General features: G+C 64.9%; 228 protein-coding genes, 3 tRNA genes and 1 pseudogene (2 of these 232 cut by a window edge). 122 read left to right on the plus strand and 110 right to left on the minus strand.

The features are described from left to right. A protein-coding gene (locus ACPVPU_RS12160; protein WP_448660506.1) for a peptide MFS transporter crosses the window boundary here: on the minus strand, positions 1–1,544 show its 5' portion. Its footprint begins 73 nt before the window's first position; only the first 1,544 of its 1,617 coding nucleotides appear in the window; the start codon lies at positions 1,542–1,544; the stop codon falls past the left edge of the window. A gap of 150 nt (positions 1,545–1,694) precedes the next feature. Between ACPVPU_RS12160 and ACPVPU_RS12165 the strand changes: the two genes are divergently transcribed. The 3 genes from ACPVPU_RS12165 to ACPVPU_RS12175 all read left to right on the plus strand — a co-directional run bounded on the left by ACPVPU_RS12165 (position 1,695) and on the right by ACPVPU_RS12175 (position 3,036). Continuing rightward, complete coding sequence (locus ACPVPU_RS12165; protein WP_448658213.1) at positions 1,695–2,273, plus strand: nitroreductase family protein; 579 nt, start codon at positions 1,695–1,697, stop codon at positions 2,271–2,273. A gap of 50 nt (positions 2,274–2,323) precedes the next feature. Further along, complete coding sequence (locus ACPVPU_RS12170; RefSeq protein ID WP_448658214.1) at positions 2,324–2,680, plus strand: GntR family transcriptional regulator; 357 nt, start codon at positions 2,324–2,326, stop codon at positions 2,678–2,680. A 122-nt stretch (positions 2,681–2,802) separates the two neighbouring features. Then, positions 2,803–3,036, plus strand: coding sequence for a hypothetical protein (locus ACPVPU_RS12175; RefSeq protein ID WP_448658215.1), 234 nt, complete (start codon positions 2,803–2,805; stop codon positions 3,034–3,036). Positions 3,037–3,040: 4 nt separating this feature from the next. On the opposite strand, the gene ACPVPU_RS12180 is transcribed toward ACPVPU_RS12175, so the two are convergent. Further along, complete coding sequence (locus ACPVPU_RS12180; RefSeq protein ID WP_448658216.1) at positions 3,041–4,765, minus strand: acyl-CoA dehydrogenase; 1,725 nt, start codon at positions 4,763–4,765, stop codon at positions 3,041–3,043. A 46-nt stretch (positions 4,766–4,811) separates the two neighbouring features. Between ACPVPU_RS12180 and ACPVPU_RS12185 the strand changes: the two genes are divergently transcribed. Then, positions 4,812–5,762, plus strand: a complete 951-nt coding sequence (locus ACPVPU_RS12185; protein WP_448658218.1) for an L-threonylcarbamoyladenylate synthase — start codon at positions 4,812–4,814, stop codon at positions 5,760–5,762. Positions 5,763–5,811: 49 nt separating this feature from the next. Here ACPVPU_RS12185 and ACPVPU_RS12190 read toward each other — a convergent pair whose 3' ends face one another. After that, positions 5,812–6,006 carry a hypothetical protein gene (locus tag ACPVPU_RS12190; protein ID WP_448660507.1) on the minus strand — a complete coding sequence of 65 codons (195 nt, stop codon included), beginning with the start codon at positions 6,004–6,006 and terminating at the stop codon, positions 5,812–5,814. A 17-nt stretch (positions 6,007–6,023) separates the two neighbouring features. After that, positions 6,024–7,616 (minus strand): isocitrate lyase, encoded by a 1,593-nt coding sequence (locus ACPVPU_RS12195; protein WP_448660508.1) that lies wholly within the window; start codon positions 7,614–7,616, stop codon positions 6,024–6,026. 127 nt (positions 7,617–7,743) lie between these two features. Here ACPVPU_RS12195 and ACPVPU_RS12200 point away from each other — a divergent pair, with 127 nt between their 5' ends. Next, a complete protein-coding gene (locus tag ACPVPU_RS12200) occupies positions 7,744–9,153 on the plus strand; it encodes a helix-turn-helix domain-containing protein (protein ID WP_448658219.1) in 1,410 nt (469 codons plus the stop codon). A gap of 129 nt (positions 9,154–9,282) precedes the next feature. Here ACPVPU_RS12200 and wrbA read toward each other — a convergent pair whose 3' ends face one another. Together wrbA and ACPVPU_RS12210 are read right to left on the minus strand one after the other, a co-directional pair. Then, the gene (wrbA, locus tag ACPVPU_RS12205) at positions 9,283–9,885 is read right to left on the minus strand and encodes an NAD(P)H:quinone oxidoreductase (protein WP_448658221.1); all 603 of its coding nucleotides are present in this window, start codon (positions 9,883–9,885) and stop codon (positions 9,283–9,285) included. Positions 9,886–9,909: 24 nt separating this feature from the next. Next, positions 9,910–10,626 (minus strand): pirin family protein, encoded by a 717-nt coding sequence (locus tag ACPVPU_RS12210; protein ID WP_448658223.1) that lies wholly within the window; start codon positions 10,624–10,626, stop codon positions 9,910–9,912. A 105-nt stretch (positions 10,627–10,731) separates the two neighbouring features. Here ACPVPU_RS12210 and ACPVPU_RS12215 point away from each other — a divergent pair, with 105 nt between their 5' ends. From ACPVPU_RS12215 to ACPVPU_RS12225, 3 genes are all read left to right on the plus strand, one after another. Further along, positions 10,732–11,634, plus strand: a complete 903-nt coding sequence (locus tag ACPVPU_RS12215) for a LysR family transcriptional regulator (protein ID WP_448658224.1) — start codon at positions 10,732–10,734, stop codon at positions 11,632–11,634. A gap of 298 nt (positions 11,635–11,932) precedes the next feature. Then, entirely contained in the window at positions 11,933–12,643 is a 711-nt protein-coding gene (gene ctrA, locus ACPVPU_RS12220; RefSeq protein WP_448658225.1) for a response regulator transcription factor CtrA, read from the plus strand. Positions 12,644–12,811: 168 nt separating this feature from the next. Continuing rightward, entirely contained in the window at positions 12,812–14,173 is a 1,362-nt protein-coding gene (locus ACPVPU_RS12225) for a glycoside hydrolase family 27 protein (protein ID WP_448658226.1), read from the plus strand. A gap of 4 nt (positions 14,174–14,177) precedes the next feature. On the opposite strand, the gene ACPVPU_RS12230 is transcribed toward ACPVPU_RS12225, so the two are convergent. Next, positions 14,178–15,833 carry an amidohydrolase gene (locus ACPVPU_RS12230; protein ID WP_448658227.1) on the minus strand — a complete coding sequence of 552 codons (1,656 nt, stop codon included), beginning with the start codon at positions 15,831–15,833 and terminating at the stop codon, positions 14,178–14,180. Between the two features lie 169 nt (positions 15,834–16,002). Here ACPVPU_RS12230 and ACPVPU_RS12235 point away from each other — a divergent pair, with 169 nt between their 5' ends. Next, positions 16,003–17,244: a threonine ammonia-lyase gene (locus ACPVPU_RS12235; RefSeq protein WP_448658229.1), complete on the plus strand. Its 1,242-nt coding sequence runs from the start codon at positions 16,003–16,005 to the stop codon at positions 17,242–17,244. Between the two features lie 137 nt (positions 17,245–17,381). Here the strand turns inward: ACPVPU_RS12235 and ACPVPU_RS12240 are convergent, their stop codons facing one another. After that, positions 17,382–18,230, minus strand: a complete 849-nt coding sequence (locus tag ACPVPU_RS12240) for a kinase (RefSeq protein WP_448658230.1) — start codon at positions 18,228–18,230, stop codon at positions 17,382–17,384. A 266-nt stretch (positions 18,231–18,496) separates the two neighbouring features. Here ACPVPU_RS12240 and ACPVPU_RS12245 point away from each other — a divergent pair, with 266 nt between their 5' ends. Beyond that, complete coding sequence (locus ACPVPU_RS12245) at positions 18,497–19,276, plus strand: arginyltransferase (protein WP_448658231.1); 780 nt, start codon at positions 18,497–18,499, stop codon at positions 19,274–19,276. A gap of 310 nt (positions 19,277–19,586) precedes the next feature. Here ACPVPU_RS12245 and ACPVPU_RS12250 read toward each other — a convergent pair whose 3' ends face one another. After that, positions 19,587–19,988 (minus strand): MerR family transcriptional regulator, encoded by a 402-nt coding sequence (locus ACPVPU_RS12250; RefSeq protein ID WP_448658232.1) that lies wholly within the window; start codon positions 19,986–19,988, stop codon positions 19,587–19,589. A gap of 73 nt (positions 19,989–20,061) precedes the next feature. Here ACPVPU_RS12250 and ACPVPU_RS12255 point away from each other — a divergent pair, with 73 nt between their 5' ends. The 14 genes from ACPVPU_RS12255 to ACPVPU_RS12320 all read left to right on the plus strand — a co-directional run bounded on the left by ACPVPU_RS12255 (position 20,062) and on the right by ACPVPU_RS12320 (position 34,462). Then, the gene (locus ACPVPU_RS12255) at positions 20,062–20,712 is read left to right on the plus strand and encodes a cation transporter (protein WP_448658233.1); all 651 of its coding nucleotides are present in this window, start codon (positions 20,062–20,064) and stop codon (positions 20,710–20,712) included. Then, positions 20,709–21,071: a DUF3703 domain-containing protein gene (locus ACPVPU_RS12260; RefSeq protein ID WP_448658234.1), complete on the plus strand. Its 363-nt coding sequence runs from the start codon at positions 20,709–20,711 to the stop codon at positions 21,069–21,071. Before ACPVPU_RS12255 ends, ACPVPU_RS12260 begins: the two co-directional genes overlap by 4 nt. 38 nt (positions 21,072–21,109) lie before the next feature. Next, complete coding sequence (locus ACPVPU_RS12265; protein WP_448658235.1) at positions 21,110–21,442, plus strand: hypothetical protein; 333 nt, start codon at positions 21,110–21,112, stop codon at positions 21,440–21,442. Between the two features lie 62 nt (positions 21,443–21,504). Then, positions 21,505–22,776, plus strand: a complete 1,272-nt coding sequence (locus ACPVPU_RS12270; protein ID WP_448658236.1) for a TolC family protein — start codon at positions 21,505–21,507, stop codon at positions 22,774–22,776. Next, the gene (locus ACPVPU_RS12275; protein ID WP_448658237.1) at positions 22,773–23,921 is read left to right on the plus strand and encodes an efflux RND transporter periplasmic adaptor subunit; all 1,149 of its coding nucleotides are present in this window, start codon (positions 22,773–22,775) and stop codon (positions 23,919–23,921) included. The genes ACPVPU_RS12270 and ACPVPU_RS12275 overlap by 4 nt, the downstream gene beginning before the upstream one ends. 3 nt (positions 23,922–23,924) lie before the next feature. Beyond that, positions 23,925–27,155 (plus strand): efflux RND transporter permease subunit, encoded by a 3,231-nt coding sequence (locus ACPVPU_RS12280; RefSeq protein ID WP_448658238.1) that lies wholly within the window; start codon positions 23,925–23,927, stop codon positions 27,153–27,155. 38 nt (positions 27,156–27,193) lie between these two features. Next, positions 27,194–27,634 carry a hypothetical protein gene (locus ACPVPU_RS12285; RefSeq protein ID WP_448658239.1) on the plus strand — a complete coding sequence of 147 codons (441 nt, stop codon included), beginning with the start codon at positions 27,194–27,196 and terminating at the stop codon, positions 27,632–27,634. Positions 27,635–28,980: 1,346 nt separating this feature from the next. Further along, entirely contained in the window at positions 28,981–29,259 is a 279-nt protein-coding gene (locus tag ACPVPU_RS12290; protein WP_448658240.1) for a hypothetical protein, read from the plus strand. Then, positions 29,259–29,696: a Spy/CpxP family protein refolding chaperone gene (locus ACPVPU_RS12295; protein WP_448658241.1), complete on the plus strand. Its 438-nt coding sequence runs from the start codon at positions 29,259–29,261 to the stop codon at positions 29,694–29,696. The genes ACPVPU_RS12290 and ACPVPU_RS12295 overlap by 1 nt, the downstream gene beginning before the upstream one ends. Continuing rightward, positions 29,693–30,277, plus strand: coding sequence for an RNA polymerase sigma factor (locus tag ACPVPU_RS12300; RefSeq protein ID WP_448658242.1), 585 nt, complete (start codon positions 29,693–29,695; stop codon positions 30,275–30,277). The genes ACPVPU_RS12295 and ACPVPU_RS12300 overlap by 4 nt, the downstream gene beginning before the upstream one ends. Before the next feature lie 32 nt (positions 30,278–30,309). Next, positions 30,310–32,043 carry a copper resistance system multicopper oxidase gene (locus ACPVPU_RS12305; RefSeq protein ID WP_448658243.1) on the plus strand — a complete coding sequence of 578 codons (1,734 nt, stop codon included), beginning with the start codon at positions 30,310–30,312 and terminating at the stop codon, positions 32,041–32,043. Continuing rightward, positions 32,040–33,119: a copper resistance protein B gene (locus tag ACPVPU_RS12310; RefSeq protein WP_448658244.1), complete on the plus strand. Its 1,080-nt coding sequence runs from the start codon at positions 32,040–32,042 to the stop codon at positions 33,117–33,119. The genes ACPVPU_RS12305 and ACPVPU_RS12310 overlap by 4 nt, the downstream gene beginning before the upstream one ends. 22 nt (positions 33,120–33,141) lie before the next feature. Next, a complete protein-coding gene (gene copC / locus ACPVPU_RS12315; RefSeq protein ID WP_448658246.1) occupies positions 33,142–33,531 on the plus strand; it encodes a copper homeostasis periplasmic binding protein CopC in 390 nt (129 codons plus the stop codon). Positions 33,532–33,538: 7 nt separating this feature from the next. Beyond that, entirely contained in the window at positions 33,539–34,462 is a 924-nt protein-coding gene (locus ACPVPU_RS12320) for a CopD family protein (protein WP_448658247.1), read from the plus strand. Positions 34,463–34,507: 45 nt separating this feature from the next. Here ACPVPU_RS12320 and ACPVPU_RS12325 read toward each other — a convergent pair whose 3' ends face one another. Further along, positions 34,508–34,894 carry a MerR family transcriptional regulator gene (locus ACPVPU_RS12325; RefSeq protein ID WP_448658248.1) on the minus strand — a complete coding sequence of 129 codons (387 nt, stop codon included), beginning with the start codon at positions 34,892–34,894 and terminating at the stop codon, positions 34,508–34,510. A 74-nt stretch (positions 34,895–34,968) separates the two neighbouring features. Between ACPVPU_RS12325 and ACPVPU_RS12330 the strand changes: the two genes are divergently transcribed. The 6 genes from ACPVPU_RS12330 (at position 34,969) to ACPVPU_RS12355 (ending at position 39,134) form a co-directional block, all read left to right on the plus strand. After that, positions 34,969–35,718, plus strand: coding sequence for a MauE/DoxX family redox-associated membrane protein (locus ACPVPU_RS12330; RefSeq protein ID WP_448658249.1), 750 nt, complete (start codon positions 34,969–34,971; stop codon positions 35,716–35,718). A 36-nt stretch (positions 35,719–35,754) separates the two neighbouring features. Beyond that, a complete protein-coding gene (locus ACPVPU_RS12335; protein ID WP_448658250.1) occupies positions 35,755–36,447 on the plus strand; it encodes an RNA polymerase sigma factor in 693 nt (230 codons plus the stop codon). Positions 36,448–36,525: 78 nt separating this feature from the next. Then, a complete protein-coding gene (locus ACPVPU_RS12340; RefSeq protein WP_448660509.1) occupies positions 36,526–37,284 on the plus strand; it encodes a helix-turn-helix transcriptional regulator in 759 nt (252 codons plus the stop codon). A gap of 91 nt (positions 37,285–37,375) precedes the next feature. Beyond that, a complete protein-coding gene (locus ACPVPU_RS12345) occupies positions 37,376–37,882 on the plus strand; it encodes a hypothetical protein (protein ID WP_448658251.1) in 507 nt (168 codons plus the stop codon). After that, positions 37,869–38,795: a LysR substrate-binding domain-containing protein gene (locus ACPVPU_RS12350; protein WP_448658252.1), complete on the plus strand. Its 927-nt coding sequence runs from the start codon at positions 37,869–37,871 to the stop codon at positions 38,793–38,795. The genes ACPVPU_RS12345 and ACPVPU_RS12350 overlap by 14 nt, the downstream gene beginning before the upstream one ends. Positions 38,796–38,825: 30 nt before the next feature. Then, the gene (locus ACPVPU_RS12355; RefSeq protein WP_448658253.1) at positions 38,826–39,134 is read left to right on the plus strand and encodes a hypothetical protein; all 309 of its coding nucleotides are present in this window, start codon (positions 38,826–38,828) and stop codon (positions 39,132–39,134) included. A gap of 15 nt (positions 39,135–39,149) precedes the next feature. Here ACPVPU_RS12355 and ACPVPU_RS12360 read toward each other — a convergent pair whose 3' ends face one another. The 11 genes from ACPVPU_RS12360 to trbB form a co-directional block, all read right to left on the minus strand. Then, positions 39,150–39,374, minus strand: coding sequence for a DUF2274 domain-containing protein (locus ACPVPU_RS12360; RefSeq protein WP_448658254.1), 225 nt, complete (start codon positions 39,372–39,374; stop codon positions 39,150–39,152). Continuing rightward, positions 39,371–40,492, minus strand: a complete 1,122-nt coding sequence (locus tag ACPVPU_RS12365) for a TrbI/VirB10 family protein (protein ID WP_448660510.1) — start codon at positions 40,490–40,492, stop codon at positions 39,371–39,373. Before ACPVPU_RS12365 ends, ACPVPU_RS12360 begins: the two co-directional genes overlap by 4 nt. A gap of 98 nt (positions 40,493–40,590) precedes the next feature. Then, positions 40,591–41,607, minus strand: coding sequence for a P-type conjugative transfer protein TrbG (trbG, locus tag ACPVPU_RS12370; RefSeq protein ID WP_448658255.1), 1,017 nt, complete (start codon positions 41,605–41,607; stop codon positions 40,591–40,593). Then, positions 41,604–42,287, minus strand: coding sequence for a conjugal transfer protein TrbF (gene trbF / locus ACPVPU_RS12375; RefSeq protein WP_448658256.1), 684 nt, complete (start codon positions 42,285–42,287; stop codon positions 41,604–41,606). The genes trbG and trbF overlap by 4 nt, the downstream gene beginning before the upstream one ends. 3 nt (positions 42,288–42,290) lie before the next feature. Further along, a complete protein-coding gene (gene trbL / locus ACPVPU_RS12380) occupies positions 42,291–43,601 on the minus strand; it encodes a P-type conjugative transfer protein TrbL (RefSeq protein ID WP_448658257.1) in 1,311 nt (436 codons plus the stop codon). A gap of 1 nt (position 43,602) precedes the next feature. Next, the gene (gene trbK-alt, locus ACPVPU_RS12385; RefSeq protein ID WP_448658258.1) at positions 43,603–43,905 is read right to left on the minus strand and encodes a putative entry exclusion protein TrbK-alt; all 303 of its coding nucleotides are present in this window, start codon (positions 43,903–43,905) and stop codon (positions 43,603–43,605) included. Positions 43,906–43,910: 5 nt separating this feature from the next. Beyond that, a complete protein-coding gene (gene trbJ / locus ACPVPU_RS12390) occupies positions 43,911–44,669 on the minus strand; it encodes a P-type conjugative transfer protein TrbJ (protein WP_448658259.1) in 759 nt (252 codons plus the stop codon). Beyond that, a complete protein-coding gene (gene trbE, locus ACPVPU_RS12395) occupies positions 44,666–47,101 on the minus strand; it encodes a conjugal transfer protein TrbE (protein ID WP_448658260.1) in 2,436 nt (811 codons plus the stop codon). Before trbE ends, trbJ begins: the two co-directional genes overlap by 4 nt. Beyond that, positions 47,098–47,367, minus strand: a complete 270-nt coding sequence (locus tag ACPVPU_RS12400; protein ID WP_448658261.1) for a VirB3 family type IV secretion system protein — start codon at positions 47,365–47,367, stop codon at positions 47,098–47,100. Before ACPVPU_RS12400 ends, trbE begins: the two co-directional genes overlap by 4 nt. Then, positions 47,367–47,699: a TrbC/VirB2 family protein gene (locus ACPVPU_RS12405; protein WP_448658262.1), complete on the minus strand. Its 333-nt coding sequence runs from the start codon at positions 47,697–47,699 to the stop codon at positions 47,367–47,369. The genes ACPVPU_RS12400 and ACPVPU_RS12405 overlap by 1 nt, the downstream gene beginning before the upstream one ends. Beyond that, positions 47,696–48,634, minus strand: coding sequence for a P-type conjugative transfer ATPase TrbB (trbB, locus tag ACPVPU_RS12410; RefSeq protein ID WP_448660511.1), 939 nt, complete (start codon positions 48,632–48,634; stop codon positions 47,696–47,698). The genes ACPVPU_RS12405 and trbB overlap by 4 nt, the downstream gene beginning before the upstream one ends. A 267-nt stretch (positions 48,635–48,901) precedes the next feature. On the opposite strand from trbB, the gene ACPVPU_RS12415 reads away from it, so the two are divergent. Further along, entirely contained in the window at positions 48,902–49,537 is a 636-nt protein-coding gene (locus ACPVPU_RS12415) for a HEPN domain-containing protein (RefSeq protein WP_448658263.1), read from the plus strand. Positions 49,538–49,585: 48 nt separating this feature from the next. On the opposite strand, the gene ACPVPU_RS12420 is transcribed toward ACPVPU_RS12415, so the two are convergent. From ACPVPU_RS12420 to ACPVPU_RS12475, 12 genes are all read right to left on the minus strand, one after another. Continuing rightward, the gene (locus tag ACPVPU_RS12420) at positions 49,586–50,011 is read right to left on the minus strand and encodes a ribbon-helix-helix domain-containing protein (RefSeq protein WP_448658264.1); all 426 of its coding nucleotides are present in this window, start codon (positions 50,009–50,011) and stop codon (positions 49,586–49,588) included. A 9-nt stretch (positions 50,012–50,020) separates the two neighbouring features. Then, positions 50,021–51,994, minus strand: a complete 1,974-nt coding sequence (locus ACPVPU_RS12425) for a conjugal transfer protein TraG (RefSeq protein WP_448658265.1) — start codon at positions 51,992–51,994, stop codon at positions 50,021–50,023. 17 nt (positions 51,995–52,011) lie between these two features. Continuing rightward, positions 52,012–53,769: a relaxase/mobilization nuclease domain-containing protein gene (locus ACPVPU_RS12430; RefSeq protein ID WP_448658266.1), complete on the minus strand. Its 1,758-nt coding sequence runs from the start codon at positions 53,767–53,769 to the stop codon at positions 52,012–52,014. After that, positions 53,766–54,011: a hypothetical protein gene (locus ACPVPU_RS12435; protein ID WP_448658267.1), complete on the minus strand. Its 246-nt coding sequence runs from the start codon at positions 54,009–54,011 to the stop codon at positions 53,766–53,768. The genes ACPVPU_RS12430 and ACPVPU_RS12435 overlap by 4 nt, the downstream gene beginning before the upstream one ends. Then, positions 54,008–54,769: a lytic transglycosylase domain-containing protein gene (locus ACPVPU_RS12440; protein WP_448658268.1), complete on the minus strand. Its 762-nt coding sequence runs from the start codon at positions 54,767–54,769 to the stop codon at positions 54,008–54,010. Before ACPVPU_RS12440 ends, ACPVPU_RS12435 begins: the two co-directional genes overlap by 4 nt. Before the next feature lie 31 nt (positions 54,770–54,800). Then, positions 54,801–55,136: a DUF736 domain-containing protein gene (locus ACPVPU_RS12445; RefSeq protein ID WP_448658269.1), complete on the minus strand. Its 336-nt coding sequence runs from the start codon at positions 55,134–55,136 to the stop codon at positions 54,801–54,803. A gap of 37 nt (positions 55,137–55,173) precedes the next feature. Further along, a complete protein-coding gene (locus ACPVPU_RS12450; RefSeq protein ID WP_448658270.1) occupies positions 55,174–55,719 on the minus strand; it encodes a S26 family signal peptidase in 546 nt (181 codons plus the stop codon). Beyond that, complete coding sequence (locus ACPVPU_RS12455; protein ID WP_448658271.1) at positions 55,716–56,222, minus strand: DUF2840 domain-containing protein; 507 nt, start codon at positions 56,220–56,222, stop codon at positions 55,716–55,718. Before ACPVPU_RS12455 ends, ACPVPU_RS12450 begins: the two co-directional genes overlap by 4 nt. Then, a complete protein-coding gene (locus ACPVPU_RS12460) occupies positions 56,219–56,485 on the minus strand; it encodes a helix-turn-helix transcriptional regulator (RefSeq protein ID WP_023838477.1) in 267 nt (88 codons plus the stop codon). Before ACPVPU_RS12460 ends, ACPVPU_RS12455 begins: the two co-directional genes overlap by 4 nt. A gap of 127 nt (positions 56,486–56,612) precedes the next feature. Further along, positions 56,613–57,161 carry a DUF2285 domain-containing protein gene (locus tag ACPVPU_RS12465; protein WP_448658272.1) on the minus strand — a complete coding sequence of 183 codons (549 nt, stop codon included), beginning with the start codon at positions 57,159–57,161 and terminating at the stop codon, positions 56,613–56,615. A 13-nt stretch (positions 57,162–57,174) separates the two neighbouring features. Beyond that, positions 57,175–57,396, minus strand: a complete 222-nt coding sequence (locus tag ACPVPU_RS12470; protein WP_448658273.1) for a transcriptional regulator domain-containing protein — start codon at positions 57,394–57,396, stop codon at positions 57,175–57,177. A gap of 133 nt (positions 57,397–57,529) precedes the next feature. Continuing rightward, a complete protein-coding gene (locus tag ACPVPU_RS12475; protein ID WP_448658274.1) occupies positions 57,530–57,799 on the minus strand; it encodes a DNA -binding domain-containing protein in 270 nt (89 codons plus the stop codon). Between the two features lie 170 nt (positions 57,800–57,969). On the opposite strand from ACPVPU_RS12475, the gene ACPVPU_RS12480 reads away from it, so the two are divergent. Beyond that, positions 57,970–58,212 (plus strand): helix-turn-helix domain-containing protein, encoded by a 243-nt coding sequence (locus ACPVPU_RS12480; RefSeq protein ID WP_448658275.1) that lies wholly within the window; start codon positions 57,970–57,972, stop codon positions 58,210–58,212. 52 nt (positions 58,213–58,264) lie between these two features. Here the strand turns inward: ACPVPU_RS12480 and ACPVPU_RS12485 are convergent, their stop codons facing one another. Further along, a complete protein-coding gene (locus tag ACPVPU_RS12485) occupies positions 58,265–58,594 on the minus strand; it encodes a DUF736 domain-containing protein (RefSeq protein WP_448658276.1) in 330 nt (109 codons plus the stop codon). Positions 58,595–59,187: 593 nt separating this feature from the next. Here ACPVPU_RS12485 and ACPVPU_RS12490 point away from each other — a divergent pair. Genes ACPVPU_RS12490 through ACPVPU_RS12500 form a run of 3 tightly spaced genes read left to right on the plus strand, consistent with a single transcriptional unit; the run spans position 59,188 to position 63,277 of the window. Continuing rightward, on the plus strand, positions 59,188–59,478 hold the full coding sequence (locus tag ACPVPU_RS12490; RefSeq protein ID WP_448658277.1) for an XRE family transcriptional regulator: 291 nt from the start codon (positions 59,188–59,190) through the stop codon (positions 59,476–59,478). Next, positions 59,475–62,612 (plus strand): HsdM family class I SAM-dependent methyltransferase, encoded by a 3,138-nt coding sequence (locus ACPVPU_RS12495; protein WP_448658278.1) that lies wholly within the window; start codon positions 59,475–59,477, stop codon positions 62,610–62,612. Before ACPVPU_RS12490 ends, ACPVPU_RS12495 begins: the two co-directional genes overlap by 4 nt. Then, positions 62,609–63,277 carry a hypothetical protein gene (locus ACPVPU_RS12500; protein ID WP_448658279.1) on the plus strand — a complete coding sequence of 223 codons (669 nt, stop codon included), beginning with the start codon at positions 62,609–62,611 and terminating at the stop codon, positions 63,275–63,277. The genes ACPVPU_RS12495 and ACPVPU_RS12500 overlap by 4 nt, the downstream gene beginning before the upstream one ends. A 70-nt stretch (positions 63,278–63,347) precedes the next feature. Here the strand turns inward: ACPVPU_RS12500 and ACPVPU_RS12505 are convergent, their stop codons facing one another. Further along, positions 63,348–64,475 carry a DUF3800 domain-containing protein gene (locus ACPVPU_RS12505; protein ID WP_448658280.1) on the minus strand — a complete coding sequence of 376 codons (1,128 nt, stop codon included), beginning with the start codon at positions 64,473–64,475 and terminating at the stop codon, positions 63,348–63,350. A gap of 38 nt (positions 64,476–64,513) precedes the next feature. Between ACPVPU_RS12505 and ACPVPU_RS12510 the strand changes: the two genes are divergently transcribed. After that, the gene (locus ACPVPU_RS12510) at positions 64,514–66,094 is read left to right on the plus strand and encodes an endonuclease NucS domain-containing protein (RefSeq protein ID WP_448658281.1); all 1,581 of its coding nucleotides are present in this window, start codon (positions 64,514–64,516) and stop codon (positions 66,092–66,094) included. 43 nt (positions 66,095–66,137) lie between these two features. Here the strand turns inward: ACPVPU_RS12510 and ACPVPU_RS12515 are convergent, their stop codons facing one another. The 7 genes from ACPVPU_RS12515 to ACPVPU_RS12545 form a co-directional block, all read right to left on the minus strand. Beyond that, on the minus strand, positions 66,138–67,337 hold the full coding sequence (locus ACPVPU_RS12515; protein ID WP_448658282.1) for a hypothetical protein: 1,200 nt from the start codon (positions 67,335–67,337) through the stop codon (positions 66,138–66,140). 349 nt (positions 67,338–67,686) lie between these two features. Next, complete coding sequence (locus tag ACPVPU_RS12520) at positions 67,687–68,256, minus strand: hypothetical protein (protein WP_448658283.1); 570 nt, start codon at positions 68,254–68,256, stop codon at positions 67,687–67,689. A gap of 110 nt (positions 68,257–68,366) precedes the next feature. Next, positions 68,367–68,525, minus strand: a complete 159-nt coding sequence (locus tag ACPVPU_RS12525) for a hypothetical protein (RefSeq protein WP_448658284.1) — start codon at positions 68,523–68,525, stop codon at positions 68,367–68,369. 301 nt (positions 68,526–68,826) lie between these two features. Further along, entirely contained in the window at positions 68,827–69,753 is a 927-nt protein-coding gene (locus tag ACPVPU_RS12530) for a DUF2493 domain-containing protein (protein WP_448658285.1), read from the minus strand. Positions 69,754–70,047: 294 nt separating this feature from the next. Further along, complete coding sequence (locus tag ACPVPU_RS12535) at positions 70,048–71,079, minus strand: DUF7146 domain-containing protein (protein ID WP_448660513.1); 1,032 nt, start codon at positions 71,077–71,079, stop codon at positions 70,048–70,050. 120 nt (positions 71,080–71,199) lie between these two features. Continuing rightward, entirely contained in the window at positions 71,200–73,347 is a 2,148-nt protein-coding gene (locus ACPVPU_RS12540) for a ParB/RepB/Spo0J family partition protein (RefSeq protein WP_448658286.1), read from the minus strand. A 127-nt stretch (positions 73,348–73,474) separates the two neighbouring features. Beyond that, entirely contained in the window at positions 73,475–74,674 is a 1,200-nt protein-coding gene (locus ACPVPU_RS12545) for a DUF932 domain-containing protein (protein WP_448660515.1), read from the minus strand. Positions 74,675–74,813: 139 nt separating this feature from the next. Between ACPVPU_RS12545 and ACPVPU_RS12550 the strand changes: the two genes are divergently transcribed. From ACPVPU_RS12550 to ACPVPU_RS12565, 4 genes and pseudogenes are all read left to right on the plus strand, one after another. Then, the gene (locus ACPVPU_RS12550) at positions 74,814–75,140 is read left to right on the plus strand and encodes a type II toxin-antitoxin system PrlF family antitoxin (RefSeq protein ID WP_448658287.1); all 327 of its coding nucleotides are present in this window, start codon (positions 74,814–74,816) and stop codon (positions 75,138–75,140) included. After that, the gene (locus tag ACPVPU_RS12555; protein ID WP_448658288.1) at positions 75,140–75,631 is read left to right on the plus strand and encodes a type II toxin-antitoxin system YhaV family toxin; all 492 of its coding nucleotides are present in this window, start codon (positions 75,140–75,142) and stop codon (positions 75,629–75,631) included. Before ACPVPU_RS12550 ends, ACPVPU_RS12555 begins: the two co-directional genes overlap by 1 nt. 67 nt (positions 75,632–75,698) lie before the next feature. Continuing rightward, a complete protein-coding gene (locus ACPVPU_RS12560; protein WP_448658289.1) occupies positions 75,699–75,935 on the plus strand; it encodes a hypothetical protein in 237 nt (78 codons plus the stop codon). 18 nt (positions 75,936–75,953) lie between these two features. Beyond that, a pseudogene (locus ACPVPU_RS12565) lies at positions 75,954–77,033 on the plus strand (recombinase family protein); the annotation flags it as partial. Positions 77,034–77,102: 69 nt separating this feature from the next. On the opposite strand, the gene ACPVPU_RS12570 reads toward ACPVPU_RS12565, so the two are convergent. After that, positions 77,103–77,360: a hypothetical protein gene (locus tag ACPVPU_RS12570; RefSeq protein WP_448658290.1), complete on the minus strand. Its 258-nt coding sequence runs from the start codon at positions 77,358–77,360 to the stop codon at positions 77,103–77,105. Positions 77,361–77,609: 249 nt separating this feature from the next. Then, positions 77,610–77,692, minus strand: a tRNA-OTHER gene (locus ACPVPU_RS12575). A gap of 100 nt (positions 77,693–77,792) precedes the next feature. On the opposite strand from ACPVPU_RS12575, the gene ACPVPU_RS12580 reads away from it, so the two are divergent. The 12 genes from ACPVPU_RS12580 to ACPVPU_RS12635 all read left to right on the plus strand — a co-directional run bounded on the left by ACPVPU_RS12580 (position 77,793) and on the right by ACPVPU_RS12635 (position 86,471). Further along, complete coding sequence (locus ACPVPU_RS12580) at positions 77,793–78,941, plus strand: tyrosine-type recombinase/integrase (RefSeq protein ID WP_448658291.1); 1,149 nt, start codon at positions 77,793–77,795, stop codon at positions 78,939–78,941. A 101-nt stretch (positions 78,942–79,042) separates the two neighbouring features. Further along, a complete protein-coding gene (locus tag ACPVPU_RS12585; protein WP_448658292.1) occupies positions 79,043–79,639 on the plus strand; it encodes a hypothetical protein in 597 nt (198 codons plus the stop codon). A 74-nt stretch (positions 79,640–79,713) separates the two neighbouring features. Next, entirely contained in the window at positions 79,714–79,902 is a 189-nt protein-coding gene (locus ACPVPU_RS12590; protein ID WP_448658293.1) for a helix-turn-helix transcriptional regulator, read from the plus strand. Between the two features lie 107 nt (positions 79,903–80,009). Beyond that, a complete protein-coding gene (locus ACPVPU_RS12595) occupies positions 80,010–80,348 on the plus strand; it encodes a hypothetical protein (RefSeq protein ID WP_448658294.1) in 339 nt (112 codons plus the stop codon). Then, positions 80,345–80,599, plus strand: coding sequence for a hypothetical protein (locus ACPVPU_RS12600; RefSeq protein WP_448658295.1), 255 nt, complete (start codon positions 80,345–80,347; stop codon positions 80,597–80,599). Before ACPVPU_RS12595 ends, ACPVPU_RS12600 begins: the two co-directional genes overlap by 4 nt. Beyond that, a complete protein-coding gene (locus tag ACPVPU_RS12605; RefSeq protein WP_448658296.1) occupies positions 80,596–80,790 on the plus strand; it encodes a hypothetical protein in 195 nt (64 codons plus the stop codon). The genes ACPVPU_RS12600 and ACPVPU_RS12605 overlap by 4 nt, the downstream gene beginning before the upstream one ends. Beyond that, positions 80,790–81,605 (plus strand): helix-turn-helix domain-containing protein, encoded by an 816-nt coding sequence (locus tag ACPVPU_RS12610; protein ID WP_448658297.1) that lies wholly within the window; start codon positions 80,790–80,792, stop codon positions 81,603–81,605. The genes ACPVPU_RS12605 and ACPVPU_RS12610 overlap by 1 nt, the downstream gene beginning before the upstream one ends. Positions 81,606–81,713: 108 nt before the next feature. Continuing rightward, a complete protein-coding gene (locus tag ACPVPU_RS12615) occupies positions 81,714–82,073 on the plus strand; it encodes a P27 family phage terminase small subunit (protein WP_448658298.1) in 360 nt (119 codons plus the stop codon). Then, on the plus strand, positions 82,063–82,386 hold the full coding sequence (locus ACPVPU_RS12620; protein WP_448658299.1) for a hypothetical protein: 324 nt from the start codon (positions 82,063–82,065) through the stop codon (positions 82,384–82,386). Before ACPVPU_RS12615 ends, ACPVPU_RS12620 begins: the two co-directional genes overlap by 11 nt. 22 nt (positions 82,387–82,408) lie before the next feature. Continuing rightward, positions 82,409–82,615, plus strand: a complete 207-nt coding sequence (locus ACPVPU_RS12625) for a hypothetical protein (protein WP_448658300.1) — start codon at positions 82,409–82,411, stop codon at positions 82,613–82,615. A 190-nt stretch (positions 82,616–82,805) separates the two neighbouring features. Continuing rightward, on the plus strand, positions 82,806–84,161 hold the full coding sequence (locus ACPVPU_RS12630) for a phage major capsid protein (RefSeq protein ID WP_448658301.1): 1,356 nt from the start codon (positions 82,806–82,808) through the stop codon (positions 84,159–84,161). Positions 84,162–84,263: 102 nt separating this feature from the next. After that, positions 84,264–86,471, plus strand: a complete 2,208-nt coding sequence (locus ACPVPU_RS12635) for a hypothetical protein (protein WP_448658302.1) — start codon at positions 84,264–84,266, stop codon at positions 86,469–86,471. Here ACPVPU_RS12635 and ACPVPU_RS12640 read toward each other — a convergent pair. From ACPVPU_RS12640 to ACPVPU_RS12675, 8 genes are all read right to left on the minus strand, one after another. Continuing rightward, positions 86,468–86,989 (minus strand): DUF6680 family protein, encoded by a 522-nt coding sequence (locus tag ACPVPU_RS12640; RefSeq protein WP_448658303.1) that lies wholly within the window; start codon positions 86,987–86,989, stop codon positions 86,468–86,470. The genes ACPVPU_RS12635 and ACPVPU_RS12640 overlap by 4 nt on opposite strands. A gap of 82 nt (positions 86,990–87,071) precedes the next feature. After that, a tRNA-Arg gene (locus ACPVPU_RS12645) sits at positions 87,072–87,148 on the minus strand. 46 nt (positions 87,149–87,194) lie between these two features. Continuing rightward, on the minus strand, positions 87,195–87,596 hold the full coding sequence (locus ACPVPU_RS12650) for a hypothetical protein (protein WP_448658304.1): 402 nt from the start codon (positions 87,594–87,596) through the stop codon (positions 87,195–87,197). A gap of 3 nt (positions 87,597–87,599) precedes the next feature. Continuing rightward, a complete protein-coding gene (gene nth, locus ACPVPU_RS12655; protein WP_448658305.1) occupies positions 87,600–88,271 on the minus strand; it encodes an endonuclease III in 672 nt (223 codons plus the stop codon). Then, the gene (dapB, locus tag ACPVPU_RS12660; RefSeq protein WP_448658306.1) at positions 88,268–88,996 is read right to left on the minus strand and encodes a 4-hydroxy-tetrahydrodipicolinate reductase; all 729 of its coding nucleotides are present in this window, start codon (positions 88,994–88,996) and stop codon (positions 88,268–88,270) included. The genes nth and dapB overlap by 4 nt, the downstream gene beginning before the upstream one ends. A gap of 243 nt (positions 88,997–89,239) precedes the next feature. Further along, positions 89,240–90,004, minus strand: a complete 765-nt coding sequence (locus ACPVPU_RS12665; protein ID WP_448658307.1) for a sulfite exporter TauE/SafE family protein — start codon at positions 90,002–90,004, stop codon at positions 89,240–89,242. A gap of 4 nt (positions 90,005–90,008) precedes the next feature. Beyond that, positions 90,009–90,524 carry a rhodanese family protein gene (locus ACPVPU_RS12670; protein ID WP_448658309.1) on the minus strand — a complete coding sequence of 172 codons (516 nt, stop codon included), beginning with the start codon at positions 90,522–90,524 and terminating at the stop codon, positions 90,009–90,011. Next, positions 90,515–90,856 (minus strand): ArsR/SmtB family transcription factor, encoded by a 342-nt coding sequence (locus ACPVPU_RS12675; protein WP_448658310.1) that lies wholly within the window; start codon positions 90,854–90,856, stop codon positions 90,515–90,517. Before ACPVPU_RS12675 ends, ACPVPU_RS12670 begins: the two co-directional genes overlap by 10 nt. A 65-nt stretch (positions 90,857–90,921) precedes the next feature. Between ACPVPU_RS12675 and ACPVPU_RS12680 the strand changes: the two genes are divergently transcribed. The 3 genes from ACPVPU_RS12680 to ACPVPU_RS12690 are packed head-to-tail and all read left to right on the plus strand — an operon-like array spanning position 90,922 to position 92,662. Next, positions 90,922–91,782 (plus strand): MBL fold metallo-hydrolase, encoded by an 861-nt coding sequence (locus ACPVPU_RS12680; RefSeq protein WP_448658311.1) that lies wholly within the window; start codon positions 90,922–90,924, stop codon positions 91,780–91,782. Positions 91,783–91,808: 26 nt separating this feature from the next. Next, entirely contained in the window at positions 91,809–91,958 is a 150-nt protein-coding gene (locus ACPVPU_RS12685) for a hypothetical protein (protein ID WP_448658312.1), read from the plus strand. Then, a complete protein-coding gene (locus ACPVPU_RS12690; RefSeq protein ID WP_448658313.1) occupies positions 91,955–92,662 on the plus strand; it encodes an NAD-dependent deacylase in 708 nt (235 codons plus the stop codon). Before ACPVPU_RS12685 ends, ACPVPU_RS12690 begins: the two co-directional genes overlap by 4 nt. An 86-nt stretch (positions 92,663–92,748) precedes the next feature. Here ACPVPU_RS12690 and rpoN read toward each other — a convergent pair whose 3' ends face one another. The 6 genes from rpoN to ACPVPU_RS12720 all read right to left on the minus strand — a co-directional run bounded on the left by rpoN (position 92,749) and on the right by ACPVPU_RS12720 (position 97,917). Beyond that, positions 92,749–94,263 (minus strand): RNA polymerase factor sigma-54, encoded by a 1,515-nt coding sequence (gene rpoN, locus ACPVPU_RS12695; protein WP_448658314.1) that lies wholly within the window; start codon positions 94,261–94,263, stop codon positions 92,749–92,751. Between the two features lie 40 nt (positions 94,264–94,303). Next, the gene (gene lptB, locus ACPVPU_RS12700) at positions 94,304–95,089 is read right to left on the minus strand and encodes an LPS export ABC transporter ATP-binding protein (protein ID WP_448658315.1); all 786 of its coding nucleotides are present in this window, start codon (positions 95,087–95,089) and stop codon (positions 94,304–94,306) included. A gap of 148 nt (positions 95,090–95,237) precedes the next feature. Beyond that, complete coding sequence (locus ACPVPU_RS12705; RefSeq protein WP_448658316.1) at positions 95,238–95,786, minus strand: LptA/OstA family protein; 549 nt, start codon at positions 95,784–95,786, stop codon at positions 95,238–95,240. Between the two features lie 6 nt (positions 95,787–95,792). After that, positions 95,793–96,440: an LPS export ABC transporter periplasmic protein LptC gene (gene lptC, locus ACPVPU_RS12710; protein WP_448658317.1), complete on the minus strand. Its 648-nt coding sequence runs from the start codon at positions 96,438–96,440 to the stop codon at positions 95,793–95,795. Then, positions 96,433–97,050, minus strand: a complete 618-nt coding sequence (locus ACPVPU_RS12715) for a ribonuclease D (RefSeq protein WP_448658318.1) — start codon at positions 97,048–97,050, stop codon at positions 96,433–96,435. The genes lptC and ACPVPU_RS12715 overlap by 8 nt, the downstream gene beginning before the upstream one ends. Positions 97,051–97,113: 63 nt before the next feature. After that, entirely contained in the window at positions 97,114–97,917 is an 804-nt protein-coding gene (locus tag ACPVPU_RS12720; protein ID WP_448658319.1) for a TerC family protein, read from the minus strand. A 213-nt stretch (positions 97,918–98,130) separates the two neighbouring features. On the opposite strand from ACPVPU_RS12720, the gene ACPVPU_RS12725 reads away from it, so the two are divergent. Then, positions 98,131–98,937 (plus strand): cold-shock protein, encoded by an 807-nt coding sequence (locus ACPVPU_RS12725; protein ID WP_448658320.1) that lies wholly within the window; start codon positions 98,131–98,133, stop codon positions 98,935–98,937. Between the two features lie 276 nt (positions 98,938–99,213). Here ACPVPU_RS12725 and ACPVPU_RS12730 read toward each other — a convergent pair whose 3' ends face one another. The 4 genes from ACPVPU_RS12730 to ACPVPU_RS12745 are packed head-to-tail and all read right to left on the minus strand — an operon-like array spanning position 99,214 to position 102,986. Continuing rightward, a complete protein-coding gene (locus tag ACPVPU_RS12730) occupies positions 99,214–100,158 on the minus strand; it encodes an acetyl-CoA carboxylase carboxyltransferase subunit alpha (protein WP_448660516.1) in 945 nt (314 codons plus the stop codon). Between the two features lie 20 nt (positions 100,159–100,178). Then, entirely contained in the window at positions 100,179–101,084 is a 906-nt protein-coding gene (locus ACPVPU_RS12735; RefSeq protein WP_448658321.1) for a tyrosine-type recombinase/integrase, read from the minus strand. Further along, on the minus strand, positions 101,081–102,871 hold the full coding sequence (locus tag ACPVPU_RS12740; protein ID WP_448658322.1) for a hypothetical protein: 1,791 nt from the start codon (positions 102,869–102,871) through the stop codon (positions 101,081–101,083). The genes ACPVPU_RS12735 and ACPVPU_RS12740 overlap by 4 nt, the downstream gene beginning before the upstream one ends. After that, positions 102,852–102,986, minus strand: coding sequence for a hypothetical protein (locus ACPVPU_RS12745; protein ID WP_448658323.1), 135 nt, complete (start codon positions 102,984–102,986; stop codon positions 102,852–102,854). The genes ACPVPU_RS12740 and ACPVPU_RS12745 overlap by 20 nt, the downstream gene beginning before the upstream one ends. Before the next feature lie 136 nt (positions 102,987–103,122). Here ACPVPU_RS12745 and ACPVPU_RS12750 point away from each other — a divergent pair, with 136 nt between their 5' ends. From ACPVPU_RS12750 to ACPVPU_RS12760, 3 genes are read left to right on the plus strand one after another with little or no spacing between them, the layout of a single operon-like run. Continuing rightward, entirely contained in the window at positions 103,123–103,662 is a 540-nt protein-coding gene (locus ACPVPU_RS12750; RefSeq protein WP_448658324.1) for a shikimate kinase, read from the plus strand. Next, positions 103,659–104,789 carry a 3-dehydroquinate synthase gene (gene aroB / locus ACPVPU_RS12755; protein ID WP_448658325.1) on the plus strand — a complete coding sequence of 377 codons (1,131 nt, stop codon included), beginning with the start codon at positions 103,659–103,661 and terminating at the stop codon, positions 104,787–104,789. The genes ACPVPU_RS12750 and aroB overlap by 4 nt, the downstream gene beginning before the upstream one ends. Next, complete coding sequence (locus tag ACPVPU_RS12760; protein WP_448660517.1) at positions 104,774–104,923, plus strand: DUF2256 domain-containing protein; 150 nt, start codon at positions 104,774–104,776, stop codon at positions 104,921–104,923. The genes aroB and ACPVPU_RS12760 overlap by 16 nt, the downstream gene beginning before the upstream one ends. Here the strand turns inward: ACPVPU_RS12760 and ACPVPU_RS12765 are convergent, their stop codons facing one another. The 7 genes from ACPVPU_RS12765 to ACPVPU_RS12795 form a co-directional block, all read right to left on the minus strand. Then, positions 104,924–105,775 carry a hypothetical protein gene (locus tag ACPVPU_RS12765; protein ID WP_448658326.1) on the minus strand — a complete coding sequence of 284 codons (852 nt, stop codon included), beginning with the start codon at positions 105,773–105,775 and terminating at the stop codon, positions 104,924–104,926. A 25-nt stretch (positions 105,776–105,800) separates the two neighbouring features. Continuing rightward, on the minus strand, positions 105,801–106,094 hold the full coding sequence (locus tag ACPVPU_RS12770; RefSeq protein ID WP_448660518.1) for a DUF423 domain-containing protein: 294 nt from the start codon (positions 106,092–106,094) through the stop codon (positions 105,801–105,803). Between the two features lie 35 nt (positions 106,095–106,129). Then, on the minus strand, positions 106,130–107,923 hold the full coding sequence (locus tag ACPVPU_RS12775) for a cation:proton antiporter domain-containing protein (protein WP_448658327.1): 1,794 nt from the start codon (positions 107,921–107,923) through the stop codon (positions 106,130–106,132). Then, positions 107,923–108,360, minus strand: coding sequence for an iron-sulfur cluster assembly scaffold protein (locus ACPVPU_RS12780; RefSeq protein WP_448658329.1), 438 nt, complete (start codon positions 108,358–108,360; stop codon positions 107,923–107,925). The genes ACPVPU_RS12775 and ACPVPU_RS12780 overlap by 1 nt, the downstream gene beginning before the upstream one ends. Before the next feature lie 110 nt (positions 108,361–108,470). After that, the gene (locus ACPVPU_RS12785) at positions 108,471–109,010 is read right to left on the minus strand and encodes a CvpA family protein (RefSeq protein WP_448658330.1); all 540 of its coding nucleotides are present in this window, start codon (positions 109,008–109,010) and stop codon (positions 108,471–108,473) included. A 536-nt stretch (positions 109,011–109,546) separates the two neighbouring features. Continuing rightward, positions 109,547–110,923 carry a DNA repair protein RadA gene (gene radA, locus ACPVPU_RS12790; RefSeq protein ID WP_448658331.1) on the minus strand — a complete coding sequence of 459 codons (1,377 nt, stop codon included), beginning with the start codon at positions 110,921–110,923 and terminating at the stop codon, positions 109,547–109,549. Positions 110,924–111,116: 193 nt separating this feature from the next. Next, a complete protein-coding gene (locus ACPVPU_RS12795; protein ID WP_448658332.1) occupies positions 111,117–111,335 on the minus strand; it encodes a DUF2945 domain-containing protein in 219 nt (72 codons plus the stop codon). An 87-nt stretch (positions 111,336–111,422) separates the two neighbouring features. On the opposite strand from ACPVPU_RS12795, the gene ACPVPU_RS12800 reads away from it, so the two are divergent. The 3 genes from ACPVPU_RS12800 to ACPVPU_RS12810 all read left to right on the plus strand — a co-directional run bounded on the left by ACPVPU_RS12800 (position 111,423) and on the right by ACPVPU_RS12810 (position 114,888). Then, the gene (locus tag ACPVPU_RS12800; protein ID WP_448658333.1) at positions 111,423–112,568 is read left to right on the plus strand and encodes a glycosyltransferase family 4 protein; all 1,146 of its coding nucleotides are present in this window, start codon (positions 111,423–111,425) and stop codon (positions 112,566–112,568) included. A gap of 44 nt (positions 112,569–112,612) precedes the next feature. Further along, the gene (locus ACPVPU_RS12805) at positions 112,613–113,932 is read left to right on the plus strand and encodes a replication-associated recombination protein A (protein WP_448658334.1); all 1,320 of its coding nucleotides are present in this window, start codon (positions 112,613–112,615) and stop codon (positions 113,930–113,932) included. Between the two features lie 95 nt (positions 113,933–114,027). Beyond that, positions 114,028–114,888, plus strand: coding sequence for a hypothetical protein (locus ACPVPU_RS12810; protein ID WP_448658335.1), 861 nt, complete (start codon positions 114,028–114,030; stop codon positions 114,886–114,888). 103 nt (positions 114,889–114,991) lie between these two features. Here ACPVPU_RS12810 and ACPVPU_RS12815 read toward each other — a convergent pair whose 3' ends face one another. After that, positions 114,992–115,780, minus strand: a complete 789-nt coding sequence (locus tag ACPVPU_RS12815; RefSeq protein WP_448658336.1) for an SDR family oxidoreductase — start codon at positions 115,778–115,780, stop codon at positions 114,992–114,994. A gap of 127 nt (positions 115,781–115,907) precedes the next feature. On the opposite strand from ACPVPU_RS12815, the gene cobT reads away from it, so the two are divergent. Both cobT and ACPVPU_RS12825 read left to right on the plus strand, forming a co-directional pair. After that, positions 115,908–117,743, plus strand: a complete 1,836-nt coding sequence (cobT, locus tag ACPVPU_RS12820; RefSeq protein ID WP_448658337.1) for a cobaltochelatase subunit CobT — start codon at positions 115,908–115,910, stop codon at positions 117,741–117,743. Further along, complete coding sequence (locus ACPVPU_RS12825; protein WP_448658338.1) at positions 117,740–118,003, plus strand: ribbon-helix-helix domain-containing protein; 264 nt, start codon at positions 117,740–117,742, stop codon at positions 118,001–118,003. Before cobT ends, ACPVPU_RS12825 begins: the two co-directional genes overlap by 4 nt. Here the strand turns inward: ACPVPU_RS12825 and ACPVPU_RS12830 are convergent. The 3 genes from ACPVPU_RS12830 to ACPVPU_RS12840 are packed head-to-tail and all read right to left on the minus strand — an operon-like array spanning position 117,985 to position 119,076. Beyond that, positions 117,985–118,320 carry a hypothetical protein gene (locus ACPVPU_RS12830; protein WP_448658339.1) on the minus strand — a complete coding sequence of 112 codons (336 nt, stop codon included), beginning with the start codon at positions 118,318–118,320 and terminating at the stop codon, positions 117,985–117,987. The two genes, ACPVPU_RS12825 and ACPVPU_RS12830, sit on opposite strands and share 19 nt — an antisense overlap. Before the next feature lie 34 nt (positions 118,321–118,354). Further along, on the minus strand, positions 118,355–118,657 hold the full coding sequence (locus ACPVPU_RS12835; protein WP_448658340.1) for a polyhydroxyalkanoic acid system family protein: 303 nt from the start codon (positions 118,655–118,657) through the stop codon (positions 118,355–118,357). Then, entirely contained in the window at positions 118,654–119,076 is a 423-nt protein-coding gene (locus ACPVPU_RS12840) for a VOC family protein (RefSeq protein ID WP_448658341.1), read from the minus strand. The genes ACPVPU_RS12835 and ACPVPU_RS12840 overlap by 4 nt, the downstream gene beginning before the upstream one ends. 89 nt (positions 119,077–119,165) lie before the next feature. Between ACPVPU_RS12840 and lnt the strand changes: the two genes are divergently transcribed. The 5 genes from lnt to trmB all read left to right on the plus strand — a co-directional run bounded on the left by lnt (position 119,166) and on the right by trmB (position 125,248). After that, positions 119,166–120,728, plus strand: coding sequence for an apolipoprotein N-acyltransferase (gene lnt, locus ACPVPU_RS12845; RefSeq protein WP_448658342.1), 1,563 nt, complete (start codon positions 119,166–119,168; stop codon positions 120,726–120,728). A gap of 81 nt (positions 120,729–120,809) precedes the next feature. Then, positions 120,810–122,036 carry a methionine adenosyltransferase gene (metK, locus tag ACPVPU_RS12850; protein ID WP_448658343.1) on the plus strand — a complete coding sequence of 409 codons (1,227 nt, stop codon included), beginning with the start codon at positions 120,810–120,812 and terminating at the stop codon, positions 122,034–122,036. 233 nt (positions 122,037–122,269) lie between these two features. Then, entirely contained in the window at positions 122,270–123,250 is a 981-nt protein-coding gene (locus ACPVPU_RS12855) for a hypothetical protein (protein ID WP_448658345.1), read from the plus strand. An 81-nt stretch (positions 123,251–123,331) separates the two neighbouring features. Next, a complete protein-coding gene (locus tag ACPVPU_RS12860) occupies positions 123,332–124,510 on the plus strand; it encodes an FAD-dependent oxidoreductase (protein ID WP_448658347.1) in 1,179 nt (392 codons plus the stop codon). 57 nt (positions 124,511–124,567) lie between these two features. Further along, entirely contained in the window at positions 124,568–125,248 is a 681-nt protein-coding gene (gene trmB / locus ACPVPU_RS12865) for a tRNA (guanine(46)-N(7))-methyltransferase TrmB (RefSeq protein WP_448658348.1), read from the plus strand. Positions 125,249–125,260: 12 nt separating this feature from the next. Here trmB and ACPVPU_RS12870 read toward each other — a convergent pair whose 3' ends face one another. The 6 genes from ACPVPU_RS12870 to ACPVPU_RS12895 are packed head-to-tail and all read right to left on the minus strand — an operon-like array spanning position 125,261 to position 133,004. Further along, the gene (locus tag ACPVPU_RS12870; RefSeq protein ID WP_448658349.1) at positions 125,261–125,932 is read right to left on the minus strand and encodes a response regulator; all 672 of its coding nucleotides are present in this window, start codon (positions 125,930–125,932) and stop codon (positions 125,261–125,263) included. Next, positions 125,929–128,562, minus strand: a complete 2,634-nt coding sequence (locus ACPVPU_RS12875; RefSeq protein WP_448658350.1) for a DUF4118 domain-containing protein — start codon at positions 128,560–128,562, stop codon at positions 125,929–125,931. The genes ACPVPU_RS12870 and ACPVPU_RS12875 overlap by 4 nt, the downstream gene beginning before the upstream one ends. Continuing rightward, positions 128,559–129,182, minus strand: a complete 624-nt coding sequence (gene kdpC, locus ACPVPU_RS12880) for a potassium-transporting ATPase subunit KdpC (RefSeq protein ID WP_448658351.1) — start codon at positions 129,180–129,182, stop codon at positions 128,559–128,561. Before kdpC ends, ACPVPU_RS12875 begins: the two co-directional genes overlap by 4 nt. Positions 129,183–129,195: 13 nt before the next feature. Beyond that, positions 129,196–131,205 carry a potassium-transporting ATPase subunit KdpB gene (kdpB, locus tag ACPVPU_RS12885; protein WP_448658352.1) on the minus strand — a complete coding sequence of 670 codons (2,010 nt, stop codon included), beginning with the start codon at positions 131,203–131,205 and terminating at the stop codon, positions 129,196–129,198. Positions 131,206–131,218: 13 nt separating this feature from the next. After that, positions 131,219–132,901: a potassium-transporting ATPase subunit KdpA gene (gene kdpA / locus ACPVPU_RS12890; protein ID WP_448658353.1), complete on the minus strand. Its 1,683-nt coding sequence runs from the start codon at positions 132,899–132,901 to the stop codon at positions 131,219–131,221. A 13-nt stretch (positions 132,902–132,914) separates the two neighbouring features. After that, positions 132,915–133,004 carry a potassium-transporting ATPase subunit F gene (locus ACPVPU_RS12895; protein WP_448658354.1) on the minus strand — a complete coding sequence of 30 codons (90 nt, stop codon included), beginning with the start codon at positions 133,002–133,004 and terminating at the stop codon, positions 132,915–132,917. A 234-nt stretch (positions 133,005–133,238) separates the two neighbouring features. On the opposite strand from ACPVPU_RS12895, the gene bchI reads away from it, so the two are divergent. Genes bchI through ACPVPU_RS12915 form a run of 4 tightly spaced genes read left to right on the plus strand, consistent with a single transcriptional unit; the run spans position 133,239 to position 137,051 of the window. Beyond that, complete coding sequence (bchI, locus tag ACPVPU_RS12900; protein ID WP_448658355.1) at positions 133,239–134,240, plus strand: magnesium chelatase ATPase subunit I; 1,002 nt, start codon at positions 133,239–133,241, stop codon at positions 134,238–134,240. Next, positions 134,237–135,973, plus strand: coding sequence for a VWA domain-containing protein (locus tag ACPVPU_RS12905; protein ID WP_448658356.1), 1,737 nt, complete (start codon positions 134,237–134,239; stop codon positions 135,971–135,973). Before bchI ends, ACPVPU_RS12905 begins: the two co-directional genes overlap by 4 nt. Then, positions 135,970–136,854: an alpha/beta fold hydrolase BchO gene (bchO, locus tag ACPVPU_RS12910; protein ID WP_448658357.1), complete on the plus strand. Its 885-nt coding sequence runs from the start codon at positions 135,970–135,972 to the stop codon at positions 136,852–136,854. Before ACPVPU_RS12905 ends, bchO begins: the two co-directional genes overlap by 4 nt. Positions 136,855–136,901: 47 nt before the next feature. After that, positions 136,902–137,051, plus strand: coding sequence for a hypothetical protein (locus ACPVPU_RS12915; protein ID WP_448658358.1), 150 nt, complete (start codon positions 136,902–136,904; stop codon positions 137,049–137,051). Positions 137,052–137,069: 18 nt separating this feature from the next. On the opposite strand, the gene ACPVPU_RS12920 is transcribed toward ACPVPU_RS12915, so the two are convergent. Beyond that, positions 137,070–137,993 carry a hypothetical protein gene (locus ACPVPU_RS12920; protein WP_448658359.1) on the minus strand — a complete coding sequence of 308 codons (924 nt, stop codon included), beginning with the start codon at positions 137,991–137,993 and terminating at the stop codon, positions 137,070–137,072. Beyond that, positions 137,909–139,477, minus strand: coding sequence for a 1-hydroxycarotenoid 3,4-desaturase CrtD (crtD, locus tag ACPVPU_RS12925; RefSeq protein ID WP_448660519.1), 1,569 nt, complete (start codon positions 139,475–139,477; stop codon positions 137,909–137,911). Before crtD ends, ACPVPU_RS12920 begins: the two co-directional genes overlap by 85 nt. 77 nt (positions 139,478–139,554) lie before the next feature. On the opposite strand from crtD, the gene ACPVPU_RS12930 reads away from it, so the two are divergent. From ACPVPU_RS12930 to pufM, 9 genes are all read left to right on the plus strand, one after another. Next, positions 139,555–140,688 (plus strand): methyltransferase, encoded by a 1,134-nt coding sequence (locus tag ACPVPU_RS12930; protein ID WP_448658360.1) that lies wholly within the window; start codon positions 139,555–139,557, stop codon positions 140,686–140,688. A 124-nt stretch (positions 140,689–140,812) separates the two neighbouring features. Next, complete coding sequence (gene bchC / locus ACPVPU_RS12935) at positions 140,813–141,748, plus strand: chlorophyll synthesis pathway protein BchC (RefSeq protein WP_448658361.1); 936 nt, start codon at positions 140,813–140,815, stop codon at positions 141,746–141,748. Between the two features lie 2 nt (positions 141,749–141,750). Continuing rightward, the gene (locus ACPVPU_RS12940; RefSeq protein ID WP_448660520.1) at positions 141,751–142,728 is read left to right on the plus strand and encodes a chlorophyllide a reductase iron protein subunit X; all 978 of its coding nucleotides are present in this window, start codon (positions 141,751–141,753) and stop codon (positions 142,726–142,728) included. After that, complete coding sequence (gene bchY, locus ACPVPU_RS12945) at positions 142,715–144,232, plus strand: chlorophyllide a reductase subunit Y (protein WP_448658362.1); 1,518 nt, start codon at positions 142,715–142,717, stop codon at positions 144,230–144,232. The genes ACPVPU_RS12940 and bchY overlap by 14 nt, the downstream gene beginning before the upstream one ends. Before the next feature lie 64 nt (positions 144,233–144,296). Then, on the plus strand, positions 144,297–145,742 hold the full coding sequence (gene bchZ, locus ACPVPU_RS12950) for a chlorophyllide a reductase subunit Z (RefSeq protein ID WP_448658363.1): 1,446 nt from the start codon (positions 144,297–144,299) through the stop codon (positions 145,740–145,742). 127 nt (positions 145,743–145,869) lie between these two features. Continuing rightward, a complete protein-coding gene (gene pufB / locus ACPVPU_RS12955; protein ID WP_448658364.1) occupies positions 145,870–146,097 on the plus strand; it encodes a light-harvesting antenna LH1, beta subunit in 228 nt (75 codons plus the stop codon). A 12-nt stretch (positions 146,098–146,109) separates the two neighbouring features. Further along, complete coding sequence (gene pufA / locus ACPVPU_RS12960; protein WP_448658366.1) at positions 146,110–146,298, plus strand: light-harvesting antenna LH1, alpha subunit; 189 nt, start codon at positions 146,110–146,112, stop codon at positions 146,296–146,298. Positions 146,299–146,416: 118 nt separating this feature from the next. Continuing rightward, complete coding sequence (gene pufL / locus ACPVPU_RS12965; RefSeq protein WP_448658367.1) at positions 146,417–147,241, plus strand: photosynthetic reaction center subunit L; 825 nt, start codon at positions 146,417–146,419, stop codon at positions 147,239–147,241. Between the two features lie 15 nt (positions 147,242–147,256). Continuing rightward, entirely contained in the window at positions 147,257–148,183 is a 927-nt protein-coding gene (pufM, locus tag ACPVPU_RS12970) for a photosynthetic reaction center subunit M (protein WP_448658368.1), read from the plus strand. 245 nt (positions 148,184–148,428) lie between these two features. On the opposite strand, the gene ACPVPU_RS12975 is transcribed toward pufM, so the two are convergent. From ACPVPU_RS12975 to ACPVPU_RS13005, 7 genes are all read right to left on the minus strand, one after another. Beyond that, on the minus strand, positions 148,429–148,716 hold the full coding sequence (locus ACPVPU_RS12975; protein WP_448658369.1) for a hypothetical protein: 288 nt from the start codon (positions 148,714–148,716) through the stop codon (positions 148,429–148,431). A gap of 7 nt (positions 148,717–148,723) precedes the next feature. Then, on the minus strand, positions 148,724–149,206 hold the full coding sequence (locus ACPVPU_RS12980) for a TspO/MBR family protein (protein ID WP_448658370.1): 483 nt from the start codon (positions 149,204–149,206) through the stop codon (positions 148,724–148,726). Between the two features lie 6 nt (positions 149,207–149,212). Further along, complete coding sequence (locus ACPVPU_RS12985; RefSeq protein WP_448660521.1) at positions 149,213–150,409, minus strand: geranylgeranyl diphosphate reductase; 1,197 nt, start codon at positions 150,407–150,409, stop codon at positions 149,213–149,215. After that, complete coding sequence (locus tag ACPVPU_RS12990; RefSeq protein WP_448658371.1) at positions 150,409–151,740, minus strand: BCD family MFS transporter; 1,332 nt, start codon at positions 151,738–151,740, stop codon at positions 150,409–150,411. The genes ACPVPU_RS12985 and ACPVPU_RS12990 overlap by 1 nt, the downstream gene beginning before the upstream one ends. Continuing rightward, the gene (chlG, locus tag ACPVPU_RS12995; protein WP_448658373.1) at positions 151,737–152,639 is read right to left on the minus strand and encodes a chlorophyll synthase ChlG; all 903 of its coding nucleotides are present in this window, start codon (positions 152,637–152,639) and stop codon (positions 151,737–151,739) included. Before chlG ends, ACPVPU_RS12990 begins: the two co-directional genes overlap by 4 nt. A gap of 84 nt (positions 152,640–152,723) precedes the next feature. Then, a complete protein-coding gene (gene ppsR / locus ACPVPU_RS13000; protein ID WP_448658374.1) occupies positions 152,724–154,142 on the minus strand; it encodes a transcriptional regulator PpsR in 1,419 nt (472 codons plus the stop codon). A gap of 14 nt (positions 154,143–154,156) precedes the next feature. Further along, a complete protein-coding gene (locus ACPVPU_RS13005) occupies positions 154,157–155,122 on the minus strand; it encodes a cobalamin B12-binding domain-containing protein (RefSeq protein WP_448658375.1) in 966 nt (321 codons plus the stop codon). A gap of 207 nt (positions 155,123–155,329) precedes the next feature. Between ACPVPU_RS13005 and bchF the strand changes: the two genes are divergently transcribed. From bchF to hemA, 14 genes are read left to right on the plus strand one after another with little or no spacing between them, the layout of a single operon-like run. Next, positions 155,330–155,857, plus strand: coding sequence for a 2-vinyl bacteriochlorophyllide hydratase (gene bchF, locus ACPVPU_RS13010; protein WP_448658376.1), 528 nt, complete (start codon positions 155,330–155,332; stop codon positions 155,855–155,857). Next, positions 155,854–157,134, plus strand: coding sequence for a ferredoxin:protochlorophyllide reductase (ATP-dependent) subunit N (locus ACPVPU_RS13015; RefSeq protein WP_448658377.1), 1,281 nt, complete (start codon positions 155,854–155,856; stop codon positions 157,132–157,134). The genes bchF and ACPVPU_RS13015 overlap by 4 nt, the downstream gene beginning before the upstream one ends. A 4-nt stretch (positions 157,135–157,138) precedes the next feature. Next, entirely contained in the window at positions 157,139–158,683 is a 1,545-nt protein-coding gene (gene bchB, locus ACPVPU_RS13020; RefSeq protein ID WP_448658378.1) for a ferredoxin:protochlorophyllide reductase (ATP-dependent) subunit B, read from the plus strand. Then, entirely contained in the window at positions 158,673–162,260 is a 3,588-nt protein-coding gene (locus ACPVPU_RS13025; RefSeq protein ID WP_448658379.1) for a magnesium chelatase subunit H, read from the plus strand. Before bchB ends, ACPVPU_RS13025 begins: the two co-directional genes overlap by 11 nt. 13 nt (positions 162,261–162,273) lie before the next feature. Beyond that, entirely contained in the window at positions 162,274–163,170 is an 897-nt protein-coding gene (gene bchL, locus ACPVPU_RS13030) for a ferredoxin:protochlorophyllide reductase (ATP-dependent) iron-sulfur ATP-binding protein (RefSeq protein ID WP_448658381.1), read from the plus strand. Continuing rightward, positions 163,170–163,862: a magnesium protoporphyrin IX methyltransferase gene (bchM, locus tag ACPVPU_RS13035; RefSeq protein ID WP_448660523.1), complete on the plus strand. Its 693-nt coding sequence runs from the start codon at positions 163,170–163,172 to the stop codon at positions 163,860–163,862. Before bchL ends, bchM begins: the two co-directional genes overlap by 1 nt. Next, on the plus strand, positions 163,862–165,292 hold the full coding sequence (locus ACPVPU_RS13040; protein ID WP_448658382.1) for a BCD family MFS transporter: 1,431 nt from the start codon (positions 163,862–163,864) through the stop codon (positions 165,290–165,292). The genes bchM and ACPVPU_RS13040 overlap by 1 nt, the downstream gene beginning before the upstream one ends. 24 nt (positions 165,293–165,316) lie before the next feature. After that, a complete protein-coding gene (puhA, locus tag ACPVPU_RS13045) occupies positions 165,317–166,087 on the plus strand; it encodes a photosynthetic reaction center subunit H (protein ID WP_448658383.1) in 771 nt (256 codons plus the stop codon). Further along, on the plus strand, positions 166,084–166,701 hold the full coding sequence (puhB, locus tag ACPVPU_RS13050; RefSeq protein ID WP_448658384.1) for a photosynthetic complex putative assembly protein PuhB: 618 nt from the start codon (positions 166,084–166,086) through the stop codon (positions 166,699–166,701). Before puhA ends, puhB begins: the two co-directional genes overlap by 4 nt. Next, positions 166,698–167,174: a photosynthetic complex assembly protein PuhC gene (gene puhC, locus ACPVPU_RS13055; RefSeq protein ID WP_448658385.1), complete on the plus strand. Its 477-nt coding sequence runs from the start codon at positions 166,698–166,700 to the stop codon at positions 167,172–167,174. Before puhB ends, puhC begins: the two co-directional genes overlap by 4 nt. Then, on the plus strand, positions 167,171–167,470 hold the full coding sequence (locus ACPVPU_RS13060) for a hypothetical protein (RefSeq protein ID WP_448658386.1): 300 nt from the start codon (positions 167,171–167,173) through the stop codon (positions 167,468–167,470). Before puhC ends, ACPVPU_RS13060 begins: the two co-directional genes overlap by 4 nt. Beyond that, positions 167,467–168,543 (plus strand): magnesium-protoporphyrin IX monomethyl ester (oxidative) cyclase, encoded by a 1,077-nt coding sequence (acsF, locus tag ACPVPU_RS13065; RefSeq protein ID WP_448658387.1) that lies wholly within the window; start codon positions 167,467–167,469, stop codon positions 168,541–168,543. The genes ACPVPU_RS13060 and acsF overlap by 4 nt, the downstream gene beginning before the upstream one ends. After that, on the plus strand, positions 168,537–169,334 hold the full coding sequence (gene puhE, locus ACPVPU_RS13070; protein ID WP_448658388.1) for a putative photosynthetic complex assembly protein PuhE: 798 nt from the start codon (positions 168,537–168,539) through the stop codon (positions 169,332–169,334). Before acsF ends, puhE begins: the two co-directional genes overlap by 7 nt. A 4-nt stretch (positions 169,335–169,338) precedes the next feature. After that, positions 169,339–170,559 carry a 5-aminolevulinate synthase gene (hemA, locus tag ACPVPU_RS13075; RefSeq protein ID WP_448658389.1) on the plus strand — a complete coding sequence of 407 codons (1,221 nt, stop codon included), beginning with the start codon at positions 169,339–169,341 and terminating at the stop codon, positions 170,557–170,559. Positions 170,560–170,802: 243 nt separating this feature from the next. Here the strand turns inward: hemA and ACPVPU_RS13080 are convergent, their stop codons facing one another. Further along, entirely contained in the window at positions 170,803–171,339 is a 537-nt protein-coding gene (locus ACPVPU_RS13080; protein WP_448658390.1) for a c-type cytochrome, read from the minus strand. A gap of 292 nt (positions 171,340–171,631) precedes the next feature. On the opposite strand from ACPVPU_RS13080, the gene ACPVPU_RS13085 reads away from it, so the two are divergent. From ACPVPU_RS13085 to ACPVPU_RS13095, 3 genes are read left to right on the plus strand one after another with little or no spacing between them, the layout of a single operon-like run. Beyond that, a complete protein-coding gene (locus ACPVPU_RS13085) occupies positions 171,632–173,827 on the plus strand; it encodes a TonB-dependent receptor (protein ID WP_448658391.1) in 2,196 nt (731 codons plus the stop codon). A 10-nt stretch (positions 173,828–173,837) separates the two neighbouring features. Continuing rightward, on the plus strand, positions 173,838–174,521 hold the full coding sequence (locus ACPVPU_RS13090; protein ID WP_448658392.1) for a Fe2+-dependent dioxygenase: 684 nt from the start codon (positions 173,838–173,840) through the stop codon (positions 174,519–174,521). Positions 174,522–174,534: 13 nt separating this feature from the next. Next, positions 174,535–175,686 (plus strand): PepSY-associated TM helix domain-containing protein, encoded by a 1,152-nt coding sequence (locus ACPVPU_RS13095; RefSeq protein ID WP_448658393.1) that lies wholly within the window; start codon positions 174,535–174,537, stop codon positions 175,684–175,686. A 64-nt stretch (positions 175,687–175,750) separates the two neighbouring features. Here the strand turns inward: ACPVPU_RS13095 and ACPVPU_RS13100 are convergent, their stop codons facing one another. Both ACPVPU_RS13100 and ACPVPU_RS13105 read right to left on the minus strand, forming a co-directional pair. Beyond that, positions 175,751–180,385 (minus strand): NAD-glutamate dehydrogenase, encoded by a 4,635-nt coding sequence (locus tag ACPVPU_RS13100; protein ID WP_448658394.1) that lies wholly within the window; start codon positions 180,383–180,385, stop codon positions 175,751–175,753. Positions 180,386–180,472: 87 nt separating this feature from the next. After that, entirely contained in the window at positions 180,473–181,753 is a 1,281-nt protein-coding gene (locus ACPVPU_RS13105) for a PAS domain-containing protein (protein WP_448658395.1), read from the minus strand. Between the two features lie 221 nt (positions 181,754–181,974). Here ACPVPU_RS13105 and ACPVPU_RS13110 point away from each other — a divergent pair. Then, positions 181,975–182,050: transfer RNA gene (locus ACPVPU_RS13110), tRNA-Thr, on the plus strand. Between the two features lie 251 nt (positions 182,051–182,301). Here ACPVPU_RS13110 and ACPVPU_RS13115 read toward each other — a convergent pair. Both ACPVPU_RS13115 and ACPVPU_RS13120 read right to left on the minus strand, forming a co-directional pair. Then, positions 182,302–182,553: a hypothetical protein gene (locus ACPVPU_RS13115; RefSeq protein ID WP_448658396.1), complete on the minus strand. Its 252-nt coding sequence runs from the start codon at positions 182,551–182,553 to the stop codon at positions 182,302–182,304. Between the two features lie 23 nt (positions 182,554–182,576). Further along, positions 182,577–183,647 carry an extracellular catalytic domain type 1 short-chain-length polyhydroxyalkanoate depolymerase gene (locus tag ACPVPU_RS13120; RefSeq protein ID WP_448658397.1) on the minus strand — a complete coding sequence of 357 codons (1,071 nt, stop codon included), beginning with the start codon at positions 183,645–183,647 and terminating at the stop codon, positions 182,577–182,579. 743 nt (positions 183,648–184,390) lie between these two features. Here ACPVPU_RS13120 and ACPVPU_RS13125 point away from each other — a divergent pair. Beyond that, positions 184,391–184,696, plus strand: coding sequence for a hypothetical protein (locus ACPVPU_RS13125; RefSeq protein WP_448658398.1), 306 nt, complete (start codon positions 184,391–184,393; stop codon positions 184,694–184,696). 10 nt (positions 184,697–184,706) lie between these two features. On the opposite strand, the gene ACPVPU_RS13130 is transcribed toward ACPVPU_RS13125, so the two are convergent. Beyond that, the gene (locus ACPVPU_RS13130; protein ID WP_448658399.1) at positions 184,707–185,027 is read right to left on the minus strand and encodes a hypothetical protein; all 321 of its coding nucleotides are present in this window, start codon (positions 185,025–185,027) and stop codon (positions 184,707–184,709) included. Positions 185,028–185,071: 44 nt separating this feature from the next. Here ACPVPU_RS13130 and ACPVPU_RS13135 point away from each other — a divergent pair, with 44 nt between their 5' ends. Together ACPVPU_RS13135 and ACPVPU_RS13140 are read left to right on the plus strand one after the other, a co-directional pair. Next, entirely contained in the window at positions 185,072–185,986 is a 915-nt protein-coding gene (locus ACPVPU_RS13135) for a transglutaminase family protein (RefSeq protein ID WP_448658400.1), read from the plus strand. Continuing rightward, the gene (locus ACPVPU_RS13140) at positions 185,983–186,135 is read left to right on the plus strand and encodes a hypothetical protein (protein ID WP_448658401.1); all 153 of its coding nucleotides are present in this window, start codon (positions 185,983–185,985) and stop codon (positions 186,133–186,135) included. Before ACPVPU_RS13135 ends, ACPVPU_RS13140 begins: the two co-directional genes overlap by 4 nt. 191 nt (positions 186,136–186,326) lie before the next feature. On the opposite strand, the gene ACPVPU_RS13145 is transcribed toward ACPVPU_RS13140, so the two are convergent. The 9 genes from ACPVPU_RS13145 to ACPVPU_RS13185 form a co-directional block, all read right to left on the minus strand. Further along, the gene (locus ACPVPU_RS13145; RefSeq protein ID WP_448658403.1) at positions 186,327–186,581 is read right to left on the minus strand and encodes a hypothetical protein; all 255 of its coding nucleotides are present in this window, start codon (positions 186,579–186,581) and stop codon (positions 186,327–186,329) included. 535 nt (positions 186,582–187,116) lie between these two features. Further along, a complete protein-coding gene (gene arsH / locus ACPVPU_RS13150; RefSeq protein WP_448658404.1) occupies positions 187,117–187,860 on the minus strand; it encodes an arsenical resistance protein ArsH in 744 nt (247 codons plus the stop codon). Beyond that, positions 187,857–188,912: an ACR3 family arsenite efflux transporter gene (gene arsB / locus ACPVPU_RS13155; RefSeq protein ID WP_448658405.1), complete on the minus strand. Its 1,056-nt coding sequence runs from the start codon at positions 188,910–188,912 to the stop codon at positions 187,857–187,859. The genes arsH and arsB overlap by 4 nt, the downstream gene beginning before the upstream one ends. Beyond that, positions 188,909–189,415: an arsenate reductase ArsC gene (locus tag ACPVPU_RS13160; protein ID WP_448658406.1), complete on the minus strand. Its 507-nt coding sequence runs from the start codon at positions 189,413–189,415 to the stop codon at positions 188,909–188,911. The genes arsB and ACPVPU_RS13160 overlap by 4 nt, the downstream gene beginning before the upstream one ends. Beyond that, positions 189,405–189,773, minus strand: a complete 369-nt coding sequence (locus ACPVPU_RS13165) for an ArsR/SmtB family transcription factor (RefSeq protein ID WP_448658407.1) — start codon at positions 189,771–189,773, stop codon at positions 189,405–189,407. The genes ACPVPU_RS13160 and ACPVPU_RS13165 overlap by 11 nt, the downstream gene beginning before the upstream one ends. Positions 189,774–189,862: 89 nt before the next feature. Then, positions 189,863–192,379: a DNA ligase D gene (ligD, locus tag ACPVPU_RS13170; RefSeq protein ID WP_448658408.1), complete on the minus strand. Its 2,517-nt coding sequence runs from the start codon at positions 192,377–192,379 to the stop codon at positions 189,863–189,865. Beyond that, entirely contained in the window at positions 192,379–193,260 is an 882-nt protein-coding gene (gene ku / locus ACPVPU_RS13175; protein WP_448658409.1) for a non-homologous end joining protein Ku, read from the minus strand. Before ku ends, ligD begins: the two co-directional genes overlap by 1 nt. Before the next feature lie 58 nt (positions 193,261–193,318). Next, positions 193,319–194,410, minus strand: coding sequence for a DNA polymerase IV (gene dinB / locus ACPVPU_RS13180; RefSeq protein WP_448658410.1), 1,092 nt, complete (start codon positions 194,408–194,410; stop codon positions 193,319–193,321). 96 nt (positions 194,411–194,506) lie between these two features. Next, a complete protein-coding gene (locus tag ACPVPU_RS13185; RefSeq protein ID WP_448658411.1) occupies positions 194,507–195,241 on the minus strand; it encodes a Crp/Fnr family transcriptional regulator in 735 nt (244 codons plus the stop codon). Positions 195,242–195,422: 181 nt separating this feature from the next. On the opposite strand from ACPVPU_RS13185, the gene ACPVPU_RS13190 reads away from it, so the two are divergent. The 17 genes from ACPVPU_RS13190 to ACPVPU_RS13270 all read left to right on the plus strand — a co-directional run bounded on the left by ACPVPU_RS13190 (position 195,423) and on the right by ACPVPU_RS13270 (position 212,776). After that, positions 195,423–196,598, plus strand: a complete 1,176-nt coding sequence (locus ACPVPU_RS13190; protein WP_448658412.1) for a glycosyltransferase family 4 protein — start codon at positions 195,423–195,425, stop codon at positions 196,596–196,598. Beyond that, complete coding sequence (locus ACPVPU_RS13195; protein ID WP_448658413.1) at positions 196,595–197,506, plus strand: glycosyltransferase; 912 nt, start codon at positions 196,595–196,597, stop codon at positions 197,504–197,506. The genes ACPVPU_RS13190 and ACPVPU_RS13195 overlap by 4 nt, the downstream gene beginning before the upstream one ends. Next, positions 197,503–198,540 carry a glycosyltransferase gene (locus ACPVPU_RS13200; RefSeq protein ID WP_448658414.1) on the plus strand — a complete coding sequence of 346 codons (1,038 nt, stop codon included), beginning with the start codon at positions 197,503–197,505 and terminating at the stop codon, positions 198,538–198,540. Before ACPVPU_RS13195 ends, ACPVPU_RS13200 begins: the two co-directional genes overlap by 4 nt. After that, positions 198,537–199,673: an acyl-CoA dehydrogenase family protein gene (locus tag ACPVPU_RS13205; protein WP_448658415.1), complete on the plus strand. Its 1,137-nt coding sequence runs from the start codon at positions 198,537–198,539 to the stop codon at positions 199,671–199,673. Before ACPVPU_RS13200 ends, ACPVPU_RS13205 begins: the two co-directional genes overlap by 4 nt. Next, the gene (locus ACPVPU_RS13210; protein WP_448658416.1) at positions 199,664–200,353 is read left to right on the plus strand and encodes a PIG-L deacetylase family protein; all 690 of its coding nucleotides are present in this window, start codon (positions 199,664–199,666) and stop codon (positions 200,351–200,353) included. The genes ACPVPU_RS13205 and ACPVPU_RS13210 overlap by 10 nt, the downstream gene beginning before the upstream one ends. After that, positions 200,350–200,928: an SAM-dependent methyltransferase gene (locus ACPVPU_RS13215; protein ID WP_448658417.1), complete on the plus strand. Its 579-nt coding sequence runs from the start codon at positions 200,350–200,352 to the stop codon at positions 200,926–200,928. Before ACPVPU_RS13210 ends, ACPVPU_RS13215 begins: the two co-directional genes overlap by 4 nt. Further along, positions 200,925–201,776, plus strand: coding sequence for a glycosyltransferase family 2 protein (locus ACPVPU_RS13220; RefSeq protein WP_448658418.1), 852 nt, complete (start codon positions 200,925–200,927; stop codon positions 201,774–201,776). The genes ACPVPU_RS13215 and ACPVPU_RS13220 overlap by 4 nt, the downstream gene beginning before the upstream one ends. 59 nt (positions 201,777–201,835) lie before the next feature. Further along, complete coding sequence (locus ACPVPU_RS13225; RefSeq protein WP_448658419.1) at positions 201,836–202,162, plus strand: hypothetical protein; 327 nt, start codon at positions 201,836–201,838, stop codon at positions 202,160–202,162. Positions 202,163–202,371: 209 nt separating this feature from the next. Then, a complete protein-coding gene (locus ACPVPU_RS13230; RefSeq protein WP_448658420.1) occupies positions 202,372–202,941 on the plus strand; it encodes an NADPH-dependent FMN reductase in 570 nt (189 codons plus the stop codon). Positions 202,942–203,178: 237 nt separating this feature from the next. After that, positions 203,179–205,626, plus strand: a complete 2,448-nt coding sequence (locus ACPVPU_RS13235; protein WP_448658421.1) for a TonB-dependent receptor — start codon at positions 203,179–203,181, stop codon at positions 205,624–205,626. A gap of 179 nt (positions 205,627–205,805) precedes the next feature. Continuing rightward, complete coding sequence (locus tag ACPVPU_RS13240; protein ID WP_448658422.1) at positions 205,806–207,080, plus strand: MFS transporter; 1,275 nt, start codon at positions 205,806–205,808, stop codon at positions 207,078–207,080. Positions 207,081–207,108: 28 nt separating this feature from the next. Next, positions 207,109–208,311 carry an aromatic ring-hydroxylating oxygenase subunit alpha gene (locus tag ACPVPU_RS13245; protein ID WP_448658424.1) on the plus strand — a complete coding sequence of 401 codons (1,203 nt, stop codon included), beginning with the start codon at positions 207,109–207,111 and terminating at the stop codon, positions 208,309–208,311. Positions 208,312–208,398: 87 nt separating this feature from the next. Further along, positions 208,399–208,884, plus strand: a complete 486-nt coding sequence (locus ACPVPU_RS13250) for a VOC family protein (protein ID WP_448658425.1) — start codon at positions 208,399–208,401, stop codon at positions 208,882–208,884. A 151-nt stretch (positions 208,885–209,035) separates the two neighbouring features. Further along, the gene (gene ygiD / locus ACPVPU_RS13255) at positions 209,036–209,821 is read left to right on the plus strand and encodes a 4,5-DOPA-extradiol-dioxygenase (protein ID WP_448658426.1); all 786 of its coding nucleotides are present in this window, start codon (positions 209,036–209,038) and stop codon (positions 209,819–209,821) included. Between the two features lie 38 nt (positions 209,822–209,859). Continuing rightward, on the plus strand, positions 209,860–210,951 hold the full coding sequence (locus ACPVPU_RS13260) for an acetamidase/formamidase family protein (RefSeq protein WP_448660524.1): 1,092 nt from the start codon (positions 209,860–209,862) through the stop codon (positions 210,949–210,951). 30 nt (positions 210,952–210,981) lie between these two features. Continuing rightward, a complete protein-coding gene (locus tag ACPVPU_RS13265) occupies positions 210,982–211,983 on the plus strand; it encodes a bile acid:sodium symporter family protein (protein WP_448658427.1) in 1,002 nt (333 codons plus the stop codon). Continuing rightward, positions 211,964–212,776, plus strand: a complete 813-nt coding sequence (locus ACPVPU_RS13270; protein ID WP_448658428.1) for a TauD/TfdA dioxygenase family protein — start codon at positions 211,964–211,966, stop codon at positions 212,774–212,776. The genes ACPVPU_RS13265 and ACPVPU_RS13270 overlap by 20 nt, the downstream gene beginning before the upstream one ends. Before the next feature lie 9 nt (positions 212,777–212,785). Here the strand turns inward: ACPVPU_RS13270 and ACPVPU_RS13275 are convergent, their stop codons facing one another. The 7 genes from ACPVPU_RS13275 to ACPVPU_RS13305 all read right to left on the minus strand — a co-directional run bounded on the left by ACPVPU_RS13275 (position 212,786) and on the right by ACPVPU_RS13305 (position 222,082). After that, positions 212,786–215,143: an acetamidase/formamidase family protein gene (locus tag ACPVPU_RS13275; protein WP_448658429.1), complete on the minus strand. Its 2,358-nt coding sequence runs from the start codon at positions 215,141–215,143 to the stop codon at positions 212,786–212,788. Positions 215,144–215,218: 75 nt separating this feature from the next. Continuing rightward, the gene (locus ACPVPU_RS13280; protein ID WP_448658430.1) at positions 215,219–216,604 is read right to left on the minus strand and encodes a peptidase M20; all 1,386 of its coding nucleotides are present in this window, start codon (positions 216,602–216,604) and stop codon (positions 215,219–215,221) included. Continuing rightward, positions 216,601–217,845 carry an MFS transporter gene (locus tag ACPVPU_RS13285; RefSeq protein WP_448658431.1) on the minus strand — a complete coding sequence of 415 codons (1,245 nt, stop codon included), beginning with the start codon at positions 217,843–217,845 and terminating at the stop codon, positions 216,601–216,603. The genes ACPVPU_RS13280 and ACPVPU_RS13285 overlap by 4 nt, the downstream gene beginning before the upstream one ends. Next, positions 217,842–219,248 carry an amidohydrolase family protein gene (locus ACPVPU_RS13290; RefSeq protein WP_448658432.1) on the minus strand — a complete coding sequence of 469 codons (1,407 nt, stop codon included), beginning with the start codon at positions 219,246–219,248 and terminating at the stop codon, positions 217,842–217,844. The genes ACPVPU_RS13285 and ACPVPU_RS13290 overlap by 4 nt, the downstream gene beginning before the upstream one ends. 78 nt (positions 219,249–219,326) lie before the next feature. Continuing rightward, positions 219,327–219,977, minus strand: a complete 651-nt coding sequence (locus ACPVPU_RS13295; RefSeq protein WP_448658433.1) for a cysteine hydrolase family protein — start codon at positions 219,975–219,977, stop codon at positions 219,327–219,329. Then, positions 219,970–221,100 carry an LLM class flavin-dependent oxidoreductase gene (locus tag ACPVPU_RS13300; RefSeq protein ID WP_448658434.1) on the minus strand — a complete coding sequence of 377 codons (1,131 nt, stop codon included), beginning with the start codon at positions 221,098–221,100 and terminating at the stop codon, positions 219,970–219,972. Before ACPVPU_RS13300 ends, ACPVPU_RS13295 begins: the two co-directional genes overlap by 8 nt. 76 nt (positions 221,101–221,176) lie before the next feature. Continuing rightward, the gene (locus ACPVPU_RS13305) at positions 221,177–222,082 is read right to left on the minus strand and encodes a ribokinase (protein WP_448658435.1); all 906 of its coding nucleotides are present in this window, start codon (positions 222,080–222,082) and stop codon (positions 221,177–221,179) included. A gap of 158 nt (positions 222,083–222,240) precedes the next feature. Between ACPVPU_RS13305 and ACPVPU_RS13310 the strand changes: the two genes are divergently transcribed. Beyond that, positions 222,241–223,098, plus strand: a complete 858-nt coding sequence (locus tag ACPVPU_RS13310) for an oxidoreductase (RefSeq protein ID WP_448658436.1) — start codon at positions 222,241–222,243, stop codon at positions 223,096–223,098. Positions 223,099–223,106: 8 nt separating this feature from the next. Continuing rightward, positions 223,107–223,620 carry the 5' portion of a TauD/TfdA dioxygenase family protein gene (locus ACPVPU_RS13315; RefSeq protein ID WP_448658437.1) on the plus strand. 299 nt of this gene lie beyond the right edge of the window, so only the first 514 of its 813 coding nucleotides appear in the window; it begins with the start codon at positions 223,107–223,109; its stop codon lies beyond the right edge, outside the window.

Raw genomic sequence — 223,620 nt, forward strand, 5'->3', positions numbered from 1 at the left:
TCGCGCAGCGTGTCCAGGTGCATCCAGCGCCGAACCACCGGGCTGAACAACAGCACTGCAACACCGACGCCGATGGCGATCCAGCCGAACAGGCCATATACGTCCAGCAGGCCGGTCTTGGTCATCTGGCCGTCATGGCCGCCCGTCGCCTCGCCGATCTTGCCAGCGACGAAATTGCCGACCGCCGTCATATAGAACCAGGCGCCCATGATCAGCGATGCCAGGAACTTCGGCGCCAGCCGGTTCATTGCCGACAGGCCGACCGGTGACAGGCACAGCTCGGCCGTCGTCGCCAGCAGGTAATAGGCAAAGACCAGGAACACCGGCGTCATCGCCTCGATGCCCCATGCCCGCGCGCCGAACACCAGCACCAGGTTGGCGGCACCCATCTGAAGCAAGGCGATGCCGAACTTGGCCGGGGCCGATGGTTCCAGCCCGCGCTTGCCCAGCCATTGCCACAAGCCGGCGAAGATCGGCGCGAACAGGATGATGTAAATCGGGTTGATCGACTGGAAGATACCAGCGGGCACCCCGCCCCGATCGACATATTCGTTGGTGAACAGGTTCATCGATCCGCCCGCCTGTTCGAACAGACCCCAGAAGATCGGATTGAGCGAGATGAGGAACAGGATAGCGAACATCCGCTCGCGCGGTTCCTTCTCCAGCTTGAAGCTCTCGTACAGCACATAGCCGAGCAGCGCGACGCCGGACACGGCGAGCAGGCCCTGAATGACGTCCTGATACTGGACCAGGCCCCAGATCACCGCAACCGAGGCCAGGCCGACGCCGTAAAGCCCCAGTTCGGTCGACCGGGCAAGCGGTCGCGGCGCTTCGCCCGCGCCGTTCAGCACCTTTTTGCCCAGCACGAACACGATCAGGCCCGCCAGCATCCCGATCCCAGCCAGGCCAAAGCCGAAGCCCCAGCCAAGTGTCTGGCCCAGATAGGCGACCAGGATGGTGCCCAGCGCCGCACCGACATTGATGCCCATGTAGAAGATTGTATAGGCCGCATCGCGCCGGGTATCGGTCAGGTTGTAGAGCTGGCCCACCATCACCGAGATATTGGCCTTAAGGAACCCGGAACCCACGATGATAAAGGCGAGCGCCGCCCAGAAAATGTTGATCGTCGGATCATCCTGACCCCCGGTGCCCTCGACCGCCATCAGCGAATGGCCAGCCGCCAGCAACAGGCCGCCGAACATCACCGCCTTGCGCTGGCCCAGATACCGGTCGGCCAGATAGCCGCCCAGCACGGGCGTGATGTACACGAGGCTGGTATAGGCACCGTAGATCAGGTTCGACTTGCCGTCGGAAAACAGCCAGTGCTGCGTCAGGTAAAAGATCAGGATGGCGCGCATCCCGTAATAGGAAAACCGTTCCCACATCTCGGCGAAGAACAGCATGAACAGGCCCTTGGGATGGCCTGCGACTTCCGGCTTGCGGCTGGTGGCGATCAGCGCCCCGGCGGACAGGAACCCGAACAGGACGACGATCGCGATAGCGAAGATCCAGTCGGCCTCGGCCCAGGCGGCAATTGGTTTCAACGACGGCAAAGCGGTACCCTTTTATCGAATAAGGTCGGCTGATGCGGCAATGCCCGCCCACGACCCGGCATGGCGTCGCAGCCTAAACGGCAAAATCGGCTTGCCAAGCAATTATTGTGCGCGGGTGCGTACCGCCCTAGATCGCCGTTCATGACCTTCAACGATCGCACGAGCCCGCTGACCCTGCTTGCCACCCGCCGGTCGGGCCGCCCGCGCGAGATGGTGGCCCCTGGGCCGGATGAGGCTGAACTGCGCGGGATGATCGCGCTTGCCGCCCGCACGCCCGATCATGGCAAGCTCGCCCCCTGGCGCTTCGTCATCGTGCCGCCGGATGCGCGCGATGCGCTGTCCGACCTGTTGACCAGCGCCTATCGCGCCGAAAAGCCGGAGGCGGGGCGTCTGGAGATCGAGGCGATGGAGACGTTCGCGCACCACGCCCCGGCCCTGGTCGTCGTGCTCCATTCGCCGAAACACAGCCATATCCCGGCATGGGAACAGGAATTGTCCACCGGTGCCGCGACGATGAACCTGCTCCATGCCGTCCATGCGCACGGCTATGTCGGCGGCTGGCTGACCGGCTGGCCGACCTATTCCGACGCGGTGCGGGACGCTTTCGGTGCGGCAAACGAACGGATCGCCGGCTTTGTTTTCATCGGCTCACCCGCCAAACCACTGGAGGAGCGGCCCCGCCCGGCCATCGAGGATATCGTCTCGATCTGGCGCGGCTGACCACGTTCGTTCCTGCTGGACAGTTGCGTCATCTGGTGTATTACCATCCTATGGCGCTGATCGAACATGACGAAAGCCCGGTCTATCTGCGGCTCCGCGCGACCATCGTCGCCGCGATCCTGAAGGGTCAGTACCGCGCCGGCGATCAGCTTCCGTCCGTCCGCGCCCTTGCCGCCGAACATGGCGCCAATCCGCTGACCGTTGCCAAGGCCTATCAGCGGTTCCAGGACGATGGCTATGTCGAGGTGCGGCGCGGCGTCGGCATGTTCGTTTTGCCCGGTACCGCCGAGCGGCTGCGCGCCGTCGAGCGGGAACGCTTTCTGGCGGGCACCTGGCCCCGGGTTCAGGAACAGATCGCGCTGCTCGGCCTGACCGCCGACGACCTGCTGGATCGCGCCACGGCCTGATCCCCCTCCCCCCGGACAGGGGGGTGACATTTTTGACTCAATCCACAGGAAAAATCGCTCCGTCGATGGAACGGGGCGTCTCGTCGTCCGCTTTTGTGATACGTTGATGATGGAGGTGGCCAATGGCGTCGTACAAGCACCCGCTGATCCTGGAACAGGGCGGTTACCGGATCACCTATCACGCGGACGAGCCCAATCATTGCCCCGGATGCGGCAACAGCCACTGGCTGGTCGGGCGCATCACCGCCGAATGTGCGCATTGCGCGACGGCGATCCCGCTGGCTGGCGGCAGCCAGTCCGGTGCCGGGCTGTTCGTGTCGGTCCAGCCCGGCGACACCGCCCCGCTCGCCGCCTGACGGTTCAGGCGGCGAACGCCTCGGGCGGTACGGCGTAGAGCGGGTCCGCGCCCGCGCGCGCGGCATGGGCCAGCCCAAGCGCCTCCGGCAGGATCTGGTCCAGATAGAAGCGGATGGCCGCCCGCTTCATCGCCGCGAACTGCGGATCGCCCTGCCAGTCGTCCAGCGCCACCGACTGCCGCTCCATCAGCCAGCCACAGGTGGCGACCGACGCCATGGTCAGGAACGGATAGCTGGCCGCCAGCCGGTCGTCCGCCCCCATCCCCATCATGCCCCGCCCGATCGCATCGACCTCCGCAATCAACTGGCTCAGCACCGGATGCCGCGCATCCCCTGCCATCATAGCCACGAACCGGGTGAACACGCCGCCATTGTCCAGCCCCAGCTTGCGCCCGACCAGATCGGCCGCCTGGATGCCATTGGTGCCTTCATAGATCGGCGTGATGCGCGCATCGCGGAAATGCTGGGCCGCGCCGGTTTCCTCGATATAGCCCATGCCGCCATGCACCTGGATGCCGATGCTGGCGACTTCGTTGCCGATATCGGTGCCGTGCGCCTTGGCCAGCGGCGTCACCAGATCGACCCGGCCCCGCGCGTCTTCGTCGCCCAGCGTCGCCCGGTCCACCTGTCCCGCCGCATAATAGACCAGCGCACGGGCGGCCATGGTCTGCGCCTTCATCCGCATCAGCATCCGGCGAACGTCGGGATGCTCGATGATCGCGACAGGCGCCTTGTCCGCAGAACCCGCCCGCGCCGATTGCACCCGGTCGCGGGCATAGGCGACGGCGCGCTGCGTCGCCCGCTCGGCCACCTGCACCCCCTGCAGCCCGACGTTCAGCCGCGCATTGTTCATCATCGTGAACATCGCGCGCATGCCGCCATGCTCCGGCCCGATCAGCTCGCCCATGCAATCGCTGTTATCGCCGAACGACAGGACGCAGGTGGGCGATGCGTGCAGGCCCATCTTGTGCTCGATGGATACGACGCGAATGTCGTTGAATTCGCCCGGCGTCCCGTCCGCATTCAACCGGTATTTCGGCACCAGGAACAGGCTGAGGCCGCGCGTCCCCTCCGGCGCGCCGGGCGTGCGCGCCAGCACCAGGTGGACGATGTTGTCGGCCAGGTCATGGTCGCCGAAACTGATATAGATTTTCGTGCCCGAAATGCTGAACCGACCGTCGCCCAACGGCTCGGCCTTGGCCCGCAGCGCACCGACATCGCTGCCCGCCTGCGGCTCGGTCAGGTTCATGGTGCCGGTCCATTCGCCGGTCGCCAGTTTGGGCAGGTACAGCGCCTGCTGCTCCGGGCTGCCATGATGGGTCAGCGCCTCGATCGCGCCGACGGTCAGCGTCGGGCACAATGCAAAGCCCATATTCGCCCCGCCCAGCGTCTCCAGCACCGCGGTCGACAGGGCAAAGGGCATGCCCTGCCCGCCAAAGGCCTCGGGCGACCCGATCGTGCCCCAGCCCCCCTCGACATAGGCGCGGTACGCCGCCGGATACCCCTCCGGCAGCACCACGCCCGCCTCGGTCAGCCGCGCGCCCACCGTATCGCCGATCCGGTCGAGCGGCGCCCATTCGCCCTCCGCGAATTGCCCCGCCCCCTCAAGCACCGCATCGACCAGATCGGCGCTGGCAGCGGCAAAGCGGTCGCTGTCGGCGAGGTCTGACAGGCCGGCGACGACGTTCAGGACGAAACGCTGTTCGGTGACGGGCGCGGTGAAGCTCATGGATCCTCTCTTGTCGCGGTTTTCCGCAGGGTATAGCGCCTGAATCGTGAGCGTTCAAAGCACCCGCACCTTACCCTACGGCACGGCGGCGCTGGCAGAGGCGGCGGCGTTGATCGGTGCCGGCGGCTGCGTCGCGGTGCCCACCGAAACCGTTTACGGCCTGGCTGCGGACGCCACCGATTCGCAGGCGGTAGCCGGCATCTACGCGTCAAAGGGGCGGCCGAGTTTCAACCCGCTGATCGTCCATGTGCCGGATGCGGACGCAGCCCGGCGGCTGGCGATCTTCGACGATCGGGCGGATCGGCTGGCGGCTGCGTTCTGGCCCGGCCCCCTCACCCTGGTCCTGCCGCTTCGTGCCGACAGCGGCATCGCCTCGCTGGTGACGGCAGGGCTGGACAGCATCGCCGTTCGCGTCCCCGCCCACCGCGCGATGCAGGGGTTGCTGGCGGCGACGGGCAAACCCCTTGCCGCACCCTCCGCCAATGCGAGCGGCGGGATCAGCCCGACCCGCGCCGATCATGTGCTGACCAGCCTGAATGGCCGCATTCCCCTGATCCTGGATGACGGGCCGACGCGCGCGGGGCTTGAATCGACCATCATCGGGCTGGTGGGGGATCGGGCGCGACTGCTTCGGCCTGGCCCGATCACCGGCGACACCATCGCCGCGCTGCTGGATCGTCCGCTGGCCGGAGCCGCCGATACCGACATCCTCGCGCCGGGCATGATGACCAGCCATTACGCCCCGGCCAAGCCGCTGCGCCTGAACGCCGTCACGACAAGGCCCGGCGAATGGCTGATCGGCTATGGTGCCATCGCGGGCGATGACAGCCTGTCGCCCTGCGGCGACCCAGTGGAGGCTGCCGCCCGGCTGTTCGACTGCCTGCACCGCGCCGATGCCGGCCCGGCCTCCGCCATCGCCGTCGCCCCGGTGCCTCCGAACGGCATCGGCCAGGCGATCAATGACCGCCTGGCCCGTGCCGCAGCCGACAGGGACTGACGCGGGAGCAGCGCCAGTCCCCTGGGTTGGGACCACATTTGGGTCGTGCTCAAAGCCGCCCCAGCCGGTGATACAGATGGCTGTATTTCACCGATTCCGGCGTGCCCTGCACATCCTCGCGCTGCAGGTGGCTCAGCACCGCCGCCTTCAACAGGCGGAAATCCTCGCTGGAAAAGACCGGGCGAACTCGCATCGGTTCCGGGCTGGTCCGTTCACGCTTGGGCGTTTCCATCATCGTGATCATCATCGCATCCTCTCCTGTCAGGCGAACTGGTTCATGGTGTTGTGCGCGCCGCCGGCCTTCAGCGCGGCCTCTCCGGCGAAATATTCCTTGTGATCGTCGCCGATGTCCGATCCGGCCATGTTCTGGTGGCGGACGCATGCAATGCCATCGCGGATCTCCCGCCGCTGAACCCCGGCGACATAGCCGAGCATCCCCGCCTCGCCGAAATAGTCGCGCGCCAGCAGGTCGGTGGACAGGGCCGCCGTGTGATAGGTGGGCAGCGTGATCAGGTGGTGGAAAATCCCCGCCCGCGCGCTCGCCTCCCGCTGGAACCGCCGGATGCGCTCGTCTGCCTCCTGCGCCAGCTCGGTCCCGTCATAGATGACGCTCATCAGCGCATCCCGCTCATAGGCGCTGACATCCCGGCCCGATTTCGACCATGCATCAAACACTTGCTGGCGGAAATTCAGCGTCCAGTTGAACGATGGCGAATTATTATAGACCAGCTTGGCATCGGGCACGACCGCGCGGATACGGTCCACCATCGACGCGATCTGCTCGATATGCGGCTTCTCCGTCTCGATCCACAAGAGGTCCGCGCCATGTTCCAGCGCGGTGATGCAATCCAGCACCACCCGGTCAGCCCCCGTCCCCTCGCGAAACTGGAACAGGTTCGACGCCAGCCGCTTGGGCCGCACCAGCGCGCCGTCGCGTTCGATCAGCACATCGCCCGCAATCGCGCTCAGGTTCGTCACCGGCTCGCAATCCAGGAACCGGTTATACTGGTCGCCCAGGTCGCCCGGCTCGCGGCTGAACGCGATCTGCTTGGTCAGGCCCGCGCCGAGCGAATCCGTCCGCGCCACGATCACGCCGTCATCGACGCCCAGTTCCAGGAATGCGTGGCGGCACGCCCGGATCTTGGCCAGGAACTCGTCGTGCGGCACCGTCACCTTGCCGTCCTGATGCCCGCACTGCTTTTCGTCCGACACCTGGTTCTCGATCTGGAGGGCGCACGCTCCCGCCTCGATCATCTTGCGCGCCAACAGGTACGTCGCCTCGGCGTTGCCGAACCCGGCATCGATATCGGCGATGATCGGCACGACATGGCTCTGATACCCGTCGATCCGCGCCTCGATGGCGTTCGCCTCGGCCATGTCGCCCGCCGCCCGCGCGGTGTCGAGCGTCCGGAACATCATGCCCAGCTCGCGCGCATCCGCCTGCTTCAGAAAGGTATAGATTTCCTCGATCAGCGCGGGAACGGCGGTCTTTTCATGCATCGACTGATCGGGCAGCGGCCCGAAATCGGATCGCAGCGCCGCGACCATCCAGCCGGACAGGTACAGATAGCGCCGCCGGGTCGATCCGAAATGCTTGCGCATCGAAATCACCTGCTGCTGCGCGATGAACCCGTGCCATGCCCCCAGCGACTGGGTGTAGTCGGCCGGATTCCGGTCATAGGCGGCCATGTCCGCGCGCAGGATCGCGGCGGTGTGGCGGGCGATGTCCAGCCCGGTGCGGAACCGGTTCTGCAACCGCATCCGCGCAACCCCCTCCGCCCCGATGCCGTCCCAGCGGGTGCCATGGCTGCGGATCGTGTCCGCTGCCCGTTCGATTTCGACCTGATAGCCCATGCGCGTGTTCCTCATGTTCGTCTCTGGCCACGGCATGGCGCAAAGCCCATCGGCGCGTCAGGGCGATTAGTGGCAGCCTGTCATGTTACGACTTGCGCACATTGTCATGAATTGACAGTTTGTCCGAATGGCAACGCATCAGGACCGCAAGCTGTATCTGGGCCCGCGCCTTCGGGTGCTGCGCCGCGAACTCGGCCTCAATCAGGCGCAGATGGCGGAGGAGCTGGGCGTCTCGCCCTCCTATCTCAATCATCTTGAGCGCAATCAGCGTCCGCTGACCGCGCAGATGCTGCTGCGGCTCGCCAACACCTATGAAATAGATGTGCGCGACTTCGTGTCCGGCGCGGCGCAGGGCGAGGTCGCTGATCTGCAATCGGTGTTCGCCGACGGCCTGGTCAAGGACATCGGCATCGCCCGGCACGAGGTGATGGAGGTCGCCGAAAACTATCCGGCGGTCAGCGAGGCGATCCTGCGCCTGTACCGCGCGCTCACCGACCTGCGCGAAATGCCGGGCCGGGTCGAACAGATCGCGTCACGCCCGGTTTCCGCCTCCAACGCGGTGCAGTGGCTGCGCGACATGATGCAAACGCGCCGCTTTCACCTGCCCGAAATCGACGAGGCGGCGGAACGGCTGGCGGCGGAACTGGGCAACGGCCCGGAAACGGTGCGCCCGGCGATGCGCGCGCTGCTGGCGGATCGATACGGCATCCGGGTGCAACTGGTGGAGGACGGGGTCCTTGTCGATGCGGGCTGGCATTATGATTTCCACCGCCGCCGCATGATGCTGTCGGAACGGCTGGACGAACAGAGCCGTCAGTTCGCCGTCGCCGTCCGGCTAGCCGAAAGCGCGCTGGCCGATGGCATCGCGGCAGAGGTGACGCGGGCCGGGCCGCCAGACGACGAAACCCGCGCCTTGCTGCGCCGCGCCCTGGTCAATTATGCGGCGGCTGCGATCCTGATGCCCTATGGCCGGACGCTCGATCTGGCTAGCGCCAGCAATCACGACATGGACCTCATCAAGGCGCGGTTCGGTGTCAGCTACGAACAGGCCGCGCACCGGCTGGTCACGCTGACGCGGCCCAATGCGCGCGGCGTGCCGATGTTCATGATGAAGATCGACTGGGCGGGCGCCGTGTCGAAACGCTGCACGTCGGATGGGGCTTGGGTCGCCCATTCGGGGGGCGGCTGTGCCCGCTGGGGCATTCAGCGTGCCTTTCGCCAGCCCGGCGAACCAGTGACGGCGCTGGTGGAAAGTCCGAACGGGGAACGCTGGATCACGGTCGCGCGGGCCATTCCGCCGCGGCCCGGCCGTGCCCTGTCGATGATCATCCTGGGATGTGCCGAACGATATGCCCCGCAGATCGCGGGGCTGACCCGGCTGGCGTCCCCGCCGGTCGATGCCGTTCCAATCGGCGCGCGCTGCCATCTGTGCGAACGCGTCGCCTGTCCCGACCGCGCCTTGCCGCCGGTCACGCGCACGCTGGAGCTCAGCGACTATGCCCGGCCCAATTCCCCCTATCCCTTCCGCGCGATCTGACCGCAGCCGCCGACCCGGGAGGGACCGCGTGCCAGCGCATGGGGCAGGGCGGCGCGCGGTCCCGGGTCGTCCGTCCCGCCCCGGTTCAGGAGGGAGGGGACCGGGGGGAACGGACGAAGGGGGAAGCAATCAGCCGAACAGCTTGGTCGCAACCTCGGCGATGCGGCGGCCCTGATAGCGCGCGCCGTCCAGCTCGACCGCGCTCGGCATCCGGCTGCCATCGCCGTCCGCGATGGTCGTCGCGCCATAGGGCGATCCGCCCTTCACCTCGTCGACGCCCAGCTGGCCCTGAAAACCGTAGTCCAGTCCGACGATGGTCAACCCGAAATGCATCAGGTTGGTGATCATGCTGAACAGCGTGACTTCCTGGCCGCCATGCTGGCTGGCGGTGCTGGTAAACGCACCGCCGACCTTGCCGTTCAGCGCGCCACGGAACCACAGGCCGCCGGCCTGGTCCAGGAACGCCGCCATCTGACTGGGCAACCGCCCGAACCGGGTCGGCGCGCCCAGGATGATCGCGTCATATTCGGTCAGTTCCTCGACGCCGCTGATCACGGGATGCGCGCTGTCGGCCTTGAACCCGGCAGCGGCGACCACTTCGGCCGGGGCCGTTTCGGGCACCCGCTTGACCACGGCTTCCGCGCCCGCCGACCGCGCCCCTTCGGCAACGGCGTCCGCCATCTGCTCTAGGTGACCATAGGACGAATAATAAAGCACCAGTACCTTTGCCATGTCGTATCTCCCCGTCGGATGGGTTCAGTCTGCGTCCACCAGGACGATTTCGGCGTCCTCGATGGCGGTAATCGTCACGTTCGCCCCGCCCTTCAGCGCGGCACCGTCGCGGGCTTCGAACCGCTCGCCATCGATCTCGATGGCACCGGTCGCGGGCACCAGATAGGCGTGGCGGCCCTCGCCGACGCTGTGGGTCAGGCTCTCGCCCGCCTTCAACGTCGCGCCCAGCACGCGGGCATCGGCCCGGATCGGCAGCGCGTCGGCATCGTCGGCAAAACCGCTGGCCAGCGTGACGAACCTGCCCGACCGCTCGCCCTTCGGGAACGGCTTGGCACCCCAGCTGGGCGAACCGCCGCGCTCACGGGGCAGGATCCAGATCTGGAAGATGCGGGTGGTCTCGCCTTCCAGATTATATTCGGCGTGGCGGACGCCATTGCCCGCGCTCATCACCTGAACGTCGCCGGCTGCGGTGCGGCCCTTGTTGCCCATGCTGTCCTGGTGGGTGATCGCTCCGGAACGGACATAGGTGATGATTTCCATGTCCTGGTGCGGATGCGGCGGGAAACCGCTGTTCGCGGCAATCTCGTCGTCGTTCCAGACCCGGATCGCGCCCCAGCCCATGCGGGCGGGATCATAATAGTTGGCGAACGAAAAATGGTGCCGCGCCTTCAACCAGCCATGATCGGCATGGCCTAGGCTGTCGAACGACCGTTTTTCGACCTTGCTGAGTGTTTCAACCATCGGATGTCTCCTTGCTTGATGCACAGATAGTCCGGTCGATGCGCACGTAAATGGAAACGAATGAAACGGATTGTTTCGCCGTTTGGATTGCATTACGCTGGCGTCATGAACCTGCCCGATTTCGAAGCCTGGGCGATCTTTGCCCGCGTCGTTGACCTCCGCTCGTTCAGCGCGGCTGCCGACAGCCTGGGGGTATCCAAGGCGACCGTGTCGAAGGCGATTGCCCGGCTGGAACAGCGGCTGGGCACCACCCTGTTCCACCGGACCTCGCGCAAGCTGACGCTGACCGAAAGCGCGCGGCCGCTGGCCGAACGGGCCGCCTCCATCCTGGCCGAGGCAGAGGCAGCGGAGGAAGCCGCGCGGGATCAGGCAAGCGCCCCCACCGGGCTGATCCGGGTGGCTGCGCCGATGTCGTTCGGCGTTCACCACGTATCCAGCGCCATATCCGAGTTTCTGGCGCTTCACCCCGGCGTCGAAATCGACCTGACCCTGTCCGATGCCCGGATCGATATCGTGGCAGAGGGGATCGACATTGCGGTGCGCATCGCCGACCTGCCCGATTCCAGCCTGCGCGCCCGTCGGGTCGCGCCCATCGCCATCCACATCGTCGGCGCGCCGGCATTGTTCGACCGCATCGGGCGACCCAAACACCCGGCCGATCTGTCCCGCTTTCCCTGCATCGCCTACACGAACGTCGCCCAGCTCTGGCATTTTCGCGGTCCGGGTGCAGAGGAGGCGGCCGTGCGTCCGCAAGGGCCGCTGCGCGCGAACAATGGCGAAGCGATGCTGCCCGCCCTTCGCGCCGGGCTGGGCGTCGCTCGCCTGCCCGACTTCATCGTCGGCCGCGACCTGGCCGACGGGACGCTGGAGGCGGTGCTGACCGAATGGTCCAGCGCCAGCGTCGCCCTCCACCTGCTCACCCCGCCCAGCCCGCTGCGGCCCGCACGGGTAGAGGCGCTGCTGACCCATCTGGCCGACCGGCTGCGCGCCAGCTGCGCTGCGGCGTAAGGCACTCTCCCCGGTCCGCCAGCCCTCCACCGCTCATGCTGAGCCTGTCGAAGCATTGTCCTTCTGTGAGCATGGCCAGTGAGATAAGGGCAGCGCTTCGACATGCTCAGCGCGAACGGTCAATGGTTGATCTCAACCGGTCCCTTCACGTCCGCTTAACCGCTTCCTGCATGCGACTCGCGGAGTCAGGCCGGTTAGGAAGAAATTAACCTTTTGCGTTCAGTGATGCTTAGGTTAATGAATCGCTGCTGATGCGTCGGCCGACAGGGGGCCAGCGCCGCAAGACAGGGGACTGGCGATGCGGGTGTTGTTGATCGAGGACGAACCGACCACGGCCAAGGCGATCGAGCTGATGCTCACGACCGAGGGCTTCAACGTCTATACCACCGATCTGGGCGAGGAAGGCCTCGATCTGGGCAAGCTCTATGATTACGACATCATCTTGCTCGACCTGAACCTGCCGGACATGCACGGCTATGACGTGCTGAAAAAGCTGCGGGTGGCGCGGGTGCAGACCCCGGTGCTGATCCTGTCTGGCATCAACGAAATGGACAGCAAGGTCCGCTCCTTCGGCTTCGGTGCCGACGATTACGTGACCAAGCCGTTCCACCGCGACGAACTGGTCGCCCGCATCCATGCGGTCGTCCGCCGGTCAAAGGGGCATAGCCAGTCGGTCATCCGCACCGGCAAGCTGGCCGTGAACCTGGATGCCAAGACCGTCGAGGTCGATGGCGCCCGCGTCCACCTGACCGGCAAGGAATATGCGATGCTGGAGTTGCTCTCGCTGCGCAAGGGCACGACGCTGACCAAGGAAATGTTCCTGAACCACCTCTATGGCGGCATGGACGAACCGGAACTCAAGATCATCGACGTCTTCATCTGCAAGCTGCGCAAGAAGCTCAGCATGGCGTGCGAGGGCGAGAATTATATCGAAACGGTGTGGGGCCGCGGCTATGTGCTGCGCGATGCCGATGGTGCGGTCGCCAGCCCGGTTTCCGCCGTCGCCTGACCCTGTTTTCACGTGCGTGGGGCACGAAGGCCCGCGACTTCGGGGGAAGTCGCGGGCCTTTTTCTTGGCAAGCTCCCTACCGACGCTCCGCTTGTAATCATCAGACAATTACCCGAGACTTGTCCCATCCCGGCCTGGATGGACCGGGCAAGTGCAGGGGATGATCGGATGAGCGCTTCATGGTCCGTCAATCGGCGGTCGCTTCTGGCCGGGGGGGCCATCGGGGCGGTCTTTGCCCCCGCCCTGCCGGCGGCGGCGCGCACGGCCGCCGAACCGCCTGCCCTCGCCCCGCGCCCGCCCATGGGCTGGAACAGCTGGAACAGCTTCGCCACCACCATCAACGAGGCTCAGGCACTGGAAACGGCTGGCATCATGGCCGATCGCCTGCTGCCCTTCGGCTATGACGTCTTCACTATCGACATCCAGTGGTACGAGCCGGAGGCGCGCAGCTACACCTATAACGAAGCGCCGAAACCGGCGATGGACGGCCATGGCCGCCTGTTGCCCGCGCCCAACCGGTTCCCCTCCAGCAGCGGCGGTCGCGGCTTTCGCCCGATCGCTGACGAGGTCCATGCGCTCGGGCTGAAATTCGGCGTCCATCTGATGCGCGGCATCCCCCGGCTTGCGGTCGAACGCAATCTGCCGGTGAAGGGCACCGCCTATCGGGCACAGGACATTGCCGACCGCACCAGCACCTGCCCCTGGAATCCCGACATGTACGGCGTGAACATGCGCCGTCCGGGGGCTCAGGCCTATTATGACAGCGTGTTTGCGCTGTTTGCCGAATGGGGCGTCGATTTCGTCAAGATGGACGATATGAGCCGCCCCTATGACGTCCATGCCGCAGAGATCGAGGCGGCGCACCATGCCATCGCTCGCGCCGGTCGTCCGATGCTGCTCAGCCTGTCGCCCGGCGAAACCCCGGTGCCCCGCGCAGACCATGTTGCCCGCCATGCCCAGATGTGGCGGATTTCCGACGATTTCTGGGACGAATGGTCGCTATTGGACGCCCAGTTCACCCGGTTGGAAAACTGGTCACCCTATATCGGACGCGGCGGCTGGCCCGATGCCGACATGCTGCCGCTCGGTCGGCTTGCCCTGGGGGAGCGCGACAGCCGCTTTACCCCCGACGAACAGCGCATGGTGATGACCCTTTGGGCCATCGCCCGGTCGCCACTCATCATGGGCGGCGATCTGCGTCATCTCGACGCGTCGACGCTTGCTCTATTGACCAACCGGGCGGTCCTTGCGGTCAATCAGGCCAGCCATGGCAACCGCCCGCATTTCATCGCCGACGGGACGCGGGTGTGGTCGGCCATTCCCGACAATGGCCCCGGCGACCGCTATGTCGCCCTGTTCAACCTGACAGCCAAGGCAAGGGAAGTCGCCGTTCCGCTCGCCGAACTGGGCCTGGCCCGCGCCACATCCGTGCAAGACCTGTGGTCCGGCAACCGGGACGGGGCGGTCGATGATCGGTTCGCCCGTACCCTGCCCGCACATGGGGCGGGGCTTTACCGGCTGACCGGCTGAGGCGTCACCGCCGCCAGACCTGCTGCCCCCCGACCCAGGTCTCGATCACCTGCGTCTGGCGCAGCGCTTCCGGGTTCGCCTCGGTCGGGTCGCGGTCCACGATCAGGAAATCGGCGCGCTTGCCGGGTGCCAGCGTCCCGAAGCGGTCCTCGGCGAACCCGGCATAGGCGGCATCGGTGGTGAAGAACCGCCACGCCTGTTCCTTGGTCACCGCGTCCTGCACCCGCCAGCCGCCCATCGGCTGCCCCGCCGGGTCCGTGCGGGTATAGGCCGCGGCCCATCCGACGAACGGGTTGGGATTTTCGACCGGATAGTCGGAACCGAACGCCATGCGCCCGCCCGCCTTCAGGATGGTGTTCCACGCATAGGCCCCGTCCAGCCGCGCCGGGCCGAGCCGCGCCTCCGCCATTTCGCGGTCGCTGGTCTGGTGCACCGGCTGCATCGACGCGATGGTCGTATGCTGCGTGATCCGCGGCAGATCCTTCATCTCGATCACCTGCGCATGTTCGATCCGCCAGCGCCGGTCGCCGTCATAGGTGTCGGACAGTTCGTCGATCGCATCCAGCACCTGCTGGTTCGCGCGATCGCCGATCGCGTGGATGGCGATCTGAAACCCGTCCATCGCGCCCCGCGTCATCAGGTTCTTCAGCTGTGCGTCCGTCAGGAACCCCAGCCCCCGCTCCCCCGGCTTGTCGGCATAATCCGTCTTCAGCCATGCGCCCCGGCTGCCCAGTGCGCCATCGGTATAGAGCTTGATGCCGCCCATGCGCAGCTTGTCGTCGTACAGCCACGGCGTCGGCCCGGCACCGCCGACGGCCAGCGCCGGGCCGACATTCGCGGCATAGGCCATGATCCGCACCCGCAGATTGCCGGTATCCGCCATCTGGCGATAGGTCAGCCAGTCCTCGGTCGTGGTGCCCATGTCCGCCGTCGCGGTGACGCCCATCGACAACAGCGCCTCCTGCGCCTTCAGGAACGCCTGCGCCCGCTCGCGCGGGGTCGGCTGCGGCACCTTGTCCTGCACCAGCGCCATGGCGGCATCGACGAAGATGCCCGACGGACGGCCGCCCGCGCCCTTTTCGATCCGCCCGCCCGCCGGGCTCCTGGTCGCAGCCGTCACCCCGGCCTCGCGCATCGCCGCGCTGTTCGCCCATCCGGCATGGCCGTCGGTCCGTCCCAGCCACACCGGCCGGTCGCCGACCACCGCGTCCAGCTCGGCCGCCGTCGGAAACCGGCCCAGGCCCCAGCGTTCCTGGTTCCAGCCGCCACCGATGATCCAGCGCGCATTGGGGTTGGCGGCGGCATAGGCGCGCAGCTTGGCCAGCGCCTCCTCCAGCGAATTGGTGTCGAACAGGTCAAGCTGAAGTGCCCGAAAGCCCAGGTCCATGACATGGCCGTGTGCGTCGATCATGCCGGGCATGGCGGTGCGCCCCTTCATGTCCGCCCGCCAGTCGAGCCGCTCGGGCCGCTTTTCGCCGTCCTTCAGCAGGCGGACGACCTTGCCCTGCTTGTCGATCAGGATGCCGGTGAACCGCACCGTCCGCCCCTGTTCGTCCAGCGCCACGCCCTTCACATTGTCGACCAGCGCATCGGCGAGCGCGGGGGTTGCGGGGATCAGGGCGGCGGCCGCCAGTGCGGCGATGCGAAGGGTCAGGGTCATGGATGCCGGGCATAAGCCCTGTTCCCCGCCCGCGCCAGATGGTCTAGGGCCTCATATCGACCAACATATTGCCCGCTCAGGCTGAACTTGTCGAAGCCTTGCCCTTCTCCGCCGGAAAGTGCAGCGCTTCGACGGGTTGGGCGCAGGCGGTTCCAGGGACGACGATAACGTGGCGACACAGGCAAAGACCGATACCCCCCTTCCCGTCACCATCGACGATGTGCGCACCGCGCATGACCGGGTGATGGGATCGATCGTCCGCACGCCCACCCTGATCAGCCACACCCTGTCGAAACTGACCGGGGCGACCGTCTATCTGAAGTTCGAAAATCTTCAGTTCACTGCCGCCTACAAGGAACGCGGCGCGCTCAACACGCTGCTGCAACTCGACGATGCGGCGCGGGCAAAGGGCGTGATCGCCGCATCGGCCGGCAACCATGCCCAGGGTCTGGCCTATCACGGCGCGCGGCTGGGCGTGCCGGTCACCATCGTCATGCCCAAGCCCACCCCGACGGTGAAGATCACCCAGACCGAGGGGCACGGCGCGACCGTGGTGCTGGAGGGTGAGACGTTCGACGCCGCCTATGCCCATGCCCGCACGCTGGAGGCAGAGCGCGGCTTCACCTTCGTCCACCCGTTCGACGATCCCCGCATCATCGCCGGACAGGGTACCGTCGCGCTGGAAATGCTCGCCGATGCGCCCACCGTCGATACGCTGGTGGTGCCCATCGGCGGCGGCGGCCTCATTTCAGGCATGGCGACCGTCGCGGCGGCGGCCGGGCGGCCGATCGAAGTGGTCGGCGTCCAGGCCGAGCTTTTCCCCTCGATGTTCAATGCCATGAACGGCGCCGACCTGCCCTGTGGTGGCGATACGCTGGCCGAGGGGATTGCGGTGAAGCAGCCCGGCGGCATCACGCGCGTGATGGTCGACGCGCTGGTCGACGATATCGTGCTGGTCGGCGAACGGCATCTGGAGGAGGCTGTCAGCCTGCTCGTCCAGATCGAAAAGACGGTGGTCGAGGGTGCGGGTGCTGCCGGGCTTGCCGCGCTGCTCGCCCATCCCGAACGCTTTGCCGGCAAGACGGTCGGCATCGTGCTGTGCGGCGGCAATATCGACACCCGCCTGCTCGCCAACGTCCTGCTGCGCGATCTGGCCCGTTCCGGCCGCCTCGCGCGCCTGCGCATCCGGCTTCAGGACCGGCCCGGCGCCTTGTTCCATGTGAGCAAGATCTTCCACGATCAGGGCGTGAACATCATCGAGGTGTATCACCAGCGCGTGTTCACCACCCTCCCCGCCAAAGGCCTGATCACCGACATCGAATGCGAAACCCGCGACCGCGCGCATCTCGACCGGCTGATGCAGGCACTGCGCGACGCCCATTACGAGGTCAGCCAGGTCGAACTGGCCTAGGTTTCAGGGCAGGAACACCCTCACCCTTCCGGGGCTGCGCCCCTTCCCTCTCCCGCTTGCGGGAGAGGGAAGGGGCCCGCCGCGCAGCGGTGGGAAGGGTGAGGGTCTTCTTTTGTGTTCCTTGACCCCCTTCACCCCTATCCCCGCCCAATCGGCCGCTGATCCCGGTCCAGCCGGATCACCGCATCCGCCCGTCCGGGCATCTCGGCAAACATCCACCGGGTCAGCCGCTCGTAATGCTGCATGAACCGGGCGAGCGCTGCATCCTCCATCCCCCGCCCCGTCGCCGCGCGCAGCCGATCCTCCTGCCGCCGCCGGTTGGCGATCACCGCATCCCAGTCCGGCGGCACCAGCATCACCAGCCGGTCGATCCGCGCGAACCATTCGGCATAATCCCCGGCCAGCCGCGCGTTCACCGCCCGCCGCCAGCGCCCGTCGGCGTCCTCCTCCGCCTCCAGCGCGTTGACCGCAGGCGCCAGGCGGTCGTCCGCCTCCGGCCGGGCACCGACGCACCATCCTTCGAACAGGATGACGTCCGGCGCTTGGCTCGTGGTCGTCCAGCCCGCCCGGTCGTCGCTTGCCTTGTCGAACCGCGGCGTCCGCACGCCCGCCGCCCCGGCCTGCCATGCGTCGAGCACCGCCATGCCCAGCGCCGCGTCGTGCGTTCCCGGCACCCCGCGCGTGGCGAACAGCGGATGCACCGTTGCAGCCATCGCCTGCCGCTCGCGCATCGGCAGATACAGGTCGTCCAGCGCCAGCACCTCCGCGCTGAAGCCCTTCTCCGGCAACAGCGCCTCTGCCAGGAACCGGCACAGGGTCGTCTTGCCGCTCCCCTGCGCGCCGTTGATCCCGACGACCAACGGTCTGTCCATCGCCCGTCGCCACGCCGCGATCCGCGCTGCCAGCGGACGCCAGTGCCAATCGACGATGTCGCGATAGGCGGCGGGCAGCCGTTCTTCGATCAGGATGCGCTCGATCGGGTCCATCGCGCCGGGGCATAGCGCCATCGGCCGAAACGACGAACCGAATCTGACGTAAGACGAGGCGAATCCATGGGTCATCGCCATCCGCGGCCAAACGCCCTATCGGTCAAATCGATCGCTCGCCGCGCGCTCGAGCGTCGCTCCACTTATCCACAGCCAATGGTGAAGCGTTAACCTTTTTTCATGGTAAAGCCGCTTTTCATCATCGAATCGAGCCTTCATAGTCACATCGCGGTCGCATTCGGCGACGTGTATGGAGAGCCTCGCCGGTGAGCGCACCCTTTCGGTTTCCGCGATTCTTCGTCACCAGTCCCAGCCCGTGCCCCTATCTTCCCGGCCGGCAGGAACGAAAGGTGTTTACCGAGCTGAACGGCCCGAACGCGGCGGAACTGAACGACGCGCTGGGCCAGATCGGCTTTCGCCGCAGCCAGTCGGTCGCCTATCGCCCGTCCTGCGCCAATTGCCAGGCCTGTGTGTCGGTGCGCGTCCGCACCCGCGAGTTCCAGCCCAATGCCAGCCAGCGCAAGCTGATCCGCCGCCATTCCGACCTTGAGGTCACCGCCTGCCGCCCCTGGGCGACGGAGGAGCAATATGCGCTGCTCCGCCGCTATCTGGCGCACCGCCATCCCGTCGGCGGCATGAGCCAGATGGACGAACAGGACTATGCCGACATGGTCGAGCAAAGCCCGGTCAATTCCTTCGTCATCGAATATCGGGAACCATCCAGCGACGATCGGCCCGGCCGCCTGGTCGGCGCCTGCATCACCGATCAACAGGCCGACGGCCTGTCGATGATCTACAGCTATTTCCTGGCAGACGATGCCGACCGGCCCGGCCTCGGCAACTTCATCATCCTCGACCATATCCTGCGCGCCCGCACGGTGGGCCTGCCCTATGTCTATCTCGGCTATTGGGTAAAGGGTTCGGCGCGGATGGCGTACAAGGCGCGCTATCGCCCGATCGAGGCCCTGGGGCCGAGCGGCTGGCGGCTGCTGCCCGCCGACGTCGAACCCGAAGTCGCCACCGCCCGCTTGCGCGAACCGGCCTGAGGGCCGACGCCCCGGATCGGTAGCCACCGCGCGTCGGCGGCCGCAATGCGGCCGAATTGTCCAACCGGACGCCGCGACGGATGTCCAACCTGACAAAAATGTCGCAACTTCATATGGTTAAGGAGGGTAATGGCGCCCCGCACCGGATAAACCTGACGAATATGAGTCGCCGTTCATGCTACGATAGAGCCGATTTTTGGCCCCGGCTATTACCGCTTGCGAATCTGTGCCGCCGACAAAACGATAAGCAGATAGAATGTGCTCAGGTTTAAGGTACTCAGATTAAGTCTTTAGGCTGAACTTTTGGCGCTTATTCACGCTCTCCGAAAGCCTCGAGAATGCGGCATTCCCCTATGGATCCGCCGGCGCAGCTGGCGATGATGGTGGACAGCTCACGCCTCAGGCCCTGCAGGTCTGCGATCTTTCGGTCGACCTCCTTTAGATGCTCCGCGGCGATGGTGTCGATTGTGGCGCAGGACCGGTCGCGCTGTACGGCCAGATCGAGCATGGCCCGTACTTCCTCCAGCGTGAAGCCCAAGTCCCGCGTGCGCCTGACGAAACGCAGCCGTGCGAGATCAGCTGCGCCGTATGCGCGATAGTTGCCGCTCGTCCTTGCGGGTGGAGCGATCAAGCCAGCGCGCTCGTAATAGCGGATCGTCTCTACCTTGACGCCAGTCGCTTGCGCCAGTCTGCCGATGCTCAGGTTCGCCATGCAGAAGGTCCTTGAGTCTGTAGTTGCTACAGGGTGCATATAGCTGGCCATATCGAGTCGTTCGAGGTGGAATATGGCCTGCACCAGCTGTGCGTCGGCGAAGCCCGACACCAAGATCTCTCCGGCGTGGCGGCGCGCGCTGTGGATCGCGCTTGGCGTGAACGCCGCGATGTTTGTCGCCGAAATGACGGCTGGCGTTGCGGGTGGCTCGCGGGCGCTCCAGGCGGATGCGCTCGATTTTCTGGGGGACGCCGCGAATTACGCGATCAGCCTTGCGGTCGCTGGCATGGCGCTCGCTTGGCGGGCGTGTGCGGCGCTGCTCAAGGGCGCGACGCTGGCCGTGCTCGGTGTCTATGTGCTAGCAGCGACGCTCTGGTCCGTTTGGCATGGGCAGACGCCCAACGCGGAGGTGATGGGCGTTGTCGGAGTGGTTGCACTGGTCGCCAATGCGGCAGTGGCGATGATCCTTTATCGCTTCCGCACCGGCGACGCGAATATGCGATCAGTGTGGATTTGCTCGCGCAACGATGCGATCGGCAATGTCGCCGTTGTGCTGGCCGCGGCGGGCGTGTTCGGCACCGGTACGTCATGGCCGGATTTGATCGTCGCGGCGATCATGGCCGTGCTTGGCATTTCGGGCGGCATCCAGATCATTCGCCAGGCCCTTGGTGAACTTGCCAATACCGGGCGCGGACGCCCTGGTCTGCCGGAGGCGGTATCATGAGACCGATAGAGCACGCCGAACTCGACCGGGTGATCCGTACAGAGGTGGCTCGATACCGCGCCGCAGCCCGGATTGGCGACGTCGGGGCAGCCTGGTGGGCACTGGAGCGAGCGCACATCCTGTCGCAGCCGAATCTGAGGTGGCATTCGCGCGTCCATTGGGCGATGTTCGTTTATGCGCTGCGATGTCTGGATCCGGTCGAAGCGACTGGACAATTGGCGCGGCTGCTGCTGGCACCGATCGGCGCGCTGACTGGCCGAATTCCCATGGGCAATAACGGGCGGGCACGGGTGAGCGCGTTCGCAGCAATGCCGATACCGGATGATCTGCGTGCACTCATCGAACGGTCAAGCCAATGACCGCGACAAGGTTCCGCATAAGTGCTAGCGCGTCGGCGATGAACCGCCTCTTCGGCATCCTGATCGGAGTCGTGCTCCTCTTCTCGCTCCCAATGGGCGCCGCCGCGCATGCGAGCGAGACGATCTGCCTTCCCGACGTCGAAGCCTCGGCCGCGTATTTGCATGCCGATGGCGATATGAACCAGTCTAAAGATAGTGAGAACGGCGTGCCGCATCACCATGGCGGCTGTCATGGTCATCATGTCGCTGCCCCGGTAGACGCCGGCGAGACGGTCGGCCTCATCGGTTCGTCCGATAGGCTATCGGGCATCGCCTCGGCTCTCGCAGCTCTTGCCGCGCCTGGCGCAGCCTTGAGACCGCCAATCGCCTGACCTGACCTCGTGTCCCTCGCTTCTTGCGCGCGGATAGCGTTCGTCATCGTCAGGAGCATTCCATGCATTACCTTTTTGCGGCCATGCTGGCCGCCACGGTCTACGCGTCAGGCGCCCAGGCACAGACCAGCACGTCACCTCCCATTCCAGTGGAGGGTGAGGCGCTGACCCTTACCCGCGCCCTCGAACTGGCCGGCGCAAACGCACCCGGTGTGGACGCGGCATCAGCGGGGATTCGCGCTGCCGAGGCGAACCGGCGTGCCGCGGCACTACGCCCCAATCCCACCGTCAATTTCGAAACCGAAAATATTCTGGGCACGGGTCCGTTTGCCGGTATCGATTCGGCCGAGACCACGGCGGGTCTGTCCTTGCCGCTGGAACGCGGCGGCAAACGGGGGGCACGGATCGGCCTGGCTGACGCCCAAGCAAACCAGGCAAGGCTGGCGGAAATCGTCGCCGCGGCCGACCTGCGGCTCAGGGTCACGCAGGCCTTTATTCAGGCGGCCGCCGCCGACCGGCGCGTTGCGGTGACACGGGAGCAGCGCGACATTGCCAATGAAAGCCTGCGGGCGGCGAGCGTCCGCGTGCGCGCCGGTCGTGCTTCGCCACTGGAGGCGCAGCGAGCCGATGTCCTGCGGATCAATGCCGATACCGTGCTGGAGCAAGCCGAGCGATCGGCCGCGTTGGCACGGGCCAATCTCGCGCGCTTGATCGGCCGTATACCAGGCTCCCTCGATCCCGTCTGGCTTGAGCAAATCCAGTCTTACGGTCCGCAACGCATGCAAAGCGCGGAGGGCACGCTGGCGCTGGCCTTGGCAGAGGCGGTCGTGACGACCGCCAATGCCCAGGTCCGGCTGGCGCGCAGCCAGCGGGTGCCGGACGTGACGCTGAGCGCGTCGGCCCGGCGTCTGGAAGTCTCGAACGATGTGGCCGCCGTGTTCGGTGTGAGCATCCCCCTGCAGGTGTTCAATGGCGGGCGCGCCAATCTGGATGCCGCCCGCGCTCAGCAGGACCAGGCGATGGCGCTCCGCCGCGCGGCCCTGCTCGACGCAGAGCAGGCGATCGCTTCGGCAGAAACCGATGTCGCCAATGCCGCCGCCAATGCGCGCGCTGCCACCGGGCCAGCGCTTGCCGCCGCCCAGGAAGCTGCGAGGATCGCTCGGATCGGCTATCGCGAGGGCAAATTCGGCCAGCTCGATCTATTGGAAGCCGAACGCACGCTTGCCCAGACCAGGTCCAGCGCCATCGACGCGCTGGCCGCCTATCGCGATGCACAGGCCCGTCTGGAGCGGCTCACCGCCCGCGCGCCGTCCAACCGGGAAGATCGCCCATGAACATGACCCTGTTGCGCGCCGTCGTACCCCTCACTCTCCTGCTGGCGCTGGCCGCGTGCGGTGCCGACGCGCCGCCAGCCAATGAAGCCGCCAGCGCGCATGCGGATAAGGCGGACCATGCCGATGAGGGCAGCATCACCCTGTCCCAGCAGCAGATTGCCGATGCCGGCATCGAGATCGTGCGGCCAACCGTTGGCGGCGTCGCCGGTGCGATCGAGGTCAGCGCGACGATCGAGGGCGATCCGCAGGCGGTGCAGGTGGCATCCGCAGCGATCGGCGGTCGGCTGGTGTCGCTGACCCGGAATATCGGGCAGCCAGTGGCGCGGGGCGACGTGCTCGCGGTCATCGAAAGCCGCGAGGCCGCGACGCTGGCAGGCGATATAGAGGCCGCCCGCGCTCGCCTTTCTCTCGCTCAGTCCAATCTTCGGCGCGAGGAGCGGCTATTTGCCGAACGGGTGTCGCCCGAACAGGATGTGATCGCCGCGCGCACTGCCGCGACCGAAGCGGGTATCGCCTTGCGCCAGGCTCAGCAGCAACTATCCGCCACGGGCGGCGGCGGCGGTGCGCTAAACCGCATCACGGTGCGCGCGCCAATCTCCGGCCAGGTGATCGCCCGGTCCGCGACATTGGGGCAGACGGTGGCGGCCGATACCGAGTTGTTCCGTATCGCCAACCTGGGCACGGTCGCGATCACCCTGTCGCTGCTGCCCGCCGACGCAGGCCGGGTTCAGCCCGGCGCGCGGGTGGAGGTCACCGCGCCTGGCCGTCGTCAGGAATCGCGCGTCACCTTCGTCTCGCCGGTGCTAGACGAGACGACGCGGCTCGTGCCGGTCATCGCTGCGCTCGACAATCGCGGCGGGAACTGGCGCGTCGGAGAGACCGTCAATGCCTCGGTCATCCTGCCCGCCAGCGGAGACCGCACAATCGCCGTGCCCTCGGCTGCGGTGCAGATGATCGACGATAAACCGCATGTGTTCGTGCGGACGGCGACCGGGTTCAACGCCGTTCCGGTCACGCTAGGGCGGCGCAATGGCGGCCAGGTCATCGTCGCTTCTGGCCTGACCGGAAGCGAGCGGATCGCCTCGACCAACAGTTTCATCCTGAAGGCCGAACTCGGCAAGGGTCAAGCAAGCCATGAGGATTGAGCCATGATCGCCCGGATCGTCACCTTCTCGGTCGAACGGCGCTGGCTTGTCCTGCTGTTCACCGCCATTGCTGCCATCGTCGGCGTGCTTGCACTTCAGCGCCTGCCGATCGACGCGGTGCCCGATATCACCAACAACCAAGTGCAGATCAACATGGTCGCGCCGGCACTGTCGCCCGACCAGATCGAAAAACAGGTCGCCTTCACCATCGAGACCGCGCTGGCTGGCACCCCCGGCCTTGAATACACCCGCTCGCTCAGCCGCAATGGCTTTGCCCAGGTGACCGCCGTGTTTGACGAGGGCACCGACATCTATTTCGCCAGAACGCAGGTCGCCGAACGCCTAAGGATGGCCGAGGAGGATTTGCCCGAGGGCGTGAACCCGGAAATGGGGCCGATCGCCACCGGGCTTGGCGACATCTTCATGTGGACGGTCGAGTATCGCGAGCTCGACAGCGTCAACCACAAGAGCGGCGAACCGGGCCTGCAACCCGATGGCAGCTATATCACGCCAGAGGGCGACCACCTGGTCAGCGCCGCCGACCGCGCGACTTATCTGCGGACGGTTCAGGACTGGATCGTCTCGCCGCAGCTCAAGGGCACCGCGGGGCTGGCGGGGATCGACTCGCTTGGCGGCTATGCCAAGGAATATCTGGTCATCCCCGACGTGCAGCGCATGGCGGCGATGCGGATCACGCTCAACGATCTTGCCCAGGCATTGGAGCGCAACAACACCAGTGCTGGTGCCGGGGTCGTTAACCGCAATGGCGAGGGTCTGTCGGTCCGCGCCGATGGCCGCGTCCGCAATGTCGATGAGTTGGCCCGCACCGTCATCGCCACGCGCGAGGGTGTGCCGATCGTCCTCAGCCAAGTGGCGAGCGTTCAGGCGGGTCAGGGCCAGCGCATGGGGTCGGCCTCCGAAAACGGCCGGGAGGTCGTGATCGGCACGGCGGTGATGCGGATCGGCGAAAACAGCCGCACCGTATCGACGGGCGTGGCCGATCGGCTCGACCAGATCGGACCATCGCTGCCGGTCGATGTCGTGGTCAAGCCGGTGCTTAACCGCACCGATCTCGTCAACGCGACCATCAGCACCGTTGCCATCAATCTGGCGGAGGGGGCGCTTCTGGTCATCGCCGTGCTGTTTGCTCTGCTCGGTAATTTCCGCGCCGCGCTGATCGCGGCGATGGTGATCCCCGTCACCATGCTGCTCACCAGCGTCGGCATGCTGCAGGCGGGCGTCTCCGCCAATCTGATGAGCCTGGGAGCGCTCGACTTCGGCCTGATCGTCGATGGCGCCGTCATCATCGTAGAGAATGCGCTGCGGCGGCTGGGTAAGGCGCAGCACGGTCGCGAGGATGTGCTGCCGCTGAAAGACCGGCTGGCCATCGTCGCGGCCTCGGCACGCGAGATGATCCGGCCTTCGGTCTATGGCCAGGCGATCATCATCCTCGTCTATGCGCCGCTGCTCACCTTCACCGGGGTGGAGGGCAAGATGTTCGAGCCGATGGCGCTTACCGTCATCATCGCGCTCGTGTTCGCCTTTGTCCTGTCGGTCACCTTCGTCCCTGCGGCGATCGCCATCTGGCTGTCCGGCCGGATCGAGGAAAAGGAAGGCTGGATCGTCTCGTGGCTGCGCCGCCGATACGAGCCCGGCCTCGACACCGCCATGCGGCGTCCGAGCACCACCATCGGCGTCGCTGTCGGTGCGCTGGCGCTGTCGGGCTTCGCGTTCACGACGCTGGGCCAGGAGTTCCTGCCGCAGCTCGACGAAGGCAATGTCATGGTCCAGGCGATCCGCATCCCCGGCATCTCGGTCGACCAAGCACAGGCGATGCATTTCCAGGTGGAAAAGGCGATCAGCAAGGAGCCGGAAGTCGCCTTCGCCTTTTCGCGGACCGGCACTTCTGAGATCGCATCCGACCCGATGCCGCCTAATGTCACCGACACTTTCGTCATCATGAAGCCGCGCAACCAGTGGCCCGATCCGGGGCTGGCCAAGGCCGAGTTCGTCGAACGGCTGGAGCGGCGGCTGGCAACCCTGCCCGGCAATAATTACGAGATCACCCAGCCGATCCAGATGCGCTTCAACGAGCTGATTGCAGGGGTGCGCGGCGATGTTGCGGTCAAGATATTCGGGGACGACTTCGCCCAGATGAATGCGACGGCCGAGGCCATTGCCGTCTTGCTGCGCCGGACCGAGGGTGCAACCGACATCCGGGTCGAGCAGACCGAGGGCTTGCCGATGCTCGACATCCGCCCCAACCGCACGGCCATGTCGCGCGTGGGGCTGACCGCAGGCGATGTTCAGGACACGGTCGCGGCGGCCATCGGCGGGCGCGAAGCGGGCATGATCTTCGAGGGCGACCGCCGATTTCCTGTGGTTATCCGTCTGCCCGAGGCCGCCCGATCGGACTTGACCAGCATTGCACAGGTGCCGGTGCCGACACCCGATGGGGGATTCGTACCGCTATCCACCGTCGCCGATGTTGCCGTGATCGACGGTCCCAACCAGATCAGCCGCGAGAACGGCAAGCGCCGCGTCGTCGTTCAGGCCAATGTCCGTGGGCGCGATGTCGCCAGCGTGGTCGCGGAGGCTCAGGCGGCGGTCACGTCCTCGGTCGATCTGCCGCCGGGAGCGTATCTAGAATGGGGCGGTCAGTTCGAGAATCTGGCCTCGGCCAAGGATCGCCTGATGGTCGTGGTGCCGATCTGCTTCGCCGTGATCATGCTGCTGCTCTACGGGGCACTCGGCTCAGTGCGCGATGCGCTGATCGTGTTCACCGGCGTTCCACTGGCGCTGGTCGGCGGTATTCTCGCCCTGGTGCTCCGCGATATGCCCTTTTCGATCTCGGCTGCGGTCGGCTTCATCGCGCTGTCGGGCGTTGCGGTCCTCAACGGGCTGGTGATGCTGTCAGCGATCCAGGACCTGATGCGGCGCGGTCTCGACCGGGCAGCGGCAGCCCGTGAGGGTGCGCTCGCGCGATTGCGTCCGGTGGCGATGACGGCGCTGGTTGCCTCGCTGGGCTTTGTGCCTATGGCGCTAGGGCATGGCGCGGGTGCCGAGGTGCAAAAGCCGTTGGCGACGGTGGTGATCGGCGGGCTGATGTCGGCAACGCTGCTGACGCTGTTCGTGCTGCCGACGCTCTATGCACTGTTCGGCCAAAGGAGGCGCGAAACGGATCCTTCGAGCGGAGCGGAGGGTGTAGCGCAAGCACAGCCGCGTGCTGTGTGAACGAAACACAAGCGCAAGAAAGAACGGGAAAGGCAGAAATGCGTGTGGAACTGAACTGTTGGCTTTCCCAATCGCCGGAGTGGGTTTGGGATCGTGTGCAGAAATCCGAGACGCTCGATTATGTCGCCGCGCCCTGGGTTCGCTTCAAGCCTAAGACAGGGCGGTTCCCGGAACGCTGGATAACTGGCAAGCACGAGGCGTCGCTTTGGCTGTTGGGCGTCCTGCCACTTGGTCCGCAGACGATCGGGATTGAATATCCCGATGATGCAGGCCCGATGGTCCTGAGGGACAATGGCCATGGATCGATGGCGAAGCGATGGGATCACTGGATTTTCGTCACCGCAGACGGTGACGGCACGCGATATACCGATCGAGTGGATGTATCGGCTGGTCCGCTGACCCCAACCGTCGCTCTGTTTGCTAGGCTATTTTATGCCCATCGGCAAAGACGCTGGAGGAGCTTGGCGGGATCACGTTAACCCGTTGCTTTTCAATCGTTTTATTGGATGTGTACTCAGCGCGCACACACTCGGATAAATGGCAGATGCTGGAGTTACAGCACGCAGATAAATACCGTAATTGTGACCGTTTGCTGATATCTCATTAAACAGGATTCGAACCATGCTACCGCCACTCGCCGTCGCACCTCCGACCACCAGCCTGCGGGCTTTTGAAGTAGCGTAGAGGGTGCGATATTAGGGTAGACAAAGGCGGATGTCGGCAAGATTTGGTGCCGAACGCTAGATAAACGTGACGAATATGAGTTGCCGTTCACGTTACGCTAGCGCCGCTATATCGCGTCAGCTATCGCCGCCTACCGATGGGCGACGCCAGCAACCGATAGGATGAGCTTCAAGGAGCCGAGACTTAGGTTATTTGGCACGGGACTTTTGGCGTTTGTTCACGCTCCCCGAAATCCTCAGGGAATGTGCCATTCGTATGGGACCGCCAGCGCGGTTTGCGAAACGGGGGTGAGCCAAGGCCGGTTGAATCACGGCGCAAAAGAAAGGGTGCCCGGTCTGTTGACCGGACACCCTCCATGTACTGGCTATTAGCTGTTACGGGCAGCAGTCCATTGCTTTCTCGCAGCATGCGAGCACGAGAGCGCAACAACTTGTGGCAAGCTTGGCCACCTGTTCCGGTTCGGCAGCGTAGGCAGCCGAACTGAAGCCAAGCAGCCCAACTGCGATAATGAGGTATTTCTTCATCTTATATCTCCGTTGAATGATTGAAAGTCGTGATCAATCTACCAATCGAGGTGGAGGCGGATCCGGCCCGCCTAATCCCAAAACGAGGAAAGACCCGGAGAGCGGAAAATGCAGCTTGCTCGATAAGCTGGGTTCGCTGAAATTCGGCGAGCGCAAGTCCAGAACTGATTGGCACATCGTTCCGCAAAACGAACGGCATGAGTCAACAACGTCCGTGCGGCAGTCCTCACACTCACTCGACGATGGCGGTGCCTCCATCTCCATCTGCATTGGAGCACAACTGACCGTAGCGTAGCTCGCCTGCGACGGCAGCAGCGCGATCATTGCAAAGGCGAGAAGGCGAAAGAGGCGGTAGAGCATGCTCATCAGATTACCTGCGTATTCGGGCAATCCCAAGCGATAGTTACTGGGAGCACGTTGAGATACACAGAGGAGCGGCAGGCGCTCGATTGTCGATCAAGTCCGAACAGATCGACAGGGCAAGGCGAGAAACCATCTGCACTCACCGGTGCGCACGGTGGAACACACCGCAATCCAACCGCTGCAGTCGTACCCATTTTTGGTGAGGGTTGGAGGCGTCGCTTGCGTATACATTAGGTGCAATGCGGAGATTGCCTGTGTCCGATATCGATTCAACCCTGCGACGACTCGCCAGCCTGCCCGTTCCTGTAGGCCTCGACCTGATTGACGATGCGGTTATCGCCGGGTTTGCAGCACAGCGCCGCGAAGCGTCGTTCGGCAGGCGCGCGACCGGCTTGGCCGGAGCTTTCGCGTTGTTGCTGGGGCTGACCTCCGGCGGGGTTGTAACAGGGCTGCCAGCACAGGCACAAGAGATCGCTCCGTTCGCCTCCGACAATCCGCTCGCTCCGTCAAGCCTGTTGGATATTCATCCGTGATGAGGCGTGCGTGGTTGGCTTTGGTAGTTTTGGTCACCTTCGTTGCCGCGTTTGCGGGAACCTGGCTAGGTCAGCAGTTGCTCAATAATGGCAGGCAAAGCGAAACTGAGCTGCATGCATTTCTGCACGGCGATCTCGACCTCGACGCTGCGCAGAAGGCGAAGATCGAGGCAATCGAGCAGCGTTTCGCGACGCGCCGCAAAGCGCTGGAGCTCGACATGAAGGCAGCCAATGCGCATCTGGCCAAAGCAATGGAGGCCGAGCACGGCTATGGCCGCGAAGTCACCGCCGCTGTTGATCATACCCACCACGTCATGGGCGAGATGCAGAAGGAAACGCTCGAACACCTCTTCGAAATGCGCTCCGTTTTGAGGCCCGATCAGGCCGCGGCATTTGACCGGGCCGTGACCAAGGCTCTCGCCCCCGATACGAAGTGAGCTTACCGCTTGCCGATGGGAGCGATGCCGAAGTGGTGGCACTCGCGCTCATTGGACACCAGGATGCCTACCGGGAGCTGCTGACCCGCTACCGCGAGACGATCTACCGCTTCATCCGCGCTTCGACCGGTGACGCGCAGGAAGCGCTCGACCTCACGCAGGACACCTTCATTTCCGCCTTCTCGGCACTGGATCGCTACGATCGTTCACGGCCGCTTCTGACGTGGCTCAGGCGTATTGCGCTGAACAAATGCCGCGACTGGGGGCGCAGGCGCCGACTACGCGCGATGCTGTGGCGCACAGCGCCGATCGATGCGGCCCATGAGGTGCCCGACGATGCTATCGCGCCAGATGTGCAGGCGGCCGACCGCACCGAGCTCGTGCGGGTCAATGCAGCAATAGCGCGGTTACCGGCGCGCTTGCGCGAAACCCTGATCCTGCGCACCATCGAGGGCCTTGGGCAGGCCGAGACAGCCGAAGCGCTTGGCATCAGTGAAAAGGCGGTCGAAACCCGGCTTTATCGGGCGCGCAGCAAGCTCAGCGTCCTACTGACAAGCGAAGGCGGCTTGAAGAAATTCTAAGGGCTGCGCCGTGCCTATGCGTAAAGCTTGGTATGGACCATCTGATACTCTCACGCCGGCACCTGCTTGCAGGGCTGGGGACCGCTTCAGCTTTCGCCGCTATGCCTGCCTGGGCGCAAGGTCACTCGATTCACCGCATGCGCGGCGGCACGCCGATCCGTGTAGGCTTCGATCAGGTGTCGGGCGCGGTGATCGACCTTGCCGTTGGACATGGCCCGCGCGTGGTGCAGGGCAGGAAAGGGCATGGGATCGCGGTCAACGGCAGCGTGCCGGGACCGCTCATCCGCCTGAAGCAAGGTCAGGACGTGCGCCTTAACGTCACCAACACGCTTGATACTGATACCTCGATCCACTGGCATGGGCTGCTCCTACCATTCCACATGGACGGTGTGCCGGGCATCAGTTTTCCGGGGATCAAGCCGGGGCAGACCTTCACCTATGAATTCCCGATCCGGCAGGCGGGCACATACTGGTATCATAGCCATTCCGGGCTTCAGGAGCAGCAGGGGCATTACGGCCCGCTTATCATCGACCCGGCAGGTAAAGAGCCTGCCGCCTATGATCGCGACTACATCCTTCTTCTGAGCGAATTCACCCCGCTCGATCCGCATTTCATCATGGATCGCCTTCGCAAGGGCGAGGGCTATTTCAACTTTCAGCAGACTAGCTGGGCCGATGATTACCCACTGACCGCCGCCGACCGCAGGATGTGGGCTGAGATGCGGATGCCGACGACCGATATCGCCGATGTGACGGGTTCCACCTACACATACCTCGCCAATGGACGCGGGCCGAAGGAAGGGTTGGAGTACCTTTTCAAGCCCGGCGAACGGGTGCGGCTTCGCGTCATTAACGGCGCGGCGCAAAGCTTCTTCAACCTTCGCATACCCGGCCTTGCCATGACGGTGATCGCGGCGGACGGCCAGAACGTTAAGCCGGTCGAAGTCGATGAGCTTCAGATCGGCACCGCCGAAATTTATGATGTGATCGTCACCCCGCGTGAGGCGGACGCCTATACCATTATCGCCGAGAGCATGGACCGCTCCGGCATGGCGCTCGCAACGCTGGCGAGCCGCCCCGGCGCGCGCGCGGCCATCCCTCCGCCACGAAAGCCGCCGCTGCTCGACATGGGTGACATGGGAATGAACCATGGCGATGGCGGGCACGGTTCTCACGGCGGCGGCGGCCATTCGATGGACGGCATGAAGATGCGCGACACGCTGCTGTTGCCGCCCGACGTGAAGGTAGGGCCTGGGATCGACATGGTCTCCATGGCTCCGGTGGATAAGATGGGCGATCCCGGTCTCGGCCTGCGCGATGTCGAACATCGTGTGCTCAATTATCGCATGTTGTCAGCCTTGGAGCCGAATGCCGACACGCGTGAGCCCTCGCGCCTGCTGGAGCTGCATCTCACTGGCAATATGGAACGCTACATGTGGTCATTCGACGGGCGGATGTACTCGGCCGTGAGCGATGTGCCGATCCGCTTTGCCTGGAACGAGCGGGTGCGAGTGAAGCTCGTCAATAACACCATGATGGCGCACCCCATCCACCTTCACGGGATGTTCTTCGAGCTCGTCAATGGCGAAGATGCCGCCCACCAGCCCCGCAAGAATGTTGTAATCGTCCAGCCTGGAGCGAGCGCACAGTTCGACCTGACCGCCAATGAACTGGGCGACTGGGCGTTTCACTGCCACCTGCTTTATCACATGCATGGCGGGATGATGCAGACCGTCACGGTCATGGGACCGGAGAGCAGGCAATGAAAGGCGCCCTCGCGGTCGTCCTGCTGCTGAGCGCCGCGCCGGCACTGGCGCAGCATCAGGGTCATGATTTGCCCAAGCCGGCCCCGGCAGAGGCCAAGGCTGACCCCCATACCGGTCACGATATGAGCGATCAGCCAGCCCCCGAGCCAAGCGACCCGCATGCTGGTCACGACATGGGCGGACAGGCCGCCGCCGATGCTGCTGATCCTCACGCAGGCCATGACATTGGCGCTCCTACCGACAACCAGGCCGAGCCGATGGGCGCCATGGACCACAGCACTATGGACCATAGCGCGGGCACGGATGCACCAACCGCCTCACCCGGCCCGGACATGGAAACCCCTCCGCCCCCGGAGGCCGGGAGTGGGCCGCCTCGCGCCGCCGATGCGATCTGGGGCGCTGACGCGATGGCTGCCTCGCGCAAAGACCTGCGCAGGACGCACGGGGACTTTCCGGTGTTCTGGCTCCAAGGAGACCGACTGGAGACTCAGGTGCGCCGCGGCGAGGACGCATATTTGTGGGACATCCAAGGTTACTACGGCGGCCCGACCGAACGGCTCTGGTTCAAGAGCGAGGGCGAAGGCGAATGGGGCTCCTCGCCTGACGATGCCGAAGTTCAAGCGCTCTTCTCGAGAGCTTTCAAGCCATTCTGGGATTTTCAAGCAGGCATTCGTCAGGATGTTGCCGGGCCGGCAACCACCCATGCCGTGATCGGCGTGCAGGGCCTGGCACCCTACATGTTCGAGGTCGATGCTGCGCTGTTCCTGTCGCACCGCGGCGATCTGACCGCGCGGATCGAGGCCGAGGTCGATCAGCGCATCACCCAGCGCCTGATCCTTCAGCCGCGGATCGAGGCCAACCTGTCGGCGCAGGACATTCCCCTGCTCGGCATTGGCGCAGGGCTTGACCAAATCGAGGTCGGCGCGCGGCTGCGGTATGAGATCCGGCGCGAATTTGCTCCCTATATCGGTATCGAGCAGTCCTGGCGGACCGGCCAAAGTGCCGACTTCGCGCGAGCACGCGGTGAAGACCCCTCCGCTACCAGCTTCATCGCCGGCATCCGTTTCTGGTTCTGATCAACACAAAGGATAAACTTACATGAAGATCGCATCACTAATTACCGCCCTCGCAATTGCTGCATCCCCGCTCGCTTTGCCCGCTACCGCGCTGGCGCATACCAAGGTGGTTGCCTCGACCCCGGCTGAGGGCGCGACTGTCGCGAGCGCGCGCATCGTCTCATTGACCTTCAGCGAGGCCCTGCTGCCGGCCACTGCTGCAGCCAGCATCGTCATGACTGCGATGCCGGGCATGGCAAACCACGGCGAGATGGCGATCCGCAACTTCAAGACCGCATGGTCGAATGACAACAAGACCATGACACTCAATCTGGCAAAGCCGCTGCCCAAGGGCACCTATGAGGTTCGCTGGCAGGCAGCCGGGGCCGATGGTCATCGCATGAAAGGAACCATCACGTTCACTATCGGCTGAGCAGGTCGTGGAGGACGTGGTCGAGCCGGTCCTGCGGTGTGCGCATTATACTCTTCTGCTGGGCCTGTTCGGGTGGTCGGCCTTCTGGTTGCTTGGCCTGCGAAGCGTCGACTGGCTAAGAGTTGGCCGCGCGCTAGGCTTTGCCGTTCTGGCGGCACTTGTCGCACCGGTGGTATCAGCGGCGCTAATGCTGATGTCGATCGCTGCGATGATGGGCGTGCCGGTCGTCGATCTCGACCGGCCAATGGTGGAAGCAATGATCTTCGGCACCGACATCGGGTTTGCCTTCATTGTCCGCACAGGGCTGCTCGTTGCTGGGCTGGTCGCTATTCTCGCGCTCGGGCGCTGCCGGGCAGCGCGGATATTTGCAGCAGGCTTTTACGGAAGCGCCCTTGTGACTCTAGGCTGGAGTGGTCATGCTGCTGTCACCGAAGGCGGACTGGGGCTCTTGCATCGCCTTAATAACGGCATCCATCTGATCAGCGCGGGCCTATGGCTTGGAGCAATCGGTTGGTTCCTGGTTCTGACATCCCGATGTTATAAGGGTCCTGACGAAACCAAGGCGCATGCGGTGCTCAAGGCCATGCACGCCTTTGCACCGATGGGGATCTCACTGGTTGCGCTTGTTGCGGTTACCGGGACAGTCAACTCTCATCTGATCTTCGGTTTACCGAACGTTGCGGCGACCCTTTCAACGCCATACGGCATCCTGCTGGCGATCAAACTCGCCCTGGTGGCAGCTATGGTAGCCGTTGGAGCGCATCATGCGCGCGTTAGCAGGGGCGCTGCAACAGCCGAGAGGCATGGGAATGCCTATCCCGCTCAAGCCTTGGGTGCGTTGCTGCGCACCCTTCTTGCCGAATTCCTGCTGGGGCTTTTGGTTATTGGCTTGGTCGCGGTCTTCGGATCGATGTCGCCTACGATGATGTAAGCGGCCTTCGATCAAGATGGGGAGCGTTCGTCAGGGATCCGACGCTTAGGTAGCGCCGGTCGGATTGAAGGCGGCGATGATGGGACACGGCCCGAAGTGTTCGGCCGCACATGCATCTGCCAGACGGACGAGGGCGCCGCGCATGGTCTGCAAGGTCGCGATCTTTTCATCAAGCGCAGCGATTCGACTGTTTGCAAGCGCCTGCGCCGCCGGGCGGTCTGCCATGTCCAGCGCCAGCAAGGTCGCTATCTCTTCGAGCGTGAAGCCTGCCGTCTGCGCGGCGCGAATTGACCGCAAGCGATCAAGGTCATCGATCCCGTAACGCCGCGACCCTTGTCCGCGCGGCGGCTCGATCAGGAGCCCGCGCCGCTGGTAATAACGGATTGTCTCAACGTTCACGCCGCCCGCGCGAGCGAGTTCGCCAATTTTCATAAAGGCACTTGATCCCGTATCATGGTACGGAGTTTATAGCGGCTGCATTGCACGCGAATCAAAGGAAATCGCCAATGCCCCAATCTGCCAAGACAGCCGTGCTTCATCGCATGGTCATGCCCGGCCATACCTGCCCATACGGTCTGAAATCGAGGCACCTCCTGACGTCGCGCGGTTACCGGGTGGAGGACCACCATCTGACGACGCGGGAAGAGACCGATGCTTTCAAAGCCGAACATGGCGTCACTACAACGCCGCAGACCTTCATTGATGGGCAGCGGATCGGCGGCCACGATGACCTCCGTCGCTTCTTCTGCCTCAAGGTCGCCGATCCCACTGCGACCACCTATCGCCCGGTTATGGCATTGTTCGCTATGACTGCATTGATGGCCGTGGCGGTTGGTATTGCCGCCGACGGCAACGCCATCAGTGTCCGCGTGGCCGAGTGGTTCATCGCTTTTTCGATGTGTGTCCTCGCGCTGCTCAAGCTGCAGGATGTCGAGAAGTTCGCGACAATGTTCCTCAATTATGACCTGCTGGCGCAGCGCTGGGTTCCCTATGCGCGCATCTACCCCTTCGCTGAGGGTCTTGCCGGCGTCCTGATGGTGGCAGGCGTGCTGCATTGGGTCTCGATCCCGGTAGCACTGTTCATTGGCACGATCGGCGCGGTTTCCGTGTTCAAGGCAGTCTACATCGACCGGCGCGAGCTCAAATGCGCATGCGTCGGGGGATCGAGCAACGTTCCGCTCGGTTTCGTGTCGCTGACCGAAAACCTCATGATGATCGCGATGGCGCTTTGGATGGCAGCGAAGATGATTGTCTGACGATCACAAAGAGGAAGATTTCGCAGAAGATGTGCTGTGGCGGCCATCTACCCGGTCGCAGTCGGGCTCGAGGCATTTCTGCTCGCCGATTGCGGCTGTTGGGCGAAGTCCAACATCCGTGTCGATGGTCAGATTTTTGTGCGGTCGGAGAAAATGATACCAATCCCCTGCCATTCGACGTCATCGCTCGGTGATGACCTGTACCCGTTATCTGGAGAGGAAGGGGCGACATTCCCGCCAATCGGGCTTGCAGAACTTCATCGCATTCATCGCAGACGATTACTTCGTTTCTTTGCGCGCCACGGGGCGCGGCAGGACGCTACCGATCTCGTCCAAGAAAGTTTCGTCCGACTCGTCGGCGCACAAGCAAAACGTGGAGCCGCGATCGAACGATCAGAAGCCTATCTCAGCACGATTGCCTCCAACCTGCTGCGGGACATGGCCAAGGTCGCGCTCTGCCGATCAATGGCCAAGCATACTCCGGCCGACGAAGTCCCGCTCGTCGGTCACGATCCCATCGCTTTGCTCGAGGCGCGCGATCACCTCGAACGGCTTCAGGCATCGCTGGCTCGCTTGTCACCGAAGACTAGGTCGATCTTTCTTGCCCATCGTCGCGACGGAGTGACTTACAAGGATATCGCCAACCAGACCGGCCTGAGTGTAAAAGCGGTCGAGCGGCATATGTCGAAAGCCATCGCCCACATTGGCCGCGCGCTGAGGTACGGCTGATGCGCAGCCGAGAGTCGGTTTGCATGACCAGACAGGCGCTGCAACTGAGGAACAACGCATTATCGTGTGAGATTGTCTATGATCAACGCTTTAGACACAGTACAGTTGCGAGACTTTGAGGAAGTCCACACGGCATGTGAAGCGGCTAAGAGTAGCGCGCAACTATCTGAAGTGATCGCTAGGGCAATCCAGCAATTTGGATTTCGTTGGTTTGCCCTCGTTGACGATGGCGACCTGTACAAGGACCGGCCGGGCTACATGATGTTGACCAACTATCCGTCATCTTGGGTAGAGGAGGTCATCAGCGCACGACTATATAGGGATGATCCGGTTCATGCCGCCAGCATCCGAAGCCCCACCGGCCTGTGCTGGGAACACATTCCCAAGGTGATCGCCCCTACGCGGGCGCAGCTGTCGGTTCTTGAGCGCGGCCGAGCTCACGGTCTAACCACGGGCTACACGGTACCCTTTCGCATTCCTGGGGAGCGCGGAGCTTTCTTCAGCATCGCTCGCTCAAAAGATCGGCCCTTTACCTACTCCGAAGCGATTGCTGCACAACTGATCGGCAGGATAGCTTTTGAGACGGGACGCGCGCTGGTCAAAGGCTGCGCGGTCAAAGCTCATGGCGCCCCCCTCACTCCGCGCCAGATTGACTGTCTTCGGCTGATTGCGGCCGGAAAGACCGAGTGGGAAATGGGTAAAATTCTCAGCCTGAGCCCTAGCACGATCCATGAATACGTCGAGGCCGCCCGTCGGCGTTATGGCGTGAAGACCCGAAGTCAGCTCGTGCTTGCTGCCGCTCGGGACGGTTATGTGAGCCTTAATTATCTGACTTGATCAGAACACCCCTCTGTTCAGCGGGATTGTCGAAGATCGACTTGCGCCTTTCAATGTCCGAGCATTGTGAACCGGAACTCGAGGTGCGCATATGGTCGGCCAGGACCAGTTTATCGAGGATGTCTATGCGCGCGAGGTGGTCATGGCCCGCGTCGGGCACCTCATCCGGAGAAAGCAACAGGAAATCGAACGTATCACGCGCATGCTACGTGCGTCCGCTTCGTTCGAGGGCGTAGCGGCTCCGGTCTCCGGCAAAATCCTGAAGATCCTGCTTATTGGACCCTATGCTCGGCGCACCTGGTACGAGGACAAAGCGTCGCTCTATTTTTCGGACTACGAGTTCTGGGTAATCGTCAATCATACGCTCTATGCTGACGAAACGCGGTGGTGTCGTGCGAAAGCGATTATCGCTCGTGAATTGGGAAACCGCTGCGCGGTGTCTCTGTCTGTGTTTTCCAAGGCGGACATCAAGTCTGCCCGAGCCAGCAAAGATCATTTCATTCTGGACCGGCTCGAAGCGGGCATCGTGCTGTTCAAGGCCTCGCGCGACGCGCCGCTGCCGCGATTCAAGATTAGCGAGCGGGATGATGTCGTTTGACATCCGCCAACTGCGCTATGCAATCGCCGCCGCCGATCACGGCAGCTTCTATCGAGCGGCGCGCATGCTTGATGTCGAGCAATCGACGTTCAGTCGGTCTATTCTGAAGCTGGAGCGCTCGATCGGAATGCCGATCTTTGCGCGCTCGCGCGCCGGCGTAACGACGACGCCGGCCGGAATTGCTTTCATTCGCGGCGCGAAACCAATGGTGGCGACGGCAGACAAGCTGGTGGCGATGATGCGGGCAGCGGGTCAAGGCCGCGCGGGCGGACTCGTGCTAGGGCATAACAGTTCGGTATCCGCCGGCAATCTACGGGCAACGATGATGAGTTGGTGCGACGTACATCCCGACGTCGAAGTGGGATGCGTAGAAGCTGACCGCAGCATCCTTCTCGCCGCCCTTGATACAGGTGAGATCGACATTGCGATCCTCATGGGTCCCGCCAGCCATAACGGGTTCCGCTGTGAGCCGCTTTGGAGTGAGCGGATGTTAGCCGCGCTGCCACTGTCGCATCCGCTCGCGGAGCGGGACGTGGTCCACTGGACGGATCTTCGCGGCGAGCGGTTTCTGCTTCCGGCCGCTGATCCCGGTCCGGAGATACGAGATATATTGCTAGGCCGTTTGGCGGCTTCGAGCGGAAAGCTCGACATCAGAATGCTCCAGGCAAGCCGCGAGACGGTGCTCAGCATTCTCGGTGGAAGCTCTGGCATCAGCATCGTATGCGAAGGCTCCACCGGCGCGCGCTATCCTGATGTCGTCTATCGAGCGATACACGGCGAACAGGGGCCGGCCTTAACGGGTCATTCCGGTTGCTGGCGCTCTGAAAACGACAATCCGGCGCTGCGGCGTTTCCTTGAATTCATCAAAGCGCGCTACGCGCTCTCTTTTGATTTCACGCAGACATTTCAGTAAACTAGACTGCCGGTTCGTGGAGTTACTGTCATGGCGGAAGGCAAAACAATCATTATTGTGCTCGTAACCTTGGTTTTAGGATTCTCGGGCGGATTTTTCTTGCGGCCAGTGATCGCGCCAGCGAAGCAAGCGGTGATTGCTGCCGCCGCCCTGCCTGCGGCCCCTGGATATAGCGATGCGCGTGGAACGCAGTACTTCATAGCGAACATCGATGAGGCGCGACATGTCGTTTCCGGATGCCGAGACGGGTCGGTGCGGGGCGGCGAATGCGCCACCGCCGAGGAAGCCATCATCACGGTCGATGCTCAGGAACGCCGCAAGCGGTTTTTGGGCAACTGACTGACAAGCATCAGCTCAACTCTTGGCGGCGGACCGCCGCCGAGAAAACCCGCGGTCGCTTGCCATGAACTTTGCTAACATGGGGGCGACGAGCTTGTCGGGAGGTACAGTATCACCGCCCGTTTCGGCCGCAAGCGCGGCAGCGTAGGCGACGAGATCACGATGGACAGCGGCAGGCAACTCCACAGTGAGCTTGACCGGACGGTCGTCGGCGAGCGGCCCGAGCTTCAGTTTCGTCATCGTGTTGCTCCGATCGGTTCGAGCACGAGATCGCGGGTAAGGATCACGCGCAGCGGATGGCCTGGCCGGATGGTAAGGGTCGGCTGCACATTGAGCTGCCGCCGCACGATCTGCTGGCCGGTCTGATTGATGGTGTCCTGCGAGCCGCGCCGCAGGGCACGGGTCAGGTCGTCTTCGCTGTCCGCACCGAGTTCGGCACCGACCCCTAGCAGTGTTGAGACGGCTGCCGCCTTGAGAAGGTTACCCCAGTGCTGGTTGACGCGGTCCTGTAGCCCTGCGAACCCGGCCCCGTCCGAGCCGGGCTGGCGCTCCAGAGCGATCGAGCGTCCGTCTGGCATGATGAGGCGATCCCAAGCGAGCAGCACGCGGGTCTGGCCGGCGGCGATCTCGCTGTCATATTCGCCGATCAGGCGCGCCCCCTGTGGAATCAGCAGGATGCGCCCGGTCGGGCTGTCATAGACGTTTGCGGTCACCTGAGCGGTAATCTGGCCGGGCAAATCAGAACGCACGCCTGTGATAAGGGCCGCCGGAATTATGCTGCCAGCCTGCACGATATTGGGAGACGCGGGAACCGCCAGCCGCTCGACGCTAACCGTACGCTGGGTGGACGTCTGCGCCAAAAACGCGCGCTTGGCGGCTTGGTCGCCTTCCGCTGCCGTGTTGGCCGTTGCCGGAACCGTCGGGCTCGTCGCCGCCAAACTGGGCAGCGCCGCCGCCGATGCCGCTGCGCCGCCGCCGCTGCCGAGGAAGACCGAGCTGGTCCGGGCTGCATCCCGTTCCTGTTGCGCCCGCTGCCGCGCAGCTTCAGCCGCCTGGACGCGCGGATCGGGCTGACCCGCCTGAGCGCCCACCGGCGGCACGGGCACATTATCACCGCGTTGCTGGGCGGACAGGATCGGGCCGCCGAGATCGCCGGGGAGCGGTGGACCGAGTTCCGGCACTTGGGCATAATCTCCCGGCCCGGACGTGATCGCTTCGGAGGTGGCGCGGCTGTCGGTATTGTAGAGTTCCTGCGCCGCCTTCTTGTCGGGAGACTGCAAAGCATAAATGAGCAAGGCGCCGATCCCGACACCAACAGCGGCGCCGATGCTCGCCATCGCTTTGCGCGACAGGCGCATCACCTGCGGCGGATTGCCCCTAAGCTGGAACGGCTTTGGATCGACAGGCGCAGACCGCGTTGTCGACGCCTCGTCCGCGGATGGGTTGTGGGTGCCTGTCACCGCCGCCGCTCCCGCCCATCGTCGCGCACGATCCGGACGCGCTGTTGGCTGCGCCGGTCGCCAAGGCGCAGCTCGGCGGCGGCGAACAGGCGATCGACGACCATGTAACGGCCTTGTACGCGATAGTTGACCAGCTCCGCGTCGCCCGCCGCGCCTACCACGAACAGCGGCGGCATTTCGCCCTGTGCGATTCCGGACGGAAACTCGATGAACACCTGCCGCCCGTCGTCGAACGCGCGGGCCGGACGCCACGGTGTGCGGTCGCCTTCAATCCGGTAGCGGAAGTTGAGCGCCGTGACGTCCACGCCCGTCGCCACCGGCGCGGCGGCTGCGGCTGAAGCATTGCGACCTCGCAGGGCAATCAGTGCGTCCTGCGGATAGGTCCAGCTCAACGACGCCATATAGGTCGCGGCCGTAGCGCGCAGCTCAAGGTGATAGGTGCGCCGGTCGGTGTTGATGACCAGATTGGTGGCTAGATCCGGCCGGGTCGGCTTGACGAGGATATGCACCCGCGCCGCCGGCCCGCTGCCACTGATGGTATCGCCGATGATCCAGCGGACGGTGTCGCCGGCAGCGACCGGCCCCGGCCCGACGAGCTGTTCGCCTTCCTGCAACGCGATGTCCGTCACCTGACCGGGCGCGGTATAGACCTGATAGAGCGCGCCATCGGTCCACGGATATTGCTGGATCGCGTTGAGGAAGCCGTCGCGCACCGGTTGAACGCGCGCGGCGGCGTTCGCCGCGCCGACGCGCTGGCGCGGATCGGACGGCTCCGGGGCGCGCGGTGTATCGGTCAGCGGCTTCAGCTGGCCCGGCAGCGGCAATGGCTCGGGGATCGCCACCACCTCGACCGCGCGGGGCGGTTCCGGCGCGGAGGTGGCAGCGATCTCCGCTGGTGGATCGTCGTAGGCGATAGCTGGCGGCTTCGCCGATGTGGTGGCGCATCCGGCGAGTGCTGAAGCGGAGACGAGCAGCGCCGCCGATGCGGCGCGGCGGAACGGAGTGGCAGTCATTGTGACAGCTCCTTCGACCAATTGAGGGCATTGACGAAGACGCCGAGCGGATTCTTGCGCAGGGCGTCGGGCGTGCGGGGAGGTTGGACGACGACGGTGAGGATCGCTGACCAGCGTTCGGTGGCGGCAAGGCTGCCGTCCTGATAGCGGCGCTCGGTCCAGGCGACGCGGAAGCTGTCGGGCGAAGCGCGGATGACGCTCGACACGTCAACCGCCACCTGCGCCCGGCCGACATTGGCAAAGGGGTCGTTGGCGCGCGCATAGTCGTTGAGGAACAGCGCGCCCTTGTCGGTCGTGAAATCATAGGCCCGAAGCCAGTTCTGGCGCACGATGACAGGATCAGCGGGGATGCTGCGCACCTGCTCGATGAAGCGCGCAAGGTGAAACGCGACTTGCGGATCGGTGGGGCGGTAACCGGCTTCGGCGGGCGCAACCGCCTGTACCTCGCCCAGCCGGTCGACCTGCACCACCCAGGGCACGATGTGTCCGCGCGTCGATTGCCAGACAAGACCACCAGCCAAGCCGCCTGAGAGTGCCAGCGCGCCGAAGAAAGCGAGCCGCCAGTTCTTCGCCTGCACGCGCGCCGAGCCGATGCGGTCATCCCAGACCTGCGCGGCGCGCTGGTATGGCGTGACGGGTTCAGGTGTCTGGCTATAGCGAATAGAGGGTCGTCGGAACATGGATCAATCCTTCTGGCTGACATCGACTGACGCGCCGCTGCCGCCGCCATCGCCCGAGCGAAGCGTGTGTGCGGCAACGGTCGCGCCGTGGGTCATGGTCTGGCGGTTCTTCATGGCTGCTGCCCAAGCGGGCTGGCCGCTGGGAGCATCCGCGGACGGTGCATCGCTCCCGCCAGAGATCGTTCCACCGGTGGCGGTAACGGCGGCGCGACCGCCTGAGCGATAGCTGTCCTTCAGAGATTCGGCAGCTTTGCGCAGCGGGGACATCGCGGCACCGGCTGCCGACTTCCCGACCGCAGCCGCGCCGCCAATGACCGCAGCACCGCCGCTCTTTCCGGCCGATCCGAGGGCATAGGCACTGCTTGCCGCACCGGAAGCAAAAGCTCCACCGCGCGCTGCACCACCAGCAGCACCAATAATCGCGCCCGCACCGAGCTTGGCGGCGGCCGCGCCGCCGACGAGCGCACCGCCCGCCGCCAGTACCGTTCCGGCCGCAGCCCCTGCACCAAGCGCCGGACCGCCTGAGACGATGCCGTTGGCGATGCTCGGCCCGAAGATGCCGAGGCCGAGCAGGCAGAGCGAAGCCAGCGCCACCGCCATCGCGTCCTCAATGGTCGGCTGCGCGCCACCGAAGCCTGTGCGGAACTCGTCGAAAAGCGTCGAGCCGATGCCTACGATGACGGCAAGCACCAGCACCTTGACGCCTGACGAGATGACCAGTCCCAACACGCGCTCGGCCATGAAGGCGGTCTTGCCGAACAGGCCGAATGGGATGAGCACGAACCCGGCGAGAGTCGCCAGTTTGAACTCTATCAGGGTGATGAAGAGTTGGATCGACAGAATGAAGAAGGCGAGAATGACCAGCACCCAAGCGAACAGCAGCACCGCGATCTGGATGAAGTTCTCGAAGAACGCGACCCACCCCATCAGGTCGGAAATGGATTCGAGGATGGGCTGACCGGCATCGAGCCCAACTTGCGCGACGCGGCCGGGCTGGAGCAGCTCGGCGGCGGTGAATCCAGTGCCGGAAGCTTTCAGGCCCAGACCGGCAAAGCTCTCGAAGACGATTCGCGCCAAGCTATTCCAGTTGCCGATTATGTAAGCGAAGATGCCGACGAACAGGGTCTTCTTGACGAGGCGCGCGATGATGTCGTCGCCTTCGCCCCAGGTCCAGAACAGCGCGGCTAGGGTCACGTCGATGACGATCAGGGTTGTGGCGATGAACGCCACCTCGCCGCCGAGCAGGCCGAATCCGCTGTCGATGTAGCGGGTGAAGACATCCAGAAAACGATCGACGACGCCAATGCCGCCCATGTCAGTTCTCCTGTGCCGAAGCGTTTTCGGCCATGCGGGCTGCGGGGCGCGCACCGGGCGAGAGGAACCGGCGACGGTTCTCGGCCCAAGCGCGCATGCAATCGGGGTCGCTTGCGCCTGCTTGGCCCATCGACTGGCAGCGGCGCAGTTCGATCAGCAGCGGGTCCGTCGACGATGTCTCGGCGATGGCCGCCGGTGAGTCGCGCGCGGATTCGGGCGAACGGCTCATCTCGATCGCCGTCATCGTGATGGCGATGGCGACAAAAATGACGGCGCCGACGCGCGCGAGGAGCTTGGTCTCCATGACGGTCAGTTGCGGAACATGCGCGCGTTGCCCGGCTGGTAGCCGTTCGGCCGCGCCAAAAAGCGACGGAGGCGTTCGCGGCTTTCGGCTTCGATCGCCGCCTTGCGCGCTGAATCCAGCGCCTGTGCCCGGCCCTGCGCGGCGAGCAGCGCTGTCAGGTCCGCGAGCTGTTGCGATTGCAGCGCGAGAAGCTGGTTGCCCGCCTGTGCGGCCTGTAGCGCGCCGGTCGCCGACTGGCTGGACGAGACCAGGCCGTCCATTGTCGTGCGGGCGCCGTCGATGTTGCCGACAACACCTGCCTGGACACGCAGTGCGTCCTCGAACGCGCCGACGCTATCCGCCCAGCGCGCATTGGCGTTAGCGACCATCTGCGCGTGGCTGCCGGTGAGCGCCGCGCCCTTGTAGCGGCCGTTGAACACCTGCTGCACGTTTTGAACGTCATAGGCGATGCGCTGCGCCTCGCTCAAAAGCTGCTGGGTCTGCCGAACCTGCTGCTGGAGTTGCTGGAGCGAACTGAACGGCAGCGAAGTCAGATTGCGCGCCTCGTTGATGAGCGAGGTCGCCTGATTCTGGATTTGCTGGATCTGGTTGTTGATCTGCTGCAGCGACCGTGCGGCCGTCAGCACGTTTTGAGCATAGTTGGTTGGGTCATAGACGATCCCGCCGAACTGCGCGTGTGCGGGCATCGCGGTCGAAATGCTGATAATGCCTGACGTGGCGAAGGCACAGGCCAGAATGGCCCGGTGCAGCATATGGGTATTCATAACGGTAACTCCTGCTGGCTGGGGGGAAGAAGTTCGGCTGCCCAGGCTAGCCCGCGATGGCACAGCCATTCGGCGGCGAAGCGCTCGCGCCCGTGGGTCTCGACCAGCTCGGCGATGCGGATCTGGTCGGTCTTGGAAGAAGAAGCGGCGAAAGCGAGCGCGACCTCGCCCAGACCGAGTTCGAAGAGCCGGTTGCCGCGCCGCGATTGGCAGTAATAGTCGCGCTTGGGCGTTGCCCGGCTGAGGATTTCGATCTGGCGGGCGTTGAGCCCGAACCGTTCGTAGATGGCAGCAATCTGCGGTTCTGCGGCGCGCTCGTTGGGCAGGAATATCCGCGTCGGGCAGGATTCGATGATGGCCGGCGCGATGGCGCTGGTCTCGATGTCAGCGAGGCTCTGCGTGGCGAACACGACGCTGGCGTTCTTCTTCCGCAGGGTTTTCAGCCATTCGCGGAGTTGCGCGGCGAAGTCGGGGCTATCGAGCACCAGCCACCCCTCGTCGATGATGATGAGGGTGGGCGAGCCGTCCAGTCGGCCTTCGATCCGGTGGAAGAGGTACGACAGGACGGCCGCTGCCGATCCGGCACCGACCAAGCCTTCGGTCTCGAACGCCTGGACCGACGCTTCACCGAGCCGTTCGGCTTCGGCGTCGAGCAGCCGACCCCACGATCCACCGATACAGTAAGGCGCAATCGCCTGCTTGAGCTGCTGGTTCTGGAGCAGCACGGCGAGCCCGGTCAGCGTGCGTTCCGGCACGGGCGCACTGGCGAGCGAGCCGAGCGCCGACCAGATATGCTCCTTGGCCTGCGGATCGATCGCGACGCCTTCAGAGGCGAGGATCGCGGCCAGCCATTCGGCCGCCCATGCGCGTTCGGCGGCATCATTGATGCGGGCGAGCGGCTGGAGCTGTACGCCGTCGCCCGCCTCGTCGGCGAGGATCCCGCCCAAGTCCTGCCAGTCGCCACCCATGCCGATCGCGGCGGCGCGAATGCTGCCGCCGAAGTCGAAGGCGAACATCTGCGCTCCCTCGTAGCGGCGGAACTGCATTGCCATCAGGGCGAGCAGGACGGACTTGCCCGCGCCGGTTGGGCCGACGATCAGCGTGTGGCCGACATCGCCGACGTGGAGGGAGAACCGGAACGGGGTTGAGCCTTCGGTTTTGCCGTAGAGCAAGGGGGGAGCGCCGAAATGCTCATCCCGTTCCGGCCCCGCCCATACTGCTGACAGGGGGATCAGGTGGGCGAGATTGATGGTGGAAATCGGGGGCTGGCGGACATTGGCATATGTGTGGCCGGGGAGACTCCCGAGCCACGCCTCGATCGCATTCATGCCTTCGGGCATCACGGTGAAGTCGCGGCCCTGAATGACCTTCTCGACCAGCCGCAGCTTCTCGGCGGCAACGGCAGGATTACGGTCCCATACTGTCACCGTCGCGGTGACATATGCTACACCGGCATAGTCGGCGCCAAGCTCTTGCAGGGCGATGTCCGCATCCGCGGCCTTGTTCGAGGCGTCGCTGTCAAGCAGTGTGCTTGCCTCGTTGGTCATTACCTCTTTGAGAATGGCTGCTACTGACTTGCGCTTGGCGAACCATTGACGGCGAATGCGGCTCAACAGCTTTGTCGCGTCGGTCTTGTCGAGCATGATTGCGCGGGTGGACCAGCGATACTCGAAGGCCAGCCGGTTCAGCTCGTCGAGCAGGCCGGGGAAAGTGACGCTCGGGAACCCGACGATGGTGAGCGTGCGGAGGTGTTGATCGCCAAGGCGCGGCTCCAGCCCGCCGGTCAGCGGCTCGTCGGCTAGCAGCGCGTCGAGGTGCATTGGGGTTTCCGGCAAGCGTACGCGTTGGCGGCGGGTCGAGATGGTGCTGTGCAGATAGGTCAGCGTCTCGGCGTCATCGAGCCAGCGGACTTCGGGCACAAACCCTTCGGCCAGGTTGAGCACCCGGTCGCTGCGATCGGTAAAGCCCTTGAGCAGCTCCCACGGATCGACGCCGGATCTGGACCGGCCCTCGTAGAGCCAGCCTTCGGCACGGGCCGCTTCCTCGGCGGGCGGCATCCACAGCAACGTCAGAAAATAGGCACTCTCGAAATGCGCGCCTTCCTCACGGAACTGTTCGCGGCGCTCCATATCGACCAGCGCCGAGACAGGATCGGGAAATTGGGTGTCGGGATAGTCGAGCGCGGGCGTGCGCTGCGCCTCGACGAAAATCGCCCAGCCCGAGCCGAGGCGGCGCAGCGCATTGTTGAGGCGCGCGGTGGTCGCCACCAGTTCGGCAGGGGTCGCGCTGTCGAGATCGGGACCGCGGAATTTCGCAGTGCGCTGGAACGACCCGTCCTTGTTCAGCACGACGCCCTCGCCGACCAGCGCGGCCCAGGGCAGGAAGTCGGCGAGGTGCGCCGCCTTGTTGCGGTATTCGCGCAGGCTCATCATGGTCGCATCCAGCTCGAGTAACGCAGGTGGCGGCGAGCCACGTCCACAAATTGCGGGTCACGGCGCGCGGCCCAGACGGACAGCGCATGGCCGATGGCCCAAATAACGAGGCCCGCGATCCAGAGGCGCAGACCAAGGCCGATCGCGCCCGCCAGCGTGCCGTTGACGATGGCGAGCGACCGGGGAGCGCCGCCAAGCAATATCTGCTCGGTCAGCGCCCGGTGGACCGGCGCGAAATAGCCGGGGATCGGCTCACTGCCTTCCATCAGACCAGCGCCCCGCCGCCGAAGCTAAAGAACGACAGGAAGAACGAGCTCGCGGCGAACGCGATCGAGAGACCAAAGACGATCTGGATCAGACGGCGAAATCCGCCGTTGGTATCGCCGAACGCCAGCGTCAGGCCGGTCACGATGATGATAATGACGGCGACGATCTTCGCCACCGGCCCCTCGATGCTTTCGAGAATTGACTGGAGCGGCGCTTCCCACGGCATCGACGATCCGCCCGCGCGAGCGGGAACGGCAAAGGTCAGCGCGATTACACTGGCGGTGGCGGCGAACACGGCGCGACGAGCGCCATGCCGGATGGAATGAATCATGACAGGTCTCCTGGCTGGGTGGTGGCAAGTGGAACGAGGCGGTAATCGCCGTTGGCGGGGTCGATTCCTTCGACGCGGGCCAGTTCGGCGAGGCGGCGACCGTGTCCGTCGCGGACGAGAACAGCGATCAGGTCGATGGTCTCGGCGAGCAGCGCGCGCGGGACCGTGACGACGGCCTCCTGGATGAGTTGCTCCATGCGGCGCAGCGCACCAACCGCGGTGCCGGCGTGGATCGTGCCGATGCCGCCGGGGTGGCCGGTGCCCCAGGCTTTCAGGAGGTCAAGCGCCTCCGCACCGCGCACCTCGCCTATGGGGATGCGATCCGGCCGCAGCCGCAGCGAGGACCGGACGAGATCGGACAGCGAGACGACGCCGTCCTTGGTCCGCATGGCGACGAGATTGGGCGCGGCGCATTGCAGCTCGCGCGTGTCTTCGATCAGGACGATGCGGTCGGTGGTCTTGGCGACTTCGGCCAGCAGCGCATTGACCAGTGTGGTCTTTCCGCTGCCAGTCCCGCCCGCGACGAGGATGTTGGCGCGGGTTTGGACGCCGTGGCGCAGCGCCTCGGCGTAAGCTGCCGACATGATTCCAGCCGCCGAATAGTCGTCGAGCGTGAACACTGAGACGGCGGGCTTGCGGATCGCAAACGCTGGAGCGGCGACAACGGGCGGTAGTAGTCCCTCGAACCGTTCGCCCCCTTCCGGAAGCTCGGCCGAGACGCGCGGAGACCGCACATGAACCTCGACGCCTACATGGTGCGCGACCAGACGCACGATCCGTTCGCCATCGGCTGCGGTGAGCGTCATTCCTGTGTCGCTGATCCCCTCCCCAAGCCGATCGACCCACAGCCGTCCGTCCGGGTTCAGCATCACCTCGATAACTGCCGGGTCGTCGAGCCAGACCGCGATCGACGGCCCGAGCGCCGTACGCAGCATTCGCGCGCCGCGTGATTCCGCTTCGGATCGGATCTGGTGGACGGTCAAGGATTGGCCCCTAGATCTTGCCGGGCGAACCGCCGCCTGGCCTTAGGAGCACATCAAGAGACGCAGAAATACCGAAGCTGCAACAGATACTTACCGGCGTAGTAGAAGCGGCGGCAAATACGCTATCGCCGACGAGCGCTCCTCGCTATTGTCTCGGCGCATAGCTCGACTGCCTCATCGATATATCGATTCACGCCGAATCAGGATTGGTTGTAATCTATGCCGTCAAATGCAAAGACCTCATTCGTCCGAGCACTTGAGGATGTAGATAACCTACTCTGGTTTCACGAGAACGAGGGCGGCGGGGGACAAGGGCGCCGAGGCAGTCATTTTCAGTCGCTGAACAAGTCGGCCATCGTATTACTGTGCGCGGCTTGGGAGACCTACGTCGAAACCGTGATTAGGGAGTGCGCCGATAAGAGTATCGATGCTGCGGAAGCGCCAAACGAGATGCTTCGGCCTTTGCAGAAGGTGACCCAAGTACATATTCGCGATGGCAAGGTCGAGAATGCGTGGCTTTCCGTCGCTGGCGAAGGGTGGAAGGACTTGACTAGGTCAGTTGTGCAGACGCGTGTCGCCGCGCTCAACACGCCCAAACCAGGGCCTATCAAAGAGTTGATGAAGGTGCTCCTCGGAGTTCCAGATGTCACCGCTAATTGGTTTTGGCATCGCAACCCGCTCGGCACGCCAGCGGATCGCCTGGTGGCATTCGTAGCGCTTCGGGGAAGCATCGCGCATGGCGAGCGGCTCCCTCAGACGGTGACCAAAGCCAAGGTAACTCAAGCTTACGATCTGGTGGAGCGCCTAGTTGATTGCGTCGAAGGGAAGCTGGCGGAAGAAGATCTGCTCGACTGACATTTTCAATGCAAATTCCTCGTTCCGCCCCCAAGCTGCGGCTTCATCTCAATCCTCCTGCTTGGAGCGCCTTGGCCAGACCTCTTCCGGAATATCGTCGAGCAAGGTCTTGCCACTGGCGAAGCGGCGGCCGAGTGTTTCGACGAAGCCGTCATAGCGCTTACGCCCCTTGATTTGCGCAGCCGCTTGATCCTCATCAGGCAGCGGCGGTGTAACCGACAGCCAGAACCGAACGAACAGGGTGAGCGCTTCGGTCGTCAGCCCGGTGTTGCGCTCAAGCTGCTGGACCTGACGTGACAAGCGGTCGAGCCGCCGCGCAAACGCCGCCTCCATGCGATCCGCACCGTCCGGCGAGAGGTATGACGCCACTGCTGCTTCCACGATCGCTGATCGCGAGATGCGACGCCTTATGGCCAGTTCATCAACCTGCTTGGCGAGCGAAGGCGGAAAATAGACGTTGAGCCGTATTCGCATGATGATCTCCTAAAGCTGGATGCCGTCGCCGGGGTCGAGCGACGCCTGCCGCGCTATGCCCTGCATCCGGCGCCGCACCGCCGCTTGCCGCGCTGCGTCGTCCTGCTCGTCATCGACGATCGCAAATTCCTGGGCGGGCGGCGCGGCAGTCTCGGGCGCCATGGCAACATGCTCGGGCAGTTCGGGTTCACGGCGCAGCCCGCCATTTGCGGCGTCCTCCTGCGCCCGCACGATCTTGGCGATGTCAGCCGGATTGGCGGTCACGACGTGCCCAGTCCAATCGTCGGGTCGCAGGGCGGAACCGGCAGGCGTCGGCGCGCCCATGATCCGCTCGGTGAGACGCCGGTCTTGGAAGTAGCGCGCCTTCTTCGCGCGGATCGGATGGACACCCGCCACCATCACGATCTCGTCGTCGGGCGAGAGCTGCATCACCTCACCCGGCGTGAGGAGCTGGCGGGCGGTCTCCGACCGCGACACCATCAGATGACCAAGCCATGGCGAGAGGCGATGTCCGGCATAGTTCTTCATCGCACGCATTTCGGTGGCGGTGCCGAGCGCATCCGATACGCGCTTGGCCGTGCGCTCGTCGTTGGTGGCGAAGCTCACGCGCACATGGCAGTTGTCGAGGATCGCGTTGTTCGGGCCGTACGCTTTCTCGATCTGGTTAAGGCTCTGCGCGATCAGAAACGCCTTGAGTCCGTAGCCCGCCATAAACGCCAAGGCGGACTCGAAGAAGTCGAGCCGACCCAGCGCGGGAAATTCGTCGAGCATCAACAGCACGCGATGGCGGTTGCCCTTGGGCTTCAGTTCCTCTGTCAGACGGCGCCCGATTTGATTGAGGATAAGGCGGATGAGTGGCTTGGTCCGCGAGATATCGCTGGGTGGCACGACCAGATAGAGCGTTGCCGGACGTTGGCCCTCGACCAGATCCCATATGCGCCACTGGCAGGCCCGCGTGACCTGAGCGACGACGGGATCACGATAAAGGCCAAGGAACGACATGGCCGTGCTGAGCACGCCCGAACGCTCGTTGTCGGATTTATTCAGCAGTTCGCGCGCGGCCGACGCAACGACAGGATGCACACCGGCTTCGCCAAGGTGCGGCGTCGCCATCATCGCCGCAAGCGTCTCCTCGATCGTGCGTGAGGGATCGGAAAGGAATGCGGCCACTCCCGCCAGTGTTTTGTCTGGCTCGGCATAAAGGACGTGGAGGATCGCGCCGACCAGCAGCGAATGCGATGTCTTTTCCCAGTGGTTTCGACGCTCGAGGCTGCCTTCGGGATCGACCAGTACGTCGGCGACATTCTGAACGTCGCGGACCTCCCACTGGCCGCGCCGCACCTCCAGCAACGGGTTGTAGGCGGCGGACGCGGCGTTGGTCGGATCGAACAATAGCACGCGGCCATGCTGGGCACGGAATCCAGCCGTCAGCGTCCAATTCTCGCCCTTGATGTCGTGCACGATCGCCGAACCCGGCCATGTGAGCAGCGACGGGATGACCAGCCCCACTCCTTTGCCGCTGCGCGTCGGCGCGAAGCAAAGCACGTGCTCCGGGCCATCATGGCGAAGATAGTCGCCTGCGAGCTTGCCAAGCACCACGCCGTTCGGCCCGAGCAGACCCGCTGATCGCACCTCCTTTTCGGTCGCCCAGCGCGCCGAGCCATAGGTTTCGGCATTCTTTAACTCTCGCGCGCGCCAAACCGACATGCCAATAGCAACCGCGATCGACACGAACCCGCCGGACGCGGCGATGAACGCACCGGTCTGAAAGATGTCGGGCGCATAGGCGTCGAACGAAAACCACCACCAAAAGAAGGCGGGCGGCGGATAGATCGGCCATCCAAAAGCCATGAACCACGGTGGCCCAAGCTCTGGCTGAAAGCCGAGCGCCGCTGCGGTCCACTGCGTCGCGCCCCATACGGCAGCGAGCACGATCAAAAACACGATGATAACCTGACCCCAGAGGATCCTGGTCGCGGACACGGCTATTCTCCTTCCGGTCAGAGGCTGAGGCCGCGCTTGCGGCCCGGCGTCCAGTCGATGCCGCCGCCAGCGCGCATGACGCCGGACACTTGACGACCAAGCTGCTGCTCGAGGGTGCTGGCCCAGGGCACAAGGCGGAACCCCAGCCCATCATCGATCATCGCAAAGCGGCCTGAGCTGAGCGAGAGGCGCTGGCGGAGGACGCCAGCCACTTTCTCGCCAGCTCGGGTCGGTTGGTAGGCCAGTCCCGTCTCGCCCGCTATCTTGGCGCCAACGAAGTCCAGTTCGCGCTTGCGCAGCGTATCAAGCATTCCTCGTTCGAACACCGTGCGCTCACCGAAGCGCCGCGCCAGCCCTTCCCGGACAAGATGGTCGGTGCGGGCGTCCATCGCCCGGCGCACTTCTACGCCAAACCCCCCGTCCGCGATGCCAACGCCGCGCTCGATGAGCCGGTGATCGAGCCAGGTGGCGCCGCGCGCTTTCATCTGGGCGGACAAGTCCAAATCCGATCGCGTGGCGAGGATCAGCGTCGGCTTCGGCTCGCCCTGTCTGCCGATTGCGCGGACCTCCACGATGCCGCCAAGCGGCGGGCTGGTGTCCAGCGCATCGATACCGGGAAACCGCACATGATGCGTGCGACCGTCGGTGCCGTCGATCACGGCATAGGCCGTGCCGGCCAGTTCGTCGTGCAAACCCTTGTCGATCAGCCGGCCGGCGATCGGCTTTTCAAATGTGCCGTTGACGACCGCGTAGCTGTCGAGCGGGCGCTTCTGCCCTAGATCCTTGAGCGCGTTGCCGATGGTCCGGATGATGTCGCTGCGGGCTCCGAGCTCGCGCAGTTTGTTTTGCGCGCCCTCTGCTACCGCCCATTGTCCGGGCTCGCCTTCGGCGGCGAGCCCCATCTTTTCCAGATGCTGCAGGCGGCCGACCATCAGCCGGCGAAGCTGTGGATCGTCAGGACCGGGCCGCTCGGGACGTAGGTCGATGACGCCCAACTCGTCAGCGGCGCGGCCGATCTCGGTATCCAGTCGGGTCCAGCGTTCCGCTGTCACGTCGCGGTCGAGGGCAAGCTGGATTTCGTGCTCGGGCTTTGGCCCTAACTCGGCGAACGCCAGGTCCTCGGCACGCGAGCGGATACCGTGGCTGATATAGTCGCGCGCCATTACGAGATCGGTGCCCTGATCGGTAACTCCCCGCACCAGCAAATGGACGTGCCGATTATCGGTGTTCCAGTGATCAACGCCGACCCATTCGAGCCGTGTGCCAAGGTCAGCCTCCATCTGCCGGACGAGGTCGCGAGTGTATTCGCGAAGATCGGTGAGCTCTGCCGCATCCTCGGGCGAGACGATGATGCGGAAATGGTGCCGGTCATCTCTGCAGCGCTCGGCGAAGCCGCGATCGTCGGCGCGGTCGGACCCGGCGTCGAACAGGTGCGTTGGCGCCCCGTCACGGGTCACGCCCTCGCGCTTCAAATAGGAGACGTGCGCAGATAGTGGCACAGCGCGGCGCCCGCCCATCCGATGGCGGACCGGCAACGCCTTTACCAGCACACGCCGTCCGGAACTGAACAGGCGGCTGCGCGCGAACGCGGTGCGGCCCTTCCCGAAGCTGGACTGGGCACGGCGGCGCGGTCCGCCCCAGCCTGCGCGCTTCGTCCCGCCATGGAGCGCGGCGACACGGAGAACCTCGGCGACCAAGCCGCGTGCATTGCGGCCCTGCGCCTTGCTGCGCTTGGCTTTGCCGGGCCGGATACGGAAGTTGCTGTCCTCGCTCATGGCTTGGCTGATTTCCGCTCAGAAAGCCGCATGGTGCCATCAGATATGTTGAAATTGCTGGCTTTTTCCTTCCGAGCGGCACGCTCGCCGACCGACGCCCCCGTGCTAAGCCAAGGAAAACCAGTGGTTTTCCGGCGAAACGGGGTGCGCCTTGTATCTTGCAATCGTCTTCTCAGGCACTTTCCTCCCTGATCCATCCTGATTTCCTTTTGAATGATCCCTTTGAACACTGCGGCGATCATTGCGGTCGACCCGCGCCAGCGCGGGGAACGAAGAGGCTGGCGATCGGCGTTGCGGCAGGCGGATTGGGTGAAGACGAATGACCGACTGCGGGCTGAGCGGTGGGTTTATCGGCGGCTGCGATCTCGTTCTTGGGTCGCGCCAAGTCAGCTTCGGTTGTGGCCGCGGATGTGCGGACGAACAGCGCCGAACGACGCCAGGCGAAGCGATCGGGCGGCGCGACGACGGTAACATTGTCGACTATGTCGGTGCCAGTGACTGACCCAAGCCGCGCCAGATATGCGACTGTTTCGGTGGGCAGCGGACGTCCTCGCGACAGGTAGTCGTCGTAGCGCCCCGGTCCGGCATTATAGGCCGCCAACATCGCGCTCGCATTGCCATATCGGTCGTACATTTCGCGCAGATAGGCCGCACCTGCCGTGATGTTGTCGCGCACATCGAACGGGTCAGTGCCGAGACCATGGCGCGTACGAAGCTGTGCCCAGGTTCCGGGCATGATCTGCATCAGGCCCATCGCCCCAGCGCTCGAAATGGCGCTGGCATTGCCTGAACTTTCGACACGCATGACCGCCCAGATCCAAGCCTCGGGAATGCCGAACCGCCGCGCCGCGTCAGCGACATGCGGCGCATAGGGATGAGCGACGGCGGACGGCGCAGGTGGCGTGTTCGCTTCCTGCGCCAATGCCGGTGCCTGGCCGATCGGCAACGCGGCCAGAAGTGCAGCGGCGGTGAGAGATGCGGCCCACAAACGCAGGTTCAAAGGCCGATTGATTGCGGCAGGACGCATCGACTCAGTCCTGCTCATGGGCCTTGCGAGGACGGCTCCAGCGCAGCGACCAGGACGCCGGATCGTTGGCATTCTGGAACAGTGCCGCGCGGATCGGCTGCGGAAAGCTGGGATCGTCGATGCGCAGCGAGACGTAATCCCCCGCCCGCTCGCCGCTCTCGTTCCAGCCCGCGCCCACTTCCGGGCCTTCGCCGTCATTGCCGCGATGAACGCGCCAATCTGGTGATTTGTCGGCACCGCCGGGTTCAACCGGGATGAGCGAGATACGGATGTCGAGCGTCGCCGTTTCGATGACGCCTTCGAAGCCTTTGTCAGTCCGTATGAAGCTGCCGATCTGCATGGGAATGGTCCTTTCGGTTGGAGATTGAAGCCGGAGGTCAGCGCCAAGTCAGCGGCGCGTCGGGCGTGGTTCGAGTGAGGATCGGGATGGTGCGGCCGAGCACGGTTGCTGTCGGCAGAGGGCCGAAGTAGCGGCCGTCGAGGCTGTCGGGATGCGAGGGGTTGAGAAGCAACAGTTCGTCGGCTTCAAGCGTCCGGCAGCCGCGCCAGACGGGCAGCGGACGTGAAAGCCGGTCGTGTGTCAGTGCGAGCGTGATCGCCTGGCCATCGATGGTCACTGTGCCGCCGATCCGGCAGACGCGTTGCCCAGCCTTGGCGGCGACGTGCTTCAACAGCGGCACGTTTTCGCCGAGGTATCCGCGCGCAGCCATCCAGCGGCCAAGGTGCGGCGGCGGTGCGATCGCGACCAGCGTACCCAGCGGCGGATCGCGGTCTGGCTGTATCCGATATAGCCCGATTGGTGCGCTCGCACTGGCGTTCCAGACGAGGCGTGGCAGCGGATCGGTCACCGCAATTGCTGCGAATGACAGTGCGAATGCTGACGCTGCTGCAACCGTCGCGCGGATATAGAAGCGGCGGCTCATCCTTCGATCTCCCGCCGCCTGAGCCACGCCCGGTGGCGCTCCATCGTGTAGGCACGCGGCTGATGTCCGGCGTCGATACGGTTGTGGACATGGCACCAATGATCGGGCGCGGCATCGCAGGGATCGACGCCGGCGGTGTCCACCGCGTCGATACTGCCGAGCACCTGAGAAACCTTCGGCCAGCCCTCTATGGTGAGCAGGATGTCGCCGCCGGGCTGCACGAATGGCAGCGTCGTGAACGGCTCGTCTGCGCCAACGGCACGCACGATGTCGATACGCGAGCTGACCGTGCCATAGTCATTGGCCGCCCAGCGAACGAATGCGAAGACGGCGCCGGGACGGAAGCTGACGATACGGCGGCGGCGGTCGACAATCTCGTCCTTGGCGATCCGACCGAAGCGGATCCAGTGCTCGATCCGCTTCTCGATCCACGTTAGTTGAACGTGGGTCATGTTGTCGGGCTGCGGGGCACCATGTCGCTGGTGTGTTGGCGAGACTGTCATTGCCGGCTCCGCGCGAATGGCGAATTGGCGCGCGGCAGCAGGTCGTTCTGGCCCGGCTCGCTGGTCGAATGCTTGGTGCCGAGATCGGCCCAAGCCTGAAGGTCGTCGACCGAATAGACCACCCGCCCGCCGATGCGGCGATAGACAGGCCCGGTCCCGAAATAGCGATGCTTCTCCAGCGTCCGTCCGGATAGCCCCAGGAAGCGGGCGGCTTCCGGCGTCCGCAGATAGCGGGGCGGCAGATTATGCGTCGTATCAGGCAAGGTCGGGCTCCTGCGGTCGGGGGTGGCAGGAGGCGAAAATGACGAAGCGCGCCCGGAGAGGTGGAGTATGAAGATTTGCGATCGCGAGGATGTGACCACCCCTGCCCGAGGGAGCGCGAAAGACAGTTCAGCGGATGCGCAGCAGCTTGCGATAGTCGCCGTTCATCAGCGCGGTAGCATCGCGGACGAGCCGGATTGCGAACGACCGCCCGGCCGAAGTTTTCCATTCGGTCGCTGGCAGTTCGGCATCATCTTCGCGGCCCATAGCGGCGGCAATTTGGCGATAGCTCGCCCCTGACATGCGCAAATCGAGCGCCTGAAGCATCATGGCGAGGCGTGCTTGCCGGTAGCGGCTAAGCGGCCATCCGCGTGCCGGTGGCCCCGACTGCTTACCGAACAATCGGCGATGGAAGCGCAACAGGCTCGTCACCCGCGTCGTGAAATCCTTGTCGAGTGGGATGATCGCCGCCAGCGGCTGACCGGGCGTCGGATCGCGTAGCCAGAGCGAGTGTTCGCCGTCCGGGTCGGCCACTACGACGTGCCGACCTTCGACCCCCGCCTGATCGGCCAGTAGCGCGCCGAGCTTCAGCGGATCGACGGCTTTGGCATTGCCAAATCCGTCCGGCGCAGCATCAAAAATGACGGTGACGGCGGTCAGCTCGGGCCGCCAGATCACCGTGTCGGCAAGGTCACCCGGCGCATAGGCGAAAGGACAACCCCCAGCGCCGCGCAAATTCAGCTTCCGCGGCTTGGCGTGCGATCGAACCGCGCGCTATTCGCTGCTCCATCTGCGCATGTTCGGCGCGGTAGTTGTGGTTACGCTTCAGAAATTCGGCGGCGAGTTCGGCGCGACCAAGCGTGTCGGCCGTCTTCTCACTGCCACTGGTACGCTTGTTCGCCGACCTGGGCATGACAGTCTCCCGGCCGCGACCATCGCGGCCCGCGGACCAGAGCGTGGCAATGCCAGCGCGTGTCGAAAAGCGTCAAAGCTGCATGCTGCCATGCACGTGATGCGCTGACGTTTCGCCTAAATGGATTGAAACGTTAGTGCTTTAGCTCGCCGTCGCGCGCCAGTAGATGGGCATAGCCGACCTCGGTCATCCACCGCGCGCGGGCCAGATGAGTGGCGTGCATCCGCTCGGCGCGTTCCGGTTCTCTGGCTGGATCGATGTCGAAAATCACCGACACCGCCTCTCGCCAATCAGCACCGTCGGCGTCAGCGTCGAGCAATCGCAGATAGTCGGTGAAGTGCGCCTCGTCATAAGGCGTGATCACCGGAAGCTCAGGCGCAACGTCGTCGAAGCGGCAGCTCATGGCAGCGAATCCCCCCTCTTGCCAGCGACTGCAATAACGAAACTCACGCCGGAAAATACTTGCAAGTCATGCATAGCTGAACGCACCTTTTGCAGCGCCGAAGCTCAAGCTGGCCCAATACACCTTATAAGAGATAAACCTCATCAGGTGTATCGTCCAGCGTGCCGTGCATGGACATGCGCCGCCTCGTGGGACTGAACTTCGCGCGTTTGCGGCGCGACAAGGGGCTGACGCAAGAGCAGTTCGCCGAGCTGTCAGGATTTACCCAGCAATATGTCAGCGATCTGGAACGCGGGCGTCGCAACCCGACCGTGGTGACACTGTTTCATCTGTCAGGGCCGCTCGGAGTAGAGCCTTCCGACCTTGTCGCGAAGATCGAAGGCGATGGCTCCGATCCGGCCGGAATGGCGTAGCTCAAATTGCAAAGAGCCCCGCCCGGAGTGCCGGGCGGGGCGTCTAGCCGGATCAGCTGTCGCTGCGGCGACCGTTCGGGCGCGACCAGATGAGGCTGAAGCTTTCACCGCCCTCGTCGTCGAAGAGGTTGGCGTAGATGGGCGCGTTGAAGCTGGGATCGTCGAGCTTGACTGCGAGATAGTCGCGGCCTTCGTTCGAGGTCTTGCTCCAGGCGGCACCGATTTCGGCGCGGTTGACCAGAACCCGGTGCGATGGTGCGTTGTCGTTGGTGCGGGTGTCCTGCGGGATGATGCGGACGCCCTTGGCCTGAACCGAGAGGGTAACGATTTCGCCGGTGTATTCGCCCGAAGCCGTCTTCTTAAAGGTGCCGATGGTTGCCATGATGAAGTTCCTTTCCTTGGATCGAACCGCCCGATTGCGGTCTCGATGGGTGATCCAAAGGCCGGGACGGACGCCGCCGCACCGCTTGCGGCCGCAGCGTCAGCGGAGGACGGAGGGCGGCGAGTTTCTTGTTTCGCGAGGAATGACCGAAGGTGAGGGGGAGAAAGTCGCAAGCCCGCCGTTGCGGCTAGGCGGACGAGGCGAAGCTGGTCCCAGCCAGATCAAACCCGTGAAGAGATCGTAGTCAGGCGGTTGGACACGGCAAAGAGGCATGCCGGCAACCATCAGCGCCGGGTTAGCGGCTCGGCATTACGACGCGCGCTAATTTCAACCGCCAATTCGGTGGCGCACATTGGCATAATCGCCGTGCTCATGCGATCGCGTTGCGACTTATTCGCGTGTTGGTCCGGCAAACTCCAGAAACTTGCGTCAACCGGGTGCTATTGGGCAGGGGTATGGCTCGACGGTGCTGAAAGGTCAACGGCAGAACAAGAGCGCGTCAATTCACCATTCTGCCACAGTCGCGGATGGGGTAGACGCTCATCTTTTTATGTGTCATTCTCATAAAAAAGTGAGGATTCAAATGGGATGCGATGTCGTACGATGATTTCATATTGGAGTTGGGGAAAGCGGGTCTGAGTGTCCGAGAGTTTGCCGCGCTGGTCGGTATGAGGGCAAATTCCGTTTCAAACTATTCGAAACGTGGAGAGGTATCGTCGCACCTCGGAATAATCGCTGCGCTCCTTGCTGAACTTCGTCTCAAAGGCATCGCGCACGAGCCGGTTTTCGATCGAGTTGACGTGAACAAGAAAAAGTCTCGCGGCAGCGCGGCAATTGGCAAGTTCGGCGGCGATCCGCAAACGCAATTGGAGCTGAGGTCATGACAGACGCTCCGGCTCTATCACTCGAACGGACGCATGACATTCTTGGCTGGCCTACGCCGGATGCCGTCACGCATCCGTCCGGAGCGGGCGCGTCGGTCTTCGCCTCGCTTGTTCGAAACAAGATCGGACGCGCGCTACAAAGGTTGTGCGACGGCGATGAGACCCGCGTCGGGGTTCTCATGGCCAACCCTGATGCACGCTCTTCTGAACCGCCGTTAGCCGTAGTCGCAGAGTTCCAAAACGGCCCCAGTGAGGACAGTCTTAGGGAGCTGCAACGTCTGTGCTGGAACTTCTCTCATGTCCCCATACTGGTAACGATTGAGCCATCCCTGTTGCGGGTCTGGAGTTGCTGTGAGGCGCCGGACGAGAATCGCGCGCTCGAAGACTACCTCGTTCGTAAATTGCGGGCAGACGAACTCCAAGCCGATCGCACGCAGGCGCTGGAGTTGCAGGCTGCACGGGCGCTGCACTGGATCAATTTGGTGTCCGGGGCATTCTTTTCGGAGCACTCGGCCCGCTTTGATCGCGATGGTCGTGCCGACCAAATGCTGCTCGGCAACCTTCGGTACATTCGTGACCAGCTCTCGCAGCTCGGGCTAACAAATGACGATATCTGCCATGACCTTCTTGCACGTATCATTTTCGTGCAGTTCCTATTCGATCGGAAGGACCAAGACGGAAACCCGGCGCTGACAGTCGCAAGCCTGCATCGGTTGCAAAAAGAGGGCGTCCTTTCCAACGTCCACGACTCGTTCCACGGACTGCTTTCCGACTATGGGGACACCTATCACCTGTTTGACTGGCTCAATGCCAAGTTCAACGGGGACTTGTTTCCCGGCAAGGGTGCAACTCCAGAGGAACGCGCAGTAGGCTGGGCGACGGAGAAGCAGGTCGTCAAGCCCAAGCATCTCGCACTCTTGGCGGATTTTATCCGCGGCGATCTGGACATGCCTGCCCGGCAGATGTGTCTCTGGCCACAATATGCTTTCGACGTCATCCCGCTCGAATTCATCAGTAGTATTTATGAGACGTTCGTTACGGAGCGTGCTGCGCGCGACGGCATTTTTTACACCCCACCATACCTTGTCGATTTCGTATTGGATGAAGTTCTGCCTTGGGATGGTGCTGAATGGGATCTCAAGATCATCGATCCCTCATGCGGATCGGGTGTCTTCTTGGTCAAAGCCTTCCAGCGGCTTGTTCATCGGTGGAGGAATGCGAACCCGGACAAGCCAATTCGAGCGGAGACTCTTCGGCGCTTGCTGGAGCGAAACATATTCGGTGTTGATATCGATCCGCACGCCGTTCGCGTGGCATGTTTCAGTCTCTACCTGGCGATGTGTGATGAGATAGAGCCGAGGCATTATTGGACTCAGGTGACATTTCCGACGATGCGCCAGCGCAGGCTGATTTGCGGGGACTTTTTTGATGAGAGCCATGAAGGCTTTCGGTCAAAGGACGATGACCAGTCCTATCATCTGGTCATCGGCAACGCCCCTTGGGGCGACGGCGTTATCACCGATACCGCCAAGGGCTGGGCGAGCGATCCATCGCACGAGTGGCCCGTTGCCAACAATGACATTGGCGGCCTGTTTCTGGCAAAGGCCGCAGTACTTTCGAAGCCCGAGGGCAGGATTGCCTTGATACAATCGGCAAACTCGCTCCTGTTTAACATTAGCGGTCCGGCAGTAAAGTTTCGGAAAGCGCTGTTCTCCCAGCACAGAGTGCGGAAGATATATAACCTGTCTGCGCTGCGGTTTAGCGTCTTCAAGCGAAAGACGCATACCACAGAGACATCGGTGTCGCCTTGTTGCGTCGCTATTCTTGAGCGAACCGCGCCATCGCGGGAAGACGTCATAAGCTACGTCAGCCCCAAGCACACCGTGCCCCTATTGGACGAGTTTACAATCGTCATCGAGCCGCAAGACCGCAAAACGCTGACGGTCGCCGAGGCGATCGAAGATCCCGCGATATGGTCAAAGCTGATGTGGGGAACGAGGCGCGACCTTCAACTCGTCAATAAGCTTCGGGCGTCTAGGACCGTGCAGGATATTGCCGGCTTAAAAAGCGTGCAGGGGGTCAAGTTTGGCAACCGGAAAAAGAGCGTGCCCGCCTTTGCAAAACTGCGCATCTTCAGCGCGGGCATGTTTCCTCAAGAGCAGGATTTTCCGTTCCTGGCTGTCGAGGATTTTCCCTTGTTCGGTGATGCAAAAGTGCATTCGCAAGCGTCCACCAGTGTCGCAGCGTTTGCGTGGCCACAGCTCATTGTGAAGCAAAGCTGGAGCAAGCCGACCGGTCGTTTTCATGCCCGGCTGACTCGTTCTGCGCGTCAAGCCGCACTTCTCTGCAACGAGAGCTACTATTCTCTGCATTCGGCCTGTCGCAGCGATCTTGAAGTGGCCTGCATGGTGTTCAATAGCCACCTGGCTGTATATTTTCTTCTGCTTACGAGCGGCAGATTCCTGTTCATACCCAAGCCATCAAAGTCGGAGCTTCTCGGCCTTCCGCTGCCGCCCCATGGTGTCGGCCAACTAGATGATGTAAGCTCCCACGCGGATATTGATCCGATTGTCTTCGATCTATTCAGTCTCAAGGACGCGGAGCGCGTGCTCATTGAGGACATGATGGGCTTTACGCTTAGCGACTTTCTTGAGGGTGAGCGGTCGATCGGGAGACAAAGCACCAACACGGATCACAATGGCGATGAATTGCACCTCCGATCCTATTGCAGCTTCTTTATAAGGGTGCTGAAGGCGGGCTTCGGTGCAGACAAGCCGATCGCTGCGACGATTTTTCAATCTGATAAAGAAGGCATGCCGTATAGATTAATCGCCTTCACGCTGGGTGGTGAATCCGCCGAGTCAATCGATGTGAAGAGGATTGGTTCGGCAGAACTGCTAAACGAGTTTCAGCAACTGAATCTTGCTTCAAAGGGCAAAGACGGCGGTATCTACAATCAACGTTTCGTTCGCATTTACGACGCGAGCAGCGGCATACCTACGGTGTTTATCATCAAGCCCGATCAGAAGCGGTTCTGGACCCGTAGCACCGGGCTGCAAGACGCAGACGAGGTTGCTCTCGATCTGTTTACATGGGGGCGGGAAGAGGACGAGAGGCCCGAGGCGGTTCAATGATGTCTGTCGCCGCAGCAGGGACTTTGCCACGCTCAGTCGATCCTGCCTTCGTCCAATTGGCACGATCATGGGTGAAAGATCCTGCACGGCAATTTCTCGCGTTTATTTGGCTAGCGTACGAAAATCTCGTCACGTCCGAACCGACCATTGACGGGCGGGACTTGGAGAGAAGCATCACCCAGCTTTTGGAACCGCGTGTGAGAGACGCGATGACGGGGGATGAACCCTTTTACGTCCAGCATGGCCCCTTCGAACGTGAAACGATGAGAGCCCCACCCGCTCAACCGCCCGAATACGACCTGGCCTTCGTACTTCGTGCCGACGAACGGATCATGTGGCCGCTTGAAGCCAAGGTGCTTGAGACGCCGGGCAGCGTGGCCGCTTACGTGCGTGACGTGACTGACGAATATCTGACATGCCGATACGCGCCGTTTTCGGAATCGGGGGCAATGCTGGCCTATCTCCTGACCGGGACGCCTGATGACGCGCTCAAAGCGATCGCCGGGAAGCTGGGAGTTGCGCTTGAGGAGGTCACCGATTTGCCCACGGAAACGAATAGGTCGTCGAAGCATGTGCGAACCGTACCGGCTGGAAAGCCATATCCTCCCGAATTTTGGTGCTATCACTTAATTTTGGAATTTCCGTCGCTGCATCGAAGTCATTGAAGCCGAGGTTCCTCGTTGGAAGGCTATACTCAGCGGAAATCGATTAAACCCTTGGGCGAACGACTCAATCTCATCTCTCAAAAGTGAGAGCTTCACCCTCAAGTATGAAGCTGGCGCGATGGCGATCCTTTGCGGAGATAACATATTGCGCGAACGCCGGGCATTCGTCTGTTGATGCATCGAGCAATCGAGCCAGAAGCCTGAGACTGCGCCGCTGTTGATTCGTCAAGTTGGCCATCTCCTCCTCGAGTTCGTCGAGCGGCGTGCGATTGAGGTGGCTGAACAGCTTGCCAAGTAGTCCCGCCACAGGGTCCGACAACTGCACGCCTGGCTCAGACTGGGAATTGGCAAACCGGAAGTGGCGGAGCGGAACGCCGTTGTCGCTCAAGGGGAGCGATTTGAGATATGCCTCGATCTGCTTTTCGTCGTCGAGGATGTGCTGCGCCTTCGTGAAGAGGCAAAGCCGATTCAAAAAGAACGAGCCAAAGCCGTCGATAAGGACGTTGGGCGTCTCGTCTTCTAGATAAGGCAGGGACTCCAGTCCCCTAGCCGCCTGCAACAAGCCCTTCAACATATAGAAGGGAAAATGCTCGAGCAGCGGCTCGCGATGCTCGACCAGGTCCCGCAGCTCGGCAATGAAGGCCGATCGGCGCTCGCGTCCGACATCTGGGTAGTTGTAGCGGCCGAGCAGCTCGGCGGTGCCGTCTACATCGTCGCGCAGCACGGTATAGAGGCTATCTTTAAGGAGCAAATGCGCCGCCATCAGCACCGGCTGTCCGACTCCTGTGACGATCGAGTCCACGATGTCGACGATCGACCAATAAAGCAAATCGATCACTTGATAGTGCAGCAGAAACTCTTGCGCCCTCAGCCACTCAAGTAACGTCTCGAGCTTCGATGAGGTGAGCAGATCGAGGAAACCACCGGCGCCTAGATGCTTCAGCTTGATCTCTTTCACCGATGGCTGGAGGCGCAGCGCCGCATGGAGCTCGGCGAGAGCAATCGGCCGCGGAGAACCTCGATGAACGATCCCGCCCAGCACGAAACAGTCCGGTCGGCGGATATTCATCCCGGTTGATGTGAGATGCAGCTTTCGGACGTTGTTTGTCTCATCGTAATAGAAGGTATAGCGCTCATCGACGTTTGGCAGGTCGCAGGCCGCCAGAATGGAATCTCTCATCTCGTTTACGTCTATCATTCTCCCTCGATACATCGATCTCGGCTATCAACCGAGTCATGAACAGCCCGCCGGATCAAAATGCACCGAAGCCGGTATTGAACCTCTTTTCCAATGAAGAAGAGTTTCGGGACCATCTGGCCGAGCGGCTGGAACTCGTTGAGCCTGGGCTTACGCTCCTCAAGACGGAGTATGGGCTCGACAACCCCGAGGGATCCGGCGGTCGCATCGATATCCTTGCTCGCGATGCGTTCGACCACATTGTTTGCATCGAGATCAAACGGAGCGACAACAGCGCACGCGGCACGCTCAATGAGCTGAGCAAATACGTTACTCTTCTCGTGGAGCGAGATCGGGTTCCGAGGGAGATGATCCGCTGCGTCGTCGACTCGACCCACTGGAGCGAACTGCTCCTGCCGCTGTCCTATTTTGCCTACTCGACGGGCGTCGATGTCACGGCGCTGCAGGCCGCGTCGAACGGTGGCACCGTCGTTCTGCGTCCGGTCACGCTCAAGACCCTGCGATTCCTCCCGCAGCTCAGTCCCGACATGGACTTGATCTGGTTTGACACACTCGAGCCACGGGAGCGCTACGTCGCCTTCATCAGGTCACGCGCGGCTCGTTTGCCGTTCATGCGGCTCGCCCTGCTGCTGTTCGAACCCAAGGAGCCGCTGAGAAAGGGACGATCGCCCTATCCCATGATAATTTGTGTCTGGCGCGTGCCGGACGGGCTCCACGATCGCATCGAGGCGGTAATCGGCAAACGGATCGGGGAGGACTTCCCCTATGCTGCCCCCGGCTGGGAGCCCGAAGCTGATGCGAAGGACTGGATTGGCGACGTCCCGCACGATCAGGTTCCGGAATTCGCGAACGGCTGGACCCACGGAACGCCGGAGAAGCTCCATGCGCTGCAGAAGCGCTACGCGCTAATTCGGGTTGAACGAGTCGGCGACTGGCCAAGGCTCGAATTCATCAATGATGACGCCAGGATCCTGAGAGCGGCTCTGGCAGCTTCACCGCTCGGAGGGAGCGAGCGACCGAACCGGCATAGCTACCGAGCGACTGTCACACCCGCCGTTGCAACGTCATGGAAGATGGCGGTCCACGCCTTCCTCGGGTTCATCGCCTTCGAGCCGGTCTGGCAGGAGGCGGCCCGCTCGTATTTGGAGGTGCTTTCGGACAACGAAGTCAGCGTAGAACTGCACGCCTTCGACAAGAAGCATCTGGCCTATGCAATCCACCAGGCTCAGTCTCACGAGGAAACGATGCTCAGCTATTTCGAGATCATCGTGCGCGCCGGCGACGTCGTGCTCACTGGTCTGCATGGATACTATGCGTGGGACGGCAAGACTTGTCCGACGGACGCGCAAGCAACGATAGGGCGGATCTACGGTGACGTCGTCTGGGCCAGGCTGAGCATGGAGAGTGCGGTCGATGACGCCCGCTACGAGCAGGCCAACGAACTCCACGGCTTCCTCCCTGTCGTCGATTGGCTGGACGAAACCGGATCGATCCAGGGCGGCCCGCCACCATTTAGGCATTCGCTCCAAGATTTCCTGGCCGCAAACCCCGAGTACTGCCGCCAGGTCTCCGACGTCCTTCAGCAGATCGGCCCGTTGCCGACGGATCCTTCGGCGTAGCCCGCTGTGCCAAGTCCGGCCACCGCGGAGACGGAGGCGGGGCTCACGATCGTGATCGCTCGAGCGGGGACTGGCTGGCCGGATCCCAATGGACGCCGTGATTGATCTTCGCCTCCGGGGTCAGAAGCATGTGATACGGCAGCGGCTCACGCGTCCGGTGACGCCCAACGCGATAGGAGGCCGAGGTCTCCTCGATCGCCCAGCTCTCGTCGGCCCGCGTTGTGACTTCTGGCGCGAAATACTCGCCGTAGACCCAGCGCAGGCGGGTATCGCCTGGATCGAAGTCGAGCATCTCGAGCTTATTGCGAAAATGTCGGACGCCGTCAGCTGTGCTGCCCGCCCAGGATTCAACGCCCACATGGACAACGCCGGGCCGATCCTTGGGAAGCTGTGCGGCCGCTTTCGCCACTGTCGATCGGAAATGCCGCGCCTTCAGGCGGATCGCCTCCCGCGATTGATTACGCCACGCAATAACACTCGCATGATAAACCATGTCCGCCCAGAATGGACGGCTTCTGCTAGGTCGCCATTTCCCTGCCATCGAATGGGCGAAGTCGTGATCATACTGACCGATCAGCAATTCTATCATTCGGCTCGAACCGTAGTAAACCTCGTCCTTGGCAAGAACGCGATGTGCCAGCGACCAGTCGATTTCGCGGATCGTGCCGATGCCGTGGCTATCGCGCCAATAACTTGGCCCAGCTCCATTCAGATAGTCCGATGCATGTCGGGCAAGGTAATCCTCAGGGATCGTACTTAGCTCCGCATCGTACGCGACCTGCATGTAGATTGACCGATAGGCTTCTAGCGCAAGCCGATGGACTGGCTGAGCGAGAACCTGGCCGCGAGCACGTTCCCGCGCATCGTAACTCGAACGGTCCATACGCTTGCATTCAACAGCCCAGCTCTGCCGCCCCTTGCTAACGTTGAGGTCGTGGGTCTTGGCGACGCCGGGCCGCTCAGGGACGAAGACTGTGTTCCAACCGTCCCGGCGGTATGCAAGCGCGACCAGCAGCTCGAACAGTCCTCCATCGGGCTGGCCGCGATCGGTGTTCATCAGCCGGGCGGCCCGGTCTTCGGCGCCGCCAATCGAAAGCAACGTGGTCAACTCCTCGCCAATCCGGGTAAAGGTCGGGGCTATGCGGACCGCCTCTTCTGGCACCCAGTTCAGGCGATCCGCTGCATAGGCATTGGCTTGGAAGACGTACCAAGCTGCGGTGTCGGCTGGATCATAGAACGGCACCGGTTCGCCCCTTGCCCAGCTGTCCTTTGCCCTTAGGAAACGGTCGCGGGTTGATTCGAGCCGACGTTGCCAAGCACGTCGGGGGACGAGCTCCGCGAACCACGCACTGGCGAGAAGCACTTTGTCGTCTCGCCAATCCCAACCCGTCTTGGGTGCCGTCCAGTCAGGGTCTTCAGGGCTTGTTCTCATGCTTGTTCTCGGAGAGCCAATTGAGCGCGTGCATCGAGACACAAATAGACGCCACGCTTGGACCATGTAAGGCTGAATGTTACCTGGACTGGCATCATCAGTCATAGTTTTTTCTAAGATCTCTGGAACCAGACGGGAAATTGTCTGGTAGTCGATCCGATCAGGTCGGCATGAAAATCCATAGTGAAAGCGCACCCTTGTTGCCTTGCCAGTCTCGACCGACGCGAGTGAAGCCCGACCTGGTTAGGTTCTTTCGCATAGTGTCGCTGTCGGTGGTGGCGAAAGCCGGTGCTGTGATTTCGTGTAGGATTAGGTCGATGAGACCACCCGAAAGTTGGTGTCCCCGCCAGTCAGCATGTGTTACAATATAGCCGAGCTCCAGAGCCTTTTCGAAACCCGTAATTGCAAACCCCGCGTCGGTAAACTTTTTTTGTCGGTAGTTGCGCGTGGGTGTCTTTAGAGCGGCAACACCGACAACACGACCATTCTCGCGTTCGCTCAGGACAGCGATTTTGCGAGTGCGCTGGAGCCTTAACAGAATTTCTTCCTTGGTGCCGTTGATCGCACCACCTTCTTGGATCAGCTGGGCGATTGCATTCTGGTGGCCAGAGTCAAGGTCTGCGAAACGCCCTGACCAATTGAAAAGTTTGGGCATAGGGTTCATTAAGTGCGTCTCGCTGTCTTGTGCTATCACGGGATGGCATAAAGTATGGCGATGGACATCTCCCATCCTTTCTCGATGACTATCGCCTAAACTGAGTTGGTGTTTAGTGCTGGACGGCGTTTCATGCGCTGACGAAAACCGTATTTCGGGTACCGCCTCTTTTTGGACTGAGTTGTTCAAAACGGGTCATACACCTGAACGATCAGCATCGGATCGCCATCATAATCGGCATCGGTCATCACGGCATAGCCGTCACTGGTCTGAATGAGAACCACACAGGTCATCAGCGTCTTGGCGAGGTTCCAGGCGAATTTCTGGGCGGTGGGAAGCGACATGATCATTGCTCCTGTTTCCGGAGCGGGGACCGTCCCCGCTCGACAGGCGCACAGGCGACCGACGCGCGGCCGCGATCACCGGAGGCGAAGCTGAAGGCCGCAAGCTGTGCTTAGCGGACCCCTTGCGGGTTGATCGTCACAAGGCAGCGCATAGGTCAGAGGTAAGTCAGAGAGAGCGGGGCGTTCCCGGTTCGGAACGGGATGCAGTGTCGGTTATCCGCCCGGAATTTTGCTGTCGTGCCCCTCACGCTGTTGACCATCGGAGCGGTGCTCCTGCCAGCGATCAGGCAATGCCCATTGATCAGGTCGGCGGCTGACCCTTACGGAAGTCGAACACGGGGATGCCGAGCTTGCGGGCCTTGTCGGCAAGGTTGTCCTGAATGCCGGTACCGGGGAACACCACGACGCCGATCGGCAGGACATCGAGCATGGCATCGTTGCGCTTGAACGGTGCCGCCTTGGCGTGCTTGGCCCAATCGGGCTTGAATGCCACCTGCGTGACCTTGCGATTGTCAGCCCAGCAGGCAGCAATCCGCTCGGCGCCTGATGGCGCGCCGCCATGCAACAGCACCATGTTCGGATGTTTGGCAACCACCCGGTCCAGTGCCGCCCAGATGGCGTCGGTATCATTGCAGTCCTTGCCGCCGGTAAAGGCAACCTTGGGGCCAGCAGGCAGCATGACCTCGGCTTCGGCACGGTGGCGGGCGGCGATGAAGTCGCGGCTATCGACCATCGCTGCAGTTATCGCGCGGCGGTTGACGAGGCTGCCATGGCGGGGATGCCAGGCCGAACCGGTATGGGTGCGATAGAGATCGCAGGCAGCATCACGCATTAGTTCATGGGCATTGCGCCGTTCGATCAATGTCAGGCCCTGGGCCAACAATCGTTCCAGTTCGACCGAGGCGACCTCGGAGCCGTCCTGCTCGCGCTGTGATCGACGCTGCGCCTGCTCATTGTCGTCGAGTTCGCGTTCGACCCGCTCGGCGGCACGGTGGAACAGGTTGACCGTCGACCAGAGCAGATCGTCGAGATCGGGTTCGAGCCGCGTGTCGGCAAGCGTGCCGATCAGGGCGTCGAAGATGTCAGCAACGGCCCCTGCGACGCGATCGCCTTCTGGCAGTGGTCGCGGGTCGGGTTCGTCCTCGAATGGACGGAAGCCGTAAAGCTGCAGTTCATCGAGAATATGGGCGGTGGGGGATTGCTCCTGCGGTTCGTCGGGATCGGTCATGGCGGTCGCTCCGTTGTTGGACCGCGCCTCTCGCGGCCTTCATGGGCGAGCAACGAGCGAGGGCAGACCGGGTCGGCACCCTTGTGGCCGAAGCGCAACGGAGGATGGCGAGCACGAGTTTCTTGGCGCGCGAGGAGCCCCGGCACGGGGCGGGGAAGAAAGTCGCGCGCAGCCATTGCCGGCCCGGTCGGCTTCCGCTTCTCTCGCCCCTCTCGAAGGCAGAGGCGCGGCTCTTTCAGGGGAGCGACGGATCATGGCGAACATAGCCCAGCACAGAGACGTCACCGCCTATGCTCAGCCCATGAACTGTTCGGCATTCTCCGGCGCAAGCTGCACTCGCACCGCTGCTCGCATCTCGTCCCGGCCAAGCCGCTGCAAATCGTCGTTGAAGTCGCCAAGGCTGGCAGTCAGCATCAATGGCTCGATACCAGCCCCGATCGCGCGCTCGGCCAACGTGTCAGCCGCATGTTGTCCAGCGGGATCGTTATCGCGCGCAATATAGAGGCGGCGCAGCGATGGCGCGATTTGCAACGCGGACAGGTGACCCGCTGAGAGACTGGCGATCATGGGTATGGTCGGCATGATCTGTCGGAGCGACAATATCGTTTCGATGCCCTCTCCGGCGACCAGGACTGATCCGGCCCGACCGAACCGCAAGCCGTTGCCGAGGAGATTACCCATGGCGCGGCGCGGAGTGACGACGGGCGCCTTTCCGCTGCCGTTCGGATCGAGCCAGGTACGATGGATGCCGGTCAAAAATCCGTCGTCACTGCGGACTGCTGCAATCAATGCTGGGAACGCGCTCGGCGTGCCAGGTGAATCGTCGTCATCGGCGCGATACCAGCAGTTGGGGTGGAACCGTAGCGAGCCGCACTCGCGCAGGTCGATGATACCACGCTGGCGCAGATAGGTCTCGGCAAGCGTGTCATGGATCGGCTGCGATATCGCCCACAGCCGTCGTGCAGCTTCCGGCGATCCGGTCGGTACGGGCGGCAGCGGTTCAAATGCCTTTGGCTCTGGCGGTGGCAGTGCCAGAAAGCGCCGCGCTTCCTCGAGCGTGTCGGCGAGCGAAGCCAATCGCTGGTTGGCAGTGATGAGGTCGAGCAGGTCGCCATGCTCGCCGGTGGCCGCATCGGTCCATTTACCCGCAGCGCCTTTGCCGGTGTCGGGTCCGGTCAGGCGGACGAACAGGCTGCGCCCCGGCGTGCCTTCGACATCGCCGATGAGCCAGTAGCGGCCCTGTCGGCGGCCTTGCGGAAGATAATGGCGACATACGCTCTCGGCAGTGCGAGCAAGCTGCCGGGCAAGGTCGGATGCATCTGGCATCTGATCCTCCTGAGACAAGAAAAGGGTCCGCCGCGCCCAAGCAATCCCCACGAAGCAGGCTTCGCGGGGACCCCGATGCACGGCGGACCCTCAGTTGCGAGCGGGTCTGGGGAGCGCGACCTACTCGGCGGCGACGGCGAAGGGGGTGTCGCCCTCGGCCTCGGCATTGTCGTCGATCGGCGCTTCGTCCGCCACGGACCGTGCGCCGTCATCTGCCGCCGACGGCGCTTCGCCATTGTCATCAGTATCGACAATGGCCTCATCGGCGGGCGACTCGCCCTCACTCTCGACCGGCGTTGGAATGGCGCGACCGGGCGTGCGGAGCGGTTCGGGCAACCAGCCGCTGCCTTCGAGCAGCACAGCGGCGCGCGCCGCCATGTCCGACTTCTTGAGATGCGCGATGCTTTCAGCCGTCCGTTCGCCCTTCGCCTCGGCCACCGCCTGCAAGATGCGCGCCTTGGTCACGCCGCCAAGGAACGTGTCTGCCGTAGGCGTCCAGCCCGCCGCCGCCATGTCGAGGTCGACCGCTCGGGCAAGCCGGTCGGCATGGGCGAGTGCACGCGGCCTGCGGTTGTAAGCCTCGAACATGGCGTTGACCGTGCAGGCGACGCAGTGGGCGAACAGCGCTTTCTGCTGCTCGCCGTCCATATCGCCAAGCGCATCCCACAGCGCCTCGGGTTGCGCGGGCAGCAGATCGGCAAGCGCCTGGTGCCGCGCATCGATCGACTGCGCGGGCGCCGTATCGCCGAGCCCCGGTGCCCGCTGCCCGAACCCGACATGCTTGGCGTCGAGTTCGAGGCAGCTGTCGAGTGAATAGCGATAGAACAGCCGCAGTACGAGCGCATGGAGGCAGGCGTGGAATGCCACCTCCGGCGACCGGGCCACTGCGTCCCGCAGCGCAAGCGTGCGGTGCGCGGTCAGTTCGGACATCAGCCGATCGGGAATTGGGCGCAGGCCTTCATCCTCCTCCGGCTCAGGCGCCACCTCGACATCGATGTCGATGCCGACCTGATCGCCGCCGCCGTCGGTGCCGTTGTCGGCATGGTCGTGGTCCCCATCCACAACAGCACCTTGCTCGGGCTCGATGGGCAGTTCGTCCTCGGGCCGAACGAAACCGCGCTCGATCCGCAAGCTGCCATCCGGCGCGATGCTGATGAAGGCACCGGCCTGCGTCACCTCATCGGCGTCATAGGCCAGCGGTCGCTGATCGAGCGCCTCGATTGCGGTTTCCAGTTCGCCCAGCCGTTCGTCGACTTCATCAGGCAGTTCGGGCAGGTCTTCGTGTTCAGCGACCAGTGCATCATATTCGGCCTGGAGCGCGTCGCGCGTGGCCTGTTCTTCGGCGGTGATCTCCACCGGCGTGCCGCGCAACTGGCGAAGCCCATAGGTGTGGCCATAGGGGAAGTCGGGCGCGGCATCGATCCAGCGCCAGCCTTCGGCCTGCACCTTCATCGCTTCATCGCGAAGCCGTTCCGAGACCATCAGATCGACCAGGCCGACATCCTGCAGCCAGCCGCCATCATCTCCCTGAAACAGGTCGCGCATGACGCCGCCGCCCGCCTCGATATAGGCATCGATGTTGATGAAACGGGCGCGCTTGTCGCATGCTCGCACCGCGCCTTCGGTCAGCATCCGGCGGATCGCGTAGGGCTGGCTGTCGTAGGAGCCGGCGAGCCGTTCGAAGATCTGCTCCTGACGCTCATGATCGCCGTTGACCGTGAACGCCATCAACTGGTCGAGCGTGATTTCATCCTCGGCATAGGCGTCGAGGATCTTCGGCGACACGCTGGCGAGCTTCAGGCGCTGCTTGACCACCGCCACCGATACGAACTGGTGCGCGGCGATCTCCTCCTCGGACTGACCCTTCTCGCGGAGCGCCAGAAATGCACGGAACTGGTCGAGCGGGTGCAGCGGTGCCCGCTGGATATTCTCGGCCAGGCTGTCTTCTTCAGCATCGCCCTCAGTGCGGATGATGCACGGCACCTGCGCATTGCGCGGGAGGCGCTTGCGCTTCACCAGCAATTCGAGCGCCCGGTAGCGACGACCGCCTGAGGGCACCTCGAACATGCCGGTCTCGTTGCCATCGGCATCGACGACGGCGCGCACGGTGAGCGACTGCAACAGCGTGCGCCGGGCGATATCCTCGGCAAGGTCTTCGATGCCGACGCCTGCCTTGATCCGGCGGACGTTGGATTGCGACAGCACCAGCTTGTCGAACGGGATATCGCGCGAAACGCTAAGCGCGAGCTTGGGATTGGACTTGGGCATGACACTTCTCCGGACGGCCCGGCCGGGAGCCTCTCTCCCGACACCTCGAACCGTCACGAAGCGAAGCGCCGCCCTTTTCCTCTGAAGAGAGCGACGCCGCAAACTGGGATGACGTTGAAAAGGAGAGCTATGCCGCCACCCGGTCGAACAGCTTCTTGGCCCGCCCCTCCAGATCAAGCCGGGCGTCCTGCTGCGCCTTGCCCCGCGCAAAGGCGGTGATGCCTTGAACGAAGTCGAACACAGACTCGGGCGGGCGGCCTTCCTCGGCCAGTACTGTGTCGATGATCTTGGCGGTCTCGGCTTTGCCGAACCCGCGCTTGCGCAAGAAATCGGTGCGGTCTTCGTCAGAGCGCGCGACAATGCGCTCGCGCGCCTGTCGGATGCCGTTGACGAACGGCAGTGGCGAGGAATCAGCGAACCGTGTCAGCGCCGGTGCCGCCTCATACGCAAAGCGGTTGGCGGCGTATTTGCTGTGCCGGATGCTGATCTCTTCGAAGTCCTCGACGCCCCAGAGATTGCGGTTCTGGCAGACCGCGCGAAGATAGAAGCTGGCGATGCCGAGAGTCTTGGCTCCCACCTCGCTGTTCCAGCAATAAAAGCCTCGGAAGTAGAGGTCGGGCGATCCGTCGGGCAGCTTGCCCGCCTCAATCGGGTTGAGGTCGTCGACCAGGAACAGGAACACGTCGCGGTCGGACGCATAAAGCGTGGTCGTGTCGGCGCTGATATCGACCATCGGGTTGTAAATGCCAGTCGACCAGTCGAGCACGCCGGGCACTTTCCAGCGCGTATCGCCTGTGCCGTTGCCAGCGATGCGCTGCACGGCGGCAACTAGCTCATGGTCGTAGATGCGGCCGTAATCCGGGCCGGTGACGGCGCGCAGTTCCAGCCGGCCATCGTCGGTTTCCAGCGTCTTGACCTGCTCGGCGCGGTGGTTGGTCAAGCCATATTGCAGGTTGATGCCGGCGAGGGGAGCCGGAAGTTGGCGCAGATATGCCGCTGGCGCGCCGACCAAAGCTGCCAGCTGGCCGAAGCTCCAATGCGTCGGTGCAATTGGCTGTTCCGCACCGGGCAGAATCAGATCGAGCCGTTCAGCATTGTCGCGGCTGGCTTCGACCCGCACTGCCGCACTTTCCACCGTGCGCGTTCGGCTGCGCTCGGCCCGGCTCTTCACCGACGCCATCAGCGCATCGAGCGACAAATAGCGCTCATCGGCGGGACGGCTGAACCATTCCGACGATACTCGCCCAATACGCTGGCCGCGGCCCACATCGACCTTGTAGCCACCGCTCCGGTCGGGGCTCGCGTCAAGAACTTGAACTTGTGTCATGAGATGTCTCCGCGACGGCCCGGCCGGGAGCCTCTCTCCCGACACTCGAACCGTCACGGCGACAGCCGCCGCCCTCTTCCTCTCTCCTTGACTTTGTAATGCGATCTCCTTACAAACAGCAGGCGTGTAGGAGACCGCCATGTCCGCAATGCTCGAAGAGATCAGCACCATCACCGCCAAGGGCCAGACCACGGTTCCGAAGTCGGTCCGGACCGCGCTTGGCGTCGATTATGGCGGCAAGATCGCGTTCCGGGTCGACGAGCGCGGCGTGTCGGTCCACCGCGCGGAGGTCGATAACGAAGACCCCGCCATCGACCGGTTTCTGGCATTCCTTGCCAATGACATCGCCCGGCGGCCCGAAGCGGTCACAGCGCTGTCGCCTGTATTGGCCGAGCGTATTAATATGCTGACCGATGGCATGAAGGTCGATCTCAATGCGCCAATCGACGGCGACGTCGATCTGTAATGCTCGAGGTGAACGGGTGGCAGCTGTTCGCCCACCCATTGTTTCTCGATCAGATCGAGAAGCTGGCGGGTGCGGTCGAAAAAGCGCGAGCGAAAGACCCGCGTGGCTGGCGCAAGTCGGCCAACGCGAAACTGCTCGCCGCCCTGCGGCAGTTGGTGTTCGAGACGATCCCGCAGGATCCCACCCGTCCCGAATACCGCCAGGGCGGAACGCTCGGCGATGCACGTAAGCACTGGTTCCGCGCCAAATTCGGCGGCGGGCGGTTCCGGTTGTTTTTCCGATACAGCAGCAGCGCCAAGGTGATCGTGTTCGCGTGGGTCAATGACGAGAACACCCTGCGGACCTATGGCTCGAAGTCCGATGCCTATGCCGTGTTCCGCAAGATGCTAGACGGCGGCAACCCGCCTGATGATTGGGCTGCACTGATTGCGGCGGCAAGCGATCCTGAAGTGCAGAAGCGTTTGGAGGCGGCCACGCCGGAAGCGCCGTGAGCACGTATCTGCGCTACGCTGGCAATCAGGGTTTGCTCGCAACGATGGAGGGCGACAGCATCGTCCGATGCCGTTGCCACGCAAACGCCGGATCCGCGCGCCGCGCAAATGGTCGCAAGACATTGGCGATCTGCATGACTACGTGCAGGCACCACCGCAGCGCGCATGCGTGGGTAAGGCAGGGACAGAGATCGCTGTCTTCGATGACTGGCCTGATCAGGTTCCGATTACCGACGCCGAACTGCGGGTCATCGAAGGCCATCTACGCAGCGAACTCGACAAGCTGTTCGGTCCGTTGCCGTGAGGTAAGGAGTAGCAAGCCATGACCAGCGCCGCCCGCCGAACGGATCAGGACAAGGCGTCGGTCTCCGCTACGGAACGCGCTGCGCTCTATCTGCGCGTCTCGACCAGCAAGCAGGCTGAAAGCGACCTCTCGATCCCCGACCAGCGTCGCCAGATCGAGAGCTACTGCCTGTCACGCGGCTGGGAGGTTGCGGATACATTCGTTGAACCGGGTAACACGGCCACCGATGATCGCCGACCTGCATTTCAGGCAATGATCGAAGCGGCAATGACCAAGCCGCCTGCGTTTACGGTCATTGTCGTTCACAGTTTCTCGCGCTTCTTCCGCGATCAGTTCCAATTCGAGTTCTATGTCCGCAAGCTGGCCAAGAACGGGGTGAGGCTTGTCTCGATCACCCAGGACCTTGGCGATGATCCGATGAGCGTCATGATGCGGCAGATCATGACCCTGTTCGACGAGTATCAGTCGAAAGAGAACGGCAAGCACACCCTGCGCGCCATGAACGAGAACGCCCGGCAGGGCTTCTGGAATGGCGCACGGGCACCGATCGGCTACCGGATCGTGGCAGTCGGGCAGCGCGGGGCGAAGATCAAGAAGGCGCTGGAAGTCGATCCGATTCAGGCTGAAACGGTGCGGCGCATTTACCGAATGGCATTGAACGGGGTCGAAGATCGAGGGCCGATGGGGCTCAAGGCGATCGCAAGCTGGCTCAACGAGAACAACATTCGCACCCGTGACGGCGGGCGCTGGGGTGTGGGTGCTGTCCACCAGATACTGACCCGGACAACTTACATCGGTCAGCACCGGTTCAATACGCGCGACCACAAGACCCGGCGTCCGAAGCCGGAGAGCGAGCACGCGATCATGCAGGTGCCTGCCATCGTCTCCGAGGCCGAGTTCGAGACCGTGCAGCGGTCATTGAAGGCCCGCAGCCCGAAGATGATGCCGCCGATGGCGGTGGGTGGTCCGACACTGCTTACCGGCATCTGTTTCTGCGCGTGCTGCGGCGGTGCGATGACGCTGCGCACCGGCACCAGCAACACCGGCAAGGAATATCGCTACTACACCTGCGCGACCAAGGCCCGACAGGGCGTGACGGGCTGCCCTGGCATCACCGTGCCGATGGACCGGCTGAATGACGCGGTAATCGCGCATATCGAGAAACGCTTACTTGAACCTGCACGGTTGGAAGCGCTGATGGACCAGATCCTCGAACGCAGGGACGACTGGGTGGCCCAGCGCCGACTTCATGTCGCTGATCTTGAGCGTCGGGCAACCGAGGCCGAAGCCAAACTCAAGCGGCTCTATGAAGCAATCGAGAACGGCGTGCTCGATATGAGCGATCCGTCGCTTAAGGATCGCATTGCCGAACTGGCGGCGACGCGCGATCAGGCCAGAGGAGACGCGGACCGGGCGGTCTCGCACATCGAGAAGATCGGGCCGACGATCACAGCGGAAAGCCTTCGGGCGTTCGCGAAGGCGTCCCGGAAGAAGCTGCGCAACAACGATGGGTCGTTCGCACGCGACCATATCCGCGCCGTCGCGCAGCGAGTCGAAGTGGTCAGCAAAACAGAGGTCCGCATTCGCGGTCAGCGCAGCGAACTGCTCCGAACCTTGACCGCCGCCTCTGGCGTAGAGGCGGCGGTGCTAGGCGTTCGTGGTTTTGAACCGAAATGGTGCACCCAAGAGGATTCGAACCTCTGGCCTCTGCCTTCGGAGGGCAGATTATCAGCACGTTGTCGGACCCTGCCGGATGCCAGAAACGGCTGAATAGCTTGACTTATTATCCCTAGGCGTCCACCTATTTCCCGCGATGTTTTCCGTATTTTTTCCGTATACGGAATGGGAGATAGCGGGATGGACTTAGGCAAGGTGAAGGATCGGGAGGCGCTCAAGCCGAGCCGGGAACCCTATTGGCAGCGGCTTCGCCCTGGCTGTTTCATCGGCTATCGCCCTTCGGCGCGCGGCGGGGCCGGGACATGGATCGCCCGCGCGTATGATGAACAGGCCCGCGCCTATAAGTTGAAGGCGCTGGGTGACTTTGGCAGCGAACCCAGCCGGGATCGCTTCGCGCTCGCAAAGGTGGAGGCCGAATCCTTTGCCACCCGGATTGAAGGCGGTGGCGAAAGCAAAATTGAGACTGTCGAACAGGCTTGCCGACGCTACGGCCAGAACAGGCCGGATGCCGAAGCCCGGTTCCGGCGCTACGTCTATAGCGACCCCATCGCCAAGCTGAAGCTGGCCAAGCTGCGAAGGCATCACCTGATCGACTGGCGCGAGCGGCTGGCGACTACCCCGGCGCAGGTAAGCCGCAGGAAGGAAGGCGAGCGCATCACCCGCCAGCGCGCCCCGTCATCGATCAATCGGGACATGACGCCCCTACGCGCGGCCTTGAACAAGGTGCTGGCCCCCGGCAACCCGGGCACGGAAGCGGCATGGCAAGAGGCGCTGAAGCCGATTGAGAACGCGGATCGGCAACGGACCCTTTATCTTGACCGAAAGCAGCGCCAGAACCTCCTAGCGGCGCTGACAGCGGAGGCCGCGCCTTTCTTTCGGGCCATGTGCCTGTTGCCCCTTCGCCCCGGCGCGGTGGCTGGGCTGACCGCAGGCGACTATGACAAGCGCACGTCCCTGTTGACCATCGGCAAGGACAAGAACGGCAAGCCCCGGCAAGTGGTGTTGCCAGCCGCCGCCGCGAAGCTGTTCGCGGAACAGGCGAAGGGGAAGCTCCCCGGCGCTCCCCTGTTCATGCGGGCGAACGGCACGGCATGGGACAAGAACAGTTGGAAGGTTCCGATTGCCGACGCGGTGACGGCGGCGAAGCTCCCCGCCGGGGTGACCGCCTACACCTTGCGCCATAGCGTCATCACCGACCTTGCGCGCGGCGGCTTGCCCCTGCTGACCATCGCACAGATCAGCGACACCAGTGTCGAGATGATCGAACGGCATTATGGCCAGTGGAGCAATTCAGCGGCGACTGAGGCGCTGGCGGGGCTGGCACTATGAATCCGCAAGCGGAACCAACCGAAGTGGCATTAGCCACCGCAATGAGGCGATTGCCATTGGCTGAGGGTAAGTTGGCTGAAGTCGAACGATATGCCCGCTGGATGAGCTTAGAGATCGGCTTTATTTTGATGAACGATTTGCCGATGGCGAAGTTAACGCGCGGCAAAGATGAGAAGCGCCGAGAGCTGGAAAAGCTCATGAAGCTGACAGCGCAATTGTATAACCATATCGAGACAATGCATCTCGACAGCCGGAGCGAAATCGATATCCGAGCCAACCCCCGCGGAGAAAGGCAGTGCCAACCTGCTTGGTCGATCACGTCGGTTCAGTTTGATGTGCGGCGTTTAGGCGAAGCGGCGGCAGCGGCCTTAGATGACTTGTCGCCTAGCGAACCGAGGCAAGGCCGCAAACCAAGCGTCGGGGCTAATCACGTCGCCCATGTCGCGATCCACAATTTTGAAAGTCTGACCAATCAGCGCGCGACCGTAAGAACCGATCACCAAAGTGCCAAGGCTTATGGACCGTTCGTCGAGTTTCTCGCAGATGTATTTGCTGCAACAGGATTGCGCGCTAGTGCTGAGAGTGCCGCCAAACTGGCGATTGATGAGCGCCGCAAGGGTATAGATCCTTTGGCGTCCGGGGCAGTCATTAAGATTATCCCTGCAAAATGCGATGGAAAAAATGGGGCGGTTGAATAGCCCGTTTTCTCCTTTGGAACGCGTCCCAGCGTCCAGATAAATAGAGCGCCGTTCAACAGAACGGAGCCATACCGATGCAGCTACTCAGACTCCCCGACGTGATGGGCCGCACGGCGCTTTCACGGTCGGCGCTCTATAACTTGATGGCAGAGGGCGACTTTCCGAAACCCGTAAAGATTGGCGGGCGCATCAACGCTTGGCCAGTTCAGGACATTGACGCCTGGATTCAGTCGCGGATTGAAGCGCGGGAGCGCGCCGCATGACCCAAAAAGATGACCCCCGCGCGGGAAGCGCAGGGGCCGGTGTCACTGTTGCGGGCGACACCATGGTCCCTACCCCAAAGTCTGACGAAACGCCAGACGATACCGTGATGGCCGAATTGGAAGCGAGCTTTGGCCCGCTGTTCGATAAGGCCGAGTTTCAACAGATCGCGGCGAAGTGGGACGATTGGCGCGACACGTTCCGCATCATCCTGTTTGCCGGAACCCATGACCGGGTGGCGTTGGCCGATATCATTCGAGAAATGGACCGGACAAACGAACCGCCCGTGCAAAGCCTGCTCGACGGCTTGGAGGGGCTGGGCGACTTCATCGACAACGCCCGCAACCTGATCCGCTTAATTCAATGCCGGGCCATGCTGGCGACCGCCGATGCGTCTGGCGTTACCATGGCCGAGCTGTTCGCCGGGGAACGGGAGGCCGGGCAATGACCGGCATCATCTATACTGAGGCAGCGGATATCGACGCGACGACCGGGCGGATGCTCGTGACCTTCACGTCCGGGGGGACGGAATATCGGTTTCATATCCCCGCCGATGTCGCGCTGCGGTTTCGTCACCAGATCATGACGGACGGCTGGCGAGTGTGTTGCGCGCCCGATGCGGACGTTGTGTCGCTGGCGGCGCGGCGAGCAAAGGCACGGCGCGACCGGAGCGCAAGGGCGCGGGAGGGCAGCAAGTGAAGCCCCCGCACCTGATCGCCGTCACCCCGGAGCCGTTCGGCTATGGCTTTGACGTTACCGTCAATCCGCCACCGCAAGGCATCGGGCACGACCGCGAGTTCCGCGCCTATGCCGACGCCCGCGCCTATGCCGACCAGCTCAGCAAGGCGATGGGCTGGCCCGTCATCGATCAGGCGGGCGACCATGGCTGATGGCAAAGAACGTCAACCATAAGGGACGGCGGCAAGAGCCTGCCCATGTCCGCCTGTATAATTCGATCACGCAATGCGAGGCATGGCGCGACTTGTCGGGCAACGCGGTCAAGGTGCTGATCGCCTTGGCGCGGATGGACAAGGGCGGGCACAATGGGGAGCTGTTCATGTCCGCCCGCAAGGCGGCACTGGAAACCGGCCTAAGCACAAACACGGCGCACAGGTGCCTTGCCGAGCTAGAGCAACATGGCTTCATCGCACCGACCGAGAAGGGCTATTTCAGGGGATCGGCCAGTAAAGCAACGCAATGGCGGCTGACATGGGTCGGCGCGCCCGGCTATCCCCCGACCCGCGACTTTGAAAAATGGGAGCCGATTGGAAAAGATTTTCCGTCGCAAAAATTGAGCGGTGCCGTCGCAAATATTGCGCGGAAACATGGAAACGAGAATGCCCCGGTCGCAAATATTGGGACGGGAGACACGGAAACGAGCGACGTTTCCAAAGCCGTTTCATGCTCAAATATTGCTACACAAGTAGTTAGCCAGGGGCAGGGGCCGAACGAGGGCAATTCCAGTCAACGGAAACAGGCCGATTATGCGAATGGCGCTTTCGCGGATTTTGCAAACGGCGTCGACTTGGACGCGTTGCGCGAGAGTTTGCGCCATCGCCTGAGCGCATCGCCAGCCGGAACGCAGACCAGCCTTGCCCGCCAAGCTGGCATCCCTGGCGGCACCCTGTCCAAGTTCATTGGCGGGCGCGGCTTGCCTGATCGCTACCGCCGTTCGCTCGCATCGATCCTGAGTGCAGCGGCATGACCGGGGGGCCATCCGAACCCTGGGGCCGTCATTCGGGAAACCGATGCGGGACTGACAAAACCATGCGCGTTGCCCCGGTTGGTTCCGCGCGAAGCATTGGAGGCAAACATGACTGACACAGATCGGCGCGAACCGCCCGAACACCTATCCCCCGACGCGGCGGCATGGTGGCGCGAGGTGCTGCGCGATTACACCTTGGAACCGCATCACCTTCGCCTGCTGCAATCGGCGGCTGAAGCATGGGACCGGATGCAACAGGCGCGGGCGACACTGGCCGACCATGGCGCGCTCACCTTCACCGACGAACGCGGCGTTATCCGGGCGCATCCATGCGTTGCCATGGAACGGGATGCGCGCGTCGCCTTTGCCCGCCTTGTGCGCGAGCTTGACCTGGACGCTGGCGCACCAGCCGAAAGCCCCCGACCCCCTGCCCTTCAATCGAACAGGAGAAAGACCCATGCCGGTTAAGCGACGCGCGGGCAAAGCCCGGAAGCAGCTCGACAGCGAAGAGCTGGACGACCACTTTCACGGCCCCGGATCGGCCCTGATTAACGGCTGCGGCTATTGCGGGCAGTTCGCCAGTAGCGACCATTGGAATCAGCTATCGCCAGAGGAACAAGCAACCGTTGTGGCGGCGATGCGCGCCGATTGGGAGCGGTGCCGGGCGCAGATCATGGACGCTTGGGACAACCGCACCGAACACGAACGGTGGTGCAGCGAGCATCACCACGGCAACCCGGATCGGCCATGGTCGCAGCGTGAGTTCGAACCAGCCGCATAAGCCCATTTTTGGAGACACAGACATGACCGACAAGCCGACATTGACCGTTCAAAATGCAACGGAGGCGTTCGCGCAAAGGCTGATCGACCTGGGCGCAAGCTCTAGCGAAGTGGTGCAAGCCCTGATCGCTGTAGCGGCTGGAATAACGCTGAAGGATATCGGGGCCGAGCGCACGAAACAGTATTTTGCAGACGTGGCACTGCACCTGTTCGATGATGACGGCGATTGACTTTTTCGCCATCTTGTGCTTTAGCTTTTGGCGATTGGCGCGCTTCCCGGCCCTTCCGGTTAAAGCGCGGTGACGCCTCCACCTTGGACCCCTGTTCATGGCCCTGGCGTCGGCACGAGTTGGGGCTTTTGCCTCAGGGATCAACGTGCCGACGCGACAGATGGGCGTCGGCGTTCAGGGACACAATCACATGACTACTCACACGACGCGCGGCCTTCAGGAATGCCGCGAGATCATGGCCCGGCACGGCGGCAAGCTGAAGGCGGTTGCGGGCGACACGTTCGATACGCTTCACGCCAAGCTGGAAAAAGCGAAGTCCAACGGCGCACACGTCGCTGACTTTCGCCGCATTCGGCAAGAGGCGGCGAGCTGGATCGCCAATCATACCGACAAGCCCGACTGGAACCCGGAGCGCGACCAGCCCGCCTATGACGCGGCACTGGCCTTCCTGGATATCTGCGACGGCACGATCAGCAATCAAGTCGCTGCACTGGAGGCGCTGAAGGGCGCGGGCCGCTTTGGCGAAGCCGGGACCGATTCGGGCTGGATCAACGCCCGCACGAAAGAACCCATCCGCCTGCTGAAGCCCGACGAAAAGTTGAGCGCCGATAAGCCGCGCCCCGATATCAGCGTTGGCGCGCTGCTGGAGGGAATGCTTGTCGGCCCCCGCAACCATCAAGTGCGCAACGCGCTGGAAAGCGGCACCGATACGGCGGGCGGCTATACCGTGCCAGAGATGCTGATGAGCGAGTTCATCGACAAGCTGCGGGCACGATCGGTCTTTGTCGAGGCTGGCGCGCGGACGATGACGCTGGACGAAGCCAACGTGAAGATCGTCCGGCTTGAAGGCGACCCGACCGCGACCTGGCGCACTGAGAATGCCAGCATCGGCGACAGCGATGCGCTATTCGGCGCAATCAGCATGAACGCCCGTTCGCTTTCGACGCTTGTTAAGGTGCCTTACGAGCTTTTGCAGGACGGCGTGAACATCGCTGAAATCCTGGAAACGGCCCTGATCGGCGCGCTTTCGACCGAGTTGGACCGGGCGGCTATGTTCGGCGCTGGCGGGCTTGAGCCGGCGGGCCTGTTCGGACGCTCGATCAATAGCGTTTCGATGGGCACCGATGGCGGGACGCCGGACAATTACGACGACCTGCTAGACATGGTTTACGAAATGGAGCTGGACAACGCGGGACCGGCCACGGCGGCAATCTGGCATCCCCGCACGGCCCGCACCTATCGCAAGCTGAAGGATACGACGAACCAGCCGCTTGTCGCGCCTGAGCCGGTGGCATCCATGCCCAAGCTGGCGACAACCGCCGTGCCCATCGATCAGACGCAGGGCACGGCGGCGGGCATCTGTTCAACCGTCCTGATGGGCAATTTTGCCGACGCGATTCTGGCCATCCGGGAACAGTTGACCATCATCCGCCTGGACCAGACTTTCGCGGCCAACGGACAGGTCGGCTTTTGGGCACGTATGCGCGCGGACGTGGCTTTCACGCGCGAAGCGAGCTTCTGCAAGCTGATCGGCGTGAAGGCGTAACGGGACCGCTTCTCCCTCATTACGCCGGGGGGCGGTTGGCTTGAACCGCCCCCTAACCTTTCCCGCCAGCGGAGCGGATCAAATGAACAAAGCGAACATGAAATGACCGGTTTGATCGGGGCGCTTAGAGTATCCCTTGGGCTGGATTCGGCACAGTTCGAGGCGGGCGCAAAGAAAGCGCGTGTTATCGCGCGCCGGGAAGCGCAGGGGATCCAGAAAGAGTTTACGACCGCGACGACCCAGTTGAGCAACACGCTCAAAGGGCTGGCGGTTGCCGGGTTGGCGTCGGGTTTCCTGACAGCCGCTAAAGCCGCTCTCGACTATAGCGACGCCATTGTCGATTTGGCCGACCGAACCGGCGCATCGACCAAGGCCATTCAAGAGTTCCGCTATGCCGCACAGATGAGCGGATCGGACGTTGCGACGGCGGACGACGCAGTCGGCAAGTTCGCCCGCACCCTTGGTTTGGCCGAGTCAGGCAGCAAGAAGCAGGCCGACTTGCTGGCCAGCCTTGGCGTCACGTCGCGCGATTTCGACACGGCGCTTCGGCAGACCATGGACGGACTGGCCAAGTTGCCCTCCGTTGCCCAGCGCAATGCCATTGCGCTTCAGGTGTTCGGCAAGTCGGCCGCTACGCTCACGGCCCTGATGGGCGAAGGGTCGCAAGGCTTCAGGTCGATAGCAGACGAGGCGAACCGTTATGGCATCGTCATTGACGAAGGCGTGTTGCGGAAGGCCGGGCCAGCGAACGACGCGCTAGACCGGATGCGGCTGATCCTTGACGCGAGTTTCGCCGCATCAATTGCCGACAATGCCGACGCCCTGACTTCGCTGGCCAACGGCTTCGGCCAGATCGCAGTGGGCATCGGCGGTGCGATCAGCAAATTGGATGAATGGGCATTCAAGTTCAAGCAAGCGGTGCGCGCCAGCATCGGCTGGACGCCTTGGGGAGGCGAGGCCAGCGGAGATGCGGCCAAGGGTGCCCGCGAAATGTATTATCGGGAGGCACAGGCACGGGCGGCGCAACCCGTCGCGCGCACGTTCGCATCCGCCCGCAAGGCAGAGGCAGCACGACAGGGCGCCGCGTTTCCGACGCCAGCTAGCACGACTGGGGGGCGAAGCGGCAGCAACGCGGCCCGCGAAGCCGAACGCCGCGCACAGGAAGCGCAGCGTAACCTAGAGCGGTTTCAGGACGACCTTGCCCGGCTTCAGGAACAGGAGCTTTCGCTGCGTCAGGAAATGTCAGTCGATTTGCGCGAACAGGCAATGTTCGAGCATCAAAGGCTGGCGATGGAACGCGACGGGTTTGAGACTACGCTTGCCCGCCGTGTCGCTGAAGGCGAATTGACCGCTGCGCAGGCAGAGGCGCTGCGGTTGCAATTCGATCAGAACGCAGAGATGCAGGCCGGTCTAGTCAACCGCCAGCTTGACGAACGGCTGATGCGCGAGGGCCTGGACCTGGCCAATGCAGCGTTCGATTTGCGCGCGGAGGTGTTACGGCACGAATTGGAGGGCGCGCGTTCTGCTGCGGAGCGGGCGCGGATTGAGGCGGCGCTAGTCGACCTAGGCTATCAGCGCGAGCGCGCCACCCTTCAAGCGATCCTAGACCTTGAACACGGCTCAAAGGTGGAAAGGGCTATCGCCAAGCAGCGCATGGACGCACTGGACGGGCTTCGCTCTGGCGATCAGGCACAGGTTCAGCGCCGCAATCTTGGCCCGCTCGGTCGTTACATTGATGAGTTGCCGCGCACGGCAGAGGAATTGAACGAGGCGTATCAGCGAGTTGCCGCCGATGGGCTGGGTTCTGTGACTGACGGCATTGCGGATGCTATCACTGGTGCGCGGTCACTGGCGGATGTGTTCAAGAATGTGGCCGATCAGATCATCCGGGATCTTCTGCGGATTGCCCTTCAAAGGAGCATTGTTAGCGCCTTGGGTAATTCGCTCGGGGGCATTCTGGGTGGCAGCACAAGCGGCATCCTGCCGGGCGATCAGCCGCTGCCAACGTCAACGCCTAAGTTGCCAGGCTTCGCAAACGGCGGTTCCTTCATGGTTGGCGGCGCACCGGGCGTTGACCGCAACGTGCTCTCTATCAATGATATTCCGCAGGCGATGGTTTCGTCTGGCGAGCGGGTGACGGTCGATCCTAAAGGCGGCGGCGCTGGCAACACCTACGTCATCAAGGGCAATCTGCTGACGCCGGAGTTCTGGGAGCAAATCCAAGCCGAGAGCCGCAGCGGCGCGGCGCAAGTCATTGTCGAGAGGGACCGCCGCGCGGCCTATGTGCAAGGGCGACAGGCTGGGCGCTAGCTTTGATCGACTTTGGCCTTAGCTGCTGCAACTGCGGCCAGTCGAGCTTCAGCGTCCGCCACAGCGGCCTGATCGAGTTTAGCCATGGCTTCAGGATAGTAACCCTGTCGGATATCAAAGCCATTGATCGCCGATCCAAGCCCTACCGCGCGCGCGACGGATTCAATTAATTGATGGTATCGCTCAACCATAACGTTAGGCTCAAATGGCTCTTTCAAAGATGCCTGAATGAAAAGGTTACGAGCGCTCCGGACTTCTAAATTATCGGAAAATACAACATCAACCAAATTGATAGCAGCACGTGCATCGACATTTAATATTTCGACACGAGACTTCATCAGCGCGTAAAACACGTTCAGCTGGATTTGACGTTTCGCGTCGGCCTCTGCGGTTTCCCTGCGATATTGCTCGGCCCATTGGGCCGCTAAGCGAGGCGTTTTAGCAGCAATGATTAAAGCGGCGATGGCGGCAAGCATTGTAGCAACGCCAGCAATCGCTTGAACCCATTCAGCCGACATCGCGGACAGCCCCTGCGGTGACTTAGCTTTTCCGTATCTTTTCCGTGCAGCGCTAAATTAGGCAGTCTAAGTCATTGAAAAATGGCGCACCCAAGAGGATTCGAACCTCTGGCCTCTGCCTTCGGAGGGCAGCGCTCTATCCAGCTGAGCTATGGGTGCGTGGTCAGGCCGGTTAGCAGAGCATTCCGCGCCGCGCCAGCCTGTTTTAGCGTCGCCGTCCTTCGATCTCCACCCGCTGGAAATTGCCCAGCCCGCACGCGCCCAGCGGTTGCAACCCCCCGCCCTGATTGGTCAGTACGCGGATGATGTCCACCGAACACAGCTGGTTGACCCGCGGTTCATAGGCAAAGCGCCGCTCGACCGCCAGTTGCGGACAGCGATTGGGCAGCGTGTTGCGATAGACCTCGCCGCCCAGCATCTCGAAATCCACCACCCGGTCGGACCGCACCTGCGTCTGGCGCAGGCGGATGGTGGAAATGCACGACACCGGCTCGCCCACCGGCGTCGCGCGCGGCGTCACCTCGGCCGCATCCTGCCCGGCCCGGTCGGGCGTCGCCACGCATCCGGCCACCAGGAACAGGCATGAAATCAACGCGGTGCGGCGCATGGTTCAATTCTCCTGCAAGGCGGCCTTGCGCTTCGGGGCGGGTGGCGGCGTCTTGGGCTTGAACGCGCAGAATGCCGCAACGTCGCATCGCCAGCATTCCGGCGTCCGCGCCTTGCAGACATAGCGGCCATGCAGGATCAGCCAGTGATGCGCGTGCAGCCGGAACGGCGCGGGCGTCGCCTTGTCCAGCTTCTTCTCGACCGCCAGCGGCGTCTTGCCCCGCGCCAGGCCAGTGCGGTTGCCGACGCGGAAGATATGCGTATCGACAGCAAAGGTCTCGGCCCCGAACGCACAGTTCATCACGACATTCGCCGTCTTGCGCCCCACGCCGGGCAGCGCCTCCAGCGCGTCGCGGTCGTTCGGCACCTGACTGCCATGATCGCGGATGAGCACCTCCGACAGGGCGATGACATTCTTCGCCTTGGCATTGAACAGGCCGATCGTCTTGATGTGCTGCTTCAGCCCCTCCTCACCCAGCGCAACCACCTGTTCGGGCGTATGCACCTCGGCGAACAGCCGCCTTGTCGCCTTGTTCACGCCCACATCGGTCGATTGCGCCGACAGGACGACCGCGACGAGCAGCTGGAAATGATTGCCAAAGGCAAGCTCGGTCTCCGGCGCGGGGTTCGCCGCCGCCAGCACCTCGTAAAAGGCGATGACGTCCGCCTTCTTCAAAGCGCCAGCACGTCCCGCATGGTGTACCGCCCCGCCGCCCTGCCGGTCAGCCACAGCGCGCCGCGCACGGCACCGCGCGCAAAGATGGTGCGGTCATAGGCGCGGTGGTTCAGCTCGATCACCTCGTCCGGCCCGGCGATGATGACGCTATGATCGCCCGGGATCGTCCCGCCGCGCACGCTGGCAAAACCGATCGTGCCCGCCACCCGCTCGCCGGTCAGGCCGGCCCGCCCGGTCACGCCCACTTCTGCCAGCGTCGTCCCCCGCCCCTCGGCCGCGGCATCGCCCAGCATCAGCGCGGTGCCCGATGGCGCATCACGCTTGGCGCTGTGATGCGCCTCGACGATCTCGATATCCCATCCCTCGCCCAGCCGCGCCGCCGCCTGGCGCACCAGGTCGGTCAGCAGCGTGACGCCAAGCGAGGTATTGCCCGTTTGCAGCACCGCAATCTCGCCCGCCGCCGCATCGATCATCGCGTGCTGCGCGTCCGTGAGCCCGGTGGTGCCGATCAGGATCGGCTTGCCCGCCCCCCGTGCCGCCGCCAGATTGGCCTCCAGCGCAGCGGGCACCGAAAAGTCGATGAGCACGTTGGCCGCTGCCGCCACCGCCGCCGGATCGCCGCCCGCATCGGCCTTGGCTGCCACTGTCACGCCCATGCGCGCCGCCACCGCCGCGATGGCCAGCCCCATGCGCCCGTCCGCGCCGAAAATGCCGATGCCGGTCATGCCGTTCCTTGTGTCCGCTGCAATCGACCAGGGGCATAGCAGCGCGGAAACAACGACCCAAGGGCGGATATTCCCATCCGTCACCCCGGCCTTGTGCCGGGGTCCAGCCTGGTCCTCGCCATTCCACCCGATGCCGCACGCTCGATGCCGGAACAGGTCCGGCATGACGGTCGGGAAGGCGCTGGCCGGTCGGCACCCCTTCCCCGCTCGTCCTGAGCCTGTCGAAGGACGCCGCCCGGCCCCTCACCCCAGCAGGATCGCGCTCGCCACGGCGACGATCATCAGCGCGAACAGACGCCGGGCCACGCCAGCGCGGCTCGCCAGCCACCGCACCATCGGCATTGCCGCCACCGTGCCCAGCGCCCCGCCCGCCACCAGCGCGCCGAACAGCGCCCAGTCGACCGACCCGGACAGGGCATAGCTGGCGCTGGTCGCTCCGCCGAACAGGGCGACGGACACCAGGCTGGATGCCGCCGCATTGGCGATCGTCATGCCCGTCGCCGCCATCAGGCCCGGCGCGATCAGGAACCCGCCGCCAATGCCGAAAAACCCGGCGGCCAGCCCCGCGCCCATCCCCGCCAGCGCCAGTTTCGGCACCATCGCGCTGGACAGATGCACCGCCGGGTCACCCTCGCTCTTGCGCGGGATCATCATCGACACGGCAATCGCGATCATCGCCAGCGCGAACCAGTTCAGCAGCGCCGCGCCGTCGGTGCGCTTGCCGATTTCCGCGCCGATCATCGCACCGGCCAGCCCGGCCGCTGCGAACACGCTGGCGCACGGCCATTTCACCGTCCCCGCCCGCGCCTGTGCGGTCAGGCCGACGGCGGCGTTCACCGCAACCGCCGCCGCCGACGTGCCGATGGCCAGATGCGTGTCGGCCACGCCAACGACATAGATCAGCCACGGCGTCGCCAACACTGATCCGCCCCCGCCGAACAGCGTCAGCAGCAGGCCGACCAGCGCCCCGCCCAGCGCCGCCAGCATCAGGCTTTCGGCCGCGCCCATCGCATCAGGCCGTGCGGCGGTTCCACGGGGCCAGCATCAGCACCCGCGCCATGCCGCAAAACCCGGTCGCCCCGGCAAAGGTCAGGCCAGCGCCGACGAACGCCGCCAGCCCGAACCAGCCCGGCGCGACGAACAGGCCCAGCAGGACGCCGATCAGGACCAGGGAACCCGCCGCGATCTGCACTTGCCGCATGATTTCCAGCGGTGCCTTCGCATCTGTGACGACCGGCAGCCCGGCCTGTGCCCATGCATCGACACCGCCCGCCAGGACATAGGCCGTGCCCGGCACGGCGGCGGCCAACCGGTCGCACGCCCCCGCCGTCCGCATCCCCGTGCGACAGGTAAAGATCGCCTCCGCCCCGGCGGGCGCAACGAACTGTCCGGCGGACAGCGGGCGCGACAGCGCACCCGACACATGGCGGCGGGCAAACTCGTCCGCCTCGCGGATGTCGATCAGCACGGCCTGCCCGGCATCGATGCGGGCACGCGCCTGTTCGGGGGTCAGGGAAATCAGCGACATTGAAGGGACTCCGGTTCGGGGGGACAATAGATCTCGGCCAGCGTGCCCATCACCTTCAGCGCGGCGGGATCGGCGATCCGGTAATGGATCGTCTGCCCCTCGCGCCGGGTGGCCAGCACCCCGTCCTCGCGCAGCATCGCCAGATGCTGGGACAGCGCCGACTGGCTGATGCCGACGCGCCGCTGCAATTCGCTCACCGGCAATTCGCCGCCATCGGCCAGCTGGCAAAGCACCATCAGCCGCCGCTCATTGGCGAGCAGGCGGAGCAGCGCCGCTGCACGCGAAGCGCTGGCTTCGAAAACGGTGCGGTCGAAACGGGTCAGGTCAAGCATGACGCGGAATATATAAGTTGATTCTAATTTAGCAAGTTCTAATATGATGGCCAAGGAGATTGACCATGCACCCCATCGTCCACGGCTTTTTCGATTCCGCCACCAACACGGTCAGCTATGTCGTCCATGATCCCGCGACCCGCATGGCCGCGATCATCGACCCGGTGCTCGACTTCACCCCCAACAACGGCCGCACCGGCACGGCCAGCGCCGATGCGCTGCTCGCTCATGTCCGCGACCACGGCCTGACCGTCCAGTGGCTGCTGGAAACGCACGCCCATGCCGATCATCTGTCGGCGGCGCACTGGCTGCGCGAACAGACCGGCGCGCCCATCGTCATCGGCGGCCATATCGCGGACGTGCAGCACATCTTCGCGCCGCTGTTCGAGGCGGACGACGTGACCCCGGACGGCAGCGTGTTCGACCGTCTGGTCGGCGACGGCGACACGCTACCGCTCGGTGATATGGCGATCCAGGTCATCCACACGCCGGGGCACACGCCCGCCTGTGTCAGCTATCATGTCGGCGATGCTCTATTCGTCGGCGATACCCTGTTCATGCCCGACTATGGCACCGCCCGCGCCGACTTTCCCGGCGGCGATGCGACGACCCTTTATCGCTCCATCCGGCGGCTTTTAGCCCTGCCCCCCGAAACCCGGATGTTCGTCGGCCATGACTATCTGCCGCCGTCGCGCACCGACTATGCATTTGAAACGACCGTCGGCGATCAGCGCGCGCGCAACATCCATGTCCATGACGGGGTGAGCGAGTCGGAGTTCGTCGCCATGCGCACCGCCCGCGACGCCCGGCTCGACGCCCCGCGCCTGATCCTGCCCTCCCTGCAAGTGAACATCCGCGCCGGTGCCATGCCACCGCCAAACCTGCAGGGTCAGGTCTATCTGCGCATTCCGGTCAACGCGATCTGACGGCGTTGATGCAGGGGGCACTCGCAATGTTGGATTTGGCCTGCTTAAGTGCCGCCATGCCCGCTCCTCGCCTTGCCCACTACCTCGCCAACGGCATCGTGAAGCCGGTTTGCCTGACAATCGCCGGGCAGGAAAAACCGATCCGTTTCGTCAAAACTGTCAACCGTCAGCCATGACCCGTTCGGTCCCCTCCATCGTCATCCTGACCGGCGCGGGCATCTCGGCCGAAAGCGGCATCGCCACTTTTCGGGGCCCCGGCGGACTGTGGGAGGGACACCGGGTAGAGGATGTCTGCACGCCGGAGGCGCTGGCGGCGGACCCCGATCTCGTCCACCGCTTCTACGACCTGCGCCGCGCCGCGCTGGCAACGGTACAGCCGAACGCTGCCCACCATGCCCTTGCCCGGCTCGACGCCGAATGGCCCGGCGACCTCCTGATCGTCACCCAGAATGTCGATGACCTGCACGAACGCGCCGGGGCGAAGCGGCTCATTCATATGCATGGCGAACTCAAATCCGCCCTCTGCGCTGCCTGCGACCATCGCCAGCCATGGCCCGATGCCCTGCCGCCCGGCAGCGTCTGCCCCGTCTGCACCGCGCCGGCGCTGCGCCCCGACATCGTGTTCTTCGGCGAAATCCCTTACCGGATGGACGAAATTGAAATCGCGATCCGCGACGCCGACCTGTTCGTCTCCATCGGCACCTCCGGCGCGGTCTATCCGGCGGCCGGCTTCGTCCAGACCGCCCGCCATATCGGCGCCCACACGCTGGAAATGAACCTCGATCCCTCGGCGGGCAGCATCTTCTTCCACGAAAGCCGCCTGGGCCGGGCGGGCGACCTGGTGCCCGAATGGGTGGAGGCGGTGCTGGCGGCCCGATAACCCCTCCGTGTTCCTGCGAAAGCAGGAACCCAGAGCCACAAGGGGCCACGCTCAACCACTCTGGGCTCCTGCTGTCGCAGGAGCACTTATCCTCCCAGCGCCTTTTGCCGCCGCCGCTGGACCGAGCTACCGATGCCCATCGCCTCGCGGTATTTCGCCACCGTCCGCCGGGCGATGTCGAACCCCTTGGCGTTCAGCATCTCGACCAGCGTGTCGTCGGACAGGATCTTCTTCGGATCCTCCGCCTGAATGAGCGACCGGATCGCTGCCTTCACCGCCTCCGCCGACACCGCATCGCCGCCATCCGCCGACTGAATCGCGCTCGTGAAGAAATATTTCAGCTCGAACAGCCCCCGGGCACAGCTCAGATATTTGTTGCTGGTCACACGACTGACGGTGGACTCGTGCATCTCGATCGCGTCCGCCACCCGCGCCAGCGTCAGTGGCCGCAGATGGGCAACACCATGCAGGAAAAACGCCTCCTGCTGCTTCACGATCTCGCTCGCCACCTTGATGATCGTCCGCTGCCTTTGGTCCAGCGCCTTGACCAGCCAGTTGGCGCTGGCCAGGCAATCGGACAGCCACGCCTTGCCCGCCTTGTCCTTGCCCGCGCTGCCGGACAGTTCGGCATAATAGCTGCGGTTGACCAGCACGCGGGGCAAGGTCGCCGAATTGACCTCTACGGCCCAGCCCGCGCCACGGCGCGACACGAACACGTCCGGCGTGACCGCCATCGTCGCGTCGCTGCTGAACCGGCAACCGGGCTTGGGATCATAGCCGCGCAGTTCGCGGATCATGTCGGCCATGTCCTCGTCATCGACGCCGCACATGCGCTTGAGCTGAGCGATTTGGCCTCGCGCCAGCAGGTCCAGATTGTCGATCAGCCGCGCCATGCACGGGTCGTACCGGTCCGCTTCCTTCGCCTGGATGGCCAGGCATTCGGCCAGGTTCCGCGCGCCGACGCCGCTGGGATCGAACGTCTGGATCGTCGCCAGCACCCCCTCGGCCTGCACCAGCGGCACGCCCAGCCGGTTGGCAACATCCAGCAGCGATACAGTCAGGTATCCGCACTCGTCGATTTGGTCGATCAGGTGCAGCGCGACGAACAGGTCCGCACCCGCCAGCGCCTGTCCCGCCTGTGCCGTCAGATGTTCGGCCAGCGACAGGTCGGCCCCGGCAAAGCTGTCGAAATCGGTGCCGTCCTCCGGCCCCGCCCCGCTGAGGCCGGATACGCCGAGCGCCCCGTCCATGCCGCCCACGGAATCCGATGCGCTGTCGTGATGAAAGGTCTCGGTGGTGAAATCGACGTCCAGCGCAGCTTCGTCACCGCCGCCCCCGCCGGTCAGCAATTCGCTGGCGTCCGCCGGGCCGTCGCGCGGCTCGACCAGATCGGCGGTCAACTCGCCCCCGTCTCCGTCACTGCCCGAACCGTCATCGTCGCCGCGCTGCGCATCGAGCAGCGGGTTCTTTTCCAGCTCCTCGGCGATGAACCCCTCTATCTCCAGGTTCGACAGCGCCAGCAGGCGGATGGCCTGCTGCAGCTGCGGCGTCATCACCAGCGATTGCGTCTGGCGCAGGTCGAGGCGCGGCGCGAGCGACATTATCCGCCCCCGCCCCCGGCCCGCCCTGCGATCAAGACCATTACAGCGAGAACCCCTCGCCCAGGTACAGGCGACGGACATTGGCATCCGCGACCAGCTCCGCCGGCGACCCGCTGAACAAAACGCGGCCACCATAAATGATATAGCCGCGATCGACGATTTCCAGTGTCTCGCGCACGTTGTGATCGGTGATCAACACCCCGATGCCGCGCGTCTTCAGGTCCTTGACCAGGTCGCGAATGTCGGAAATCGAAATGGGATCGATTCCGGCAAAGGGTTCGTCCAGCAGCATGATCGTCGGATTGGCGGCCAGCGCGCGGGCGATTTCGGCCCGTCGCCGCTCGCCGCCGGACAGCGCCATCGACGCCGAATCCCTCAGCCGGGTCAAGCCGAACTCGTCCAGCAACTGTTCCAGCCGTGCCTGGCGGCGATCCTTGTCCGGCTCCGCCAGCTCCAAGACCGCTAGGATGTTCTTCTCGACGCTCAGCCCGCGAAAGATCGACGTTTCCTGCGGCAGATAGCCCAGGCCCAGCACCGCCCGGCGATACATGGGCAACCCGGTGATGTCGGTCCCGTCCAACAGGATGCGGCCCGCATCCGGCTTGACCAGGCCCATGACGGAATAAAAGCACGTCGTCTTGCCGGCACCGTTCGGGCCGAGCAGGCCGATCACCTCGCCATTGCCGACGTTCAGCGACACGTCCGACAGGACGCTGCGCTTGTCATAGGATTTGGCGATCGAAACGACCGACAGCCCCTTGTCCAGGCTCGGCTCGGCGGGCTGGGCGGACACATCGGCCGCCAAGGGCGCGATCACTTCGGTCATTGCTTGTTCCGTCCCGCCTCTGGTCCATCCTGCGTCGCCGCTATCCGGTAGGAGCGCGGCCATCGGGTTGGCAGGAATCCTGCATGATTTGCAGGGCCCTGCCAAGGGGCACCCGGCAGCCTTGCGTCAAATATCTGGAATTACGGCGCTATTGCCGCCGCTCGGGAACGGAGAAGCGACCGGACACCCGGCCGCTACCGGTGGTGGTCGTCGCGCCGGCCGCGCCCGCGCCGGTCGCCCGCCCGTCGATCACCGCCCGCCCGGTATCCAGGTCGATGGTCAGCCGACCGCCGTTCAGCGTATTGGTCCCCTGGGTCAGCCGGACATTGCCGACCATGGTGATGCGCCGGGCATTCAGGTCATAGACCGCATATTGCGACCGCGCCGACTGGTCCGGGCGAACGACGGTGACGCCGCCAGCCGCGTCCAGCCGCGACACCTGCGGCGAACCGCCGATCACCTGTCCGGTATAGGCGACCGTCACCCGGTCGGCGTTCAGCCGCATCGTCGCCTGACGGATGCTGACCCCGCCGGACAGGACGGCGCGGTTCGCCCGGTCCTGCAGGTCGATCAGCTGCGCCTCGAAATCGATCGGTGCGTTCGAATCATGGCGCACCTGCCCCACTGCCGAACCGGAAAGGGCAACCGTCGCCCCGATCAGGGCAAGGGCCGCAGAATAGGCAAGTGCGCGCGTCATGGCCCGCTATTTCGTGCGGCCCGGGTAAATACGCAAGCGCGCATTGCCCCTGAGCGAAACGGTTCGCGCCTCCAGGTCGGCATCCAGCCGGTCGGCGCTGAAATTGCCCATATTCGTCGTGCCGGTCACCGCCGATCCGCTGCGCAGCCGCTTGGTGCGCAAGTCGACCAGCGCATCGCGTGTGTCCAGCGCATAGCCATTGGCGGCCCGGAACCGGATCGGACCGTCGATCGCCACCTGCTGACGGTCGATGTCATAGCGTCCCCGCTCGGCGGTCAGCGCCGCCGGGCCATCGTCCAGATTGATCCGCGCGGCCAGATCGTTCAGCTGCACGATCGGTTCGGCCGCACTTTTCTGAACCGCGGAACCGGCATTAATCTGGAACCCCCGCCCACCACTGTCGGCGCCGCGATACTGGGCGCGTTCGATCCGCAACCGCTCCGGCGCAACCTCGACCTTGTTCTTGTCCAGGATGAAACTGACGTCGCCGCCCATGGTCAGCGGCGCCATCACCAGAAACGCGGCCAGCACGCCGATGCCGATCGGCAGCACGGTCTGCAACAGCCCGACGATCCGGTCGTGCCGCCCGCCGGGCAATGCCCAGCGGGCGCCCGCCTGCCGCGCGGCGGCTGCGGGCACGATGGCATCAGACATGGGCAAAGATATCGACCTCCGGCCATCCCGCCAGGTCGAGCGCGGCGCGATGCGGCAGGAAATCGAAACAGGCCTGGGCCAGCGCCGTCCGCCCCTCGCGGGCCAGCCGCACGTCCAGTTCCGCCTTCAGCGCGTGCAGATACCGCACGTCCGATGCGGCATAGTCGCGCTGGGCATCGCTCAGCACCGGGCCGCCCCAGTCGGACGATTGCTGCACCTTGGACAGCTCGGCGCCCAGCAATTCGCGCACCAGCTCCTTCAGCCCGTGCCGGTCGGTATAGGTGCGGACCAGGCGGGACGCCGTCTTGGTGCAATAGACCGGAGCCGCCACCACGCCCAGATAATGCTGGACGGCGGCCAGGTCGAACCGAGCGAAATGATAGAGTTTCAGGCGGGCCGGATCCGCCAGCACCGCCTTCAGGTTCGGTGCCGCATAGTCGCTGCCGGGATTGAAGCGGACCAGATGCTCGTCGCCCCGTCCGTCGCTGATCTGCACCACGCACAGCCGGTCGCGCGGCGTGATCAGGCCCATGGTTTCGGTATCGACGGCCACCGGCCCGGGGCCAAGCGCGCCGTCGGGCAGGTCTTCTTCATGAAAATAAACGGTCATCCGGGCGGACTAGCGGCAAAGCCCGCCCGGCTCAATGCTTCTCGTCAGTGCCGTCGCGGCCGGTCAGTGGACGCTGCCGCCGCGCGCCGCTTCCTTGCGCGCCCGCGACCGGCGCGACAGGATGTTCAGCGTCTCGACCCCGGCGGAAAAGGCCATGGCGGCATAGATATACCCCTTGGGCACATGCACGCCGAACCCGTCGGCGATCAGCACCGCACCGATCATCAACAGGAACCCCAGCGCCAGCATGACGACCGTCGGATTGGCGTTGATGAACTTGGCCAGCGGATCGGCGGCGACCAGCATGACCGCGACGGTGATGATGACCGCGGTCATCATGATCGGGACATGTTCGGTCATGCCCACGGCGGTCAGGATCGAATCTATCGAAAACACCATGTCCAACGCGACGATCTGCGCAATGGCCGCACCGAACCCCAGCGACGCCGGCCCCTTCTTGTCCAGCGCCGCGCCCGACGGTTCGGGGTCCATGGTATGATGCACTTCCTTCGTCGCCTTCCACACCAGGAACAGGCCGCCCGCGATCAGGATCAGGTCGCGCCACGAAAACGCGGTTTCAAACGCCGGAGCGCCATGCTCGTCCAGCGGTCCGACCAGCCCCAGGTCGAATACCGGCGTGGTCAGCGAAACGATGAACGCGATCATCGACAGGAATGCCAGCCGCATCACCAGCGCCAGGCCGATGCCGATCCGGCGGGCGCGCTGCTGCTGATGGGCGGGCAGCTTGTTGGACAGGATCGAAATGAAGATCAGATTGTCGATGCCCAGCACGACTTCGAGCACGACCAGCGTCACCAGTGCGGCCCATGCAGCGGGATCGACGATCAACGTGGCGATTTCGGACATTGGAAACTCCCTGTTCGATGCATCCTGTCGCGCAACCGCCACGGCTAGGCAATAACCGAATGAGTTGCTTCGATTTCATTCGCCGCGCCGGGCTTTTTGCGTTATGCACAACATCAGGCGCAATGTGGTTTAGCGCCGGAACCCTTGCGTTTCTCGTCCGACGCCCTGGGTTGATGATGAAAATGAGGCCGAGCACGGAAGACGAACAGGGCAATGGGTTTTGATCGAGGGCGCCGGGGTGAACGCGGCGGGCGCGGCAGAGACAAGCGCGATTCTTTTGGTGACGAGGGCGGTTTCGGCGGCGGCGGCGACCGGTTCGGCGGCGGCGGCTTCGGCGGTGGTGACCGGTTCGGTGGCGGCGGCTTTGGCGGCGGCGATCGCTTCGGTGGCGGCGGTGGTGGCGGCTTTGGCGGCGGCGACCGATTCGGCGGCGGCGGCGGTGGCGGCGGCTTCCGCGGCGGTGGCGGCGGCGGTGGTCGCGGCATGCCCCCCCAGGTCGTTGGCGAGGGCACGGGCATCGTCAAGTTCTTCAACGGACAAAAGGGCTTCGGCTTCATCGTGCGCGATGACGGCGGCGAGGACGTGTTCGTTCACATCTCTGCGGTCGAACAGGCCGGCCTAACCGGGTTGGCCGAGGGTCAGCCGCTGGGCTTCACCCTGGTCGACCGGGGCGGCAAGATTTCGGCAACCGACCTCAAGATCGATGGCGAGCCGATGCCCGTCACCGATCGCGGCCCGCCGCGCGACCGCGATGCCGGTCCGCGCGCCGGTGGCTTCGGTGCCGCTCCGCAGCGCCAGCTGACCGGGGAAAAGGCGACGGGAACCGTCAAGTTCTTCAACGCGATGAAGGGCTTCGGCTTCATTCAGCGCGATGACGGACAGCCGGATGCGTTCGTGCACATCTCCGCCGTCGAGCGTGCCGGCATGAGCACGCTGAACGAAGGCGATCGTCTGGAATTCGAACTGGAAGTCGATCGTCGCGGCAAGATGGCTGCGGTCAATCTCCAGTCGTCGGGCTGATCCCCGCCGAATCGGTTTTGGAGAGGAGAACAGGCCGGGCGGCACGTACCGCCCGGCCTTTTTCGTGCGCTATCGGGATTGGACCGCCCGGTAACCGGACAAGCCAGGTTCGTCGGGCAGGAGAGCCACGGGCAGCCCTTCTGATCGGCGCAACCAATCCCCCGCAAGCCCGGGCATCGGCACCGGCGTCAGCGCCGATGGGCCGGCGCGGCTTTCATCATCGATAGTGCACCGGGCAATGCCTTGCACTGCCCGTCCGGCCGATGGCCCGTCGTTTCAGACGCGACCCATCGCCAGGAACTTCGCCCGGCGGGCCGAACGCAGCGATTCGGGCGAATCGCCCTCGATCGCGGTCAATTCCCGGTCGATCGCCTGGCCCAGCGCCGCGATGGCCGCCGCATGGTCGCGGTGCGCACCGCCCTGGGGTTCGCCGACGATGCGGTCGATGACGCCCAGCGCCTTCAGGTCCTGCGCCGTCACCTTCATGGCCTCTGCCGCATCCGCCGCGCGGTCGGCGGTGCGCCACAGGATGGATGCGCACCCCTCGGGCGAGATCACCGAATAGACCGCATGTTCCATCATCAGCACCCGGTTGCCCGCGGCCAGCGCAATCGCGCCGCCCGAACCGCCCTCGCCCAGGATCGATGCGATCACCGGCACGCCCAGGTTCAGCATCGCCTCGGTCGAACGGGCAATCGCCTCTGCCTGGCCCCGCTCCTCGGCCTGGATGCCGGGAAAGGCGCCCGATGTATCGACCAGCGTGATGACGGGCAGGCCGAACCGGCCGGCCAGTTCCATCAGGCGGATCGCCTTTCGGTATCCCTCCGGCTTGCCCATGCCAAAATTGTGGCGCAGCCGGCTGGCGGTATCGTCGCCCTTTTCATGGCCGATCACCATCACCCGCCGCCCCATGAACCGGGCAAAGCCGCCCAGGATCGCGGTGTCGTCCGCAAAGGCGCGGTCGCCGGCCAGCGGGACGAACTCCTCGAACAGTCCGGCGGCATAATGCTTGAAATGCGGCCGATCCTGGTGCCGCGCGACCTGCGTCTTCTGCCACGGGGTCAGCCGCGCATAGGTGTCCTTCAGCAGCCGGTCCGACTTGCCCTGCAGCTTGGCGATCTCTGCGCCGATATCCACCGACCCGTCGGCCGCCGTTTCGCGCAGTTCGTCGATCCGCGCCTGCAGCTCGGCGATTGGCTTTTCGAAATCTAGGAACATCATGGTCATGGTCGTCGGTCCGGTTAGGGCCGCGTGCGCGCGCCGTCAACGAGCGGATGGCGCGCATTGACCAGCGCCACCAGCCGACTGGCATCGACATGGGTATAGATTTCGGTGGTAGCGATGTCGGCATGGCCCAGCATCGATTGCAGGGCGCGCAGATCGGCGCCGCCCTCCAGCAGATGCGTGGCAAAGGCATGGCGCAGCACGTGCGGACTGATCCGGTCGGGCGGGATCCCCGCTTCGGACCCCAGCGCGCGGATCAGCTGGAACAGCCGGACGCGCGACAGATGCGCCTTGCCGCCGGGAAACAGCCACTGGCTGGCGGGCGGCACATGGTCGCGCCACGTCGCCACCGCGGCACGCGCGCGGTCGGAAATCGGCACCAGCCGTTCCCGCCCCCCCTTACCGCGCAAGATCAGGAACGGGCGGTCGGGCGCCACTGCATTGCGGGGCAAGGACACCAGCTCCGTGGCCCTCAGGCCCGATCCGTACAGCAGTTCGACCAGCGCCGACAGCCGCAGGTCCGCCGGTCGCACGACCGGATGCCCGGTCCGCTCCACCAGCACCGCGAACAGCCGGTCGACATCGGCCACCGACAGCGTGCGGGGCAGCGGTCGGCGCGTGCCGGGCCGGGGCAGCGCGTCCGCCGGATCGTCGGCCCGCATACCCTCGTCCAGCAGAAACCCGTAAAACCGCCGCAGCGCCGCCGCCTTGCGCGCCACCGTCGCCGACGACAGCGACTGCCAACCATCGGCCAGCGCGGTCAGCGCCGCGCGGTCGGCATCCGCCAATCGTCCGCCCAGCATGTCCGATGCCAGGCGCAGGTCGGTGGCATAGGCGATCAGCGTGTTGTGCGCCGCGCCCGATTGCGCTGCCATCATCTCAAGGAACCGGCCGATCAGCGCCACGTCCCCGCCCCCGGTCATGCTCGCGCGATGGCCTCTGCGGCGATCATCCGCGCCTCTGCGTCCAGCCCCACTGCCCGAAGCGCGGCCAGGATATGGAACAGGTGATGCGCGGGCACGCCCCGCCAGTCGCGGGTCTGCATGCCGAGCCCCGCCAGCACAACCACCGTGCCCGGCTGCCGGGCGCGTGCCGCAGCCTGGATGGCGCGCGACCAGCGATTCTCTGCGCCGATCGGGACATCCGCCGCCTCGGCCAGCGCCTCCGCATCCCCGGGCGAAACCCGGCCCAGCCCGGCCAGCGCCGCGACGAACAGCTGCCGCTTGCGCTCGTCGCCCTGATAGGCGTCGACATCGCCACGCGACAATCGCCCGCCCGCCGGGTCGGCCAGCGCCAGCATGGCCCACGCATCGCCGCCGCGCGGGGCAAGCCGGGTCCAGCGGACGGCACGCAGGTCATGGCCGGCGCTCAGCATGGCGGCGACCAGCCGGTCCGCATCCCCGACCGTCGCCTCGCCCGGCGCAATCGCGGACGCGGCCCCTGCGGTCAGGATCAACCGGGCATAGCGTCCCGCCCGCGTATCCGGCTCGTCCCACAATTGGCGGAGCGCATCCAGCCGCGCACCGATGGTGGGGGCAACATGGGCCGTGCGCACATCGGTCGCGATCGCCACGGCGGCCGGCGAATCGACGCCGCTTGCATCGATGGCCGCGAACAGGTCGACATAGGCGGCGGCCGACAGCACACCGGCGGCGGCCGCGCCCTCCGCCGCTGGCAGCCGGGATTCGGCCGGAACCATCGCTGCCTGTGCCTGCCAATGGCGCACCTGCGGCCCGACGCCGCCGAACAGCGGGTCCGGGATCGTTTCGCCCAGGGCAGTGGCAAGGCCATAGCGCCAGCTGGTCAGCCGTTCGACGCCGTCCCATTCGATCGTCACGTCGCGCCTGCCCTGAGCGCCCCGGCTCAGCATTTTTTCGGCCAGGCCCAGATCGATGCCCCCGGCCACGCGTCCCCGGCGCGCGGCATCGATCATCCGCCCGGCCTCGACCGCCTTGCCCTCCAGCGCGGTGCACCACGCCCTCGCCAGGGTCCAGCCCCGCTCCTGCGACCGCGCGGCCGCCGGCTCCACCAACGGACAGATGCCCGCCGGATCGGCGCTGGCCAGCATGGCCTGCATCGCCACCTGATCCAGCTTACGGGTATAATCCTCGCCATCGACCGACTGGACCAGCGCGCGCGCGGCATTGGCCTCGCCCATGCGCAGCAACAGCCAGGCACGCTCGGCGGCGAAATCCGCGCCATTCAAACCGCGCGGCGTGTCGCTTGGCGCCAGCAGCACCCGGCGCAGGGTGATGGACAGCCAGCGCGAGGCGATGGGCGCATCCATCCGGCGCATGAACTGCTGGATCAGTGACCCGTTGACGCCGCCATAGACCGGGCCGGACAGGCTGCCGGCATTCGCCACGCCCACCTGTGCGGTGCCGCGCCGCGCATATTCGGGCAGGGCATAGAGGGCCAAGGCCGGGCTCGGCGTTGGACTGGGGGTGGCACCGGGCGTGGGCGTGCCGCCAGGCGTCGGCGTGCCCGCGGCAAAGGGTGTCGGGGTCGGGCCGGGAACGGCGGTGGCCGAGCGCGGCGCGTCCGGGCGCGGCTGTGCCGGCCTGGGCGCCGGGGCTGGTGCCGGTGCCGGATCGTCGAATCCCGGCGGCAACAGGCTTTCGGGCGCGTCCTGACCCAGCGCCGGCAGGGTCAGCCCCGCCGCCGCCACGGTCACCAGCAGGATGGCAGGGCTATTGCGCCAGATTCTCAAGCGAGACTTCCTTTTCGACCCGGACCTGGGGCTGCTCCGTCGATCGTCCGGCCAGGAACAGGATACCGCCGACCAGCAGGACCAGGATGATGGCACCGATCACCAATGGGCGCATCGGCCCTGCGTTACGGCGAGGCGTACTGGAAAATGCATTGCGGCGGGCCATGATGGGGGTCGGGTTCCTGTCCAAAGGGGTCAATCCGGCGGGCCTTTTGCCCGACAGCCGCCCTCCATGTATAGCCCCCGCCGCAATGTTTGAGCCACGCCCCACCGATTCCCGCTGGACCGGCAAGCCGATCGTGCTGGTCGGGCTGATGGGTGCCGGCAAATCGACCATCGGCAAACGGCTCGCCGGCCGGTTGCGCCTGCCCTTTGTTGATGCGGATGACGAGATCGAGGCGGCGGCGGGCATGACCATCGCCGAAATCTTCGATCGCTATGGCGAGGCGCAGTTCCGCGACGGCGAACGGCGGGTGATCGCCCGGCTGATCGACGGTCGGCCGCGCGTCATCGCGACCGGCGGCGGCGCGTTCATGCAGGACGATACGCGCGCGCTGATCCTGGAACAGGCGCTGGCCATTTGGCTGGATGCGGACATCGACGTGCTGGTCGAACGGGTGCGCAAGCGGGACCACCGCCCGTTGCTGCGCGGACGCGATCCGGCACAGGTGCTGCGCGACCTCGCGGCGGTGCGCAATCCGGTCTATGCGCTGGCTCCGGTCCGCATCGCCAGCCAGCAGGCACCGCATGACGTGACCGTGGACAAGATCATGGAGGCCATCCGCCAATGACGACCATTCCCGTCGCACTGGGCGACCGCAGTTACGACGTGCGAATCGAACGCGGCCTGATCGACCGGGCGGGCGAGGCGCTGGCCCCGTTGTCGCGCGGGCGGCCCATGCCGATCGTCACTGACGCCAATGTCGCCATCCATGCCGAACGGCTGGGCGAATCGCTGGCGGCGGCGGGGATTGCCAGCGAACGCATCGTGCTGGCGCCGGGCGAGCGCACCAAGAGCTGGGATACGCTGGAGACGCTGACCGACCGGCTGCTCGACATGGGCGTGGAGCGGTCGGATCATGTCATCGCGCTGGGCGGCGGCGTGATCGGCGATCTGGTCGGCTTTGCCTGCGCGATCCTGAAACGCGGCTGCAACTTCGTCCAGGTGCCGACCACACTGCTCGCACAGGTGGACAGCAGCGTCGGCGGAAAGACCGCGATCAACACCGGCGCTGGCAAGAACCTGATCGGTGCCTTTCATCAGCCCGCGCTCGTGCTGATCGACCCGGACGTGCTCGACACCCTGCCCGCCCGCCAGCTTCGCGCGGGCTATGCAGAGGTCGTCAAATACGGGCTGATCGACGATCCCGATTTTTTCGCCTGGTGCGAGGAGCATGGCCCAGCGCTGCTGGATGGCGATCCGGTCGCGCGCCAATATGCCATCGCCCGCTCGGTGCGGGCCAAGGCGCGGATCGTCGGCGCGGACGAGCGCGAGACGACGGGCACCCGCGCGCTTCTGAACCTCGGCCACACTTTCGGCCATGCGCTGGAGGCGGAGACGGGCTTTTCCGACCGGCTGCTGCACGGCGAAGGCGTGGCGGCGGGCATGGCGCTGGCCTTTGCCTATTCCGCGTCAAAGGGCTTTTGCCCCCCCGAGGATGCCGGCCGCGTCGCGGCGCATCTGCGCGCCAGCGGCCTGCCCGACGGGCTGGCGGCGGCGCATGTCCATGCCGATGGCGAAACGCTGGTCGGCCACATGCTGCACGACAAGAAGATGGCGGGCGGCACCCTGCCCTTCCTGCTCGCACGCGGCATCGGCCAGACCTATCTCGACAAGTCGGTGGACCTGGGCGAAGTCGCCGCGTTCCTCGACGCGCAGCCTCGGACGCTGGAGGGCGTGTCATTCCCGGCGGGGTAAAGAAACAGCATCTGCCGGAAAAGATGTGCCCGGCCTGTAACCGCCCATTTGCCTGGCGCAAGAAATGGGAGCGGGACTGGGAAAACGTCGTCTATTGCTCCGACCGGTGCCGACGCGAGGGCAAGCGCAAATGATCAGGGCGCGGCGCGCTTGCGCTTCGCCTCGCACGCATCGGCGGCATCCAGCACCGGGGCGATCAGCGTCCGGATCGGCTGGCCGGACGATCGCACTTCCTTGCTGCGATCGGCATCCGGCATCCGCAGCACGGTTTCGACGCGGATGGCATGGGGCGGCGGCGGCGGGCCGGGATCGCCAGCTGCGATGGCGGCGGGATCGACGCGGCCCCGCCGGATCTGGCGCTCCAGCGACGCCAGCGTCTCTGCCATGGCGGGGCATTCCGCCGAATCCAGCGTCACGATGGTCGCATTGTCGCGCAGCACCCGGTCGGGCACCGGCTGGTTGGCGAAATTGTCGGACAGCGGTCGCGGCCAGGTCCGCGCCTTTTCCGGGCTGAAGCCAAGCGTCCGCATCTGCGCGACAAAGGCCTGCGGGTCGAACTGCTCCCGCGTCCACCGCGCGACGGGATTGTCGTCGTCGCCATAAACCGACGCGGCCAAGCCGACATAGGCACGGCGCAGCACCAAGCGGCACGCCCCGTCCGCACGCCGCTTCACGGCCCGCCCCGCCGGGCAATAGCGGCGGATCTCGCCCGTCAGAAAATGCCCGTAATCGTTGAACTTGCGAAACTCGACGACCGGCCTGGCCTGAGCGACCAGACCCTCGACCGGGGCAGCGTCGGCCATCAGCGCATCGATCGCCGGGCCCTTCTTCGCCTCGACATGCCAGACCCACTGACCAAAGGCATTGGCCAGATTATAGCCGTCCAGCGGTGCCTTCAACCGTTCCGGAACGATCGGCGGCGGCGGCAACTGCGCCAGCGCGGGCAGGGGCATCGCGGCAAGGACGGCAAGCAGAACTCTGAACATGGGAACGCATACTCCGCACTGCCCCCTATCCCCTGATACCGATCCACGCCCACCACAGCCAGCCCGCGATCATCACCACGCCACCGATCGGCGTCACCGCGCCCAGCCAGCGTGGCAGGCCGAGCGCCATCAGATACAGCGTCCCCGCAAACACCGCGCTGCCGATGACGAACGCCCATCCCGGCCCCCGCGCGCCCGCCTGCATCGCCGCCAGCGCGGCGACGGCGTGGATGAGCTGGTACATCCCGCCGGTTTTCAGCCATTCCTGAGCCTGGCCGCTCGCCCCGTGCGCCCCGAACGCGCCCGCCGCCACGGCCATGGCCCCGGACAGGGCAGCGACGATCAACAGCGCGTTCACGGCCGCACCGCCTCGTCGGAATGGACGGATACATTGCCGCCCTGGCTGTTCTGGCTGAACATCACCTCGCGTCCCGCATAAAGGTCGCCCGCTTCCTTCTGCCGCTTCAGCCGCTTGGTGTCGCGGTCCCGATATTCCTGTTCGGTGCGGTCGATCTCGCCCGGATCGACGCCCAGCGACTCCATCGCCTTGCGCGCCATCACTACGGCGCTTTCCATCACCTCGCGCACGATGCCCTGCACCTGGCCGCCATACATCTTCATCACCGACCGCCGGTCATAGGCGCGGACGAACACCATGGCGTTCGGAAACGCCTCGTGGATCTGGTTCAGCTTCTCCGCATCGATCTCGTCGCCGTCGGGGCACAGCATGATCAGTTCTGCATCCTCCGCCCCCGCGCGGCGCAGCAGGTCGGTGCGAAGCCCATCGCCATAATAAACCTTCATGCCGAACGTGCCCGCCACGTCGATCATCTCCACATCGCGGTCGATCAGCGTGACGGCAATCCCCTGACCGATCAGCATCTGCGCGACCGTCTGGCCGAACCGGCCATAGCCGACCACGATGGCGCTCGCCCCGTCATGCCGCGGCTCCTCGCGCGACCGGCCGTCGCCCGCCGCCGGCTCGGCGCGGAACCGGCGTGTGAACATCATCAGGAACGGCGTCGTCGCCATGCTGATCGTGATGATCGCCCCGAACACGCTCGCCGCCTCCGGCGCGATCAGCAGCGCGCTCTGCGCCTGGGCGAACAGCACGAAGCCGAATTCGCCGCCCTGGCTGAGCAGCAGCCCCAGCGCCAGCGCCTGCCGCCACCCCATCTTGAACAGCATCCCCAGCCCGGTGATAACCGCCGCCTTGGTGACGATCAGCAACGCCGCCATCGACAGGACGAACACCGGCCGCTCCGCGATCGCGCCCAGATCCAGCATCATGCCGACCGCCAGGAAGAACAGGCCGAGCAGGATCGATCGGAACGGCTCGACATCCGCCTCCAGCTCGTGCCGGAACGGACTGTCGGCCAGCATCACGCCAGCGATGAATGCACCCAGCGCCGTCGATAGCCCCAGCGATTCCATGATCGCCGCGCTCGCCATCACCGTGAACAGCCCGGCAAAGACGAACATCTCCCGCTCGCCCAGATTGCCGATCAGCTTGAACATCGGTCGCAGCACGAAGCGCCCGGCCAGCACCAGCCCCGAAATCGCCAGCACGGTATAAAGCGTCAGCTGCCATCCGGGCGGCCCGCCAGCATCCGCCGGATTGCGGGAAAGCGCGGCAATGATCGTGATCAGCGGCACGATCGACAGGTCCTGGAACAGCAGCACCGAAAATGCCCGCTCGCCGAACGGGGTGCGCAATCGCCCGGCGGATTGCAGCATCGGCAGCACCTGCGCGGTCGACGACAGGGCCAGCGGCAGGCCGAGCGCCAGCGCCGCCGCCCAGCTGAACCCGGCATAGGCCGCGATCAACCCGGTCAGCGCGACGCCGCACAGCGCGACCTGCGCCAGGCCAAGGCCGAAAATATCCTTGCGCAGCGCCCACAACCGCGCGGGGCTCAACTCCAGCCCGACCAGAAACAGGAGCAGCGTGATGCCAAGCTCGGCGATGACCAGCTTGTTCTCCGCATCGCCCACGATGCCCAGCACCTCCGGCCCGACAATCGCCCCCGCGACCAGATAGCCAAGCGTCGCACCCAGCCCCAGCTTGCGGAACAACAGCACGAATACCAGCGCAAAGCCCAGCAGCGGGGCAAACTCGGCGCTCATCGATGTCCCGTGATGCGCCTCCATCAGGCTGCCTTTCGCGCGGCGATCGCCTCAGCCATCGCCTCGGCCGTCGCCTCGAACGCCAGCCGGATCGATGCATGGCGCGCGCTATGCGGGCGCGCGGGATCGAAGATCGCCAGGCCCGGCCAGTCCGGCTCCGGCCCCTCGCCCGCCAGCCAGGCGGTCAGCGCATCGCGCGCCTCGGCCATCTCCGCCTGCGACTTGCCCGGCGCTTCGGCGGCCATCAGCGCAGCGGACGCCTGGCCCAGCGCGCAGGCCCGCACCACCATGCCCAGCTCGGCGAGCCTGCCCTCATCGTCCAGCGCCACATCGACGGTCACCCGGCTGCCGCACACCGGCGAACGCTTCTCGACCGTCGCCATCGGCCGCTCCAGCCGCGCGATCGCCGCGGTCGATGCCGCCAGCCTCAGAATCTCGGTATTGTAGAGCTGCCCCGCCATCCCCGACAGATAGGCGGGATTGCTGCCAAGCGCGAGGGGGAGCAGCGATGTTTTGCAGGACCGAAAGATCGCAGAGTCGATCCGCCCGTTCGCCGTTGCCCGCTGTCGCGCTAGCGACGGGGCGGCGCCTCGTCCGGAAACACCGGCTCCCCCCGCCGCCTTTTGTCGACGAACTCAGCGATCCCCGCGCTGGTTGCGTTCAGCAGCGAATAGCTGGTGCTGTCGGTCATCCATGGCGGGCGGCGCGTCGGCCCGCCGCTGACCGTATCGATGACAAGCACGATCAGCAGAAAACCCAGGCTGACAACGATCAGCCCCTTCACCCCGCCAAAGCCGAAACCCAGCGCCCGGTCGATCGGGCCAAGGATCGAATTGCGCGTCCGCGATCCGATGGCGTTGGCCACCAGCCGCCCCCCAAGATAAGTGACGCCCGCAATGATGGCAAAGGCGAGCACCGCCGCCCCCGCATCCGTCCCCACCGGCTCGGCCAGCGCGGCGGTCAGCGGCGTATGGCCAAAACGCAGCGCGACGATCACGAACAGGAACGCCATCAGCGACAGCACCTCGGTCACGAACCCGCGCCACAGCCCCATCACCGCCGACCCGCCCACGGTCAGCAGCACGACGATGTCCAGCGCGCTCAATTCCATCCAAAGTCCCTCGATCCCGCTCGGCGCGGCCCGCAACCCCTAGACGCTTGCCCCAAGCGAAGTCGAGACGCGGCTTCGATAGGCGAAATGAAGCACCGCTTGAGGCATAGAGCGATCCAACCACTTCACCCATCCGTGCTCCTGCGAAAGCAGGAGCCCAGAGCGGCGAAGGCTTCCCTCCGCAATCCTTGCCTCCCGCATTTGAGGGATCGCGGCAGGGAGCAAAGCCAGCCGTACCCGTCGCTTTTTTCGTGCCCGCTCAGGGGAAGCACAGCATGTGGGGCGCAGTCCTCGGCAACCCTGGGCTCCTGCTTTCGCAGGAGCACGGGAGAAATCATTCAACCGCCCCCTTTCAATATCCCCCCCTGCGAGGGGAGGTTGCAGGCCGAAGGCCTGACGGAGCGGTGTCGGCCCATCCATAGTGGGTCACCCCTCCGTCGCGCTTACGCGCGCCACCTCTCCTTACAGGGGAGGATCGGTTTGCTGACGGCCGGAGTCCGCGTCGAACGGCCCATCCTGGCGCGCTCGTCGGTCCGCTATCCCCGCGCCAGCAGGTGATCGACAAACGCCTTCAGCGTCGCAAAGCCTGACAGCCGCATTGGGCTCTTATCCGACGGTTGCGCGGCGGGGCCGAGGGCGCGGTTGAAGCCCAGCTTCGCCGCCTCCTTCATCCGCAGCCCCGCATGCGCCACCGGCCGCACTTCGCCCGACAGCGCGATCTCGCCGAACGCAATCCCGTCCGACGGCAATGGCCGCTCGGCAAGCGCGGAAATCAGCGCCGCCGCCACTGCCAGGTCCGCCGCCGGATCCTGCACCCGGTATCCGCCCGCAATGTTCAGATATACCTCGCAGGTCGAGAAACTCAGGCCGCAGCGCGCCTCCAGCACCGCCAGGATCATGGCCAGCCTGCCCGAGTCCCAGCCGACCACCGCCCGCCTCGGCGTCGCCCCGCTGGCCAGCCGCACGACCAGCGCCTGCACCTCGACCAGCACGGGCCGCGTCCCCTCCAGCGCAGGAAACACCACCGATCCCGTCACGCTTTCCGCACGGTCGGTCAGGAATAGGGTGGACGGGTTGGCCACTTCGGTCAGCCCCTCGCCCGCCATCGCGAACACGCCGATCTCGTCCGTGCCCCCGAACCGGTTCTTCACCGCGCGCAGGATACGGAACTGGTGGCTGCGCTCGCCCTCGAAGCTGAGTACGGTGTCGACCATATGCTCCAGCACGCGAGGGCCCGCAATCGATCCGTCCTTGGTGACATGGCCGACCAGCACCACGGCGGTGCCGCGTTCCTTGGCAAACCGGATCAGTTCCTGCGATGCGGCGCGCACCTGGCTCACCGTGCCCGGTGCGCCTTCGATCAGGTCGCTGTGCATCGTCTGGATGGAATCGATGACCAGCAGGTCGGGTGCCTCGCCCCGGTCGCCAAAGGTGGTCAGGATATCGCGCACGCTCGTCGCGCTGGCCAGCTGCACCGGTGCCTTGCCCAGCCCAAGCCGCCGCGCGCGCAGCCGCACCTGATCCGCCGCTTCCTCGCCCGAGACATAGGCGACGGCCTTCCCCGCCAGCGCCAGCTTCGCCGCCGCCTGCAACAACAGGGTGGATTTGCCGATGCCGGGATCCCCGCCGATCAGCGTCGCCGACCCCTCGACGAACCCGCCGCCCAGCGCCCGGTCCAGCTCGGCAATGCCCGTCGCCATCCGGTCGGGCAGCGCGATATCGCTGTCCAGCCCGGACAGCATGATCGCTTTTCCGCCGGATTGCAGGTTATGCTTGGCCTGAAACGGCGTGACGACCGCTCCAGCCTCTTCGACCAGGCTGTTCCATTCCCCGCAATCGCCGCACTGCCCCTGCCACTGCGAAGTGACGGAGCCGCATTGCTGACAGACATAGCGCTTCTTCGGCTTGGCCATTTACGTGCGCTAGCACTAATGGAACAAAAAGGGAATATCGAAGCGTCGGCGCTGTCCTACACGGCGATCGCCGGGCTAGTCTCGCCGGATGGGCAGTTCCGCCCCCGGCCTGACCCCGCTTCGCCGCCGGACGATTACGGGGGCTGATTTCAAAGGGGACGTGGCACCACTTTCGCCACCTTCCGATCCCGAATCAGGCAGCGCTCAACTCGCTGCCCTTCTTCAGCGCCTTGTCGCCGTCCTCCTGCTCGACCAGATAGGCGGGGTTGTCCGTGGTGCCGTTCTTGACGATCTTGCTGCCCTTGATCGTCCGCTGGACGCGGCGGTCGAACCGCTCCTCCACCTTGCCCTTCGCGGTGCCATTGCCCCACGACCATTTGACCGACTGACCCTTTTTGAAGCTGTTGGACATGGGGCTCTCCATCATAAACCGGGGCAAAGACGCCCGGCGGGGGCAAAGCGTTCCCTTGGGCGCGGCTTTGGGCTATCGCCCCGCGCCATGCAGCCCACCGACCTTCGAATTGCGATGTTCAGCGGCAATTACAATTATGTCCGCGACGGCGCCAACCAAGCGCTGAACCTGCTCGCCGGGCATCTGCTGGAACGCGGCGTCACGCTCCGCGTCTATTCGCCCACCGTGCCCGAACCGGCGTTCGAGCCGACGGGCGAAGTCGTGGACATTCCGGCGCTCGCCCTGCCCGGCGGACGCGACGAATATCGCCTGGGCCTCGGCCTGCCCATGTCGGTGCGCGCCGACCTCAAATCCTTTGCCCCGAACATCGTCCATGTCTCCGCCCCGGACGTCAGCGGGCACCGCGCCGTTACCTGGGCACGGCGGCGCAGGATTCCGACGCTCGCCTCGCTGCACACCCGGTTCGAAACCTATGCCCAATATTATGGCATCGGCTTTCTGGAGCCGCTGGCAATCAACCTGTCCACCCGCTTCTACAATCGCGTCGACCGGGTGATGGTGCCCAGCCCCAGCATGGGCGACGTGCTGCGCGACTGGGGCGTCCGCACGCCTATCGGCATCTGGTCGCGCGGCATCAATCACGACCGGTTCAATCCCGGTCGCCGCGATCTCGCCTGGCGGCGCTCGCTAGGGATCGGGGATCAGGACGTGGCGGTCAGCTTCCTTGGGCGACTGGTGCTGGAAAAGGGGCTGGGCATCTTCGCCGATGTCATCGCCGAACTGAAGACGCGCGGCGTGCCGCACAAGGTGCTCGTGATCGGTGACGGCCCCGCCCGCCCCTGGTTCGCCGAGCGCGTGCCGGAAGCAGTCTTTACCGGCTTTCAGTCGGGCGACGATCTGGGCCGGGCAGTCGCCGGCATGGACGTATTCTTCATGCCATCGGTCACCGAAACTTTCGGCAATGTGACGACAGAGGCGATGGCGGCGGGCGTGCCGGTGGTGGCGGCACGGGCCACGGGCGCGGTCGATCTGGTCGAGGAAGGCGTAACCGGCTTCCTGGTGCCGCCAACCGACGTCCGCGCCTATGCCGATGCCATCCAGACATTGGTGGAAAATCCCGCGCTTCGCCGCTCGGCGGGGGCGGCCGGCCACCGCGCCGCCCAGCGCTTCGTCTGGGATACGGCGAACCAGGCGGTGCTGGATGCCTATCTGGAGCTGCTGCCCCCCCGCTGACGCCGGGATGGGCAAGCGGCGGCATCGTCCCTATCTGTTCTCTCATGGCCGACCTTTTCGCCGATCCCGAACAACCCGCCACGGACGATCCCGCGCCCGATGCGCCGCTCGCCGATCGCCTGCGCCCCCGCGCGCTCGACGAAGTGGTAGGCCAGGATCACCTGACCGGAGCGGAGGGCGCCATCGGCCGCATGGTCGCGGCGGGCAAGCTGTCCAGCATGATCCTGTGGGGACCGCCCGGCACCGGCAAGACGACGATCGCCCGGCTGCTCGCCGGTGCCGTGGGCCTGCGCTACGCGGCGATCTCGGCGGTCTTCTCCGGGGTCGCCGATCTGAAGAAGGTGTTTGCCGAGGCCCGCGACCATGCCCGCATCGGCCAGCGCACCCTGCTCTTCGTTGACGAAATCCACCGCTTCAACCGCGCGCAGCAGGACGGCTTCCTGCCCTATGTCGAGGATGGCACAGTCACCCTGGTCGGCGCGACGACGGAGAATCCCTCGTTCGAGTTGAACGCAGCGCTGCTCTCCCGTGCCCAGGTGTTGATCCTTCACCGGCTGGATGCCGCCGCACTTGGGCAATTGCTCGACCGGGCAGAGGCGATCATGGAACGCCCCCTGCCGCTCGATGGCGATGCCCGCGCCGCGCTGATCGCCAGCGCCGACGGCGATGGCCGCTTCCTGCTCAATCAGGCGGAGACGCTGTTCTCGGTCCACTTCGACGCATCGCTCGATCCGGCCGGTCTCGGCCAGTTCCTGCAACGCCGCGTCGCCGTCTATGACAAGGATCGGGAGGGGCATTACAACCTCATCTCCGCCCTCCACAAATCGCTGCGTGGGTCGGACCCACAGGCCGCGCTCTACTATCTCGCCCGGCTGCTGACCGCCGGCGAGGAGCCGCTCTATGTCCTTCGCCGCCTGACGCGGTTCGCCAGCGAGGATATCGGCCTGGCCGACCCGCAGGCGCTCGTCCAGTGCCTGGCCGCCAAGGACGCCTATGACTTCCTGGGCTCGCCGGAGGGCGAACTGGCGATCGTCCAGGCGTGCCTCTACTGCGCCACCGCGCCCAAATCGAACGCCACCTATGTCGCGCAAAAGGCCGCCTGGCGCAGCGCAAAGGAAACCGGCAGCCTGATGCCGCCGCAGAACATTCTCAACGCGCCGACCAAGCTGATGACGGACATCGGCTATGGTAAGGGCTACGCCTATGATCACGATGCCGAAGGCGGCTTTTCCGGCGAGAATTACTGGCCATCGGAACTCTCCCCGCAGAGCTACTACACGCCCACCGATCGCGGCATGGAAAAGCGCATCGCCGAGCGCATGGCCTGGTGGGACGAACGCCGCCAGGCTTTGCGTGGCGACTGAAATGCATCCTCATTGCGAGCGTAAGCGAAGCAATCCAGCGACAGGACTGGATTGCTTCGCTGCGCTCGCAACGACGGGTTGCGGGCCGCAAAGTCTTGCCTGCTGATCGCTTCACCCGCTTTGCCGCGATCGACTGGTCGGGGGCCAAGGGGCACCGGCACCGGGGGATTGCCATCGCTGTTGCCGAACCGGGCGATGACGCACCGAAGCTGATCGACCCGCCCGGCGGCGCATGGTCGCGGACGGAGGTGCTGCACTGGGTTCGGGCGCAGCTGGACACCGATATGCTGATCGGTTTCGATTTCAGCTTCGCCCCGCCGTTGATCGATCGGGGGGCCTATCTGCCGGGACTGGACGCGCCGACCACGGCCCGGCCCTTTTGGGCGTGGCTGGACGAACAGTGCGGCGACGCGGATCTGGGCGCCGCGAGCTTTCTGGAAAGGCATCGCGGCAACCATTTCTACCTCGGCGCAGCAGACGGGATGAAGGCGCGCTTCATGCATTTCCGTCGGTGCGAGCAGCACTATCGGGCGAGCGGCGGCGGCAAGCCATCCACCGTCTATGACGCCATCGGCGCGGCTCAGGTGGCAAAGGCCAGCTTTGCCGGAATGCGCCTGCTCCACCATCTGGGCCGCGACGTGCCGGTCTGGCCCTTCGATCCGGTGACGGATCGGGGCGCGGTGGTCGTGGAAATCTATACCAGCATCGCGGCGCGGGCGGCGGGACTGCGCAAGGGATTGTCCAAGCTGCGCCATACCGAAGCATTGAATATGGCACTGGCGGCATTCGGATCGGCGCCCTGGAAGGGGCCGGATACGCTCAGCGACCACCAGACGGATGTGCTCATGACCGCCGCCTGGCTGCGCGCCAAGGTCGGCGACGCGGGGATCTGGCGACCCGAAGGGCTGACGCCGCGGGTGGCGCAGGCGGAAGGTTGGACGCTAGGCGTCGAATAATGACCTGACAATCCAGTGCTCCTGCGAGAGCAGGAGCCTAGAGCGGCAAGCGAAAGCCTCTCTACCCTGGGCTCCTGCTTTCGCAGGAGCGCGGTTGGCTTTGCTACCCGTCTTTACTCCCGCCAAGGCTCGCATTGACCAGCCCGCCATCGACAGCGATCGTTTCGCCCACCACATAATCCCCGGCGCGACTGGCAAGGTACAGTGCAGCGGCGGCCATGTCCTCGTCCGCCCCGATCCGGCCGGATGGAATCGCCTTCGCCACGGCATCGCCGTGATCGCGCGCCGCTTTGTTCATGTCGCTGGCAAACGCGCCGGGCGCGATCGAGGTGACGTTGATCCGATCCCGCACCAGACGCGCCGCCATCCGCTTGGTCAGATAGATCAGCGCGGATTTGGACGCATGATAGCTATAGGTTTCCCATGGATTGAGCCGCAGCCCGTCGATCGAGGTGATGTTGATGACCTTGGCCGGCCGATCCCTCGTGCCCGACGCCTTCAGCAAGGAATGAAGGGACTGGGTCAGGAAAAACGGCGACTTGACGTTCAGGTCCATCACCTTGTCCCACCCCTTTTCCGGGAATTGTTCGAACGGCTCGCCCCAGGCGGCACCGGCATTGTTGACCAGGATGTCGAGCCGCTCCTCGCGTTCGGCCATCATCGCCGCCAGTGCCTTGCACCCCGCAACGGTCGAGATGTCGGCGGGCAGCGCGATGCAGTTCTCACCCAGTGCCGCCGCCGTCTCCACGCACGCCTCTGCCTTGCGCGACGAGACATAGACCCGCGCACCCGATGCCACGAAGCCTGCAGCGATCATTCGCCCGATCCCGCGCGACCCGCCTGTGACCAGCGCAACGCGGCCATCCAGCCGGAACAGCGTGCTGACGTCCATCGGCGATGCTCTCCATACCTGTTTTTCTAAAACACGAATGTATCCCGCTATGGCCGGGGTGCCAACCCGGAACCTGCCCTGGTAGCACCCCCTTGCATCCCGGCGCATCAGTCCCGACAACGCAGCTATGGCCAGTGACTCCCCCATCGATCAGTTCAAATCCGTGCTGGGCGGCACGTGCCGGGCATTGTCGGGCGATGCAGAGGTCGAACTGGCCTTTACCCCCGATGCGCCGGCGCAGTCGGGCCGGCATCTGCGCGTTCCCCTTCCCTCGCGGACCCTTCCCGCCGATCAGGTGGCGGAGGCACGGGGCTTCGCGGACAGTTTTTCGTTGCGGCTTCGCCTGCACGACAGCGCGATGCATCGGCGCGCAGCACCGGCCGATCCGGTTGCGCGCGCCGTATATGACGCGGCGGAAACCGCTCGGATCGAGGCGCTTGGCGGCAAAGGCTATGCCGGCATCGCCGACAATCTCGATCATGCCTTGATGATGCGGCTGCGGTCCGATCCGATCACTCGGGCGCGCAACCGGGACGAGGTACCGCTGTCCACCGCCGTCCAGCTCATCATCCGCGAGCGACTGACGGGCAAGCCTGCGCCTGCCAGCCTGGCGGTTCAGATGGCGCTGGTGTCCGACTGGATCGAGGATCGCGCCGCCGCCGATCTGGATGCGCTGCCGATGGCGCTGGATGACCAGCAGGCGTTTCAGGCCCTGACCACCCGCCTGTTGGAGGATCTCGACCTGGTCGAGGGACAGGTCACGCCCGATGACGAGGAGGCCGGCGGCTCCGACGACGAAGGCACCGAGGACGGGGACGACGACACCGACGACGCCGAACAGGACAGCGACAGCTCTGCCGAGGGCCAGGGCGACATGGAGGCGCGGGGCGAACAGTCGCAGGACGAGACGCAGAGCGGCGAAACCAGCCAGCAGGAACAGGACGGCATCGACGATGCCGATGGCGAACCGGGCGAGGACGGACAGGACGGAATGCTGCCGGTCCGTCCCAATCGGCCGATTTCCGACTTGCCCCCGCAATTCGATTACCGCGCCTTTTCGACCGCGCATGACGAGATCGTGACCGCCACCGAATTGTGCGACGAGGAGGAACTGACCCGGCTGCGCGCCTATCTGGATCAGCAATTGGCCCATCTTCAGGGCGCGGTGACGAAACTGGCCAACCGCCTGCAACGTCGCCTGATGGCGCAGCAGGCGCGCAGCTGGGATTTCGATCAGGAAGAAGGATTGCTCGACGCGGCCCGCCTGGCCAGGGTCGTGGTCAATCCCATGCAATCGCTCAGTTACAAGATCGAACGGGATACCGATTTCAAGGATACGGTCGTCACGCTGTTGATCGACAATTCGGGATCGATGCGCGGCCGCCCGATCAGCATCGCCGCGATCAGTGCCGACATCATGGCCCGCACGCTGGAACGCGTCGGCGTCAAGGTCGAGATCCTGGGCTTCACCACCCGCGCCTGGAAAGGGGGGCAGAGCCGCGAGGCATGGCTGGCGGCCGGTCGTCCGGCTCAGCCGGGGCGTCTGAACGACCTGCGCCACATCATCTATAAACAGGCCGACGAGCCGTGGCGCCGCGCGAAGAAGTCGCTGGGCCTGATGATGCGCGAGGGGCTGCTTAAGGAGAATATCGACGGCGAGGCGCTGCTCTGGGCGCACAGCCGCCTGATTGCCCGGGCCGAGGATCGCAAGGTGCTGATGGTCATTTCCGACGGTGCGCCGGTCGACGATTCCACTCTTTCGGTGAACAGCGGCTCCTATCTAGACCGGCATCTGCGCCAGGTGATCGGCTGGATCGAGGCACGGTCTCCGGTGGAACTGGTTGCCATCGGCATCGGCCACGACGTGACCCGCTGGTACGCCCGTGCGGTCACGATCATGGATGCGGACCAGCTGGCCGGCACGATGGTGGAACAGCTGGCGGGGCTCTTCGACGCGCAATGAACCGGGTGGTCGTCGCACCGCCGGGCGGCTTTGTGGGGCCTGTCAAACGCAGCGTGACCATTGCCGGGCACGAAACCTCGATCAGTCTTGAACCCGTGTTCTGGGTGGCGCTGGAACGGGCCGCGGCGGACCATCACCTGCCGCTGTCCGCACTGATCGCGTCCATCGACGCCGCCCGCATCGCAGCGGACGATCCGCCCAATCTGGCCAGCGCGATCCGCAGCTGGCTACTGGACCAGGTTCAGCGGGCTACGGCCTGATAATCGGCAGGGGAAAAGGCGGGCTGCACGGCCGGATCGACGATTGCGGCATTGGTGCGCAGTCCGCCCCAATGGCTCGATCCGCGCCGTTCGACCAGCGTGCCATCGGCCCGTGCCTGTTCATATCCGTTCCGCGCCCGCTCCGCAGCACCCAGTTCCGCCAACGCCGGGGCCCGCCATTCATAAGGTTTCGGCAGGGTGGAGCGGACCGCCCCCGCCAGCATGCCGCCACCGATCACGCCGCCGGCCAGGGTCAGGCCGAGCGCAATCACAACGGGACGGATCGATCGTCTGGCCATCGAACTGCTGTCGCTCATCCTCTCCTATCGCAGTTTCAGGCCAAAGGTTCCGTCAGGTCAACAGCTTTGGCCCGTCACGCTCCAGCTTGTCGCGGATGCGCCCGGCCGCCAGCGCCAGCATCGGCGGCAGGTCCAGGATCAGGTGGACATGATCGTCCGCCACATCCACGCTCGCCTCCACCCGCTGCCCCAGCGCGATGACGGCAAAGGCAAGGCGGTCGCCATCCCATTGCGGGTCGTGGATGCTGCCGCCGGGGATCCATTCGGCCAGCTTGCCGATGCCCGCCCAGATCCGCTCGCGCGCTGCCTGCCGCCCCAGCCGATGGGGCAGATCGACCTCGATCGGTGCGCTCATCGGGCGAACAACATGGTGTCGTCGGCGAACGCCTTGAACTCGATGGCGTTGCCGCTGGGATCGCGAAAGAACATCGTCGCCTGTTCCCCCGGCTGCCCCTTGAACCGGATATGCGGGGCGATGCCGAACGGCACGTCAGCCGCCGAAACCCGGTCGGCCAGCACCTGCCACTGATCCATGGTCAGCACGACGCCGAAATGCGGCACAGGCACGTCGTGCCCATCGACCGGATTGCTCGCTTCGGCCGGGCGAGCGCTGGCGCTGACATGGGCGACAAGTTGATGGCCGAACAGGTCGAAATCGACCCAGTGGCTGTCCGACCGCCCTTCGGCACAGCCGAGCAATCCGCCGTAAAAGGCGCGCGCGGCGGCAAGGTCGTGAACGGGAATGGCAAGGTGAAAGGGACGCAGACTGGTCATGCCCTGCCCTCTAGCAAAAGGATCGATCGACCGCGAGGGTCGAGGATAGGCACTCCCAAGCGGGAAGCCGATCGGCTAAGCCCCGGACCATGACCCCTCCCCCCCGTTTCGCTCCTTGGATCGCGCTGGCGGCCGGCCTTGTATCGCCGGTCGGGTTCGCGCCGCTCGACCTGTGGCCGGTGCTGCTGGTCGCGCTGGCGGTATGGCTGTGGACGCTTCATGGCGCGACGACGCTGAAATCGGCCCTTTGGCGTTCCTGGCTGTTCGGCGTCGGGCATTTCACCGTCGGCAACAACTGGATCCAGCACGCCTTTGATTTTCAGGACAAGATGCCGCCGGTGCTCGGCTATTTCGCGGTGGTCGCGCTGGCGCTGTATCTGGCGGTCTATCCGATGCTGGCCGGGGGCCTGGCCTGGCGGTTCGGGCGGACGGGCGACCGGCCCGGCGCGGCGTTCGTGCTGATGGCGGCGGCGGCGTGGATCGTCACCGAATGGCTGCGCGCCAGCTTGTTCACTGGCTATAGCTGGAACCCGTTGTCGGTCGCATGGCTGCCGGTCGGCGGCGTGGCGCAGCTGGCAGCGGCTGTGGGCAGCTATGCGCTGTCCGGGCTGACGATACTGGCGGCGGGCGCGGCATTGATGATCGCCAATGGCCGATGGCGGCTGCCCGCCCTGCTGACTGGCGGAATTGCGCTGGCCGCCATCGCACCTGCACTGTCGCCGGAACATTGGATGACACGCCCGACCGGATCGGGGGGAGCCGTTCAGACCCGCGTCCGCGTGCTGCAGCCCAATATCGGTCAGGAGTCGGTGCGCGATCCGGGATATGAAGAACGCATCTTCCGCACCCTGCTCGACATGACGCCGGCACAGCATCCCGAACCCACGCTGGTCGTATGGCCGGAGGGGTCGGTCGAATATTATCTTGAGGATGGCTATCCCGACGGCTGGTATTACGAACTGCCCGCCGGGATCGCCCGCCGCCGGATCGCCGCCCGCCTGCGCCCGCAGGACAATGCCCTGGTCGGGGGCAATGCGCTGCTGTTCGGCGACGATCCGATCATCGACGATGCGACCAATTCGGTATTCCTGATCCGCCCGGACGGCACGCTTGGCGCGCGCTATGACAAGGCGCATCTGGTCCCCTACGGCGAATATCTGCCCATGCGGGCCATCCTGCAGCCGCTTGGCCTGTCCCGCCTGGTGATGGGCGATGTCGATTTCCGCCCCGGCCCCGGCCCGGCCAATATCGCGGTGCCGGGGTTCGGGCTGGTCGGCGTCCAGATCTGTTACGAGATCATTTTCTCGGGCCAGACTGTCGGCGCACAGCGGCCCCGGATGATCGTCAACCCTTCGCTGGACGGCTGGTTCGGCGCCTGGGGGCCGCCGCAGCATCTGGCGCAGGCGCGGATGCGCGCCATCGAAGAGGGGCTGCCCGTGCTCCGCTCCACGCCGAACGGCATTTCCGCCGTCATCGACGCGCACGGGCGCCTGATCGGTACGGTGCCGCACGGACAGCGCGGCGTGATCGACGTGCCGCTGCCCGATGCCCTTGCCCCCACCCTGTTTTCGCGGGTCGGCAACTGGATGGTGCTGATCGCTGCGGGACTGCTCGCCAGTCTTGCCCTTGCGGCCCGGCGTTTCCGCCGCTAGAGGCTCATATAAGGAAAGCTTTATATGGGCATGGCAACGGCCCGGCTTTCCGATGACATTCATCCCGATCAGAGGATTCCCATGCGTTCCAGCTATCTCTTCACGTCCGAATCGGTGTCCGAAGGCCATCCCGACAAGGTGTCCGACCAGATTTCCGACGCCATCGTCGACCTGTTCCTGTCCAAGGACCCCGAAGCGCGCATCGCCTGCGAAACGCTGACCACCACCCAGCTGGTGGTTCTTGCGGGCGAAATCCGCTGCAAGGGCGTCTATGAAAATGGCGAATGGGCACCGGGCGCCAAGGAAGAGATCGAGGCGACGGTCCGCAACACCGTCAAGGAAATCGGGTACGAGCAGGACGGTTTCCACTGGCAGACGCTGCGGTTCGAAAACAACCTGCACGGCCAGTCGGCGCATATCGCGCAGGGCGTGGACGCCAGCGGCAACAAGGACGAGGGCGCGGGCGACCAGGGCATCATGTTCGGCTATGCCGCCGACGATACCCCCGACCTGATGCCGGCCACGCTCTATTACAGCCACAAGATCCTGGAGCAGATGGCGGCCGACCGCCATTCGAAAAAGGCCCCGTTCCTGGAACCGGACGCCAAGAGCCAGGTGACGCTGCGCTACGAGGGGAGCAAGCCCGTCGCCTGCACCGCGATCGTCGTCTCCACCCAGCATGCGCCGGGCTATTGCCTGACCGGCGAAAACGCCGACCCGGCGAAATATGAAGAACTCAACGCTTATGTGAAGTCGGTGATCGCCGACATCATTCCGGCGGAGCTGCTGAGCGACGAGACGGTCTATCACATCAATCCGACCGGCGCGTTCGAGATCGGCGGGCCGGACGGTGACGCCGGGCTGACCGGCCGCAAGATCATCGTCGACACCTATGGCGGCGCCAGCCCCCATGGCGGCGGCGCGTTCAGCGGCAAGGACCCGACCAAGGTCGACCGTTCGGCGGCGTACATCACGCGCTATCTGGCGAAGAACGTCGTTGCGGCGGGCCTGGCCCAGCGCTGCACGATCCAGATCGCCTATGCCATCGGGGTCAGCAAGCCGCTGTCGCTCTATGTCGATACGCACGGCACCGGCACGGTCGGCGACGATAGGATCGAAGCGGCGATCGAGAGCATCGAAAAGCTGGGCGGCCTTACCCCGCGCGGCATCCGCACGCATCTCGGCCTCAACAAGCCGATCTACAAGAAGACCGCCGCCTATGGCCATTTCGGTCGCACGGCGGAAGGCGACTTCTTCCCGTGGGAGCGGCTTGACCTGGTCGACGACCTGAAGGCCGCGCTGGCCTGAACCCCCGCCGGGCAACGAACCAAGGAAAGGGCGGCGCCTCCACGGGGAGGCGCCGTCTTTTTCATTGGCGGGCACCAGATCGCCGGAAAATCCGGTTGCCGTGTACCGGCCTTGTCGTCACCCTCCTGCGACATGGTCGGGAGGGGCGTAGCATGATGATTCGATTGGCGTCTTCGCTGTTGCTGCTGACAGCGTCGCTGCCAGTGGCGGCTCAACAGGCGCGCGAGCTTAAGGTGAAGCCGGGCAATCCTTATCGCCACAAACCCAGCCGGATCGAGATACCGGGGACAGTCATGGGTGCGCGAATGCAAAGCGCGCGAGACCTGACGCAGACAGAAAGCGACATATCGTTCCAGTATGAGGCGGAGGACGGATCGGAACTTTACTCCATCTATGTCTATCGGCTGGCGGGCGGGTCCATTCCGATCTGGTTTGATCGGGCTCGCTGGTCGATCGAACATCGGTCGGAAGCATATGGCACGCCTGTGCCGAGCAATGACCCGTTGACCTTTCAGGGCAATGAGCCGAGCGCGAAAGCCGGGCTGGTCGCCGCATATCTGACCGAGAAGAATTATCGCTCAACGGCTGTTGCCATGACGGGCATTGAGGGATGGATCATTAAGGTCCGCTATTCCAGCAAGACGGGGACGCCAGCACAAGCCCGCGAACGCGCGATCCAGGCGATCCACTCACTGCGCTGGCCAAAACCTCGGAAGCGGGACATGCCGCCGTCTGTGCTTAAACCAGTGGACAATTGTGCGTCGGCGATCGCCACAGCGGAATCGACCAAGACGGTCAAGGACGATGGGGCGTCGGCAATACTGGGCAGTCTTCTGTCGATGGCGGCGGCGCAATTCCGAGTAGAAGATGAGGGGGAACCGGGACAGCCGGTGACGTGGTGCCGCGATCCGAAGCTGGGCGACGATGGCGTGTACCGCGCCGATGCCGCGAATGACGCCTATTTCCTGGCAACATCCGACAATGGACTTGGCCTCAGCGTCACCCCGCAGTTGAAGCTTGGGGACGATGAGGCAGACGGCTGGGTAGTGCGCTTCGTCGATCTGGAAACGACTTATGTTTTGCCGACACAGGATGCGCTCCCCTCACCTGCACGGGCACTGAGCCTGTTCAACGACGAAAAGCCGATCAGTTCGGTCAACACAGTCGGCAAGAAAAGGCAAATCAACATCGACGCTGGTGCGTTCACGGAATAGCCGGGCGACGCCCCCCCTTTCGCTTTCTGCCGGCGACGTTAAGCTGACCGGAAATCAGTCAAGACGACGGGGGGAACCAAGATGCTCGACAGGCGCAGCCTGATCCTGGGCGGCGGGGTTGCCGCCGTCGGACTTGGCGCCGGACCACGTGCGGCAGGCGCACAGGGGATGGCGTTCGCCCCGCCCCCGCCGATCATCCCCGTCATCGCCCGCCGCGACCGGATGTACCGCGTAACCGTCTGCCTGCGCCCGTTCCTCGCCACCGGGCCGCGGATCGAACTGGAACGGGTCGGCGGCAAGCAGGTCGTCCATCATTATGGCCATGGCGGCAGTGGCTGGTCGCTATCCTGGGGATCGGCGCAGGTCGCGGTGCCGCTGGCGCTGGCCCAGGGGCGGCGGATCGCGGTTATCGGCGCCGGGTGCATCGGCCTGACCAGCGCGATCACGGCGCAGCGCATGGGCGCTGACGTAACCATCTATACCAAGGACCGGTTTCCCGACACACGGTCCGCGTGGGCGACTGGCGCCTGGACGCCATCGTCGCGCATCGCCCATGCCGAACCCGCGGGGCCGAATTTCCCCGGGCTGTGGGAACGGATGGCGCGGGCCAGCTTTGCCATGCATCAAAGCTATCTGGGGATGCCCGGCGATCCGGTGGAATGGACCGACCGATACCTGTTGTCCGATACGCCCGCCGAGCCGAGGGCGGCGCGGCTGGCGGCGATGGAGGCGGCCCATCCCGGCCGCGCGCATTTTGCGGAACTGGACCCCCTGGTTGCCGACATGGTGCCCAAAAGCCAGCCGCTGACCCCCGATCAGCACCCCTTTCCCACCGCCTATGCCCGGCGGACCTCGACCATGACCTATAATGTCGCGGCCTATTGCCGCCAGCTGGAGGCGGAGTTCCTGGCCGCCGGGGGCCGGTTCGTGCGCGACGAGTTCAAGAGCGTGCGCGACCTGCGCCGCATTGCCGAACCTGTGGTGATGAACTGCACCGGCTATGCCGCCCGGGCATTGTTCGACGACAAACGACTGGTGCCGGTGCGCGGCCAGATCGCCTGGCTGCTGCCCCAGCCGGGCGTCACCTATGGCATCTATTACCGCAAGCTGTCGGTGCTGGCCCGGCGCGACGGGATCGTGGTGCAGCCGCTGGGCGAGGACGATTATTTCGGGTTCGGCGACGACAGCGAAGTGCCGGACATGGCGGCGGCCCATGCAGGGGTGGACGACGCGGCAGCGCTGTTCGCGGGGAAAGGGTAGCATCCCCGGGCATGGGCGACTTGCCCCGGCGGCGACATCCGGCCAAAGCGCACGCCCATGAACGATCCGACGACCATCCGCCGCCTCTATGGCCGCCGCCAGGGGCACAAGCTGCGTCAGGGCCAGTCCGCGCTGGTCGAAGAACTGCTGCCACAGGTCAGCGTGCCCGACAGCGGGCCGATCGATGCGCAGACGCTGTTCGGGGACGACCGCCCGCTGGAAGTGGAAATCGGCTTCGGCGCTGGCGAGCATCTGGCCGGACAGGCGGCGATGCGGCCTGATCACGGTTTCATCGGGTGCGAACCCTTTCTAAACGGCGTGGTCGGCGCGCTGGGCCATATCCGCGATGGCGATCTGACCAATGTCCGGCTGCACATGGGCGATGCGCTTGAGGTGATCGAGCGGCTGCCCGATGCCAGCCTGACCCGTGTGTATCTGCTCCACCCCGATCCGTGGCGAAAGGCGCGCCATGCCAAGCGCCGCATGGTCAATCACGGCCCGCTGGACCTGATCGCCGCCAAGCTAAAACCCGGATGCGAATTCCGGCTCGGCACCGACGATCCCACCTATTGCCGCTGGTCGATGATGGTGATGAACCAGCGCAGCGATTTCGAGTGGCAGGCCGGCAGCGCCGCCGATTTCCTGACCCGTCCCGACGACTGGCCGGAAACCCGCTATGAACGAAAGGCCCGGCGCCAGGGGCATGAGGTGTGGTACTTCCGCTATCTCCGCCGATAGCGCCGTTCGGGTTCAGGCGGCCAGCCGATAACCGACGCCCGGTTCGTTGACGATCAGCCTGGGTCGGGACGGGTCGCCCTCCAGCTTCTGGCGGAGCGACCGGATGGCGACGCGCAGATATTCGATATCGTCGACATGGGCATCGCCCCACACGGCGCGAAGCAGCGCGGCATGGGTCAGCACCCGCCCGGCATGGCGCGACAGTTCGACCAGCAGCGCGAATTCCTTCCGCGTCAGAGCGACAGGCTGGCCGTGACGCGTGACCAGGTGTCCGGCCAAGTCGATGGTCAGCTCGCCCGCCTCGATTCGCTCGCTCGACCGGCTGGTCCGGTGCCTGAGTGCTGCGCGGACGCGGGCCAGCAACTCCTGCGTATCGAACGGCTTGGTGACATAATCGTCTGCGCCGAGGTCCAGGGCGGTTACCTTTTCCGCGGTCGCATCGCGGGCAGTCAGCACGATGACGGCACGGTCCGCCGCCTTCAGCAACGGCACCAGCTCGATGCCGTCGCGGTCCGGCAGGCCCAGGTCCAGGATCACCAGCTGGCACCCCGGCCGCCGCGCCGATACCAGGCCGCTTTCGGCGTCCGCCGCTTCATCCACCCGCCAGCCGCCCCGTTCCAGCGCGCCGCGCAACAGGCGGCGGATGGCAGGTTCGTCGTCGATGATCAGGATCGGCGCAGTCATCCACGCCCCTTTCGCACCAGCGCTCCCGGCCATGCAATGCCGAACGCAGCCCCGCCCCCGGCGCGATTGCCGGCGCTGACCGTCAATCCCATCACTTCTGCAAATCCCTTGACGATGGCCAGGCCCAGGCCGGTGCCGCCGGCCCGGTCGGTGCCTTCGCCCCGGGCAAAGCGATCGAACAGCGCCGATGGATCGCCGGGCAGGCCGGGTCCTTCGTCCAGCAGCGACAGGGTGACGCCATCGGGCGTGCGTGCGCCGGCGATGGTGATGCGGCTGCCTTCCGGGGAAAACTTGGCGGCGTTGCCGATCAGGTTGATCAGGATGTGGTGCAGCAGCCGGGGGTCGGCATCGACCAGCGGCAGGCCGACCGGCACGTCCAGCTGCAGCGCCCGCCCGGCCAGCTCGCTCCGCAGATCATGCGTGGCCGCAGCAACCGCATCGACCAGGTCAATGGGCTCCATGCGCGGGGTCAGCGCGCCCGATTCCAGCCGCGTCATTTCGATCAGGTCGTCGAAAAACCGGCGAAGGCGGCTCGTTTCCTCGCGCAACAGGCGCAAGGTGGGCGAGGCCTCGTCCTGTTGCCCCAGCGTGTCGACCGCCGCGACGATCGCAGTCAGCGGGGTTTTCAGGTCGTGGCCGATCGACGACAGCAACGTCGCGCGCAGATCGTCCCGCTGGCGCAGCGCCGCCACTTCGCGCGCATCGCGTTCCAGCTTGATCCGCTCATAGGCGAGCGCCGCCTGACCCTTCAGCGTGGCGAACAGCAACTGCCGGTCCGGCGGGATCGGCGGCCCGGCATGGGGCGCAGATACGCCCAGCAGCGCCAGCGTGCCGAGCGACGTCGTCAGCGGATGAAACTGCCAGTCGCTGGCGGTCAGCGTCGCACTGTCCCGCCCGGCGATTTCGCCGCGATCGAACGCCCATTCCGCCGCGGCGAGATCGACCGGCCCCATCGTCATGCCCGGACTGTCACCGGCGATGATGCTCAGCGTGCCGTCATGCATGGCCAGCACGATGGCCGATACCTGCATCAACCGGGCGACCTCTTCGGCAACCGCAGCGGCGGTCGCCTGTTCATCGGCGATGGCGGCCAGCCGCTGGCCAAAGGCAGCGATGGCAGCGTTCTCGCTGGCCGTCCGCGCACCGACATTCGCCTGGCGACGCAATCGGCCTGCCAGTTGCGCCGCGACGATGCCGACTCCGATCAACACGGCAAAGGTGATCGCGTTCTGCGGCTCCTGAATCGTCATCGTATAGAGCGGCGGCAGGAAGAAGAAGTTGTAGGCAAGGCCCGATGCCACCGCCGTCGCGAGTGCGGGGCGCAGTCCGAACAATGTGCCCGCAGCGACGACCGGGACGATGTAGAGCAGGTCGATCGCAGCGACCCCGATCGATCCGTGCAGCGCCGCGCCCAGCAGCGTGGTTGCCGCGACCAGCAGCATGCCGATCACGATGCCGCGCCACGGCGTCGCCGTCCGGGGCGATGCGGGCGCATCGTCGGTTTCGGCCATCGGCACGACATGCACGGAAATGCCGCGCAGTTCCCGCACCAGCCGGTCCACCACCGCGCCGTGGCGCAATTCGAACCATCGGCTGCGCGGCGTCTTGCCGATCACCAGCATCGTCGCGCGCTGTTCGACCAGAAAGTCGAGCAGGCCCGAACGGACATCGGTCGCCGCAATGGTCATCACCTGGCCACCCAGGGTCGCGGCCAGCCGCAGGGCATCGCTCATCCGGCGCTGGACAGCGGCGTCCAGCGTCGCGCTGCGCGGCGTTTCGATGCTGACCGCGGTCCAGGCAGCGCCGTGGGCATCGGCCAGCCGCTTGGCCGTGCGGACCAGCACGTCGCTCCCCGGCTGATCGCCCACCGCCACCACGATGCGTTCGCCGCTTGCGAACAGGCCGGCATCGCCGCTGGCGCGCAGCTGATCCAGCATCTGCCGGTCGACGGTCTGGGCCGCGCGACGCAGCGCCAGTTCGCGCAGGGCCGACAGATTGGCCTTTGAAAAGAAATGGCCGAGCGCCCGCGACGCTTCTTCGGGGATATAGACCTTGCCATCGCGCAGCCGCGTGATCAGCTCGTCAGGGGGCAGGTCGACGACCTCGATTTCGGCATCGTCCAGTAAATGATCGGGAACGGTTTCACGCACCCGCACATGCGTGAACCCGGTCACCACATCGTTCAGGCTCTCGACGTGCTGGATGTTCAGCGTCGTGTAGACGTCGATGCCGGCGTTGCGCAGTTCCTCGACATCCTGCCACCGTTTCGGGTGGCGGCTGCCCGGCGCATTGCTGTGGGCGAATTCGTCGATCAGCGCGACATCGGGGCGTCGCAGCAGCATGGCGTCGATGTCGAATTCATGCAGGGTATGGGGACCATGGGCGATGGTCCGGCGCGGCAGGATCTCGAACGGCTGGGTCAACGCGCCCGTATCCGCGCGGCCATGGGTTTCGACGACGCCGATGACGACGTCCCTGCCCTGCCGCAACAGGTCAGCGCCCTCGCGCAGCATCTCGAACGTCTTGCCGACTCCGGGGGCTGCACCCAGGATAATCTTCAGCCGCCCCCGCGCCGCCCGGTTGGCCAGCGTGAGCAGCGTTTCAGGATCGGGTCGCCGGGCCGAGTTCACGGACGATCATTAGCGGCGGCCGGGGGTGGCTGTCGACCGGGCGCCCCGGCATCCAGCCGCCGGTTGAGCAGAAGCACATTGACCCGGCGCTCCCCCAGAAATCCCAGCATCGGCTCCTCGATCGACTGGGCGACCAACGCACGAACCGCCGCCTCGGTCATGCCGCGCGCCGCCGCCACCCGGCGGGCTTGGGCAAAAGCCGCCTCGGGGCTGACATGAGGGTCAAGCCCCGAGGCGCTAGTGGTGACCAGGTCAGGCGGAGCGAAATCCCCGGTCAATCCATCGGCCCGCGCATCGGCCACCCGTGCCGCCACGGCATCGCGCAGGTCGCGCGATCCGGGGGCAAGGTTGGTCGCCGCCGATGCGCTGGCGTCGTTCCCCTCGCCGGCCGCCGAAGGACGGCCATGGAAATAGCCTGCGCCGACAAAGCGCTGGCCGATCAGTTCGGAACCGATCACGCGCCCATCCTCTGCGCGGATCAGGCTGCCATTGGCCGGTGCGGGCATCAGCAGTTGGGCCAGGCCGGTCAAAGCCAGCGGATAGGCGATGCCGGTGACTGCGGTGAGCAGAAGCAACAGGATGATCGCTGGGCGCAGCGCGGTGCGAAGTTCGGTGAACATGACGAAGGGTTCCTCAGGCGAGGTTGAGGCCGGTGACGGCCAGGTCGATCAGCTTGATGCCGGCAAAGGGCGCGATCAGGCCGCCCAGGCCATAGACGGCAAGGTTGCGGGCAAGCATCGCGGCCGCCCCTGCCGGGCGATAGGCAACCCCTTTCAGCGCCAGCGGGACCAGCAGAGGAATGATGACCGCGTTGAAGATGATCGCCGACAGGATCGCGCTTTCCGGGCTGCCCAGTCGCATCACGTCCAGCGCGCCAAGGCCTGGATACAGCACCACGAAGATCGCGGGCAGGATCGCGAAATATTTGGCGACGTCGTTCGATATGGAAAAGGTGGTCAGCGCGCCCCGGGTCATCAGCAACTGCTTGCCGATGCCGACAATCTCGATCAGCTTGGTCGGGTCGCTGTCCAGATCGACCATGTTCCCCGCCTCTCGCGCGGCCTGGGTGCCGGTGTTCATCGCCACCCCGACGTCCGATTGTGCAAGTGCCGGCGCATCGTTGGTGCCGTCGCCGCACATTGCGACCAGCTTGCCATCGGCCTGTTCGCGCCGGATCAGCGCCAGCTTGTCCTCAGGCGTCGCCTCGGCCAGGAAATCGTCCACCCCGCTTTCGGCGGCGATGCTTGCGGCGGTCAGCGGATTGTCGCCGGTGATCATCACGGTGCGGATGCCCATGCGACGCAGTTCGCCGAAACGTTCCCGGATACCCGCCTTGACGATGTCCTTCAGGTGGACGACGCCGAGCAGCCGGTCATTGTCAGCCACCGCCAGCGGCGTGCCGCCCGCGCGGGCAATGTCGTCGGCGATGCGGCGCAGGGCATCGGCGCCCGCCGGACTGCCCAGCCGTTTCAGCACCGCATCCGACGCGCCCTTGATCAGCACGCGGTCGCCGATGGTCAGGCCCGATACCCTGGTCTGCGAGGTAAAGGCGACCGGCTCCGCCCCGGCCGGCATCGGTTCGCCCGGCCCCGCCAGGGCGACGATCGACCGTCCCTCCGGCGTTTCGTCGGCCAGGCTGGCCAGCCGGGCCGCGGCGACCAGATCGGCATGGGTGATGCCCGGCAGCGGCCGGAACTCGGTCGCTTGGCGATCGCCGACGGTGATCGTGCCGGTCTTGTCGAGCAACAACGTATCGATGTCGCCTGCCGCCTCGACCGCGCGGCCCGATTTGGCGAGCACGTTGAACCGGACCAGACGGTCCATGCCGGCAATGCCGATGGCGGACAACAGCCCGGAAATGGTCGTCGGGATCAGGGTCACGAACAGCGCCACCAGCACCGGCACCGCGATGCTGCCACCGGCATAGGTGGCAAAGGCGGGCAGCGTGCCGACAGCGATCAGGAAGATCAGGGTCAGCCCGGCCAACAGGATGGTCAGCGCCACCTCGTTCGGGGTCTTTTGCCGGGATGCGCCCTCGACCAGCGCGATCATCCTATCGAGGAACCCCTGGCCCGCAGCGGCGGTCACGCGCACCTTGATCCGGTCGGCAATCACGCGGGTGCCCGCCGTGACCGCCGAACGGTCCCCGCCCGCTTCACGGATGACGGGGGCGGATTCGCCGGTGATCGCCGATTCGTTGACGCTGGCCACGCCCTCGACCACCTCGCCATCGGCGGGGATCAGGTCGTCGGTTTCCACCAGCACCAGTTGCCCCACCTCCAGCCTGCTGGCCCCGACCATCTGCCAGGTTTCGCCGACGCCGGTCAGCAGCTTGGCCGTCAGTTCTGCCTTGGTCGCGCGCAGGCTGGCGGCCTGTGCCTTGCCCCGCCCTTCGGCCAGGCTTTCGGCGAAGTTGCTGAACAGCACGGTCAGCCACAGCCAGAACACCAGCTGACCCTCGAACAGCGCATTGCCGGTGCCCGTCGCCAGCCCGCGCACCAGCAACAGGCTGGACAGGGCCGCGACCAGCGCGGTGACGAACATCACCGGATTGCGGATCAGATGGCGCGGATCGAGCTTGATCAGGGCGTCGCGGATCGCCGGGCCGACCAGGGCCGCGGAAAAGATGGATGCTGGGGACATCGAAGTCGTTCCTTTAGAGCAGCTGGCCGCTGGCGACCTGGAACTGGTCGGCGACGGGGCCGAGAACGAGACTGGGGAGGAAGGTGAGGCCACCAACGATCAGGATGACGGCGACCAGCAGGCCGATCCACAACAGCCCGGTGGTCGGGAACGTGCCCGGACCGGCCGCAATCCGTTGCTTTGCGGCCAACCCGCCTGCGATGGCCAGTGCCGGCAGGATGACGCCGAACCGACCGACGACCATGCCGATCGCCAGGGTGATGTTGTAGAATGGCGTGTTGCCGGTCAGGCCGCCAAAGGCCGACCCGTTGTTCGCCACCGCGCTGGAATAGGCGTACAGGATCTCGCTGAACCCGTGCGGCCCACTGGCAAGCGGTCCCGCAAGCCCGGCCGCAGTGACGCTGGCCAGCGCGGTCAGGCCAAGGATGAACATCGGCAGGACGGCGATGGCCATGACGGCCAGCTTCATTTCGCGCGCTTCGATCTTCTTGCCGATATATTCCGGCGTCCGTCCGACCATCAGCCCGGCGATGAACACCGCCAGGATGCAATAGATCAGGATGCCATAGAATCCCGCGCCCACGCCGCCGACGATCACTTCGCCCAGTTGCATGTTGAGGAGCGTGACCAGCCCGCCCATCGGCATCAGGCTGTCGTGCATCCCGATCACCGCTCCGCAGGATGCAGCCGTGGTAACCGCCGCGAACAGGGCGGTGGCGGCGATGCCGAAGCGTACCTCCTTGCCCTCCATGTTCCCGCCGGCCACCCCCAGCGCCTGATGCACCGGATTGCCTGCCGCTTCCGCCCAGTAGAGCGCCGCCACGCCCGCCAGGAACAGCACCAGCATCGCGGCCAGGATCGCCCAGCCCTGGCGCATCCGCCCGACCGCCCGGCCAAAGGTAAGCGTCAGCCCCGCGCCCAACACGAAAATGCTGAGCATCTGGATCAGATTGGACAGTGCGGTCGGATTTTCGAACGGGTGCGCCGAATTGACATTGAAAAAGCCGCCGCCATTGGTGCCCAGCATCTTGATGGCCAGTTGCGATGCGACCGGGCCGATCGCGATCGTCTGGCGCGCGCCTTCGGGCGTGATGGCTTCCACCGACGCGGCCAGCGTCTGCGGCACGCCCATGCCCACATAGGCCAGGGTCAGCACCGCACAGGCGGGCAGCAGCAGGTAAATTGTCACCCGCGTCAGGTCGGTCCAGAAATTGCCGATCGTCGCCGCGCCCGACCGTGCAAAGCCGCGGATACAGGCAAAAGCCACGGCGATGCCGGTCGCGGCGGACAGGAAATTCTGGACCGTTAGGCCCGCCATCTGGCTGAAGTGCGACAGCGTGGTTTCGCCGCCGTAATTCTGCCAGTTGGTATTGGTGACGAAACTGACCGCGGTGTTGAACGCCAGCCAGCTTTCGACCCCGGCGAACCCCTGGGGGTTGAGCGGCAATCCCCCCTGCAGCTTCAGGATGGCGAACAACAGGGCGATACCGGCCAGGTTGAATGCCAGCACGGCGGCGGCATAGCCGGCCCATCCCTGCTCCCGCAGCGATTGGTCGCCGATCAGGCGGCGCAGCACCGCTTCGCCGGGCATTGATCGGTCGTCGTACAGGCGGAACAACCAAGCGCCGGCCGGGCGGGCCAGGGCCACGACAAGCGCGGTGAACACCAGGATGAGCGTCCAGCCGGACAGGGTCATCGCCGCGCCCCCCTCAATATCGCTCGGGCCGCGCCAGCACGGCGAGCAGATAGACAAGGATGACGGCCGCGACGAGCGCCCCCGCCCAGAGTTCAAATGACATGGCGTTCCTCCATATGAGACGCCGGACATAGGGCCGGGGGGCATGAAGCGGCGCGGGGGATGGCGACCGCCCCGCATAAAGGCAGCGTAAAGTCCGTCCCGCCCGACCGTCTATGGGATCGCCCGCGCGCGCATCCATCCGGCATCGAATGGCAAAGTCATTGCTTCCCTGACAGCAATGGGCGACAAGTCGGCTTGACGGTCGGGCGCGCGCGGGGCCGGGGACGGGGAGAATATGGGCGGATTTCCATTCAGCGCGATCGTCGGCCAGGACGAAATGAAACGGGCGCTGCTGATCGCGGCGGTCGATGCGCGCATCGGCGGCGTGATGATCTTCGGGGATCGCGGCACCGGCAAATCCACGGCTGCCCGTGCGCTGGCGGCTGCCCTGCCCCCGATCCGCATGGTCGAGGGCAGCCGGTATAATTGCGATCCCGACCATCCCCATGACTGCCCGGAGCCGTGCGCGGGCAAGCGCGCTCGCAAGATGCCGGTGCCGTTTGTCGATCTGCCGCTGGGATCGACCGAGGACCGGGTGGTCGGCACGCTCGATCTGGAACGCGCGCTGGCGCACGGCGAGCGCCGGTTCGAACCGGGGCTGCTCGCTCGGGCGCATCGCGGCTTCCTCTATATCGACGAGATCAACCTGCTGGAGGATCATGTCGTCGACCTGTTGCTCGACGTCGCCGCGTCCGGGGAAAACAGGGTCGAGCGCGACGGCATGAGCATCCGCCATCCCGCCCGGTTCGTCCTGGTCGGCAGCGGCAATCCCGAAGAAGGGGAATTGCGCCCGCAATTGCTGGACCGGTTCGGCCTGTCGGTCGAGGTGCGGACGCCGGAATCGGTTGCCGAACGCGTCGAGATCATGCGGCGCTGCGACGCGCAGGAACGCGATGCCGCCGCCTTTGGCGAAGCTTGGAAGGCCGCCGATGCCAAGGTGCTGCGCCGGATCGCCAGGGCAAAGACGGCGTTGCCCGCCGTCGAGACGCCCGATGCCGTGCTTGGCGATATCGCCGCGCTCTGCAAGGCGGTCGGCGCTGACGGGCTGCGCGGCGAATTGACCGTGATGCGCGCCAGCCGGGCGCTGGCGGCGCTGGACGGCGCACCATCGGTCACTCGGGCGCATATCCGGGATATCGCGCCGCTGGCGCTGCGGCACCGCTTGCGGCGCAACGTGCTGGATGAAACCGGATCGACCGTGCGCATCGAACGGGCATTGACCGAGTTGTTCGGATGATGCCCGCCCTGGCCGGCGAGGCGCCCGCGGGCGACGCGATGCTGGCCCTGCAGCTGTTGCTGTCCGATCTCGGCGCCCTGGGGGGCATCATGCTGACCGGGGGCGGGCCGGCGCGCGACGCGCTGATCGCCGGAATGCAGGATGCAATGGCGGATGCCGGGCCGGTGCGGCGCATCCCGGCCAGCATCGACATCGAACGGCTGACCGGCGGGCTGGATCTGGCCGCCACGCTGGCCACGGGCCGGGCCGTCACCCGACCGGGCATCCTGGCAGAGGCGGCGGGCGGCATCGTCATCCTGCCGATGGCCGAACGCATCGCGCCGGAGATCGCGGTGCCGGTCGCCAGCGCGGTCGACGCGGGCCAGTGCGCGGCGATCCTGCTGGACGACCGGGCCGACGAAGCAGAGGCGCCGCCGATCCTGCTGACCGAACGAATGGCGTTTCACTGCGACCTGTCGCTGCTGCGCGATGTGGACCCGGCCCCCGCCCGCCCGGATCGCCACGAACTGGCAAATGTTGCGCCGCTGGACGACGAACAGCGCGCCGCGCTGATCGACATTGCCGATGCGATGGACGTCGGATCGATGCGCGCGCTGTTGTTCGCTCAGCGTGCAGCGCTGGCTCATGCCGCCCTGCACGGCCGCGACCACGCGACCGACGACGATCTGGCCGCAGCCGTCCGACTGGTGCTTGCCCCCCGCGCCCGGCGCGCGCCGCCCCCGCCAGCCGAGCCGCCACAGCCCGATGCGGCAACGCCCCCCGCCGATCCACCGCCGCCGGAGCCGTCGGACGACGCGGGCGACCGCACGGCCGACGACCCGCCCCCGCAGCAACAGGGCACGCCCGATCTGGACGACATCCTGCTGGCGGCGGCGGCAGCGGCGCTCCCCAGGCGGCTGCTGGGCGAAATCGACGGCAATGCGGGCCGCACGGCCAGGGGCCGGACCGGAAGGGGCGGCGGCGGTCGCAAACCCGCGCTGCGCGGACGGCCCATGGGGGCGCGACCGGGCATTCCCGGCGATGGCCGGCGGCTGGCGCTGATGGACAGCCTGCGCGCGGCGATCCCGTGGCAGGGCATCCGCCGCCGCGATGCGGCACCCGGCGATGTGCGCCCGATCCAGCTGCGGAAATCGGACCTGAGGATCAGGGCGTTTCGCGAACGGCGCGAGGCCCTGACCGTCTTTGCGGTCGATGCGTCGGGGTCCTCGGCGATGAACCGTCTGGCCGAGGCCAAGGGCGCGGTCGAGCTGATGCTGGCCGAGGCTTATGTGAAGCGGGCGCAGGTCGCGCTGGTCGCGTTCCGGCACCAGGGCGCGGAGATCCTGTTGCCCGCCACCCGGTCGCTGACCCGCGCCCGGCGCGCGCTGGCGGCGCTTCCCGGCGGTGGCGGCACCCCGCTGGCGGCCGGGCTGATCGCAGCGCAGGCGCTGGCAGAGGCCGGGCACAAACGGGGCCAGTCCCCGGTGGTTGCGATCCTGACCGATGGCAAGGCGAACGTGACCCAGGACGGGCGCGCCGACCGGGTGATCGCGATGGCGGAGGCAATGGACGCCGCCCGCTCGATAGCGGCGGCGGGCATCGCCAGCATCGTCATCGACATATCAGCGCGCGCGCGGCCCGAAGCAGCCCAGCTGGCACATGCGCTTGGCGGGCGGTATCTGCCGCTGCCGATGGCGGGCAGCGCCGCCATGGTCGCCGCCATCGATCGGATCGGTGCGGAGCTGGCGGCATGAGCGGGCGACATCCGGATTGGGAAGTGGACGGGCAGGACTGGCCGAATCGCACAGCGAGCCGCTTCGTCGCATCGGGCGGCTATCGCTGGCATGTACAGCGGATGGGGCATGGCCCGGTCTGCCTGCTGCTGCACGGCACCGGCGCGGCGACGCACAGCTGGCGTGACCTGATGCCGATCCTGGCCGAACATCATGACGTCGTCGCCATCGACCTGCCCGGCCATGGCTTTACCCGGTCGCTCTCCAGCCATCGTCCGACCTTGGAGGGCATGGCACAGGCAGTGGGCGCGTTGCTGGACACGCTGGGGATCGTACCGGACCGGATCGTGGGCCATTCCGCGGGCGCAGCGATCGGCGCGCAGCTGGTGCTCGACCGGGGGTGGCGAATGCCGCTGATCGGGCTGGCCCCGGCGCTGATGCCCTTTCCCGGGCTGGCGGCAAAGCTGTTCCCGCAACTGGCGACTTTGTTGTTCACCAACCCTTTCGTCTCGATCATCTTTTCGCGCATGGCGGCCGCCCCGGGCGAGGCTGCGAAGTTCCTCAAGCGATCGACCGGATCGCGGATTGATGCCGATGGCGAGCGTTATTACCGACGGCTGTTCAGCAAATCGGGCCATTGCGATGGAGCGATCCGGATGATGGCCAATTGGCGGCTCGAGCCGCTGCGCGACCGGCTTGGGGAACTTACCGGGCCGGTCCTGTTGGTGCATCCGGCCAATGATGCGGCGATCCCGGCATCGGCGGTGACTGCGGCTGCCGCCCTGATCCCGGGGGCGCAGCAGACCGGCTTGCCGAAACTTGGCCATCTTGCCCATGAGGAGGATCCGCGAGGGGTGGCGGCGCTGATCACGGCATTTGCACCGACCGGCCAATCCGCCTAGCCTTTGCCGGACCGGCCCCGGGCCGTGCGAAGCAAGGCGATTGCGACATGCTCGAAAATTACGGCTTCATCGAACTGATCTTCGTCGCGGTCGTGGCGCTTGGCCTGGGCTTCTGGCAATTGCGGTCGATCAACCGGGAAATCGCGAAGGACCGGGAAAAGGCAGCGCAGAAGGCCGATCCGGGCGAACCGCGCTGAACGATCAGCCGGGCGGTTTCAGCCTGGCTCGCGCGGCATCTTGTACGGCAGCATGAACTGCACGACCGGGTTGACCAGCCGGTCGAGCGAAATGCTTTCCTGAACCGCCATCACCCGCTCGCCAAAGATGCGGGTGTCCAGCGTCGATCGGGCGTAGAAGGGGGCATCCTCCCATGTGCGGATCACCGACGCCAGGCCGCGATCGGCGCGCGTCTGGCGCTTGAGCAGCCAGCCGCTGGGCGGCAGCGGCGCGACCAGCGGCAGTTCGTCCTCGATCACGCTGCCGTCCGGGGCAAAGCGCAGCGCGCTGCCGAAATGGGTGCCGTCGCGCCGTTCGCCCTCATACAACACCGCCACGTCACGGCCCAGATGCGCGCGGGACCAGTGCCAACTGCTAAAGCCCGCCTCCAGCGGCTCGGCACCGTCATTGCCGTCCAGATAGCCGCTGCCCTGCCACCGGATGTCGGGATCGCGCATCCGCACCTCCACCCGTGCCCGCGGCGCAAAGGCGTGCCAGTGATGCACGCCCCAGGGGTCCAGCCGGAAACTGCGGCCGACCAGCACCTCGGGGTGCAGGATCACCTGCCCACTCACCCGCCGCCGCCACGGCACGCCCAGCCGGATGTCGCGCTCCTCGATATCGATGATCAGCCGGTCGCGGTCCCAGCGCATGGCGCTCGGCCCGATGGCCAGCATGTCGCGTTCCTGGATCGTCGCGCCCGCCCCCCGCTCCGTCATCACCCAGCGTGAGCGCGGGCCATAAAGCGCGAAATTCAGGCAGCTGTGGTCCAATGGAATCGCGCGGCCGGACCGTCGGTAATAGGGGGAAAAAACGCTGCCGATAAAACCGATGATGGTCAGCCCGAAACGCCCTCCATCGGGTCCGTCGGCATCGCTGGTCGCGTCGATATACCACCAACGATAGCCCTGTGGTGGAACCACCGCGTCGAACGACGGTCGGCCAGGATCGCCTCGCTCGCCAGCTGTCCCGACAAGGCGGCCATCGGGACGCCCGCGCCAGGATGCGTCGCCCCGCCCGCGCAATAAAGCCCATGGATCGCTGTCCGGCTGCCGGGCCGGAGGAAGCTTGCCGCCCACCCGTGCGAGGCCCGTCCATAAAGGGCTCCACCCGTCCCCGGAAACCGGTGCGCGAAATCCGTCGGCGTGATCAGCCGGTGCGCCAGCGGTTGTTCCAGCGTCAGGCCACAGGCGCGCAGCCGATCCAGCATGATCGAGGTGCATTGGTCTTTCTCCGCAATAGAATAAAGGTGGCGGTCGCCATTGGCGGGCGCGTTGACGATGACCTGGAACCGCTCCGGTCCCTCCGGCGTCGCGCCCCCGCCCCGGTCGAGCGCGCACAGATAGGCGGTGGGGCTGGCCGGCGGGCGCCCGGCGGCGATGTCCGCGAACTCGGCGCGGTAATCGCCGGAAAAAAAGACATTGTGGAACGCCAGGTCGAAACCCTGCGGCCGCCCCCGCGCCAGCCAGACGAGCGCGGAGAGCGAACGCGTCCGTTCCGGCATCGTGCGGGCGGCACGGGCGACCTGCGGCCCAAGCAGCCCCGCCGCCAGCGCCGCCGGGTCGCCGTTGAACACCACCCGGTCCGCCGCCATCCAGCGCCCGTCGGCCAAGGAAACCCCCGTCGCCCGTCCCCGGTCCACCGTGATCCGGTCGACCGTCTGGCCATAGCGGAACGCAACGCCGCGCGCTCTGGCCAGGCGCTCCAGCGCATTGGCCAACGCACTGATGCCGCCGTCGATGGCCCATACGCCCTGCGCCTCCACATCGGCGACCAGCATCAGCGTGGCAGGCGTCAGGAACGGCGAGGACCCGCAATAGGTGGTGTATCGGCCGAACAGCTGAATGAGGCGCGGGTCGTCGAAATGTTCGCCCAGCACCTTCCACAGGCTTTCATAGGGGCGGATGGCCAGCAGCGCCCCGACCCGCCACAGCCCCACCCGCCACATCAATGCGGGCGGCAATGGCTTGCTGGCGCGCAGGAACGGGCGATCGAGAATGTCGAAGATTCGCCGCGCCTCGGCCGAAAAGCTCCGAAAGCCCGCGGCCGCCCGCGCCCCTGCAAACTGGCCGATGGCATCGCAGCTCGCCTCGAAATCCGCATGCAGGTCCAGCCGCTCGCGGTCGTTCCAGGCATGGCGGGCCAGGATCGTCGCACGGGTCAGGCGCAGGTGATCGTCCACCCGCTCGTCCACAGCGTCGAAAATCGCGTCGAACACGCTACGGAGGGTAAAGACGGTCGGACCGGCGTCGACCGGCACGCCTTCCACGGCAAGCTGGCGCACCTTGCCCCCCGGCGCGTCGGCACGATCGATCACGGTCACCGCTTCGCCGCGCGCGGCGAGCAGCAGCGCCGTCACCAGGCCGCCGATCCCCGCTCCCACCACAATGATCCGTTCGCCTTCCATCGCCACCGTTGTTCCGTCGGAGGAAGTTTGGATTTGACCCGATGCTATCAGAAGTTCATCCTGATGGACATTCAATTATGTCAACCAAAACGGACACATTTGCATGGCGCACCCGCTGGGTGCTGTGGCGCAATGCCGTGCTCGGCAGCGCCGCATTCCAGCGTTGGGCGTGCAGCACTCCGGGAATGCGCGCCATCGGGCGGCGAAAGGCGGCGGCGCAGTTCGATCTGGTTGCGGGGTTCGTCTATTCGCAGATCCTGTTCGCCTGTGTCGAAACCGGCCTTGTCGAATGGCTGCGCAGCGGCCCGCGCACGGACGCGGAGGTCGCGACCTTCCTGTCGCTTGGCGATGCGGCAACCGCGCGCCTGCTCCACGCGGCGGCAGCGCTGAAGCTCGTCGAGTCGCCGGAGGCAACAATCTGGACGTTGGGCGAGGCCGGCGCGGCTCTATCCGCCAATATCGGGGCCATGGCGATGATCCGGCACCATGCGCTGCTGTACCGCGACCTGGCCGATCCGGTCGACCTGCTGGCACGCGACCGCCGTTCGGATACTGCGCTGTCGTCCTTTTGGTCCTATGCGGCAAAGGACGGGGATGGCGGCACGGATGCGGCAACGACTCGGCCCTATTCGGCGCTGATGGCCGCCACGCAACCGATGATCGCGGAACAGGCGATTGCCGCCTATCCCTTTGGCCGCCATCGCAGAATCCTGGATATCGGCGGCGGTTCGGGGGGCTTTGCGATGGCGGTCGCCGATGCAGCACCCAAAGCCGCCATCGGTATTTTCGACCTGCCCGGCGTCATCGGCCAGGCTGGCGAACGGATCGCTGAACGTCCCGATGCGGGACGGTTCACGCTGTTTCCGGGCAGCTTCCGTGACGATCCCGTACCGCCGGACCATGATCTGGTGACGCTGGTCCGCATCCTGCACGACCATGACGATGAGGTGGTCGCATCATTGCTGGCGGCAATCCACCGAGCACTGCCGACGGGCGGCAAATTGCTGATCATCGAGCCGATGGCCCGAGTCGGCGGGGCGGAGCGGATGGGCGACGCCTATTTCGGCCTGTATCTGTGGGCGATGGGGCAAGGCAGGCCGCGCAGCGCTGCGATGCTGCGCACCATGCTGAACCAGGCGGGCTTTTCGCGCAGCGAGGTGGTGCGCACGCATCTGCCCCTAATCACGAGCGCCTTGGCAGCCACGCGCTAAGAGCGAGCGATCGTTCCATACTGTCAATTAAAGTTGACAACCCTAGGCGTAAGCATATGGTGACATCACGCGGCACGTCCGGCTGGTCTGGCTGGATGGGCGGCGGGAAAGGACGAGGGGCAGCGTGCACGGTTCGGCCATCATTATCGACGCGCCCGGCAGCCTGACGGTCGGCAAAACCGAACTGACTGCCCTGACCGCTGGCGATGTCCTGGTCGAAACCGCGTTCAGCGGCATCAGCACAGGCACCGAAAAGCTGCTGTGGCAGGGCCGCATGCCCAGCTTTCCCGGCATGGGCTATCCGCTGATCCCCGGATACGAATCGGTGGGACGGATCATCGATGCAGGCACCGATCACCGCCAACGCATCGGCGAATGGGTGTTCGTGCCCGGTGCCAGTTGCTACCGGGATGCGCGCGGGCTGTTCGGCGGGGCGTGCAGCCGGTTGATCGTCCCGGGCGCTCGCGCCCATGCCGTTCCGGAATCGATGGGCGAGCAAGGGGTGCTGTTCGCGCTGGCCGCGACGGCGCTGCATGCCATGGGCCGGGCGGCGCTGCCCGAACTGATCATCGGGCACGGCGTGCTGGGTCGCTTGCTCGCCCGGCTGACCCTGGCCGCAGGCGGGCCGGCACCGATGGTCTGGGAAACCGATCCGCGGCGGCAGACGGGGGCCACCGGCTATCTTGTCGTGCATCCCGATGACGATGATCGCCGCGATTATCGTACCATTTACGACGTCAGCGGCGATGCGTCCGCCATTGACGGATTCATCGCGCGGCTTGCCCGTGGGGGCGAGCTCGTCCTGGCCGGATTCTACAGCCAGCCGATCCAGTTCGCCTTTGCCCCCGCATTCATGCGCGAAGCGCGGATCAGCATCGCTGCCGAGTGGCAGCCCGAGGATCTTTCCTCCGTGCGCGCCCTGGTGGCTAGCGGCGACCTCAACCTGGGCGGCCTCATTTCCCGCATTGAGCCGGTGGCGAGAGCGGACGCCGCCTATCCGCAGGCATTTGACGATGTGGAATGCCTGAAAATGCTGCTCGACTGGAGAGATTGCGCGTGACCATGCTCGACCTGAACGCCCTGCGCGAAGAAGCGTCCCATGAGCCCGATCCGGTCCACACCGGCGAGGTGAAGAAGGAAACGCAGATCATCGCCATTTACGGCAAGGGCGGCTCGGGCAAGTCCTTTGCCCTGGCCAACCTGTCCTACATGATGGCGCAGCAGGGCAAGCGCGTGCTGCTGATCGGCTGCGATCCCAAATCGGATACCACCAGCCTGCTCTTCGGCGGCAAATCGACGCCGACGATCATCGAGACCAGTTCCAAGAAGAAGCTGGCGGGCGAGGAGATCGGCATCGAGGATGTCTGTTTCCAGCGCGACGGCGTATTCGCCATGGAGCTGGGCGGGCCGGAGGTCGGCCGCGGCTGCGGTGGGCGCGGCATCATCCACGGGTTCGAAACGCTGGAAAAGCTGGGCTTCCACGAATGGGGCTTTGATTACGTCCTGCTGGATTTCCTCGGCGACGTCGTCTGCGGCGGCTTCGGCCTGCCGATCGCGCGGGACATGTGCCAGAAGGTGATCGTGGTCGCCTCCAACGACCTGCAATCGCTCTACGTCGCCAACAATGTCTGCAAGGCGGTCGAATATTTCCGCAAGATGGGCGGGAATGTCGGCGTTGCGGGCATGATCCTGAACAAGGATGACGGCACCGGAGAGGCCAATGCCTTTGCCGAAGCCGTCGGCATCCCGGTACTCTGCGCGATCCCGGCGAACGAGGATATCCGAAAGAAATCCGCCAATTATCAGATCATCGGCAAGCCCGGCGGCCAATGGGCGCCCTTGTTCGAGGAACTGGCGATCAACGTGGCGGAGGCGCCGCCGCTGCGCCCTGCCCCGCTCGACCAGGACGGGCTGCTCAACCTGTTCAGCGCGGACGTTACCGGCGCCGACTTCACGCTGAAGCCCGCGACCCAGGCCGATATGCGCGGCGTCGACTTCGTCGTGAAGCCCAGCCTGGAAGTGGTCTATGATGCGGTCTAAGGATCGCCTCGACCTTCCCGCACCGGGCGGCGCGACGGGCGAAGGGGCCTGCGCGTCGAAGGATACGCTGCGCGAAGCGGCGATCAGCGCCGGCAAATCCGACGTGCTCGACCGCTACGCCGCCGATTATCCGCAGGGTCCGCACGATCAGCCGCAGTCGATGTGCCCGGCATTCGGCAGCCTGCGCGTCGGCCTGCGGATGCGGCGCACCGCGACCGTGCTGTCCGGCTCGGCCTGCTGCGTCTATGGCCTCACCTTCACCGCGCATTTCTACGGCGCGAAGCGCAGCGTCGGCTATGTGCCGTTCAGCTCGGAAACGCTGGTCACCGGCAAGCTGTTCGAGGATATCCGCGACGCCGTCCACGATCTTGCCGATCCGGCGCTCTACGACACGATCGTCGTCACCAATCTGTGCGTGCCGACCGCAAGCGGCGTGCCGCTGCAATTGCTGCCCGATCAGATCAACGGCGTGCGCGTGATCGGCATCGACGTGCCGGGGTTCGGCGTGCCGACCCATGCCGAGGCAAAGGATATCCTGGCGGGCGCCATGCTCAGCTATGCGCGCAAGGAGGCCGAAACCGGCCCCGTCGCCGCGCCCAAGCAACGATCGGACCGGCCTACCGTGACGCTCCTGGGTGAGATGTTCCCGGCAGACCCGCCAGGCATCGGGCTCTTGCTCGAACCGCTGGGCCTTGCGGCCGGTCCGGTCGTGCCGACGCGCGAATGGCGCGAGCTGTATCAGGCGCTGGATTGTGCCGCCGTCGGCGCGATCCACCCCTTCTATACTGCCAGCATCCGCGAGTTCGAGGCGGCAGGCCGCACCGTGGTCGGCTCGGCGCCGGTCGGGCGCGACGGCACCGCCGCCTGGCTGGATGCGATCGGCAAGGCCTGCGGCATCGCTCAGGACAAGGTGGATGCGGCCAAGAACAAGTTCCTTCCTGCCATCGCCGCCGCGCTTGCCGCCAAGCCGGTCAAGGGCCGGATCACGGTTTCCGGCTATGAAGGGTCGGAACTGCTGGTCGCGCGGCTGCTGATCGAAAGCGGCGCGGACGTGCCCTATGTCGGCACCGCTTGCCCGCGCACCGTCTGGTCCGATCCTGACCGGGAATGGCTGGAAGCGCATGGCTGCCGCGTGCAGTACCGCGCCAGCCTGGAACAGGATATCGCCGCGATCGCCGAATATGGCCCCGATCTGGCCATCGGCACGACGCCGGTGGTGCAACATGCCAAGCAGCGCTCGATCCCGGCGCTCTATTTCACCAACCTGATCTCCGCCCGGCCCCTGATGGGTCCGGCGGGTGCGGGCAGCCTGGCCATGGTCGTCAACGCCGCGCTGGCCAACCAGCACCGCTTCGACCGGATGACTGCCTTTTTCCAGGGCGTCGGCAGCGGCCCGACGGCCGGCGTGTGGGAGGATACCCCCGTCGACCGCCCCGACTTCAAGGCGAAGTACGCCGCCAAGCGCATCGCCGCGGCCAAGGCCGAGGAGCATATCGGCACATGACCCTGATCATCGATCACGGCACCGACGATTTCGTCATGATCGCCATCGCGGCGGGAGACGCCGCATGACGCTCATCATCGATCATGACCGGGCGGGCGGTTATTGGGGCGCGGTATACGCGTTCACTGCGATCAAGGGGCTGCAGGTCATCATCGACGGCCCGGTGGGTTGCGAGAATCTGCCGGTAACGTCGGTCCTCCATTATACCGACGGGCTGCCGCCGCATGAGCTGCCCATCGTCGTCACCGGACTTGGCGAACAGGAACTGGGCCGCGACGGCACCGAGGGCGCAATGAAGCGCGCCTGGGCGACGCTCGACCCCGATCTGCCCGCCGTGGTGGTCACCGGATCCATCGCCGAGATGATCGGCGGCGGCGTGACGCCGGAGGGCACCAATATTCAGCGTTTCCTGCCGCGCACGATCGACGAGGATCAGTGGCAGTCGGGCGACCGCGCCCTCACCTGGCTCTGGACCCAGTTCGGCCCGAAAAAGGTGGCGCCGGCAAAGCCGCCGCTCATTGGCCAGAAGCCGAAGGTCAACATCATCGGGCCGATGTACGGCACGTTCAACATGCCGTCCGACCTGGCGGAAATCCGCCGCCTGATCGAGGGGATCGGCGCGGAGGTGAACCTCGTGTTCCCGCTGGGCAGCCATCTGGCCGAGATCAAGAAACTGGCGCTGGCCCAGGTCAATGTCTGCATGTACCGCGAATTCGGTCGCGGCCTGTGCGAGGCGCTGGAGCGTCCCTATCTGCAGGCACCGATCGGGCTGGAACAGACCACCCTGTTCCTGCGCAAGCTGGGCGAGCTGACGGGCCTGGACCCGGAAACGTTCATCGAACGCGAGAAGCACACGACGATCAAGCCGCTATGGGATCTGTGGCGCTCGGTCACCCAGGATTTCTTCGGCACCGCCAGTTTCGGCATCGTCGCCACCGACACTTATGCCCGCGGCATCCGCAAGTTCCTCGAGGACGATATGGGCCTGCCCTGCACCTTCGCGGTATCGCGCTGTGCCGGGGCCAAGTCCGACAACCAGTCGATCAAGGACCAGATCGCCACCAATCCGCCGCTCATCCTGTTCGGCAGCTTCAACGAACGGATGTACATGGCCGAGGCCGGGGGCCGGGGCGTCTATATCCCCGCCAGCTTCCCCGGCGCAGTCATCCGCCGTCACACCGGCACGCCGTTCATGGGCTATTCGGGCGCGACCTATCTGGTCCAGGAAGTGTGCAATGCGCTGTTCGACGCGCTGTTCCACATCCTGCCGCTGGCCGGACAGCTCGACAGGGCCGAGCCGACGCCTGCCCGCATGGAACGCGAAGTTCGTTGGGACGACGCCGCCAAGACCGAACTGGACGCGGTGGTCGAGCGCGCGCCGGTGCTGGTCCGCATTTCCATGGCCAAGCGCATCCGCGATGCCGCCGAGCGCAGCGCGCGCCGCGCCGGCGAGGACCGCGTGACTGCGGACCGGCTGGCTACCGCAATTTCGGAAGGGGCCGGCCAATGAGCCGTCCAAACATTTCACCCGGCCTTTTGCCGGATGTCAGGGGCCTTTGCAGCGATCGATGCTGCGGGAGGGCGCCCGGAAGAGCCGCGCGTTGCGGTTCGGACCGGGCATGGTTGGAGGATGAATCATGAGCGATACGGAACGCTTCGGACCGGGGGCCTATCTGACCCCCGAAGAGGCAAAAGAGTTTCACAAGATTTTTGTGTCGAGCTTTCTCGGCTTCACCGTGATCGCGATCATCGCGCACGTGCTGGTCTGGTCGTGGCGGTCGTGGCTGCCGGGCCCGAACGGCTACGCGATGCTGCACGACGCGACCCAGGTCGCCAGCACCGCCATCACGACCTTTCTGGCATAAGGAAACCGGACCATGTGGAGACTTTGGCTGATTTTTGATCCGCGTCGTACGCTGGTCGCCCTTGCGGCGTTCCTGTTCGTCCTGGCGCTGCTGATCCACTTCATCCTGTTGAGCACCGATCGCTTCAACTGGATCGAAGGACCGAAGGCCGCGCAGGCCGCGATGACCGCCCCGGCGGCTCCCGCTCCGGCGCTGACCTGATCGTCCCTTCCGGCTCTGAGGATCGCGGGGCGATTGTGCCGCGATCCTCAACGGCGCGGAAAACGGGACCGAATATTTCCTCAAGGAAAGCCATCATCATGGGTGGCGGGGGTGTGCTATGGCACTGCTAAGCTTCGAGAGAAAGTACCGCGTGCGTGGCGGTACGCTGATCGGCGGCGACTTGTTCGATTTCTGGATCGGACCCTTTTACGTCGGCTTTTTCGGCGTCATCACGGCAATTTCGGCGATCCTGGGAACGGCGCTGATCCTGTACGCGGCTTCGCAGGGCGACACCTGGAACCCGTGGCTGATTTCCATCGCGCCGCCGGCCATCGATTATGGCCTCAGCCTCGCGCCCCTGAAACAGGGTGGCTTCTGGCAGATCATCACGATGTGCGCGACCGTGGCCTTTGTGTCGTGGGCGCTGCGTGAGGTCGAAATCTGCCGCAAGCTTGGGATGGGCTATCATGTCCCAATCGCGTTCGGCGTCGCCATCCTGGCCTATGTCACGCTGGTGATCATTCGGCCGGTACTGATGGGCGCATGGGGATATGGCTTTCCCTACGGCATCTTCAGCCATCTGGATTGGGTGTCGAACACGGGCTACGCCTATGTGAACTTCCACTACAATCCGGCGCACATGATCGCCGTGACGTTCTTTTTCACCACCTGTCTGGCGCTGGCGCTGCACGGGTCGCTGATCCTGTCCGCGGTCAACCCGGCCAAGGGGACGCCGGTCAAGACGCCGGAATATGAAGACACGTTCTTTCGTGACTTCATCGGCTATTCCGTCGGCACCATCGGCATCCACCGGGTCGGCCTGTTCCTGGCGCTCAACGCCGGGTTCTGGAGCGCGGTCTGCATCGTCATCGCCGGTCCCCTGTATGCGGGCAGCTGGCCCGAATGGTGGGAATGGTGGCGCAACATTCCGATCTGGTCTTAACGGGAGGGTACGGACATGGCGCGTTATCAGAACATCTTTACCCAGGTTCAGCTGGCCGGCGCTCCCGAACTGGGCATGCCGTTGCCGCACGGGGACGAACCCCGCGTGGTGGCGACCGGTGCCAGCTACTGGATGGGCAAGTTCGGCCAGGCACAGATCGGGCCGATCTATCTGGGCTGGTTGGGCCTGGCCTCGCTGCTCTTCGGCTTCTTCGCGATCGAGATCATCGGGTTCAACATGGCCGCATCGGTCAACTGGGATCCGGTCGAGTTCGTTCGACAGTTCTTCTGGCTGGGCCTGGCCCCGCCATCGGCCGAATATGGCTTCACGCCCTTCGTACCTCTGAACGAGGGCGGCTGGTGGATCCTCGCCGGCTTCTTCCTGACGCTGTCGATCCTGCTCTGGTGGGCGCGCAGCTATCGCCGGGCCAAGGCGCTGGGCATGGGCACGCACGTCGCCTGGGCCTTTGCCGGCGCGATCTGGCTTTACCTGGTGCTGGGGTTCATTCGCCCCTTCTTCCTGGGCAGCTGGGCCGAAGCGGTTCCGTTCGGAATCTTTCCCCACCTGGAATGGACGAACAACTTCTCGCTGCAATACGGGAACCTGTTCTACAATCCGTTCCACGCGCTCTCGATCGCGTTCCTCTATGGCTCGGCCCTGCTGTTCGCCATGCACGGCGCGACCATCCTGGCCGTCGGCCGCTATGGCGGCGAGCGCGAGCTGGAACAGATCACCGATCGCGGTACGGCATCGGAACGGGCCGCGCTGTTCTGGCGCTGGACCATGGGCTTCAACGCCACGATGGAATCGATCCATCGCTGGGCGTGGTGGTTCGCGGTACTAACGACCGTGACGGGCGGTATCGGCATCCTGTTGACCGGCACCGTGGTGGACAACTGGTACCTCTGGGCAATCGAGCACGGCTACGCCCCCGAATACTGAACGCCGCGGCTCACCCCGCTGCTCGGTGACGGGCGGCGACCCCCGGAAAGCCCGGTCGGAAACGGCCGGGCTTTTTGGCGTCCGTCAGCCTTGATCGGCTGACTAACGGCCCGGACTCCAGTTGTTGAATAGGCAAAATAAGCGCCTGTAATCGATCGGGCGGGTAGCGTCAGGCCGCGCTGCTGCGGTGGAGGGCGGTCAGATCCAAGCGCTGCTCAGGGTTTTCGCCGACAATCGCTCCCCGATCAGGGGCGGGCGATCGCGTCGTCCCGCCGCTCCGCGTGCCGCCGGCGGCGCAGGGACAGATCGATCAGGTGGACGGGAAAGGACAGCGCTAGCGGCACCGCCAACCAGGGCCATGACCATCCGGTCAGCGCCGCGCGCAGGGTCAGCATCATCAGTACCGCGGGCAGCAGGGCCGCGATCAGGTCGCGCCATGCCCAGCCACGCCAGCGCAGCACCGCCGCCTCAACCGCCAGCACGGCCAGCACCAGATCGACGGCATGACCGCTGGCGAACAGGGCCTGCATCATCGCACGGTCAGCCGAAGGGTCCGTTCAGCTGGACGACCTGGTAATTGAGTGCGCCCGCCACCGTCACCCAAATCAGATAGGGCACCAGCAACACCGCCGCCGCGCGGCTGAACCGGCGACAGAACAGGATCAGTGCAAGAATCGAAAGCCACAGCAGGCAGAGCTCGGCCAGGGCCAGATCGGGGCGGTGCAGCCGGAAAAAGATGAAGCTCCACCCCAGATTGAGAAAGCCGTTGAGCGCGAACAGGCCGATGGCGATTTCCGCGTCGCGCCGCGTCGGCGCGGTCTGCCACACTCGCACGCCGGACAGGGCGATCAACGCAAAGATCAGGGTCCAGATGATGCCGAACGCATAATCGGGCGGCGCCCATGCCGGCTGGCGCAGCTGATAATACCATTCGTCCAGGACGGTCAGCGTCCCCCCGACCAGTGCCGTCACCAATGCCAGCGATCCGGCGATCAGGATCGGAAAAAACGCGGCTCTGTTCATGCGCGACTATCGTTCCTCGACCGTCCTCAATCCGACCAGATGGCCCAGATCCTTGAAGAAGACCCGTATATGCGCCAGCGGATCGCGGCGCACCAGTTCCTTGTTCATATACGCCTCCCAGGTCAGGCGCTGAACGTCCGGGTCGGCGCACATCTTGACGAAGCGTTCGCGGCGCTTGTCGTTGCGATACCAGAAATACTGCATCATCCCCAGAATCCAGAACACCCGGCCATGCGCCTTCATGAACGCGCGGCGGGCATCGCCCAGGGCACGGGCATTGCCGGTGGCCAGGAACCGGTCGACCGACCGCGCGCCCATCCGCCCGGCGGTCATCGCATAATAGATGCCCTCGCCCGACGACGGCGCCACCACCCCCGCCGCATCGCCGACGACCAGCGCGGTGCGCCCATTGTCCCATCGCTTCAGCGGCTTCATCGGAATGGGCGCGCCCTCTTCGCGCAGCGTCTTCCACCCGTCCATGCCGGTCTGTCGGCGCAGCACCGCAGTCGCGGCACGCAGCCCGAATCCCTTGTTCGCGCTGCCCAGGCCGATGCTGGCGGTGCCGCCATGGGGAAAGATCCAGGCATAGAAATCGGGCGACAAATGCCCCTGATAATAAACGTCGCAGCGCGACGGATCGTAATCGGGGCCGGTATCGGCCGGCACTTCGACGATTTCGTGATAGGCAAAGACGCAGCGGACGTTTTCGCCACCGGGGATGCATTGCCGGGCAACCAGCGACCGGGCGCCATCGGCCCCGATCACGGCACGCGCGGTCACCACCTGTTCGGGCGAACGGCGGTCGGTGCGATAGGTCAGGCGGGCGATGCCGCTGCTGTCGTCCACGCCCTCGCACTGTCCGGTCACCCGCACCGCACCGGCACCGGCCGCCCGCTCGCGAAGCCATTCGTCGAACACGTCGCGGTCCACCATGCCGACATAGCCTTCGCCGCCGCACGGCATGTCCACCGCCCGGCTGGACGGTGCGATGATCCGCGCCGATCGGGCATGGGCGACCAACAGGCTGTGGGGGATATCGAAATCGGCCAGCAGCCGCGGAGGGATCGCCCCGCCGCATGGCTTGATCCGGCCCGCCCGGTCGAGCAGCATCACCCGGTGCCCGGCCTGGGCCAGTTCATGTGCGGCGGTTGCACCCGATGGGCCGCCCCCGACCACGATGACGTCGAAATCCGTTTTGCGCATCATGTCCATGCCCCCGCCTGCAATGATTTGCGCGGCAGGCGGACGCCCACCGCAAGGCCGGCGGCGAGCAGGAACATCGCCCCTTCCACCGCAAATACCGTGGCAAAGGCCATGTCGTCTGTCCCCCTGCCCCGCATGACATCCAGCAGCAGCGCGCCGATCAGGCCGCCTGCGCCGAATGCCACCGCCTGAGTGGCACCCCATACACCCATCCGGGCGCCCTCGCCCGCCAGTCGGCCGTCACCGGCCATGGTCAGCATCGCGCCGACCGCCGCCACGGCGAACACCCCGTTGGCCAGCCCCAGGCAAAAGATGTTGGCGGTCAGCGGCCAATCCCCGCCCCGCACCGCCGCAAGCGCAAGCCCGACCAGCATCGCCGCCGATCCGGTGCAGCCGATAATGATCCACAATGCCGGATTGCGGCCATATCGCCGCGCATGCAGCGAACCGCCCAACCCGGCGACGGCCATGCCGACCAGGATGCCACCATGCTGCAGCCCGGCCAGCTGGGTCGATTGACCCGGCGTCATCTGGAACACCAGACCCGCAAAGGGTTCGAGCACCAGGTCCTGGATCGAATAGGCGATCATCGACATGAAGACGAAACCGGTGAAGCGAAGCGCACGGGCGTCTTGACCGATTTCGGCCAACGCCGCCGCGAACGACGCCGTCTGCGCATCGGCGGTGGGACTATCCACCGGCGGATACCGCGCCTCCACCCCGGGAATCGCCACCAGCGCCAGGGCAAAAGCGATCAGCACCACCATGCTGGTGACGATCGCCAGCCGGGTTTCGCCAAAGGGATCGAGGAACGCGCCAGACAGGATCGCGGCCAGCACGATGCCGGCGATCATCATGCTCCAGGTGATAGCAGCTGCGGCGGGCTTGCGGGCTGGCGCCACGCGGGATGCGATCAGCGCGAGCAGTGCCGTGCCCGCCATGCCGACGCCGACGCCGATCAGGGTAAATCCGGCAATCGCAAGGATCAGCGCCGCCGCGCCGCCGCCGCCCATCCAGATTGCTGCATCGACGGCCAGGATGGTGCCCAGCGCCTGAACGGCCAGTCCCGTCAGCACCCAGGGCGTACGCCGCGCCGACCGGTCGGATCGATGGCCCCACAGCGGTCGGCTCAACTGGACGAGATAATGCCAAGCGACCAGCCCGGCGGGAATCGCGGCGGCGATGCCGTATTCGACGACCATCACGCGGTTGAGCAGCGCAGTGGCCAGCATCACCATGGCGCCGATCGCTGCCTGCACCGCGCCCAGCCGGACGATGCCGAACCAGCCCAGCCCGGCCGAACCGGAGGCGGCGGGGGCAAGCGCGATCACCAATAGCCCCCAAGGCCGAGTGCCGCCGCAAGCATCCCCAGGACGAACAACGAAACGCCGGTTGCATTGTACCACGGGGCGAGCCGCGCAGGATCACCCGCGAGCCGGACCATCAATGCCCCCTGCACCAGCGTGAACAATGCGACGATCCCCGCCGACAACCACAGGCCGTCCCGGATCAGGAGGGCGATCACCGCCAGCTGAGCCGCGGCCATGACGATACAGGCGATCAGCGCGGCCGGACGAACGCCGAGCGTGACCGGCAAGGATCGGATGCCGGTTTCGCGGTCGCCCGCCACCGCCTTGAAATCGTTCAGCGTCATGATGCCGAACGCACCTGCGCTGTAGCACAGCAGCACCGCCAGCACGGTGGGCGCGGGCAGGCCGCCCTGCATCACGCTGACCCCGGTGAACCACGAAAGCCCCTCGTAACTGAGCGCGCAGACCGCCGGGCCGAGCCAACCGCTGCGCTTGAACCGGAACGGCCGGGCGCTGTAGCTCCAGCCGCACAGCAGCGCGACGACGGTGGCGGCCAGCACCCAACTGCCCAGAAGCGCGCCGACGGCCAGCGACACCGCCGACCCGGCGACGGCAATCAGCACCGGCCATTGTCCCGGCACCCGGCCGGACGGAATGGGGCGGCCAGGCTCGTTGATCGCGTCGACATGCCGGTCGCACCAGTCGTTGATCACCTGCGACGTGCCACAGACCAGCGGTCCAGTCAGCGCGATACCGGCAATCAGGAACGGCCAGTGATCGACGATCGGCACTCCGGCGGAAACCACGCCGCACATGAATGCCCACATCGGGGGAAACCAGGTGACGGGCTTGGCCAGTTCCACCACATCGCGCCAGGCAGGCGTGCCAGTCGTCGGATGGGGAAGCGCGGAGTCTGACATGGCCGAAGGCTATGCCCCGGCCGACCCAGTGTCAATTTAATTGGACATCACTTGCGTCAACCATGGACGACAGATGACACCGCGTCAGTCGCGTTCGGAAAGGTTGCCGATCCCGTGCCGGTGCAGCTTGGCATAGAGGCTTTGTCGGCTCAGTCCCAGGATTTCGGCAGCGGAAGCCCGGTTGTCGGCGGTGTGGACCAACGCCGCCTCGATGCACATGCGTTCGATCAGGTCGGTACTTTCGCGCACGATTGCCTTCAGCGTCTTTCGTCCGACCAGACCAGTCAACTGATCCACCGATCGCGGCGCATCGACCGATGCCGCCGGCAGGTCGCGTTCGCGGCGGCTGATGTTGCGCAGGGTATAGCCATAAATCGGCCGGTCGCGGTCGATGCGCACCGCCGAAATCTCCACCGCCTCTTCGCCGCCGTTCAGGTCGTGCACGATCGAGGGGAAATGCCGGACCAGCTGATTGCCGGCCATCTGCTTGCGGAGCAGCGTCAGATCGACATCGCCGCGACCCAGCCGACCGACCAGCGACATGCCGCGCAGCTGTTCCACCGAACCCGCCTGCACCAGGTCGGCAAAGGCCCGGTTCGCCAGAATGATCGCCTGTTTATCGTCCGCCAGCACAAAGGCGTCGGGCATCCGATCGACCATTTCCAGCACGTCGCGTTCCGACTGGCTGGCCACGGGTTGATGGCCGCCGTCGATCAGGCTGACCAGCCAGAATTGACGCCCCGCCTGGCGAAACGCGGTGGCCGTAAGCTTCATGTCACGATCCTGCCCGATCAGCTGGATCGCAACGGGATCGATCGCGGGATTGACCAGCGCCGCCCCCAGATAGGCGATGACGTCGTCCCGATACGGCTCGGCAATGCGCGTGATCAGCGACCGTCCGTCCAGCGCACCGGCCGATACCCCGGCCAGCGCGTGAAAGGCCAGGTTCGCCTGCTGGATCTGGTGCGTTTCGGCATCGGTGATGACCACGGGATCGGCGATGGTATCGAACAACAGGCGATAGCGGGTCTCCGCCTGACGCAGCTGCAGATAGTCGCGCTCCATCGCCTGCTGCGCCTTCAGCACGCGCTGCTGCAGCGCCGCCAGCGACGACAGGTCCCGACCGATCGCAAGGAACCAGCCGGAATCGCCACGCGGCTTCATCACGCGATAATTGACGGGCAGTTCCTCACCATCCAGCTCGTGATTGACCTGGCGCCAGACGGTGACCGCTCCGCCGGATACATCCAGCATCTGATCGATCTTGTCCCGGCTCTCGACGGTTACCGTTTCCTGCCATTTGCGCCCAACCCAGCGATGGGCAAATCCGTGATCGCTCGACTGGACGGCGATGTCCCGGATGACCCGGTGCTGGTCGATGGCAAGGACGATATCGCCGGCCGAACAGGCCAGATCGAACATGTCGCGGCTGTCGAATGCCGCGACCAGCCGTTCCGGGTCGGAAAACGGAATATGCTGGCCGCTGGCGGACGGTTTGTGCATGAACCGCGCCCGCCCTAAATCATGTCTGCGGCATGTGCATCCACGCCCGCCACGAGATGTTCGGCCAGCACAACTGCGCCCGCCGCATCGACGGCAGAACCGTCGGCTCCCACTTCTTCAACCAGAGCAGGGCGCTCGTTCACGTTGCGACCACCAATCAGAATTCGGAGTTCCGGGTTTCGGGATACCGCCCGGATTGTTGAAACCAGACTGCGGACGGTCGCGGTAGGACAGTCGCAGCTGAGCGTCAATCCAGTGACATCATAATGGGATTCGGCAATTTTCTCATGCAATTCGGACCGGGTCGGATCGATGAGCACGTCGACATACCAGCTGCTGCGCTGGAATTGTTCGGCCACCATCAGCGTGCCGAAACTATGCTGGTCGCCCGGCATGGTCGACATCAGGATGCGCCGCTGCATCTTGCCGCCGCGCCGGGGCGGCGGCACCAGTGCCGTCACCTGGCGCAGCACCTCCTGGATCCGCCATAGTCCCATCGTGACGTCGACGAAATCGCGGCTGTCATCCTCCCAATATCGGCCGAGCAGCCGGGCAGCCGGTGCCAGCAGGTCCACCAGCACCGAATCGATCGACAGGCCGGCGGCAATGCGCGCGTCGATGAAATCCATGAGCGCGCCCGTGTCAGCATCGACCGACAAGGCTGCGAACAGGACGACATCCTGATCAGTAATGGCAGGTGCCGGAGTCGTTGGGTCCCGGTCGGTCGCCCCTGCTGAGTCGAATTCGGCGACCGGCCTGGACGCCGCGGACGGAACGCCAACGGTCTGGGCGAGCAGCGGAATGACCTGATGCTTTATCATGAACGAGATTTCGGGATCATCGCCGGCAACTGAGCCGGGTGTCCGCAGCATATCGGCGAATGGCAGGTTCAACCGGCCCCGTTGACCCCCACCGCGACGCTCGGACCGCCATTCGCTGATCCGCGACCGCAATTCCGCCAAGCCAAAGACCAAGGCCATCTGCAGACTCCCCTAACAAGTCTGGTCGGCGTTCGACGACGTCGGCCTGGGCAGCGGAGAGAGTTCCGCTGCTATATTCCGAGTACACTACAGAACAATCTCGTTTCGGTCAAAAGCCTATCTGTCCATTTTTGTTGATGTCCATTTTTCTTGACACTCACTCCCTTTCGCCGTCTATTCCTGTGGCTGGGATAGGGAGAAGGTGCCGTGAACAGGCACGAACGTGACAAGGCGAGCAAGCACGGCACCACATATGCCGCATCCGCTGCGCCGCTCTATACCGCCGAACAGCGAAAGCGTCGTGACGACTCGGTCTGGACCCTGGTTCAGGCCATTCTGGCCCCGGCCCAGTTCCTCGTCTTTCTGATCAGCCTGGTGCTGGTCGCCCGGTTCATGCTGACCGACATGGGCAAGGATGCGGCCGAATGGTCGATCCTGGCCAAGACGGCGACGCTTTACGCCATTATGATCACCGGTTCCGTCTGGGAAAAGGCGGTGTTCGACGAATGGCTCTTCGCTCGGCCGTTCTTCTGGGAAGACGTGGTCAGCATGGGCGTGATCGCCCTGCATACCGCCTATGTCGTGATGCTGTTCGCGGGCATCGGTTCGCCGCAGCAGCAGATGGCGGTCGCGCTTGCCGGTTACGCAATCTATGTCGTCAACGCTGCCCAGTTCCTGTGGAAGCTGCGGATGGCCCGGCTGCACGGCCCCGCATTGCTGGCCAACGCGGCATGAACGCCCCCGCCCTGACCCCTTCGCAGCCCGCAGCTACGCCGCCGGTGCTGCGGGAACGCGGGCAGCGCGAGGTGTTTTGCGGCCTGACCGGCATCGTCTGGCTGCACCGAAAGATGCAGGATGCGTTTTTCCTGGTCGTCGGTTCGCGCACCTGTGCCCATCTGATCCAGTCGGCGGCGGGGGTGATGATCTTTGCCGAGCCGCGTTTCGCAACCGCCATCATGGAAGAGCGTGACCTGGCCGGGCTTGCCGACGCCAATGAGGAGCTGGACCGGATCGTCCGTCAGCTGCTGGAACGGCGGCCCGACATCCGCACCCTGTTCCTGGTCGGCAGTTGTCCGTCGGAAGTCATCAAGCTGGACCTGGCCAAGGCCGCCCAGCGGCTGGGCGCGGCCTATTCCCCGCAGGTCAGAGTCCTGAATTATTCGGGCAGCGGCATCGAGACGACCTTTACCGAGGGCGAGGATGCGTGCCTGGCCGCGTTGGTGCCGGAAATGCCCGCGCTGGGTGCCGATGCCGCGCCCAATCTGGTCATTGCCGGATCGCTGCCCGACATCGTCGAGGATCAGTTCCGTCGGATCCTGAACGAACTGGGCATTGCCGAGGTCGGTTGCCTGCCCGCCCGCACGCTGGCCGATCTACCCGGCATCGGGCCCAATACCCGCTTCGCACTGGCCCAGCCCTTTCTGGGGGAAACCGGTCAGATGCTGGAAAAGCGCGGAGCGACGCTGATCCCAGCGCTGTTCCCCTTCGGCATCGAAGGAACGACCCATTGGCTGACCGCCATGACCGATGCGTTCGGCATCGACCGGGATCATGTCGCGGCCGTCCTGCGCCCCTACCAGGCACGGGCGGAACAGGCGATCGCGCACCAGCGCCAGCGGCTGGCGGGCCGGTCGATCTTCTTCATGCCGGATTCACAGCTGGAAATCCCGCTTGCCCGGTTCCTGGCCAACGAACTGGGCATGGTGCTAACCGAAGTGGGCACGCCCTATCTGCACCGGCGTCATCTGGCGGCGGAACTGGCCGCCCTGCCCGCCGGGGTTCAGATCAGCGAGGGTCAGGATGTCGACCGGCAGCTTGACCGGGTGCGCGCCGCCCGCCCCGACCTGACGGTCTGCGGCCTGGGGCTGGCCAACCCGCTGGAGGCGGAGGGCCTGTCGACCAAATGGGCGATCGAACTGGTCTTCTCTCCCATCCACGGTTTCGACCAAGCGGGCGATCTTGCCGAATTGTTCGCACGGCCGCTCCGCCGCCGCGACGTGTTGAGGATATAGGACCATGCAGCTCGCCGTCTGGACCTATGAAGGGCCGCCGCACATTGGGGCGATGCGCGTGGCCACCGGGATGCACGGCGTTCACTACCTGCTGCATTCGCCACAGGGCGATACCTATGCCGACCTGTTGTTCACCATGATCGAACGGCGGGACCATCGCCCGCCTGTCACTTATACCACGTTCCAGGCACGCGACCTGGGGGCCGACACGTCCGAGCTGTTCCAGACCGCTGCCCATGACGTCATTGCCCGCCATGCGCCCGATGCGTTGCTGGTCGGCGCGTCGTGCACGGCGGAGTTGATCCAGGACGATCCCGCCGGGCTGGTCGAAAAAATGGGTCTGCCGGTCCCGGTCATCCCGCTGGAACTACCGAGCTATCAGCGCAAGGAACATTGGGGCGCGTCGGAGACCTTTTACCAGATCGTCCGCACGCTGACCGACAAGGCGGTCCGCGCCACCGACCGCGCCGGGCGGCGTCCGCTGGCCAATATCCTCGGCCCGACCGCGCTCGGCTTTCGCCACCGCGACGACCTGATCGAGGTGACGGCGCTGCTCGCCGAACTGGGCGTGGACATCAATGTGGTAGCGCCGCTGGGCGCCGGGGTGGCCGACATCGCCCGGCTGGGTGCGGCCGATTTCAACGTCGTGCTGTATCCCGAAACCGGCGAGGCAGCGGCTCAGTGGCTGCAGCGCGAGTTTCGCCAGCCCTATACCCGCACCACGCCGATCGGCGTCGGTGCGACGCTGGACTTCATCGCCGAGGCCTCGAAGCTGGCCGGGGTCGACGACAGCGCGATGCTGGACAAGGGGCGCTCGCGCCTGTCCTGGTGGAGCCGGTCGATCGATTCCACCTATCTGACGGGCAAGCGCGTCTTCATCTTTGCCGATGGCACCCATGCGGTTGCCGCGGCGCGCATCGCCAACGAGGAACTGGGCTTCAAGGTCGTCGGGCTGGGCTGTTACAACCGCGAATATGCCCGCGACGTCCGCGCCGCCGCCAAGGCGCTGGGGCTTGAGGCGCTGATCACCGACGACCACCTGATCGTCGAACAGGCAATCAAGGACGCGCAGCCCGAACTGGTGCTCGGCACCCAGATGGAACGGCATATCGCCAAGCGGTTCGCCATTCCCTGTGCCGTTATCTCGTCGCCCGTCCATGTTCAGGATTTCCCGGCACGGCATTCGCCGCAAATGGGGTTCGAGGGCGCGAACGTCATTTTCGACAGCTGGGTCCATCCGCTCGTGATGGGGCTGGAGGAACATCTGCTGACGATGTTCCGCGACGATTTCGAATTTCATGACGGCGCGGGCGCATCGCACCTGGGACCGGGTCATTCCGCCCCTGCCCCCGATCCGGTGCCGGCCACGGCGGCAGAAGCCGAAGCGGCTGCATCCTGGAGCGTAGATGCCGAAAAGGAGTTGAAGAAGATCCCCTTTTTCGTGCGGGGCAAGGCACGACGGAATACCGAGCTGTTCGCCAGCGAGCGCGGCCTTTCCACCATCGAACTGGCCACCCTCTATGAGGCAAAGGCCCATTATGCGCGCTGATCGCTCCCCCCCTGTGCGGATTGCCATCGTCACGTTGGACAACCATCTGGCCGGTGCGGTCGAGCGCGCCAATCGAGAGATGGCGGCCGACGGGATCAGCATCGGTCTGCACGCGGCTTCCGATTGGGATCACAATCCAGCGACGCTGGAGCGGGCCAAGGCGGACATCGCAGACGCGAACATCGTCATCGCCACGATGTTGTTCCTCGACGATCATGTTCGGGCGATCCACCCAGCCCTGGCGGCCAGGCGCGACGAATGCGACGCGATGGTCGGTCTGATGTCGGCGGCCGAGGTGGTCAAGCTGACCCGCCTGGGCAATTACCGGATGGACAAGCCGGCCAAGGGTCCGCTGGCGCTGCTGAAAAAACTGCGCGGATCAGGAAAGCCGGGGGGCAGTTCCGGCGCGGGGCAGATGAAGATGCTGCGTCGCCTGCCCAAAATCCTGCGCTTCATACCCGGCCCCGCCCAGGACGTGCGGCATTATTTCCTGACGATGCAATATTGGCTGGCGGGATCGGACGACAATCTGATCGACATGGTGCGCGGCCTGATCGACCGGTACGCAACCGGTGAGCGTGCCGCGCTGAAGGGCAGGATGCCGGCCAGTCCGCCGCGCGAATATCCGGAAGTCGGGCTCTATCATCCGCGCCTGCCGGAACGGATCACCGAGGATGCATCGCGCCTGCCCCAGATCTCCGGAGCCACCGGCACCGTCGGCGTCCTGATGCTGCGTTCCTATCTGCTGGGCAAGGATGCCGGGCATTATGACGGCATGATCGACGCGCTGGAAGCCGCAGGGTTGCGGGTCGTTCCAGCCTTTGCCAGCGGTCTCGACGCCCGTCCGGCGATCGACCGCTATTTTACCGGTCCCGACGGCACGCAGGTCGATGCCATCGTCAACCTGACCGGTTTCTCGCTGGTCGGCGGCCCGGCATATAACGACGTCGACGCAGCGGTGGCGACGCTGGGCGCGCTGGACGTGCCCTATGTCGCTGCGCATCCGATCGAGTTCCAGTCGCTTGAGCAATGGGGCGCCAGCCGCGCGGGCTTGTTGCCGCTGGAAACGACGATGATGATGGCAATTCCCGAACTGGACGGGGCAATCATGCCTTCGGTGTTCGGAGGTCGTGCCGACGGATCGGCAACCGGATGCACCGGCTGTGCGCGGAACTGCACCTTTTCGCTGGTCGAACATGTCCGCCCGATGCGGGCCTGTCCCGAACGCGCAGCGGCGTTGTCGGCGCGGATTGCGGCGATGATCCGCCTGCGCCAGAGCGAGCGGGCGGAGCGCAAGCTGGCGATCGTGCTGTTCAATTTCCCGCCAAATGCTGGCGCAATCGGCACGGCAGCGTTCCTGGCGGTGTTCGAATCGCTCCATGCAACGCTCACCCGGCTGGCTGTGGCTGGCTATGACGTGACCGTACCGGCAACGGTCGACGATCTGCGCGACGCCCTTATTGTAGGCAATGCCCCGCGCTATGGCGCGGAGGCAAACATCGCCGCCTGGATTTCCGCCGACGATCATGTCGCGCGCGAACCCTATCTCGATCAGATCGAGGCACAATGGGGGCCTGCGCCCGGTCGCCAGCAAAGCGATGGCCGCTCCATCCAGGTCCTGGGTGCACAGTTCGGCAATGTGTTCGTCGGCCTGCAGCCTGCCTTTGGATATGAAGGCGATCCGATGCGGCTTTTGTTCGAGGGCGGCTTTGCCCCGACCCATGCCTTCTCGGCCTTTTACCGGTATCTGCGAGAGGATTTCGGCGCGGATGCGGTGCTGCATTTCGGTACGCACGGCGCGCTGGAATTCATGCCCGGCAAACAGGCGGGGATGAGCGGCGATTGCTGGCCCGACCGCATGATCGGCGATCTGCCCAATTTCTACCTTTATGCGTCGAACAACCCGTCAGAGGGCATGATCGCCAAGCGCCGTTCGGGGGCGACGCTGATCAGCTACCTGACGCCGCCGCTGGCCGAAGCGGGCCTGTACAAGGGGCTGGGCGAATTGAAGGCCACGCTGGACCGGTATCGGTCGGTGATTGAGGATGGCGACGAACGGGACGATCTGGCGACGCTGATCCGCGACCAGTGCGATGCGCTGGATCTGGAGGCTGGCGACCTGAGCGACCTGCCCGGCCGGCTGTACGAAATCGAACGCGCGCTGATCCCCGAAGGATTGCACGTCCTGGGCAGCACACTGTCGCAGGAGCAGCGCACTTCGCTGCTGACAGCGGTCGCTGCTGCGTCGCCGGACGTTGACCAGGCCGAATTCGCCGCGCGGCTGGACAGCAACGACGAACTGGGCGCGGTCGTCCATGCCCTGGACGGCGGCTATGTCCGGCCTGCCCCCGGCGGCGATCTGGTGCGCAGTCCCGACGTGCTGCCCACCGGGCGCAACATCCACGGTTTCGACCCGTTCCGCATTCCCAGCGCCTTTGCCTGTGCCCAGGGCCGCGATCAGGCGGAACAGCTGATCGCCCGGCACCGGGCCGATGGCGGCCAACTGCCCGAAAGCATCGCCATGGTGCTGTGGGGCACCGACAATCTGAAAAGCGAAGGCACCCAGATTGCCCAGGCGATGGCGCTGATCGGGGCGCGCCCGCGCTTTGACGATTATGGTCGGCTGGCGGGTGCGTCGCTGATCCCGCTGGCCGAACTCGGTCGGCCGCGGATCGATGTCGTCATGACCCTGTCGGGCATTTTCCGCGATCTGTTGCCGCTGCAGACGCGAATGATCGCCGAGGCGACTTGGCTTGCTGCGACTGCCGACGAACCAGAAGATGAGAATTTCGTCCGCAAGCACAGCCTGGCGCATCAGGCCGCACTGGGCTGCGACGAGGAAACAGCCGCCCTGCGCGTCTTTTCCAACGCCCAGGGTGCTTACGGTGCCAACGTCAACCAGATGATCGACGGCGGCGCATGGACCGATCCGGCCGAACTGGCCGAGATGTTCGAGAGCAAGAAGGGCTATGCCTATGGCCGCCGCGGCGAGCCGGTGCAGCACCGCAAGCTCTTTGAAAGCGAGTTGGCGGGCGTCGATCTGACCTATCAGAATCTGGAATCGGTCGAACTGGGCGTGACGGACATCGACCAGTATGTCGATGGCCTGGGCGGCATGAGCCGCGCGGTTGAGCGCGCGCGGGGCAGCGCCGCGCCCGTCTATGTGGTCGATGCGACGCAAAGCGCCGCCAAGGTCCGCACGCTGGGCGAGCAGATCGACCTGGAAACTCGTACCCGGATGCTCAACCCCAAATGGTATGAGGGGATGCTTAAGCACGGGTTCGAGGGCGTGCGCGAGATCGAGGCCAAGGTGACGACCACCATGGGCTGGTCAGCGACCACCGGTCAGGTTTCCCCTTGGGTTTATCAAAAGATCAGCGAAACCTTCGTGCTCGATCCCGAAATGCGGGCGCGGCTCGCCGCACTCAATCCAAAGGCGTCGGCGCGCGTCGCCGACCGGCTGCTGGAGGCATGCGAGCGCCAGCTGTGGACCCCCGATGCAGCGACGCTGGCCGGACTGAAAGCGGCCAGCGACGACCTAGAAGATCGGCTCGAAGGGCTGATCGCGGCAGAATGACAGGAACAAATCAATGACCCTGAACCTTCTCGACACCGACCGCAGCCCGCCCGATGGCGAAGGCAGCGTCCAGGTTGCGCTCGACCCGCAGGACCAGATCCGCGGGGCAAAGGTGTTCGCCGTTTACGGCAAGGGCGGGATCGGCAAATCGACCACTTCGTCCAACCTGTCCGCCGCCTTTTCCAAGCTGGGTCACCGCGTGCTACAGATCGGATGCGATCCCAAGCATGACAGCACCTTTACCCTGACCGGCAAGATGGTGCCTACGGTCATCGACATCCTCGAGACGGTCGATTTCCATGCCGAGGAACTCCGCGTCGAGGACTTCATGTTCCCCGGCTATAACGGCGTGATGTGCGTCGAGGCGGGTGGCCCGCCTGCGGGCACGGGCTGTGGCGGCTATGTCGTCGGCCAGACGGTCAAGCTGCTGAAACAGCATCACCTGCTCGACGATACCGATGTCGTCATCTTTGACGTTCTGGGCGATGTGGTGTGCGGCGGCTTTGCAGCCCCGCTGCAGCATGCGGACCAGGCGATCGTCGTCGCCGCCAATGATTTCGACAGCATCTTTGCGATGAACCGGATCATGGCCGCAATCAATGCCAAGGCAAAGAACTACAAGGTTCGCCTGGCCGGGATGGTCGCCAACCGTTCGGCCGCCACGGACGAGATCGACCGGTTCGGCGCGGAAACGGGCATGCGCCGCCTCGCCCATTTCGGCGATGTCGACGCGATCCGCCGGTCGCGGCTCAAGAAATGCACGCTGTTCGAAATGCCGGACAGCCCCGACGTCATCGCCGCGCGCGAGGAATATCTGAACCTGGCCCGCACGCTGTGGGCCGGAGTGCCGGATGTCGATGCGCGGCCGATGAAGGACCGGGAGATCTTCGATTTCCTGGGGTTCGAATGATGGACGTTGGCGTCGCCTCCACCCGCTATCAGGAAAGCCGCGAGCGGTTGGAAACCTATTTCGACCGTACGGCACGAAAGGCATGGGAGGATCTGACGTCCGACGTGCCGGTCAGCGGCATCCGCGCGACGGTGCGTGCCGGACGCGATGCGATGCGCGACCTGCTGTTGGCCGCCCTGCCCGCCGACATGACGGGCCAGCGGCTGCTGGATGCGGGATGCGGCACCGGTGCGCTGGCGATCGAGGCCGCGCGGCGGGGAGCTCGGGTGACGGCGATCGATGTCTCGCGCGGTCTGATCGACGTGGCACAGGACCGCGCACCCGCCGGCCTGTCGATCGATTGGCGGGTCGGCGACATGCGCAGCAACACGCTGGGCCTGTTCGACCATGTCGTGGCGATGGATTCGCTCATCCATTATGACCGGGCCGATCTGGTCGGCGTGCTGAAGGCGTGGGCACAGCGCACGGGCCATATCGCCTATACGTTCGCGCCTGCGACCCCGCTGCTGCGCGCCATGCATATCGCAGGAAAGGCGTTCCCGCGCAGCGACCGTTCGCCCGCCATCCGCCCTGTGGGCAGCGGCCGGCTGAGCGCCGATATCGCGACCCAGCTGCCCGGCTGGCGCATCGATTTCTGTGACCGCGTGTCCAGCGGATTCTACAAGTCGCAAGCGATGGGGATCAGCAGCTGATGCAGCCGGCGGATCGCCCCTCGGCCGCCACGGCCTGGCAATCGGTTGCGGCGCGGTTCCTGCCGTTTGCGGATGCCGCCAGCGTCGATCTGCCGCTTGGCCGACTGCTCCGCCTGGCGTTGTTTCAGGTGAGCGTCGGGATTGCGACCGTCCTGTTGAACGGCACGCTGAACCGCGTGCTGATCGTCGAACTGGAAGCGCCGACCTGGATGGTGGCGCTGATGATCGCCATTCCGCTGGGCGTCGCGCCGTTCCGGGCGCTGATCGGGCACAAATCCGACACGCATCGTTCGGTGCTGGGCTGGCGGCGCGTTCCCTATATCTGGTTCGGGACGCTGGGGCAGTTCGGCGGGCTGGCGATCATGCCCTTTGCCCTGATCCTGCTGACCCGGGCCGATACGTTTGCGCTGGGCGTCGGCGCGTCCTGCCTTTCCTTTCTGCTGACCGGCGCGGGGATGCACGTCACCCAGACGGCGGGACTGGCGCTGGCAACCGACCTGGCACCGGCCGACAGCCGTCCGCGGGTGGTTGCCCTGCTCTATGTCATGCTGCTGGCCGGCATGATGCTGGCGGCCGTCACCATCGGCAGCCTGCTGGCCGATTTCGGCTATACCCGGTTGGTTCAGGTCATTCAGGGCGCAGCGGTGCTGACGGTCGTCCTGAACGTCGTTGCCCTGTGGAAACAGGAGGCGCGCCATCGCGGACCGGCCCCGGCGGCAGAGGCGTCGCCCGGTTTCGGCGAATTGTGGCGCGCGCTGACGAGCCAGCCCAATGCCCGCCGCCTGCTGACCGCGATCGGCCTGGGATCCATGGCCTTTTCGATGCAGGATGCCCTGCTGGAGCCATATGGCGGCGAAATCCTGGCGATGGGCGTCGGATCGACGACGGCGTTGACCGGTGCCTGGGCCGCAGGTGCGCTGATCGCCTTTGCCCATAGCGGCCGCCAGTTGTCGCGCGGCGCCGATCCGCTGCGCCTGGCCGGGCTGGGCGCGGTCATCGGCATCTGCGCATTCCTGATGACGCTGTTCGCGGCACCGCTGGCGGCGATCCCGCTGCTGTTCGCGGGCGCAGCGGCCATTGGCTTCGGCACAGGCCTGTTTTCGGTCGGTACGCTGATCGCGGCGATGGGCCTCTCCCGCGACGGATCGTCCGGGCTGGCGCTTGGCGCATGGGGCGCGGTGCAGGCCAGCGCTGCGGGACTGGGTGTGGCCATGGGCGGCGTGATCCGCGACGCCACCACGCTGATGGCGCTGAACGACGTGATGGGCCCGACCCTGGCCGGCCGGGCGACCGGGTTCGGCACCGTCTATCTGATCGAAATCGCCCTGTTGCTGGTGGCACTGGTGGTGCTGGGGCCGGTGGTCGGCATGGGTCGCAACGGACGAATGATGACGCGTGAACGCTTTGGATTGACTGAATTCCCGACCTGAAGGGGTGCGGGCAGGAGAACGACAATGGACGATTTCAAACTTGTAGGCACGCTGGACGTAACCGAACTGGTGTTCCTGACCTTTGTCCTCTTTTTCTTCGGGCTGATCGTCTATCTGCGGCGCGAGGACCGACGCGAGGGCTATCCGCTGGAGGATGAAGTCACCGGCCGGCTGGACACGCCGGGCGGCGTCCTGATCGATGGCGGCCCGAAAAGTTTTCTGATGCCCCATGGCCGCGGCACCGTGTTCACGCCGACCCAGGGCCGTGAACCGGTGGACCTGCCCGCCCGTCGCAGCTTCCGCTCGGTCGGCGCGCCCTATGTGCCCACCGGCAACCCGCTGGTCGACGGCATGGGCCCGGCCGCATGGGCCAACCGTGCCGACCATCCCGACCTGGATGCAGAGGGGCATAACCGCATCGTGCCGATCGGCCTGACCCCGCATATCGTCGTCAATTCGCGCGATCCCGACCCGCGCGGCATGCGCGTGATCGCAGCCGACGGCGTGGAAGTGGGCACGATCGGCGACATCTGGGTCGATCGGGCCGAACATGTCATCCGCTATCTGTCGATCGATACCGCCGCCGGGACCGTGCTGGCCCCGATGGGCACCGCCGCCGTGAAGGGCCGGGCGCGCACGGTCGAGATCGATGCGATCAACGCCGCCGATTTCGCCGCCGTCCCGCGCACCGCCAAGCCCGATGCGATCACCTTTTACGAGGAAGAGCGCATCATGGCCTATTATGGCGGCGGCTATCTCTACGCCAACGCAGCCCGGCAGGAGCCGCTGCTATGAGCGAATATGATCATGAACCGGTGCGCGGCCTGCCCGGGGTGCCGCCGGATGGCGAACGCATCGTGTGGCAGGGCGGACCGGATTTCAGGCAGATGGTACAAAGCGCCTGGCACATCCGGCTGATCGCAGTGTATTTCGCCGCGATCACCGGGTGGATGATCGTGCGCGGGGACTGGATCGCGGCGCTGGTCGTCGGGGCCTCTGGCCTGGTTGCCATCGGCATGTTCGTCGCCTTTGCCTGGGCCGTCGCGCGCACCAGCATCTATACGCTGACCAACCGGCGCCTGGTGCTGCGCATCGGCGTGGCGCTGAACAAATGCGTCAACCTGCCGCTGTCCGAAATCGACCGCGCCGACCTGAAGCTGGTCGGTGACGGTCACGGCCATATCGTGCTGTCGCTCAAGGGACTACCGCGTCTGGGCTATCCCATGCTGTGGCCGCATGCCCGGACGCTACGCATCGTCCGGCCGCAACCGATGCTGCGCGCCATTCCCGATGCCCAGGGCGTCGCCCGCGCCCTGTTACGCGCCACGCAGCAGATCCAACAGGTGGCCGTCGCCCATCCGAGCGACAGCCCGGTACCCGGCGGGACCCTGGTCGGAGCACGGGCATGAGCCACGCCCACAACCACGACCCGACGGTTCCGCGTGGCGCGCTGATCGGGGCGGCGGCGATGCTGGCCGTCACGCTGACCCTGACCGGCGCGACCAGTTTCGGCCTGATCCCGCAATCGGCCGACCCCGACGCGTTGCGTGCGGAACGCCATGTCCATGCCGCAGCGGAACGGGAACTGCGCTTTGCCGACCGGGCCGATGGTGCGGTGATCGTGACCGATGCCGCATCCGGCGTGCAGGTGGCGGTGGTTGAACCGGGCCAGGGCGGCTTCGTCCGCGCGACCGTGCGGCGGCTCGCCAAGGCGCGCACCGCCGCAGGGGCCGGCCCGCAGACCCCGTTCCGCCTGACCCGGTGGAGCAACGGCGCATTGTCCCTGTCCGATCCGGTGACCGGCAAGTCCGCCGAACTCTATGGCTTTGGTCCGGACCATGTCCGCAGCTTTGCGCAGATGCTGGAAGGACCATCGGCATGACCCGCCTGTTTTCCACCGAGCGGTTCGACACCGAATGCCGGATCGAGGTGGAGCAAAGCCCGGAACATTTTCACGCGCATGTCGAACTGGCGGGCAATGTCGACATCCAGCCGGGCGACCGGGTGCGGGTGCACGGCGCGCCGATCACGATCGGCTTTGGCGAACGGCGCGTGTTCGACCGCCGAGCAACCGTGCAGCGGGCCGGGCTGATCCGGCGGGCATGGACGCGCTTTGCCAGCAATTTCGAGATCACCGAGCTTTACGAAGTCAGTTTCACGCCGGGGAGGCTATCATGAACGCACCCGCCCGCATCCAGCCGCCGCTGGCCGCCACGCATGATACCATGCAGATCGCCCGGCAGGAAACGGTGCTGTCGCCCCGCTTCTATACCACCGACTATGCCGCGATGGATCGCATCGACGTGACGCCCGTCCGCGCCGAATGGGACGCGCTGCTGGACGAGATGGACGCCGATGCCAACAAGCGGCATTTCCGCAAGACCGATGCCTTTGACGGCGTGATCGAGGGGCTGGAGCCCGCGCTGCAGGCAGAGTTCATCGATTTCCTGGCCAGTTCGCTGACGTCCGAATTTTCCGGCTGCATCCTCTATGCCGAAATCGCCAAGCGGGCCACCAATCCGGACGTCAAGCGCATCTTCAAGCTGCTCGCGCGCGACGAGAGCCGCCATGCCGGCTTCATCAACGAAACGCTGAAGGGCGCCGGGATCGGCATCGACCTGAGCTTCCTGACCAAGACCAAGAAATATACGTTCTTCAAGCCGAAGTTCATCTTCTACGCGGTCTATCTGTCGGAAAAGATCGGCTATGCGCGGTACATCACCATCTATCGCCATCTGGCGCAGAACCCGCAGAACAAGTTCCACCCGATCTTCGACTGGTTCCACGACTGGTGCAACGACGAGTTTCGGCATGGCGAGGCGTTCGCCATGCTGCTGCGCGCCGATCCCAAGCTGCTGACGGGCATGAACAAGCTGTGGATCCGGTTCTTCCTGCTGTCCGTCTATGCGACCATGTATGTGCGCGACCACAACCGGCCCGTCTTTCACGCGGCGCTGGGCGTGCACCCGGCCGATTACGGATACCGCGTGTTTTCGATCACCACGGAAATCAGCCGCCAGGTCTTTCCGGTGGAACTGGATACCGACGATCCGCAGTTCCGCGCAGCGATGGAACGGCTGCGGGTCGCATCCGAAGCCATGGCCAGTGCCAAGGCGCGCGGGGGCATCGGCGGCTGGCTGGCGCACAAGGGGCACATGGCCCGTGCGGGGGCTGCATTCGCCGGCATGTATTTCATGCGGCCGCGTGCGAACGAACTGCCGCAGTCGATCCGGCTTCAGCCGGCATGGTGATTGCGGGCAGCCTTGCCCTGCCCTTTGCGGCGGTATTCCTGTTGTGGTTCGTCAGCACCGGCCTGGTCGCCATGCTGAACCACCGGCTGCGCGCGTCGCTGTCCCGCGCGCTGACGGCTGCCTGCCTGTGCGCCTTTGCCGGGCTGGCGCTGATCGTCGTCAGCACGCATTCAGCCGAAGTCTGGGCAGTCTATGCCTCTTTCCTGGGCGGGCTGCTGATCTGGAGCTGGCATGAAATCGCGTTCCTGACCGGCGCGGTCGCCGGGCCGAACACCCTGCCCTGCCCGCCGGGCGTTCGGGGATGGCGGCGGTTTTCGCTGGCGAGCATGGCATTGATCCATCACGAGGTCGCGCTGGCGATGACGGCGGGGCTGATGCTGACCCTGGCCGCGGCCACGGCCAATGCAACCGGTGCCTATGCCTTTGCCCTGTTGTTCGCCTATCGCCTGTCGTCGAAGCTGAACCTGTATTGGGGGGTGCCGCATCTGAGCGACGAATTGCTGCCGCGGCATCTGGATCATCTGAAAAGCTATTTCGGGCCGCGCCGCATGACGCTGATGCTGCCGCTGACCATCGCCGCCATCGCTGCCGTCGCCACGGCATTCGGATGGTCGGCACTGACCGCGTCGACGCCGGGCGCGGCGGCACAGGCAGCGCTGTTGTGTTGCCTCAGCCTGCTGGGCGCGATCGAGCATCTGTTCCTGGCCCTGCCCTTTCGGGACAGCGCCCTGTGGGGATGGGCCATGGAACGCCATCAACAAAACAAGACGGGTCTGACCGGAGGGGAATGAAGTCATGGATTACGCAAGCTATTTCAGCGAAGAGCTGACCTCCGTCCGCACCCAGGGCCGGTACCGCGTCTTTACCGACATCGAGCGGAAGGTCGGGCAGTTCCCGCAGGCGACCCGGTATGTCGACGGTGAGACGCGCGACGTGACCGTCTGGTGTTCCAACGACTATCTGGGCATGGGCCAGCATCCAAAGGTGCTGGACGCCATGCACCGCACTCTGGACAGCTGTGGCGCCGGTGCCGGCGGCACCCGCAATATTTCCGGCACCAATCACCAGCATGTGCTGCTCGAGGCCGAGCTGGCCGACCTGCATGCCAAGGAAGACGCGCTGCTCTTTACCTCCGGCTATGTCTCCAACTGGGCGGCGCTGGGCACGCTGGCCGGCAAGCTGCCCAATTGCGTCGTCCTGTCCGATGCACTGAATCATGCTTCGATGATCGAAGGGATTCGCCACAGCCGCGCGGACCGGATGATCTTCGAACATAACTCGCCAGAGGATCTGGACCGCAAGCTGTCCGACATCGATCCGTCCCGGGCAAAGCTGGTGGCGTTCGAAAGCGTCTATTCGATGGACGGCGATATCGCGCCGATCGCCGAGATCGTCGAGGTCTGCGAAAAGCACGGCGCGCTGAGCTATATCGACGAGGTCCATGCCGTCGGGCTGTACGGACCGCGCGGCGGCGGCGTTGCCGAGCGCGAAGGATTGATGGACCGGATCGACGTGATCGAAGGGACGCTGGGCAAGGCTTACGGCGTCATGGGCGGCTATATCGCCGCGTCTCGCGACCTGTGCGATTTCGTCCGCACCTTTGCCAGCGGCTTCATCTTCACAACCGCCCTGCCCCCCGCCGTGGCGGCGGGCGCAGCCGCCAGCATCCGTCACCTGAAGGAAAGCCAGGTCGAGCGCGATCAGCAGCGGGACCGGGTCGAACGGGTGCGCGGTGCACTCGATCGGATGGGCATTCCGCATTTGCCCAATCCCAGCCACATCATCCCGGTGATGGTCGGCGATGCGCGCAAGTGCAAGATGATCAGCGACTGGCTGATGGATCATCATGGCATCTACGTTCAGCCGATCAATTATCCCACGGTGCCGGTCGGAACCGAACGGTTGCGGCTGACCCCGTCGCCCGTGCACAGCGATGCGGATATCGACCGGCTGTTGACGGCGCTGAGCGATATCTGGTCGCATTGCGAACTGGCGCGGCGCGACATGGCGGCCTGACGGGATCGGTTTTCCGTTATTGCGAGCGGCACAGGATGATCCGACCCGGTGAGGGTCGGGTCATCGTGCCGTTCACTGCGATCAAGCCATTGAGCGTCGAAACCGCCGACGATCGACACCGCCTGCGCTCGCCTTAGCCAGTTCGGCAACACGGATCGGGACGATCAGCCCCCGACTGCACGAACCCATAAAAAAGGCCGGGCATCGCTGCCCGGCCTTTTCATGCCTGATGGTCGAAGCCGATCAGTTCGGATTTTCGAGATAGGCGATCAGGTCGGCGCGCTTCTGCGCATCCGGGATGCCGGCGAACGCCATCTTCGTGCCGGGCACGACGCGCTGCGGCTTTTCCAGATACTGGAACAGCTTTTCCTTGGTCCAGGTGATGCCGCTGGTCTTGTTGGCGTTCGAATAATTATAGCCCGTGACGGTGCCAGCGGCGCGGCCGATGATGTTGTGAAGCGACGGGCCGACCTTGTTCACGCCTTCCTGGACGGCATGGCAGGTCTGGCACTGTGCGAACACCGTTTTGCCGGCGGCAGCGGTGCCAGTGAAGCTGGCAAAGGTCGTGCCGTCGACGGTCGCCACATCGCTTGCCGGCGGAGCGCCAGCAGCGGCGGCGGGCGCAGGCGCCGGTGCCGGAGCGGCAGCCGGGGTTGCCGGGGCTTCAGCTGCGGGCGTGGCAGCCGTTTCGGTGCTCTTGGTTTCGGAACCGCCGCCGCCGCAGGCAGCGAGCAGGGTGGAAAGCACGATTACGCTAGCCAGTGTTCCAGTTGCCTTCATGTCCACTCCAATCATTTCTTCGTCCCGAGGACGGAAAGAGATGCGGTCCCCTCCACCTGCGTTCTAGCTTAGCTGAACGTGAAATGAAAGCGCGTCAGCCGCGAAATGGTTGCATAATTTCGGTCCGGTTTTGGCCGAATGAGGGGCGATGGTTCGTCCTGCGGACACCACGAAAATCGGGCAGCGGATGCCCTACCCGCACTCTTTTTGAAAATTGTTCGCAACAGCGTTGACTCTGCGAACGGCTCGCAATAGTGCCCTGCGAGTGAGTTTCAATATAAGGGGCGTTTCAGTGAACGAGCGATCGGGGCCATCGGCATTTCTGGCATTATCTGCGGTCGGGATGCTGCTGTCCGCTCCTGCATTGGCCAGCGAGCCGCTGAGCGAGGAAGATCAGCAGCGCGACGTCATTCTGGTCGACGGTGAACAGACAAAAAAGCCGACCAATCCCCTGTTGACCGAAAAGCCGCGCGATACGCCGCGCACCGTCACGGTGCTGGACAAGCAGTTTCTGGCGGATACCGGTGCGGTGACCTTTGCCGATGCCTTGCGCAACGTGCCGGGCATCACCCTGGGTCAGGGCGAGGGCGGCGCCGGATCGGGCGATTTCATCAACCTGCGCGGGTTCGACGCCAGCAACGATATCGCCATCGACGGCTTTGCCGATCGGCTGCAATATAGCCGCTCCGACGTGTTCAACGTCGAACAGATCGAGGTGTACAAGGGTCCGAACACGGCCCTGTCCGGTGCCGGCGGCGCGGCGGGCCAGATCAACCTGGCCAGCAAGGCACCGGGATTGACCGATTTCGTCAATGCCGACCTGAGCCTCGGCAATCGCGAGTGGAAACGGGCGACGCTCGACGCGAACATCGCCCAGGACGACATGGGCGGTTCGGCATTCCGCCTGAACCTGATGGCCCATGATCAGGACGTGGCCCGGCGCGACCAGATCACCCAGACCCGGTTCGGCGTCGCGCCCTCCTTTGCCATCGGCTTGAACGGGCCGACCCGGGCGACCGTCAGCCTGTTCTGGCAACAGGATGAAAACATCCCGGATTATGGCATCCCCCTGTTGACCACGGGCGTCCGCCCGGCGCCGATCCGCAACTATTATGGCTGGCGCAATATCGACCGGGAGGACCAGACGGTGCTGCTGGCCACCCTGAAACTGGAACATGATTTCAGCGAACAGGTGCAACTGGTCAACGCGACCCGCTGGGGCCGGGTGGACCGCACCGCCGTCTGGTCGACGCCCCGTCCGATCGATGCCGCATCGCTGAATGCCGCCGCCGCCGCCATCGCCGCCGGGCGTCCACAGGATGCGAACTACACCGTCGGCGGTCCTCAGGGACTTGGCCGGATTGCCAGCAACGACGTGCTGACCAACCGCACCACCCTGACCATCGACACGCCGCAAGGGACGGGCAGCATCGGCAACACGCTGGTCGTCGGTGCCGAAGCAAGCCGGGAAAGCTTTTCCCGCGATACCATCTCCACCACCGGCCTGGCCGGGACGGTGCGCAACCTGTTCGCGCCGACCCCCGACTTTACTGGCGCATTCAGCCAGACCCGCACCTTTGGCCAATATGATACCCAGGCCGAACGCCTGTCGGTCTTTGCCTTCGATACGCTGAAGCTGCTGGACGAACGACTGCAGTTCAATGTCGGCGGTCGGTACGAACGGTTCGATGTCGAGCTGGGCGGCACCGCCTATGCCGCGCTGACGGACAGGACCGTGCGGGACAATCTGTTCAGCTGGCAGGCGGGCGTGGTGGTGAAGCCGGTTGAGGCAGCCTCCATCTATTTCAGCTATTCCGACGCGAAACAGCCCCAGGCATTGTCGGCCACGTCGACAGGCACCGTCACCACCGCCAACCTGGCGCTGCCGGCGCTGAAGAACGAAAGTTACGAGGTCGGCGCGAAATGGGATGTGCTGGCCGAACGGCTGAGCCTGACCGCCGCGCTGTTCCGGACCGAACGGGTCAATCAGCCGATCGCAGTCGGCCCGGACGTTCTGCTGGCCGGGCGCCAGCGGGTGCAGGGCGTGGAGTTGAGCGCAACCGGCCAGCTGGCGCCGGGATGGCAGCTGTTCGCGGCCTATGCCTATCTGGACAGCGAAATCCTGCGCGCCGCGACGGGCAGCGAACTGACCGAGGGCGAGGTGCTGGCGCTGACCCCCAATCATTCGGGCACGGTGTGGACCAGCTATCAGGCGGGGCCGTTCCAGATCGGCGGCGGCGTCAATTATGTCAGCGAACGGGTGACCCGCAATTCGACGGCAGCTCAGGCTGCATGGGCGCTGGACGAATATGTACTGGCCAATGCCATGCTTGCCTATGAATTCAACCCGCGCCTGTCGGTGCAGGTGAACGTCAACAACATCTTCGACGCGGCCTATATCAACCGCATCCGCGCCAATGACAGCTATGTCATCGCGGTCCCCGGCGAAGGGCGGACGGCGATGGCCACCCTGCGCGTGCGGATGTAGGGGCGTCGGCATGATGATCGCCATTCCCGACGTGCTGGATGCCGATGGCGTGGCCCGGCTGCGCCAGACCATCGACGCCGGGCCATGGGTGGATGGCAATGCCACGTCGGGCGGCCAGTCAGCGCTGGCCAAGCGGAACGATCAGCTGGACGAGGGGAGCGAGGCGGCGCGGGCGGCGGGCGCACTGGTGCTGGAGGCGCTGGGCCGCACGCCGCTGTTCGTTGCCGCCGCCCTGCCCGCCCGCATCTATCCCCCGCTGTTCAACCGCTATGCCGGCGGGCAGGCGTTCGGCGCACATATCGACAATGCCATCCGCATCCGTCGCGGCACCGATTTCCGCATCCGCAGCGACCTGTCCTGCACCTTGTTCCTGGCCGACCCGGACAGTTACGACGGCGGCGAACTGGTGGTGGAGCATCCGACCGGGGAACAGCGGGTCAAGCTGCCGGCCGGGCACATGGCGCTGTATCCAGCAAGCAGCATTCACCGCGTCGAGCCGGTGACGCGCGGCGAGCGGGTCGCCAGCTTCTTCTGGCTGCAGTCCATGGTGCGCGACGATGGCGCACGGCGGATGCTGTTCGATCTGGACCGCACGGTGCAGCGGCTGGGCGGGGAGCTTGGCCAGGACGACCGGTCGGTCATCGAACTGACGGGCCTGTATCACAATCTGATCCGCCGCTGGGCGGAACTTTGAAAAAGGGCGGGAAATGACAAAGGGGCAATGGCGCAATTTGTGGCTGCAATTCCACAAATGGATCGGCCTGGCGCTGGCGGTGGCGATCATCCCGATTTCGATCACGGGCGCGGCGCTGGTCTGGCATGACGGGCTGGAGCGCTGGCTGCACCCGGATCGCTATTCGGTCACCGGGCTGGCGACACTCCCGGCCGCTGCCTATGCCCAGGCGGCTGCCGCTCGACTGGCCCCGGGCGAGCAGATCGCCCGTATCGTCCTGCCGTCCGAAAGCGGCGAGCCGGTGGAGGTCAGCGCCGCCCGCCCCGGCCCGGCCAAGGGCCGCCCGGTCCGCACCCTCGTTTTTATGGACCCCGCCGATGCGCGCGTGATCGAGGTGTCGGCCAGCAATGCCGGGGCCATCCGGTTCATGCACGTCCTGCACGGATCGCTGTTCATTCCGGAGGTGGGGCGTCCGATCGTCGGCTGGATCGGCGTGGCCATGCTGGTATCGGCGCTGACCGGCATCTGGTTGTGGTGGCCGACCGTCGGCGGCTTCCTGCGCGGCCTGCGCTGGCGGCGGCATCCGAAGAATACCGATTACAACCTGCACAACCTGCTGGGATTCTGGATCGCGGTGCCGCTGGCGGTGCTGTCGCTGACCGGTGTGTGGATCAGCTTTCCGGGCGTGTTCAGCCAGTTCGAGGCAAAGCCGGCCGAGCCGCGCCCCGCCCGCCCCGCCGGGCCGGACCGGGCCGCGCTGATGCGGGCCAAGCCCCTGCCCGCGCCCGCAACGCCGCTGGATCGCGCACTCGCCGCTGCGCAATCGGCGGCACCGGGCACGGTGCGTTCGGTGCAATGGCCGACCGACGTACAGCCCGAATGGAGCGTGCAGACCGCACCGGCACAGGGTCGCCCGGTCACTATCAAGATTGCCGACGCAACCGGCGAGGCCAAGCCGGAGACCGCACCCGCCGGGGGCCGCGATCAGCCGGTGACGACGGCACGGCTGATGCGCCAGATCCATGACGGATCGGGCATGCCGTTCTGGTGGCAGGTCATCGTGTTCCTGGGCGGCGTGCTGCCCGCGATCCTGTCGGTCACCGGCATCATCATGTGGGCCCGCGCGCGCAAATGGCGCAAGCAACTGGCCCAGCGGCAGCGGGCCAGGCTCGCCCCGGCGGAGTGAACGACCGCCAACCCATCGCACGCTCGCTAAGTACGAACGGCGGGGGGGCTGGCGCAAAGCCCCCCTACCGCCCGAGCAGCACCCGCGCCTGACCCGCAATCTGGGCGAGCATCGCCGCACTCGGCTGGGGTGCCAGCCGGGCGCGCGCGACCAGCGCATTGAACTGGTCCACCCGCGCCCGGTTGACGGCCAGCCAGGCATCGACCGCCGCCTGCGGATCGCCGCCATCGGCGCGGGCCAGGAAATCCAGCCGCAATTGCTGGAAATCCCGTGCCAGCCCGGCAATCAGCAACCGTTCCCAGGGATCGCCCGCCGTGATCCGCGCCGCATTGGCCTGAGCCCAATCCAGCCCCAGTTGCTGGCCGAGCGAGGTAAAGGCTCGGGTCAGCACCGCCTCGTCGATGCCGCGGCGCTGGCCGAGATCCGCCAGGCCAACCGCACCGTCCAGCTGGAACAGCCGGACAACCCGCTCGACCAGGGGCGCGGGCGCGCCGGCATCGGCCAGCCTGGCGCTGATCCGGTCGCTTTGTGCCTGTGCCTCCGCCAGCAGCAATGCCTTGGCCTGTTCATCCAGTGCGGCGATGCCCCCGCCCAGCCGGTCGACGATCGCGCCCGGCGTGTCGCCGGCACGCGCGACCCGCAGCAAGTCGGCGATCTGGGAACGCATGGCGACCGCCACCTCGTCGAGCAGCGCCAGCCGGGCTGCTTCCGGCATGGATTCGGTTTCGATGGCCCGCCAGAGGTCGGGCACGCCGAACAGGATTTCGGCAACGACGAACATCGCACCGATCTCGCCCAGCGACGCGCCCTCTTCCTCCGCCAGTTCGAACGGGTGCAGCACGCCCAGCCGATTGACGATCCGGTTGGCCAATTTGGTCGCCACGATTTCGCCGCGCAGGCGATGCCCCTCGATCGCTGCGGCAAAGCGGTCGCGCATCGCGGGGGGAAAGGCGGCGAACAGGTCGGCGGTCAGCGCCGGATCATGCCCCAGCCCGCGCGCTTCGATCGCGTCCTGCAACGCCAGCTTGGCCGTGGCCAGCAACACGGCGAGTTCGGGCCGGGTCAGCCCCCGGCCATCCTGCGCGCGGCGCAGCAGCTCATCGTTCGGGGCCAACCCCTCCACCGCCCGGTCCAATCGGCCCGACGCCTCCAGGATCTCGATGGCGCGCAGATAGCTGGGCAGCGCAACCGCGCCATCGGCCTCCATCAGGGACAAAGCGAGCGTCTGCAGCCGATTGTCCTCGAGCACCAGATGGGCGACATCCTCGGTCATATCGACCAGCAGGACGTTGCGGTCGGCCAAGGCAAGCTGGCCGCCGGTCATTTCGCCGTTCAACGCGATCTTGATGTTGACCTCGTTATCCGAACAGTCGACGCCGGCCGAATTGTCGATGAAATCGGTATTGATGCGTCCGCCGCGCGCGGCAAAGGCGATGCGTGCCGCCTGGGTCACGCCCAGATTGGCACCCTCGCCCACCACCTTTGCGCGCAGCTGTTCGGCATTCACCCGGTTACGGTCGTTCGCCGGATCGCCGACGTCCAGATTGCTTTCCGACGCCGCCTTCAGATAGGTGCCGATGCCCCCGAACCAGATCAGGTCGACCGGTGCCTTCAGGATCGCAGCGATCAGTTCGGACGGTTCCATCCGGTCCTCTGCCACATCCAGCGCGGCGCGCACCTCGGGCGATAGCGGGATCGACTTTTCAGTGCGGGCAAACACACCGCCCCCTGCCGAAATCAGCGCCTTGTCATAATCGTCCCAGCTCGACCGCGGCAGCTTGAACAGGCGGTCGCGCTCGGCCCAGCTGGTTGCCGGATCGGGCTCGGGATCAAGGAAGATGTGCCGGTGATCGAACGCGGCAACCAGCTTCAGCGACCTGGACAGCAGCATCCCGTTGCCGAACACGTCGCCGGACATGTCGCCACAGCCGACGACGCGGACCGGCTCTGATTGCACATCGACGCCCATTTCCAGGAAATGGCGCTGAACGGACACCCATCCGCCACGCGCGGTAATCCCCATCGCCTTGTGGTCATATCCGTTCGATCCGCCGCTGGCGAAGGCGTCGCCCAGCCAGAAACCGCGTTCCAGCGCGATGGCATTGGCGACATCGCTGAACGTCGCGGTCCCCTTGTCGGCGGCGACGACGAAATAGGGGTCCTCTCCGTCATGGATGACGACGCCTTCCGGATGGACGACCCGCCCGTCGACGATATTGTCGGTTACCGACAACAGTGTGCGGATGAAGATGCGATAGCTTTCCGTCCCCTCGGCCAGCCATGCCTCGCGGTTGGACGGGGCGGGCAACTGCTTGGGATAGAAACCGCCCTTTGCGCCCGTCGGCACGATGACCGCGTTCTTCACCCGCTGCGCCTTCATCAGGCCCAGGATTTCGGTGCGGAAATCGTCGCGCCGGTCGGACCAGCGCAGGCCGCCGCGCGCCACGGGTCCGGCACGCAGGTGAATACCCTCCACCCGCGGCGAATAGACGAAGATCTCGCGCCATGGCAACGGCTTGGGCAGGCCCGGCACCCGCGCGCTATCCAGCTTGAATGCCAGCGCCTCGTCGGCTGCCGGGGCAAAGGCGTTGGTGCGCACCGTTGCGTCGATCACGCCGCGAAAGGCCCGCAGGATCCGGTCGTCGTCGATGGCCGACACCTTGGCCAGCCCCGCATCGATCGCGTCTTGAGCGGCAGCCGCCGCCTGGTCCGCCGCCTCGGCGACGATCCGCCGCGACGGATCATGGAGTGCGGTGAACCGGTCGATCAGCGCGGTGCCGATCTGGGGCGCGCGGGTCAGTGCGTCGACCACCGTCGCCTTGGCATAATTCATGCCCGTCTGGTGCAGATAGGCGAACCAGGCGCGCAGCAGCACCACGGCGCTGGGCGCCAGCCCCACCTCCATGATCAGCCGGTTGAACCGGTCATTCTCTGCCCGTCCGTCCAGCACCGCTTCGATCGCCGCCTGGGCAACCGCCGGATCGAACGGCGCGGTATCCGGATGGCCGGTGTTCAGCGCCACCTGGAAATCATGGATGTACAGACGGCTTTCGTCGTCCAGTTCGGTCGGCCGTTCCTCGATCACCGTCAGGCCGAAATTTTCCAGGACCGGCACCACTTCCGACAAAGGCAGCGGCCCGCCCAGATGATAGACCTTCAGCTGCAACAGCCCATCGCCGTCGGGATCGCCGGGAACGATCCGCACCGCCCGGTCGCGCTCGCTTTCCAGCGCGGCGATGGCGACGATGTCGTCGGCTGCATCTTCGGGCTGATGGACGCTGCGGTAACTGGCGGGAAAGGCATTGGCCCAGCGCAGCGCCAGCCGGGTGGAACGCGCGCCGACCCGGTCGTGCAGCGCCGCCGCCACCGCCGGCCGCCACCCGCGCACCATGCGGCGAACCCGGTCGTTCAGTTCCTCCTGGTCCGGCATCCGCCCATCGGCGCGCAGGTCCAGGGTAAAGCGGATCAGTGCCGCTGCCCCGTCCTCCAGCTCGATCGACCAATTGAGGACCGTAGCGTTGGCGGCATCCGCCAGCATCGTGCCGATCGCGGTGCGGCGCAGCGTCGACACCTCGTCGCGGGGCAGCCAGACGAACGCGAACAGATGCCGACCCAGCGGGCTTTTAACCAGGATCAGCCGCGATCGCGGCCGATCGGCGATCGACATTGCGGTCAGCGATACGGTTTCCAGATCGGCGGGTAAGAATGCGATGGTCAGGTCATGGGGCAACTGGGTCAGCGCATGGGTCAACGCCTTGCCCGTATGCCCCTTCGGATCGAAGCCGAATTTCTCCTGCAGCCCCGCCATCGCCCGGCGCAGCACCGGCACGGCGTCGGGCGCGGCGGACAATGCGGCGCTGGTCCACAGCCCGGCATGGATCGACAGTCCGCTGACCCGGCCGCCATCCATGACCGGCACCAGCACCAGGTCCAGCGGCACGCGGCGATGAACGGGCGAGATGCAATTGGATTTCAGCAGCAGCGGCGGCTTCCCGCCCGCCTCGAACCACTCGACCGCCCGCCTGCGCGACGCATCGGCCAGCAACGGTACGTCCAGAACGCCGCGGGCAATGCCAAGCTGCGATTCGGTGCCCCGCTCCTGGTCCCACCATTCATGCGCCAGCAGCGTCAGGTTGCGGTCGACGAACCAGCGCAGCAGGGCCGCGCCCTCCGGATCGGCGATCCGTTTGGCATCGTCCAGCATCGCGGCCTGCAATGGCGCCCAGTCGGAAACGGCATGGCGGACCTGATCCAGCACGCGCGCCAGTTCGCCCTCCAACGTCCGGCGAACCCGCGCATCCACCCGCTCGGTTTCCAGATAGATCATCGATTCCGGCGATCCGCCGGTTCGAACCGCCGCCATGGTGCCGTCCGCATTGCGGACCACCGGCAGCACCGGATGGATGATCCGGTCGATCGCCACATCCTGTGCGGCCAGCGTTCCCGCTATCGAATCGACCAGGAACGGCATATCGGCATTGATCACCGCGATCCGGGTACCCGCCTGCCCCTCGCTGCCAATGCTTTCGATGCGGATTGCCGCGCTGCCATCGGCTCGGTGGCTGGCGACGTCGGCGACGAACCGGGCCGCGCGCAACCGGGCCTCCTCGTCAAATCCTTCAGTCTCTCCCGGAAGCGCGCCATCGGTCAGGCGGCTGGCAAGTTCCTCGATCAGCGAGGGGTCGATCTGTGTCGTCATGGTCCCGGCTATGCGCCCGCCAAGAGCCGGGCTCAAGGCCCGAACACCGCCAATTTTGCCTTTCCGGCCCCGCCCGGGCCGCCGATTTCAGATGGTAGCGCGCACAATTGCCTGCCGCACCAGCGCGGGGGCATTGGATACGCGACCGACCACGTCGATCCCGTCGCTGCCGTTCGCGCGGGCGATCAACAGCACGAATTCCGCATCCGCCGCATCGATGTTCAGCCGCGCCATAGCCGGCGCCGACCGCAGCGACCGCGTGGCCTGGTCGAACCGGTCGGTCGTCGGCGCGGGACGGCGGGCATCGCGTTCGGCGCGGACCAGCGCCTTGACCCCGCCCTCGCTCGCCTCCAGCAACCCGGCAAGACCGCCCGCCGCGACGTCGGTGCGCCGGGCATAGGACAGGGCGGCAGCGAACTCCGTCACCCGCGCCTTGTCATAGTCGCTTCCGAAAACCAGTTTGACGACAGGCGTCATCGGCGCCCGTGCCTGTTCGCGGATACCGGTTTCCGCCAGCACCCGGCGATAGCCGTCCGCATCGGTTTCAGCCGCCAGCGCGACGTCGTAAGCCCGGCCGAGCGCGCGGTACAGGGCAGCGCGGCTGCGGGTATCGGCGGCACGAACGGCAGCGGCGCTTTCACGCGCCAGCATCAGCCGGTCGGCCAGCGTGGCGGGCTGCCCATTCAGATCATCTTCCTCGATCGCGGAATCCGCAGTGGGATCCGGTTCGCGCGACAGGCCGCCGCTTGGACCATCGGCCCAGATCGGCTCGGTCGGGGGCGGCGGCGGGGCCACACGCCGGGCCGCGTCGATTTCGGCGGTCAGCTGTGCCTGCGTCTCGGCGTCGACCATCTCTTTCCAGTTGATGACGCCGTAGATGAAATCGATCGTGTCGCCGCGCGAGGAAAAGGGCATCAGGATGCCGCGATACAGGGTGTTGTGGCCGCGCTGACCGACGAACTCCGCCTCGAATCCGATGGGGGCGCGATTGGCAATGATCTGAAGGTAATGGTCGGTCAGCCGGGACAGCAATGACCGGCCGGGCACCTCGGAAATCTTGCCGATGCTGGCCGACACGCCGCATTCATCGCGCAGCCGCCCGCCCAGAAACCGGATCGCCGGATCTTCGATGCCACCAGTGAAATCAAGGAGGACGCTGTGCGGACCGAAATCGGCCAGGCTTTCCGGGTTCAGGTCGTCGATGGACGGATAAGGCCGCCCATCCAGCAGCGACACCCAGTAATTATAGGCGCGGACATGCATCCGGCGCTCGTCGGTGCCGATGCCATTGGAGCGATCCGACGCCACGCCGTCATCCAGCCCGTCATGCTCGTCAATCCGGTCATCGATGCCGCGAACGGTGTCCATGGAATCATCCTTACGCTCGGGCGCACCGCACCCTCTCCGCCCTGTTGTGCGACGGGCGTGGTAAACAGGGGGTAAAGGACCGGACCCGGGCTCACCCGCGTCCGGCCGAATGCGGTTTCGGGAAAGCTGGACGCAAAGGCGCCGGCAACGCTTCGTCAATGCTTGCCAGCTAAACCGAAGGCTGATAAGCGCCCCCGCCTTGGCAGCGGACACGCGCCCTTGCCGCCTTAGCTCAGTTGGTAGAGCATCGCATTCGTAATGCGGGGGTCACAGGTTCGAGTCCTGTAGGCGGCACCATTCACATCGACGAAAATTAGCGGGTTAGAGTGGTGCGTACTGCGCTACCGATTGCCCGATCGTAGATGGTGGTATCGCAACGGTATCGCAGATGACAATCGGTGTGCTTCCCGACATCAGCCCAGAAGGCTTCGACCCCCTCGATGAACTCTTTGAGATAGCCGGGTCGGAGATGGCGGTAATGGCGCTTGTTGGTTGAATCGCCGCTGTGACCGGCCGCCGCATCGATCTGCGCTTCTGGAACTCCGCGCCTATGCAACTCGGTGCTGATGGTATGAAGCAGAGTGTTCGCTGATCCGTTCGACAAGGATCGGATATTTCAGCGGGTGGACCGCAAAGGGCCTGAGCGGGGGCAGCGCGAACAAAATCGCGCCCGCACCAACGCACAGGATCGGCAGCGATAACGGTGCCTTGCGCAGTAGCAACGGCAACCAGGCCGTAAGCAGGATCAGCGCACCTGCTCCGCACAGCACAAGCAGGTAGACAACATGCGAAATGGCCAAAAAGATTCCTCTCGTCGATGCGATCAGCGCATCAGACCGGCCGCACGCAAGGCATCTTCGATCACCTGCCCGACACCATGCGACACTGGCCTGGATGCACGCGGCGCTTCGTTTGGTGCTGTAGATGGGCGCGAGCTAAGATGCCGACCTGCAGTCACCAGGCCAGTCGGCATTGGGCCCGGCTCTTCCATGGCCGGCGATGTCAGAAGGCCCCAGAATGCAGCGATGCGATGGGTCGAGGAAATCCCGGCCTCAAGCATGAATGGTCCAGCCGCACCATATGCGTCCATTCCTGCCGTGCTCAGCGGCGTTCCATGACCCAAGCCGTCGATCCGATATTCCTCGATCACCTCGCGTCCATGCGCATCAAGCCATGCCCGGCGAATATGACCATTGACGACTTCGCTCACGGGCTCGCGTTCGACGCCGTGAATCCCGCGCCATTGTTCGACGATCATCGCCGAATTGGCATGATCCACGGTCGCGTCGCTGTCGCCATGCCATATGGATATCGTCGGCCAGGGACCGGTGTGCTGGGAGGCGTTCCTGACCAGTTGCCCAAGGGCCGTTGCCGGGGGACCGCCATGCGCACGCATCCGGTCAAATGCCTGGGGGATCGAAGTCGCGGTTCCGTAGGGAAGACCCGCGATGATTGCTCCCCCGGCAAACACTTCAGGATAGGCGGCCAGCATCACCGATGCCATTGCGCCACCAGCCGAAAGCCCCGTTACGAAGATTCGGGCCGGATCGATCGGATACTCGGCTACCATCGCAGCTACCATTTGGCGGATGGACAGTGCCTCACCAGCGCCGCGCCGCGTATCGCCCGTCTGAAACCAGTTGAAGCAGCGATTGGCGTTGTTCGCAGGCTGTTGCTCTGGATAGAGCAGGGCGAACCCATGTTCATCGGCCAGTCGCGACCAGCCAGCCCCATGGTCATACCCGGCGGCGTTTTGCGTGCACCCGTGGAGAACGACAACCAGCGCCGAAGATGGCCCGATGGATTGGGGAACATAGACGCGGCCCCGCAAAGCGCCGGGATTTGAGCCGAATGGACCGAGATCCGACAACCGGTCTTCGCCGACAAGGCCCATGGGATGATGGCCAACGCTTTGCCGCACAGCAGACAGACGGCGAATGGTATCGTTGAGACGTGACATGTGAGGTTCTCCCGGGCACGACTACCGCCATGTCACCAAACTCGATCCGCTGCGATTGCTGCAGCGCACAATCAACACGATCGTTCGAATTTTGTTCCACCTCGTGAAGGGCAGAGCCATCGGCCGAGGCTTGAAACTTGCCCCTCATCAACACCGGTTATGATGGTCCCCAGCACGCAAGCGCGCCGTCTTCATTCAATTTTTCAGTTAGATGGCGGGTGGTCAGTTCCCATCTGCACCGGTCGCCAGAGCCGGAAGTGGTTGCCATGTCGGCAAGTCCCGGAATCGCCTTTGTCGAACACGGGAGCGCTGGCGCATAAATGAAGCGCCAGCACCATCGGCATTCGCGGGATCCCTGATTGGAGGGCTGGGTATTCCAGGGCAATGCCAAACCGTTGACAGGCGGCGCGTCGCGATCGTCCATAAACATCGGCGGTCATCCTCTCGCCGCTCCACGCGGCACGAAAGCCGAGGCATCGGCTTCAGGATCGTGAGCAGGATGTCGTGGGTGAGCCGCGGGATCACAACCACCTGGTTTGTTTAATCGCCGTCCGAGCAGCCTGGGGGGTAGTGCCGCGGCACCATCGTTCCTACATATCTGTAATCGCGCCGTTCCATTTCGAGCCTGGTCGCGACTGAGAGTAGTTCATGCTCCCGCTCTGATGCGGAGCTTACCGATGCTCTCCATTCCTCACGCCCGTTTCAAATCGGACATCCGGCCTATCGGCACGGGCTTCCGTCCAGCCAATCGCTCGGAAGGTTTGACGCACGCGCAGCGTTCGGTCGGCCACCCCTCTGCTCTCCTGCACAGGGGCGTGGAGCATTCCATCAACGCTGATCCAGCCGATCCGGCGTTCAGCATTCCCCCGCACGCAATCAAGGAAATTCCACCATGGCAAAAGGCCAACAACGCGGAAATCGCGAAGCGCGAAAATCTAAAAAGCCGGAACCGCCAAAACAGAATGCGTCAAATCCATCGCTAAAGGGAACGCCTCAGCCGAACAGGCCCGAAAAGGGCTGATCCATCCACTGTTTCGAAAGGCCCGTTTCATGCAGCCATCGTCCACCCTTTGCCGGGATCAGGCAGCCCGCCATCATGCCCATGCCAATGCTGCCACCCTCGAAAATGTCAGGCAGATCGCCAATGTGGCCGCCCTGGCCTGGGACAAGGAAGGGGTCGCCGCCGATGTTCGCGAAGCCAGAAAGCTTCGCACGCTTGCGCTGGCAAATGCGCTGGCGATCGGTGTTGAACCGCCGCCCGCCGATGTCCGCGCGCTCAGCGAAAACCCAGACCGCGGACATTTCGAGGGCCACTGACACCCTGCGCGGTTGGCGCAGTTCATGCGGGAGGTGACGGAATGCGGCTACGGATCGACCATGTCAGCACCTACGCCTATCGAGTGCCAGTCGAGCTGCTTGCGCATCGCATGATGCTCAGTCCGCGAAGCTCCAACGCGCTTCGCCCGATCGCAGCGGACCTGACCTGCGATCCAGGGGCGGAGATGTCGTGGACGCAGGATGTTTTCGGCAACCTGATCGCTACCGCGTCGTTTCGTGAGCCTGCCGATCGATTGACGATCACCAATCGGGTGATCGTTGAACAGAATGCGGACCCATGGCCGATCCTGGCCATAGCGCCGCACGCGCACAGTTTTCCGTTCGATTATTCCAGCGATGAACGAACCGACCTCGGCGCGTTGCTCGTCCCGGAATATCCCGATCCCTATGCCCGGCTCGCTCGCTGGGCCCGTGCCCAGGTGCTCGGGGAACGAACCGACACGCTGTCGCTGCTGAAGGACGTCAATGCAGCGGCCCTTATCGGCATGACCTATGTCACGCGGGAAGAGGTCGGGACACAATCTCCGCATCAGACGCTTGATCTTGGTTCGGGGTCGTGCCGCGATCTGGCGACGTTGTTCATCGACGCCGTTCGGCACCTCGGTTTCGGTGCGCGCGCCGTATCCGGCTATCTGTATGATCCTCCCATACCGGGGGACGACGCCAATCCCGATGGCCAGCACGGTTCGACCCACGCTTGGGCCGAAGTTTATCTACCCTGCGCCGGCTGGGTGGCATTCGATCCGACCAATGGCCGCATGGGCGAGGCGCATCTGGTGCCCGTCGCGGTCGGCCGCGACATTGCAAAGCTAAGCCCTGTGGATGGCCGATATGTCGGCGACGCAGACGCCTTTATCGGCATGACAGTGGAAGTCACGGTCTCGACTGACCGCGCCGTTCTCAACTTGAAGGACGGACCATGGAATCCCGATTGATCATCGCCTACAGCCTGATGCTGATCGTGACGCTGCTGGTGGCGTGCATCGCCGCATACCAGATCTATTACTCGCGCAAACGCACCTACCGCCGCCGCTTGCGCCGGGAGCAGCGCACCCACGACGCAAGCCGGCCGCCGCCGCAATAAGCTTGCGGCAGGCAGCTATGTCGGGCGCTACAAGGCATTCGTGACACCTTACGACTGCGCAATGATCTCACTCAGTCTGAAATAGCGGGATTCCTGTTGATGCATCATTCGCGCGGATGCGCGTGTCATCCGACGGCTCGTCATTTCGAAACCCCCGTCCGGCGTGGCTATCCAGGCCTTGAAACGTGCGTTCAAGACGGCGCCCCCGCGTCTAGCGCTCGCAACGCCACGAGCCTTTCGGTCATCTGACGCAGGATACGCGAGCGGTGCCCGTAGGTGTTGTGCCGAGCACCAATCCGCCCGTTGACAAAATCGCCGGAAAAGGTGGCGATCATGTCCGCAAGCGCAATTTCGAGTGCGTCCGCCTCCGATCCGGCAAACCCCAACGCCGTAACCGGCACGGATTGCCCCCCATTTGCCGGTGCATTGATTTGCTGGATACCCATAGTGTGTCTCCTCGATCGAGCCGGGAGCACAAAGCATCTCTCAGTCGCAGCGGCGCTCGTAGCAGGTGCTGCGATAAATCCTATATGGTAGCGTGGGTGCCAGTTGATAGAGGCAGCGCGGCAGTCGTGCATGAGCTGGAACGTCAGCCAATGGTTTTGGGGGTGGCATAGCCGAAATAGGCCTTGTCACCGGCTCCGGCGACATTCCCGTTCCATTCGACGCCGATGTGTTTGCTCAAACCGGTTGAATTGGACCTCAGGCGAAACACGCTTGATTTGGCGGCCGCAAACCCAGGTCCGGTGCTTGTTCTGCTGGTTAGCCTATCGATCGCTTGTTTCAATGCTCGGCCAAAAGCCGCCATTCCGTTATCGGCCCACGAGCCGCTGGGCTTTTTTTGGCATCAGCGGCCGGTCGGCTTCGCGCCCCAATATCAGTCATTCAGTCGCGTTGCCCGATTTTAAGAAAGCTGCTGTTCGATTCGGTAGACTGGAATGGCGGTAACTAGGTTGGAATTTGGATGTCGCCTTCTCAGCCTTACACAATACTCGCCTCGTCCGCAGGCGTATCTACCGGTTGGTCTCGCTCGACGCGTTCGGAATAACGATCGACCAACAGGTCAGCGTGTCGGCGCAGCAGCACGGTGAAGCGCACCAGCTCCTCCATTACGTCGACGATGCGATCGTAATAGCTTGACGGCTTCATCCGCCCGGCTTCGTCGAACTCCTGATATGCCTTGGCGACCGAGGACTGGTTGGGGATGGTGAACATCCGCATCCAGCGCCCAAGGATGCGCAGGGTGTTGACCGTGTTGAAGCTCTGCGACCCTGCATTGACCTGCATCACGGCAAGGGTCCGGCCCTGCGTCGGGCGCATCCCCTTATAGGCGAGCGGCAGGTGATCGATCTGCGCCTTCATGATGCCGGTGATCGTGCCGTGCCGTTCCGGGCTGCACCAAACCTGCGCTTCGGACCACAGCGCATGGTCGCGCAACTCTTGCACCGCCGGATGATCGTCGCCCGCGACCTGATCGGGCAGCGGAAGGTCGCTTGGATCGAAGATGCGCGTCTCGCAGCCAAAGAATTGCAGCAGCCGCGCCGCCTCCTCCACCGCAAGGCGGGAGAAGGCGCGTTCGCGCAGCGAGCCGTAGAGCAGCAGCACGCGCGGCGGCGGGTCGAGCGGGCCCAGGCCGAGCGCCGGGCGGGCGTGCGCGTATTCCGGCCTGAGCGCTGGCAGGTGCGCCGGATCGGGCAGGTTGCGCAGGCGTGGATGGTCGGTCATGTCGGCTCTCCGGGAAATCGAGCGCGAGTGCGATTCGCCAGGGCGACCAGCGACAGCATCACCGGCACCTCGACCAGCACGCCGACCACCGTCGCCAGCGCAGCACCACTGGACAGGCCGAACAGCCCGATGGCGACCGCCACCGCGAGTTCGAAGAAGTTCGATGTGCCGATCAGTGCACAGGGGGCGGCGATGCTGTGCGGCACTCGCCACGCCCAGGCCCAGGCATAGGCGGCAGCGAAGATGCCATAGGATTGGATGATGATGGGGATGGCGATCAGCACGATCAGCACGGGATTGGCCAGGATCGTTCCGGCCTGAAAGGCAAAGAGCAGCACCACCGTCGCCAGCAGGCCGATGATCGACCATGGTTTCAGTCGCGCGGTGAACGCATCGACCGCCGCCCCATCGCCGCCGCGCGCCGCGATCACCCGCGCCCGCGTCCAGGCGCCCGCTGCCAGCGGGATCACGACGTACAGCACCACCGACAGCAGCAGCGTCTCCCACGGTACGACGATGTCGGTCACGCCCAGCAGCAGGGCCACGATGGGCGCAAAGGCGACGATCATCACCAGATCGTTCGCCGCGACCTGCACCAGCGTATAGGCCGGGTCGCCGCGGGTCATCTGCGACCAGACGAACACCATCGCGGTGCATGGCGCCGCGCCGAGCAGGATCAGTCCGCCGATGTATTGCTGCGCGTCCGCCCGAGGCAGCAGGTCCGCATAGAGATAATCGAAGAACAGCACGCCGAGCGCCCCCATCGTGAAGGGCTTGACCAGCCAGTTGATGACAAGGGTGATGACCAGCCCCTTGGGCTTGCGGCCGATGTCCCGGATGCTGCCGAAATCGACCCCGACCATCATCGGAAAGATCATCGCCCAGATCAGCACCGCGACGACCAGGTTGACCGAGGCATATTCGAGTTCCGCCAGCATGCCCACCGTCCCGGGCGCGGCGAGCCCCAGCCCCAGCCCTGCCAGGATGGCGAGCAGCACCCAGACCGACAGATAGCGCTCGAACAGGCCAAGCGGGGAAGCGGCGTCGCTCATGCCGCGCCTTCCATGGCGCCGATTTCGGCAAGCGCGGCCTCGAGCGCGGGCATGTCCATCGTCGCCCGGTCGAGCGCAAGGAAGGCCCGCACTCGCATGTCGAGCAGCCGCCAGGTCTCCTCAAAGGCTGCATCCACTTCGGCCTCGCTGCCGGTTGCATCGGCAGGATCGGGCAGGCCCCAATGCGCCTTTAGCGGACTGCCCGTGAACACCGGGCATGCCTCGCCTGCGGCATTGCCGCAGACGGTGATCGCAAGGTCGATGGGCGGCGCGCCGGGGGCGGTAAACTCGTCCCAGCTCTTGGAGCGGAAAGCCGCCGTGTCGATCCCCCGTCGTGCGAGCAGGCGAAGTGCGCCGGGATGGGGCACTCCCTTTGGCTTGCTCCCCGCACTGAACGCGCGCACCCGGCCCTGTCCCAATTGGTTGAACAGCGCTTCGCCCAGGATCGAGCGCGCGGAATTGCCGGTGCACAGCACCAGCACGGTAAACGCCTTATCGTTCATGCGCGGCCTCGATACGGGGTTCGCAGCCGATGCCGGTCATCAGGTCGCTACACAGTTCGGGCGCACCCTGGCAGCAATCCTGCATCAGGAAGGTCAGCAGGCGACGCATCGCGGGATAGTCCGCGCGGTAATGGATCAGGCGGCTCTCCCGTTCCGACCGCACCAGCCCAGCCCGCTCCAGCGTCGCGAGATGGTGCGACATGGTGGACGGCGGAACACCGCATTGTTCAGCGATTGCACCGGCGATCATGCCATCCGGGCCAGCCCTGACCAACATTCGGAACGCGGACAGCCGCGTCTCATGCGCCAGTGCGCCGAGCGCATCCACCGCCCAAACCTGTGTGCTGAGTCCATCCATCGCCGTTACCTTTCGAGAAATATCGAAATAACCCAATACGGAACACGCTCAAGCGATATTTCGAAAACGATCGAAGGCTGATGGGCGGTTTACACCTTCGGCAATTTCTGGACGGCATGACCCCAGCCCCGCAGCGACGGGGCCGCTGACCGTTCGATCAGGTGATCGGCATCGCCAATCGACCAGCGTCCGGCACGATCGATGCCTGCCAGTTCCTCCCATGCGATTGGCGCTGCAACCGGAGCGCCGCGCCGGGCGCGCGCCGAATAGGGAAGCACGGCCGTGGCACCGCGCTGGTTGCGCAGCCAGTCGATGAAGATCTTGTCCCTGCGTTTGGCCTTGCTCATCGTTGCGACGAACCGTTCCGGCTCGGCCATGGCCAGCGCGGTCGAGAACCGCTTCGCAAAGTCCGTATGATCCTGCCAGTCGTGACCGGGGCTAAGCGGTACGATGATATGGATGCCCTTACCCCCCGAAAGCATGGCGAAGCTGGCAAGGCCCAGGTCGGCCAGATGGTCGCGCAGATCGCCGGCAGCCCGCTTCACATCCTCGAAATCCAGCCCCTCATCGGGGTCCAGGTCGAAAATCATGCGATCCGGTCGTTCGACTTGATCGGTGTGTGCGCCCCAGGCGTGAAACTCGATCGTGCCCATCTGGACGCATTGCAACAGACCCGTGGCGTCCTCGACAAAGAGGTAATCCTCGCATCCGCCGTCCTTTTCGCGGATCGGAATCGGGTGGACATGGTCGCCCATGCTCCCGCTGTCATGCTTCTGGAAAAAGCATTGCCGCGCGCGCCCTTGCGGACATCGAACCAGGCTGATCGGCCGCCGGGCGAGATGTGCGAGCATCAGCGGGGCGACGGCCGCGTAACAGTCGGCAAGGTCGCCCTTGGTCTGGCCGCTGTCGGGGAAGATCACCCGGTCCCGGCTGGAGATCGCAACGACCGGTGTGGCGGCCGGTGGCGATGAGGCACGCTCGGGTCGCACGTCCCGCGCGGGCTTGTCGCTGCGCAGCCCCAGAAAGCTTGCGTGGCGGACGCGGCCGTCGGCGGTGAATTCCGCAAATGCGATTTCCGCGACCAGTTCCGGGCGGGTCCAGTGCGCACCCTTTGCCTCTGCCCGTGGAACGGCAACCGGCGGTGTCTTGCGAGCCAGGCGGGAAAGGCGCCGCGCCAGATCCGCCATCGTGTCGGCGTCGAACCCGGTCCCCACCTTGCCCTTGTACACCAGCTCCTCCCCCACCCGCTGCGCCAGCAACAGCGAGGCAAAGGGCCGGCCCTTTGCACTGGATTCGACCCAGCCGACGATCACGAATTCCTGGCGGCGGGTGCATTTCACCTTCACCCAGCTGGTCGTCCGGCCTGCGCGATAGGGCGCATCGATCCGCTTGGCGATGATCCCTTCCTGGCCGGCGCCGCACATCGCATCGAACAGCCGCTCTCCGGCGCCGATGACATGGTCGCTCAAGCGGATGGGCGGCCTGGCCGCGCCGAGCAACGCAGCCAGCCGTTCCTTGCGCTCGATGGCGGGCAGCGGCGTCAGGTCGGCGCCATCGAGCGAGAGCAGATCGAAGGCATGAAGATCGAGGGACTGTTCCCTGCCCTGCGCGCCCTTCCCCCGCTTCAGGACGGATTGAAGCGCGGAAAAGCTTGGGTTGCCGTCCGGCCCCGGGGCGGTGATCTCACCGTCGATCAGGCAGGATGCCAGGTCCAGCGATGCAATCGCCTCCACCAGCGCCCCGAACTTGTCGGTCCAGTCATGGCCGTTGCGGGTGTGGATGCGGACCTCCCTGCCCTTTGCCGCGACGAGCGCGCGATACCCGTCGAACTTGATCTCGTGCATCCAGTCGTTGCCGGTCGGCACATGGTCGACAAGGGTCGCCAACTGAACCGGACGAAAGGCGGGCAGAGGCGCGCGATGCCTCCGGCTGGCGGGCGCGGGCTTTGCCTCGTCCTTCTCCAGCTGCGCCATTGTCGCGGCGATCGGTTTCTCTTCTGCGCCGGGTTTGGTTCCCTCCCTGGGCGGTTCGTCTGCGGCGATCTCCGCCATCGAGCGGCCCGTCAAAACGCTGGTCAGGCACCGTTCGATCAGGTCGCCGCGCGCGCCCGCATGATCGTCGGCAATCTTGCGCAGCAGCCAGTTTTCCCGCTTCTCGCCCGGCTTGCCCCGCATCCTGACCAGCAGCCATTCGCCCTTCATTCGCTCGCCGGACAGGTGAAAATGCAGATGGCCCTGTTCGATATCCGACGCGGACTTCCCCTCGATCGGTGTCCAGGTTCCCCGATCCCACAGCATCACGGTGCCGCCGCCATATTCGCGCCTGGGGATCACGCCTTCGAATTCGGCATAGCTGAGCGGATGATCCTCGGTGCAGACGGCCAGCCTTTTGTCCGCCGGATCGAGCGAGGGACCGGCGGTGACCGCCCAGCTTTTCAGTACGCCGTCCAGTTCCAGCCGCAAATCCCAATGCAGGCGGGTGGCGTCGTGCTTCTGAACGATGAACCGGTTGCCGCGCGTCGTTTCGCGCTTGCCAGCCGGCTCCGGCGTCGCCGCGAAATCGCGGCGGCGATTATATTCCGCCAGCGGGTCGGCGCGCCGCGGCATCAGGCCCGCTTCCGACTGGACGCCTTTGGCTTCGCGTCCGCCTTCGCCGGGGCCTTCTTGGCAGCCGCAGTCTTTCGCCCACTGCCCTTCTTGTCGTCCACCGATGCTTTCAGGGCGGCCATCAGGTCGATGACATTGGATTTGCCGCCGGCCCCAGCCGGCTCATCGACCTCTTCCAGCACCCGCTTGCCCTTGGACTTGGCCTTTTTCTCGATCAGCCTGTGCAGGGCATCGACATAGCGGTTGTGAAAGTCTGCGGGATTGAAGTCGCCCGCCTTCTTGTCGATCAGCGAGGTAGCCAGATCGAGCAGCTCGGCATCGGGTTTGGCATCGCCGATGTCGCGGAAAAACCCGCTCGCGCGGTTAACCTCGTCGGCATATCGCAGCGTTTCGAGGATCAGGCCGCGACCGCATGGCTTCAGGCTGACGAGCAATTCCTGGCCCCGCACCGCCAGCTGGCCCAGCCCGACCTTGCGGCTTTTGCGCAGCGCCTCGCGCAGCACGATATACGCTTCCTCGGCCAGTTCGTCGGCGGGCACGACGAAGTACGGCTTTTCGTAATAAAGGACATCGATCGCATCGGCATCGACGAACTGGACGAGTTCCAGCGTCCGCTTCGATTCCAGCTTTACCGCCTCGATTTCCTCTTCATCGAGCAGGACGTAACTGCCCTTGGCCAGTTCATACCCCTTGATGATGTCGTCCCGGTCGATCGGACCGATGCCGGGCACCACCTTTTCATATTTGATGGGCTTGCCCGACGGTTCGTGGATCTGGCGAAAGCTGATCGCCGCGCCGGATTTGGTGGCCGAATAGATTTCCACCGGGATGGAAACCAGCGCCAGCCGGATCTGTCCCCGCCAATATGCCCGTGCCGCCATGGCCATGCCCCTTGTTCCAGAGAGTCGGAATCGCAGGGCGAACGGGATTGTTCCGGGGTCATTCGCCGACAGCGGCAAAGATGGGCAGACCGACCGCGTCGGGCGGCGATGGGTCGGCGAAATTGGATATCGTCACGCCCACCAGCCTTATCCCCTTGGGGGTCGGCAGAACCGATTGCGTCAGCTCGGTCGCAGCGTGCCGAAGCGCGTCCTGCGTTGCGACGGCAACGGGATGGCTGCGACTGCGCGTGATCTGCTGGAAATCGGCAAATTTGATCTTCACCGTCACCGTGCGGCCGAACGACTGGCGGGATTGACACCAGCCCCACACATCATCGGCCATGCGGCAGACGCCTGCCTTGATCTCGTCGGGATCGAACAGGTCGCGGTCAAAGGTCGTCTCCGATCCCGAAGACTTGCGGACCCGGTCCGGGTTCACCGGGCGATCGTCCTGGCCGCGCGAGATGCCGTAATACCATTCGGCCGAACTGCCGAAGTGGCGCCGAAGGAACTCCAAAGGCTTGGCGCGCAGGTCGGCACCGGTTTCGATGCCCAGCGCCTTCATCTTGGCGGCAGTCACCGGGCCGACGCCGTGGAAACGGGCGACCGGCAGCGTCTCGACCCAGGCAGCGCCCATGTCGGGCGTCACCGCGAACTGGCCATCGGGCTTGCGATGGTCGGATGCCAGCTTTGCCAGGAACTTGTTGTAGGAAATGCCAGCCGATGCGGTCAGGCCCGTTTCCGCAAGGATCGCCGCGCGGATTTCCTTGGCCGTCAGCCATGCGGTCGCAATGCCCCGCTTGTTGTCGGTCACGTCCAGATAGGCTTCGTCCAGCGACAGGGGCTGGATCAGGTCGGTATAGCGCGCAAAGATTGTGTGGATCTGGCGCGAGACGTCTCGGTACACATCGAAGCGCGGCGGCACGAACACCAGCTCCGGGCAGCGCCGCAGTGCGGTGACCGATGGCAAGGCCGACCTTACCCCGAACTTGCGTGCCTCATAGCTTGCCGCCGCCACCACTCCGCGCGCCGCAGCATGGCCGACCGCCACCGGGCGCCCGCGCAGAGACGGATCGTCGCGCTGTTCGACAGAGGCAAAGAACGCGTCCATGTCGACGTGAATGATCTTGCGGATGCCCGGACCGGCCATCGCGCCGACCTAGCAGTTCAGGAACGGAATGGGAACGCCCGGCCGACGCCTAATCCCGCAATGCGATCATGCCCCCTCCACCGACCCGCCGTTAGATCAGTCCGTCCAACGCGCCTTCGGAGCGGTTTTCAGATACAGGTAATGCGGATCGAAATGGCCGCGGCGGGCCAGCGCTGCGGGATTGATCAGGGTTACGCTGCCCGACTTGAACTGGCAAAGCTCGCCCTCGCGCAACTGCCGCAGCACGCGGTTGACATGTTCCGGGGTCAGGCCGCACACCTCGGCGATATCGGTCTGGGTCATCGGCAGCTGAAAGGTCTCGCCATCGCTCAGCCCCGCGCTTTCCAGCCGCGCGTTCATTTCGCAGAACAGGTGGGCGACGCGGCCGACCGCATCCAGCCTGCCGACGCGGAACAGCCACGCACGGTGCAGGGCCGCATCCAGCAGCGTCGAAAACCACAGCTTGCGCGACAGGTCTTCATGCCCCTCCAACACGGCTTTCAGCGCGTCATGCGGGACGATCGCCACCTCGCACCGGGTCAGGGTGCCGATGCTGTGGTCGAGTTCGCGCATCGGATAGGCGTGAAGGTCGACGAATTCGCCCGCGACATGCACCGCAACCAATTGCCTGAGCCCCGCCGGATCGTCGATGTAGCGCGACATGAACCCCCGGACGAGCAGCGTGCTGCTGGTCACGCGCTCGCCCGCTTCGATCACCGTCGTGCGCGCATCGACGATCCGCACCTCGCTGACCGCGCCGTCCAGCAGGCGCAACTCTTCGGCCGTCAGTTCGAATCCGCGTCGGTTCGTCAGAAATCGGTCAAAAATCATGCCATGCTCCGGCCGCTGCATCGCCCAGCGTAGCGATGCCTTTCACGGCGATGGACCTAAATCTCATTGATAATAATCAAGTTCCGTATCGGTAGCGCAACTTTCGGTGCCGCGGGGGATTGGTGCGGAGTGATGGCCGCTGCACCGTGCGGCGCCCGCACGCTCGACGGAAAGGATGTGGATGTCGATCCCCTACCCTGCGTGCGGGGCTGGCCTGCCATCCGCTGCGCCGCTGAAGATCGGCGTCATCGCTCACCTGAAATATCCGATCGCCGAACCCTTTGCCGGCGGGCTGGAAATGCATACCGATCTGCTGGTGCGCCAGCTTCGGGCCAATGGTCATGCCGTGACCCTGTTCGCGGCCGATGGCTCGGACCATCGGCTGAATGTCGAGCCCATCTGCCGCCGGACCGCAATCGACGGCGTCGGCACGGCAGAGGCCAACGACATCGCCTTTTTCCGCGAGCATCACGCCTATCTGCAATTGATGACGATGCTGCGTGGGCGCGATTTCGACATCATCCACAACAATTCGCTCCATTATCTGCCGATCGCGATGGCCGACACGCTGCCCGTGCCGATGGTCACCGTGCTGCACACGCCGCCCTTTTGCTGGCTGGAAAGCGGCGTTCGATCGTCCAGCGCCGCGAACCTCAGCTTTGTCGGCGTGTCGCATGCCGTTGCCCGGATGTGGAACCATGTCGTCGCTGCCGACCGCGTCATCCATAACGGCATCGACCTGAACCAGTTCGGCTTTGCGCCCGATGCCGATTTCGACCCATATCTGATCTGGTATGGCCGGATCGTTCCCGAAAAGGGCACGCATCTGGCGATCCAGGCGGCGCTTTCGACCCCCTATCGGCTGCGCATCGCCGGGCCGATCACCGACCGGCACTATTTCGATACCGAAGTCGCACCTCTGCTGGGCGATCAGATCCGGTATGAAGGGCATCTCAACCATGATCGCCTCGCGCAGTTGATCGGTGGTGCGCGGGCCGCGCTGGTGACGCCGCGCTGGGATGAACCTTATGGCCTTGTCGTGGCCGAGGCGCTGGCCTGCGGCGTGCCCATTGCCGCATTCGATCGGGGTGCCATTGCCGAAATCGTCACGGCTGAAACCGGCGTGCTCGCTCCGCCGGACGATGCCCATGCGCTTGGGCAGGCCGCGATGCAGGCCGCAACGCTCGATCGCGCCGCTTGCCGGAAGCGCGCCGAGACTTTTTGCGACGCTACCGTCATGACGGCCGCTTATGAAGCGCTTTACCGCGATTGCATTCGACAGGCCGGACAATCCCTGCATCACCAACTCCCCATCCCGGCGCATCGGCAGCAGGCCGCCGGTCAGGCCTACGCATGACGCGCCCGGTTTGCGTCTGCATCCCCGCCCGAAACGAGGCGCCGCGCCTGCCGCTCCTGATCCAGGCGTTGGCCGATCAGACGGGCGAGGACCCGCTTTTCGTAAGCGTTGCGCTGAACAACTGCGACGACGGATCGGCGATGCTGCTCGACCGGCTCGCCCGCACCCATGCAGGCCAGCTGACATTGAGCGTCGTCGACATCCGGTTCGACGATCCGCAGCCCAATGCAGGCGCTGCGCGGGCACTGGCGATGGATGCGGGTGCGACCCTGCTGCGCGATCAGCCGGGTGCGGTTCTGATTTCGACCGATGCCGATACTCGCCCGCCCCGGGACTGGGTGTCGGCAAATCGCGCAGCGATCGATGGCGGCCTTGATCTGGTCGGTGGCCGGCTGGTGATCGACGATCGGGAACCGATGCCGCCGATGCTGGCCGAACGTCGGCTTCGCTGGGATGCCTATTGGGCCGAAGTGCGCTCAATCGAAGATGCGATCGATCCCGTCGCCTGGGATGCGCCGCCCCGCCATGGGGACCATAGCGGTGCCAGCCTGGCGATCACGGTCGAATGGTACCGGCGCTGCGGCGGCGTGCCGAAGGTGCGGACCGGTGAGGACCGTGCGCTGGTTGCGACGGCACTGGGTCTGGGTGCGCGGCTCGGCCATCCATTGACTGTCTGGACGCGGGTATCGCCGCGCACCGTGGGACGCGCGGAGGCGGGCATGGCGGCCGCGATGCAGGCGCTCGCAAGTGACGAGGGCCTGTATGCGCCGGCGCTCGACCATTGGCGCAATCGCGCCCGGTGGCGACGCGCGCTGCGCGATCGTGGCCGGGCGGCAGACATACCTGCGCTCGAACATGCGCTTGCGCCGATGCCGCATGACTGGTTGTTGCCAGCGGAGGCGGCATGACCCGCCTGATCGGCTATTATGTCCATCACCACGGCGCTGGCCACCAGCACCGCGCCCGATCGATTGCAACAGCGATGCAGGGCCCGATTACGCTGATCGGCACCGGGGTGTCGCCGATAGATGCGATCGACACGCTCGACCTGCCGGATGATCGGCAACCCGACGGTCCCGCGTTCGATGGCCGTGACGGCCAGGCGCATCGGCCCGACGCGCTGCATTATGCCCCCCATGACCATCCCGGCATCCGCGCGCGGGTGGCAGCCATTGCCGGCTGGATCGCCGAGGCCCGCCCGGCGTTGATGGTGGTCGATGTGTCGGTGGAGATCGCCATGCTCGCCCGGCTGTGTTCGGTGCCGACAGTGTATGTCCGGTTGAGCGGCGATCGTAGCGATCCGGCGCATCTTGACGCTTTTCGCGGGGCGACGGCTCTGCTGGCACCGTTCGACCGGCACCTCGACCAGCCCGGGTTGCCGGATTGGGTTATCGACAAGACCCAGTATTTCGCCGGGCTGGGCCAGGATCGTCCGGCTCCCCCGGCCGATCGATCCGGGTTGCTGTTCGTCCTGGGACGGGGTGGTGGCCCGCTAGATGGGGGCCGCTTTGTCGCAATCGCCCGCGCCAATCCCGACCTGGAAATCGCTGTTGCAGGGGACGTGCCCGAATTGCCCGATTGCCCGCCAAACCTCCGCCTGCTTGGCTGGATCGACGATGTTCCCGCTGCGATCGCGGCGTCGAGCTGCGTCGCCGGGGGGGCAGGCGACGGGCTGGTCGGTCAGGTCCTGGCGACGGCCACGCCGTTCATCTGCCTGCCCGAACCGCGCCCTTATGGCGAACAGACCGCCAAGGCGGCTGCGCTCTCCGCATTGAATGCCGCGCTGGTGCTGGATGCATGGCCGCTGCCCGAACAATGGAACGCGCTGGTCATGCAGGCGGTGGATCGCGCCGCCCGTCGCCCCGCCGATCTGCATGACCCCCGGGGTGCTGCAAAGGCAGCTGCCTGGATCGAGGCCCTGGCCGATCGCGTCGCCGCATGACCCTGCCCTCTCGCCTCGACCCGCCAGCCGGCGACCCACTCGCCGACCTGATCGTCCGCACCGACGCGATCCTGCCGGCACTCATCGAGCTGGGCATGGGGTATGACGCTGCGCCAGCCTATCCCCACGATAGCGTGGCCATGCTGCACGATGCGGGCTTGCTGTTCGCCTTTGCCCCCCCGGAATCCGGCGGGATCGCATGGTTGGACGAGGCCGGCCGCCACCGCGCCATGTTCGAGGTTCTGCGCCGGATCGGCCGCGCCGATCTGAGCATCGGTCGCCTGTATGAAGGGCATGTCAACGCCCTGTTGCTCTACGACTGGTTCGGCGACGCCGCCCAGCGCGCCTGGCTGGGGTCGCAATTGGCAGCGGGCAGCATCTTCGGCGTGTGGGCGAGCGAACCCAGCCCCGGCGTCCGCCTGATCGGGGATCCTCAACCGTCCGTCCTGTCGGGGGCAAAGCATTTTGCCAGCGGGGCGGGCGGCAATGCCTATGCAATCGTGACCGCAGAATGTGTCGGCATGCACCGTCGCCTTGTCACCGTGCGCGCCGATGACCAGGCGCGGACCGACAATAGCCGCTGGCGCGTGCGCGGTATGCGAGCGACGATGAGCGGCAGCTATACGCTCGACGGGATCGAGCCGGATGCCGTCGCCATGCTGGGGCAACCGGGCGACTATGATCTGGAGCCGCGCTTCACCGCCGGTGCCTGGCGGTTCTGCGCGGTGCAACTGGGCGGTGTCGAGGCGCTGGTTCAGGCGATCCGGTCCGATCTTTCTGCGGCGGCGATCGACAGCCCTGTGGCACGCGCCCGGTTCGCCGATGCCGTGGTCGCGGCTCGCACGGCCTGTCTGTGGGTAGGACAGGCGATGGAGCGCGCCTCCCGCGACGACGACGACGCCATCCCCTTCGTGCTGATGACCCGCGGCGTGGTCGAGCGGGCGGCGCTGGACCTGATCGAGATTGCCAGCCGCCTGTTGGGGACACGCAGCGCGATGGAGGGCAACCGCGCGGACAAGATCATCCGCGACCTCAGCCTGTATCTGCGTCAGGCCGGGCCGGATCACGCCCGCGACCGCGCTGCAACCGCGTGGCTCGATCACGACGCATGGGGCGAGGACGCATGGTGGTGATGCGTGCTGCCCGCCTGCTGACCCGAGGGTACGGCTCGCGCAACCGCCTGCTGGTGCTCGCCCCCCACCCGGATGACGAGACGCTGGGCGCGGCTGCGCTGATCCATCAGGCGATTGCCGAGGGCTGGTACGGCACGACCGTCTATCTGACCGATGGCGGTGCCTCTCACCCCACCTCGGACCCTTCGGCTCGCGCTCGGCTGGTGCGGGCGCGGCGGCGGGAGGCGCGGCTGGCGCTCGCCCGGCTTGGCGACAAGCGGGCCATGCTGCCGCCGACGCTCGGCTGGCGCGATGCTGAGCCGTTTGCCGACGGATCATCCGAACATCGTCGCACCGTCCGCCGGCTGACCGCCTGGTGCACACGATACCGCATCGGCAGGATCGCAGTGACGTCGCCGCGCGACCCCCACTGCGATCATGGTGCCGCCGCCACGCTGGCCCATGCGGTCCGCACAGCCGCACGCTCGCCGATTCGCATCCTGGAATATGGCATATGGTCGGGCGGCGGCGGTGACGCGGGCCGCTATTGGCGAAGCCGACCGCTCACGCCCGGCATCCGCCGTACCGCGCTCGCCGCGCACCGCAGCCAGCGTTCGGCCGCGTACGGCCCCGGCTTTCGCCTGCCGATGCAGGCCGGCTGGTCCCCCGCCCATGACAGGTTCCACGAGGCGCGCCGATGACGCGCGACAGCCTTGGCCCAGACTATTTCGAAGGCATCTTTCGGGGGGACAGCGATCCTTGGGGCCTTGAATCGAGCGCCTATGAACATGCCAAGTTCGACGCGACGGTCGCTGCACTCGTCGAAAGGCGCTATCGGTTGGGGCTGGAAGTCGGCTGCGCGAACGGCGCGCTGACCGAACGGATCGCGCCGCAGTGCGACCGATTGGCTGCCATCGACATCAGCAAGACCGCCGTCACCGCTGCCCGCGAACGGATGCGCCGCGAACCCTCGGTTGACGTCCGATGCATGCGCTTTCCCGACGAACAGCCCGACGGATGCTTCGATCTGATCCTCCTGTCCGAAGTCGCCTATTACTGGAGCGATGCCGATCTTGCCGCCGCAGGCGAATTCATCGCGCGCGCGCTGGCGGATGACGGCGATGTCCTGCTCGTCCACTATACCGGCGAAACCGACTATCCCCAGACGGCGGACGATGCGGTCGATAAGCTGCGCGCCGCGATCCGCCGCGACCTGATCATTGCCCGGCACGACCGGGCCGAACGCTACCGGCTTGACCTGTGGCGCGCCGGATGACCGGCGTCAGCGTTCTCACCCTGGTCAAGAACCGCGCCGCGCACCTTCAGCGGCTGGTGGAGGGCCTTGCGCGCAGCACGCGCCCGCCGGACGAGCTGATCGTCGTCGACATGGCCAGCAATCCGCCGATCACGCTGCCGCCCCAGCCCTTTCCGGTTCGCACCGCGCTCCTGGATCGCCCGGGCCTGCCCCTGGCAGAGGCACGGAACCTTGCCGCCAGCCTCGCCAGCGCGCCGCTCCTGGTCTTTCTGGACGTGGACTGCATTCCCGCCGCAGGGCTGATCGAAACGATGGAAGCGGCGAATGCGAACCACGCCGCCCTGCTGAGCGCAGAGGTTCGGTACCTGCCGCCCGGTCCCGTCGCGGACGGGTGGACGGAAACGCACCTTCTTGCGCGCGCAATCCCCCATCCGGCCCGCCGATTTCCCGAACCCGGCCAATCGGTCGCCGCCGATCATGCACTGTTCTGGTCGCTCGCCTTCGGGATCACCGCCGATCGGTTCGCCGCCATCGCTGGCTTCGATGCCGATTTCACCGGCTATGGGGCAGAGGACACCGATTTCGCCTTTCGTCTTCGCCGTGCCGGTGTTGACCACCAGCTGATCGGCGGAGTCGGTGCGTTCCATCAGCATCACGCCGCGCACGATCCACCGCTGCAGCATTTCGCGGATATCATCGGCAACGCCCGCCGTTTCCACCATCGCTGGCAGCTTTGGCCGATGGAAGGATGGCTGGACGCATTTCAGGCGATGGGCCTGATCGAGCGCAGCGGCGATGCCATCGACATCATGCGGATGCCCACCCCGGACGAGTTGGCCGACAGCCGGGTGGATCGCCCCTTCTCATAGCCGCCGGAGAGAACAATTAATGATCCGCCTAAACAATTCAGATATGAAATGAACGAATATTGTTCCAAAATATTCAATGTGGTTTATTTGATAACTTGATAATTATCAATTGTTACGCAAGCGTGGATATCTTAGATATATTTTGGCCATCCGATCAAAATATTGCCTGGAGACAGGACATGACGTCTGAGGATCAATCCTATTACCGCAAGCGCGCACAGCAGGAGCGGGAACGTGCTGCCGCCTGCGAAGACAGCAGCGTTGCGATGGCTCATCTGAAAATGGCTGACGAATATGAACGGCGGCTCCTGGCCAAGCCGACGGAATATGGTCCGGATGGTCGGGTGAAAAGGGCAAGCCATACGGCACGCCAATTGCCGGCGTGACCAACTCCACGATCGACCTTACCCGAACGGCTATCCGCCCCCGGTGGTCCTCCGGTACACACTGGCCTGATTTTGTCGCGATCCACCCAAAAGGATGAACCCCCGCGCACGGGTGCCGGCCCGGGTTGACGCGAAGCGCCCAGTGCCCAATCCGCCAGGACTGTATCGAATCGGCCGATGCACGGACGGGCGAGGGGGACTGAGCGGGAATGAAGATCGTTGGCATTGGCGGCACCGCCCGCGCTGAATCCTCGACCGAACGGGCGCTCCGTCTTGCGCTGGCGGCTGCCGAAGCTGCTGGTGCGGAAACCACCCTGTTCGGTGGTCAAGAGCTCGCCGCCCTGCCCCATTATCTGACGCCTGCGTCCGCTGCGGACGGCACGGGGGCTGCGCTGGTCGAAGCGGTTCGATCCGCCGACGGTGTGATTATCGCCAGCCCCGGCTATCACGGATCCGTGTCGGGCATCGTCAAGAATGCGCTGGATTATCTCGAGGAAACGTCCCGCGACGCGCGGCCCTATCTGGACGGGATGCCGGTCGGCCTGATCGTTACCGCCTATGGCTGGCAGGCGACGGGCAGCACGCTGGCCGCGCTGCGCTCGATCGCGCACGCACTGCGCGGATGGCCGACGCCGCTGGGCGTCACGATCAATTCGTCGCTGTGCCAGTTCGATGATGTGCAGTGCAGCGATGACGGCGTTGCAGCGCAGCTGCAAACGCTCGGCCATCAGGTCCTTGCCTTTGCCGATCTTAAGCGCCGGGCGCTGATCGACGGCTGACCCCCGCCGCTGCGATACGGGCAGCGGCGGTTTTCCGACGAATGTCGCCTGGAACCGTGGCACGCTGGGCCGTGCCGCGCATGGATATCGGCGCGGGGCAAAGCCGGCTACTTTGTCAAGTTGTTATTCGCTTGTGCACAAGACCCGGATCGCTGCGGCTGGCTCACTCCACCCAACTTCAGGAGCATTCCGGTCCAACGGAAGCCCCTTACCGGGAGGATCAGGGAATTGTGGGGGATGGCGATGACGAGCGGATTGAGCGGACGCCGGCTGCTGATGGCAGCCCTGGTTTCTTCGACGGCGATGTTTTCGGTGGCAGCGCACGCGCGCGAACCGGAAGTGCGCACTGGCGACACCATTCCGGCGGCCGAGGGGATGGCGGCTGACGAGGACGAAACCCAGGACATCGTGGTCACGGCGTCCAAGCGCGATACCAGCCTTCAGGAAGCCACCCTGTCCGTCACTGCCGTGACGGCGGAAACGCTGAAGGAAGCGAACATCACCGAAGTCACCGGCCTGAACGGCATCGTGCCCGGCCTGGTCGTCGCGCGCAGCGGCGGTGGCGAACGGCTGATCTCGATCCGCGGCGTGGGTTCGGAAACGCCCGAAAACGCCAATACCCAGCCCGGCGTCTCCTTTCACGTCGACGGCGTCTATATCTTCAATTCGATCGCGGCGAACGCGGCGTTCATCGACGTGGCGCAGGTCGAGGTGCTGCGCGGACCGCAGGGGACGACCTTCGGTCAGGGTTCGACGGGCGGCACGATCAACGTCGTCACCAACCAGCCCTCCACCCGGGCGTTCACTGGCGAAGTGAGTGCGAGCGTCGGCAATTACGGGCTGACCCAGGGCAATGTCGCCGTCAACGTGCCGATCGGCCAGTTCGCCATCCGCGGTGCCGTTCAGCACCTCAAGCGCAATGGCTATGCTATCGCCACCGGGACGCCGGGCAACGACGAATATGATCTGGACGACCAGAATGAAATCGGCTGGAAACTGGCGGGCATCTGGGAGCCGACGGACAATTTCTCGATCCTGCTCAGCACGATCCAGTATGAAAGCGACATCAACGGCCCGGCGCAGAAGAATGTGCTCGATCCCGAGCCCGACCCGCGCATCCTGACCCAGGATTATCCCGCCCGGTCGATCATCGATACCGAACTTTACTACGGCGTCATCCGCTATGATGCCGGGCCGGTCATCGCCAAATCGATCACCAGCTATCAGAAACTGTTCAGCCGCCAGTCCTGGGACGGCGACGGGCTGACCGGCGACCTGTTCGAACGCAACATCCTGGGCGGCTATCGCCCGCCGCTGAACGGCAATCCCGAGCGGCTGGGCGCGCGGTACGACCACATCCCCCTGTGGCAGCAGACGACGGAAAGCTGGACGCAGGAAATCAACCTGGCATCGAATGGCGACGGACCGTTCAACTGGATCGTCGGCGGCGTCTATCTATGGTCGAAAAACTCGCAGTATATCGTCGAATATCGCGCCAATACCGGCGACCCCTATGCCGACGCGCTGCCGGTCACCACGCCGTTCAACAGCCCGCTGGTGCCGCTGGTCACCTATGCCGAGCTGTCCGACATCAAGCGCAAGGCCTATGCCGGTTATGTCGAGGGGACGTTCGACGTCACCGACGCGCTGACGCTGACGGCGGGGGTCCGCTACAATTACGACGAATATTCGGGCAATGCCGACACCAACGGCAGCGGACCGACGCTGACATCTGGCGCCTATCTGCAACAGCGTCCCATCCCCGGGTTGAACACCACCGAATGGACCGGCAAGGCAGCGATCGATTACAAGCTGACGCCCGACAACATGGTCTATTTCAGCTATACGCGCGGGTTCAAACCGGGCGGGCTGAACGGTTCGGCCGCCGGGGCGGCACCGCAGGTCCTGGGTTTCGACAACGGCATCCGGCCCACCTATCAGCCCGAAACGGTCAGTTCGTTCGAACTGGGGTCCAAGAACAGCTTTGCCAACGGTGCCGGCACGCTGAACGCCTCGGCATTCTATTACGACTATAACAACCTGCAATTCCTGGACGAGGACGCGATCCTGTTCGGCGAGGGCGTTGCCAACGCGCCGAGCGCCGAAATCTATGGTGTCGAGATCGAAGCCAATTTCCGCCCCGACGACCATTGGAGCTTCACCGGCACGGTGTCGTTCACGCAAGGCAAGTTCAACGCCGATTTCCTGGCGCTGGACCCGGCGGCTGCGGTTCTGGCCCAGAACGCGGCGGGCTATTACGGGACCGGCGAGTTTTTCGCCAATTTCTTCCCCGCCGCCCTCGCTCGCGATAGCGCCCGCGCCAACATCAACGGCAACAGCGTGCCCAAGATTCCCGATGTGCAGGGCAGCGCCACCATCGGCTACACCGACACGCTGGGCGACGGCATCCTGACCACCAAGGCGACGGTGATCTATCGCGGCGAATATCAGTATCGCCTGTTCAACAACTCGGCGTTCGACACCACGCCAAGCTATGCGCAGGTCAATCTGTTCGCCCAATATGAACCGAACGGCACCAACCTGTCGTTCAGCCTGACTGCGACGAACCTGTTCAATCGTGCCGGGATCAATTCGCGCTTTTCCGATCCCTATGGCAGCGCGCAGACCTATGACACGTTCATCCCGCCGCGCCAGGTTCTGGGGACCATTGCCTATCGCTTCTGATACTCGAGGCGCATCGAGGCACCTGAAAGGCGGCGTGATCCCACGCCGCCTTTTTTTTGCGACGTACGCGCAGGCGGCGCTCCCCGCCCGATCAACTGTTCGGGCGCAGCCGATCAAGTCAGCCGCGCAGTTATCCCTAGTCTCTCACCATGGCTGGGCCGGACCGAGGGAGATCGCCGATGGCACGCAAGCACTGGGTTCTGATCGCAGTCTGCATCGGGTTTTCCCTGGTGACGGCAACCACCTTCACCTCGCTTGGCTATGTCCTCTATTCCATGGTCGCCGAACTTGGCTGGTCCCAGGCGGCGGCGGGGACCAGCTTTGCCCTGCTCGGCCTGGCGTGCGGGCTGGGCAGTCCCCTGCCTGCGGTACTGATCCGGCTGCTGGGGTCCAGGATGACGCTGTTCACCGGTGCGCTGGTGCTTGCGTCCGGCTTTTTCCTCGCCTCGGTGGTCCAGGGGATCGGGCTGTTCTTTCTGGCGACGGCATTGATGGGCGCAGGTTTTTCGCTGATCGCGCCGTCGCCCGGTGTCTTCCTGATCGCGACATGGTTCCCCGACCGACCCGGCCGACTGATGGGTTATTATTTCATGGCTGGTTCGATCGGCGGCGTTGTCGGCCCGCTGATCGTTGGCGGCATCGTTACCCTGACCGGCAGCTGGCGGGTCCACTGGTCGGTGATGGGCGTGTCGGCGTTGCTGCTGGGCGTCCTGTTCCTGGTCGCCGTCCGGGATGCCGTGACGGTCGAGAGCACGGATCAGGTGCGCAACGCAGCCGCCGGTCCCGCCATCGACGACCAGCCGGTCGGCTGGACGGTGCGGCGCGCGATGATGACGCCCAGTTTCGTGGTCATCGCGCTGGCGATGATCGTGGTTCAGACCGTCGTGACAACGCTTCATTCCGTGCTGGTGACCCATGTCGCGGCACTTGGCGAAAGCGGGGTCGGCACGGCGGGTGCGGTGGCGATGAGCATGCTGGCGCTGACCGGTACGCTGGCCAAGGGCGCCACCGGCGCGCTGGCCGAGAAATACGAACCAAAGGGTCTGCTGGTGCTGGGGCTGGCGATGCAGTGCGGCGCGCTGCTGCTGCTGGCGGCAACGCCGCTCGCCCTGCTGGCCATCGCGGCGGCGCTGTTGTTCGGCATTGGCTGGGGCCTGGCATGGCTGAGCGCGCACATCCTGCTGATGCGCTATTTCGGCCGGGCGCTTGCCGGTGACCTGACGGCTGCGGCCACCATGGCGACCACCTTCGCGGTGCTCGGCCCGCTCAGCGCCGGACGGGTTGCCGATGTAACCGGCAGTTTCGTGCCCGTGTTCGTGGTGTTTGCCGCGTTGCTGGCCGTCGTCGTCCTGACAACCGCAGTTCTGCTGCGCAAACCCCGCGCCATCGACATCGACCAGCATCCGCAACCGGCTGCCGCACCGCTAATCGACGCGCTGGTGCCCGCCGAATGATTTCCCGATTCACGTACCGGAACCGATCATGACGATTTTGACCGACCCCTTTTTCGACAGCCTGATCAGCTCGACGCTGCCCACGGTCGATGCGGAAACGCTGCCGCCCGCCTGCTATACCGACCAGGCGTTCTTTCAGTTCGAAAAGGACGCGCTGTTCTACCGCGAATGGCTGTGCGCCGGGCGACAGGAATGGGTGGAAAAGCCGGGCGACTATTTCACGCTGACCCATGCCAACGAACCGCTGATCGTTGCCCGCGATCGTGAGGGCACCATCCGCGCCATGTCGGCGGTATGCCAGCACCGCGCGATGCTGGTTGCCGAGGGCAAGGGCAATACGCGCGGGTTCACCTGTCCCTATCACCACTGGTCCTATGATCTGGACGGCGCGCTGGTCGGTGCCCCGGCAATGGGCCGCACCTGCAATTTCGACAAGAGCGAGCATCGCCTGCCCCAGTTGAAGGTCGAGCTGTGGCATGGATTCATCTTCGTCAATTTCGATCCCGATGCGCCGTCGCTGGCGTCCCGGCTGACGGGAATCGAACCGGTGGTCGCCAATTACGAGCTTGAGCGCCTGCGCGGCCCGGAACCGGCCAGCCACGAATTCGCCTGGAACTGGAAGGTCCAGTTCGAAAACAACAATGACGGCTATCACGCCAATCGCCTGCACAAGGGGCTGCACGATTACATCCCCAGTTCGCTGGCAAGCTTTCCCGAAGTGCCGGAGGGAACGGCGGGCTATTACCGGCTGAATGGATCCACCCATCCCAATGCCAGTTTCAATCCCACCGGCAAGGCGCTGTTCCCGGTCTTTCCCAAACTGACGGAGGCGGAGCAGAGCCGCCTGTTGTTCGTCAACCTGCCGCCCACGCTGTCGCTGGTCATCCTGAACGACGTCGTCATCTATATCATCATGGACGCGCGGTCGGCGGACAGCCACGGCCTGACCTTCGGCAGCCTGTATCTGCCCGAGGCGTTCGACGACCCGGCGTTCGAGGAAAAGCGCCGGCTGAACGACGAATATACCGCGCACATCGTCGAACAGGACCTGCACGTCGATCTGTTGATCCAGCAGGGGCTGAACTCGCGCTTCGCCCCGCGCGGGCGGTATAGCTGGCAGGAAGATGCCCAGCGCCAGTTCAACGTCTGGCTGGTGGAGCGTTACCGCGCCGAATGGGATCGGCGCCGCGGCCCCGCCGCCCCCGTCAGTCACCTTCGCCAGGCGCGCTGAGCCACCCATCGACCCAAATCCCGACCACCGGTTCGACAGCCGGGCGCAGAGCCGCGTCCCGCCGTCGCCATCACAGGACAGACCATCATGACCAACACGCTGATCTTCGTCGATCTGGCCAGCACCGACCCGGATGCAGCCGGCAATTTCTATGCCGAGGTGTTCGGGTGGGAAAACGATGCCCGGCCAAAGGGCGTGTATCATCGCATGGTCCCCGGCGGCTTCTTCAAGCACAAGGACGGCAGCGACAGCCAGATCGGCAATCTGCATCTGGGCATCTTCGACGCGGCCAATGCGCGGCCCCATCCAGAGGCCGCAGGCGTGGAGCCGCGCACGATTGCGCCGCCCGGCCGAAAGCCCCGCATCTGGGTGCTGATCAGCGATGACGACAGCGCCGACCGCATCCTCGGGACGGCAGAACGGCTGGGCGCGACCATCCTGTGGCGGGACCATTACTGGTCCGAATTCAACGGCTACAACCACGCCTTTGCCGACCCGTGGGGCAATGAAATCGTGCTGTGGGGCAAGGCAGGCGAAAACCCGGAGATTCCGGCCGATTTCACCCGCGAATGACCGGCCATTCTCCCCGCCTGGACAAGGACTTGTGCGCTCCGGTTCAAGACCCGGGCTCGGCCGGTGACATAGCCTTTGCGCATCAAGGGGAAAACGGCGCGGCCCGCGAGTTGCCCCAGAGTTGGTTTTTGTCGTTCGCAGCAGGTGTCCAATGACCCGAATGCCCGTCATCTTTTTCGGCCATGGCAGTCCGACCAATGCGATCGACGACAACGACGTTACCCGTCGCTGGCGCGTGATCGCCGACGGGATCGAACGCCCCCGTGCCATCCTGTGCATATCCGCACACTGGTTCACCAACGGCACGGCAGTGACCGGCATGGCGGCACCGCCAACCATCCACGATTTCGGCCGGTCGCTGCCTGCCGCGCTGTTCGACATTTCCTATCCCGCACCGGGCGATCCCGAATTGGCCTTTCAAATCCAGTCGCTGCTCGCGCCGACCCCGGTAAAGGTCGACATGGATTGGGGCCTGGATCACGGCACCTGGTCGGTACTGACCCATGCCTATCCCGATGCCGACATTCCGGTAGTGCAGCTCAGCATCGATGCCAATCTGACACCTGCGGAACACTGGGCGATCGGGCGCAGGCTTCAGCCGCTGCGCGACGAGGGCGTGCTGATCATCGGCACCGGCAACATCGTCCACAACTTAAGGGAAATGGACTGGACCAGCGCGTCCGGCGAGCCGCACGGCTGGGCCGGTCGGTTCAATACCGCCATGGTCGACGCGATCGTCGCGGATGAGGCGGAGACGGTCATCAACTATCAACTGCTCGGTCAGGATGCGCTTCTGTCAGTGCCGCATCCCGATCATTTCCTGCCGCTGCTCTATGTCCTTGGCGCCCGGATGCCGGGCGAGCCGGCCGCAGTGGGGCCGGACGTCATCCACTACAAATCGATCGGCATGACCAGCATCGTGTTCGGCGCGCACTGAACGCGGCCGTCCAACAGCTTGCAATGAAGGGGGAATCTATGGGCCTGCATATCCCGCACGGTGCGATCCGCGACGCCATCCAGCCAACGGCGCTCCACCGGCTGCGCGCCACGCCCGAAACGATCCACTGGGGCTATTTCTCACCCGACATTCCCCCTGCGCTTACCGTGCGCAGCGGCGACCTGATCCAGGCCCAGGCTGTCACCCACCATGCCGGCGACGATCCCGCGCTGATGTTCGACGAATCGATCCGGCGAATTTTCGAAGAGGTCGATCCCGCAACGCGCGCGCCCGGATGCCACATCATGACCGGCCCGATCTTTGTCGAGGGCGCCGAGCCCGGCGACATGCTGGAGGTCCGCTATTTCGACATGGTCCCCCGGTTCAACTATGGATCGAACCTGCAGGCCAATTGGGGCCATCTGTATCAGGAATTCGGGGAGACCGAACGCGTCACCATCTATCGCATCGATGCCAATGCCAACACGGCGAGCGCGCTCTATGCCTATGACGTGGCCGAAAAATATGTGGTGCCGGGCCGGATCACCAACTGCCCGGAATGCGATCGCCAGCCCGCCCTGCCGGGCATCACCATCCCTGCGCGCCCCCATCTGGGCACGGCGGGCGTGGCGCCTGCCGTCAACGAGCCGGTCAGCACCATCCCGCCCGGCCTGCACGGCGGCAACATCGACAATTGGCGCATCGGGGCGGGTGCGCGCATGTATTATCCCGTCCAGGTTGCCGGCGGCCTGTTTTCCATCGGCGATCCCCATATCAGCCAGGGCGACGGTGAAATCAGCGGGACGGCGATCGAGGCTTCGCTGGACGTGCTGTTCCAGATCGTGTTGCGCAAGGATTTCAGCTTCCCCTCGCCGCTGCTCGAAACCGGCGATTGCTGGATCGTCCACGGCTTTGGTGCCGACCTGGATCAGGCGATGAAGAGCGCGTCGATGGACATGCTGCATTTGCTGACCGAACATCAGGGGCTGTCGCGCAACGACGCCTATTCGCTGATGAGCGTGGCGAGCGATTTCGGCGTCACGCAGGTGGTCGACGGCACCCAGGGCATTCATTGCCGAATCGACCGTCGCATTTTCGGGGCAAAGGGGTCGGTTCGTGATCCAGGCTGATCCCGCCTGGCGCATCGGCGGGCACGGCTGATGCTGGCACGGCTGAAGATCGACCCGTTTCTGATCGTGCTGGTGGCCGTGCTGGCGCTCGCAAGCATCGTCCCCGTCCGCGGCGACGCCGCGCGCGCGTTCGACAGGATCCAGGACGTCGCGATTGCCCTGCTGTTTTTCCTGCACGGGGCCAAGCTGTCGCGCGGCGCCATCCTGGCGGGGATCGGCGCGTGGCAACTGCATCTGGCGGTGCTGTTCACCACCTTTGGCCTATTTCCGCTGCTTGGCCTGGCCGCGCTGGCCGTGGTCGGCACTGCCATCGATCCGCTGATCGGGACGGGCATCCTGTTCCTGGCCATCCTGCCCTCCACCGTCCAGTCGTCCATCGCCTTTACCGCGATCGCGCGGGGCAACGTGCCGGCCGCGGTGTGCAGCGCGTCGCTGTCGAACTTGATCGGCATCGTCCTGACGCCGCTACTGGCGGCATTACTGATCGGTGGCCGAATGGCGGATGGCTCGTTTTTCCTGAGCGCGGTCGTAACCATCGCGTCGCAACTGCTCGGCCCATTCATTCTGGGTCATGTGTCGCGGCCCTGGCTGGGCGCTTGGATCGACCGGCACCGCCCATGGGTGATGCGGTTCGATCGCGGCGTGATCCTGCTGGTCGTCTATACCGCTTTCAGCGCCGCTGTGGTCGAGGGACTGTGGACCCGCCTGTCCGCCGGCGATCTGGGGATGGTCATGCTGGTCAGTTCAGCATTGCTGGCCGCTGTGCTCGGCCTGACCGGGCTGATCGGGCGCTGGATGCGGCTGGAGCGGCCGGATGCGGCAGTCCTTACCTTCTGCGGGTCGAAGAAAAGCCTGGCCAGCGGGGTGCCGATGGCCAGCGCACTGTTCCCCAGCGCAGAAGTGGGCATGATCATCCTGCCGCTGATGCTGTTCCACCAATTGCAACTGATCGTCTGCTCGATCATCGCCGGGCGCCATGCGCGGCGGGACGACCAGGCCGGAGAGATGAACCATGTCGCACACGGCGCTTGAAGTCCGTCCGCTCACCCGCCGCATCGGGGCCGAGATCTTCGGCATCGACCTGGGTCAGCCGCTCGACCAGGCCACGGTCAAGGCGGTGCATGATGCGCTGATGACGCATCAGGTGATCTTTTTCCGCGACCAGCAACTGACGCATGACGCGCACAAGCGGTTCGGCCGCTATTTCGGCGAGCTGGTGATGCACAGCGGCGTTGCCGGGTTGCCGGACCATCCGGAAATCGTGTCGATCCACGCCGATGCCAACAGCACCTTCGTCGCGGGTGAAAACTGGCATTCGGACCTGAGCGAACATGCCGAACCGCCGATGGGCAGCATCCTGTACATGCACACGCTGCCCGACACCGGTGGGGACACGCTGTTTTCCAGCATGTATGAGGCCTATGACGCGCTGTCACCGGCGATGCAGGCGTTTCTGGAGCCGCTGACGGCGGTGCATGATTCCAACCACATCTACCGGGAGCTGTTTCCGGAGGTCGAAAAAACCTATCCGCGCAACGTGCATCCGGTGGTGCGCACCCATCCGGTGACCAAGCGCAAATGCCTGTTCATTTCGGAATCCAAGACGACGCGGATCAACGAGCTGTCGAAGAACGAAAGCGCGGCACTGCTGCGGTTTCTGGCCGAACATGTGAAGGACCCGAATTTCCAGGTGCGGTTCCGCTGGCAGCGGCATTCCGTGGCCTTCTGGGACAATCGCTGCACCCAGCATTTTGCGGTGTGGGATTATTTTCCCGATACGCGGACGGGAACGCGGGTAACGATTGCCGGAGACCGGCCCTATTGAGGTCGCATGTCAGGCGGTGAACAGCGCCTTTCGGATGATGGCGTGCACGCCCCAATTGCCGTTGACCACCTGCGACACCCCGAAATCAACCCCGACGGACAACAGCGAAATCGCCTCGTCCTCCGACAATCCGCGCGTGGTCATCAGGAAGCGGCGCGCCTTGCGGAACGCGTCGCGCATCGCGGCATCCAGCGTGCTTTTCTTGTACACCTCGCTTTGCGGATCGTCGCTCAGCTCCTTCAGATAATCCGCATGGCTGAACCCCAGGATGACCCATTCGGTCGCGGTTTCGATGAGCGGATAGTCCAGATCGCGGATCTGTTCGCGCAGTTCGCTGGCCGGATGCAGCACCACCTGGATCAACGCGTCCATAGAACATTCGATCGCGGTGCCGCACAGCTCGGAATCGCCCTGCGACGCATGGGGATCGCCCAGCGACAGCAATCCACCCGCCACCTGCACCGGTAGGAAGACGCTTGATCCGGGCCCGGTCCGCCAATTGTCCAGATTGCCGCCAAAGGCGCTGGGCGGCACCGAATCGACCAGGGCGGAATGGGCGGGCGCGACGGCGATCACGCCGAAATGCGGGCGGATCGGGATTTCGACGTTCCGCAGGATTTCGTAATTCCGCTCGATCGTCGCCGGGTTCACCGGCACGCCGGGATAATCGTAGCGCAGATGGACGCGGCCCGACGGATCGGTCTGCGGGGTCCAGCGATAGCTGTAGACCGCATGAGCGGTGGGCGGCCGGCCCCGCCCGTCCTCGACCTCATAGATGGTGATGACTTCGCGCTGTTTCGGCTCGGTCAGCAGGTCGGAGAAATGAAAGCCCCAAAAGGTTGCGGCGTTGCTGCCGAACGCCTTGCCCGCGAACCGGGGATTGCCGCTTTGCCGCGCCTTGAGATCGAGGATGCGGACCTCGATCACGTCGCCGGGGCGCGCACCCTCTATGGCGATGGGGCCGGTGCAGATATGGACGCCGAACCCTTCGCCGGGGCCGCGGCCGAAGGCGCTGGCATCCATCGGTCCCGCCCCGCGCCGGTCGACGGCCTTGTGCTCGGCGGTCCAATGGAACACGCTTTCGGCCGCTGGGTCGCCCTGCACCATGCGTTCGGGATCGTCATTGGCGTGGTGGGTCAAGGTTTCGATGGTGACGAAATCGCCTGACCGGATCGTCAGTGCGGGCTTCAGAGTCCGGCTGAAATACCCCCAATGCACCGTCTGCGGATTGGCAGGCAGGTGATGATGGCGCACCGGCATGGACACCGGCAGCACTTCATCCGTGGCAAGGGACGCGCCATCGCCGCCATCCTCTTCCTCCACCAGGAACGCCGGATCGGGCGCGGTCCGGTCCCGCCGGGCGGGTCGGCCCCGGCGGGGCATATCCTCCTGCATGTCGGCGCCGATGCCCTTGCGATATTCGCGGGGAGAGACGCCATATTGTTCGCGGAACGCCCGGCTGAACGACGCGCTGTCGTTGAACCCCCATTGGAACAGGATGTCCGAAATGGATTTCTGCGCGTGCAGCGGACTGCGCAGGTCGAGCCGGCATCGCTCCAGCCGCCGCACCTTCACATAATGACCGAAGCTGTCGTCGATCGATTCAAACAGTTTCTGCAGATATCGGGGCGAGATGCCGTGTTCGGTCGCGATCTGCTGATAATTCAGATTGGGGTCGCTCAGCCGCATCTCGATCGTCTGGAAAATGCGCTCAAGCAGTCCCGCGCGCATCCCGGCAGCACCGCCCATCGCCTTTGTCGGGGCATTGTCGAGCAGGCTGGACAGCAGGAATTCGGGCAGTGCGAGTTCGACCGGCCGGGCGTGATCGGACGAGATTTCCATGATCGTGTCCGCCAGGTAGCGCAGCATTCCCGAAAAGACCCGACCCGACCCGCCCTCCGTGCTGATCTGGCGCGGCTGATCGGGTAATGGCGCCTTCAGCCGGGCGGTAATGGCGGCGGGTGGCAACCGCACCAACATGGCGCGGTGGTCGCCGGAAAAGGAAATCCGGGCGACCTGTTCGCTCCGCCCGACCAGGATATCGCCATCGGCAAGGTCGAGATCGCCCACGCCCGCCTGAACCCGCGCCGCACCGTCGAGGACGAGCAGCAGCCAGCAGGCACCCGGGGTTTCGGTGAATTCGATCGCCCAGCTTTGGGCGGTGCCGGTCAGCCGAATGAAATCGATCGACTGGCTGCTTCGGAAATGGACCAGTTCGCCATAGCCATCGTCCAGTGCCTCATCGAGCCGGATGGACAGTCGCTGAAGCGCAAAGCGCCAGGCATCCCGTCGTTGCTCTTTTGGATAGGCATTGGTGGTGAAGCGCAACGAATACCGTTCCCCATATGCGGCATCCTGCTCCGGCATGGCCGGGTCTAACGCCTGGCCATGCGGGAAAGTTATGCTGCATCGCAGTCGATGGTCAATTCCCTCGTGCCCCGCTCAGCTGAACGGTGCCGTATCATCCCCGTACACCGATCCCGGACCCTGATCCGACGACGCGTCCGGCCCGCGACCGCAGACCGACAGGATCGTCAGGGCATAGACCAGTGCACTGGATGCCAGATCCTCCGGCGTCGGCCGCCACCGGGGCATGCCCGTCGTTACGGCCGGAATGCGCTGCATATTGAACACATTGTGATCGCGCCACATGCTGGAATAGACCGGATGCGCCCGCTCCAGCGGGGTCCCCCGCGCCATCCGGGTGGCCAGATCGACCGCCCCTGCCAATGGCGAGACCGCTGCAGCATCCGCTTCGAAGCCATGCCGGACCACCACCGGTTCCACGTCGAACGCCTCGACATTCACCGTCCGCATGGCGGCGACGATGCCGTGCATGGCGTCCGCCGCCTTCTGGTTCGGGGCCAGGGTCACGTCCAGATAAAGGGCGCAGACCTCGGTACCGGCACCGAAATCCATCGGCGCACCGCCACGAATGGAGGCGATCTGAACCTTTGGCACCGCCCGCCCGCCCGGGGTTTCATGGATGGATGCCGCCTCCCACCCCCGGCTCCAGCCATGCAGCGCGTCGATGACCGGGCCCAGCCGATAGATCGGATTGGGATGATCGGCAGCATGTTCGGGTGCGTCCAGGATGGGGGTGAACACGCCGCGGCCAAAGATGCGGACACGGAACAGCGCATAGCCGCAACCGCTCCAGGTCAGCCCGAAATCGGTGCCCTCGGCCGCGATCGCATAGTCGGGCGCGACCCCGCCATGGTGGAACAGATAATGGGCACCGATATCCTTGCCCAGATACTGGACGCCTTCATATTCCTCGATCGGTTCCGGCCCGATCTCCCCCGGACAGGCGGTCAGCCAGACCTTGCCCGCCAGCTGTATCCCCGCCTTTTTCAGCGCCTTTGCCGCGATCAGGAAGCACGACATGGGGCCGCGATCGTTGGAAATCGGATAACCGCGCAGCCGCCCGTCCTCATCCAGCCAGCACTGGGTCCATTCCGGGTCGGCCAGCGTCGCCTCGCGGTATCGAAACCGGTCCTGATGCGCGATGCCGCTGGGACTTTCGGTGTCCAGATGCGCCGTCAGCAACAGATTGGCGCCGGTGCCCTGTCCGCCGTATTCGCCGATGACGTTCGGCCGTTCGGGCGTCGCGCCGACTTTTCGCGGACGAAATCCCTCGCGCTGCATCCAGTCGAACACGAATTGCGCCGCCGCCGCCTCGCTGCGTGACGGTGCGGGAATGTTACCCAGGTCGAGCGCCAGCCGGACCAGTTCGTCGCTGTCGATGGCGTCGGCCAGCGCCGCTCGCTCCGCATCGGTCACCGCATAGGGCGCATGGGCCGGATCGGCAAAGGGCGCGCCGGTCATGCCGGCACCCCCGCAAGACCGGGTTCGAGCACGACGGGATCGACGGGATAGCGGGGCAGCAGCAACAACAGCGCGGCTCCACCGGCCAGCGCGAAACAGGCGATGACGACGGCAAGCTGATAGCTGCCCTGCACGTCGAACGCATGGTCCAGCAGGACCGGCGTGATACCCTGGGCCGCGATCACGGCGGAATACATGATCCCGATGATGCTGCCAAAGGCGCGCGTGCCGAAATAGCGGGCGAGGTAATAGGGCAGCGCGCCATATTGTGTGCCCATCCCGATGCCCAGCGCGATCCCGGCGAACACCAGCACCGCTGTGCCATCGCCATATTGCAGCAGCGCCAATCCGACGATCGCCATGGCGACCATCGGGATCACCACGCGCGGGTTCTGGATCATGTCGAGCAGGCGACCGGTCGCAATCTGCCATGCCGAAGTGGTCAGGGCAAAGGTGCTGACGACCGCCGTGCCGACATCGACGCCATATCCACGGTCGGCCAGGATCGGCACGACATGACTGAAAATGGCGGTGGTGCACCCGGCGCCCGATGCGATGGCGACGGTGATGATCCAGAATGCCGGCGTCCGCATCGCTTCGGCCAGGGTCATCCCCTCGGACGGCGCTTCGCCACTGCCGATGCGCTGGTGATCGACGGGCGCATCCCTCAACAGAAACATCAGTGCCGGAAGCCCGAGCAGCAGGATCATCGCCCCGACCGTCAGATATCCCGCCCGCCACCCCTGGCTGGCGACCACCATGGCCGCCACGACGGGAAAGAGGACGGAACCGGCGCCATTGCCCAATCCCGCCGAAATGCCCAGGGCCGTGCCCCGCCCCTGATCATACCATTCGGCAATGACCTTGGAATAGATCGGCGTTGACGCGATGCTGCCGAACAGGCTGACTAGGAAGAAGGCGGCATAAAGATGGACAAGCGACCCGGTCAGCGTCGATAGCGCGGCAACGGCGGCAGCGAACAGTGCAAGACCGGGGATCAGCATCCGCCGCGCGCCATGCCGGTCGGCAAACCGGCCGGCCAGGGGATACATGATAGCCCCGGTTAGCGCCATGATGCCCAGCACGACCGAAATGGCAGCGCGGGGCCAGTTGAATTCGGCGGACAGCGGCAACAGGAACAGGCCGAATACCGCATGGACGGCGGGCGTCGTGCTGACCGCGTTGCCCAGGGTACAGGCGATCAGGACGCCGGTGCGGTCGCGGGACGGGGCGATGCTCACAAGACCGGCCACAGGCTGGGCGTCTGCTGGCCAGCACGCGCCAGCACGGCTGCCCCCGCAGCTTCCGCATCGGCGTAGAGCCTTTCCTCGTCAATCAGGGTCGATCGATAGCTGTCGACCACCCGCCGCCCGTTCACCCAGACGCTGTGCACCCCGCGTCCGTCCGCCGAATAGACCAGCTGGTTGACGGCGTTGAACAGCGGCCGCCATTCGGGCCGATCCCGGTCGTGCAGGACGAAATCGGCCTTCTTGCCCGGCTCAAGCGAGCCGATGCTGTCCGCCAGTCCCGCCCCCCGCGCCCCATTGATCGTGCCCATTTCCAGCACCTTGTAGGCCGAAAACAGGCTGGCATCCCGGCGCGCATCCTTGAACAGGCCAGCGGTAACGAACATGGCCCGCATCATGTCGGCGGCATTGCCGTTGTTATTGCCATCGGTTCCGAGCTGAAGGTTGACGCCCGCTGCTGCCATTTCCGGGAACCGCCCCACGGCCGTTGCGCCGTAAGCGCCCTTCATCGCGGTCATCGGGCAATGGGTGACATTGGTGCCGCTGGCCGCCAGCAACGCCACCTCCTCTTCATCCAGATGAATGGCGTGGGTCAGCGACAGATGCGGACCCAGCACGCCCAGATCGCCCAGATGTGCGATGGCCCGCCGACCGGCGGTCGCCAGATAGTAATCGGGATCGGCCGGGTCGGCGCTCATGTGTGCGCTGATGCCCGCACCGCTTGCCGCTGCCATCGCCGTCGCTTCGCGCCACAGATCGTCGGTGGCCGTATTGTGCCCGACTAGGCAGGGCCACGCCGCGAGCAGCGGATTGCCCGCACTGGGATAGCGGGCAAGCTCGTCCTCGATCGTCCTGATCGCCTGGCGGGTCAGCGTCGCCTGATCGTCGTCGGGGGCAAAGGCGCGGTCCTGAACCCATTGCCCCACCCTGCCGCGTATGCCCGTTTCAGCCAGCGCCTCGACCACGGCATCCAGATCGAGGATCGTCCCCGCCTCGATGAAACAGGTCGTGCCGGTGCGCAGCATCTCCAGCGCGGCCAGCTGCGCCGATACCCGCTCGTCCGCCGGGGTCTGCGCCAGATAGGACGGCACCAGCCATTGAAAGACGTTGGTCGCCCAGTCGGTGTCGTCGGGCACGTTACCGCGCGTAATGGGTTCGCCGGTGATATGGATGTGACAGTTGACGAACCCCGGCGTGACGACGAACCGGTTGCTGCCGTCGATTACCTCCGTCGCCACGACGGCGCGTTCGACCGCATCGCTCTGGCCGACCGCCAAGATAACGTCGCCCCGGATCGCGATGGCGCCGTCCCGGAACACCTCGCGCGCCCCGTTCATCGTGACAATCCAGCAATGCTTGATCAGCAGATCGGCGGCGACGGGTTCAACAGTGTCCATGACAGGTTCCGATGATGGATGCGGAGCCAGGCAGCGATGCCAGCGGCTTCACAGGAATGAAGAATGCCGGAAATCGGGCTATTGCCATGCCGAAAGCACGTCATCGGCGGTCACCAGCAGGGCGCAGTTCTTGTACAGGATGTTCAGCGCGCTGGCGTGCAGCGCCGGATCATAGGCAGCCGTCGCGTCCGACACGATGAAGACGTGATAGCCGAAATGGAACGCCGCCCGGGCGGTCTGGTCCACACAGCAATCGGTGCTGAACCCGGTCATGACAAGGGTGTCGATGCCCCGGGCGCGAAGCTGGTCATCCAGGTCGGTGCCGTGGAAGCTGTTGTACAGCAGCTTGTCGATTTCGATGTCGCCCGGTTCGGGCGCGACCCCAAAATAATCCGCGCCGCCATCCTCGATCCGGCAGATCGCTTCGCCGCCGGGCATCCCCTTGCGCACCATCAGCGTTTTCAGGGCATCGGAATCGGTTTCCGGCCGGGTCACGACCCGCATGAAGGCAATCGTCGCCCCGGCGGCGCGAGCGGCAGCGATCAGTGCCTGGATGCGGGCAAGCGCAGGCGGCACGCTCGACAGATCGACGCCGACCCGGCCGAGCAGACCATCAGGCGATGCGAAATCGGTCTGGACATCGACCACGATCAGCGCGGTGGTCGCCGGATCCAGCATGGCCGCAAGCGCGCCCCCATCGACATGCGGCAGGGTATCGATATCAGCCATGGACAAGTTCACTCGCCCGCGCCGGAAACCGTTCGCGCAGTTTCGGCAGCACTTCCTGTCCGAACATCGGAATGCCGGTCAGATAATCGGGAAAGATCAGCATCAGCCCGTCCGTCCCCGATACCTCGAACAGCTCGGTCAGCTTGTCGGTGACGGTATCCGGCGTACCCAGCACATAGGGCGCCATGAAGGTGGACCTGGCCTTTTGCACAAAGGCGTTTTCCTTGCCGCCCTGTTCGGTATCGAAGAAACCATAGGCGCGCAGCATTCCCTGCAGCGCCTGCTCGTCCAACCCGGCGCGGAAATGATCCGCCGTCGCCTGCGCCTCGGCATCGGTATCGCCGAACACGACCGTCATCATCGAATAGGTACGCATATAGCGGCCCTTTGCAGCCGCCGCTTCCTTGGCCGCCTGGCTGCTCTTGCCCAGCCCCACCGGATCGCCGCCGGACAGGAAGATGGCGTCCATTTCGTCGGCGGTGAACTGCATCCCCTTGGCCGACGTGCCGGCGCAGACCGTGAACGGCGCCTTGTCCGGCTTTGGCCAGGACGTCGCGTTCTCCAGCTGAAAATACTTGCCGTCCATGGTCACCGACGGTTCGGACCACAACCGCTTGATGGCACGGATCCATTCATAGGCCAGATCGTAGCGACCGTCATGATCCACCCCCTCCGGCCAGGCACCGAACTGGGCGAATTCGCCGCGATAGGAACCGGTGACCAGGTTCAGTCCGGCCCGGCCCTCGCTGATCTGATCGAGCGTGGCGAGCATCTTGGCCGCGACGCCGGGATTTTGCAGGATGGTATGGATGGTGGCCCACACCTTGACCCGGCTCGTCGCCTCGGCCAGCGCCGCCATCAGCAGCACGGAATCCAGCGAACTTTCCCAGTGCCGGATGTCGCCGCCATAGCCTTTGAACTTGGCCATCGCCATCACGAAGTCCAGCCCGGCAGCTTCGGCGGCGATGGCGACCTGGCGGTTATAGGCATAGGATCCGTCGAGCGGCGGCGCGTTCTTCGACATGATCCAGCCGCCATTCGCCATGGGCAGGAACACGCCCAGATCCTTGCCACCGGTGTCGGATGGCAGATCGAATTCCTCGGGCCGTGGCAACTGCGTCATTCCATCCCTCCGCTACTCGCCATCAGTCTAGGCGGGATGCGGAGCGATACTTGATCGCCAGCGCATATTCTGTTGGTCAGGCGGGGACTGGCCCGCCTGCCAAGATGGCATCCACCGCCGTACGAAACGGCATTGCCGGAATGGCCCCGTCCCCCTGGGTGCACAGCGCCGCCGCCGCATTCGCCACGGGCAAGGCATCGGAAAGCGGCACGCCCATCGCCAGTTGTGCGGCCAGACTGCCGCAGAAACAATCGCCCGCGCCCACGGTATCGCGGGGCACCACCGGCAGCGCCGGAACAGCATGATGGTCGCCCTGAGTCACGCTGATCGCCCCTTTCGCGCCAAGGGTCACGATGATTGTCTGGTCTGACCGGCTGATCAGGCTGCGGGCATCGTCGATGATCGCAGCCAGGTCGTCCGCGCTGCCGCGTCCGGCATAGCCGGCAAGCTCATGTTCGTTGACGATCACGACATCGCAATGCGGAAACAGGCGCACCGCATCCGGCACGTAGGGCGCGGCGTTCAGCAGCCTAAGCGCAGCGTTGCCGACGAACCGATCCTCGATCACCGCCAGCGGGATTTCCAGCTGGGCCAGGACGACGCGGGCATCGGCGGCACCACCACGGGTCAGTTGCGCGTTCGCGCCGGGGCTGACGATGATCTGGTTTTCGCCATCCGAATCGACCGCGATGAACGCCGCACCGGTCGGCGCGGCCTGCACCCGATCGACGTCCGACAGGTCGACGCCCTCTGCAAACAGAACCTCGCGCATCCACGCTCCGTCGCTATCGTCGCCCGTCGCGCCGGTCATGGCGACCCGTGCACCCATCCGGGCGGCGGCAACCGCCTGATTGGCGCCCTTGCCCCCCGGCAAGCGACGGATGGTCCGGGCGATCAACGTGTCGCCCGGGCGCGGCAGCCGATCGACGGACAGGACATGATCGACATTGATCGACCCCAGGACATGGACATCGACGGGCATCGCTTTCTCCTCGACTGACCGTCAGGCAAGCCCAGCCGAGGCCTCCGCGCAAGCACGGTGAAGGGATGTGCGCCCTTCGCCAACTTTTCCGGAGATGATCGCCAAGCTCGTCGGCCCGCCTGACCCTATCCATGAGCGTGCAACGAATGGGATCGACTGTGACGAACTGGCTGATTACGGGGGCAAGCCGCGGACTTGGTCGATCGCTGGCCCGGGCGGCGCTGCGGCGCGGGGATCAGGTGGTCGGCACGGTTCGCACCGACGCCGATCGACGCCGGTTCGAAGCACTGGCTCCCGGCCGGTCCCATGCCCTGATCGTCGATCTTGCCAATCACCCGTCGATCCCGGCAGCGGTCGCGACCGCCGAAGAACTGCTTGGCCGGATCGATGTGCTGGTCAGCAATGCAGGCTATGGTATGGTCGGCGCGATCGAGGAAACCGCCATCGCCGAGGCGCGCGCGCTGATGGACGTGAACCTGTTCGGGGCGGTGGCGATGATCCAGGCCGCATTGCCGGCGATGCGGGCGCGGCGCAGCGGCCATATCGTGATCGTCACCTCGCTCAGCGGCTTTGCGCCGTGGTGGGGCACCGGCATCTACGGCGCGAGCAAATATGCGCTGGAATGCATCGGCCAGACGCTGGCACAGGAAGTCGCCCCACTGGGCATCGCCGTCACCAATGTCGCCCCCGGCGGCATGCGGACGGCATTTGCGGGCGGCAGCCTGATCGAGGCCAGCGGGCACATTGCGGATTATGACGACGGCGCTCGGCAGTCCAAGCTGAGCCTGCTGGCCGGCCATGGGCAGGAAACCGGCGACCCGGACCGATGCGCCGCCGCGATCCTGTCGGCGCTGGCGGCCGATCCGCCGCCCCGTCACCTGTTCCTGGGCGAGGACGCCCTGCGCCACGCGCGCGAGCATTTCGACATGCTGGACGCCGAAATGAAGCGATGGGAATCCCTGTCGCTGTCCACCGCCCATGCCGCACCGGCATCGGCCCCGACCCCGGTTGAGTGACACCCACAATGACCGCGCCCTTCACGATCGAGCCGCTGACCCCGCATATGGGTGCCGAACTGCTCGGCATCGATCTGATGCAGCCGATCGGTCCGGAGACGGCCGAACTGCTGCGCCAGGCGCTGACCGATCATCTGGTGCTGTTCTTTCGAGACCAGGCGATCGATTTCGACGCGCAAAAGGCGCTGGCCCGCGTGTTCGGCGAGATTCATGTCGCACCGGCATCGGCGGCGTGGGCAGTTCCCGGCCACCCGGAGGTCGTCCGCATCCATGCCGATGCCGATTCGAAGTTCGTGGCCGGGGAGGACTGGCATTCTGACATGACCTGCGATCCGGAACCGCCGCTGGGATCGATCCTGCACATGGCGGTGGTGCCGCCGACGGGCGGGGATACCGCCTTTTCGAACATGTTCCTCGCCTATGACGGACTGTCCGATCGGATGAAGGCGATGCTGGACAGGCTGACGGCGACGCACGATGCCGCCCGCGTCTTCGGGGCCATCGCCCCGCCGGGCACGCGGT

The sequence above is a fragment of the Sphingomonas paludis genome (assembly GCF_053502515.1).

Excerpts from the sequence above, each read along its gene's own strand:
- ACPVPU_RS12165 (WP_448658213.1), top strand. The coding sequence starts at position 1,695 with ATGACCTTCAACGATCGCACGAGCCCGCTGACCCTGCTTGCCACCCGC.
- ACPVPU_RS12170 (WP_448658214.1), top strand. The coding sequence starts at position 2,324 with ATGGCGCTGATCGAACATGACGAAAGCCCGGTCTATCTGCGGCTCCGC.
- ACPVPU_RS12175 (WP_448658215.1), top strand. The coding sequence starts at position 2,803 with ATGGCGTCGTACAAGCACCCGCTGATCCTGGAACAGGGCGGTTACCGG.
- ACPVPU_RS12180 (WP_448658216.1), bottom strand. The coding sequence starts at position 4,765 with ATGAGCTTCACCGCGCCCGTCACCGAACAGCGTTTCGTCCTGAACGTC.
- ACPVPU_RS12190 (WP_448660507.1), bottom strand. The coding sequence starts at position 6,006 with ATGATCACGATGATGGAAACGCCCAAGCGTGAACGGACCAGCCCGGAA.
- ACPVPU_RS12195 (WP_448660508.1), bottom strand. The coding sequence starts at position 7,616 with ATGGGCTATCAGGTCGAAATCGAACGGGCAGCGGACACGATCCGCAGC.
- ACPVPU_RS12200 (WP_448658219.1), top strand. The coding sequence starts at position 7,744 with ATGGCAACGCATCAGGACCGCAAGCTGTATCTGGGCCCGCGCCTTCGG.
- wrbA (WP_448658221.1), bottom strand. The coding sequence starts at position 9,885 with ATGGCAAAGGTACTGGTGCTTTATTATTCGTCCTATGGTCACCTAGAG.
- ACPVPU_RS12210 (WP_448658223.1), bottom strand. The coding sequence starts at position 10,626 with ATGGTTGAAACACTCAGCAAGGTCGAAAAACGGTCGTTCGACAGCCTA.
- ACPVPU_RS12215 (WP_448658224.1), top strand. The coding sequence starts at position 10,732 with ATGAACCTGCCCGATTTCGAAGCCTGGGCGATCTTTGCCCGCGTCGTT.
- ctrA (WP_448658225.1), top strand. The coding sequence starts at position 11,933 with ATGCGGGTGTTGTTGATCGAGGACGAACCGACCACGGCCAAGGCGATC.
- ACPVPU_RS12225 (WP_448658226.1), top strand. The coding sequence starts at position 12,812 with ATGAGCGCTTCATGGTCCGTCAATCGGCGGTCGCTTCTGGCCGGGGGG.
- ACPVPU_RS12230 (WP_448658227.1), bottom strand. The coding sequence starts at position 15,833 with ATGACCCTGACCCTTCGCATCGCCGCACTGGCGGCCGCCGCCCTGATC.
- ACPVPU_RS12240 (WP_448658230.1), bottom strand. The coding sequence starts at position 18,230 with ATGGACCCGATCGAGCGCATCCTGATCGAAGAACGGCTGCCCGCCGCC.
- ACPVPU_RS12250 (WP_448658232.1), bottom strand. The coding sequence starts at position 19,988 with ATGGCGAACCTGAGCATCGGCAGACTGGCGCAAGCGACTGGCGTCAAG.
- ACPVPU_RS12255 (WP_448658233.1), top strand. The coding sequence starts at position 20,062 with ATGGCCTGCACCAGCTGTGCGTCGGCGAAGCCCGACACCAAGATCTCT.
- ACPVPU_RS12260 (WP_448658234.1), top strand. The coding sequence starts at position 20,709 with ATGAGACCGATAGAGCACGCCGAACTCGACCGGGTGATCCGTACAGAG.
- ACPVPU_RS12265 (WP_448658235.1), top strand. The coding sequence starts at position 21,110 with ATGAACCGCCTCTTCGGCATCCTGATCGGAGTCGTGCTCCTCTTCTCG.
- ACPVPU_RS12270 (WP_448658236.1), top strand. The coding sequence starts at position 21,505 with ATGCATTACCTTTTTGCGGCCATGCTGGCCGCCACGGTCTACGCGTCA.
- ACPVPU_RS12275 (WP_448658237.1), top strand. The coding sequence starts at position 22,773 with ATGAACATGACCCTGTTGCGCGCCGTCGTACCCCTCACTCTCCTGCTG.
- ACPVPU_RS12280 (WP_448658238.1), top strand. The coding sequence starts at position 23,925 with ATGATCGCCCGGATCGTCACCTTCTCGGTCGAACGGCGCTGGCTTGTC.
- ACPVPU_RS12285 (WP_448658239.1), top strand. The coding sequence starts at position 27,194 with ATGCGTGTGGAACTGAACTGTTGGCTTTCCCAATCGCCGGAGTGGGTT.
- ACPVPU_RS12295 (WP_448658241.1), top strand. The coding sequence starts at position 29,259 with ATGAGGCGTGCGTGGTTGGCTTTGGTAGTTTTGGTCACCTTCGTTGCC.
- ACPVPU_RS12305 (WP_448658243.1), top strand. The coding sequence starts at position 30,310 with ATGGACCATCTGATACTCTCACGCCGGCACCTGCTTGCAGGGCTGGGG.
- ACPVPU_RS12310 (WP_448658244.1), top strand. The coding sequence starts at position 32,040 with ATGAAAGGCGCCCTCGCGGTCGTCCTGCTGCTGAGCGCCGCGCCGGCA.
- copC (WP_448658246.1), top strand. The coding sequence starts at position 33,142 with ATGAAGATCGCATCACTAATTACCGCCCTCGCAATTGCTGCATCCCCG.
- ACPVPU_RS12325 (WP_448658248.1), bottom strand. The coding sequence starts at position 34,894 with ATGAAAATTGGCGAACTCGCTCGCGCGGGCGGCGTGAACGTTGAGACA.
- ACPVPU_RS12330 (WP_448658249.1), top strand. The coding sequence starts at position 34,969 with ATGCCCCAATCTGCCAAGACAGCCGTGCTTCATCGCATGGTCATGCCC.
- ACPVPU_RS12340 (WP_448660509.1), top strand. The coding sequence starts at position 36,526 with ATGATCAACGCTTTAGACACAGTACAGTTGCGAGACTTTGAGGAAGTC.
- ACPVPU_RS12345 (WP_448658251.1), top strand. The coding sequence starts at position 37,376 with ATGGTCGGCCAGGACCAGTTTATCGAGGATGTCTATGCGCGCGAGGTG.
- ACPVPU_RS12350 (WP_448658252.1), top strand. The coding sequence starts at position 37,869 with ATGATGTCGTTTGACATCCGCCAACTGCGCTATGCAATCGCCGCCGCC.
- ACPVPU_RS12355 (WP_448658253.1), top strand. The coding sequence starts at position 38,826 with ATGGCGGAAGGCAAAACAATCATTATTGTGCTCGTAACCTTGGTTTTA.
- ACPVPU_RS12360 (WP_448658254.1), bottom strand. The coding sequence starts at position 39,374 with ATGACGAAACTGAAGCTCGGGCCGCTCGCCGACGACCGTCCGGTCAAG.
- ACPVPU_RS12365 (WP_448660510.1), bottom strand. The coding sequence starts at position 40,492 with ATGCGCCTGTCGCGCAAAGCGATGGCGAGCATCGGCGCCGCTGTTGGT.
- trbG (WP_448658255.1), bottom strand. The coding sequence starts at position 41,607 with ATGACTGCCACTCCGTTCCGCCGCGCCGCATCGGCGGCGCTGCTCGTC.
- trbF (WP_448658256.1), bottom strand. The coding sequence starts at position 42,287 with ATGTTCCGACGACCCTCTATTCGCTATAGCCAGACACCTGAACCCGTC.
- trbL (WP_448658257.1), bottom strand. The coding sequence starts at position 43,601 with ATGGGCGGCATTGGCGTCGTCGATCGTTTTCTGGATGTCTTCACCCGC.
- trbK-alt (WP_448658258.1), bottom strand. The coding sequence starts at position 43,905 with ATGGAGACCAAGCTCCTCGCGCGCGTCGGCGCCGTCATTTTTGTCGCC.
- trbJ (WP_448658259.1), bottom strand. The coding sequence starts at position 44,669 with ATGAATACCCATATGCTGCACCGGGCCATTCTGGCCTGTGCCTTCGCC.
- trbE (WP_448658260.1), bottom strand. The coding sequence starts at position 47,101 with ATGATGAGCCTGCGCGAATACCGCAACAAGGCGGCGCACCTCGCCGAC.
- ACPVPU_RS12400 (WP_448658261.1), bottom strand. The coding sequence starts at position 47,367 with ATGGAAGGCAGTGAGCCGATCCCCGGCTATTTCGCGCCGGTCCACCGG.
- ACPVPU_RS12405 (WP_448658262.1), bottom strand. The coding sequence starts at position 47,699 with ATGATTCATTCCATCCGGCATGGCGCTCGTCGCGCCGTGTTCGCCGCC.
- trbB (WP_448660511.1), bottom strand. The coding sequence starts at position 48,634 with ATGCTGCGTACGGCGCTCGGGCCGTCGATCGCGGTCTGGCTCGACGAC.
- ACPVPU_RS12415 (WP_448658263.1), top strand. The coding sequence starts at position 48,902 with ATGCCGTCAAATGCAAAGACCTCATTCGTCCGAGCACTTGAGGATGTA.
- ACPVPU_RS12420 (WP_448658264.1), bottom strand. The coding sequence starts at position 50,011 with ATGCGAATACGGCTCAACGTCTATTTTCCGCCTTCGCTCGCCAAGCAG.
- ACPVPU_RS12430 (WP_448658266.1), bottom strand. The coding sequence starts at position 53,769 with ATGAGCGAGGACAGCAACTTCCGTATCCGGCCCGGCAAAGCCAAGCGC.
- ACPVPU_RS12435 (WP_448658267.1), bottom strand. The coding sequence starts at position 54,011 with ATGATCGCCGCAGTGTTCAAAGGGATCATTCAAAAGGAAATCAGGATG.
- ACPVPU_RS12445 (WP_448658269.1), bottom strand. The coding sequence starts at position 55,136 with ATGCAGATCGGCAGCTTCATACGGACTGACAAAGGCTTCGAAGGCGTC.
- ACPVPU_RS12450 (WP_448658270.1), bottom strand. The coding sequence starts at position 55,719 with ATGAGCCGCCGCTTCTATATCCGCGCGACGGTTGCAGCAGCGTCAGCA.
- ACPVPU_RS12455 (WP_448658271.1), bottom strand. The coding sequence starts at position 56,222 with ATGACAGTCTCGCCAACACACCAGCGACATGGTGCCCCGCAGCCCGAC.
- ACPVPU_RS12470 (WP_448658273.1), bottom strand. The coding sequence starts at position 57,396 with ATGCCCAGGTCGGCGAACAAGCGTACCAGTGGCAGTGAGAAGACGGCC.
- ACPVPU_RS12475 (WP_448658274.1), bottom strand. The coding sequence starts at position 57,799 with ATGAGCTGCCGCTTCGACGACGTTGCGCCTGAGCTTCCGGTGATCACG.
- ACPVPU_RS12480 (WP_448658275.1), top strand. The coding sequence starts at position 57,970 with ATGGACATGCGCCGCCTCGTGGGACTGAACTTCGCGCGTTTGCGGCGC.
- ACPVPU_RS12485 (WP_448658276.1), bottom strand. The coding sequence starts at position 58,594 with ATGGCAACCATCGGCACCTTTAAGAAGACGGCTTCGGGCGAATACACC.
- ACPVPU_RS12490 (WP_448658277.1), top strand. The coding sequence starts at position 59,188 with ATGTCGTACGATGATTTCATATTGGAGTTGGGGAAAGCGGGTCTGAGT.
- ACPVPU_RS12495 (WP_448658278.1), top strand. The coding sequence starts at position 59,475 with ATGACAGACGCTCCGGCTCTATCACTCGAACGGACGCATGACATTCTT.
- ACPVPU_RS12500 (WP_448658279.1), top strand. The coding sequence starts at position 62,609 with ATGATGTCTGTCGCCGCAGCAGGGACTTTGCCACGCTCAGTCGATCCT.
- ACPVPU_RS12505 (WP_448658280.1), bottom strand. The coding sequence starts at position 64,475 with ATGATAGACGTAAACGAGATGAGAGATTCCATTCTGGCGGCCTGCGAC.
- ACPVPU_RS12510 (WP_448658281.1), top strand. The coding sequence starts at position 64,514 with ATGAACAGCCCGCCGGATCAAAATGCACCGAAGCCGGTATTGAACCTC.
- ACPVPU_RS12520 (WP_448658283.1), bottom strand. The coding sequence starts at position 68,256 with ATGGGAGATGTCCATCGCCATACTTTATGCCATCCCGTGATAGCACAA.
- ACPVPU_RS12525 (WP_448658284.1), bottom strand. The coding sequence starts at position 68,525 with ATGTCGCTTCCCACCGCCCAGAAATTCGCCTGGAACCTCGCCAAGACG.
- ACPVPU_RS12530 (WP_448658285.1), bottom strand. The coding sequence starts at position 69,753 with ATGACCGATCCCGACGAACCGCAGGAGCAATCCCCCACCGCCCATATT.
- ACPVPU_RS12535 (WP_448660513.1), bottom strand. The coding sequence starts at position 71,079 with ATGCCAGATGCATCCGACCTTGCCCGGCAGCTTGCTCGCACTGCCGAG.
- ACPVPU_RS12540 (WP_448658286.1), bottom strand. The coding sequence starts at position 73,347 with ATGCCCAAGTCCAATCCCAAGCTCGCGCTTAGCGTTTCGCGCGATATC.
- ACPVPU_RS12545 (WP_448660515.1), bottom strand. The coding sequence starts at position 74,674 with ATGACACAAGTTCAAGTTCTTGACGCGAGCCCCGACCGGAGCGGTGGC.
- ACPVPU_RS12550 (WP_448658287.1), top strand. The coding sequence starts at position 74,814 with ATGTCCGCAATGCTCGAAGAGATCAGCACCATCACCGCCAAGGGCCAG.
- ACPVPU_RS12555 (WP_448658288.1), top strand. The coding sequence starts at position 75,140 with ATGCTCGAGGTGAACGGGTGGCAGCTGTTCGCCCACCCATTGTTTCTC.
- ACPVPU_RS12560 (WP_448658289.1), top strand. The coding sequence starts at position 75,699 with ATGCCGTTGCCACGCAAACGCCGGATCCGCGCGCCGCGCAAATGGTCG.
- ACPVPU_RS12580 (WP_448658291.1), top strand. The coding sequence starts at position 77,793 with ATGGACTTAGGCAAGGTGAAGGATCGGGAGGCGCTCAAGCCGAGCCGG.
- ACPVPU_RS12585 (WP_448658292.1), top strand. The coding sequence starts at position 79,043 with ATGAGCTTAGAGATCGGCTTTATTTTGATGAACGATTTGCCGATGGCG.
- ACPVPU_RS12590 (WP_448658293.1), top strand. The coding sequence starts at position 79,714 with ATGCAGCTACTCAGACTCCCCGACGTGATGGGCCGCACGGCGCTTTCA.
- ACPVPU_RS12595 (WP_448658294.1), top strand. The coding sequence starts at position 80,010 with ATGGCCGAATTGGAAGCGAGCTTTGGCCCGCTGTTCGATAAGGCCGAG.
- ACPVPU_RS12600 (WP_448658295.1), top strand. The coding sequence starts at position 80,345 with ATGACCGGCATCATCTATACTGAGGCAGCGGATATCGACGCGACGACC.
- ACPVPU_RS12610 (WP_448658297.1), top strand. The coding sequence starts at position 80,790 with ATGGCAAAGAACGTCAACCATAAGGGACGGCGGCAAGAGCCTGCCCAT.
- ACPVPU_RS12615 (WP_448658298.1), top strand. The coding sequence starts at position 81,714 with ATGACTGACACAGATCGGCGCGAACCGCCCGAACACCTATCCCCCGAC.
- ACPVPU_RS12620 (WP_448658299.1), top strand. The coding sequence starts at position 82,063 with ATGCCGGTTAAGCGACGCGCGGGCAAAGCCCGGAAGCAGCTCGACAGC.
- ACPVPU_RS12625 (WP_448658300.1), top strand. The coding sequence starts at position 82,409 with ATGACCGACAAGCCGACATTGACCGTTCAAAATGCAACGGAGGCGTTC.
- ACPVPU_RS12630 (WP_448658301.1), top strand. The coding sequence starts at position 82,806 with ATGACTACTCACACGACGCGCGGCCTTCAGGAATGCCGCGAGATCATG.
- ACPVPU_RS12635 (WP_448658302.1), top strand. The coding sequence starts at position 84,264 with ATGACCGGTTTGATCGGGGCGCTTAGAGTATCCCTTGGGCTGGATTCG.
- ACPVPU_RS12640 (WP_448658303.1), bottom strand. The coding sequence starts at position 86,989 with ATGTCGGCTGAATGGGTTCAAGCGATTGCTGGCGTTGCTACAATGCTT.
- ACPVPU_RS12650 (WP_448658304.1), bottom strand. The coding sequence starts at position 87,596 with ATGCGCCGCACCGCGTTGATTTCATGCCTGTTCCTGGTGGCCGGATGC.
- dapB (WP_448658306.1), bottom strand. The coding sequence starts at position 88,996 with ATGACCGGCATCGGCATTTTCGGCGCGGACGGGCGCATGGGGCTGGCC.
- ACPVPU_RS12665 (WP_448658307.1), bottom strand. The coding sequence starts at position 90,004 with ATGGGCGCGGCCGAAAGCCTGATGCTGGCGGCGCTGGGCGGGGCGCTG.
- ACPVPU_RS12670 (WP_448658309.1), bottom strand. The coding sequence starts at position 90,524 with ATGTCGCTGATTTCCCTGACCCCCGAACAGGCGCGTGCCCGCATCGAT.
- ACPVPU_RS12675 (WP_448658310.1), bottom strand. The coding sequence starts at position 90,856 with ATGCTTGACCTGACCCGTTTCGACCGCACCGTTTTCGAAGCCAGCGCT.
- ACPVPU_RS12680 (WP_448658311.1), top strand. The coding sequence starts at position 90,922 with ATGCACCCCATCGTCCACGGCTTTTTCGATTCCGCCACCAACACGGTC.
- ACPVPU_RS12685 (WP_448658312.1), top strand. The coding sequence starts at position 91,809 with ATGTTGGATTTGGCCTGCTTAAGTGCCGCCATGCCCGCTCCTCGCCTT.
- ACPVPU_RS12690 (WP_448658313.1), top strand. The coding sequence starts at position 91,955 with ATGACCCGTTCGGTCCCCTCCATCGTCATCCTGACCGGCGCGGGCATC.
- rpoN (WP_448658314.1), bottom strand. The coding sequence starts at position 94,263 with ATGTCGCTCGCGCCGCGCCTCGACCTGCGCCAGACGCAATCGCTGGTG.
- lptB (WP_448658315.1), bottom strand. The coding sequence starts at position 95,089 with ATGACCGAAGTGATCGCGCCCTTGGCGGCCGATGTGTCCGCCCAGCCC.
- ACPVPU_RS12705 (WP_448658316.1), bottom strand. The coding sequence starts at position 95,786 with ATGACGCGCGCACTTGCCTATTCTGCGGCCCTTGCCCTGATCGGGGCG.
- lptC (WP_448658317.1), bottom strand. The coding sequence starts at position 96,440 with ATGTCTGATGCCATCGTGCCCGCAGCCGCCGCGCGGCAGGCGGGCGCC.
- ACPVPU_RS12715 (WP_448658318.1), bottom strand. The coding sequence starts at position 97,050 with ATGACCGTTTATTTTCATGAAGAAGACCTGCCCGACGGCGCGCTTGGC.
- ACPVPU_RS12720 (WP_448658319.1), bottom strand. The coding sequence starts at position 97,917 with ATGTCCGAAATCGCCACGTTGATCGTCGATCCCGCTGCATGGGCCGCA.
- ACPVPU_RS12725 (WP_448658320.1), top strand. The coding sequence starts at position 98,131 with ATGGGTTTTGATCGAGGGCGCCGGGGTGAACGCGGCGGGCGCGGCAGA.
- ACPVPU_RS12730 (WP_448660516.1), bottom strand. The coding sequence starts at position 100,158 with ATGATGTTCCTAGATTTCGAAAAGCCAATCGCCGAGCTGCAGGCGCGG.
- ACPVPU_RS12735 (WP_448658321.1), bottom strand. The coding sequence starts at position 101,084 with ATGACCGGGGGCGGGGACGTGGCGCTGATCGGCCGGTTCCTTGAGATG.
- ACPVPU_RS12745 (WP_448658323.1), bottom strand. The coding sequence starts at position 102,986 with ATGCGCCCATTGGTGATCGGTGCCATCATCCTGGTCCTGCTGGTCGGC.
- ACPVPU_RS12750 (WP_448658324.1), top strand. The coding sequence starts at position 103,123 with ATGTTTGAGCCACGCCCCACCGATTCCCGCTGGACCGGCAAGCCGATC.
- aroB (WP_448658325.1), top strand. The coding sequence starts at position 103,659 with ATGACGACCATTCCCGTCGCACTGGGCGACCGCAGTTACGACGTGCGA.
- ACPVPU_RS12765 (WP_448658326.1), bottom strand. The coding sequence starts at position 105,775 with ATGTTCAGAGTTCTGCTTGCCGTCCTTGCCGCGATGCCCCTGCCCGCG.
- ACPVPU_RS12770 (WP_448660518.1), bottom strand. The coding sequence starts at position 106,094 with ATGGCCGTGGCGGCGGGCGCGTTCGGGGCGCACGGGGCGAGCGGCCAG.
- ACPVPU_RS12775 (WP_448658327.1), bottom strand. The coding sequence starts at position 107,923 with ATGGAGGCGCATCACGGGACATCGATGAGCGCCGAGTTTGCCCCGCTG.
- ACPVPU_RS12780 (WP_448658329.1), bottom strand. The coding sequence starts at position 108,360 with ATGGCGGGGCAGCTCTACAATACCGAGATTCTGAGGCTGGCGGCATCG.
- ACPVPU_RS12785 (WP_448658330.1), bottom strand. The coding sequence starts at position 109,010 with ATGGAATTGAGCGCGCTGGACATCGTCGTGCTGCTGACCGTGGGCGGG.
- radA (WP_448658331.1), bottom strand. The coding sequence starts at position 110,923 with ATGGCCAAGCCGAAGAAGCGCTATGTCTGTCAGCAATGCGGCTCCGTC.
- ACPVPU_RS12795 (WP_448658332.1), bottom strand. The coding sequence starts at position 111,335 with ATGTCCAACAGCTTCAAAAAGGGTCAGTCGGTCAAATGGTCGTGGGGC.
- ACPVPU_RS12800 (WP_448658333.1), top strand. The coding sequence starts at position 111,423 with ATGCAGCCCACCGACCTTCGAATTGCGATGTTCAGCGGCAATTACAAT.
- ACPVPU_RS12805 (WP_448658334.1), top strand. The coding sequence starts at position 112,613 with ATGGCCGACCTTTTCGCCGATCCCGAACAACCCGCCACGGACGATCCC.
- ACPVPU_RS12815 (WP_448658336.1), bottom strand. The coding sequence starts at position 115,780 with ATGGACGTCAGCACGCTGTTCCGGCTGGATGGCCGCGTTGCGCTGGTC.
- cobT (WP_448658337.1), top strand. The coding sequence starts at position 115,908 with ATGGCCAGTGACTCCCCCATCGATCAGTTCAAATCCGTGCTGGGCGGC.
- ACPVPU_RS12825 (WP_448658338.1), top strand. The coding sequence starts at position 117,740 with ATGAACCGGGTGGTCGTCGCACCGCCGGGCGGCTTTGTGGGGCCTGTC.
- ACPVPU_RS12830 (WP_448658339.1), bottom strand. The coding sequence starts at position 118,320 with ATGAGCGACAGCAGTTCGATGGCCAGACGATCGATCCGTCCCGTTGTG.
- ACPVPU_RS12835 (WP_448658340.1), bottom strand. The coding sequence starts at position 118,657 with ATGAGCGCACCGATCGAGGTCGATCTGCCCCATCGGCTGGGGCGGCAG.
- ACPVPU_RS12840 (WP_448658341.1), bottom strand. The coding sequence starts at position 119,076 with ATGACCAGTCTGCGTCCCTTTCACCTTGCCATTCCCGTTCACGACCTT.
- lnt (WP_448658342.1), top strand. The coding sequence starts at position 119,166 with ATGACCCCTCCCCCCCGTTTCGCTCCTTGGATCGCGCTGGCGGCCGGC.
- metK (WP_448658343.1), top strand. The coding sequence starts at position 120,810 with ATGCGTTCCAGCTATCTCTTCACGTCCGAATCGGTGTCCGAAGGCCAT.
- ACPVPU_RS12860 (WP_448658347.1), top strand. The coding sequence starts at position 123,332 with ATGCTCGACAGGCGCAGCCTGATCCTGGGCGGCGGGGTTGCCGCCGTC.
- trmB (WP_448658348.1), top strand. The coding sequence starts at position 124,568 with ATGAACGATCCGACGACCATCCGCCGCCTCTATGGCCGCCGCCAGGGG.
- ACPVPU_RS12870 (WP_448658349.1), bottom strand. The coding sequence starts at position 125,932 with ATGACTGCGCCGATCCTGATCATCGACGACGAACCTGCCATCCGCCGC.
- kdpC (WP_448658351.1), bottom strand. The coding sequence starts at position 129,182 with ATGTTCACCGAACTTCGCACCGCGCTGCGCCCAGCGATCATCCTGTTG.
- kdpB (WP_448658352.1), bottom strand. The coding sequence starts at position 131,205 with ATGTCCCCAGCATCCATCTTTTCCGCGGCCCTGGTCGGCCCGGCGATC.
- kdpA (WP_448658353.1), bottom strand. The coding sequence starts at position 132,901 with ATGACCCTGTCCGGCTGGACGCTCATCCTGGTGTTCACCGCGCTTGTC.
- ACPVPU_RS12895 (WP_448658354.1), bottom strand. The coding sequence starts at position 133,004 with ATGTCATTTGAACTCTGGGCGGGGGCGCTCGTCGCGGCCGTCATCCTT.
- bchI (WP_448658355.1), top strand. The coding sequence starts at position 133,239 with ATGGGCGGATTTCCATTCAGCGCGATCGTCGGCCAGGACGAAATGAAA.
- ACPVPU_RS12905 (WP_448658356.1), top strand. The coding sequence starts at position 134,237 with ATGATGCCCGCCCTGGCCGGCGAGGCGCCCGCGGGCGACGCGATGCTG.
- bchO (WP_448658357.1), top strand. The coding sequence starts at position 135,970 with ATGAGCGGGCGACATCCGGATTGGGAAGTGGACGGGCAGGACTGGCCG.
- ACPVPU_RS12915 (WP_448658358.1), top strand. The coding sequence starts at position 136,902 with ATGCTCGAAAATTACGGCTTCATCGAACTGATCTTCGTCGCGGTCGTG.
- crtD (WP_448660519.1), bottom strand. The coding sequence starts at position 139,477 with ATGGAAGGCGAACGGATCATTGTGGTGGGAGCGGGGATCGGCGGCCTG.
- ACPVPU_RS12930 (WP_448658360.1), top strand. The coding sequence starts at position 139,555 with ATGTCAACCAAAACGGACACATTTGCATGGCGCACCCGCTGGGTGCTG.
- ACPVPU_RS12940 (WP_448660520.1), top strand. The coding sequence starts at position 141,751 with ATGCTCGACCTGAACGCCCTGCGCGAAGAAGCGTCCCATGAGCCCGAT.
- bchY (WP_448658362.1), top strand. The coding sequence starts at position 142,715 with ATGATGCGGTCTAAGGATCGCCTCGACCTTCCCGCACCGGGCGGCGCG.
- bchZ (WP_448658363.1), top strand. The coding sequence starts at position 144,297 with ATGACGCTCATCATCGATCATGACCGGGCGGGCGGTTATTGGGGCGCG.
- pufB (WP_448658364.1), top strand. The coding sequence starts at position 145,870 with ATGAGCGATACGGAACGCTTCGGACCGGGGGCCTATCTGACCCCCGAA.
- pufA (WP_448658366.1), top strand. The coding sequence starts at position 146,110 with ATGTGGAGACTTTGGCTGATTTTTGATCCGCGTCGTACGCTGGTCGCC.
- pufL (WP_448658367.1), top strand. The coding sequence starts at position 146,417 with ATGGCACTGCTAAGCTTCGAGAGAAAGTACCGCGTGCGTGGCGGTACG.
- pufM (WP_448658368.1), top strand. The coding sequence starts at position 147,257 with ATGGCGCGTTATCAGAACATCTTTACCCAGGTTCAGCTGGCCGGCGCT.
- ACPVPU_RS12975 (WP_448658369.1), bottom strand. The coding sequence starts at position 148,716 with ATGATGCAGGCCCTGTTCGCCAGCGGTCATGCCGTCGATCTGGTGCTG.
- ACPVPU_RS12980 (WP_448658370.1), bottom strand. The coding sequence starts at position 149,206 with ATGAACAGAGCCGCGTTTTTTCCGATCCTGATCGCCGGATCGCTGGCA.
- ACPVPU_RS12985 (WP_448660521.1), bottom strand. The coding sequence starts at position 150,409 with ATGCGCAAAACGGATTTCGACGTCATCGTGGTCGGGGGCGGCCCATCG.
- chlG (WP_448658373.1), bottom strand. The coding sequence starts at position 152,639 with ATGTCAGACTCCGCGCTTCCCCATCCGACGACTGGCACGCCTGCCTGG.
- ppsR (WP_448658374.1), bottom strand. The coding sequence starts at position 154,142 with ATGCACAAACCGTCCGCCAGCGGCCAGCATATTCCGTTTTCCGACCCG.
- ACPVPU_RS13005 (WP_448658375.1), bottom strand. The coding sequence starts at position 155,122 with ATGGCCTTGGTCTTTGGCTTGGCGGAATTGCGGTCGCGGATCAGCGAA.
- ACPVPU_RS13015 (WP_448658377.1), top strand. The coding sequence starts at position 155,854 with ATGAACGCCCCCGCCCTGACCCCTTCGCAGCCCGCAGCTACGCCGCCG.
- bchB (WP_448658378.1), top strand. The coding sequence starts at position 157,139 with ATGCAGCTCGCCGTCTGGACCTATGAAGGGCCGCCGCACATTGGGGCG.
- ACPVPU_RS13025 (WP_448658379.1), top strand. The coding sequence starts at position 158,673 with ATGCGCGCTGATCGCTCCCCCCCTGTGCGGATTGCCATCGTCACGTTG.
- bchL (WP_448658381.1), top strand. The coding sequence starts at position 162,274 with ATGACCCTGAACCTTCTCGACACCGACCGCAGCCCGCCCGATGGCGAA.
- bchM (WP_448660523.1), top strand. The coding sequence starts at position 163,170 with ATGGACGTTGGCGTCGCCTCCACCCGCTATCAGGAAAGCCGCGAGCGG.
- ACPVPU_RS13040 (WP_448658382.1), top strand. The coding sequence starts at position 163,862 with ATGCAGCCGGCGGATCGCCCCTCGGCCGCCACGGCCTGGCAATCGGTT.
- puhA (WP_448658383.1), top strand. The coding sequence starts at position 165,317 with ATGGACGATTTCAAACTTGTAGGCACGCTGGACGTAACCGAACTGGTG.
- puhB (WP_448658384.1), top strand. The coding sequence starts at position 166,084 with ATGAGCGAATATGATCATGAACCGGTGCGCGGCCTGCCCGGGGTGCCG.
- puhC (WP_448658385.1), top strand. The coding sequence starts at position 166,698 with ATGAGCCACGCCCACAACCACGACCCGACGGTTCCGCGTGGCGCGCTG.
- ACPVPU_RS13060 (WP_448658386.1), top strand. The coding sequence starts at position 167,171 with ATGACCCGCCTGTTTTCCACCGAGCGGTTCGACACCGAATGCCGGATC.
- acsF (WP_448658387.1), top strand. The coding sequence starts at position 167,467 with ATGAACGCACCCGCCCGCATCCAGCCGCCGCTGGCCGCCACGCATGAT.
- puhE (WP_448658388.1), top strand. The coding sequence starts at position 168,537 with ATGGTGATTGCGGGCAGCCTTGCCCTGCCCTTTGCGGCGGTATTCCTG.
- hemA (WP_448658389.1), top strand. The coding sequence starts at position 169,339 with ATGGATTACGCAAGCTATTTCAGCGAAGAGCTGACCTCCGTCCGCACC.
- ACPVPU_RS13080 (WP_448658390.1), bottom strand. The coding sequence starts at position 171,339 with ATGAAGGCAACTGGAACACTGGCTAGCGTAATCGTGCTTTCCACCCTG.
- ACPVPU_RS13090 (WP_448658392.1), top strand. The coding sequence starts at position 173,838 with ATGATGATCGCCATTCCCGACGTGCTGGATGCCGATGGCGTGGCCCGG.
- ACPVPU_RS13095 (WP_448658393.1), top strand. The coding sequence starts at position 174,535 with ATGACAAAGGGGCAATGGCGCAATTTGTGGCTGCAATTCCACAAATGG.
- ACPVPU_RS13100 (WP_448658394.1), bottom strand. The coding sequence starts at position 180,385 with ATGACGACACAGATCGACCCCTCGCTGATCGAGGAACTTGCCAGCCGC.
- ACPVPU_RS13105 (WP_448658395.1), bottom strand. The coding sequence starts at position 181,753 with ATGGACACCGTTCGCGGCATCGATGACCGGATTGACGAGCATGACGGG.
- ACPVPU_RS13120 (WP_448658397.1), bottom strand. The coding sequence starts at position 183,647 with ATGGGCCTTGTCGGCGAAGACCGGTTGTCGGATCTCGGTCCATTCGGC.
- ACPVPU_RS13125 (WP_448658398.1), top strand. The coding sequence starts at position 184,391 with ATGCTCTCCATTCCTCACGCCCGTTTCAAATCGGACATCCGGCCTATC.
- ACPVPU_RS13135 (WP_448658400.1), top strand. The coding sequence starts at position 185,072 with ATGCGGCTACGGATCGACCATGTCAGCACCTACGCCTATCGAGTGCCA.
- ACPVPU_RS13145 (WP_448658403.1), bottom strand. The coding sequence starts at position 186,581 with ATGGGTATCCAGCAAATCAATGCACCGGCAAATGGGGGGCAATCCGTG.
- arsH (WP_448658404.1), bottom strand. The coding sequence starts at position 187,860 with ATGACCGACCATCCACGCCTGCGCAACCTGCCCGATCCGGCGCACCTG.
- arsB (WP_448658405.1), bottom strand. The coding sequence starts at position 188,912 with ATGAGCGACGCCGCTTCCCCGCTTGGCCTGTTCGAGCGCTATCTGTCG.
- ACPVPU_RS13160 (WP_448658406.1), bottom strand. The coding sequence starts at position 189,415 with ATGAACGATAAGGCGTTTACCGTGCTGGTGCTGTGCACCGGCAATTCC.
- ACPVPU_RS13165 (WP_448658407.1), bottom strand. The coding sequence starts at position 189,773 with ATGGATGGACTCAGCACACAGGTTTGGGCGGTGGATGCGCTCGGCGCA.
- ligD (WP_448658408.1), bottom strand. The coding sequence starts at position 192,379 with ATGCCGCGGCGCGCCGACCCGCTGGCGGAATATAATCGCCGCCGCGAT.
- ku (WP_448658409.1), bottom strand. The coding sequence starts at position 193,260 with ATGGCGGCACGGGCATATTGGCGGGGACAGATCCGGCTGGCGCTGGTT.
- dinB (WP_448658410.1), bottom strand. The coding sequence starts at position 194,410 with ATGGCCGGTCCGGGCATCCGCAAGATCATTCACGTCGACATGGACGCG.
- ACPVPU_RS13185 (WP_448658411.1), bottom strand. The coding sequence starts at position 195,241 with ATGATTTTTGACCGATTTCTGACGAACCGACGCGGATTCGAACTGACG.
- ACPVPU_RS13190 (WP_448658412.1), top strand. The coding sequence starts at position 195,423 with ATGTCGATCCCCTACCCTGCGTGCGGGGCTGGCCTGCCATCCGCTGCG.
- ACPVPU_RS13195 (WP_448658413.1), top strand. The coding sequence starts at position 196,595 with ATGACGCGCCCGGTTTGCGTCTGCATCCCCGCCCGAAACGAGGCGCCG.
- ACPVPU_RS13200 (WP_448658414.1), top strand. The coding sequence starts at position 197,503 with ATGACCCGCCTGATCGGCTATTATGTCCATCACCACGGCGCTGGCCAC.
- ACPVPU_RS13205 (WP_448658415.1), top strand. The coding sequence starts at position 198,537 with ATGACCCTGCCCTCTCGCCTCGACCCGCCAGCCGGCGACCCACTCGCC.
- ACPVPU_RS13210 (WP_448658416.1), top strand. The coding sequence starts at position 199,664 with ATGGTGGTGATGCGTGCTGCCCGCCTGCTGACCCGAGGGTACGGCTCG.
- ACPVPU_RS13215 (WP_448658417.1), top strand. The coding sequence starts at position 200,350 with ATGACGCGCGACAGCCTTGGCCCAGACTATTTCGAAGGCATCTTTCGG.
- ACPVPU_RS13220 (WP_448658418.1), top strand. The coding sequence starts at position 200,925 with ATGACCGGCGTCAGCGTTCTCACCCTGGTCAAGAACCGCGCCGCGCAC.
- ACPVPU_RS13230 (WP_448658420.1), top strand. The coding sequence starts at position 202,372 with ATGAAGATCGTTGGCATTGGCGGCACCGCCCGCGCTGAATCCTCGACC.
- ACPVPU_RS13235 (WP_448658421.1), top strand. The coding sequence starts at position 203,179 with ATGGCGATGACGAGCGGATTGAGCGGACGCCGGCTGCTGATGGCAGCC.
- ACPVPU_RS13240 (WP_448658422.1), top strand. The coding sequence starts at position 205,806 with ATGGCACGCAAGCACTGGGTTCTGATCGCAGTCTGCATCGGGTTTTCC.
- ACPVPU_RS13245 (WP_448658424.1), top strand. The coding sequence starts at position 207,109 with ATGACGATTTTGACCGACCCCTTTTTCGACAGCCTGATCAGCTCGACG.
- ACPVPU_RS13250 (WP_448658425.1), top strand. The coding sequence starts at position 208,399 with ATGACCAACACGCTGATCTTCGTCGATCTGGCCAGCACCGACCCGGAT.
- ygiD (WP_448658426.1), top strand. The coding sequence starts at position 209,036 with ATGACCCGAATGCCCGTCATCTTTTTCGGCCATGGCAGTCCGACCAAT.
- ACPVPU_RS13260 (WP_448660524.1), top strand. The coding sequence starts at position 209,860 with ATGGGCCTGCATATCCCGCACGGTGCGATCCGCGACGCCATCCAGCCA.
- ACPVPU_RS13265 (WP_448658427.1), top strand. The coding sequence starts at position 210,982 with ATGCTGGCACGGCTGAAGATCGACCCGTTTCTGATCGTGCTGGTGGCC.
- ACPVPU_RS13270 (WP_448658428.1), top strand. The coding sequence starts at position 211,964 with ATGTCGCACACGGCGCTTGAAGTCCGTCCGCTCACCCGCCGCATCGGG.
- ACPVPU_RS13275 (WP_448658429.1), bottom strand. The coding sequence starts at position 215,143 with ATGCCGGAGCAGGATGCCGCATATGGGGAACGGTATTCGTTGCGCTTC.
- ACPVPU_RS13280 (WP_448658430.1), bottom strand. The coding sequence starts at position 216,604 with ATGACCGGCGCGCCCTTTGCCGATCCGGCCCATGCGCCCTATGCGGTG.
- ACPVPU_RS13290 (WP_448658432.1), bottom strand. The coding sequence starts at position 219,248 with ATGGACACTGTTGAACCCGTCGCCGCCGATCTGCTGATCAAGCATTGC.
- ACPVPU_RS13295 (WP_448658433.1), bottom strand. The coding sequence starts at position 219,977 with ATGGCTGATATCGATACCCTGCCGCATGTCGATGGGGGCGCGCTTGCG.
- ACPVPU_RS13300 (WP_448658434.1), bottom strand. The coding sequence starts at position 221,100 with ATGACGCAGTTGCCACGGCCCGAGGAATTCGATCTGCCATCCGACACC.
- ACPVPU_RS13305 (WP_448658435.1), bottom strand. The coding sequence starts at position 222,082 with ATGCCCGTCGATGTCCATGTCCTGGGGTCGATCAATGTCGATCATGTC.